Below are 215,011 nucleotides of genomic sequence, written 5' to 3'. Positions count from 1 at the left end.
CTATTCGATGGTCACCGCCAACCGCTTCTGGAGCCAGATCTTCGGGATCGCCTTCTCCAACAAGCGCTGGCTGCACTTCTTCATGCTGTTTGTGCCGGTGATGGGTCTGTGGACCAGCTCCATCGGCATCATCGGCCTGGCCCTCAACCTGCGTGCCTACGACTTCGTGTCGCAGGAGATCCGCGCCGCTGAGGACCCCGAGTTCGAGACCTTCTACACGAAGAACATTCTTCTGAATGAAGGTCTGCGTGCCTGGATGGCACCGGCTGACCAGCCACACGAAAACTTCGTCTTCCCTGAAGAGGTTCTGCCCCGTGGTAACGCTCTCTAATCCTTCTCTCTCCGGGATCGGCGGGAAGGACCTCGACTCCACGGGCTATGCCTGGTGGTCGGGTAACGCCCGTTTGATCAACCTGTCGGGTCGCCTGTTGGGCGCCCACGTCGCCCACGCCGGTCTGATGGTGTTCTGGGCTGGCGCCATGATGCTGTTCGAGGTGAGCCACTTCACCTTCGACAAGCCCATGTATGAGCAGGGCCTGATCCTGTTCCCCCACGTGGCCACCCTCGGCTACGGCGTAGGCCCCGGTGGTGAGGTCGTTGACCTCTACCCCTTCTTCGTGGTGGGTGTGCTGCACCTGATCAGCTCCGCCGTGCTCGGTCTCGGCGGCCTGTACCACGCTCTGCGTGGCCCCGAAATTCTGGAGAACTATTCCGCCTTCTTCTCGCAGGATTGGCGCGATAAGAACCAGATGACCAACATCATTGGCTACCACCTCATCCTTCTGGGTGTGGGTTGCCTGCTGCTGGTGTTCAAGGCGATGTTCTTCGGCGGCGTTTACGACACCTGGGCCCCCGGTGGCGGCGACGTGCGCCTGATCACCAACCCCACCCTCGATCCGGGGGTGATCTTCGGTTATCTGTTCCGCGCCCCCTTCGGCGGCGAGGGCTGGATCATTGGTGTGAACTCGATGGAGGACATCATCGGTGGCCACATCTGGCTGGGTCTGACCCTGATCTTCGGTGGCATCTGGCACGTGGTGACCAAGCCCTTCGGCTGGGTGCGCCGCGCCTTCATCTGGAACGGTGAGGCCTACCTGAGCTACAGCCTCGGTGCTCTGAGCTTCATGAGCTTCATCGCCTCGGCCTACATCTGGTTCAACAACACCGCTTACCCCTCGGAGTTCTACGGCCCCACCAACGCCGAAGCCTCCCAGGCCCAGAGCTTCACCTTCCTGGTGCGTGACCAGCGCCTCGGCGCCAACATCGGCTCTGCCATGGGTCCCACCGGTCTGGGTAAGTACCTGATGCGCTCACCCACCGGCGAGATCATCTTCGGTGGTGAAACCATGCGCTTCTGGGACTTCCGTGGTCCCTGGCTGGAGCCGCTGCGCGGTCCCAACGGCCTGAGCCTCGACAAGCTCCAGAACGACATTCAGCCCTGGCAAGTGCGCCGCGCGGCTGAATACATGACCCACGCCCCCAACGCTTCGCTGAACTCGGTGGGCGGCATCATCACCGAGCCCAACTCGGTGAACTTCGTGAACATCCGCCAGTGGCTGGCTGCGACGCAGTTCGTGCTCGCCTTCTTCTTCCTGGTGGGTCACCTCTGGCACGCCGGCCGCGCCCGCGCTGCCGCGGCTGGCTTCGAGAAAGGCATCGACCGCAAGGCCGAGCCCGCTCTGGCCATGCCCGACCTCGACTGATCGTCCGATCAATCCCGTTGTCTCTGCCCTCGCCGCAAGGCGGGGGCTTTTTTTGTGGAAACCTTTCACCGCAAAGCAAGGGTTGAGCGGATTAACAACCGCTTGATCAAACTGGTTCAACCCATTCAACGGATGATGCGGCGTCTGAACCGAAGCTGTGCTCTGGCAGGAATCAGCCCAATGCTGATGAGCCTGGTTCTGATCCAGCCTGCCCAACAGGCAAAGGCGCTGCCGAATCCCGCTGGCCAAAGCACCATCACCATGCCGACGGCTGGAGTGGTGTGTGATGGCACCAATCAGCTCTGCTACGACCGTAACGGCCTCTCGCTACAGCTGACGGGCACTTATTTCGGACGGTACGCCCAGCAGACGGCGCAGCAGAACTTCGGATCACGGCTACCGCTACGCCGCTTTGAGTTGAGCAATGGAGTGTTCTGCCAAAGCGATCGTCAGAGTTGCTGGCGGATGGAGAACGGTCAACGCGTAACGGCGGGTCGGATCACAAGCCAGCTGTTCGGCAACGCGCCGGCACCGTTCCCGAATCCCACGCCTTATCCAAACCCCACCCCCTACCCGCAACCCGGTCCCGGACCGGTGAGCCACACCGGCACCTGCCGCCTGATGCGCGGCAATCAACAGCTGTTCAATGGAAGCTGCGCCTTGCGTGAGATCCGGCAGGGCTTCCAGCCGCGCTTTGAAGTGAACCTGCGTCAGGGCCCCACTTATGTGTTTGAGCAAAGCAACCGCGGAACGGTGATCACCGACGGAGCCGGTGGGCGTTGGCCAGTAAACGTGCAGGATCGCGGCAATAGTGGCATCTTCCGCTGGGCCGACTACCGCCTGGATGTCACCCAGCGCAACTACAACCCCGAATCGGGAAGCAACAGCAAATTCCAGCGGGCAATGAACAACTTTCTGATTGATCTCTTCAACTGAGGGCAGCCAGCCAGGCAGAGGAGCTGCCTGGCTTGGTGCAGGATCAAAAACTGAGATTGAGCAGGTTGTGTCCGCGGGGACCCGTGGGCTTCTTGAATTCCAGCGGCAGGTCGCCATCACGGGTCACACCGCTGCGCATCTGCGCCGAGGCAGCCTGCAGGTGGTTCTGCTCAGCCGCCACGGGTTGCTCGGCAACCGGCTGCGCCTTGGAGAGCTCAATCGGCTCCATGGAGGAGGCATTCACGCGGGAACCGCTACAAGCGAGGAGGCATCCAGCCGCGAACAGCGCAAAGGATTTCATGGGTTCAGATCAAGGCCTACCCAGGCCATAGCCATGGCTTGGCGGCGATGGCAACAGTGGCGTGCGGATCTGATGCAAGCGAAGGCGTCAGCGACTTGAGCCATCCCCGGCCAGCCAGCGCCTGAGCAGCGGCAGGCTGAGGCCGATCACGTTGGAAAAGCAGCCCTCGATCCGCTCCACCACCAAGCCACCACGCCCTTCCAGGGCAAAGCCGCCCGCGCACTGGAGCGGCTCACCCGTGGCCACATAGGCCGCAATCTCGGCCTCGCTGAGCGGGGCGAACTGCACGCGGGTGGTGATGGTGGTGATCGTCGGCAGCGCGTCCAGGTCGGGATATCCATGGATATCCGCCTGCGGACACTGCCCCGCACCCCCCAATGGCAACAAGCAATGCCCGGTGTGCAACTCCCCCCAGCCGCCCGCCATCCGCCGCCAGCGCGCAATCGCCTCCTCAGCGTCGGCCGGCTTGCCAAACACCTCCCCTTCGAAGGCCAGCACGGAATCGCAACCGAGCACCGCGGTGATCTCAGGATCCCTGCAGCCGTTCCACACCGCCAGCGCCTTCGCCCGCGCCAGCCACTGCACCAGCTGCGCCGGATTGGGATCCATGATCGCGTCTTCATCCACACCGCTCACCTGCACGCGGTGGGGAATGGCCGCCTGCTCCAGCAGTCGCCGGCGAGCAGGGGAAGCGGAGGCAAGCAGCAACACGGAAGTCACGCAGCAGTCCTGAGCAGGAGAATGACAGTCAAAGAGCCCCACGCGTGATCGCCCCCTCCGCCGACAGCCAGACCCAGCAGGCCATCCACCGCGCCCGCCAGGCCGTGCGCTGCCTGCCGTTTCGGCTGGCCTTCTACCAAGAGCTGGAGCAGGGCGCCCTCAGCAGCAGCCAACTGGCCGCCCGAGCCGACTGGCGCCGCATCACGCGCCGCCGCCTCAGTGCCAACCGCACGGAAGACCATCTGATCTGGTTGATCCAGCTTGGGGTGCTGCGCCGCGAAGTGGACGGCCAAGGCCTCACCGAACGGGTGCGCCTTACCCCCCTCGGCCGCGAGGTGTTGAGCCGTTGGGATGGAGAAATCGCCAGGGCCAGCGTCCCCCGACGCCTGCTGCATTGGCTGGTTCAGCACTGGCCACGGCTTTGAGAGCGGTGCCGTGATTTCACGGATGCAGGGAGGCGGCTGAGTGATTAACCATCAAGAAACGGAGCCAATGGGCGCCGTTAGCCTGATGCAAAGCCCAACTCTCGATCGTCAAGCGGCAGCCACGTTCCTTGCAGGGGCTCTGCTGATCGCCATTTCCTTCCTGACCAACTACGGCCATGGAGCCCTCCTCCACCTCAAAGCCCTTTCATTGGATGAGCAGATCGGAGTATCTCTCCACATTGCCGCTCTGGCGGCGCTGTTTGGCGATGCTGAATTGGCGACCCGTCTTCGAGATCGAACAAGAGACAAGGTGGCTCGAGCACGCCAACTCGAGATTGGACGCCTTATCGCAGCAATCCGATTTCAGCTCGCCGACACCCCCAGAAGCCGAATCCAATTGAACGAGACCCTGGCCCTTGTGCTTGAAGAACTCAGAGCTGCCAACACCAGCAGCCCCGAAAACAGCCGATGAGCCCAGGCGAACCAGCACGAACAATCCATGGGTAGCATTTCTGTGCTTCCCGCCAATCGAGCCATGGCCCCAGAAGTAACCCTGCGGCAATCCGGTGGCTCTGTGAGCGCCACCATCCCCAAGGAACTGGCACGCAGATTCCATCTGGAACCAGGCGATCGCATCCAGGCCATCGAAACCGAAGACGGCATCCTCTTAACGCCGTTTGACCCCACGGTTCAGCAGGCTCTCGCTTTGGCCTCCGAAGCCGCCAAACAATTCCAGCCAGCCTTGCGCGAGCTCGCCCAATGAGCGCAGGCCCTGAGCCCTGCTGGGTTCCAGCGATAGCCGTGCGTGCCATTCATCACGATCAAATCCTCGAGCACGGCGGATTGCAAGGCATTCGCAATGCAACAGCGCTAGAGGCGGCTCTGGCTCGCCCCAGACAACGCTGGGATGTCGAGGAACTCAGCACCATTCCCCAATTGGCGGCAGCCTATGCAGAAGCACTCATCCGAGCCCATCCCTTTGCAGATGGAAACAAGCGCAGCGGCTTTCTGGTTGCCGTCGTGTTTTTGGGTCTCAACGGCTTCCGTTTCCAGGCCTCCAATGAAGAGGTGGTTTTGATGATCTGCCGCCTGGCCGCAGGTGAACTGCCATGGACTGACCTTCAGGCCTGGTTTGAAACCAACAGCACCGGCCCAACGTGAACACCCCCACCCCCTTGATGGTGCTTGGCACCAGCAGCGGTGCCGGCAAGTCGTTGATGACGGCCGCCCTCTGCCGCGTGTTGCGTCGGCGCGGTGAAACACCGCTGCCCTTCAAGGGGCAGAACATGAGCAACAACGCCTGGGTGGATCAGGCGGGCGGCGAGATGGCCTACTCCCAGGCGCTGCAGGCCTGGGCCGCGGGGCTCGAGCCCCAGTGCGCCATGAACCCGGTGCTGCTCAAGCCCCAGGGCGACAGCACCAGTGAGGTGATCCACCTGGGGCAGTCGGTGGGCAGCTGCCGCGCCGAGCACTACTACCGCGACTGGTTTCGTCCGGGTTGGGCCGCAATCCGCCAGGGCCTGGGCGAGATGCAGGCGGCGTACCCCGGCGGGCGGCTGGTGCTGGAGGGGGCGGGCAGCCCGGTGGAGGTGAACCTGCAGCCGCGCGATCTCACCAACCTGCGCCTGGCCCAATACCTGCGCGCCAACTGCATCCTGGTGGCCGACATCGAGCGCGGCGGCGTGTTCGCCCAGCTGGTGGGCACCTTGGCGCTGCTGCGGCCGGTGGAGCGTCCGCTGATTCGCGGGCTGCTGATCAACCGCTTCCGCGGCCGCCGTGAACTGTTTGATGAGGGGCGCCGCTGGCTGGAGGACAACACCGGCATTCCCGTGCTCGGCGTGATGCCCTGGCTCGATGAGCTGTTCCCCCCGGAAGACTCCCTCGATCTGCTGGAGCGCCGGGGCCGCAAGCGCGGCGCCGAGCTGGAGATCGCCGTGCTCAAGCTGCCATCGCTGAGCAACTTCTCTGATCTCGATCCCCTCGAGGCCGAACCGAGCGTGCAATTGCGCTGGGTGGCTCCCGGGGAGGAGCTGGGCAACCCTGATGCCGTGGTGGTGCCGGGAAGCAAGCAGACCCTGCGCGACCTGGAAGCCCTGCAGCAGAGTGCAGCACTTTGCAGTGAACTGCATCGGTTCGCCGCAAGCGGTGGGCATGTGTTCGGCGTGTGCGGCGGGATGCAGCTTCTGGGCCGTGAGCTCCATGATCCCGAGGGGCTTGAGGGAGGAAACGGAGCCGCCTCAAGCGCAGCCGGACTCAACCTTCTGCCCCTGCGCACCGTGTTTGGCGGCGAGAAAGCTCTGCGGCAGCGCGCCAGTCAAGCCCAATGGCCAGCCTTGAACGACACCTCCTCAGAGAGCACCTCTCTGCAAATCGAAGGCTTCGAGCTGCACCGAGGCAGCACCTTCGCCCTTGAACCCTGCCAGTCGCTCTGCGTGGATGACGGACTGGGATGGGTGCAAGCGAATGTGGCCGGCACCTATCTGCATGGCGTGTTTGAAAGCGGACCCTGGCGGCGACGCTGGCTGAATCAGCTCAGGGCGCGCAAGGGGTTGCCGATGCTGAGCGAACAGCAACCACACCACAGCCGTCAGCGCGATGCTTTGCTCGATCGCCTCGCCGATGCCTTCGAGCAGCACGTGAACTTGGAGCCATTGCTGCATCAACCATGAAAGAGGTGTTAATCCACTGGCCTACGGGGCAAACCACCCGCTGCGCCCCAGGCATGGATTGGCTTCAGGCAGCCCGCGAGGCCGGCTTCGCTATCCCCACAGGCTGCCTGGGCGGCAGCTGCGGCGCCTGCGAACTCGATGTGAACGGAACCACGGTTCGAGCCTGCATCGCCACCGTGCCGGCCAGCAAAAGCGGAGAGCTCACGGTGGAGCTGGCGACGGATCCCTATTGGTAACGATCAACTCCTGCCAACGCAGTTGCATCCGCTGCACCACAGCTCCAATCTGGTAGCAAAGGAGCAAGCGGCGCGCCAATTGGCGCTGCTGGAATGGATCGAGAACCTGCGGTAGATCGGGCTGCTTCAGCAAATCCCTCTCCACACTGCGCAAATGCTCTATCGAGGCCTGAAGATCCTGAGATGTGCTGTCAGCCGATAGCGCTGGTCGGTTCTTTTTCAGAGCGTCCTGCCACACACCAAGCAGCGCAGCGGCATCAGCCAGAAGATGAGCTTCAGCCTGATGCAACCCACGGAAGCCAGGAACCGCAACAAGCGGCTCACGCAAGGCCCGCAAGGCGGTGATGCATCCAGCGATGGCAGCACAACAGCGCTCCAGGTCAGTCCACAGATGCATTTGCGGCTGGGCGTAGGGATTGGCACCCAGCTCAAGCACCGCAGCCGAACGCGTGGCCCGCGATTGAATCAGTGCGCGCATCAGCTCGCGATGGCGTTCCTTACGGCGAGCTGGTGAGAGGCGTGCACCGGCCGATTGAACCAACAGCCGCTGTTGTTCCAGCAGCGCTTCCCGCTGGAGCTCCAACAAGGCCCCATAGGCCTTTTGATGCTCGCGAATCGCAGTACTCGGCCAAAACAGATGCAACGCCAGTAAAGCCAGCACCACCCCAAGCGCCGTCCAGCTCAGCTTGAGGCCCAACCAGCCATCCACAGCGGTGGACTGCATCAACCAGCCCATAACCACCACCATCCCGGTGATCTTGTAACCCGCCTCCAAGCCCAGGCAACCACCCAGAAACCGAATCAGGCCCAACATCAGCGCCAACCCAATCGGAAAGGGCAGCCCGGTGAAGGCAGGCTGGGCAATCAACAACAGCAAACCGCCCAGCAACGTGCAAATCACTCGCTGCAATCCGAGGGCATAGGAGCCGCCGTAGCTACCCACCATCACGGCCGCCACGGTGAGCGGCAAGTAGTAGCCATCCGGCACCGTGCTGATGCTGCCGAAGCCGGCCGCAAGACCCACGCAAATGGCCAATCGCAGGTCGTCGCGATGCATCATCGACAGGCCTCACGACACAACTGCATGCTGCGCAGCGCCTGATGCACCCGTTGTCGCTCGTCTGCCATCGCAGCTGCCAACAGGGGCGAACGCAAGCCGGATTGTTGGAGGGATCGATGACGGTCTAATTCGAGGGAGTGATGCAGCAAGGTTTCCCAGAGCAACAAGCGCTGCCGCCAACGCTTGCGCCGCACCAGGTCAGCCTGTTGGCTCTGCAACGCCACCTCCACCAAGCGAGCCAGCCGCAAATACCCAGCCGTGAGCTCTGCAGCAGCCCCCTGTTGACCAGAACGAATCTGCTGATCAAGCGCCACATCCAAGCGATCGAGTTCCGCCAGGCGATTCCTAGGCCAGAACAGATAGGCCACAACCACGGCCACCACAATGCCGATCAAACTGTCGAGGCTGCGGTTAAAGACGAAATCCCAATTCAGCTGCGTGGGCTTGGGGATCATCAGAAACATCACCACGATGTTCACCGCCGTCGACAATCCCCCCTGCCATCCGCACAGGCGCAGCAGCGGGAAGCACAACAGACAGGTGAGCAACACCGCCATCCAGCCGGAGGCAATGGTGTGCACTACAAAGGTGAGCAGACCCCCAAGAATGGTGCCCATGATCCGGCCCCTGGCCGCAGGGAGGGTGAGCTCATCGTTGTCATCGACAACGATCAAAGCAGCATTCAGCGGGTACCACAGATAAGCGGTTCGATCACACCAAAGCGCAATCGCCGCGGTCACAAACATCACCACCGCGATGCGCAGGCTTTGCCGCAGAAGCCCTGAATTCAGTCGGTTTGCCACCCCGCTCACAACAGCTCCTCAGCGAGGACCACGGACAGCGACAGGCCGAGCAGCCCGGTCATTGTGGAGCCAAAGTGAACACGCGGGAAGGGGCGTGTCAGCGCTGAATCAGGCCGCCTCCCAGCACCCGATCACCGGCGTAAAACACCGCCGCCTGGCCCGGCGTGATCGAGAACTGCTCCTCGGCAAATTCCAGCCGGCAGCGATGGGGCCGGCCGGCCGCCGCATCGGCATCGGTGGCGGGCAGGGGAGACAAGCGAGCCGCCACCGCTCCGCTGCGGTAGCGAACCTGCACCTCCACGTCGATCGGCTCTTCAGGCGGAGCGATCGACACCCAATTCACGGCCCCCACCAGCGCATCGCCGCGAGCGGCATCACGGCGCGGAGCCACCACCACACGATTCATGGCGCCATCGAGGCGCACCACATGCAACGGCTCGCTCCAGGCCACGCCCAAACCTTTGCGCTGGCCAATGGTGAAGTGCTGGATGCCATCGTGCTCACCCACAACGCGACCGTCTTCCAGCACGATCTCGCCCTGACGCGGCGGTAGGTAGGCATCGAGGAACGCCTTCATCGAGCCGTGGTGGTCGGCGAGGCAGAGGTCTTGGCTCTCGGGTTTCTCGGCCGTGCGCAGCCCATGCCGCGCCGCTTCCACGCGGGTATCGGCCTTGGTGAGTTCGCCCAGGGGAAACACCAGGCGCCCTAGCGCCTCCTGGGGCAGGTCGTAGAGGAAGTAGCTCTGATCCTTCTGGCGATCAAGGCCGCGCAGCAGTTGATGGCGGCCGTTGTCGCTCTGCTCGCCGTGGGACACCCGCGCGTAGTGACCAGTGGCAATCCGCTCGATGCCGCGCTCCTCGGCGGCCCAGCGCAGCATCGGGCCGAATTTCACCTCCCGGTTGCAGCGCGAGCACGGCAGCGGCGTGATGCCATCGCCGTAGCCCTGCACCAGGAAATCCACGATCTGCTCCTTGAAGTGCTCGCGGAAATCCACCACGTGGTGCTCCACGCCGAGCTGCTCGCAGATGCCGGCCGCATCCACCAACCCCTCGGCGCAGCAGGCACCCTTGCCGCTCATCAGCCAGAGGGTGAGCCCCTCCACCTGCCAGCCCGCCTCCACCAGGAGCGCCGCCGTGAGCGAGCTATCCACGCCACCCGATAGCCCCACCGCCACACGGTGTTCACCAGGCCAGGCCTGCAGGCGCTCCAGCGCTGCCGCACCGGCGGGAGTGGCCGCCACCGAAGCATCGGCAGCCGCAGGAATCACAGAAAAACGGGCCAAACCAACAAACAGACCAGGCCCTGCGGCCTGATCGACGCGATCTCTCCATCATGGAACTGCCACCACCCGCGCTGTTTTGCCCCAGCCCACCTGGCCCCCGCGCGATGCCGAGCATCTGCTGGTGAGTGGCGGCCAGATGGCCGCACTGGAGCAGCAACTCTTTGCCAGCGGCCTGCCAGTGGAGGCCCTGATGGAAAAGGCAGCGCTGGCGGTAGCGCGGCGCCTGCAACAACCCGATTGGTGGCCCCAGCTGCAGCGCAGCGGCGCTCTGGTGCTGGTGGGGCCAGGCCACAACGGCGGCGATGGCCTGGTGGTGGCGCGCGAACTGCACCTGGCGGGGATCGCCGTGCGGATCTGGAGCCCGTTTGAGCGCCACAAACCGCTCACCGCAGCCCACCTGCGCCACGCCCGCTGGCTCGGGATTCCGCAGCTGGATGCGCCGCCCGATCCAGCCGATCCAGCCGTGTGGATCGATGCGCTGTTCGGCATCGGCCAGAGCCGCCCACCCGGCGACGCCTTGGAAACGCTCTTGCACCAGCGGCAACAGCTGCGGCCAAACCAGCTAATCGCCATCGATGGCCCCACCGGCCTCTGTGCCGACAGCGGCCAGCTCCTGGGCCGCGTGGCCGCCTGCGCCGCCCTCAGCCTGAGCATCGGCCTGATCAAGCAGGGATTCCTGCAGGATCAGGCACTCGCCTGGGTGGGCCGGCTGGAGCGCATTGAGCTGGGGCTGCAGGCCTCGCTGCTACAGGCGTTTGAGCCGGATCAACCTCGAGTTCTATGGGGCCGCGATCTGGAGAGCGCCCCTTGGCCGCAGCCATCCGCAGCCGCCTCGAAATACGAGCGGGGCCGGCTGCTGGTGATCGCGGGCAGCGACGTCTATCGCGGTGCCAGTCAGCTCTGCCTGCAGGGGGCCAGCGCCAGTGGGGTGGGCAGCCTGCGGGCGGCACTGCCGCGCCCTGTGGCCGAGCAGCTGTGGAGTGTGCAGCCCCACGTGGTGGTGAGCGCCGCACTGGAGGCTCATCCCAGCGGCAGCCTGCAGCTGGGGGGGCTCAGCGAGAGCGCCCTGGAGCGGTTGGATGCGGTGGTTCTCGGGCCCGGCCTGGGAGGCACGGCAGCTGCCGAGGCCGCAGCGGAGGCCTCGAGCTGGCAGCGGCTCCAACAGTTCCCGGGCCTCTTGCTGCTCGACGCTGATGGGCTGAATCGCCTCGCACACCTGGGTGCGCAGCCCTGGCTGCAGGGCCGCCAGGGACCCACCTGGATCACCCCACACGCCGGTGAATTTGCCCGCCTCTTCCCGGAGCTGGCTGATCAACCGCCCCTGCGGGCAGCCACAGCCGCCGCCAAGGTCTGCAGTGCTCACCAGCCGTGCAGCGTGCTGCTCAAGGGCGCTCGCACCGTGATCGCGGCCGCCGATGGCCGGCGCTGGCAGCTGGGCTCAGCCTGCAGCGCTGCGGGGCGAGCAGGCCTGGGCGACGTGCTGGCGGGCTATGCCGGTGGCCTCGCCGCCCAGAGCATGGGCAGCGGGCCCGCTGAACTGCTGGCCGCAGCGGCCTTGGCCCACGCCTGCGCTGGCGCCCAGGCGGCTGAACGCTCGGGCAGCGGCGGCGCCGATCCGCTTGCCGTAGCCAGCGAGCTGCGCCACGGGAAGAAATTGCAAAAGCAATTACAACAGCGGATATAGCGTGAGTCTCAACACCTGTGTGCACTTTTGCTGCAGAAAGCTGAAGCGCGCCTGAAGTCAGAAGGGGTTTTCAAAAACCCATAGGAGATTTCTCTCACTTTCGATATTGGGTACATGACCGCTTCAGGACTTTCCCCTGGCGGCGCCAGTCGCCGCAGGAGCAGTGACCCGATCAGCTGGTACCTCTCCACCATTGGCCGCGTGCCGCTCTTAACCCCAGCTGAGGAAATCGAACTGGGGAATCAGGTGCAGGCAATGATGCGGCTCACCGAAGAGGAGCCCGAGAGCGGTTATACCGATCAGCAAAAGAAAACCATTCGTGTGGGCCGCCGTTCCAAGGAACGGATGATGAAAGCCAACCTGCGCCTGGTGGTGAGCGTTGCCAAGAAATATCAAGGGAAAGGCTTAGAACTGCTCGACCTGATTCAAGAGGGCTCTTTGGGCCTCGAGCGGGCCGTAGAAAAGTTCGACCCCACCCGCGGTTACAAGTTCTCCACCTACGCCTTCTGGTGGATCCGCCAGAGCATGACCCGCGCCATTGCTTGCCAGTCGCGCACCATTCGCCTGCCGGTGCACCTCTCCGAGCGGCTCACCGCCATCCGCAAGGTGAGCCTGGATCTAGCCCACAAGCTCGGCGCCATGCCCAGTCGCAAGGAAATCGCCGAGGCGATGGAGATGCCCATCGACGAGCTGGATTCGCTCTTGCGCCAAGCCCTCACCACCTCGAGCCTCGATGCACCGGTGAACGGCGAGGAAGGCCGCAGCTTCCTAGGCGACCTGATCGCCGACAACAGCCATGCCGAACCGCTCGATCAGGTGGAGCGCGGCATGCACCACGAGCAGCTGAGCCGCTGGCTCAGCCACCTCACCGAACAGGAGCGGCAGGTGCTCGAGCTGCGCTTCGGCCTCGAGGGCGAAGAGCGGCACACCCTGGCCGAGATCGGCCGCATGCTCGATGTGTCGCGCGAGCGTGTGCGCCAGGTGGAACTCAAGGCCCTGCGCAAACTGCGACACCTCACCCGCCGGATGCCCAGCAGCCTCTAAATCAGCCAACCCGCACACCATGAGTGAGGGGCTCGGCTCATTCGAATACCACTTCGAACAGCGCGTGGAGCCTCACCATGTGGAACGCTTTCTGCGCTTCAGCGAGCGCATGCATGCGTTAGCGAGCCAACGCGAAGGCTTTATCAGCCTGCAGCGCCAATTGATCGAGCAGCGCCCCAACGAGTGCGTGTTTCGCACCAGCCTACGCTTTGCCACCATCCAGCAGTGCATGAGCTGGCTGGATGATCCGCAACGGCGACGCCTGCTGCTGCTTGAGGAAGAGGAAACAGGCTTTCGCTTTCAGGGCAAGGCCAACTGGATGGGCTATGGCCGCTGGCTATCGCGGCGAATCCAGCGCCGCGTGGCCACCTGGAAGGTGAATCTTCTGGTGCTGCTCACCCTCTATCCCACAGCCATGCTGGTGTCGCCGCTGCTGAACCGGCTTCTACCGCAGGCCTCAGGGGCCAGCCTGATGCTGATCAGCAACACCCTCTGTGTTGCTGCCACCTCCTGGCTGCTGGTGCCTGCATTGAGTCGCGTCTACCGCCCCTGGCTTGAGGGCAACAGCACCTCTGTGCAGGCCTGGCTGGGGCTTGTGTCACTGCTGCTGTGGGTCGCTCTGCTCTGGTGGGGGTTCAACAGCGTCGCCCTCAGCGCGGGACACTGAGAGCCACGCCGCCGCGCAAGGGTGCATCCCCCGTTCGTCTACCACCCGGCCTACTCCGCGCCGCTGCCCAGTAGCCATCGCTTTCCTACGGCTTATAAACCATTCGTTGAGTGGTGGACTGGGTTTTAGGGGTGGGTTTATCAACGGTACTTAAACCGTTTGGCAAACCGTCCGACCCAGGACTTCGACACCAAGCCCCAGTTGATCCTTAAGGAGTGCAATAAAAGCGATGAGCCTTTGATGCACCCATCACAAAGCCAAGGGTTTTAATGGCGAACTGGTCAAAGTTGATCTATATCAATTGGCCCGTTCACTCCTCCTTCTTGCTGCGCTGCTGTCACCAGTGCCGGCTTCAGCTCAATACCAGCCCCAAGGAAGCAGCAATAACCAGCAACAACGTCCGATCCCGAGTCGTCCTGCTTATGTGCCGCCTTTTAAGCAGCGGCATCCAGAACCAACCAGAGGCGGTCAAAGCGTCATCTACCAAGGCGAGGAGCCAAAAGTCTGTAGTACTTACGCAAACACCACATATTGCCCTTAATAGGATTTCATCAGGTTCTCGTTGTTCTTTACAATAGCGATGTGACCACAAAGCAAACGGTGCGCCGAGAAGAGCAATACAGTTACGATTGATACCGAATTTACCGAAAGAACGTTCATATCATGCTTCAAATCCACCGAGCGAGCAAAGCAAGCAGTTGCATCACAAAGAAGCCACCAATAGAGAATGGATAAACGAGCACGGGTCACTGGCCATTAATCACTGAAGACAATCGCAAAGATCAACCAGACGCAGAGAGACTAACGGGAGAGAAGCCGCAAGGGGGAAGAATTTGTGACTTATAATCCTGGTGCACGCAAGATTCCGCTGCGGCCATGCCCCGCATTCCATTTCGTGTGATCGAGCTATCAACGGACGGAGACACCACCGTTGAAGAATTTCAAATCGTCAACCAGTCATTACAAGTCAAATATGTAGTGGGTCGCAAGAGCATCAATCTGAAGGCGCAACCCAGTAACGGTTATATCAAGATTAGGAAACGCCATCTCTCGCGAATACAGAGACTCCTGGAATCGTCGAAGAGGCCAGCGCTAAAATACTTCTACACCGATAACAATGGAGAAAGCGCCAACTTTGTCAACGACAACTCTAGCTTCTCTTTAAGTGGCAGGATAAAGATCAGAGAAAGACTTGGCAATAGTGATTTCGCCTCTCTGAATGCATTAGAAAAAACGATCAAGATAGAGACAAAGTCAATTCTCTCGAATCCCGATACATCGATTAATTCGGGCCAACTAATCCCCATCAATAGGTCATCTCCGTCCCCGAGACCTGACCCAACTCCAACTCCGACTCCAACTCCGACTCCAACTCCAACTCCGACTCCAACTCCAACTCCAACTCCAACTCCAACTCCAACTCCGACTCCAACTCCAACTCCGACTCCAACTCCAACTCCGACTCCAACTCCAACTCCGACTCCAACTCCAACTCCGACTCCAACTCCAACTCCGACTCCAACTCCAACTCCGACTCCAACTCCAACTCCAACCGACAATGGTGGGAGCAGCGGTGGTGGAGTAAGCACGAGGACTTTTCTTCTTATTGAGGACACCAATAACAAGGAAATCACGTTTGGAGGAACTGCCACTGGGGTAATCACACTGAGTGGTCCCATCTCGTCCACCTCAACATTCACTCGCCAAGGCATCTCCAGGGCAACCACAGTCCCCTTAGGCAATGGTGCAAATGATTACTCCATTGTACTTAGTTCAGACAGCAACAGTGTTAATGCATCTAGTTATGGCAGCGGGAATGGCATCAAGGTCAGTGGATCAGAATCAGCCGATACCATAATCGGATCTCCCGATGGCGATTCTCTTCGCGGATCGGGAGGTGACGATATCATCAGTGGAGGCCAAGGAAACGATACTGTCTTTGGAAATCAGGGCAACGATATAATCTCAACCGGAGAAGGAAACGACTCCGTGCAAGGTGGACAAGGCGATGATCAGATTGATGGTGGCGATGGTAATGACTACCTATATGGAGGGACAACAGGAAACGACACCATTCTCGGCGGCGCTGGCAACGATGAACTTCTAGGAGACACTGGCGACGACAGCATCATAGGAGGAACAGGGGATGACGAAATTACTGGTGGAGAAGGCGTCGATAATTTAGCCGGCGACGACGGCAATGATATTTTCTATTACACCAACGAGGCACAACTGGAGAATGGTAGCGAGTTAGTCGATAGCGCAATTGATGGTGGAGCAAACCTTGACCGCATCTCAGTTGATAACGGACTAAATATTGCCAATACGGTTTCATTTGCCAAAGCGTCTTCGGTGGAAGAGCTGCATGTTATCGGCACGGCATCATCAAACATCGCGCTTAATCTCACTGCTCAAACGGCTGGCATTAATACCGTCAATATTTCGATGGCCACTGCAGCCTCGACGGTTGATGTCAGCGAGTTCACCACAACCGGCGTGAGCATTACCGGTGGCAGCGGAAATGACAGCCTGGTTGGTGGAGATGGCAAGGATACTATTACTGGTGGCGCTGGTGCCGACAGGCTCTTTGGAAATGATGACAACGATCTTTTCTCATATACTAATGATGTACAGCTTAGAGACGACACAACCGTCGTTGGCGGTGATGGCATTGATACGATTCAATTCACCACGGCGATCGACCCTCTTAATACCGGGAACTTTAATACCGACGTCACCCGGGTCCGAGAAGTTGAACAAGTAGCATTGCTTGGCGCAAGCAAGCTTAACCTTGGAGTCGAAGTTGCCACCGCTGGCATTACAACAATCATTACTGGATCTGACAACACAGAGCTTCGGTACGACAATACAGCTCTAAATACAATAACCGTTGACACAATTCAATTGGCTGACGACAAGGCTTTGTCACTCACCCAGTTCGCACCCCCTGGACCGGGCCATTATTTTAATGTGATTAACCTTAAAGGTGATGTCAACGCAGCGGGCCTAGATGGTGGCATCAGCGTTACAGCATCTAACGGCGTAGGCTTCAATATCGATGTAGTCGGTGGCAATGGTAGCGACACTATCGCTGGGGGGGACGGCAGCGACGCTATTACTGGTGGCAACGGCACTGACACTATTACTGGTGGCGCAGCCAACGACCAACTGACTGGTGGCAATGGTGCTGACGAGTTCCGCTGGTCCACAGGTGATGGCATCGACGCCGTTACCGACTTTGTTGTTGGTGCTGCTGGTGACCAAATTCTCAATAACAACATCGGTGTTGGCGATGTTGGTGCGATTGTTGGTGCTGCTGCTGGTGCCTTTGGCGCTGGATCTATCACCCCTGATCGTGCAGCAGTCCTCACTGGTGCGGGTGCAGTAATTGACGTTTCTGGCAACACTGGAGATGACCTAATTGCGATCACCGCTGCATTCCAAAGTGGTGGCGGCAATGATGCATTTGTTGACGGCGCAGTTGCATTCCTAGTCTTCCAGGCAGATACCACTGGGGATGGTAATGCTAATGAAGTCCAAGTTTGGCAAGCGACGGGGGGTCCTGGTGGTGCACTAGCGGCGGTAGAGCAAACTCAATCACTGACAAACCTTGCAGTCGGCGCTAGTGTCAATCTCCAGACAACTTACGCATTCACTACCGACAATTTCGGCGGATTCTGATTGCGATTAACTTTTCAGCTCCTCCTTCAGGGAAAGCTCAACCTCCACAAACTCCGCCACAACCCGAGAACCACGTTCAGCTGATGGCTGTGCCACACGCTCTTGCTGCTCACCAGCCGCTGGGAGGCGGCCTCTTTTGTCGCAAGGATCGAACCAGACCGTTCGGCCAGCTCCTGGTTCAGCTCGATCAGGACGCCCGGGTACAGCTCCTTCGCGAGCTTGAGGGAGTCTGTATCGGTGGTTCGCTCAAAGCGTGTCAGAGGCTTACCAGCGCGGTTGACAACGCGATGCTGCATGTGGCGTAGAACCGCCAAACTGACAATCCGGGAGCTTCCATTGCCCCTTTGTCGCCACAGCAAGCCAGGAAGAGCGGACTCAGGGGGGGCCTTACCGAAGCACCCCCTTGGCACCGCAGTGAGCCTGGATTGATAAAGCTTTGATAAACCGTCCCCAACAACCCCAACACCAGGAACAGCAGCTCATAAGTCAGGCCAGATCTCAAATCCAGTGAGAGTCCCCTTCATCTACCACCCGGCCTACTCCGCGCCGCTGCCCAGCAGCCATCGCTTTCCGATGGCGAAGTTTCGGATGCTGCATCAGCTCTTACTGGCTCAGGGGCTGGCGCAAAACGACCAATTTGTGCAACCGCTGCCGGCGCCACGCCGCTGGCTGGAGCTGGTGCATGGGCAGCGCTACCACAAGGCCTTTGCCCGTGGGGAGCTGAGCCATCAGGAGCAGCGCCGCATCGGCCTACCGGCCACCACACCGCTGGTGCAGCGCACCTGGTTGGCGGTGGGAGGCACCGTGCTCACCGCCCGGCTGGCGCTTGAGCATGGCCTGGCCTGCCACCTGGCCGGCGGCACCCATCACGCCTATCCCGACCACGGCAGCGGCTTTTGCATCTTCAACGATTGCGCCGTGGCCGCCCGGGTGCTGCTGGCGGAGGGGCGCGTGCAGCAGCTGATGGTGATCGATCTGGATGTGCATCAAGGTGATGCCACCGCCGCGATCTTTGCCGAGGAGCCGCGGGTGTTCACCTTCTCCGCCCACTGCCAGAGCAACTTCCCGCTGCGCAAACAAACCAGCAACGTCGACCTTCCCCTCGACGACGGCCTGGGCGACGACGACTACTTGCTCGCCATCGGCGACCTGATTCCCAACCTGCTCGATCAGGTGAAGCCCGATCTGGTGCTCTACAACGCCGGCGTGGATCCCCACCGCAACGACCGGCTCGGCAAGCTCTGCCTGAGCAGCACAGGGTTGCTCAACCGCGATCGGCTGGTGCTGGATGCATGCCTGCGGCGCTCGATCCCCGTGGCCACCGTGATCGGCGGCGGCTACGACGATCTCGGTCCGCTGGTGCAGCGCCACGGGCTGGTATTCCGGGCCGCCAAAGAGCAGGCCCGGTTGCACGGCTTGTAGGCAACGCCGAGCGCGAGGCTCAGTCTTCAGCCCAGATGTAGCGGGTGAGCTCTTCGGGCTTGGGCTCAGGTGCAGCGAGCGCAAACTCCACGCAATCGGCAACTTCGGCGTCGATCTCCTTTTCAATGCCCTTGAGCTCATCGGCCGTGGCCAGGTTGTGCTCGATCAGGTGGGCGGCCAGGCGCTTGATCGGATCGCGCTGGGCCCAGAACTCCTTCTCCGCCTCAGCACGCAGCTCGTCGGGGTCGGCCAGGGAATGGCCGCGGAAGCGGTAGGTGAGGCACTCCAGCACGGTGGGGCCTTCGCCGGCGCGGGCGCGCTCAATGGCGCGCTGGGCAGCGCCGCGCACCGCGAGCACATCCATGCCATCCACCTCTTCACCGGCCATGCCGAAGGCAGCGGCTTTACGCCAGATCTCGGGGTCGCTGGTGGCGCGGTTGTGGTCCATGCCGATGGCCCACTTGTTGTTTTCCACCACGAAGATGATCGGTAGCTTCCAGAGCGCCGCCATGTTCAGGCACTCATAGAACTGACCGATGTTGCAGGTGCCATCGCCGAAGAAGGCGGCCGTCACCGCATCGCTGCTGGCATCACCCAGGGCGTCGCGCTTGTAGCGGCTGGTGAAAGCAGCGCCGAGGGCCACCGGGATGCCCTCACCGATGAAGGCGTAGCCACCCAGCAGGTGGTGCTCCTTGGAGAACAGGTGCATCGAGCCGCCGCGGCCCTTGCTGCAACCGGTTTCCTTACCGAACAGCTCACTCATCACCTCGCGGGCCGGCACGCCGCAGCTGAGGGCGTGAACGTGATCGCGATAGGTGCTGCAGAACCAGTCGTGCTGCATCTTCATCGCCTTGATCACGCCCGTGCTCACGGCCTCCTGGCCGTTGTAGAGGTGCACGAAGCCAAACATCTTGCCCCGGTAATACATCTCGGCGCACTTGTCTTCAAAGCGCCGACCCAGGGTCATGTCGCGATAGAGCATCAAGCCCTCATCGCGGCTCACCACAGCCGGGGTGGAGGGGTACAGATTGAGCAGACGCTCGGCGTGCAGGCCCACCGCGTTCACATCGGCGGAGCAGGCGGGAGCCCCGTTGTTGGCGACGCTCTGGCCGAGATCTGCCTGTGTCATGCGCGGTTTCCGGCTGTCCGGCCACTACTGATGCTGTGGCGACTGTACGGGGTCCATCACCAAACGGTGTGTGGGTTGAGGCCAAAACCTCAGACCCTGACTACAGTCACGCCCAAGCGAACCGGGCGGATTGGAACTGCCGATCGATCACTTCCGCCTTCTCGGTGTCTCCCCCACCACCGACAGCGAAACCGTGCTGCGCACACTGCAGCAGCGTTTGGATCGCGCGCCCGACCAGGGCTTCACCATCGACACCCTGCAGGCCAGGGCCGATCTGCTGCAAGCGAGCGCCGAGCTGCTCAGCGATGAAGAGCGCCGCCACAGCTACGAACGCGAGCTCACCGCCATCGCCGACACGGGTGAGGGCGCCATTGCCGCCCTTGAAATTCCGCCATCACGCGAGGTGGGCGGCCTGCTGCTGCTGATGGAAGCCGGCCAAGCCCAGGAAGCCTTTGAAGCCGCCAGCCGCGGCTTGCAACCACCCCAGGCCCCGGCCCTGGGCAGCAGCCGCGAAGCCGATCTCACCCTGCTGGCGGGGCTCGCCTGCCAGGCCGCAGCCAGCGATTTCCGCAACCAACGCCGCTACGAAGCGGCAGCCCGCACCCTGCAGCAGGGCCTGCAACTGCTGCAGCGCATGGGCCAACTGCCCGAGCAACGCCGCCAGCTCGAGCATGAACTGAAACTGCTGCTGCCCTACCGGGTGCTCGATCTGATCAGCCGCGATCTCTCGGCGCTCAGCGCTCGCCAGGAAGGGATCAAGCTGCTCGAACAGCTGGTGCTGCAGCGCGGCGGCCTGGAAGGGGAGCTCGACGCTGATTTTCCCCAGGCCGAATTCCAACCCTTCTTCAAGCAGATCCGCCAGTTCCTCACGGTTCAGGAGCAGGTGGATCTGTTCAGCCGTTGGGCCGAAGCCGGCTCTGCCACCGCTGATTTCCTCGCCAGCTTCGCCCTCACCGCCGCTGGCTTCGTGCAGCGCAAACCGGAGCGCATCCAAGCCGGCTTCCAGCGCCTGCAGGCGGGCGGCCAACCGGGCATGGAGGTGTTTCTGGCCTGCCAGCAGCTGCTGCTCGGCCAGGTGGAGCAGGCCCAAACCCTGTTCGATGCCGGAGCCGATGAGGCCCTGCGCCAGTGGGCCCACGAGCAGAGCGACGATCCCCTGGCGCGCCTGTGCGCCTACTGCCGCGACTGGTTGAGCCGCGAAGTGCTGCCCGGCTTCCGCGACATCGATGCCGAGGCCGATCTGGAGGCTTGGTTTGCCGACCGCGATGTGCAGGCCTACGTGGAGCAACAAGACCGCATCCGCGGCCGGCTCCAGCCCAGCCCGGCCGCCGAACCATCCCCCGCGGCCGCCGAAGCCTCCAGCGATCTTTCCTCCTGGCCAGAGCTGAACTTCGACAGCCTGAACACCAACCTCGCCACCGAGCCCGCCGCTACCGACGACGAGGCCAACGCAGACGACGACCTCTGGGATGGCCCCACCTGGCGCCTTCCGGAACTGCACTGGCCCGACTTGAGCGCCCTGCCCCGCTGGGCCCTGCCAGCAGCCGGCGGCACTGTGGCGCTGATCGCCCTGGCTGGTTGGCTGCTGCTGCGTCCGCGTAGCCAACCCGTGCAGCCGCTGCCGGTGCAACCGGTGGAGCAGGCCAAACCCGCCGAGCCGGCCCCAGCCCCAACCCCGAGCTTCCCGCTCACCGCCGCCGACCCCAGCGACACCCAACTGCAGGAGCTGCTGGAAGCCTGGCTCACAGCCAAAGCCGCCGTGCTGGCGGGCCAAAGCGCTCCATTGCCACTCACCGATCTCGCCCGCGGCAGCCAGGTGCAGCTCCTGCAGCGTCAGGAGCAGAGCCTGCGCAACGCCGGCGCCACCGAAAGCGTGCAGGCCACGGTGGAGAGCTTCACGGTGAACGAACGCAGCGCCAACCGCATCGCCGCCCAGGTGCAACTTCGCTACAGCGATGAGCGGCGCAGCAGCAGCGGTGCCGTGCTCAGCCAAACCCCAAGCACCCAACTCACCAATACCTATGTGTTTGCCCGCGATGGCAAGCGCTGGCTGCTGGCCGCCTACAAACCGAGCTGAGCGCCACGACTTTTTACGATCGCGGCCAATGCGGCTGCTGCCGCCAGCCCCTTAGCCGCCTGCGTATCTGATGTTCGACGAGCTTTCCCAGCGGTTTGAAGACGCGGTTAAGAACCTGCGCGGCCAGGGCTCGATCAGCGAAAGCAATGTGGATGGCGCCCTGAAGGAGGTGCGCCGAGCGCTGCTGGAGGCCGATGTGAGCCTGCCGGTGGTGAAGGACTTTGTGGACGAAGTCCGCAAAAAAGCCCTTGGCACCGAAGTGGTGCGCGGCATCAGCCCGGATCAGAAGTTCATCCAGGTGGTGCACGAGCAGCTCGTGGACACCATGGGCGGCGAAAACGCACCCCTCGCTGCCGGCGGCAAAGCGGGTGAGCCCTCGGTGGTGCTGATGGCGGGCCTGCAGGGCGCCGGTAAAACCACCGCCACCGCCAAGCTCGGCCTGCACCTCAAGGAGCAGGGTCGCAAGGCGCTTCTGGTGGGTGCCGACGTGTATCGCCCGGCGGCGATCGATCAGCTGAAAACGCTGGGCGGCCAGATCGGCGTGGAGGTGTTCAGCCTCGGCACCGAGGCCAAGCCCGAAGCGATCGCCGCCGCTGGCATCGCCAAGGCCAAAGAAGAAGGCTTCGACACGGTGCTGGTGGACACCGCCGGCCGCCTCCAGATCGATCAATCGATGATGGAGGAGATGGTGCGGATCCGCGAGGCCTGCAGCCCCGATGAGGTGCTGCTGGTGGTGGATTCGATGATCGGCCAGGAAGCGGCCGAGCTCACCCGCGCCTTCCACGAGCAGGTAGGCATCACCGGCGCCGTGCTCACCAAGCTCGACGGCGACTCCCGCGGTGGCGCCGCCCTCTCGATCCGCAAGGTGAGCGGCGCGCCGATCAAGTTCATCGGCACCGGCGAGAAGGTGGAGGCGCTGCAGCCCTTCCACCCCGAGCGGATGGCCAGCCGCATCCTCGGCATGGGTGACGTGCTCACCCTGGTGGAGAAGGCCCAGAAGGAGGTGGAGCTGGCCGATGTGGCCAAGATGCAGCAGAAGCTCCAGGAAGCAACCTTTGACTTCTCGGACTTCGTGCAGCAGATGCGCCTGATCAAGCGCATGGGCTCGCTGGGGGGCTTGATGAAGCTGATCCCCGGCATGAACAAGATCGACGACGGCATACTCAAGCAGGGCGAGGAGCAGCTCAAGAAGATCGAGGCGATGATCAGCTCGATGACCGAGGCCGAGCGCCGCGACCCCGATCTGCTGGCCGCCAACCCCTCCCGCCGGCGCCGCATCGCCAGCGGCAGCGGCCACAGCCCCTCGGATGTGGACAAGGTGCTGCAGAACTTCCAGCAGATGCGCGGGTTCATGCAGCAGATGACCCGCGGCGGCGGCATGCCCGGCATGCCTGGCATGGGCGGTGGCTTCCCCGGCATGGGTGGCTTCCCTGGGATGCCCGGCATGGGTGGCATGGGCGGTGGCATGCCCGGGCGTGGCGGCGGTGGCATGCCCAAAGCGCCCAAACCGGCCAAGAAGCGCAAAGGCTTCGGCGAGCTCTAGAGGGGGTTCACCCCAAAGAGTATTGTGGTCGTTTGGCGCGCGATTCCGCCTCCAACGGATCACGCACCCCTTATCCAGTCAGCAAGGCAAGGCCACGATGATCAAGCTCCGCCTGAAGCGGTTCGGTAAGAAGCGGGAAGCGAGCTTCCGCCTCGTGGCCTGCAACAGCACCTCCCGCCGCGACGGTCGCCCCCTCGAGGAGCTGGGCTTCTACAACCCCCGCACCAAAGAGACCCGTCTCGACACTGAAGCGATCCGTGCCCGTCTGGCACAGGGCGCTCAACCCACCGACAGCGTGCTCACCCTGCTCGAGCGCGGCGGTCTGGTGGAGAAGAAGGTGCGTCCTTCCGTGGTGATCGGCCAGAAGAAGCAGGCCGCTGCCCGCGAAGCCGCTGCCAAGCAGGCCGCCAAGGAAGCAGCCGAAGCCAAGGCTGCTGAAGCTGCTGCCGCCGCTGAGGCTGCTGCTGCTGCCGCAGAAGCTCCCGCCGAAGAAGCAGCGGAAGCCTGAGGCTGAGCCCCCATGTCCGGGGCTGACACCCTCACCCACTTCAGCATCGACCTCCCCGACCAGGACGCCGCCATGGCGCTGGCCGGCGAGGCCGAATCCACCCTGCATCGCCTCGAAGCCCTGACTGGTGCTTCGCTGGTGTTGCGGGGTTTGTCATTGCAACTGCGCGGCCGCCCCACCCAGCTGGAGCGGGCCGCTGGCTTGGTGGAGTTGCTGCGTCCCCTCTGGCAGGAAGGCCAGGCCATCACCCAGGTGGATGTGCAAACGGCCCTTACCGCGCTTGATACGGGCCGCGGGGAGGAGCATCAGCAGCTGGGCAAGCAGGTGCTGGCCCGCAGCCAAAGCGGCAAACTGCTGCGCCCGCGCACACTCAAACAAAAGGCCTACGTGGAGGCGATCGAGCGCCACGACCTCACCCTGGCCCTCGGCCCGGCCGGCACCGGCAAAACCTTCCTGGCCGCGGTGCAAGCCGTGCGCGCCCTGCAGGAGCGGCGCGTGGAGCGGCTGATCCTCACCCGCCCCGCTGTGGAAGCCGGCGAACGCCTCGGCTTTCTGCCGGGTGATCTGCAGCAAAAGGTGGATCCCTATCTGCGCCCCCTCTACGACGCGCTGCACACCCTGCTGGGCCAGGAGCGCACCGCCGCATTGATCGAGAAAAACGTGATTGAGGTGGCGCCGCTGGCCTACATGCGCGGCCGCACCCTCGCCGATGCCTTCGTGATCCTCGACGAAGCCCAGAACACCACCACCGCTCAGATGCGCATGGTGCTCACCCGCCTCGGTGAAGGCTCGCGCATGGTGGTGACCGGCGACCCCACCCAAATCGATTTACCCCACGGCCAACTCAGCGGCCTGATCGAAGCGGCTCAGGTGCTTGAGGGGGTGGAGGGCATCGCCATCTGCCGGCTCACCGCCGCCGATGTGGTGCGCCATCCCTTGGTGCAGCGGCTGGTGAATGCCTACGCCAGCCGTGATGAACACCGCAGCACCCCGCGGCGCCGCGAATAGGGGGATCCGCACCCACTGCGGTTTTCACTTCATCCCACTAGCGAAAAAGCGCTGGCAGGATGGAGTGAGTCTTCCTTCCTGAGCCATGCCGGCCAGCAGCAATTTCCAGGAGGCCATCCGCGAGGCTCAATCGAGCGCGCTGGTGGGCCCCAATGTGGTCAACAAGGCCCTGCCCTACGTGGGCGGCGGCATGGTGCTCACCGCCGGTGGCGTCTTCGCCGGAATGGCGATGCTCGCGGCCAAATCCGCCGCATTCATGCCCTTGTTCTGGGTGGCGCTGATCGGCAACTTCATCCTGTTCTTCGTGGCCCAGAACGTGGCCATGAAGGGCAACAACAGCACGGCCCTGCCGTTGCTGGCGGCCTACAGCCTGATCACCGGTTTCACCCTGAGCGGCCTGGTGAGCTATGCCACCGCCGTCGCCGGCGTTGGGGCCATCGGCACCGCCGTTCTTGCCACTGGCATCACCTTCGTGGCCGCCTCGGTGATGGGCCGCCGCATGAGCGACAACGTGGGGCAGGCCCTGAGCGGCGTGGTGGGCCTGGGCATCCTCGGCCTGGTGATCGCCATGGTCGTGCAGATCGTGGGCGGCATCTTCGTGCCCGGCTTCGGCATGGGCGGCTTCGAGCTGATGATCGCCGGCTTCGGCACCGTGATCTTCGTGGGCGCTGCCTTCGTTGATTTCTACACAATGCCCCGCACCTACAGCGACGACCAGTACCTGGCCGGCGCCCTGGGCATGTACCTCACCTACATCAACCTGTTCATCTTCATCCTGCGCCTGGTGATCGCCCTCAACGGCGGCGGTCGCCGCGACTGAGTGAATCCATCGCCAGAGCCCGTCGGCTCCAGCTCAAAGCACCCCAAGCAGGGGTGCTTTTTTTGTGCCGCAGCAGTGTCCAACTCCGGATATCCATGGATATCCCAAGCCGGACACTGCACTCCAGACACACCAGGGACAGACCCGCGGAGTCAGCCCTCAGCCACGGCCAGCACCGCGTCGGCGATAGCGGCGCGCTGGTCGGCGTCGTAGCCCCAGCGATCGAGGAAGCCAACATCGTCGCCGCGGCCGGCGGTGCCCTCCAGCAGCGTTTCCAGCCGCTCCTTCACAGCACCAGGCTCCAGCAGGCGCAGCAGTTCCGTGCAGCGCAGCTGCACCCGCTCCGATCCGCCCTGCTGGCCGGCATCACCGCTGCGCCCGTGGTGCAGGGCCATCGCCGTGCTCATCGCCAGGTTGCGGGCCGTGAGATCCACCACGCCATCCCCCGCCTGGCGCAGCGCCAGCACCACCGGATCGGGCAGCCGATCCATCAGCGGGCTGTCCCCCGCCAGCGACACCACAAAAAAGCCCCGCGCCCCATCCCGGCTCGCCACCATCTCGGCCACCCGATCAGCGAGCACCTCATCACTCAGCTCACCGTTGTCCCAGAGCGCCAACCACTGGGCCGTGATCTCCATGGCCTGCTGGAAGGTGGGCTGCAGCGGTGTGGTGTCAGTGGCGGGCTCAGTCATCAACGCAGAGATTCGATCGAACGGCGGGCTGCCAAGGTGAGGTTATGGAGCCAAGCCCCCCCAACGACTCATTCCCGCCGTTCCCGGATCTGGGTGATCTGCCCGCCGAGGCAATGGCCGGTGGCTTTGAGCTTGGCCAGAGCCCTGAAGGCTTTCGATCCGGCTTCGTGGCGCTGGTGGGCCGGCCGAATGTGGGCAAATCCACCCTGCTCAATCAATTGGTGGGCGAAAAGGTGGCGATCACCTCCCCCATCGCCCAAACCACCCGCAATCGCCTGCGGGCCATCCTCACCACCCCCACCGCTCAGCTGGTGCTGGTGGACACCCCCGGCATCCACAAACCCCACCACCTACTGGGCGAACGCCTGGTGCAAACCGCCCGCGGTGCCATTGGCGAGGTGGATCTGGTGCTGCTGCTGGTGGATGGCAGCCAGCCGGCGGGCCGCGGCGATGGCTTCATCGTGGAACTGCTGAGCCATGCGCGTGCGCCCGTGCACGTTGCGCTCAACAAGCACGACCTGGTGGATCCGGCCCAGGCCGCAGAACTGGAAGCCAGCTACCGCGAGCTGGTGGGGGACTGGCCCCTGCACCCGGTGAGCGCCCTCACCGGCGATGGCACCAGTGGCCTGGTGGAGACCCTCTCGGCCGCCCTGCCCGAAGGGCCGCATCTCTACCCGCCCGATGCGGTGAGCGATCAGCCGGAGCAATTGCTGCTGGCGGAGCTGATCCGTGAGCAGGTGCTGCAGCACACCCGTGAGGAGGTGCCCCACTCCGTGGCCGTGCAGATCGAGCGCATCGTCGACGACGGCCCTCGCACGGCCGTGCTTGCCACGGTGCTGGTGGAGCGCAACAGCCAGAAGGGAATCCTGATCGGCAAGGGCGGCCGGATGCTGCGGGAGATCGGCAGCGGCGCCCGCCAGCAGATGCAGAAGCTGATCAACGGGCCGGTGTATCTGGAGCTATTCGTGAAGGTGGTGCCCAACTGGCGCCGCAGCGCCTCCCGCCTGGCGGAACTGGGCTACCGCGGCGACAGCTGACTTAGCCGCCAAGGCGGCTAAGTTGATCTCATGCAAGTGAATCTTCACGACGCCAAGACGAACCTCTCCCGCTACGTGGAGCAGGCGCTGGATGGCGAAGACGTGGTGATCGCTCGCGCCGGGAAAGCTCTCGTGCGCCTCGTGCCGATCGACGACACCCCTCGTCGCCGCAAGCTCGGCTTCCTTCAAAGCAGCGCCGTGGCGACGACCGATCTCAAGGACGGGTTCGCCGAAGAGATCAGCTCAATGTTTGCTTGAGCTGGCGGCATGACTGCATCACCACTGCTGGATACCCAGCTCCTGCTGTGGCTGGCCATCACACCCGAGCGGCTTCCCGGATGGCTCATCACTGAGCTCGAAAACCGCAAGAACTCCGCCCTGTTCAGCGTGGCCAGCCTGTGGGAGGTGGCGATCAAAACCTCCTTGAACAAACCAGGGTTTGCCGTTGATGCAGACCAACTGCGCCAGGGACTCCTGCGCGAAGGCTTTCAAGAGCTCCCGATCGAGGCTGAGCATTGCCTAGCCGTGCAGCATTTGCCTTGGCTGCACCGCGACCCCTTTGATCGCCTCCTCGTGGCGCAAGCGATCTCCAACGAGCTCGAGCTCCTCACCGCCGATCGAACGCTCGAGGGCTACGGGCCCCAGGTCCGCTGGGTGGGCCGAGGAGAGAACTGAGAGAATCCAGCGATGAGCGATCCCGCCAACTTCCCCCCCGCCACGATCGAGGCCTTTCTGCGCTTTTGCGAAGGCGAGTGGATGAGCCTGCGTTCACGCTTCGTGCTCGGCGGCGCTGCTGAGGCGGGCGAGGGTGATGAATGGCACAGCAGCGAGCGTGGTGAGCTGGTGGTGCGTTATTTGGAGGGTGCGCCGGGCGGTTTGAGCGTGGGCCCGAAAGATCAGCCGGCGCGGCAACTCCTGTTTGCGGCTGATGGCAGCTTCAGCGCTGGTGATCAGCAGGGCAGCTGGACCCTCTGGCCCGACGGCAGCCTCGAGCTGGTGGTGCAGCAGGGCGGCAGCGAGCTACGCGAGCGCATCTGGTTCAACAAGCCCAACCTGCGCCTGCGCTCGACGATCGAGCAGCCGGCCGACGGCACCCCTGGCCGCGCCAGCTTCAGCTCGGAAATCCGCCGGGTAAGCAAGCCAGCGGCCGCCAGCCCGGCAGCAGCAGCCTGATCCGATGCGCCTCGATGTGGTGAGCCTGGCCCCGGAGGCGTTCGCGCCGCTCCAGGGCCTCGGGGTGATCGGCCGCGCCTTCGCCGCCGGCCGGGCGGAGCTGCAGGTGCACAACCCGCGCGATTACGCCACTGATCGCTACCGCAAGGTGGACGATGAGCCCTACGGCGGTGGCGCCGGGATGGTGCTCAAACCCGAGCCGGTGTATGCGGCGGTGGAAGCGATCCCAGTGCTGCCACGCCGGCGGGTACTGCTGATGAGCCCTCAGGGGAAACCGCTGGAGCAGGCCGATCTGCGCCGCTGGGCGAGCGACTACGAGCAACTGGTGTTTCTCTGCGGCCACTACGAAGGGTTCGATGAGCGCATCCGCGCCCTCGCCGATGAAGAGGTGTCGATCGGTGATTTCGTACTCACCGGCGGCGAACTGCCGGCGATGACGATCATCAACGGGGTAGTGCGCCTCCTACCCGGCACCGTGGGCACCGAAGCCTGCCTGGAGGAGGAGAGCCACAGCGCCCTGCTGCTGGAGCACCCCCACTACACCCGCCCCGCCGACTTCCGCGGCATGACCGTGCCCGATGTGCTGCGCAGCGGCGACCACGGCGCCATCGCCCGCTGGCGATCCCAACAGCAGCAGGAGCGCACCCAGCAGCGCCGCCCCGATCTCTACGCCCGCTGGCAGGCACAGCAACAGCAGCAGTAACAAGAGCGAGCCACCGCCACCAGACCACGACCCAAATCGCGCAAATCGTTCGATCCAACCGTACGATTTGCACATGTGGATCGAGCGTTCCATTAGTCCGCGCCTGAAACGGCTTGCTGCCAGCCGGCCGGTGGTGGTGCTGACAGGTGCCCGCCAAACCGGCAAGACAGCACTGCTGCGGCGTCTGTTCCCCGATCACCATTACGTGACGCTGGACCTACCCAGCGAAGCCAGTCAGGCAGATCAAGACCCCATTGCCTTTCTGAAGCGGCACCCGGCACCTCTGATCGTGGATGAGGTGCAATACGCCCCATCCCTGTTTCGCCATCTCAAGCTGGTGGTGGACGAGGACCGTTCAAGCCACGGGAGGTATCTCCTGAGCGGCTCTCAGCCCTTTGCGCTGATGCAAGGCGTGAGCGAAAGCCTGGCCGGCCGTGCCTCGATCGTGGAACTGGGGGGGCTCAGCTCTGCCGAGCTCAGGCCGCTGTATCCGGAGTTCAACCCGCTGGATCTGATCCAACGAGGAGGGTTTCCAGAACTCCACGCCAACCGTGCCATCGATCCCGCCGACTACATGGCGTCGTACGTGGCCACTTATCTGGAGCGTGATCTGCGCAGCCTGCTGCAGGTGAACAGCCTGCGCGACTTTGAACGGTTTCTGCGCGCTGCAGCGCTGCGCTCCGCTCAGCTTCTGAATCGAGCCGAATTGGCTCGCGATGTGGGCATCAGCAACTCCACAGCAGGGATCTGGTTGTCGTTGCTGGAACGCAGCGGGCAGGTGCACTTGCTGGAACCCTGGTTTTCCAACGGCACGCGCCAGCTGAGCAAGAGCCCAAAGCTCTATCTCAAGGATTCAGGGCTGCTGATGTTTCTGATGGGGCTGCACTCCCAAACCGATCTCCTCAATTCACCTTTGCTCGGCAACATCTGGGAAAGCTGGGTGGTGAACGATCTCCTCAGGCAGCAACAGGCTTGCGGGCAAAACAACACGCTCTTCTTCTGGCGAGACCGCAGCCAGGAAGTGGATCTGGTGATGCACCGCGGTGGTCGTTTCTGGCTGGCGGATGTGAAGTGGAGTGAGCAGCCCGATGCCAAGGCCGCGCGCGCTCTGCATAAGGTGCGCGCGTTGCTGCCGGAGGGATCGGTGGCGGATTGTGCCCTGGTCTGCCGGGCCTCCAATCCCTACCCACTGCAGGATGTGCAGGTGCTGCCTGCCCAGGAAGCAGGTGCGTGGCTGGGCCTCAGCCCTGCGGCTTCTGCAGGCCCTTGAGCGCCGTGAGCAGCGAAGCCGGACTCTGAGGATCCACCATCAGCACGCTGCCTCCGGGGGCCTGGGCCATCTGCTCACCCATGGCCATCCAGTCGCGGGCGAGCAGCAGGCGGATCGCTTCAGCGGCCTGGGGGTTGGCCTGCATCGCTTCCGCCAGGCGGGTGGCGGCATCGGCGCGGGCCTGGGCCAGCAGGGTTTGCTGCTGGGCCTGGGCTTCGGCCTCGAGCACCAGCGCCTCCTGTTTGGCCTTGGCATCGAGCACCAACGCCTCGGCCCGGCCGCGGGCGGCATTGAGCTGCGACTCCTTCTCACCTTCGGAGCGCAGGATCGCGGCGCGCTTCTCGCGCTCGGCCGTCATCTGCTGCTCCATCGCCTGCTGCACGCCGCGGGAGGGTTGGATGTCGCGCAGTTCAACGCGGGTTACCTTCACGCCCCAGGGATCGGTGGCCTGATCCAGCTCGCGCAGCAGGGCCTCGTTCACCTCCTGGCGGGTGGTGAAGGTTTGATCGAGATCGAGCTTGCCCATCTCGGCGCGGATCTGGGTGAGCACCAGATTCACCATCGCCGCCTGGAGATTGTCAACGGCGTAATAGGCGCGGGAGTGCTCCAGCAGCTGCCAATAGACCACCGCATCCACCTCGATCGCCACGTTGTCGCGGGTGATGCATTGCTGCGGCGGGATATCGAGCACCCGCTCCTTCAGCGATTCGTGGCTCACCACCCGCTCCACCACCGGCAGCACAAACGACAGTCCTGGCTGCAGCTGGCGGTCGTATTTGCCCAGCCGCTCCACCAGCCGCGACTGGCCGCCGCTGGTGACCTTCACGCCGTTGATGCCAAGCAAGGCAATCACCGCCAGGGCCGGCAGGCCGAAGAGGGTTTCCACAGGCAAACAAGCGGGCGCGCTGGCTTCAAGCTAGGCAGCATGGGCAGATCCGCATCCCCTATGCCCTGGCGACGCGATGGTTCCCGCTGCGCTGATCTGGTTTCTGTTCGCCCTGGCCCTGCTGGCAGCCGAATGGCTCGGCGCGGAGTTCGATGGGCTGCTGGCGGGCGCACTGGCCGCCCTGGGGCTGTCGGTGCTCGCAGCACTGCTGCCGGGAATGGCGCTGGCAGGGCAGCTGCTGCTGTTTGCAGGCAGTACGGCGGGGATCCTGGTGTTGCTGCAGCGCTGGTCGCGGCGACGGGAGCGCTCGATTCCGGCCAGCGGCGCCAGCGAACAGGCCACGGTGATCAGCGGCTTCAACGGCAGCGAGGTGAGCGGGCGTGTGCGCTGGCAGGGCCAGAGCTGGGCCGCCACCAATCTCGATCCCAAGCGCCCCCTCGCCCCCGGCGAAGCAGTGCTGGTGATGGGTCGCGATGGCAACAGGCTGCAGGTGCTCAGCGAGGAGTGAGCCACCAGACGTGAGCCACCACAGCCGAAACTCCTCACCAGCAAGGCTCAATCAACCGGAAAACCGTTTAAGAATTGGATCTGGCCTGATCAACGCTCCAATCCACCGCAGAAAGGCGTCAATCGTGTGTAAGCGCCTGGGACGGTGAAACCAGTGACGGCCGTCGTAGATCAAACTGATGAGCGCAGCATCGATTACAGCGTCGTTGCGATGGAACTGCAGGGCCAGGCTCTGGCCCTGAGCACGAACCAGGCGCGCCGGTAAACGCAGTGGTGGCTCCATGAGCTCCAAGGTGACTTCGCCAAGCTGGAGGTCGGAAGAAGGTTGTTGGAGCGCAAAAGCCGCGCCTTCCTCCGAGAGGTCAACGGTGGTCCCCCACAGCTCTCGACCATCCATCAACACACGGCCGATTCGGCGGATCGGGAAACGATCGGTGGCCCTGCGGATCGGCTGGTCAATACAGGCAAGCAAGGTCACCGCCAAAACGATGCCGTTGTAGATGTTCCAACTCAGCATCAACGATTCGCCCTCATAAGTAGGCCGCCAGGCATTCCAATCGCCAAGAGCGACAGGAATCACAAAACGGAACAGAATCGCTATAGCCAGAGTTGCCAGCAACAGCGCGATCGGCCAGATCAGCCCAAGATTGAAGCTCTGCTGAGAAGCTCCGGAATCCTTACGCGTTACAATCCCGCCATAGATCATAAAAGGGTGGCGCAGCACCTGGAGCATGCGCTTGAAGCCTGGAAAGCAGAACAGCGTTTCATACACCTCATTCCAGAATTGATACTGGTGGTAGTCGCTGAGCCAGCTCGGCAAGCTATGCAGGAGCAAAACAAAAGGCAGCCCATAGGAGATATATTCGATCGGCGGTGCCGCAATCAACGTGAAGCCCAGAATCAAACTCCACAAAGGAAGCAGCAGATAAACCAGTCTCCAGAACGGCGTGAGTAAGCTGATCGCGAGACTGATATAGAACGACAGCTGCATCGACTTGAGGGTCGACCAAATGGGCAGCTCCTTAGGCCGAAAGAAGATCTGAATATTGCCCTGCATCCAGCGAAGCCGCTGATCGAGAAAGTCAGCGAAGCTACGCGGCACCTCACCCATGCTCAGCACTTCATTGAGATAGCGAATCGTCCAGCCACGGGTGAGCAGCTTTGTACTGGTCTGATGATCCTCAATCAAGCAGCTGGTTACATAGCCCCCAATTGACTCAAGGGCACTACGCCGCACCACATAGCTTGTGCCGCAACAGATCACCGCATTAGAGCGATCACGGACCACTTGGAGATAGCGGAAGAAATAATCAAGATCGCTGGGCATGACCACATCGAGCCCCAGATTGCGATTGTGGAACTCAGCCTGGAAGTAGTGCTGGGGAGTTTGCACAAGCGCTACTGAAGGGTCACTGAAAAAGCCCAAGGTGCGCTCCAGGAAGCCTGAAAACGGCACAAAGTCGCAGTCGAAGACAGCAATCAACTCCGCCTTGGTGTGGGCCAAGGCGTGATTCAGATTGCCGGCTTTGCGGTGCGCATTACCGTCGCGGCTGAGGTAGTTGACCCCAAGATCCTCAGCCAGGGCTCTGATCTCCGGACGATGGCCGTCATCCAGAACGGTGATCGTGATTGCGCTGTAGCGAAGATTTCGGCAACTGAGAATGGCGCGCCGAACCAGGCGCGCGGGCTCGTTGTAGGTGGGGATCCAAATATCCACACTGGGGGTGTGTTGTTCCAACCAGCCCTCCAGCTGATCCGCCTGTCGGCTACTCAAGTGCGGCGCAAACTGCAGTGACGGGAAGAGCTGAAGGCCGCTGGTGATCAAATAGAGCAGTTCAACAGCAAACAGCAAGCCGCTGCAAATCAGACTCAAGGGATGGGCGGTGTTGAGAGTGGTGGCGCGCCAGGCGAAGTAGCGCAGCGACACCAAAAGCATCACGCTCTGCACCAATCCATAGCTCCAGGGCCGCCGGGGCAGCCAGAACGTGGCCAGGATGGCGATACCAGCCAGCACACTGGGGGCCAGCACATCGCTCCAGAGATCATCCGCCTGAAAGGGTCCGGGCAGCTGGCGCAAGGTGAGTGGATTGAACTGTTGACCATCCAGCCAGGTGCCATCGGAGGTAGCGAGCACCACTGCGCCGAGCAGCAACGTGAGCGCGATCAGCAAAAACAGCCAAGACGCCTGACCAATGCGTTGATTGGTTGTGCTCACCGGAAGATCACCCTGGCTGAATAACCAACAAAACAGAGCTTTTTCGGAGGCGCTGGTACATCACTATCGATTCGAACCCGCACCTCACTCTGCCGGGCCAAGTTGATCGGTCGAGCCACGGCGTCGTCGTTCTGTCCGCTGATCCTTCCAACACCGGAGCGGATCAAATCCACAGACCCGCTCAGATCAAGATCTTCACCAATCAGATCGATTCTGGCGCGGGTGCCGATGCGGAGACGTCGCAGGTCAGACTCCGACACCGTGGTATTCACCCAGCGTTGCTGGCAGTTCACAAGCTTCAGCAGGGGCTGATCTGGCTTGAGCGTGTCGCCAACACGAGACAGGATCTTCCAAATCACGCCCTGAATCGGGGAGTCAATCCATACGTCTCGCTCCTGCTTGTAGAGCAATCGCGCTGTGTTGAGCTGCCCTCTGAGGCCTTTAACCTTGCGCTCAAGGCCTGCCATCTGGCCCTCGAGCTGAGCCAGGCGAATCCGGGTCTCCTGCAGGCGCGGCAACGGATCAGTGCCGCCCCGGGTGCGGTCGAGATTCAGATTGCGCTCAGCAGCTTGAACGCGATTGGTCTGAGCACGGATACGGGCTTCCAGCGAGCGCACCTGCTCCTGGTTGGTCTCTAGCGAGGTGCGGGCTCGATCGACCACATTTTGAGCCACGGCCCCGGCCCGATAGAGCTCCTCCTGCCGCTTCAGATCCCGCTGGCTGAACGCCAGTTCCTTACGCTCCCGCGCCAGATCAGCCTGGAGCTGATCGAGTTCATTGCGATTGCGCTCCACCTCCAACTGATGCTGCCCCTTGGCATCACGCTCAAAGTCCACCAGCAATCGGCGCTGCTGAAGCAGCTCTTTCTCAATCGTCAATTGGTCGGCCTCAGCCGTATCGAGTGCGGTTTCAAGGCGGCGGATCTCTGCCTCACTGGCGCGTGGGTTCTCCACCATCGCCAGGGGATCGCCCTGGCTCACGGCCGTGCCCGTTTCTCCCTTGAGGCTCGCGAGGCGACCACTGATCGGCGTGCTCAGCTCAATGAAGTCGGCTTCCACCACAGCATCGCGGGAGCGGGTGGTGAGCGCATGCAGGAGCACACCGATGGCGGTGAGCAGCAAAGCCGTAGCCAGCCCAATCACCACGAGCTGGCCCTTGCTGCTGATCGCAGGGGAAGACTCTGGTTGCTGCTCGCGCTCGCTCATGACCATGGCGTTGCCCCTTGGATCGTTACATCCATCCAGTGGAATGCAAGTTAGGGATGGACCAGAAGATCAAACGAGAAGGAGCGCTGCGGCGGGCCACCCAGGCAGGGGAGAGCTCGGATCTGCGTCGTCTCCCGTTGGCTAAGCACCCAAGAAGCGACGCGTCGTGGCTCCAAGGCAGGTGTTGAGCAATCATTCAAGACACGCGACCTGCGCTCGCGAATCCAATCCTAAACAATAACCAGAGTTCACGGATCCGCTAACCAGCAGATCTAGCCACCCCAGAAAGCCCAGACGACAAAGAGTTCGCCCCACCTTCGAAGACAACGCCGATCGATGTCTACAGTCGTTGCGGCGAGATCTAAACCAACGACCTCAGGACTGCTGACGATGGCCTCAATCAACATCCATCTCAGCCACTCGCGGCGCTTCGCCGTCGTGCTCTCCGCACTGTTGCTCAGCGGACTTGGCAGCCTCTCGGCATTCACCTACCTGCGATCACGCCAACAGTTTGATCGGCAGATGGTCACGGAAATCCTCCCGCTCACCTCAGATGCTGTTGCTGCCAACATCGACCGACTGATCAGCCAGCCCATACTTGCCTCCAGGCTGACTGCCGACAACAGCCTGCTGGTTGACCTCCTCGTTCGCGGCGACCAACAGCCAGGCTCAATCGCCTCCTACCTGCGCTCGATTCAACGGAACACCGGCGCCGCCACTGCTTTTTTGGTATCCGAACAATCGCACAGGTACTACGGTCCCTCAGGCCTGATTAAAACAATCAATCCCAGCTCCAACAGCGATGCCTGGTATCAGCGGTTTATCCAGTCGGGAAGACCAATTGAAATCAATATCGATCGCGACACAGCTGATCCCACCAAAACGCTGGCCTTCGTGAATGTGCGCATCGAAGGGGACAACCGCAAACTCCTGGGCGTTGCCGGCCTGGGTATTGATGTGGATTTTCTTCGCAGCAAACTGGCTGATTATCAAAACCAATACCGATCACGTCTATTCATTGTGAATACTGCCGGCCGCATTGTGCTGGCATCAGACAGCAGCACGGGGGATCTGGCAAAACATCCTGATATCGGCCAGAGCAGCGATACCCTCCTCAGCCACCCCAAACAAACCTTAAAACTAGCCGCTGATGGACGTGAAATTTATGTGAATGCGATCCAGATTCCCCGCTCCGGCTGGACGCTGGTGGTGATTCAACAGCCAGATGCTGAAGAACAGGCTTTGCGGCGCCTACTGCTTCAGAACAGCGTTGCGGCATTGCTGATCGGTTGCCTGTTGATCATTGTGGGTCGGTTCACAATCGGTCGCGACCAAGAGCAACTCGAGCATTCAGCCAAAACCGACAATCTCAGCGGCTTGCTGAATCGCCAGGCCTTTGCAGCAATTTTCAAAGATCTGAGCAGCCGTGGTACTCGCACTGACTCCGGGCTTGCCATCGCCTTGATGGATATCGACCACTTCAAACGGGTCAATGACACCTACGGCCATCCCGCTGGCGATGCCGTGATTCGAGCGGTGGCGGCAGCCATCAAAGCCAGTGTGCGCGAGAGCGATCCGGTGTTCCGCTGGGGAGGCGAGGAGTTTCTACTGCTCCTGCCGATGTCGAACCTGGAGCAGGCCGTGACCCGGCTGGAGGCCCTACGCAGCCGGCTGCGCACCACGGAGATTCAGCTCGAAGCCGCAGATGCCCGCACCAGCATCACGCTCAGCTTCGGGGTCACCCTGCATCGCCCCGGCGAAACCAGCGCAGCAGCACTCGAGCGGGCTGATCAGGCTCTCTATGAAGCCAAGCGCACGGGCCGCGACCGGATCTGCGTGCACGATCAGATGGGGTTGAATTCACCCACCAGCTGACCTCTCCATGCAGCTCCGAATCGGCAACGGCTACGACATTCACCGCCTGGTGCCGGGCCGGCCGCTGATCCTGGGGGGCCAACAGCTGGAGCATCCCGCCGGCCTCGGCCTCGATGGCCACAGCGATGCCGATGTGCTGGTGCACGCGATCATGGATGCCCTGCTCGGCGCCCTCTCCCTGGGCGACATCGGTAAATACTTCCCGCCCGACGATCCGCAGTGGAAGGGGGCCGACAGCCTGGTGCTACTGGAGCAGGTGGTGGCGCTGGTGGCCGAACGGGGCTGGAGCGTGATCAACGTGGATTCCGTGGTGATCGCCGAGCGCCCCAAGCTCAAACCCCACATCGCCGCGATGCGCGCCGCCATCGCCGCCCGCATGGGTCTGGAGCCTGATCAGGTGGGGGTGAAAGCCACCACCAATGAACAACTGGGCCCCGAGGGGCGCGAGGAGGGCATCTCCTGCCAGGCGGTGGCGCTGCTGCAGAAGCCATGAGCTGGCGCACGCTGGCTAGGGTTTTGGCCCACGCGCTTTGCTTGCTGATGCTGCTAGCCGGCCATCCCGATGTGGCGATCGCTGAGCAGCAACAGCCTGGCGGCAGCTTTGAAGTGGCGGTGGTGGAGCACCTTCGCGTGAAAGTGCCAGCTGAAGCCCGTCAAGCCTGGCTGGAAGCCGAGCGGGGCAGCTGGGAGCCCTGGCTGGCTGAGCAAGAGGGCTATCTGGGGCGTGATCTGCTCTGGGATGCGGAGCGGGAAGAGGGCACCTTGCTAATCCGCTGGGCCAACCGCGAGCAGTGGAAGGCCATCCCCCTGGCGGAGGTGGAAGCCGTGCAGGAGCGCTTCGAGCAGTTGGCCCGCCAAGCCACCGGCACCCGCCAAGGCAATCCGTTCCCGCTGGTGTTTGAAGGCGAGCTGCAACCAGCGGCATGAGCGAAACGGCTCGGCTCGATCTGCAGCGCCGCCAGCGGATCGGCATGGTGGAGGCCATCTGGGGCGAACACAAAACCGCCGAGCAGATCGCGTCGATCCTGCTGCGGCTGCAGAGCGCGGGGGAACTGGCGCTGGCCACTCGCGTGGATGCCGCCAAAGCGCAAGCCGTGGCGGCGCTGATCGAGGCCAACGCTTCAGGTGCTGCGCTGCGCGAACAGCTGCAGTTTCATCCCGAGGCCCGCTGCCTCAGCCTCGGGGATCCCGCGCCGCCGCGGCCAGAGCTCGGCGAGGTGCTGGTGCTCAGCGGCGGCACCAGTGATCTGCCGGTGGCCAGCGAAGCGCAACTGGCTCTGCACTGGCATGGGGTGCGCTGTGAACGGCTGCTGGATGTGGGCGTGGCGGGCTTGCATCGGCTGCTTGGGCAGCTGGAGCGGCTGGAGCAGGCCCAGGTGCTGATCGCCTGTGCCGGCATGGAAGGAGCCCTGCCCACCGTGCTAGCCGGCCTGGTGCCGCAGCCGGTGATCGGCGTACCGGTGAGCGTGGGCTATGGGGTGAGCGCCGGCGGGCGGGCGGCCCTGCACGGGATGCTCGCCAGCTGCGCTCCGGGGCTGAGCGTGGTGAACATCGACAACGGCTACGGCGCCGCGATGGCCGCGCTGCGGATCCTCAACTGCAGCTTCAACAGTGGCCGCGCAATGGCTCCTGTGCAGGAGCCTTGAGCTCCAGCATCGCCTCCACCCAGAGCTGCATGGAGCGAGGCAGACGGCGCTGTTCGTAGCGCTCCAGAGCTTCGAGCAACACAGGGCTATTCACCCAATGCAGCGAGCGCGATGCCATCTGGGCCGATCAGCTGAGCCGCACTGTGGAAAGCACGGCGTGCTCAGGCAACCCAGAACGGCCAACCTGCAGATCGGCTTCAGGGTTGTTGACGCACCCGAAAACCGACCTCAGCCCTCCTGGGCGCGGCGACCGAGGCACTGCTGCAGCTCACGCGAGCGCTCCTCGGTTTCCACCTGATGCAGGCGGCTGAGCAGGGCATGCAGATCGCTACCGGCCAATTCGCCATTGGCCTGCCATTTCATGGCACGGGTTTCGGAATGGCGACCCAAGGCGGACACGCAGACGGACTGAACGGGCCAACAACCTAAACATCAGACCCGCCGCAATCTGGCCTTACAACACGAATCCAGCGGAAGAGTTTCTGTAATTCGCCAAATCTTCAGAAAAAGCGAAGATGCCGCTTCAAAGATGCTTCAGATCGGGATAGGCGGTGATCAGCTCATCGGCGCTCAGCACCTCACCGGCGCCCTCGGGTTGCCAGATCACCTCCAGGGCCAACAGCTGATCGGAAGGCACCGAGCCCACCACCCGCAACGCCTCGCGCAGATCCTCACTGCCGTTCACCGGCTTAAGGGTGATCCGGCTACGGCTGGCCACCAGCAGGGTCACAGCGATGTAATCGCTCGTGGCATCGGCATCACCCGCGCTGGCGGAGGACGCCACGCCGCGGGAGCCGCCCACATTGGTGGTGATCTCGCCGGCGAGCTTGCTGCGCTCGGTCATCGAGAGGCGATTAAACGTGGATTCCGCTGCCTGGAAGGGCACCTGGCCCACTTCAGCGTTGGCATACACCCACAAGTCGGGATGACGCAGCAACGCCAGGGTGCTGTCTTGCAGCACCCGCTGCAAACCACTGCTGCTGCTGGTATCGGAGCTGGCCGCAAGGCCGCGCAGATCGCGCTGCAGCTCGCGGGCCGAGGCCAACAGACCCACCTGAAGCTGAGCAATCGCCACGGGGCCGTCAGGCTGGTAGCTGCCGAGATCACCGCCGCGCATCCCAGCGGGCAAGGCCTGTCCGCCGCCACCGCCACCACGGAAGGCATTGAGCACCAGGCCCACCACCGCCATCAGCACCAGGAAGCCAAACAGACCACCACCGCCGAAGAAGAACGGCACGATGAACGGAAAGCCGATGCCGCCACCGAAGCCGCGCTGGTAGCCACCACCGCTGTATCCACCGCCGCCATAGCTGCGGGGCATGGGAGCGGAACGGAAGCTGCCGCCGCCGATGCGGCCGCCACTGGCGGCCTCCACAGGCTGAGGGGCCAGCAGCACTAGCGCCAGGGCCGCACTGAGCAACGCGGGAAGCATCAGGCGGCTGAACAGGCGGCGCAGCAGCGGCGTGGAGTGCTGTTGAGGCAAAACCAACCCCAGAAGTTGATCTGAAATCTAAGAACCACCCCCCACGATGGTGACCACTTCCACGGCATCGGCTTCCCGTACGGGCTGATCAGCCCAGCGCGCCCTGGGCAGAATCTCGCCGTTGAACTCCACCACCACCAGCTGGGGTTTGTAACCGCGCAGCTCCAGCAGTTGCAGCAGCGAGAGGCCTTCAGGGCACTGCATCGGATCGCCATTGAGGCGCACGTCGATCGTTGAGTCGCTCATCGGCCCAGTTCAACATCCGCGCCGCCATCGGCTTCAGCGGAGCCGAGCAGCGCCAGAAGCTCGCGGCTGGCCGCCGCAGGATCCGGTGCCGCGGTGATCGCCCGCACCACAGCCACGCGGCTGCAACCCACCGCCTGCACCGCCGCCAGATTGGAGGCATCCAGGCCGCCGATAGCAAAACAGGGAATCGGGCTCTCGGCCACAGCCTGGCGCACATACTCCAGGCCCACCGGCTCGCGGCCAGGCTTGGTGGGGGTGGCGTTCACCGGACCCACACCCACGTAATCGCTTCCATCGGCCACAGCCTGACGCAGCTGGCTGAGGGCATGGGTGCTGCGGCCGATCAACTTCTCGGGGCCAAGCAGCCGGCGGGCCAACGCCGGGGCCAGATCGCCTTGCCCCAGATGCACGCCATCGGCATCCACCGCCAGGGCCAGATCGATGCGGTCGTTCACCAGAAACAACGCTCCAAAGCGGCTGCAGAGCTGGCGCAGCGCCTGGGCCTGCGCCAGCCGTTCCGCATCGGTGATCGGCTCACCATCCGCGCCCAGGCTGCCCTCCTTGGCGCGGTATTGCACCAGGCGCACACCGCCCTCAAGCGCTGCTTCCACCACCGCCGCGAGCTGAGGGGCTGGACTGGTGATCAGATACAACCGGCTGCGCCGCAGCTGCTCCCGGCGCTGATCACCCGCCGGGCAAGCCCGCAGCAACTCCACCTCCAGGTCGTAAAGGGCGTAGCGGATCGCGGCCGCCTCCGCAGCCAGGGCGGGATCCTCCGCACGGCCGAATTCCTCCAGCACCCGCAGCGCTTCCTGCACCCGGCCGCAGTTGGCCGCCACCACCGCCGCAGGCTCCTGCCGCTGGGCCTGGGCGGGATGGGCCATCCCGGCCGCCACATCGCCAGCCGTGTGCCGCGCCTGTTTGTAGCGATCGGCATGCAACAGCCCCAACCGCTGGCGCAGATCCTTGAGCCGGGCCACCAGATCGGCACGATCCAGCCCAAAACGGCACCAGTCCTCCACCACCCGCAGGCCCTCGCGGGCGCGATCGAGGTTGGCGTCGAGCAGGCGCAACACCGGCTGGAGTTGTGCAGGGGCCGTCATGAACAGAACTGAGGCGAGAGGGGCTGCTTAGGGTGTGCGCACACATGCCATCACAGGGGCCATGGCGCAGGGCGGATCCGACAGCCCAATGCTGGTGCTGATCTCAGGGATTCTGCTGCTGGGGGCCATTGCCGCCTTCATCAGCTGGGGCATGGCCAACGCCTACCCCGCCGGCTGAGCCCAGCAGCTGCTCAGCGGTGGCCGCATCGCACGCAATCTGCGCCACCAGCGCTTCGAGGCTCTCGAACCGCTGCTGCTGACGCAGCAGCGCCACCGGTTCCACCAGCAGCTCGGCGCCTTCCAGCTCCAGGCGCCGGCCGAGCAGATGCACCTCCACGGCTGATGGAGCGGTGGGATCCACGGTGGGCTGGGGCCCGAGGTTCATCACCGCGGCCAGGCGCTCGCCGGGGAGCCGTTCGCCCTGCAGCCACACCCAGGCGGCATACACCCCCTGCTGGGGCAAGAACTTGCGCCCATCCACCTGCAGGTTGGCGGTGGGCCAGCCCAGTTCACGGCCAAGGCCCCGGCCCCGTACCACCCTCCCGCCAAAGCGATAGGGGCGATCGAGCAGGGCCGCCGCGTCCTGGAGCGCTCCACCCTCGAGCGCCCGGCGGATGCGGCTGCTGCTCAAACGGCCTGTGCTGTCGGTGAGGATCGGTTGCACCAGCAGCTCAATCCCGCGCTCAGCGCATAAATGCCGCAGCGTGTGGATATCGCCAGCGCGGCCGGCGCCGAAGCGGAAGTTTTCCCCCACCGCCACCAGCTGGGCCTGCAGCTGCTGCACCAGCACCTGCTGCACAAACTGCTCCGGGCTCAGGGCCGCCAGCTCCGGTGTGAAGGGCACCAGCACCAATTGCTCGATGCCAAGAGGCTCCAGCAGGTGGATTTTTTCGGCGGGTAGATCAAGCCGCAGGCGCGCCTCGCCGTAGAGCACCTCGCGCGGATGGGGCCAAAAACTCACCACCGTGGGCACCAGCTGCGCCGCCGCGGCACGGTCCACCACCGACGCAATCACCCGCCGGTGGCCTTGGTGCAGCCCATCAAAACTGCCAAGGGCGATCGCCGTGGGCCGTGCGGCTTGCTCGGGGCTGCGCAGAGGAATCAAGGCCGGTTCACCAACAAGCGCTTCCAGGCCCTCGCCGGAGGCATCCTCCCATGGCAGGTTTGGGCCATCTCCGGCGCCCTCGCTCCACCCCATGGCCGATCGCCTCGACCTGCAACTGATCTCTGCCGCCCTGCGGCGGATGGGCTGGATCCGGCTCTGGTCCCAGGTGGTGCTGGGGGTGGTGGTGATGGGGGTGCTGCTGTTCAACAACATCGGGGGCCAGATCGCAGCCCGCGCCGACAAAGCCCTGGGCCTGGGCCCTGGCCTGTCGCTCACGAGCCTGGCATTTGTGGTGCTGCTCTGGTCGATCTGGCAGAGCGGCCTGATCGTGCGCTGCGGGCGGGCCCTCAATGGACCCGTGCACCCCAGCAAAGGTGAAACCGCCCGGTTGATCAAACGCAGCGTGCTGGCCGACCTGGTGGGTCTCACCCTCGGAACCGTGGGCTACCAATCACTCGCCGGGAGCCTGTTTGTGCAGGCCTCGATGCAGGCGGGTTTCGCCTTCGGCGGAGCGATGAGCACCCCCGGCGGCCGCATCACGAACTACCCGATCACCTCGCTCGAGATGCTCTCGGTGTTGAGCAACACGCAGGTGCTGTTCGCCCACGTGATCGGCTTGTGGATCAGCATCTGGTTGCTGCAGCGGATCTATCGCCCCAGCGGCAGCTGAGGCAGCGCGGCGGCATCGCCCCGCCAGAACAGCTCCGGCTGAAGCGGTGTGAGCGACACCCCGCCCGCGGCCACATGGGCCACATCGATCGGCCAATCGGCGGGACCCGCCACCTCGGCCTCCAGGTCGTTGGCCACCTCGCCAGCAAGCCAGTAGTAGGTACGGCCGCGGGGATCCACCCGCTTGTCGAATTGATCCGTGTAGCGGCGCACGGCCTTGCGGCACCAGCGCAGCGGGCCGATCGCTTCAGCGGCCAGGGGCGGCACGTTGAGGTTGAGCAGCGTGGAGGCTGGCCAACCGGCCGCCAGCATTCCTTCGGCCACATCGAGGGCGATGCGGGCCGCCGGCTCAAACTGCCGCCACTTGAAGTCGGCGCTGCTCACGGCCAGAGCCGGCAGCCCTTCAATCGTGCCCTCCATCGCCGCACTCACCGTGCCGGAATAAAGGGTGTCGGTGCCCAGGTTGGGGCCGTGGTTGATGCCGGAAAGCACCAGATCGGGCCACTCCTCCAACAGGGCAAACAAGGCCAGCTTCACGCAGTCGCTGGGGGTGCCGCTGCAGGCCCAGGCGGTGATGCCGGGGGCGAACAACTCATCAGCCCGCTCCGCCCGCAAGGGGGTCTGCAGGGTGAGGCCATGGCCGGTGGCGGAGCGCTCCTGATCGGGACACACCACCGTCACCTGATGGCCGCGGGAGGCGGCCTCAGCAGCGAGGGTGCGGATGCCGGCGGCGAACACGCCGTCGTCGTTGCTGATCAGGATCCGCAAGGGGCTGGGGTGGCTGCCTGGAGGCTAGAGGCCGCCTTCTTAAAGTCACGGGCTTCCGGAACACAGCCGTGAGCGCCACGATCAGCCTGCAGCAGCTCACCGAACAACTGGAGCAGCTGGAGGCCGAAGCCGTCAAAGCGATCGGTGCCGCTGGATCCGCTGCCGAACTGGAAGACCTGCGCGTGGGTCTGCTGGGCAAGAAGGGCAAGCTCTCGGCGGTGCTCGGCGCCATGGGCAAGCTGCCGGGCGATGAACGGCCGCTGGTGGGTCAGCGGGCCAACGTGCTCAAGGAGCAGGTGCAGGGTCTGCTGGGTGAGCGGCTCACGGCGGTGAAGGCGGCTGCCATGGCAGAGCGGATCGCCGGCGAAACCCTGGATGTGACCATGCCGGCCACGTTCACCCCGGCCGGCCACCGCCACCCCCTGATCAGCACGATCGAGGAGATCACCGACATCTTTGCGGGCCTCGGTTATCGGGTGGAGGAAGGCCCGGAGATCGAAACCGACCACTACAACTTCAGCGCCCTCAACATCCCGCCGCACCACCCGGCGCGGGACATGCAGGACACCTTTTATCTGAGCGAGCACGAGCTGCTGCGCACCCACACCTCCCCGGTGCAGATCCGCCATCTGGAGAACAACCCGCCGCCGGTGCGGATCGTGGCTCCGGGCCGGGTGTATCGCCGCGATGCGGTGGATGCCACCCACTCGCCGGTGTTTCACCAGGTGGAGGTGTTGGCGATCGATGAAGGGCTGGATTTCAGCCACCTGCGCGGCACCGTGACCACCTTCCTGCAGCGCTTCTTCGGCGATCTGCCCGTGCGCTTCCGCGCCAGCTACTTCCCCTTCACCGAACCCTCCGCCGAGGTGGATGTGCAGTGGCGCGGCCGCTGGCTGGAGGTGATGGGCTGCGGCATGGTGGATCCGGCGGTGCTGGAGGGCCTCGGCATCGATCCCGAGCGCTACAGCGGCTTCGCCGCCGGCCTGGGCGTGGAGCGCTTCTGCATGGTGCGCCACGGCATCGACGACATCCGCCGCTTGTTCACCAGCGACCTGCGCTTCCTTGAGCAGTTCTGAGGCGAAGTCCAACGGGTGATCAGCAGATTCGAAGGTCGCCCATAAAATCGGCTGATCGTCAGCCCCGCCTGTTCCCTGTCAGTGCCCTGCGTCGGACTCATCGTTAACGACGGCAAGGACCTGGCCCTGGCCACCGCCGACAGCATCGAGGTGCGCCTGCGCGGGGCGGGTTACGACGTGCTGCGGGCCAGCAGTGCCTCCGGGATGGTGGGTTTTGCGAACCCCGACCAGCACCTGCGTGCCAAGGGGCATGCTGCCTGTGTGCCCGCAGGGTTTGAACCGTCCATGGCCATGGCCATGGTGCTCGGCGGCGACGGCACGGTGCTCTCCGCCGCCCGAATGACGGCACCGATCGATGTGCCGATCCTCACGATCAACACCGGCCATCTGGGCTTTCTGGCCGAAACCTATCTCCCAGAACTCGAGCAGGCTCTCGAGCAGGTGATCGCGGGCGAGTGGACGGTGGAGGAGCGCACCACCCTGGTGGTGAGCGTGATGCGGGGCGAGCAGCGCCGTTGGGAGGTGCTCTGCCTCAACGAGATGGCCCTGCACCGCGAGCCGCTCACCTCGATGTGCCATTTCGAGATCGCCGTGGGCCGCCATGCCCCCGTCGACATCGCTGCCGACGGCGTGATCCTCTCCACCCCCACCGGCTCCACCGCCTACGCCCTCAGCGCCGGCGGCCCGGTGATCACCCCGGATTGCCCGGTGTTGCAGCTCACCCCGATCGCCCCCCACTCCCTGGCCTCGCGGGCGCTGGTGTTCAGCGATCAGGAACCCGTCACGGTGTTTCCGGCCACGCCGGAGCGGCTGATGATGGTGGTGGACGGCAGCGCCGGTTGCTACGTGTGGCCGGAAGACCGGGTGCTGATCCGCCGCAGCGACCACCCGGTGCGCTTCGTACGCCTGGCCGATCACGAGTTTTTCCAGGTGCTGCGCAACAAGCTGGGCTGGGGCCTGCCGCACGTGGCCAAACCCGGCGCCCCGGCATGAGTAGCGCCACGCTGCTGCTGCTTGGCCAGGAGGCCGAAGCCCTGGCACCGCGGCTGGAAGCCTCCGGCTACACCTGCCACCTCGGGGAAGCAGGCATCGAAGCCGGCTGTGATCTAGCGGTGCTCGGCGCCGAGCTGGCTGATCAGTTGCCACAGCTGCTGCAGCGGATCGGCGCTGTGCCGGTGCTGCTCGACATCGGCACCGACAGCGTGGCGGCCCGCTCACGTCTGTTGCGCTCGGGGGCCACCGATTTCTGGTTGTCGTCAGCCGGAGCGAGCGATCTGTTGATGCGCCTGCGCCTGCACCGCAAGCTGCTGGAGAAAGGCCGCCCGCCGGAGGATCGCCTCAGCCTCGGCGATCTGAGCCTGATTCCCAGCCGCCACGAGGTGCGCCGCGGCCAGCGGATTGTGCCGCTCACGGCCCGGGAATACGCCCTTCTGCTGCTGCTGATGGAGCACAGCGGCCAGGTGCTCAGCCGCGATCAGATCCTGCGTCAGGTGTGGCACGACCAGCGCGGCGCGGCCAGCAACGTGATCGAGGTGTACGTGCGCTATCTGCGCCAGAAGCTCGAGGAGCAAGGGGAAAAGCGACTGATCCACACTGTGCGGGGCCAGGGCTATTGCCTCAGCGATGGCCCACCACCGCGATGAACATGCGCACGCTCCGCCAAGCCCTGCTGGCCCTAGGGCTGATGCTGGCCCCCGGCACGCTCCAGGCCAAAGAGCCACCGCAGATGCTGCCGGTGGAAGCGGAGTGGTGCCTGCCGAGCCAACAGTGCATCCAGCTGGAGGTGGCCGATGAAGCACAGGAGCAGGCCATGGGGCTGCAACTGCGCGGCCCGCTGCCGCCTCTGCGGGGCATGTGGTTTCCGTTTGAGGATGAGCTGCTGCGCTTCTGGATGCACCGCACGCCCGAACCGCTCGACATGGTGTTTATCAACGACAACCGCGTGATCGCCATCGAGGAAGCCGCCACGCCCTGCCCGCGGCTGCCCTGCCGCAGTTATGGCCCGAATGAACCAGGCGATGGCGTGGTGGAGCTGGCGGCTGGAGAAGCACGCCGTCTCGGCATCGTGGTGGGGAGTGAAGCCCTGATCCGGCCCCTCAGGCCGTCGTTGCTGGCGCCCGCCGCTCGCCCCGCAGCACCAACACAGGATTGAGCGGCGCCAGGCGGGTGCCATCCGCCAGGGGAGCCCCGCGCCAGGCCTGATGCTGCGCCACAGCCACGGTGAGCCCGGCCCGCTCGAGCACGGGCCGCAGCTCAGCCAGCGCTTCCACGGTGGCCAGCGGAATCACCACCACGCCGCCAGGGCGCAAGCGCTCCAACACGGCTTCCAGCAGGGCACGGCGATCGCGGCCACCGCCGCCGATCAGCACACGATCAGGATCAGGCAGCTCCGCCAAAGCTTCGGGGGCGCGCCCCTCCAGCACGCGGACCGGCTGCACGCCGAGCCGAGCCGCGTTGGCTTTGATCAAGGCCGCCGAGCCGCCGCGCTGCTCAAGGGCCCAGAGCTGCAGGGCTGGCCGCAGCCGCAACGCCTCCAGCCCCACCGAACCCACGCCGGCCCCAACATCCCAAAGCACGCCCTCCTGGGGCAGATCGAGATCGGCCAGCAGCTGAATGCGCACCTCGCGCTTCGTCATCAACCCGGGGCGATCCGGATGCTGCAGAAACACCCCATCCGGCAGACCAAACAGGGGCAGGTGCGCCGGCAGCGCCGGCGGCTCGGCCACCAGCACCACCAAATGCAGCGGATCGAGATCGGCGGGAAGGGGATCGTCGGGCGCCAGGCGCTGCACCCGCTCGGCGCTGTGGCCAAGCCGCTCACAGAGCCAGAAGCCGTAGGCCTGCTCCAGCCCCGCGGCCCGCAGGCAGCGGCGCACCGTTTCGGCACCACCGCGGCTTGGGTCGGTGAGCACCGCCAAGGCGCCGGGTCGCTGCTGCAACCGCGCGGCCAAAGGCTCGGGGTCGCGGCCATGCAGGCTGAGCCAGCTGGCGTCCTGCCAGGGCCGACCGATACGGGCAAACGCCAACTGCAGGGAGCTGGCGGCCGGGTGAAACCGCAGCCGTTCGGCCGGGAGCCCTTCCAGCAGCAGCCGCCCGATGCCAAACCAGAGGGGATCGCCACTGGCGAGCACCACCACCGGTTGCGCGGCATCAAGGCTGCGCAGCTGCTCCAGCAGCGGCTCCGGCTGATCGCTGGCGATCAGTGCGGGCCCGCCATCACCAACCCAGCTCTGCACAGCGGCGTGCAGACGGCGGGGTGCGGCCACCAGCGCGGCCTGGCGAAGCAGCTCTTGCTGAGCCGGCGGCAGGCTGGCCGGTGCGCCAGCGTCAGTGCCGATCACCTCAATCATCTCGGCATTCTGGTCGTGAGACGGTCTGCAGAAGAGCCAAAACTGGCCTACCCTCCGGCCAACTGTCTGAGTCTGCGCCCCACGCGATGGCTGTTCGACTAACCGCACTAACCGGAGCTCTGCTCAGCCTCACGCTGGGAGTTCTGCAGCCGGCCCAGGCCGAAACCGTGCTCGAACGCGTGAGCCGCACCGGCAGGCTCAACACCGTGGTGCTCAACGGCGACTTGCCTTACACCACCCAGCAGGGCAATGCCTACGTGGGCCTTGGCATGGAGTTCGCCAAGGAGATCCAGAAAGAGCTGAGCGATTACACGGGCAAGCCCGTGCAACTGGTGCCGCAACCCGTGAACTCCATCAACGAGGGGCTCGCGGCGATCGCCAGCGGCGCTGTTGACTTGTCCTGCGGTGCCGGCTTCAGCTGGGGCCGCGCCATGTTTGTCGACTACTCCTTGCCCTTCGCCCTGAGTGGCACGCGCCTGATCACCCCCCCCGGCAATGACGGCACCCCCGCTGCGCTGCAAGGCAAAACCATTGGCGCGGTGAAGAACAGCCTCGCGGCCCACGCCATCGAAAAAACCGTCAGCGGCGGTGAGTTGGCACTGTTTGAAAATCCTGCCGCCGCCCTCGAGGCCCTCAAGAACGGCGAGGTGCAGTTTCTCGCCGGCGACAGCCTCTGGCTGCTGGCCAATCGAGCCGCGGTGGATCCAGCCGGCAACGTCACCCCCACGGTTCCATACAACCGCTCTGCGGTGGGCTGCGTGGTGCCTGAGAACAATTCCGGCCTGCTCAACCTCAGCAACCTGGCCATCGCCAAGTTGATGCAGGCCTACATCAACGACGATCCCTCTGCCCTGCAGCGCATCAACCAGTGGGTGGGCCCTGGCAGCACGGTGAATCTGAGCCAAGACGTGATCAAGGCCTATTTCACGAATGTGCTCCTCACCGCCGCACTGCTGAATCTGTCCTGAACCTCTAGCACTGCTGACTTCACCGCACCCTTCACTGCCATGGCACCCCGTTCCCTTCTGCAGCTGCTCACCCTCACCGCTGCTGCCGCGGTGTTCACCGAAACGGCTCAAGCGGCTGTGTATCAGGCCCCTGACCTGAGCAATCCGCTCGAAAACCGGATTCAGGCCCTGCGCGATGGCGCCTGGCAACCCCAGCTGAACGCGGCCCCGGGCGGTCAACTGATCGCCCGCTACTGGGGCAATGGCGGTGGCCACAACTGGGGCAACGGTGGCCGTGGTGGCGGCTGGCGCAATGGCGGCGGCGGCTGGGGTAATGGCGGCCGCTACTACGGCGGCGGCGTGAATGTGAACCTGGGCTGGCCCAATGGCGGTTGGGGTAACGGCGGCTGGGGCAACGTGCTGCCGAGCAGCTTCATCAACTGGTGATCAGCGGCGAGATCACTCCAGCCGGCTCCGCTCTTCCTGATCTCGAGCTGAGCCGGTTCGGCCCGATCGGGCTGGTGGTGGTGCAATCCACCTCCCTCTGCAACCTCGACTGCGACTACTGCTACCTGCCGGATCGCCAGAAACGGCGGGTGTTCGATCTGGAGCTGCTGCCACTGCTGTTGCAGCGCATCCTGGAGAGCCCCTTCTGCGGGCCTCAGCTGTCGCTGGTGTGGCACGCCGGTGAGCCGCTGACGCTCCCCTGCAGCTACTACGACGAAGCCACCGCGATCATCGAACGCTGTGTGCAGGAGTACACGGGCGGTGCCGTGGTGATCGAGCAGCACGTGCAAACCAACGGCACGCTGATCAACGATGCCTGGTGCGACTGCTTCCGGCGCAACGGCATCGTGGTGGGCGTGAGCGTGGACGGGCCGGCGGCCATCCACGACGCCCATCGCCGCTTTCGCAACGGCAACGCCTCCCATCACCTCACGATGCGAGGCATCGAAGCGCTCAAGCGCAACGGCATCCCTTGCCATGTGATCGCCGTGGTGACCGCCGCCGCGATGGAGCAACCCGAGGCGATGTATCGCTTCTTCCGCGACAACGGCATCACCTCCGTGGGCTTCAACGTAGAGGAGCAGGAGGGCGTGCACACCAGCTCCTCGATGCAGGGGAGCGAGCAGGAGGAGCGCTACCGCCAGTTCCTCACCCGCTTCTGGCAGCTCAGTGAAGCCGATGGCCACCCGCTAATGCTGCGGGAGTTTCAGCAGGTGATCGATCTGATTCAGCGCAACCGCCGCCTCAACCAGAACGAACTCAACCGGCCCTATTCCATCCTCAGCGTGGATTGGCAGGGCAACTTCTCCACCTTTGATCCCGAGCTGCTCTCGGTGAGCAGTGAGCGCTACGGCAGCTTCAACCTGGGCAACATCCGCACCACCAGCCTGGTGGAGGCCGCCCACACCCCCCGCTTTCAGCAACTCTGGGGCGACGTGACCTCCGGGATGGCGCGCTGCCAGAGCAGTTGCGACTACTACGGCCTCTGCGGCGGCGGCATGGGCAGCAACAAGTTCTGGGAGCACGGCACCCTCGATTGCAGCGAAACCAGCGCCTGCCGTTTCCGCACCCAGATCCCGGTGCAGGTGCTGCTGGATCGCTTTGAGGCCGGGCCCCCAAGCGCCGCCTGAGATGCCCCTCCCCCTTGACGCCCTGATCAGGCTGCTGCTGCTGGCGAGCCTCGGCGCCGCCTGCGTGCTGATCCTGCAGCCCTTTGCCGAAATCCTGGTGTGGGCGAGCCTGCTGGCGGTGATCCTCAAGCCACTGCATCTCTGGTTGCAGCGTCGGCTACGGCTGGGGCGCTGGTGGGCAGCCGGCTTGATCGTGGTGGTGGGGCTGCTGATCCTGCTCGGCCCGGTGGGCGCCCTCGCGGCCGCCCTGCTCAGCAATGTGAGCGAGCTGGTGCACCTGGTGCGCCACGGCCAACAGGCGCTGCCACAACCGCCCACCCTGCTGCTGGAGATTCCCGTGGTGGGCCCCGCGATCCAGCCGCTCTGGCACGGCGTGATCGGCGACCTGCACACTCTGCTGCGCACCCATTCGGACACGCTCACGAGCCTGGGTACCCGCCTGCTGGAAACCACCCTCGCCAAGGGACTTGGCTTCCTCAAGCTGCTGCTGAGCCTGCTGGTGGCGGCCTTGATGCTGGTGCACTCCGAAGCATTGCTGCTCAGGCTGCGGAAGCTGCTGGCTCGCCTGGTGCCGGAGCACGCCGACACGGTGCAGCTGATCACGGCCACCACCGTGCGCAACGTGTCACGCGGGGTGGTGGGGGTGGCTTTTTTGCAATCGCTGCTGATCGGTCTGGGCCTAGTGGCCGCCGATGTGCCCTGGTCAGGCCTGCTCACGGTGGTGGCGCTGATCCTCTGCCTCTTGCAGATCGGCCCCCTACCAGTGGTGCTCGTGGCCCTGGTGATGGCCTGGAACCATCTGCCGCCGCTGCTGGCCCTGCTGCTCAGCCTCTGGCTGGTGGCCGCCACCCTGCTGGAGCATCTGCTCAAACCCTTACTGATGGCCCGTGGCTTGCCCGTGCCGATGCTCGTGATCCTGGTGGGCGTGCTTGGAGGCACCCTCAAAGCCGGACTGGCTGGCCTGTTTCTGGGGCCGGTGCTGTTGTCGCTGGGCTATCACTTTGTGCGCCTGTGGGTGGGCACCACTAGCCAACCCGCCCCTTGAAGTCGATGTCCCACACCGATCGTCGTCAACGCATCCACGAACTGCTGGTGGCCTTGATCAGCCAACAGAGCGAACTCGACCTGCTGGATGGCGACCACACCGGCAGCCTCGCGGCCGCCCAGGGCAACCCTGCCGGCTGGCTCGAGCGCAACCGCAGGGTGGTGCAGCGCTACCAGGCGCTGGTGCGCTCAGCCGTCACCCTCGACGCCCTGGTGGATCAGGACGTGGGTGAGGCAGCGCCCACCGGCAAGCTCTGACAAGCTGGCGGCACCTTCTTGTGCCCCATGGCGCGCCTCGGCCTATCTGCCCTGAAATCGCTGCTGCGCCGCAAGGGGCTGGGCCGCTCGAGCACAGGCCGCTGGCAACCCCCGCAGGCCAGCTGGAACCGCGCGCTGGGCCTGGGCTGGCAGGCGCCCTACACCGTTCGCTACGCCAGCAACCTCGACGACGGCCCCAACCACGGCATGCCCCTGGGGGGATTCGGCGCCGGCTGCATCGGCCGCGCCCCCGATGGCTCGTTCAACCTCTGGCATCTCGATGGCGGCGAGCACTGGTTCGGCACGCTGCCCGATTGCCAGTTCGCCCTGTTTGAAAACAACGGCCAGCAGAGCCGCGCCCATGCCCTGGCGGTGCAACCGGAGAGCGATGCATCGCGCCCCGAAGCCGGCGAACCGCTCCCGAGCTGGAGCTGGTATCCCGCCAGCACCCCGGAGCGCACCACTGGCACCTATGCCGCGCGCTACCCCCTGAGCTGGAGTCACTACCAGGGCGTGTTCGATGCCGAGGTGAGCTGCCAGGCCTTCAGCCCGATCCTGCCGGGCAACTATCAACAGACCAGCTACCCGCTGGCGGTGTTCGTGTGGACGTTGCGCAATCCCACCCGCCAGCCCCTCGATCTCTCGTTGCTGCTGAGCTGGCGCAACACCACCGGCTGGTTCACCAACACCGATTCCTCCGCGGAGGTGCACTTCCGCGATGACGGCAGCCCGGAGCACAACTACGCCCCGGCGATCGGCAAGAGCGAAGGGCATCGCAACCGCTGGGTCGACGATGGCTCCCTAACAGGCGTGCTGCTGGAAGGAGACGTCTCCCAACCGGTTGCCGAAGGTGAAGGCCAGTGGTGCATTGCCACCACGCAGCAGCCCGGGGTTCGCATTCAGCGCTGCAGCCGCTGGAATCCCCACGGCGATGGCAGCGAACTCTGGGGGAGCTTCAGCCGCGATGGCTCCATCCCCGACAGCAACAACGACCGCCGCAGCAGCCCGAACGATCCCGCCAGCGCCGCCCTGGCCGTGCAGTGCCGGCTGGAGCCGGGCCAGAGCATCGAGATCCCGGTGGTGATCAGCTGGGATTTGCCCGTGACGGCCTTCGCCACAGGCACCAGCGCCCTGCGCCGTTACACCGATTTCTTCGGCAGCAGCGCCCGCAACGCCACCGCCATCGCCGCCGAGGGCCTGAGCAACTGGCGCCACTGGCGTGATCAGATCGAGGCCTGGCAGCAGCCGGTGCTGGAGCGCAGCGATCTACCGGAGCCACTGCGCATGGCCCTGTTCAACGAGCTCTACGACCTCTGCAGCGGCGGCAGCCTCTGGAGCGCGGCCTCCAGGGAAGATCCCTACGGCCGATTCGGCGTGCTCGAGTGCCTCGACTACGCCTGGTACGAAAGCCTCGATGTGCGCCTCTACGGCTCCCTGGCCCTACTGCAGCTGTGGCCGGAGCTCGATAAGGCGGTGCTGCGCAGCTTTGCCCGCGCCATCCCCGCCGCTGATCCCAGCCCGCGGCCGATCGGCTGGTATTTCACCCAGGGCAAAGGGCGTGTGGAAGCGGCCCGCAAGCTGAAAGGTGCCACCCCCCACGACCTGGGCGCTCCAAACGAGCGGCCCTGGGATGCCACCAACTACACCGCTTACCAAGACTGCAATCTCTGGAAAGACCTCGCCAGCGACTACGTGCTGCAGGTGTGGCGCACCTTCAAGCTCGCCCCCAACGGCGAAGACATCAACTTCCTGGCGGAGTGCTGGCCAGCCGCGGTTGAGGCGCTCAGGTATCTGAAGACCTTCGACATCAACAACGATGGCCTGCCCGACAACGGCGGAGCACCCGACCAAACCTTCGACGACTGGCCGCTGAAGGGGGTGAGCGCCTACTGCGGGGCCCTCTGGATTGCAGCGTTGGAGGCTGCCCTGGCGATCGCCCAGCAACTGCAACTGAGCACCGGTCTCGACACCTCCGCTGAGCAACAGGAATTCAGCGCTTGGCTGGCGCAATCGCGGGGGAACTTCGACAAGCTCCTTTGGAACGGCGAGTACTACGACATCGATGCGGAGAGCGGCACCCCTGTGGTGATGGCCGACCAGCTCTGCGGCGATTTCTATGCGCGCCTTCTGGGGCTGGAGCCCGTGGTGAGCGAGGCCAACAGCCGTAGCACCCTCAAGGCTGTGAAGGAAGCCTGCTTCGAGGCCTTCGAAGGCGGCCAGCTCGGCGTGGCCAATGGCCTGCGACGCGACGGCACACCCCTCGATCCCAACGGCACCCACCCGCTCGAGGTGTGGACCGGCATCAACTTCGGCATCGCCAGCTACTACCGCCTAATGGGCGACACCCCCACCGCCCTGGCGATCACCTCCGCGGTGGTGAAGCAGGTGTATTCCGGCGGCCTGCAGTTCCGCACCCCGGAAGCGATCACGGCGGTGAACACCTTCCGCGCCTGCCACTACCTGCGCGCCATGGCGATCTGGGGGGTGTGGGCCACCCACACCGATTGGCAACCCATCCCCGGCGCCGAGCGAAGCTGAGCACCAACTCAGAACTCGTACCATTAACGGTACAAACCCGAGGGGCGCATGGGATCGATCAGTGCCAGCGAGGCGCGCAGGCGCCTGTTCTCGTTGATCGATGAAGTGCGTGAATCGCACCAACCGGTTGAGATTCACGGCAAGCGCGGCAGCGCTGTGCTGCTCTCCGAGCAGGACTGGCGCGCCATCCAGGAAACCCTCTACCTCGCCTCCATCCCAGGCATGCGCGAGTCGATCCTCGAAGGGATGGCCGCACCGATCAACGAGCTCAGCGAGGACGCTGGCTGGTGAGCTGGCGTGTTCTCTTCACCCGTCAGGCCCAGAAAGACGCCCGCAAACTCGCCAGTGCCTCACCAGCACTCAAAGAGAAAGCCCAACAACTGCTGACCCTGCTGGCCGACGATCCCTTCACGCAACCGCCTCCCTATGAAGCCCTGGTTGGCGACCTGCGCGGTGCTTACTCACGGCGGATCAACATCCAGCACCGGCTGGTGTATTCCGTCGACACCGAAGAGGGCGTTGTGAGGGTGCTGAGGATGTGGAGCCACTACGACTGATCCACTCCGGCCCATACGCTGAGCGGCAGATCTGCAGGGCCATGGCGTCAGGTTCACTCGTTCGCGCTCTGCTGGCCTGCCTGGCTGGCGCCTTGTTGCTGCTCACACCGCTGCAGCCCGCCTGGGCCCAGGTGCATGCCCACCCCGACGAGAACGGCCAGGAGGTGGTGCGCAGTCTTGAGAGTTTGCGCGACCTCGATTACCAGAGTTGGCAGGCCGTGGCTTACCGCACCGGCCCTCCCGGCGGCCCGGTCACCCTGCGGATCGTGGGCTACCCCGGACGGGTGCGCCTGGATCACCCCACCTCCTTGATCGTGCACTCCGGCCGGGGAACCTGGGAGCTCGCTGACATCACCACCGCCAACCCCAAGCTGGCCAGCGATGGCCGCGATGCCGCTGCCGAGTTTGATCTCAACCCGCTGCTGGCCGACCTGCACCAAAACCGCCCCCTACGCCTTGAGCTGCCCGGGGTGTTTGTGGAGTTGCCGGTGCCGCCCTTTGTGGTGGGTGAATGGCGCAGCCTGCCCAGCTGGCGCGAGGATCAGCCCAACCGCATCGGCGCATGAGCAGCCCCTGGCGGCCCTGGATGCAACGGGCGCTGCAGCTGGCCGCCCTGGGCAGCGGCCGCACAAGCCCCAATCCCTTGGTGGGCTGCGTGGTGCTCGATGCCGCCGGCCAACTGGTAGGGGAAGGCTTCCATCAACGGGCCGGCACCCCCCACGCCGAGGTGCATGCCCTGCGCCAGGCGGGGCAGCGGGCCAGGGGAGGAACGGCGGTGGTCACCCTCGAACCGTGCTGCCATCACGGCCGCACCCCACCCTGCACTGAGGCGTTGCTGAGGGCAGGGGTGGCGCGGGTGGTGGTGGCGATGCGCGATCCCGATCCCCGCGTGGCTGGCCAGGGGCTCGCCCAGTTGAGGGAGGCCGGCGTTGAAGTGGTGGAAGAGGTGTGTGAAGCCGAAGCCCGCACCCTCAATCGCGGCTTCCTGCACCGGGTGGAACAAGGCCGGCCTCTAGGCCTGCTCAAGTGGGCCATGAGCCTCGATGGCCGCACAGCCCTGCCCAACGGCTCGAGCCAGTGGATTTCCGGGCCCGATGCCCGCGCCTGGGTGCACCGCTTGCGAGCCCAGTGCGATGCGGTGATCGTGGGCGGCGGCACCGTGCGGGCCGACAACCCTTTGCTCACCTCCCGGGGCCAACGCACACCTGAACCGTTGCGCGTGGTGATCAGCCGCAGCCTGGATCTGCCCCAACAGGCCCAGCTCTGGGATCAAACCCTCGCACCCACCCTGGTGGTGCATGGCTACGACGCCCCCGCGGCCGCGCGGTTCCGCCTCGATGCCCTGGGGGTGGAGCGCTTGGTGCTCGAGCGCTGCGAACCGCTAGAGCTGCTGGAAGCCCTTGGCCAGCGGGGCTGCAATCAGGCGCTGTGGGAATGCGGGCCGGAGCTGGCGGCCGCCGCCCTCCAGCAGGGCTGCGTGCAGCAGGTGGCGGCAGTGCTGGCCCCCAAGCTGCTGGGCGGCACACCGGCTCGAACCCCCCTGGGTGATCTGGGCTTCGTGGATGTCAACCAGGCGGTGCCATGGCCGACAACGCGGCTCCAGCAACTCGGCGACGACTGCCTGCTGGAGCTCAGTCTCTAATTCTCGAGCTCATCCTCCACATCACGAGCGGTGTAGCGGCTGATCAACACCCCCATCACCATCGCCAGATACAAGGTGCCCGTGATCGCCACCATCACGCAGAGCATCTGCGTCTGCGGCGTCACCGGATGAATATCGCCGTAGCCCGTGGTGGTGAGGGTCACGAAGGCGAAGTAGTTGAGTTCAACAAAATCCACCGCCCACACAGGACTAGCGGGATTGGCATGGGCGCCATGCCAGCGCAACACCGGAGCGTCTATCACGCGGGAGGCGGCAAAGCTGCCCGGCACCACCGTTTCCAAGGCGCTGAACAGCAGGCCAGCGGCCAAACCGAGGAGCAGATAACCCGCCAGGGCTCCAAACAGCACCTCACGATTGATGCGACGCTCCAGGGCCAGCATGCGAACCAGTCGTTCGCAGCTCCAGAGCACCAGCAGGGCCCACAACAGCAGGAGCGGCACACCCGTGCTGCGATGCGACAGCGGCGTGAGATACCAAACCAACGAGGTCACCCAGGTGACCAAGGCCAAGAAGCGGTAGACGTGCATGCGCAGGGTGGGCCAAGACCCCTCGTCAATGCGTAAACCCAGGGTGCGCAGCAAAACCAGCGGGAGCGCCAGATAGCCCACCGCCGCCAACTGACGCAACCCGTGGGGAAGCATCAAGCAAGCCATCACCCCCAGACAGGTGAGCAGCAGGCTCACGTAACCGTGCTGCCGGCGACGCAGGGACGGCCCTTTCACGCGCAGCGTGTCTTCGTACTGCGGTCATTGTGGGGATCAGGAGAAGAGCGGCAACTGCTGCGGTCCGTCTTCGTGATCAGCGCGGCGCTGAGGGGGCTTGGATCGGGGTGGCTCCGCCACCCAGCCAGCGGGATCCCACCCAGCCAGCAACGGCTCCAGCACGCGCAGGCCCGGGCCATCCCTGGCCTCTAACCAGGCCTGCTCAAGACCGTTGGGAAGGATCACCGGCATGCGGTTGTGCAGCGGAGCCACCAAGGCATTCGGCGCCGTGGTGAGCACGCAACAGCTCTCCACCTCGCTGCCATCGGGGCCGATCCAGCGATCCCAGATGCCGGCCAGCCAAAACAGATCGCCATCACAGCGCTGGATGCGATGGCCCTTCTCGAAAAAGGCATCCGCTGGCAACAAGCAGCGCCGATGGCGCCAGGCGCCGCGAAAGCTGGCCTTCTCCGCCACGGTTTCAGCGCGGGCATTGAAGGGTCGCGGCCCGCCCAGCGGGTCCTTACTCCACTCCGGCAGCAACCCCCACAGCATCAAGGCTGGCTGCAGCAGGCCATGCTCCTGCCGCAGCGCCAACACCGGCTCACCTGGGGCGATCAGCGGCCTCGGGGCGTAGTAGCTCTCCAGCCCCAATGGCAGCTCACCCTGCAGGCGCGGCAGCAGCTGATCGAGGCGAGCGGTGAGGGAATAACGACCACACACGGCGCGAACAGCTCCCGTTCGGTTCTCACCCACCATGAGAGCCGTGGGTGGCCCTTAGTTTGGTGGCCATTACGGCTAGCTGCGCATGCCTATCCGCAAGGACGACACGCCCCCGAATCGGCGGTTCGGCATCGTCAACCTGGTGCTGATCGGATTTGGGGTGCTGCTGCTGGTGAGCAGCTTCCTACCCAATCAGGGCATGCAGCAGGTGCCCCGCGTTCCCTACTCGCTGTTTGTGAGCCAGGTGGACGACGGCAACGTGCGCCGCGCCTACATCACCCAGGAACAGATCCGCTACGAACTGAAGGAGGCGCCCGCCGATGGAGCCCCCTCGGTGCTGGCCACCACGCCGATCTTCGACATGGATCTGCCGAAGCGGCTTGAGGAGCACGGTGTGGAGTTCGCCGCGGCCCCGCCCCAAAAGCCCAGCTTCATCACCACGGCCCTCAGCTGGATCGTTCCGCCGCTGATCTTCATCCTGGTGCTCCAGTTCTTCGCGCGCCGCTCGATGGGCGGTGCCCAGGGCGCGCTGAGCTTCACCAAGAGCAAAGCCAAGGTGTATGTGCCCGATGAGGAATCGCGCGTCACCTTCGCCGATGTGGCCGGTGTAGATGAGGCCAAACAGGAACTCACCGAGATCGTTGATTTCCTCAAAACTCCGGAGCGTTACACCGCCATCGGCGCCCGCATTCCCAAGGGCGTGCTGCTGGTGGGTCCTCCCGGCACGGGCAAAACCCTGCTCTCCAAAGCCGTGGCCGGTGAAGCGGGCGTGCCCTTCTTCATCATCAGCGGCTCGGAATTTGTGGAGCTGTTCGTGGGCGCCGGCGCAGCCCGTGTGCGCGATCTGTTTGAAGAAGCCAAGAAGAAAGCGCCATGCATCATTTTCATCGACGAACTCGATGCCATCGGCAAGAGCCGTGCCGGCTCGATGGGTGTGGTTGGCGGCAACGATGAGCGCGAGCAGACGCTCAACCAGCTGCTCACCGAGATGGATGGCTTTGCCGCCAAGGACAAGCCGGTGATCGTGCTGGCCGCCACCAACCAGCCCGAAACCCTCGACGCCGCTCTGCTGCGCCCCGGCCGCTTCGACCGCCAGGTGCTGGTGGATCGACCCGACCTCTCCGGCCGTAAGACGATCCTCGATATCTATGCCCGCAAGGTGAAGCTGGCCCCAGGCGTGGATCTCGACAAGCTCGCTCAGGCCACGAGCGGCTTTTCGGGCGCCGACCTGGCCAACCTGGTGAACGAGGCTGCACTCCTGGCCGCCCGGAGCAAACGCACCTCTGTGGAACAGGGCGATCTCAATGAGGCGATCGAGCGGGTGGTGGCTGGTCTGGAGAAGAAGAGCCGCGTGCTCCAGCCCGACGAGAAGAAAGTGGTGGCCTACCACGAAGTGGGCCACGCGATCGTGGGACACCTCATGCCTGGCGGCAGCAAGGTGGCCAAGATCTCCATCGTGCCCCGCGGTATGGCCGCCCTCGGCTACACGCTGCAGCTCCCCACCGAAGAGCGCTTCCTCAATTCCAAGGAAGACCTCGAAGGCCAGATCGCCACGCTGCTGGGCGGCCGCAGTGCCGAAGAGATCGTGTTCGGAGCTGTCACCACCGGCGCCGCCAACGACCTGCAACGCGCCACCGACATCGCCGAGCAGATGGTGGGCACCTACGGCATGAGCGACGTGCTCGGCCCCCTCGCCTACGACAAGCAGGGCGGCAGTCGCTTCCTCGGCGGCGGCAACAACCCGCGCCGGGTGGTGAGTGATGCCACGGCCCAGGCCATCGACAAGGAGGTGCGCACCCTGGTGGACCGCGCCCACGACCGGGCCCTCTCGATCCTGCACCACAACCGTGATCTTCTGGAGAGCATCTCCCAGCAGATCCTGGAGAAGGAAGTGATTGAGGGCGACGACCTCAAGGACCTGCTGGCCAGCAGCGTGATGCCTGAGGAGGCAGTGGCGATCGCCTGATCCGGCGCCGCTTCACCGCACTGTTGCTGTGCCGCTATCCGCCAGTGGATATCCGTGGATATCCCTGGCGGACAATTGCTTGGACACCACACCAACCCATCGAAAGACTTGACGGCGGGGCCCCTCATCCCGGATAAGGGTTGTTTGAAGAAGGGCCGATGGCTGCCAGCAGCGGCTACCCCGCCTTGGCGGAGCTGAAAGGGCGCGACTTTCTCTCCTCCACCGACGCCAGCGCCGAGCAGACGGCCGCACTGCTGCAGCTCGCTGCCGACCTCAAAGCCGGGCGCACGCGGATCGACCTGGCAGGCCGCACGCTTGGCCTGATCTTCAGCAAGGCCTCCACGCGCACCCGGGTGAGCTTCACCGTGGCGATGGCGCGCCTGGGTGGGCAGACCATCGACCTCAACCCCCAAGTGAGCCAGGTGGGCCGGGGAGAACCCGTGGCTGACACAGCACGGGTTCTCAGCCGCTACGTGGATGCCCTGGCGATCCGCACCTTCGCCCAGGAGGAGCTGGCGGAGTACGCCCATTGGGCCTCAATCCCGGTGATCAACGCCCTCACCGATCTGGAACATCCCTGCCAGGCACTGGCCGATTTCCTCACCCTCCAGGAAGCCTTCGGCGCGCTGCCGGGGCTGACCCTCTCCTATGTGGGTGATGGCAACAACGTGGCCCACTCGCTGATGCTGTGCGGCGCGCTGCTGGGCGTGAATGTGCGGGTGGGCTGCCCCAAGGGCTACGAGCCCGACGCAGCAGTGCTGCAGCAGGCTCAACAGCTCGCGGGCGACCGCTGCGCGATCGAGGTGCTGCACGAGCCCGTGGCCGCCGTGCGCGGCTCCCATGCTCTTTACACCGATGTGTGGGCCTCCATGGGCCAGGAGGAGGAGAAGGCTGAACGGGAACGCGCCTTCGCCGGCTGGTGCCTCAACGAGGAGCTGGTGGCCGAGGCCGACCCGCGCGCCATCGTGCTGCACTGTCTGCCCGCCTACCGCGGCCTGGAGATCAGTGCCGGCGCCATGGAAGGCAGCAACAGCCGCATCTTTGATCAAGCCGAAAACCGCCTGCACGCCCAACAGGCCCTGCTGGCGGCACTCCTGGGCGGCACCAAAGGAGCCACCAACTCTCCCTAACGTTCGGGGCGTGGCACACCCGCTTCTGCTGCGACAACCCAAGCTGAAAGCCCTAGTAGCAGCGTTGCTGTGCTCCTGGCTGGTGCCTTGGCAGCCGCCAGCGCTTGGGCAAGAGGAGCTGCGCGGTGTTTGGCTGACCGCCAACGACATGCCCGTGCTGCGCGACCGAGAGCGGATGCAGGCCACGGTGAATCAATTGGCCGATCTGCACCTCAACCGCCTCTACGTGGTGGTGTGGAACGGGGGTATGGCGTATTACCCCAGCCAACTGAGCGAAAACAGGGGCTTTCAGACCTTCACCTACCGCGGCCTGCAGGGACAGGATGTAATCGGTGAACTCATCAGCGCAAGCCGCAAGCGTGGGCTCAAGGTGCTGCCCTGGTTTGAATTCGGCTTCATGGCACCCCCCGATTCAGAGGTGGCCAAGCAACACCGAAGCTGGCTTACCCAGAAGCGCGACGGCAGCCTCACCTCGATCAGTGCCGCTGGGGAAGTGGTGTGGCTGAATCCCTTCCGCCCCGAGGTGCAGCAATTGATCACCGATCTCGTGCTCGAGGTGGTGAACCAATACGGGGCTGAGGGCATCCAATTCGATGACCACATGAGCCTGCCTCGGGAGTTTGGCTACGACCCATTCACCGTGGAGCTCTATCGCAAAGACACCGGCAAGACACCACCAGATAACCCAGAGGATCCGGCCTGGGTGAAATGGCGTGCGGATCGGCTGACCGCCTTCATGCAGCGCCTAAGTCAGGCCATTCGCGCAGCCAGGCCTGGCGCCATCGTGTCGATCTCTCCGAACTACTACGACTTTGCATACAAACTCCAACTGCAGGATTGGCGGCGTTGGGTGCAGACCGGCGTGGCCGATGAACTGCTTATCCAGATCTACAGGCCGGATCTCGCCAGTTATCTCCCCCAGCTGAGCAAGCCAGAAGTGCTGGAAGCCCGCGAGCGAATCCCCACGGCCATTGCGCTGCTGAGCGGCCAACGCAACCGCCCCACCCCACTGCCACTGATCCAGGAGAAGGTCAACGCCAACCGCCAGCAAGGACTTGGAACCGGCTTCTTCTACCTGGAAAGCCTCTGGAGCCTTGGCCCCGAACCAGCAACCGAACGCATCCAAGGGCTTCGGCACATGCTTCCGCCCCAAACCCCACAGATCCCTGCCGTAGCACCAGCAGCCAGCCCTGCCCTGCCACCACTGCTGCTGCCGCCTCCGCCGCCACCACTCGACCCAATCACCCCATGACAAGCACCGCTTGCCAAGCAACAGCTCGAGCGGTACAAATGTATTGACGCCGACCGCATTGCCTGGTGCCCGCCGGAACCCCTGAACCGCTCACATCCGCCCAGCAGGAGCTGTACGACTGGCTGGCGAGCTTCATCGGTGAACACCGCCACAGTCCCTCCATTCGGCAGATGATGCAGGCAATGGGCCTGCGTTCGCCGGCACCGGTGCAGAGCCGCCTGCGCCACCTGCAGCAGAAAGGGTGGATCACCTGGCAGGAGGGGCAGGCGCGCACCCTTCAGCTCCTGGGGGAGCTCACCCCTGGCATCCCTGTGCTCGGCGCCGTGGCCGCAGGCGGCCTGGTGGAAACCTTCGACGATGTGAGCGAACGGATCGACCTGGCACCCGTGCTGGAAACCCGCGGCCTGTTCGCCCTCACCGTGAACGGCGACTCCATGGTGGATGCCCACATCGCCGACGGCGATGTGGTGCTGATGGAGCCCGTGCCGGAACCCAGCCGCCTGCGGAACGGCACCATCGTGAGCGCCCTGGTACCTGGCAGCGGCACCACGCTCAAGCACTTTCACCGCGACGGGCGCGAGGTGCGACTCGAAGCAGCCAACCCCGCCTACGAGCCGATCGTGCTCGACGCCGAACAGGTGGCCGTGCAGGGAAAACTGGTGGCCGTCTGGCGCCAGGTTTAGGCGACCAACCCGCCCGCACCCCCTGCGGTGTAAGCTCTCTGCATCGAAACGGCACGGCTGAAAGGCCATCCGGGATTTCCAGCTCCCGGCTTGCTCATCGATCCAAAAGGGGCCATAGCTCAGCTGGTAGAGCACCTGCATGGCATGCAGGGGGTCAGGAGTTCGAGTCTCCTTGGCTCCATTCGGCAAACCCGGGTTCGACCCGGGTTTTTTTGTGGCTCACCAGCGATCGCCCTCAAAGGCCTAGGCGAATCCGTTCGTGCTTGATGGGCTTGGGAATCTCCGCTTCCACTTCGCCATCCACCGTGGCATCCACACTCCCACTCACCTGGGCGGCCACACTCCCAGCCACCTGGGCGGCCACAGCACCCGACACCTCCGCCTTCAACGGCTTGCTCAGCTGAGGGACCTGCACCGCGACGGGCGTGGCCAGCTGCACTCCATCCGGCAGTTTCACCGTGGCCTGCAAAGGCTGGGTGGGAATGGGAGCCTCAATCTCGCTCACGGCCGCTGACACGGGCAACGGCTGATCCAACGTGAGCCTCACCCGTACGGGTCCCTTCAGGACCATTTCGTCATCGGTGGCGATCACCCAGGCCAAGATCCCTGTGGAGGCCACCAGGGCGATAGGCCAGCGCAACAGGGCGAGCGCGCGCAGCAACAGCGTGGAGCGGGGACCGAGTTCAACGCCGGAAGGCCAAGACATCAAAACGTGACTTGGAAAACCAAGCCTGGGTACACCATGAACACTTTTGCACTGGTAGCCGTTGCTACTGTTTAATCACGTTCATCCCAGCTTTGGGACGCACGCCTTGGCAGCAGGGAACGGGGCTGCCAGCTTGAGGCCACCGCCATGAACACCCTCGCTCTGATTCGCGCGCAGATCCTGAAGGCCAAGCGCCTTCACCAGGCTCAGCTCGCCACCGTGAGCAACCCCCGCGCTCAGATCTTCTGATCAACGCGATTCACGTTCATTCCCCAGGCGCCCAACGGGCGCCTTTTTCATGGCCATCACCGGCCGGGGTGCATCAGGAGCGGCGACAGCTTTGCAGCAACAGGTGCTGCACCAAAGCGGGATCCGCCTGGAGTGCATAGGCCTCCATCTCGCGCTGACGGCCTTCTTGAGGCAGCACAGCCGTAGTGGCCACCACGTGATCGAGGTTGCCCTGGTTGCGCAGGTGCTGCAGGAAAAACCCATTCAGCTGCCGCTCACTGAGGCTGCCGGCTCGGCGCAGCCCTTCCGCGAGCGGCATCGAGGTGGGGCTCTCCAGGCCATCGAGACAGTCCTGCACCACATGCACCAATTCGTGGTGAAGCACCTTGCTGCGCTCCCGCGGACGCGCCAGCAGCGCCTCACCCAGGCAGAGAAGGTTGGCTCCCATGTTGTAGGTGGCCAACTGCCCCGGAGCGCCACACACGCCACCCAGCTGCACCTCCACCCCCAGATCCCGCAACCGCGCCAGCAACTCCGCTTCCACCAATAAGGCCTGGGGTTCAGCCCTCAGCCCATCCATCTGAGCGCCCGCCAACACCGCCGCCAGAGCGAGCACCCCTCGCCGACACCAGCGCGAACCAGGCACAGGCGATCTCAAGAAAGTCTCAAGATTGTCGCACCCGAGACCGTACGCGCGACGCTGCCCCCGCCGCAGCCAGCGCCAGCAGGGGCCATTCGCCCACGCGGCTGTATCCCGTGAGGCCTGTTTTGGATTGAACCTCCACCAGCAAGGTGTCAGGGACCTCGCCGTCGAGGCGATGACGCACGTGCCCCCGGGGGTCCACCGCCAGGCTCGGCCCCGTGTTGGCGGCACTCACCACCCACCGCCCCGTTTCGATCGCCCGCAGCTGCGCCAGCGCCGCAAACTGCCGCTGCAGCTGAGCGGGATAGGGATCGAGATTGGCACTGGCCAGGAGCCAACCCGCCCCCTCACGAACGGCAGTGGCCAGGCCCGCCCCATCTGCGATCTCGTAGCAAATGGCCACCCCAATGGCCCCGTTGGGGCGATCCAACAGGCGCGAGGCATCTCCAGCGCTCACACCACCCACGGCCGACAAGCCCGCCCAGCTGAGCCAGGCACTGCCTGGAATCCACTCACCAAGCGGCACCAAGCGGTGCTTGTCGATGGCCGCAGCAGCATCCACAGCGCCTGGGTCAAACCGCAACAGAGCGCTGCGCAGCTCAGCGCCGCTCTCGCGGAAGCCACCGCTGAGCACTTCCACCGGTGCCGGCTCCGGTAGCTGCTGCCCAAGCGCCAAGGCCCCTTCCGGGAGCAGCAGAACTGCCACCCCAAGATCCTGCGCCTGCCGCTGAGCGACTGCCAATCGACGCTGCAGGGCCCGCTGCTGCATCCAGCTGAACTTCTCGCGGGTGGGAATAGCGGGTTGGAGCACGAGAAGCCTGATGGGGCGCGATCCGCGATCCGCCAGCGGCACCGCCTGCAGCAGCCCCCAGCCCCAGACATGCAGCAACACCGCCACCAAGAACCAGGCAGCAGCCGAACGCCAAAACAGGCCACGCCCCGCCCATCCCGCACTGCAGACACGCCACAGCCACCAGGCCAAGAGCAGCTGCACCGCCGCTAAGCCGCCCGCTCCCATCCATTGCGCTAAACCCGCCAGCGCTGGATCACCTGGCAAGGCCGCACTGCCCAGGCCAATCCAGAACAAGGGACCTTGAGCCAGCCACACCTCCCCCAACCCCCAGATCGCCGCCGCAAAGAGCGCAGTGCTCCAGCGATCCACACCCCAGAGCTGCACCACCAGGCGCCAAGCGCTCAGGAGCGCAGCAGCCACCGCCCCTAGCGCGAGCCACAACACCACACAGAGCGGCAAGCTGAGACCCGGAGGGACCCCAACCCAATCCAATGGGTGCAACCAGAGCAACCAGCGATGGCTCAGCAGCACCGCCACCGCACCCCATAGAGCCGCAGGCCGCGGACCCAGGGCCCAGAGCGGCAGCAACGCAAGCCACAACAACGGAGGACAACCCCAGGGGGGCAAGGCCAACCCCGCCAACAAGCCACCGAGGGCTGCGGCGATCCATCTCCACAAAGGCCGGTTGCCTGCCATGGCGGTGAACCCTAGGTAAGCGCCATGGTTTGGGGCAGGCAAAAGCGGTCAGCGCCATGGACGCGAGCAATCCCCTTCAACAGCTGCTGGTGCGGGGCCTCGGCACCACATCCCTGGTGGCCGAGCGACTGCGCAGCGTCACCCAGGCGTGGGTGAGCAGCGGCCGCCTCGATGCCTCCCAGGCCACAGCGCTCGTGGACGACGTGCTGGCCAGCCTGCGCGGCGAAAACCCAGAACTGGAGAAGCAGACCGAGCGGCAGGTGGAACGCAACCTCGATCACCTGCTGCAAGACCTGGGCCTGGCGCGCCAACGGGAAGTGGATGAACTGCGGGGCCGGATCGATCGACTGGAACAGCAGGTGCGACGTCTGCGCAGCGACGCCGGCCAACCCGACGGCAGCGGTTTCAGCGACCTACCCGACTGAAGCTGGGGCAGAATCTCGCCGACTCAGCCCATCCCCTGCCATGCGCGACATCCTGATCAGCTCGGCGGTGTGCGTGGCCTGCTTGCTCCTGGCCTTCGTAAGCCAGCTGGTGGCACCTTCAACGGTGCAAGCCAAGCCCGTAGCTCAGGTTGCCGTTGCCGCGGCACCCGCTGCAGCACCGGCCAGCCTGAGCGGCCAGTTCGAGCTGGATCCTGAAGACCCCAACCCCACGCTTTTCACCATGGCCAGCGACGCCGCCAACAACGACTTGATTGCCGATTCCGGCGCCGCCGGCCTGGGCGGTGAAATGGTGGTCGCCAAGGAGCGCGTCACCCCCAGCGGCCTGCGCATCACCGACCTGGTGGTGGGTGATGGCCCTGAAGCCACCAGCGGCCAGACCGTTTCGGTGAACTACCGCGGCACCCTTGAGAACGGCAAGGAGTTCGACAGCAGCTACGGCCGTGGTCCCTTCTCCTTCCCCCTCGGCGCCGGCCGCGTGATCAAGGGCTGGGATGAAGGCGTGGCCGGCATGCAGGTAGGCGGCAAGCGCAAGCTGGTGATTCCCCCCGATCTGGCCTACGGCGAGCGTGGTGCTGGCGGCGTGATTCCTCCCAATGCCACCTTGATCTTTGAAGTGGAGCTGCTGCAGATCAAAGGCTGAATCAGCCTCGATAACCCCAAACGCCGCCGGGAGACCGGCGGTTTTTTTGGGCGCGAAAAGCCGCTGGGGGACGGTTCTCGCGACTTACGAAACCTGAAGCGATCGTTAGGATGCCGCGGCCGTCCGGCCCATGGCCGGGCCACATCCAGCACGACCCCACGTCTCATGGCTCACACGCTGCCTGCGCTGCCCTACGGCCTCGATGCGCTCGAGCCCCACATCTCCCGCCAGACCCTTGAGTTCCACCACGGCAAGCACCACAACGCTTACGTGACCAACCTCAACAACCTGGTGGCCGGCACCGAGCTGGAAGGCAAGAGCCTGGAAGACACCATCACCGCCGTGGCCGGTGACGCCAGCAAGGCTGGTGTGTTCAACAACGCTGCCCAGGTGTGGAACCACAGCTTCTACTGGCAGTGCATCAAGCCCAATGGCGGCGGCACCCCCAGCGGCGCCCTGCTCGACAAGATCAACGCTGACTTCGGCAGCTTCGAGAAGTTCGTTGAGGCGTTCAAGGCGGCCGGCGCCACCCAGTTCGGCAGCGGCTGGGCCTGGCTGGTGCTCGACAACGGCACCCTCAAGGTGACCAAGACCGGCAACGCCGATCTGCCCCTGGCCCACGGCCAGAAGGCTCTGCTCACCATGGATGTGTGGGAGCACGCCTACTACCTCGACTACCAGAACCGCCGCCCCGACTACATCAACACCTTCCTCGACAAGCTGGTGAACTGGGATTTCGTGGCCGCCAACCTGGCCGCTGCCTGATCCAGCGAAAGGGCACCTCTGAAGCCAATCGCAACAAGCAACCCCGGGGCCAAAGCCTCGGGGTTTTTCATGCCACAAGCACCAGAAACAGGCGAACTGAAGCACAACGCCAGAACGCCAAAACAACAGCAAAGCAAACAGGCTTACAAAGCGAATCCGCGCCGCAAAAATAAACTTACATAAGACCGAAACGCCCTGCTTCGTGACACAATTATCGGGCTATTCCGCATCAGGCATGCGCCTCCTCTCTCGAACTGGCACGCTCACCGCTGCCCTCGCCGCCTCTGTTGCAGCAAGCCCCGTGCTGCTCGCCAACAGCGCCCAGGCGATTGACCTGAAGAACTTCATCCCCAAGCAGGTGTTCGTCAAGCAGGCGAATCCCACCTCGGTGGCCATCCTCTCGATCCAGGGCACAACCAACACCCCTCAGGGTGTGATCTGTGATGTGACCTACACCTCCCAGGCGCTGTATCCCAACGTCACCACCTCCAAGGCTCGCTGTGGCAGCAGCCGCTCCCAGCTGTTCCTCGGCAGCAACGACGCTGAGGTCGACTACGACGCCTCGATGGTGAACCTGCTGCAGCTCTACGGCATCAGCACCACAACCACCACCAACACCAACGGCGCCACCTTCCTGTGCGCCAAGCCCACCGGTGTGCGTCCCAGCGAGTTCAGCTACACGCTGCAGACCACCAACGTGCCGATGACCGGCATGCTGCTCACCACCGCCAACCCCAAGCTCTGCTGGGGCCAAAGCTGAGTGAACGCCATGGCGTGACTCCACGCCGTCGCCTTGCCAAGCCGCCAACACCTTCGTTGGCGGCTTTTTTCATGGCGTGTATCCCAGCGGAACGGTCTGGTCTCCGCTAGGTCTCCAGCGGAGGTTTCGCCTGCTCGAGCACAGCCTCCGGGGCGATCCACATCGCATCGCCGTAAGAGAAGAAGCGATAGCCCTCAGCCTTGGCCTGTTCGTACAGATCCAGCAAGCGCTGGCGGCCGATCAGGGCGCTCACCAACAGCAGCAAGGAGCTCTTGGGCAGGTGGAAATTGGTGAGCAATCCCTGCACCACCGCAAAGCGATAACCCGGCTGAATCACCAGATTCACCGGTCCGGCATGGGGCTGGAGGATGCCGCCATGCAGCTGCGCCACCGCCTCCAGGCTGCGCACACTGGTGGTGCCCACCGCGATCACGCGGCCGCCGCGGGTGCGACAGGCGGCCACAGCCTGCACCAAGGCAGAAGACACCTCCACCCATTCGCTGTGCAACTCCAGCTGATTGAGGTCTTCCGTGTCCACCGGCCGGAAGGTGCCGAGGCCCACATGCAACGTGACCTCCGCCATCTCCACTCCGCGCGCGCGGATCGCCGCCATCAGCTCATCACTGAGGTGCAAACCCGCTGTTGGCGCCGCCACGGCTCCAGGCCGCGAGGCATAGCGGGTTTGATAGCGCGCGTCGTCGTCATCGTTCTGCTGCTGGATATAAGGAGGCAGCGGCATCGAGCCATAGCGCGCCAAGAGCGCTTCGATCGCTTCCGGGCTGGTACACGCCGCTGGGAAACGCACCACACGGCCGCCCGTCTCTGCGTCAATGGCCACGATCTCGAGGCCGATGGCAGGTTGCCCCTGATGCTCCAGCTGCAGCACCTCTCCAGGTTTGAGCCGTTTGGCGGGCCGAGCCAGGCACAGCCAATCGCTTGCGCCAGCGGGTTCCAACACCAGCAGCTCCACGCTGCCGCCACTGGGCCGGCGAGCCTGTAGTCGGGCCTTAAGCACCCGGGTGTTGTTCACCACCAGGAGATCACCGGGCTGCAGCTCGTGCTGCAAATCCCAAACCGTGCGGTGCCGGCAACCCGATGGCTGCTGAGGATCCACCACCAACAGCCGGGCCGAATGGCGCGGCTCTAGCGGGGTCTGGGCGATGAACGTCTCCGGCAGATCAAAGACGTAGCTCGACAGCCGTTGATCAGCGGGATCCGTCGCCATGAAAAGGGCGTGTTTTAGGTCAGATCGCCAGGCTTTCGGGGTTGGTTTCGATCAGCTGGGCCAGATCCTTGAGGAAAGCAGCCGCGTGGGCGCCATAGATCACACGGTGATCACAGGTGAGATTCACCTGCATCTGGTTGGCCACCCGCATCGAACCGTCCTTGCCGGCCACCACCGTGGGGCGGGAGGCAGCTACAGCCAGAATCGCGCCAGTGCCGGGAGGGAGGATCGCGTCGAAGCGATCCACACCGAACATGCCCAGGTTGGAGAGGGTGAAGGTGCCGGTGCTGTATTCCTCGGGCTGGAGCTGCTTGCTGCGGGCACGGCTCACCAGGTCGGCCCAGTTACGAGCCAGGGAATAGATGTCGGTCTTGTCGGCGTTGGCCAGCACGGGCGTAATCAGACCGCCGTCTTCCATCGCCACCGCCACGGCCACATTCACGCCGGCAGGAAAGCTCATGGCGCTGCCATCGGCGCTGGTGGCCGCATTCACCTGGGGGTGACGGGCCAGGACCACGCCCACAGCCTTGGCCAGCAGGGCCGTCATGGTGACGCCCTTGCTCTTCACCTGCTTGTAGAAGGCATCGAGCTTGGTGGTGGTGATCGTGTAGCCCACCCGGAAGCAGGGCACCTCCAGGCTGGCGATCATGTTGCGGTTCACCGCGTTCTGCAGCGTGTTGAAGCTCACGCTCTCGCCGGGGCGGCCAAAGGCATCACCCGCGGGCGCGGGAGCAGGGGCAGCAGCGCCATTGGCGGAGGCTGCAGCCGCGGGCGCAGACCCCTCGGCCACGCGGGGCACCGCCACGGTGAGGCCAAGGGCGCGTTCCACGTCTTCCGCCTGAATACGCCCGTGGGGGCCGCTGCCGCGCAGGGTTTCAAGCGCCACGCCGTGCTGGCTGGCGAGCTTCTTGGCGCGGGGGCTGGCCACCACGCGGCCGCTGGCGACAGGAGCGGGAGCCGCAGCCACCACGGGAGCCGGTGCGGCAGGCACGGGTGCGGCGGCCGCCACAGGCGCAGGAGCGGCGGCAGCGGCAGCAGGCGCTGCCGCCGGTGCCGGAGCGGCGGCAGCGGTGCCACCGCTGGGAGCTTTGGCCTGCACCTCGGCGATCTCCGCCTGGGTTTCCACGATCAAGCCGATGGTTTCGCCCACCGGGGCCGTGCCACCGGCGGGCATCAACACAGCAGCCAGGTAGCCCTCGTTGAACGATTCCACGTCCATGTCGGCCTTGTCGGACTCGACCACGAGCACCGACTCACCGCGCTCCACCTTGTCGCCGGGCTTCTTCAGCCACTCCACGATTTTCCCCTCCGTCATGGTGGAGGAGAGGGCGGGCATGAAGATTTCGTGGGTGGCCAACGGAGGTCTGCCGCGCAATTGGGGCGGATTTTACGTGGCCCCCTCCTGGCTCAGAGGCTGCCTTCGATCGCTTCGATCACGCCGTCGCGCACCACCACAGCCACCTGCAGCTTCTCCACGAGGTTGTCGCCCACGCGCACATCACAGAAGCTCTCGAGCTGGCCCTGATCCACGATCTGCTCCATCTCCAGATCGCGCACCTGGCGCTGCTGCTCGATCAGCTGACGCTTCTGCTCCTCCAGCTCGGCGCGCTTGGCACCCACCTGTTCCTGCACAGAGGCCACCTGCTCCTGCACGCGGGGATCGAGGGGGTTGATGCTCTGGCTGCGGATCGCATCCACCAACTGCTGCCCTTCCTGCTCCAGCTGAGCCAGCTGGGCGTCGCTGCCGGCGATGGCGTTGCTGATCTCGCGCTCAGCGTCTTCCTTCCAGCGGGGGGTCACCACGGCACGCACGGTGATCGAGCGCTTGATCGAAAGGCTGCCGTCGGCCATGGGCTTGAAAATGCAGCGCTCAGGTTGTCAGGCACACGCGGCGGCGGCAACGCAGCGGCAGGGCGGGTTTCCGGCCGCCTCAGCGGCCGTAGATCGCCTCGATCGCGGCAGCATCGCGCTCGGCAATGCGATCGCGCTTCTGCTTGAGGGTCTGGGTGAGCAGGCCGTTCTCGAGGCTGAAGGGCTCCACCAGAGCCACGCCCGCCAGGCGCTCATCAGGCCGGGCGCCGGGGCGGGCCTGCAGGCGCCGATTGAGTCGGCTGGTGAGGGCCTTGAGCAGCGCTGGATCAGCGGCGCCGCCTTGGGGCAGGGGAAGCCCAGCCTCGCGGGCCCAGCTGGCCAGGGCTTCGGCCTTGGTCACCACCAGGGCGCCAAGGGCCTTGCGGTCCTGCCCCACCACCATCACCTGCTCCACCAGGGTGCAAGCCACCAGGCACTCTTCCAGAGGCCCAGGCTCGATGTTTTCGCCGCTGCTGAGCACGATCGTGTCCTTGGCACGGCCCGTGAGCACCAGGGTTCCATCGGCCAACAATTGGCCGAGATCGCCGGTATCAAACCAACCCTCGCCATCGAGCACCTTGGCGGTGGCCTCGGGTTTGCCCAGATAGCCCCCCATCACCTGCGGGCCCTGGGCCAGCACCCGGCCGCGCTGGCCGATCTGCAACAGGGCACCGCTCTCGGGATCCACGATCCGGATCGCCGTGCCCGGCAGCGGCTGACCGGAGCTGCCGCGGCGATTGTTCCAGCGGCGCCGGCAGGTGAGCACCGGACTCGTTTCGGTGAGGCCGTAGCCCACCAGCAGCTCAATCCCAACGGCCTCGAAGAAGCCATCCACATGAATCGCCAGGGCACCGCCGCCACTGATAGCGGTGCGCAGGCGGCCACCCACCAGCTGCTGGCGCACCTTCGGCCAGAGCACGCGGCTGGCCAGGCCATGCAGCGGCCAGCTCAGCAGCGCTCCACCCGCCGCCCGCAGGCGGCTGACGGCGGATTCGGGGGCCAGGGTGCGATCCGCCGCCACCCGCCGTGCCAGGCAGTGGTAGCGGCTCAGGCCGAGGGCTGATCGCAGCAGTTTCTGCCGCGCGGCCGGCATTGCCGCGAGGGCATCCTCAAAGCCCCCCAGCAGTGCCTCCCACAGCCGCGGCACGCTGATCAGATAGTGCGGCCGCACGCGCTGGAGATCCCCGCGGAGTTGCTTCAGCGTGGTGTAGGTCTGCGCGCAGCCGCAGGCCAGCAGGAAGTATTCGGCGCTGCGCTCGTAGGCATGCCAGATCGGCAGCACACTGAGCACGCGATCCCCGGGCTGGGGCGCTACTGCCACACCCAGGTGGCGCAGCTGGTGCAGCAGGTTGGCGTGGCTGAGGGGAACGCCCTTGGGCTGGCCGGTGGTGCCGGAGGTGTAGAGCACCGTGGCGAGGCGCTGTTCACCTCCCTCCGGCCAGGCGGGGGCTGGGGTTTTGGCGCCCTGGGCCATCAGCTCCTCCCAGGTGAAGCAGGGCAGCACAGGCACCACCGAACCGCGATCACCCTGGAGCAGCACCACAAAGCGCAGCTGCCCCAGCAGCTCGCTGCTGAGCTTGAGCCGGGTGAGCAGCTCAGCCGATTCGAGCACCAGCGCTACGGCTCCGGAATCGGCGGCGATGTAGCGCAGCTCCTCCACCGGTGCCCCGCTGCCGCGCACGGCATCGGCAGCGCCCAGCCGCATCAGGCCCTGATCCGCCACCAACCAGCGGGGGCTGTTCTCCGAAAACAGCGCCACCACATCGCTGGGCTTCACGCCGAGGGCGGCGAAGCCGGCGGCGGCCTGTTCAATCCGGGCGTTCAGATCGCGAAAGCTGAGCTGCTCCGGGGGTTTGGCATGGGGGGCGTCAAGGGCCGTGGCATCGCCATGGCGCTCGGCGAGCTGGGGCCAGAGCTGCTCCAGGCCCTGGAGATCACGCCAGTCGGGGCGTTGAGCGAGGGCCTGCTGATCACGGCGGCTGCCGCTCCAGCGGATCTCAGCGGTGGGCATCGGGAGCAGGTGAGTGGCCCCGGTCTTACCACCCCTGGAGGGCTTCCTGGGGGGTGGGGGGCCGCAAGCGCAGACCAAAGCGGCGACTGAAGCAACGGAGCAGAAGGGGGCGCAGCGCCCCCGCTGTGAGCTCAGGCCGCCACTGCAGCAGCCGCCCCACGGGTCGATCCGCGATGCCACAGGGCACCACCTGAGCAAAACCCGCCAGATCCGCGTCCACATTCAGGGCCAAACCGTGCTGGCTGATCCAGCGCCGGGCCCCCACACCGATCGCCGCCACCTTCTGCCCCTCGAGCCACACGCCGGTGAGCCCCTCCAGTCGCGCACCCTGGAGCCCCAGCTCCGCCAACAGATCGATCACCACCCCTTCCAGCTCGCGCAGATAGAGGTGAAGGTCAGCGCCATGGCGCTGCAGGTTGAGCACGGGATAGAGCACCAGCTGACCCGGGCAGTGGTGGGTCACCTCCCCGCCGCGATCAATGCGAAACAGCGGGGCCGGAGGGTCTGCCGGATCGAAGCCCAGGAAGGCCGGATCGGCGCCGCGGCCCAGGGTGTAGCAAGGTTCATGCTCCAGCAGCAGCAGGGCATCGGGGCCGCCGGGATCCGCCAGCAAGCGCTGCTGCAGCTGCTGCTGCCAGCCCCAGGCCAGCGGGAAGGGAACCAAGCCGGCCGGCTCGAAACAGATTGCGTCGGCTGTGGTGGAAATCACGCACCGTTCCTAGCGTTCAACTGAGCCCATCGCCCAGGAGGCAAGGGATGAAGCTGTTGATCCACGGCCGCAATCTGGAGGTCACTCCAGCCATCCGCGACTACACCGAAGACAAGCTCAAGCGGGCGATCGGTCATTTCGACGGCATGGTGAAGGAAGCGGACGTGCATCTCTCGGTGGCCCGCAATCCGCGGGTCCCCCAGCAGACCGCCGAAGTCACGGTGTTCGCCAACGGCACGGTGATCCGCGCCCAGGAGCGCAGCGAAAACCTCTACGCCAGCATCGATCTGGTAGCTGGCAAGCTCACGCGCCAGCTGCGCCGCTACAAGGATCGCCACGACGATCACCACCACAGCCCCGGCCACCACGCCACCACCACCCCCAGCCTTGCGGAGCTGCCTGGTCAGGATGTGGTGAGTGAGTCGTTGCTGGAGGGCAAGGAAGCCACCCTGCCCAGCCGCGGTGTACGCCGCAAATATTTCGCGATGCCGCCGATGAGCATCGACGATGCGCTGCATCAGCTGGAGCTGATCGATCACGACTTTTATCTGTTCCGCGACGCCAGCAGCGGCGAGCTGCAAGTGGTGTATCGCCGCAACCACGGTGGTTTCGGCGTGATTCAGGCCAAGGGCTGAGCCCACCTCCAGACTGGGGCCCGAATCTCGGCGCCCCAGCCCCTTTCGCTTGCGCGACCTTCCTGATCTCGCTCCCCTGATCGATCACGCTCTGCTGGATCCCCACCAGGGGGCAGAAGCCGTGCTGCGCTGCTGTGACGAAGCTCGCCACTTCGGGTTTGCTGGTGTGTGCCTGGCCTCGCGCTGGCTGCCGGCGGCCCGGGAGCGGCTCGGCCCCACAGGCAGCCGCGGGCCAAAGCTGTTGAGCGTGGTGGGGTTTCCCTTCGGTGCGATCCCGGCGGAGATCAAGCGGGCCGAGGCGGAGTGGGCTGCCGCCGCCGGCGCTGATGAGCTGGATGTGGTGCCCGATTTCGGCGCCCTGGCCGATGGCGACAGCCGCGCCTTCTGCAACGACCTTGCCCCGATCGTGGAGCTGGGGCTGCCGGTGAAGGTGATTCTTGAGGTGGGCCGACTCAGGCCCGAGGCCCTGGAGCTAGCCGTGGAAGCCAGCATCGATGTGGGCGCCACCATGCTCAAAACCGGCAGCGGCTTCGGCCCCGGCGCCACCACGGAGCAGGTGAAGCAACTGCGCCAACTGGCCCGCGGCCGCGCGGCCGTGAAGGCTTCAGGCGGGATCAACAACCTCGAACAGGCCATCGCCCTGGTGGAAGCGGGGGCAAGCCGCCTGGGCACCAGCCGCGGGGTGGCTCTGATTCAGGCCCTGCGCGAGGGCGGCAGCGCCCCTACGGCTGACAGCAACCGGTGAGCGGGGAGCAGCGCTTGGAGGGCCTGGTGCTGCGCAGCACCCCCTTGGGCGAAAGCGATCGCCTGATCACGGTGCTCAGCGCCGGGCAAGGGCTGGTGCGACTGGCCGCGCCTGGAGCCCGCAAACCGAAAAGTTCCATGGCCGCCGCCGTGCCCCTCGCCCTGCTCCACCTGCAGGTGGGCGGGCGCGGCGATCTCAAGCGGGTGCGGCAGCTGAGCGTGCAACGCAACTTCGCGGCGCTGGCCGAGCGGCTGGAGAGCCTGGCGGCTGCCCAAGGCCTGGCGGAGCAGACCCTGCTGCTGGTGCCCAGCGGCGATGCCGTGGAGGGCGTGCTCGAAGATCTGCTGCTGCAGCTGGCGCGGCTGGAGCTGGTGGTGAAGGAGCGCCAGGCCAACGTGGAAGCCCTGGCCATCGCCGTGCAGGGCGTGGTGCATCTGCTGGCCCTGGGGGGCTACGCCCTGCCGCTGGCCTGCTGCGCCCGCAGCGGGGCCGCGCTGGATCCACCGCTGGGGAACTGGGAGTGGCGCTGCAGCCTGCTGCCCGGCGAGGGCTTTGTGATCGGCGGCGTGGCTGGCGCCCAGCTGGTGCTCAATGCCTCCGAACTGGCCCTGCTCCAGCGGCTGCTGCGGCCGGCCCTGCCCCGCCGGCGCGATGGGGAGCTGATGGGTCCCTTGCCGGTGTGGCTGCGGTTGCTGCAACTGGTGGAGCTGTGGAGCCGTGAACATCTGGGCCGCAGCCCGCGCTCCTGGAGGCTGCTGCGCCAGTGCTTTGCCGATGGGGCATCATCGTGAGCCGGTCCCCTGTTCCCCCGAGCCGATTCACCCCGTGAGCGACGCGCCACGATCGACCGGCCTGCAGGGGGTTCTGGCCCTGCCTGAATTCCGCAAGCTCTGGCTGGGCCAGATCTTCAGCCAGCTGGCCGACAAGTTCTACATCGTGTTGATGGTGTTCCTGATCGCCCAGTACTGGGTGACGGAAACCCTCCCCGCGGAAGGCGCCATCGCCGAAGCCGCCGGCGCCTTCCGCTTCAGCATCGATAGCCGCGCCCAGCTGATCACCCTGCTCGCCACAGGGATCTACGTGGCCAACACAATTCCAGCAATGCTGCTGGGGCTGGTGGCTGGCGTTTGGGCCGATCGCTGGCGCAAGCGCGAGGTGATGGTGGCCAGCAACGGCATCCGCGCCGGCCTGGCCTTGCTGGCGCCGCTGAGCCTGATCCCGGGCCCCGAATGGCTAGGGCTGAGCTGGGGCTACTGGGCCCTGCTGGTGATCACCTTCCTGGAATCGGTGCTGACGCAGTTTTTTGCGCCGGCCGAGCAGGCGGCGATCCCGATGCTGGTGCCCACCCGCCAGCTGCTGGCCGCCAATTCGCTGTATCAAGCCACCAGCATGGGCGCCACGATCGTGGGCTTCGCCCTGGGCGACCCGATCCTGAGGCTGCTCAAGTACGGCCTTGGGGCCATCGGCATCCCCAACGGCGAATTCGCCCTGTTGCCGCTCTGCTACGGCCTGGCCGCACTTTCGATCGCCTGGATCCGGGTGGAGGAAACGCCACGCCAGGAGCGCGAGCAAACCGTGTGGGAGGAGATGCGCGACGGGCTTCAGGTGCTGCGCGAACGCCCCAGCGTGCGGAGCGCGCTGCTGCAACTGGTGCTGCTGTACAGCCTGCTTGCAGCGCTGTACGTGCTCGCCATCAGCCTGGCCTCGGCGATTCAGCAGCTGGGCCCCACCCAGTTCGGCACCTTGCTGGCGATGAGCGGCATCGGCCTGGCCGTGGGTGCCGTGGCGGTGGCGCAGGTGGGCCACCGCTTCAACCGCCGCCGGCTGGCGTCAGCCGGCTTGGGCACCATCGCCTGGAGCCTGGTGTTGCTCGGCCAGCTGCGCGGCAACCTCAGTGCAACCCTCACCCTCTGCGCAGTGCTGGGCATCGGCTCTGCGCTGCTGGCGATCCCCGCCCAGACCACCATCCAGGAAGACACCCCGGAAGCCATGCGGGGCAAGGTGTTTGGACTGCAGAACAACATGATCAACATTGCGTTGAGCCTGCCACTGGTGCTGGCCGGCGCCGTGGTGAGCCGTTATGGCCTGCTGCCGGTGCTCTGGGCGCTGGCAGGGCTGGCGCTGCTGGCGGCGCTGCTCGAACGCCCCTGGGAGCGCTGCTAGCGTCAGGAGCTGGTAACCCTGCCCGCGTGTGGCCCACATTGCCTGGCTGGGCAAGAAATCACCGTTCTGCGGCAACGTCACCTACGGGCTCAGCACCACGGCAGCCCTGAAGCAACGCGGCCACGACATCAGCTTCATTCACTTCGACACCCCAGCCGCAGGCCTGGGTCGAGCAGCCGAAGCAAGCGAGCCGAGCCCGGAGGTAGCCCTGCCCTACCTGGTGAAATCGCAGGTGTACACGATCCCCTCACCCGGGGCTCAACGGGAACTGCGGGAATCCCTGGAGCGGCTGCGTCCGGATCTGGTGCACGCCAGCCTCACCCTCTCCCCCCTGGATTTCCGCCTACCGGATCTCTGTCAGCAGCTGGGTTTACCCCTGGTGGCCACCTTCCACCCGCCCTTTGATGCGGCGCTGCGCAACCTCAGCTCCGGCACCCAACAGCTCACCTATCAGCTCTACGCCCCCTCCCTGGCCCGCTACGACCGGGTGGTGGTGTTCTCCGATCTGCAGGCCGATGTGCTGATGCGACTGGGGGTGCCGGCGAACCGCCTGGCGGTGATTCCCAACGGCGTGGACCCCCAGCAGTGGGCACCGGCGACGGAGGCACCCTCCCCTGCGCTGATCGAGATGCGCCAGCGCTTCAACGGCGAGCGGGTGTTCCTCTATATGGGTCGCATCGCCACGGAGAAGAACGTGGAGGCGCTGCTGAGGGCCTGGCGATTGGTGCAACCCGCCGGATGCACCTTGGTGGTGGTGGGCGACGGTCCGGTGCGGCAATCGCTGATGCAGGCCTACGGCCCGGAGTGCAACGTGCACTGGTGGGGCCATGAGCCCGACCAAACCCGCCGACTGGCGCTGCTGCAGCTAGCGGAGGTGTTCCTGCTGCCCTCCTTGGTGGAGGGGCTCTCGCTGGCACTGTTGGAGGCGATGGCCAGCGGCACCGCTTGCGTGGCCACCGATGCTGGAGCCGATGGCGAAGTGATTGAGGGGGGCGCAGGGATTGTGATCAGCACCCAGGGGGTGACCACCCAGCTGCGCACCTTGCTGCCGGTGCTGCGGGATCAGCCGGTGCTGATCGAAGAATTGGGCCGGCGCGGTCGCCAGAGAGCTCTTGAGCGCTACACGCTGCAGAGCAACATCGACCAGCTGGAGCGGCTCTACGCCGACCTGGTGCCGCAGGGCAGCGTCGCAGCCTGAATCAGCCCGCCTCAGCTCGCCAGCTCAGCGCAGCAGGCGGCGAAGGCCGCCCCCGGATCCTGCGCCGCCGTGATCGGCCGGCCGATCACCAGCTGGCTGGAGCCTGCGGCGATTGCTTCGGCCGGCGTCATCACCCGCTGCTGATCACCCAGGGCGGCACCTGCGGGGCGAATCCCTGGAGTGATCAGGGCAAAAGGCTCGGGATGGACGCTGCGCAGGGCCATCACTTCCAGCGGCGAGCACACACAACCGCCGATGCCGGCCGAAGCGGCGAGTGCGGCGAGGCGTGGCACATACGACGCCACCGGTTCTTTGATCGCAAGCTCGGAGGCAAAGCGCGCTGCATCCCAGCTGGTGAGCACCGTCACCGCCAGCAAGGTGGGAGCCGGATGGCCCGCGGCGCTTGCCGAATCCATGGCGGCATCCTGGGCGGCGCGCAGGGCCTCGCTGCCAGCGCAGGCGTGCACCGTGATCAGCTCAGCGCCCAGGCGGGCCGCGCTGCGGCAGGCCCCGGCCATGGTTGCCGGGATGTCGTGGAACTTGAGATCCAGAAACACCCGCTTGCCCTGATCGCGCAGCTGACGCACCACATCCGGGCCGCCGGCCACGAACAGCTCAAGGCCCACCTTCACCCAGCGCAGCTCCGGCACCGCGGCGACAAAACCCAGGGCCTGCTCTGGAGCCATGCCATCGAGGGCCACGATGATCCGATCGGCGGCAGATCTGTTCACGCGGGATCCGGCTCTCTGACGAGATCTCAGGCTACGAAGCGTGGTGGCGGCGTCCCTTTAGAGCGCGCAGCATGAAGCACACACCTCCATGAGCCCATGCTGCCGCGCATCCTGCATCCCGAGCAGCTGCAGGGCTACCGGCTCGGCAGCCACGACCATTGCCGTCTGGCATTGCTGAACAAACCGGAAGCAGGCGGCTGCACCGTGTTTCTGGAGGTGCACGACCCTTGTGATCGGGTGCCGCCCCACTCCCACCACCACGCCGCAGAGCTGTTTTTCGTGCTGCGGGGCACGGTGGTGTTTCACGTGGATGAGCGCTCGATCAGCGCCAGCGGCGGCGATTTTGTGGTGGTGCCGGAAGAGGCGTTGCACGACCTGGAGAATCCCGGTCCCGAGCGGCTGTATCTACTCACAGTTCTCAGCCAAGACGGTGGATTTGCCGAGCTTCTCGAGCACGGCGTGCCGACACCGCTCGATGAGGAGGATCTGCAGGTCCTGCGCAGCCTCTAACCCGCCACCCGGCATCTGAAGGTCGTCTGGCCCGACGTTTACGTCCGACCCTCCAGCTCTGCAGCTGCTGCAACCTTGCGAGCAAGAAGCCCGCACTTCTCCCGTTCGAGCATCCCACCGCAATCCTGGCCAGAAGGAACGACCGCCCTCCATCAACAGGGGATTAATTACCTGCCCCAGAAGACATCAAGACTGTTTCAACTCTTATCGGCTATTGGCACAACACTTGCGCATTACGAGTCGGCGAGCAAGCTACCGATAGAGAGAACCACACATGGGCATAACGATTGAGACCGTTCGCGTCAGGCAAGCTGGCAACAAGCCTGACAACACGGGCTATGGACGCGTTGACAGCAACTATGCGATCGGAAAATACGAAATCACCATCAGTCAATACACCGCCTTCCTGAATGCAGTCGCCACCAGCGACCCCTATCGCCTCTACAACCCAACCCTGATGACCAACCCCATCAATGGGGGAATCACACGGTCAGGAAGCGATGGCAGCTACATCTACACGCCAATTGCAGGCACGGATCAACTGCCAATTACCGGGGTGAGCTGGTTTGATGCCGCGCGTTTCGTGAACTGGCTGGATAACGGCCAACCCAGTGGTCCAAGCAGTGCACAAACCACCGAAGATGGCACTTACACACTAAACGGCGCGACCAACGGGTTGTCCACCTCAAGAAACCCGATCAATCCCAACACGAACGCATCTCCCCTATATGCGATTCCCACGGAAGACGAGTGGTACAAAGCCGCCTTCTTCAAACCCAATCGCAAGCACAAGGAAGGAAACTACTACCGCTATGCAACGCAGAGCAATAAAGCTCCCGGCAATAAGATCGGCAGTGAGTCGAATCAAGTCAACTACATTCTGGACGCCAATGGCTTTTACTCAGTCACCCAGCAACCTTTCGTCAACAACAATCAGAACTACCTGAGCCCGGTCGGGAGCTATTCAGCATCCGAAGGCCCCTTCGGAACTTTCGACCAGAATGGTGGCGTCTGGGAAGTTCTGGACAATGGCGGCGTGAACCGAAGCGATGTCCCCCTGCGTGGAGGAGCATGGACGTCGCTTGCCAGTCTTTTGCAATCGGGCTACAGCATCGCCGCAGCCACGGAAAGCGAGGCGGTCAACGCTGGCTTTCGCATTGTCCAACTCCCCGGCAAGCAGACGCCCGAAAGAGGGCGGCCGACTGGCCAGTCCACGCGCAGACTCGCACCATCCAGCCAGGACATATCTCCATCCCAAAAGCCTTTGCAAACCAATGGGATTGAGCTTGATCTGATCACAGTTGGCAACCCAAATAATCCGGCCGATCCACTCACAGGCTTTGGCAGAGTCACCGACACCTTTCAAATCAGCACTAACGTCATCACGATTGGCCAATACACCACATTCCTCAATGCGGTTGCAAAACGAGACAGAAACAACCTGTTCAATCCAATGATGCAGCGCGACCTCAACATCGCCGGCATCGAGCGCCTGGGTCAGCCAGGCAAATACAAGTACCGCACGATCAACAACGATGGCGAGAGCGCTGATCGGCCGATCACCTATGTGAGCTGGCTCGATGCAGCGCGGTTTGCAAACTGGATGAGCAACGGCCAACCTTCTGGCCCTCAAAACAACAAAACAACAGAAAACGGAGCCTACAACCTCAAGCAGAACAAAAGCCAAGCACCGGAACGGAACACCATCAATCCCAACACCGGCCAGGCGCCCTTCTTCTTTATTCCAACAGAAGACCAGTGGTACAAAGCCGCTTATTTCAGCCCTGAACTGAATGGCACTGGCGGCTATTACCTGTATGCAACCCAGAGCAATACATCACCCACGAGTACGCCCTCAACAGGAGGCAGCAACGAGGCCAACCTGGCCAATAACTTCATCTTGTACACCACACAATCCAAGGTCTACGACCCTCTGACGAACTATCTCACCGATGTGGGAACGTTCAGCCAAAGCAGGAGTTTTTACGGAACCACTGACCAGGCCGGCCTTGTCTACGAATGGAACGACCTGAACGCCACCACATCACCGCTTAGGGGCCTGCGCGGCGGCTACTGGTTCAGCGCTGGACAGTCAGCGGTGTCCACCACCTACTCCATCTCCACCATCGATCGGGAATCGAGCGATGCCGGGTTCCGGATAGCCGCTGTTGACCCACTAGCACTGATGGCCCCTTCCTCAGTGCCCATGGCCTGAGCTACTTCGCGCGCTGCTCAGCCCACCACCAAGCGCCGGAAGGTTTTCTTGCCCAGCTGCAGCACCTTGCCCTCCAGCTCCGCGGCGCTGCTGAATTCCTGGTTGGGATCGCTGAGCTTCTCGCCATCGAGCTTCACGCCGCCGCCCTGGATCTGGCGCCGCGCTTCGCTGCTGCTGGCGCAGATGCCCACCGCACTGAGCAGATAAAACGCCTTGGCCGGGAAGTTCACCTCAGCCAGCGAGGCTTCCGGCACCTCCGCATCGGCCGCGCCGCTGCCGCTGGCACCCCCCACCAGCTTGCCGGCATCAGCCTGGGCCTGTTGAGCTGCCGCATCGCCGTGGCGCTGGCGGGTGATTTCCAGCGCCATCGCCTTTTGGCGTTCGCGCGGGTTGGCCGGCAGGGCGTCGAGATCCAGATTGGTGAGCAGGGTGAGGTACTCCTCCACCGCCGCATCGGGCACCTTCTCGAGCTTGGAATACATCGAGAGGGGGTCGTCCGAGAGCCCCACGGTGTTGCCGAGGCTCTTGCTCATCTTCTGCACGCCATCGAGGCCCGGCAGGATCGGCAGCAACATCCCGAACTGGGTGCGCTGGCCGAAATGGCGCTGCAGATCGCGGCCCATCGCCACGTTGAACTTCTGGTCGGTGCCGCCGAGCTCGAGATCAGCCTGAATCGCCACCGAGTCGTAGCCCTGCAACAAGGGGTAGAGGAATTCGTGCAGGGAGATCGGGGTGCCCGAGCCGTAGCGGTTGGCGAAATCTTCTTTGGCCAGCATCTGGCCCACGGTGGAGATGCCCAGCAGCTCGATCACCTTCGGCAGATCGAGGGCCGCCAGCCACTCGCTATTGCGGCGCACCTCAAGCCGCCCGGGCGTTTCGAAATCGAGCAGGGCCCTGGCGGGATCCTGCCCCTGCCCGAGCTGGGCGAGGTAGGTGGCGGCATTGGCTTCCACTTGCTCCGCCGTGAGCTGCACGCGGGTGGCGCTCTTGCCGGTGGGATCCCCGATGCGGGCGGTGAAATCGCCGATGATCAGCACCGCCGCATGGCCCGCATCCTGGAAGGCCCGCAGCTTGCGGAACAGGATCGAGTGGCCCAGGTGGATATCGGAGCCGGTGGGATCGATGCCGAGCTTGATCCGCAGCGGCCGGCCTTCGCGCTCGGCCTCCGCCAGGCGCGCAGCCAGCTGCTGATCAGGATCCGTGGCAGCGCCCTCGGCCGTGCCCGCCGGGAACAGATCGGCCACGCCGCGCTCGATCCACTGCGGCAATCCCCAAGCACCCTTAGCCATCGCTGCCGCTGCTGTTCAGGGGCGGATCGTAGGCAGCGGGGTTCAGGCTTCTTTGTCGAGCTCGCTCTTCATTCGCTCCAGCGTGCGGTGCATCTGCTCGAACATCTGCTCGGGTGTCATGCCGAACTGGCCGAGCTGGGTGCGCAGCTGCTCCACGGTGAGCTTGGCCTGGAAGTCTTCCGAGAGCTCGAAGCGCTTCATGAACACGCGATAGCGGTCCATCAGCTCCTCCATCCGCTCGATGAACAGCTTCTTGCCCTCGCGATCGAACTTGCCGTACTCACCGCCCAGCTGCATCAGCTGCTGGTAGTCGCCGAACAGGCGCTTGGCTTCGTCCTGAACGATCTCGGAGTCGAAGAAGGCCATGGCGTCAAGGCGCACGCGCTCCAGCGAATTCTGCTGAACGCGGCGAAGGCTGACGAGTGCGGATCCACGTATCCCCCAGGCGGCGCGAAGCCTTGGCTGACGACAGAGCCAGCTCTGCGCACAGTTGAAACAGCCGCGCCCTGCCGACTTGGACTTCACGCCTCTGATCGAGGAGGTGCGCACCCATGTGGAGCGCGGAAATCAGCTGATGGAACCGCACCGGGTGGTCGCCGCCATGGGCAGCCGCCTGGCCCTCAGCCTGTTGGTCAGCGCCATCCGTCCTGGACATCAACTGGTGGGCGCCGCCACCTGCGAACCCGTTGCTCTCAAGTTGCTGAAGGCCAAGGAGGCCGACCTTTTGCTCTGCACCGACCGCCTTGAGCAGGGAAATGGCGGCTCCCTCGTGGCCGCCGCGAAACGACAGGATCCAGCGCTCAGCGCCGTGATGGTGGTCACCCAGCCCAGACGGCTGATCACCATTCGCCGGGCCGTCGAGGCCGGCTGCGACGGCGTTTGCCTCGAATCGCAGATCGGCCGTGGCACGGTGGCCCTGGCCCTGACCACCGTGAGCGCGGGGGCGGCCTATACGGAGAAAGGCCTCTACAAGCAGTATTTCGAGGGCTATTCCGGCATCGGGGATGCACCGCTGGCCCAACTCACCGACCGCGAGGTGGAGGTGCTGCAACGGATAGCAGCCGATGCCACCAACCAGGAGATCGCCGCCGCCCTCTTCATCAGCGCGGAAACCGTGAAGAGCCATGTGGCACAGATCTTCCACAAACTGGGGGCCCGAAGCCGCCTCCACGCCGCTGTGAAAGGCATCCGTCTCGGCTTGGTGGAGTGGCCGGAAGATCGTTAAGGTCGGACAACTGTGCTTTTGCCGCCGCCGCCATGGCCCGTGGCCACTGGTTGGATCCGCTCGCCCGCAGCCTGCTGGAGGCCACCGGGCAACTGCCGCGCCGGCCCCAAGCGACTCCATCGCCAGAGCCAGCTCCAGCTGCCTTCGAAGCGGCAGCCAGCGACGAGGCCTTGGAGCGCGATCTACTGGAGCTGAAGCTCCGCCAGGATCCGCAGCGCCGCCTGCAGGATCCTGGCGAGGCCCAGCGCGCCGCCGCCCTGGGCTGGCGGTTGGATGTGAACCGCGCCAGTGCCGATGACTGGCTGCGACTGCCGGGGATCACCGCAGCCCAGGTGGATCTGCTGGTCCGCCTGCAGCGCGGTGGCGTGCAGCTCAGCGGCCTCGACGATCTGGAACGGTTACTGGAGCTGCCTCGCAGCCAGGTGATGGCCTGGGAACCCCTGCTGCTGTTTCGCTGGTATGGCGACGGAGCCCCTCACAGCACCAGTTCGAGAGCTGTGGACCTCAACCATGCCAATGCGACAGCCCTGGAGCGAGAGCTGCCGCAGCTGGATGCAGCACGTCGCGCGCGGCTGCTGCGGGAACGCCAACGGGCACCATTCACCGATCTGGCCGACCTACAGCAGCGCTTGCAGTGGCCTCCGGCCTTGGTGGAAGAACTGATCGGCAAGGTGCGCTTCGGCCAGGGCCCTGCCGGACCGCAATTACCCCGTTCGGCCTGAGCCCATGGCGAGCGGTGCATCACCCAGACAGGGCGACCTGTTCGCCCAACCCCTTGGTGGCGCAGGCTCGCCCCAGGATCTCCCCCTGCAGGAGCATCAGCTGCGGGAGTGGCAGCAACGCTTGCTGGACTACCAGCAACCGCGCTTCATCGCTGTGGCAGAAGGCCGCAGCGTGGCAGCCGGCCAGATCAACCTGCTCGATGGCGCCGTGGTGGGCCCGGCCGCCACGGTCCAGCGGCTGGATCCCCTGGCACTGGCCCCCCAGCATTTGCAGTTCTGGCGCTGGCCGGAGGCCAGCAACAGCGGCGCCGCCCTTTATTTCGTGATCGATCGCCCCCCCCACCTCAACGGCAGCCTCCTGCTTTATGTGGGGGAAACAGCCCAGGCGGATCGGCGCTGGAAGGGCGAGCACGACTGCAAGAGCTACCTCGCCGCCTATGGCGATGCCCTCCAGCAGGTGGGCCTTGGCAGTCAGCTGAGCATTCGCTTCTGGAGCGATGCCCCCACGGCGGTTCGTCCGCGGCGGGCCCTGGAGCAGGCCCTGATTCGCCACTGGCTGCCTCCCTTCAACAAAGAAACGCGGGGCCGCTGGGCCACCCCCTTCACCGCCGATTCCTGCTGATCGCCCTACCATCGCCGCCATCTGAACCGCCGAGATGGTCGCCGACATCCGTTGCAGCACCGCCACCCTTGCCAGCTGGAGCGGCGAGGCGCTGGCGGTGGGCCTGTTCAGCGGCGAAGCGGGAGAGACCAGCCGCAGCCAACTGCTGGAGCGCTTCGGTGCTGCTGTGGCCAATCGGCTCGAACAACGCCGCTTCAAGGGCAAACCGGGTGAAAGCCTGAGCATCGATTTGCTCGGCCAAACGCCAAGCCTGCTGGTGCTGGTGGGCCTCGGTGCACCCGCCGACTTCGACCCCGAACAGCTGCGCCATGCTGCCGCCACCGCCAGCAAGAGCGCGGCCACAGCCGGCGCCAGCCAACTCGCGCTGGCGATGCCGGTGGAAGGCCTGGCTGCTGAGGCCGCCGCTGCGGCCATGGCTGAAGCGGTGCGACTGAGCCTCTACAGCGATCAGCGCTTCAAAAGCGAATCCGATCCCTCACCCCAGCTGACTCAGGTGGAGCTGCTGGGGCTGGCGGAAGCGGCTCAGGGCGCGGTGAACAGCAGCAGCGCCATCTGCAGCGGCGTGGAGTTGGCCCGTGAGCTGGTGGCGGCCCCACCCAATGTGGTGACCCCGGCCGCCCTGGCCGACACCGCTGCCGACATCGCCCGCGCGTATGGGCTAGAGCTCAAGGTGCTCGAGCGCAGCGACTGCGAAGCGCTCGGCATGGGCTCTTACCTGGCGGTGGCCCAGGGCTCGGATCTACCGCCCAAGTTCATCCATCTCACCTACCGGCCCCAGGGCACAGCCGAACGCCGCTTGGTGCTGGTGGGCAAGGGTCTGACCTTCGATTCCGGCGGCTACAACCTCAAAACCGCTGGCTCCCAGATCGACATGATGAAGTACGACATGGGCGGCAGCGCGGCGGTGCTGGGTGCCATGCGTGCCATCGCCGAACTGAAACCGGCGGGCGTGGAGGTGCACATGATCGTGGCCGCCTGCGAAAACATGATCAGTGGTGGAGCGATTCACCCCGGCGCCATCGTGACCGCCTCCAACGGCAAAACGATCGAGATCAATAACACCGATGCCGAAGGGCGCCTCACCCTGGCGGATGCCCTGGTGTACGCCTGCAAGCTGGAACCCGATGCGGTGGTGGATCTGGCCACCCTCACCGGCGCCTGCGTGATCGCCTTGGGCGAGGAAATCGCTGGGTTGTGGTCGCCCTGTGATCCCCTGGCCCAGGGGCTGATCGACGCCGGCGCCCAGGGCGGCGAATCCATCTGGCGGATGCCCCTGCGCGCCTCCTATCGCGCTGGCCTCAAGAGCGGCCTGGCCGATATGAAGAACACCGGCCCCCGCCCCGGTGGCTCGATCACCGCCGCTCTCTTCCTTCAAGACTTCGTGGCTCCCGAGGTGGCCTGGGCCCACCTGGATATCGCCGGCACGGTCTGGAGCGACAAAGGCCGGGGCCTAGATCCCGCCGGCGCCACGGGCTATGGCGTGCGCACCCTGGTGAACTGGGTGCAAGCGGGGGGGCCCGCCTAGGCTGGCTCCAATCGACCGACCCAGCACGACTCCATGGCCGTTCGCAAGATCCGCTGGTTCGTGAAAGCACAAATCGGCGTGCTACTGCTGCCCGCCGGTTTGTGTCTGTTCGGAGAAGCCGTGCAGCGCCGCACGTTGCAAACCCTGGGCCAAGCCCATGGGCCCTGGTTCTGGTACGGGACCCTCAGCCTGGTGGCCATCGTGGCGGGCGTGGGCTTGATGGTGGAAAGCGGTCTGCTGCGTGGCTATCCGGGGCAGCAGAAGCCCTAAGCCGCCGTCGCGAGGCGATTGGGTTTGGGATTGGAGCCCCGCAGCACATCCCGGGGTGATTCGAGGGCGTGAATCTGCCAGCGGGCACGCTCACCGAACTGTTCGAGCAAGCGATCCAGATCATCGGAAGCCTGCTTGGGGCTCTCATAGGGCCCAACGTGACGGGTGACGAGTCCATCGCGAATCGTCAGCAGATACATACACACACCTCCGCTCGCGTCAGATCAACGCTAAGTGACTCTGCCGAGAGAAAAAAGGGCGGAAACCCGCTCCACCACTCAAAAACAGGCCAAAAGGGCCGCAGGGGTCTTCAGCTTTTCCTTCGAATTGCCCGGCCGGACCGGACGACTGACAGGTCAGGGAGCAGACACCCATGGGGAGCGGCTGCGTGCGTTCGATCCCCAGAGCTGATCCAGGCGCCGATCACGGCCGCAAGCCCAGCGGTAGTAGTTGTATTTCACGCTGTTGCGCTCGGCGTAATCCTGGTGATAGCCCTCCGCCGGCCAGAAACGGCTGAGGGGCTTGATCTGCACCCGGATCGCCGAGACCGGCTTGCCCAGCTCCTGAGCCGCGGCCTTGCGGCTCGCCTCGGCCTGCTGCTTCTGCGTTGCTCCCTCGGTAAAGATCACCGGCCGGTAGGAACTGCCGCGATCACAGAACTGACCGCCGCCATCCAGCGCATCCACATTGCGCCAGTAGGCCCGCAGCAGGGTGGGGTAGCTGATCTTGGCGTTATCGAAACGCACCTGCACCACCTCCTGGTGACCGGTGCCACCGCCACTCACCTGGCGATAGGTGGGGTTACGAAGGCTGCCACCGCTGTAGCCACTCTCCACACTCAGCACCCCCGGCAGCTTTTCGAGGTCATGCTCAAGGCACCAGAAACAGCCCCCAGCCAGCACCGCCTCCTCCACAGCTGCGTGGGCCGGCGCCAACGGCCAGAGCAGCAGCAGCCCAGCCATCAGAAGAGGAACAACGCGCTTGATCAAGCGGAAGCAGCCGGAGGAAGAGCATCCAGGATGGCAGCGGCGGCACGGCGGGTGACGCCCGGCTCCCCCAGGGCCAAACGCAAGCGCTGATAGCCCTCGGCGACCCGTTGTCGGGCCTGGGGGTCATCAAGCAGCGGCAGCGCCTCACGCACCACGGCCTCAGCGTTGAATGCATCCTGGAGCAGTTCGGGCACCAGCCGCTCCTGCAGCACCAGGTTCACCGGCGAGATGTGATCAACCTGGAAATGCAGCAGATGCTGGGCCACCCAGGCGGTGGGCCGGCTGACGCGATAAGCCACCACCTGGGGGACCCCCCGCAGGGCCAACTCCAGGTTCACAGTGCCCGACTTATTCAGCGCCAGATCCGCCGCAGCGCAGAGGATGGGGCGCAACGCATCGGCTTGAGCGGCGGGCACCACGGTGGCCTGCACGCCCGCCTCCGCCAGCATGGCCTCGAGCACGGGCTCAAAGGCTGCCTGCCCCGCCGGCACCATCACCCGCAGCCCGGGGCAGCGGCGTTGCAGCTCAGCCGCGGCAGCGGCCAGGGGTGGCAGCAGGTAGCGCAGCTCCTGCTTGCGTGAGGCCGGCAACAGCAGGAGCAGGCGCTCATGGGGTTCCAGCCCGAGCTGGGAGCGCGCCGCCTCGCGGCTGGGAAGGTCGGTCAGGGTATCGAGCAGTGGGTGACCCACCCAGGTGACCTGGGCGCCACGGGCGGCATAGAAGCGCGCCTCCTCGGGAAAGATGGCCAGGATTCGATCGGTGAAGCCGATCAGCCGAGTCGAGCCGCCCTCCCCCACGCGGAAAGCCCACTCCTGAGGGGCGATGTAATACAAAATCGGCACCCGAGGGAAGCGTCGCTTCACCTTCAGGCCCAGGCGCACATTGGCACCCATGTAGTCGATCAGCACCAGCGCATCGGGGGGATGGCGTTTCAGCCAACGGCTCAACCGGCGCTGCACCTGCAGGGTGGGCAGCACCAAGGGGAGGGCTTCCCACAGGCCAATGGAGCCCATCGGGGTGGTGTCGGCCAACAGGGTGGCTCCCGCTTGAGCCATGCGCGCCCCACCGAGGGCGGCAATCTCCAGGGGCAGCTGGCGCCGCTGGGCCTCCTCCCGCAAGGCAGCCACGAGTAGCCCACCCTGCAGATCACCGGAGACTTCACCGGTGCTGATCAGCAGCCGCTTCATGAACGGCCAGCAGGCAGCGGACCGCGGCGACCGGGACCAATGGACGCTTCCAGGAAGCTCACCAGCGTTTCAGCGGGCGGGAAGAGCGTCTGCTGACGCACCTGTTGCAGCGCATCGGCCAGCACCGCGTCGCTGCGGTAGAGCTCTGCCCACACCTGCTGCAACTGCTTGGCCTGGGCACCGCCATCGAGCTCGGCCAAGCCGCTGCGTTTGATGCCGATGCGGTTGAGCCCCCGCAAACGGCCAGGGTGGCCTTCCACGATCGCGTAGGGCGGCACATCGCGATCGATGCGGCTCATGCCTCCCACCATCGCCATCGTGCCGATGTGCACGAACTGGTGGATCCCGAGCACGCCACCAATGATGGCGCGATCGCCGATCACCACATGGCCGGCCACCGCCACACCATTGGCGATCACGATGCGGTCACCCAACAGACAGTTGTGGCCGAGATGGCTGTAGGCCATCAGCAGATTGCCGCTACCGATCCGGGTCTGCTCACCGTCATGGGTGGCCCGGTTGATGGTCACGCACTCGCGGATGGCGTTGTCATCACCGATCACCACCTCGGTGGACGCACCGTTGTACTTGAGGTCTTGGGGTTCAGCACCAATGCAGGCCCCGGGAAAGATGCGGTTGCCGCGGCCCATCCGCACCCGCCCATCGAGCACCACGTGGGGGCCGATGCGACTGCCGGCACCGATGCACACCTCAGGGCCCACCACCGCATAGGGGCCGATGTCCACATCCGCATCGATCTGGGCGCGGGGATCTACCACCGCCGTGGGATGAATCCTGGTTTCGCCGGTGTTGGTTTCCATGGCGAGAGACGACATCACGGCGCGGCTCAGTCCACCAAGGAGAACATCAGCTCTCCGGCGCAGACCAGTTCCCCATCCACCTTCGCCTCAGCCTTCACCTTGCCGAAGCGCTGGCGCTTGAGGCTGAGCAGTTCACAGCTGATCACCAGCTGATCACCGGGCACCACAGGCCGGCGAAAGCGCACACCATCGATCCCGGCAAACACAAACAAGCCCTTCGGGAGATCCGGCATCTGGGTGACGATCAGACCACCGACCTGGGCCATGGCTTCCACAATCAGCACACCGGGCATCAACGGCCGCCCCGGGAAATGCCCCTGAAATTGAGGCTCGTTGAAGGTCACGTTCTTGATCGCCACAGCCCGCTTGCCCGGCTCATGCTCAATCACCCGATCCACCAGCGCGAAGGGATAGCGATGGGGCAGCAAACCCTGGATCTGCTCACTGGTGAGCACCGGTGCCGTTGCTGAGGGGGTAGCAGTCAAGGGGGTCAGTTCGAAGAAACCAGGGCGGCCGCCAGGGCCGTGTGCAACCCGTGGGAGCCGCGGAAGGCGAACACCTGGGCCTGGGGCAGCCCCGCTAAGGCGAGATCCCCCAACAGGTCAAGGAGCTTATGGCGCACCGGTTCATCGGCAAAGCGCAGGGGCGGGTTCACCCAGCCGTCGCCATCACATACCAAGGCGTTATCAAGGGCGCCGCCTTTGATCAGGCCCGCCGCCAGAAGCTGCTCCACCTGGTGCTTGAAGCCAAAGGTGCGCGCCGGTGCAATCTCCTGCACAAACGCCTGGGGTGTGAGCTCCAAGCTGTAGAGCTGGCGCCCGATGGCGGCCTGGGGAAACTCAATTGCTGCGGCCACCCGCAAGCACTCCGAGGGAAGGGCCGTGGCGAAGCTCTGGCCCTGCTGCAGAGTGATGGGGGCAGCCAGCACCGGCGCCTGAGCGCGTGCAGCCAGAGGCTTGAGGCCCACTTCGGCAATCGCCTCCACCCAAGGCTGGGCTGAGCCATCCATCAGAGGAATTTCAGGGCCATCCACCAGCAGCAGCGCTGAGGTGATGCCCACCCCAGCCAGGGCCGCCAGGAGGTGCTCCACGGTGGCGAGGCGCCGCTGATCAAGCTGCAGAGCCGTGCAGAGCTGGGTTTCGCACACCTGCTCGGGATGCAGGCGCTGGGGGGGAGCACTGGGGTCATCGAGCCAGGCCACCCAATAGCCCGGCTGCTCAAACGGCTCCAACCGCAGCCGCGCGGTAGCCCCGCTGTGGAGCCCCACGCCGGAGCGCTCCACCGCTGCTGCCAGGGTCCAGGCCTGGGAGTAATCGCTGGGCCAGATGCTCACGCTGCTGCTCAGAACTTCCAACCCACACCGAGGTTGAAACGCCACTGACCGGTGAAATCCCGGCTCGCCACTTCCAAACGCAGCGGACCCACAGGAGTGGTCACGATCAGACCCGTACCCACCGAGAAGCCCTGACCAGGCTTTAGCAACAGCTCTCCTGGATTACCCGGAACATTGGCCTGGCTACCAAAACTAGTACCTCCGTCAAGAAAAACCTCGCCACTGATAATACTGAAAATCGGGAAACGATATTCAATTGTTGCCTCGCCAAAGCTCTTTCCTACACCCAGATCACAATCAAAGTAACCACGAACCGAGTTAGATCCCCCAAGACAGAAAGCTTCGTACGTCGGCAACTGTCCGACGTTTGTTCCAGCGGTCACCTGAAAAGCCAAAGCCTGCTTGCAGTCTTCTTTTTGCCCGGGCTTCGGCCGACAGCCTTTGTAGAATTTCAACCAGTTTACAGGGATGTAATATGTGTAGCTCGCGCGAAGACGATTAAATGTAGGAGAATCCTCTCCAATCGAGATAAACTGCTCTGTACCAAGACTGAGAAAATTACCAGACGTTGGATTGCGAGGATCGTTAAGGTTGTTCATCGTAGCGGCCACGCGAACCCCGACAAGCTGATTCTTAGAAGCGCAGTTAAAAGCGATACAGATAACGTCTTTAACCTGAGCTCTTCCCTTACGAAGCCCATTGGTACTGACCCCATAAGGCATCGACTCGCCACCGAAGTTCAATGGCGTCACTTCTTGACCACTAAATCCAACAACAACATTCCAAACAGCTCGCTTGAACGGGTTACCGCCGTTCAAAGGCCGCACAAACTGAACGTTACCCCCGATACGCTGAATAGCGATTGAATTGTTGTCAAGGTCAAACCAGTTAAGACCCGGATCAGCCTTTTCAGCCTTGGAAATTGATCCAAACGACGTGCCCGTAGGATTATTTTTGCTATTTATATTATAAGCAGTTGCGTTGGCAGGAGCCTTAAAGAATCCATTCGAAACATCAGAGACGGTATTAATAGTTCCATTATCTTGACTTTGGAATATCTGAGGCACCTCTCTGCTAAAGAAGACTCGCGCCCTGAAGGCTGTTCGGTACTTATCGCCTTTGATCCAGGGGTCTGTAAAAGAAACGTCCCCAAGCCCACCAAACTGACCATAAGTGAAGTTCACTGCCAGATCCCAAGCTCGCCCTCGCAGATTGCTGTCCTGCAGTTGCACCTGACCAAAAACGCCCTGAGCCTGGCTGTAACCCAATCCACCAGAGAGAGAACCAGTTGACTGCTCGACAATGCCGAGCACGATGGTCACTTCGCCGGGGTTCCCTGCCACAGGGCGCAGGGTCACCTTCACGTCGCCGAACAGGCCAGTGCCGTAGAGGCGCTTGATGTCGTCTTCGAGCTGGCGGCGATTGAAGGTATCGCCGGGCTTGATCGACACCTCACGGGTCACCACCCAGGGCTTGGTTTTGCCGCGAATGGGCTGGCCCTTGTCGTTGGTGGCTTCGCCCTCCTTGTTGAGGAACTGCACCTCCACGCCGGCCACGGTGCCCTCGCGCACCTGCAGCAACACCACACCTTCCGGGCTCACCCGGGTGGGACCACTCACCCGAGCCAGGGAATAGCCCTGATCGGCATACCACTTCTGAAGCTCACCGATGCGGGCCTGCAGGGTGTTGAGGTTGAGGGTCTTGCCGTAATCGGCCGCGAAGATGTCCGGGATCAGGGAGGGGGGCATCTTCGTTTTCGGCCCGATGCCCTCGAGCTCCACCTCGGTGAGCACCGGGTTGGGCACCACCGTCACCACCAACTGCACCCCCAACGGGCCATCCACCGGCTGGATGCGCACATCGGAGAACCAGCCGCTGGCGTAAATCGCCGAGAGATCGTTCTGCAGCTCGCTGCGGGTCACCTGGGTGCCAGGCCGGGTCGCCATGGCGTCGTACACGGCAATCTCGAGGCGCTCCTGCTCGGGGTGGCCCTCGATGCCCTTGACCACCACCTCGCTGATCAGCACCTTCGGCTCAGGCTTGGCCGGCGGAGCGATGCTCTCCGCCGGCGGACTCGCCTCAGGCGTGGCTGATGGTGCGGCCTCCTGCTCCTGGGCCAGGGCCGGAGCACCAGCCAGCAGGATGGCGGCCAACCCGAGGGAGCCACGAAGGCGCAGCGCGCGGCTCAAACCGTGAGGGGTGGCGACCATGAATCCAGCAAGAGTGCGGACAAGCCGCAAATTCCGCCGAACTTACTTGCCCGAACGGGGTGAAGGACAGGCGCCTTGGACCCGTTTGAGAACCTCCCCGTAGGCCTCCACCACACCGCCGAGGTCCTGGCGGAAGCGGTCTTTATCGAGGATGCGATCGCTGGCATCACTCACCTGCAGATCCCAGAGCCGGCAGGTGTCGGGGCTGATCTCATCGGCCACAACCAGGGCTCCATCGGTGGTGAACCCCAGCTCGATCTTGAAATCCACCAGCTGCAGAGCGATCCCGGCGAAGAACTGGCGCAGGCAGCTGTTCACGGCCATGGCCAGGCGCTCCAGCTCCTGGCGCTGGGCCGGTGTCAGCAACCCCAACCGCTCCAAACGGGCATCGGTGAGCAGAGGATCCCCGAAGGCGTCGTCCTTGTAATAGAGGTCGAGCAGGGGAGGATCGAGGGGTGTGCCCGGCTCTATTGGCATCTGCTTGCACAGAGAGCCGAAGGCCGTGTTCCGCACCACCACCTCCACCGGCACGATCTGCACCGGACGCACCAGCATCCAGTTGGGCTCCTGCAGCGCCAGGTAGTGGGTGGGGATGCCTTCGCGCTCTAGCAGCTCAAACAACCGCGCCGAGATCTGACAATTGAGCTCGCCCTTGCCCGCCAACTGGGCTTTTTTCAGGGCGTTGAAGGCCGTGGCGTCGTCTTTGTATTCCACCGCCACCAGATCGGCCTGATCGGTGGCGAACACCCGCTTGGCCTTGCCCTCATAGAGCAGCGATCCAAGGCTGTAGCTGGTCATGGCTGCGGCGGACGGGGTGAAGCGGTGGAGGGAGTGGCGAGCAGTACGGCGGCATGACCGCCGGGGCCACGGGGGCTGCGCAGCTGTTGCTGCAGCTCCGCGGTGCGCTCACTCTGTTCAGGATCCTGCCGTGCCAGCTGCCAGGCGCTGTAAGCGTCATCAACCCGTTGGCTGAGGCGCTCCAGGCGTTCGCGGGGGCGACTGGCCTCCACACCTTCCGCCACCAGCAGGGCCCGCTGCTGCTCGAGCAGCTCAATCGCCAGACCCCAGGCCTCCGCTGCTGCCGCCTGATCCAACGCCCGCTCCAGCAGCTGGTCACGCTCCTGCAAGGGCATCTGGTTCAGCAGCGCCACAGCCTGCTTCAGCCGCTCGGCCATCGGCTTGCCGGGCATCTGACCCGCCAGCAGCGCCGCGGCGGCATCACGGCGGCGACCCAGCACCAACAGATGATCGGCATACACATCCAGGCCTGGGCGGGTGGCGATCGTGCCGTCGTCGCGGAGCTTGAGCGGTAGGGCGAGGGTTTCCAAGCTGGCGGCATTGCCCTTGGCCAGCTCCTCCAGCGTTTCCGCCGCCAGGCCATGGTGAAGTCCGGCCTGGGCCGCCCGCCAGCGCTGCACCAACCATTGATCCCGTTCCAGCCCCGGCTCGGGACTGAAGCGATTGAGCACCAGCAGCGCCGCATCCGGCGCACGGCAACTGAGCAAGGCATTGGCATTCACCAGCACCGTTTGAAAGGGCTGGGGCGCTGGAGCCATCGCCAACAAGCGGGCCTGCAGCAGCTGCAGGCGTTTGGTGAAGCCAAAGCCATCGGCTTCCACACAGGCCTGGTTCAGGGCCGCCAGGTCGCCCTTCACCAGCAGCTCCTGGAACTGCACCTCCGGCATGCTGCCGGGCACAGGCGGGGCTGAGGGCCCGGGATCGGGCACCGGCGCCTTGGGTTCAAAAAAGCCGCCGATCACCCGCAGGATGAACAGCTCCTGCTGCGCCAGGGCGGGACTGGCGCCGAGCCAGGCTGTCAGCGCTAGCAACAGCGGCAGGGCCCAACGCAGCCTCAAGCGGGTCACCACCGGCGTGTAAAGAAGGGATGGCACCAGCGGCAGTCCTCTTGGCCTCAACCTAGGGGAGTCAGCTGGAGTCAACACCGTTTCAAGCTGCCCCATGAGCACTGCCACCCCCGGAGTGAGCCCTGCCCACGTGCTCGTGGTGGGTGGTGGTGGCCGCGAGAACGCCCTGGCCTGGGCCCTGAACCGCAGCCACGGCGTGAAGCAGGTGTGGGTGAGCCCCGGCAATGGCGGCACCCAGGAGCTGGAGGGGTGCCAGCAGCTCAGCATCGCTGAACACGACCACGACGGCCTGCTGGCGGCCTGCCGGGAGCACGGCGTGGAGCTGGTGGTGGTGGGTCCGGAGGCTCCCTTGGCCGCAGGCCTGGCCGACAAGCTTCGCGCCGCCGGCTTCCCCGTGTTTGGCCCCGGCGCTGACGGCGCTCAGCTGGAGGCCAGCAAACAGTGGGCCAAGGCGCTGATGGTGGAGGCCGGAGTGCCCACGGCCGGCTACTGGAAGGCCAACAGCCGCGAGGAGGCCCTGGCCGCCCTGGAAGCCCAGGACAAGCCGCTGGTGGTGAAAGCCGATGGTCTGGCGGCCGGCAAGGGCGTCACCGTGGCCGAAACGCTTGAGGAAGCCCGCAGCGCCATTGAGGAGATCTTCGAAGGCCGCTTCGGCGCCGGCGCTTCGCTGGTGCTCGAGGAGCGCACCCACGGTCCCGAGGTGTCGGTGTTCGCCCTTACCGATGGCGAGCGCATGGTGCTGCTGCCCCCCGCCCAGGACCACAAGCGCATCGGCGAAGGCGACACCGGACCCAACACCGGCGGCATGGGTGCCTATGCACCGGCACCGCTGCTCGATGCCGCGGGGCTCGAGCAGGTGCGCCAGCTGGTGCTGGAGCCCACCCTGGCGGCCTTGAACAGCCGCGGCATCCGCTACCAGGGGGTGATCTATGCGGGCCTGATGCTCACCGAACACGGCCCCAGCGTGATCGAGTTCAACTGCCGTTTCGGCGATCCGGAATGCGAAACGCTGATGCCCCTGCTGGGGCCTGAATTGGCGGCCGTGCTGCTGGCCTGTGCCAACGGCAGCCTGGATCAGGCTCCGGCCCTAAGCATCGCCCCCCTGTGCAGCGCCTGCGTGATCGCCGCCGCCCAGGGTTACCCGGGCGAGATCCGCAAGGGCGATGCGATCACCACCACGCTCCAACCCGCCAACGATCTGCAGCTGTTCCATGCCGGCACCCAGCGCCAGGCCGATGGCCGCTGCCTCAGCAGCGGTGGGCGCGTGCTGGCGGTGGTGGCCCAGGCCGACACCTTTGACAACGCCTTCGAGCGGGCTTACACCGGCCTGGCTCAGGTGCAGTTCGAGGGGATGACCTTCCGCCGCGACATTGGCCATCAGGTGCGCAGCCGATGAGCTGGTGGCAGCGGCTGGCCCGCTGGTGGGCTGAATTCAGCCTGCAAACCAAGCTGCTCGCTGCGGCCACCTTGGTGGTGAGCCTGGTGATGGCGGGCATCTGCTTTTTTGCCCTCAATGGCATTCAGGCGGATGTGCGCATGAGCGACACCCGCTTCGCCCGCGATCTGGGCCTGCTGCTGTCTGCCAACGTGACCCCCCTGGTGGCGGAAGGCAACGACCGCGAACTGGCGGCGGTGGCCGAACGCTTCTGGAAATCGAGCCGGAGCCTTCGCTACATCTTTTTCGCCGATCCCGACGGGGTGATCTACCTCGGGATCCCGATCAGCGGCAGCAGCGGCGGCAGTGAACTGCTGCTCAGCCGCCGGCTAGAGCTACCGGCCGATCTGGCCCGCCGTCCCCAGAACCCCCTGATCCGCCAGCACCTCAGCCCGGATGGACAGGTGACGGATGTGTTCGTGCCGCTGGTGGCCGGCGATCGCTACCTGGGCGTGCTGGCCCTGGGCATCAACCCCAACGAGGCCGCCCTGGCCAGCGCCGCCCTCAGCCGTGAGGTAACGGTGGCGGTATTCATCTCGATCTGGGTGCTGGTGATCCTGGGGGCGGTGTTCAACGCCCTCACCATCACCCAACCGGTGAAGGAGCTGCTTCGGGGTGTGCGCTCCATCGCCAGCGGCGATTTCGAAGCCCGCATCGCCCTGCCGGTGGGCGGTGAACTCGGCGAACTCCTGGAAGGCTTCAACGACATGGCCTCCCAGCTCGAGGCTTACAACGAAGCGAACATCGAAGAGCTCACCGCCGCCCAGGTGAAGCAGCAATCGCTGATCGCCACCATGGCCGATGGCGCCCTGCTGCTCGATGCCGAAGGCCGGGTGGTGCTGGTGAATCCCACCGCCCGCCGGCTGTTCCGCTGGGAAGGCCGCAAGCTGGAAGGGGCGCTGGTGGGGCAGGAACTGCCGGATGTGCTGGCCATGGAACTGCAAACGCCCCTGGAAACGCTGCTGAGCGGGGAGCGCGACAGCAGCGATGTGCGCTGCAGCTTTGGCGAACCAGCCCGCACCTTGCGCATCGTGCTGCAGTCGGTGCGGGATGTGAGTGGCGAGAGCCTCAAAGGCATCGCCGTCACGGTGCAAGACCTCACCCGCGAGGTGGAGCTGAATGCAGCCCAGAGCCGTTTCATCAGCAATGTGTCGCACGAACTGCGCACGCCACTGTTCAACATCAAGAGCTACGTGGAAACCCTCCACGACCTCGGCGATCAACTGAGCGAAGAAGACCGCAAGGAGTTCCTCGCGATTGCCAACGCCGAAACCGATCGCCTCACCCGCTTGGTGAACGATGTGCTCGATCTCTCCCGGCTGGAGAGCGATCGCACCTGGAGCATGGAGCCTGTGGAGCTGCGTCCGGCCATGGAACAAACCCTGCGCAACTACCGCCTCAATGCTCAGGACAAGGGAGTGGAGCTCTCGCTGGAGGTAGACGAGCAGCTGCCGCGGGTACGGGGCAACTGGGATCTGTTGCTGCAGGTGTTCGACAACCTGGTGGGCAATGGCCTCAAGTTCACCGCCAGCGGCGGACGCTTGATGCTGCGGGCCTACCCCTGGCCCGACACCTGCCTGATCGACCCCAGCACCGAAGCCACGGGTGACAGCCCCACCTGCGCACTCACGGCACCGCTGCCACGCCTACGGGTGGAAATTGCTGACACCGGATCCGGGATTTCCCGCGAAGACCAGCAGCGCATCTTTGAGCGCTTCTACCGGGTGGAGAATGCCGTGCACACGGAAGTGGGCACGGGCCTCGGTCTGTCGATCGTGCGCGGCATCCTCGAGAAGCACGGCACCCAGGTGCGCATGGTGAGCGAGCTGGGGGTAGGCACCACTTTCTGGTTCGATCTGCCCCTGGAGCAGGCCGACGACAGCGAGCTGCGCATCGAGGCCGAGCGTGCCAGCCGCAGCCTGGAGCTGATCTAGAGGCTGGGGATTACAGGCGCTCGTCGCTGGTGACGCCCTGAACGATGCGCGACAGCTCACTGCGCTCATCGGTGTTGATGCGGTGGGGCACACCGCTGATGATCCGCTCGAAGTTGGAGAAGGAATCTTTGATCTCAGGGCCATTGCCCGTGATCATGAACTCGCGGATGCCCTTGTCGTGCCAGGAGCCGCGCATCTTGAACACGTTCAAGGCGCGGGCCATCTCACCGCGGATCTCCACGTATTGCAGCAGCAGGATCGTGTCGGTGATCGTGGAGATGTGGGAATCGGTGATCGAGTGGCTGCCCATGAACTCCTCGGAGGTGTTCGTGAAGAAGCCGGCGATCTCCTCCTGCTTGGCATAACCGGTCACACCGATCACGAACTGGCGGAAGGCGTTGTGACTCACCCCACGGGCCAGCGCTGAGAGCGAATCGATCGCCATGCGCGAGGGCTTGAACTGGCCGATCTCGGTTTTGATGATCTGCAGGTGATCCTCAAGGCCGTGGATTCGGGATAGGCGCAGATGATCTTGAGCAGACCATCGCGCTCCATCTGCTCGAAATCGATGCCCCAGCTGGTGGCGTTGCGCAGCAGCTGAGCCCGCGACTCCTCGTAGGCAAACAGGATCGCCCGCTCCTTGTTGGCGCAGGCGTTCTCAACAAACTTGCTCACCAGCAGGGTCTTGCCCGTGCCGGTGGCGCCGGTGGCCAGGATGATCGAATCCTTGAAGAAGCCGCCGCCGCACATCTCATCGAGCCGCGGCACCCCGGAGCTCACGCGCACATTCGAACTGCGCTGGGTGAGGCGCATCGCCCCCAGCGGGAAGATGCTGATGCCGTGGGACCCCATCGTGAAGGGGAATTCCCCCTTCATGTGGGTGGTGCCGCGCAGCTTGAGGATCTCCACGGTGCGGCGGCGCCGCTCCCCTTCGAGCACGTTGCGCAGAATCACCACGTTGTCGCTCACGAACTCCTCCACCCCATAGCGGGCGATCGGGCCGTATTCGTCGATGCGCTCGGTGGTCATCACCGTGGTCACACCGATTTCCTTCAAGCGCGCGATCAGGCGGAAGATCTCCCGGCGCACCACCGACACGGCGTCGTATTGCTGAAACACGGCAGTGATCGAATCGATCGCCACCCGGCGTGCCTTGTATTTGCGGATCGCGTAGTTGATGCGCTCGATCAGGCCGGAGAGATCGAAGCTGCCCGCTACATCCTGACCTTCTGGATCGGGCGACGCATCGAGCAGGAAGAGCTTGTCCTGCTCCACCATTTCCTGCAGGTTCCAGCCGAAGCTGGCGGCGTTGCGGAGGATATCGAGCGGCGACTCTTCAAAGGTGACGAAGATCCCGGGCTCATCAAACTGCCGAATCCCATTGTAAAGAAAATTCAGCGAGAACACCGTCTTACCGGTACCGGAGGTGCCGCTGATCAGCGTGGAACGCCCGATCGGCAGGCCACCCTGACAGATGTCATCAAACCCCTCGATCCCGGTGGGCAGCTTCTGCACCGAGGAGAGAGCATGGTTGGTGGCGGAGGGGTCCTGCATGGAACGGGTTGGCCTGAAGGAAATCTAGAGGGGTCTTCGTGAATGAACAGGGGTGATCACGCACTGCTGCGTTGCGGCTAAAGCAATCCGCCTGGGTCCTCCTCCTCGCCATAGGGTTCGCTCAAAGCCTCATCGCTGAGCTCCTCGTAGAGAAGATCGAGGCCGATCAACACCCGCTCCCGATCCGAGAGATCACCGATGATCCGGCGCACCGGTGGCGGCAGAATCTTGGCCAGGGTGGGGGTCGCGAGGATCTTGTCCTCTTCCGCCAGCTGCGGATTCTTCAGCACATCAATCACCTTGAGGGCATAGACCCCTTGGAACTCGGTATCGAGAATGTTGCGCAGGGTCTTGAGCGCCCGCATCGAGTTGGGCGTGTTACCTGCCACATACAGCTTGAGGATGTAGGTCTTGCGCGGGCTCATCTAGATCACCTCCTGAGATGGGGATTGGCTGGCTTCCTCGGATGATTCGGAACCTCCAAGGGGCAAATCGGGAGGCACCGAGCGGCGGTACATCTCACAGAGATGGGCCATGACATCGAGCAGGGCGAGGCGATAGTCCTGAAGGAAGTCGTTCTTGTGCCCCTCCAGCTTGAGCTGCTTCCAGAAGGCGTCAATCAGATCGACGTGAAGCTCCACCACCTTGTTGATCGGTAGATCACAGAAGAAGGCGGAGTGCACGAAGCTCTCAATCGCCTGGTTGGCAGCGGCCGGATCGCGGAAGTAGCCGATCAGCACATCGCGGTAGCTGCGCTTGAGCGACCGCAGCAGCTCCTCGCGCTCCTCCTGAGGGAGATTGCGAAGGAACAGGGAGGGATCGCGTTTGTAAAAGACCCCCAGATAACCCAGCCGCCCCTTGAGACGATTGGGCAGACGCCAGCGCTCGGGCGTATCGGCCCCCGACCCTTCGCCCACCCCCGCCGACGTGGCCTGCATGCCGCGACGCAGAAAGCGCGACACCGCCGCATCCACGCTGTAAGCGATCTGCTCGAGCTGGTCCTGGGGGAGATGAACTTCAGCCTCGTGGTACTCCACGCGGCCGCTCACCTCGCCGATCACCACCGCAGGCAAGAGCAAGCCCTGCTGGCGCAGCTCCTCATAGACCTCGGGCGGGTGCACACCCTGCTGCAGCAGCACCACATCAAACCGTTCACGCTGCTGTTGCAGCTCTCGGATCGGATCAGCGAGAGAGCCGAGGTCCTCCAACTGATAGCGGCCACCCTTGAGCCAGCTGCGACAAGCCCGCTCCACGCGCGGATCCGGCAACAGCGAGGCAATCGTGAGGGCCGGCTGTGACATCCGCCGCGATCGGGGCCTGGCAACGCACCCAGTGTTGACGGGTCGGAGGGCAAAAGGGGAAGATCATTGTTTGTCTTTCGATTGCCGTGCGGCAGGCCGAAATGACAGGGCGTCCCTCCGGTCGCTCACGTCAGCCTGTCCACGCCCATAACGCCATGAGCACGACTCCCAGCACCGGTCCCTACGCCATCGTTGAGACCTCCGGCACCCAGGTGTGGGTTCAGCCCAACCGCTACTACGACCTCAACCGCATCAACGCTGAGGTCGAGAGCACCCTCACCCTGGAGAACGTGCTCCTGGTGAACGACGGCAAGGCCGCCAATGTGGGCCAGCCCTACGTGAAGGGCGCCACCGTGGAACTGCAGGTGATGGAGCATCGCCGCGGTCCCAAGGTGATCGTGTACAAGATGCGCCCCAAGAAGAAGACCCGCCGCAAGAACGGTCACCGTCAGGAACTGACCCGCGTGATGGTGAAGTCCATCAGCGTGGGCGGCAAAGCCCTGGCCTGATCAGCCGCAGCGTTCCTCAACCCAACTCTCCTCTGAACCATGGCCCATAAGAAAGGCACCGGCTCCACCCGCAACGGCCGCGATTCCAACTCCAAGCGCCTGGGCGTGAAGCGCTACGGCGGCGAAGCCGTCAACGCCGGCTCGATCCTGATCCGTCAGCGCGGCACCTCTGTGCTCCCCGGTGTGAACGTGGGCCGCGGTGCCGACGACACCCTGTTCGCCCTCGTGGATGGCGTGGTGAGCTTCGACACCATCAAGCGTGGCCTGCGCACCCGTAAGCGCATCAACGTGGCGGTCGGCTGAGTTCAGCTGCCAACCATCGCCTGAACCCTCAGGCCCTCAAGCCGGCGCCGTGGCGCCGGCTTTGTTGTGTGCGGGTGTGTGCCGCTTCAGAGCAACCGGTAGGCCCGGGTGGTGATCAAGAAGGGGTGAAACACCTCCAGAAATCGGCTCTGCAGCGTGCGGAAGAAGCACTCCACCAGTGCAGGGTCGTCGAAGTGGAAGGGGTATTCACCGTTGTGCCCCTTGAAGAAATACCAGTTCAGCAATGCCGTGGCCTCAGGCGTCATCCGAGCGGCGAACTGCTCCAGCTGCGCGCTCGGATCGTTGAGATGCTCCAGCACATCAAGGCACACGATCGTGTCGAAGTGGCTGGGCAGCTGAGGCGCGTCCAGATCCCGGAAACAGCGGAGCTTGTGCTGCAGCCCAAAGCGTTCAGCGCGCGCCTCCACGAAGCGGCGATTTTCAGGGTTGAGATCCACAAACCACACCGCCTCCACCTGGGGCAGTGCCGCCGCCCCGAGGGCATGGGTACCGATCCCGCCGCCGAAATCGAGCACGTGGCCGCGGGCGAACTGCTGCTGGAGCCTCAGTGTGTCGGCGATGTAGTCGGCGCTGCTGAGGTGCCAGGCAGCCAGCTCCAGCAAATGACCGGTGCCTACGGCCGTTTCATAGAAGGCCTCCGCCCGCTCCGGATCAAAAGCGCCGGGATGGGCAGCGGCCAAATCATCGACAGCCAGGGGCAGGCGCCGCTCCAGCTCCTGCAGCTCCATGGACAGGTGGTCGGCCAGCTGGCAGCGCAGATCAAAGCCTCCCGCGAGAAAGTGATCGAGGGAGAGGGTGGCGGTAGGGCTCATGGCTGCTCACCGTAGTGGTGAACCCAAAGCCGGACCTAATTCACTGCCCTCCCCCGGCACCACCAACCAACGCCGCAACCAGGCCGTGAGCCAATAAAAGGGCAGGGTGTCCGCCAACGCCGCCAGCAGCTTGAACAGATACCCACTGGCGATGAAGCTGGCCAGTTGCGGCAGCACCGGCAGCTCAGGCTTCACCGGCAGCACGTGGGCGGCGTAGTGGCTGATCAGCACCACCGCCGAGGTGTCCACCAGCTGGCTCACCAGGGTGGAGCCGTTGTTGCGCAGCCACAGGGCGCGGCCACCGCTGAAGCGCTTCCAGAAATGGAACAGGCGCACGTCGGTGAACTGGGCAGCCATGTAAGCCACCATCGAGGCACCCACAGCCCCAAAGGCCAAATCCTGCACCGCGAAGAAGGTGCTCTCCGGCGCGCCGGGCAGGCCCGGCAACACACCCCCCAGCCAGAGGATCAGCACGATCCAGCCGTTGAGCAACAACCCCACCCACACCAGCTGACTCGCGCGCTCTTCTCCCCAGATCTCACTGATCAGATCGGTGCATAGAAACGTGATCGGATACGGGAGCGCTCCCACCGCCACCACCACCGGCCAGGAGCCGATGCGGCCCAGCTGCAGAAAGCGGGTGAGTCCAAGGATGTTGAGCATCCCCATCGTGCCGAGAAACAGCCCGGCCAACACCAGAAAGGCCAGCTCCCGGCGCCGCTGCAACACTGCTGCGCTGGGACTCGAAACAGCAGCCATCTGGACGCTCATGCACGCTCCCAAGCCTGGCGAGGCCGGCGCACGCCGCAATGGGAGCATCAGGCCAGCCTTGCCTCCCCTGCCTTGACCTGCGGCTTCCTCGTGCTCGACAAGCCCGCCGGCCTCAGCTCCCACAGCTGTGTGTCGCGGGTGCGGCGGGCCTACGGGCTCAAGCGGGTAGGCCATGGCGGCACCCTCGATCCAGCCGTCACCGGGGTGCTGCCGATCGCCCTGGGGCCCGCCACCCGGCTGCTGCCGTATCTGAGCGGCGACAAGACCTACCGGGGCGTGGTGCAGCTGGGCCTCTGCACCAGCAGCGACGACCTCGAGGGCGAGGTGCTGCAGCAACAAGCCTGGCCCCAGCTGAGCCCGGCGGACCTCGAGCAGGCCCTGCAGGCCTTCAGGGGCACGATCCAGCAGCGGCCACCGGCCGTATCGGCGGTGCACGTGAACGGCGAGCGCGCTTACAAGCTGGCCCGCGAGGGCCGCAGCGTGGAGCTGGCCCCCAGGCCGATAACGATCGAGCGGCTCCAGCTGCAGGGCTGGGACCAGGAGCAAGGCCGCCTGGAGCTGGAGGTGGCCTGCTCAGCCGGCACCTACATCCGCGCCCTGGCGCGCGACCTGGGCGCAGCCCTGGGCTGTGGCGGCTGCCTGGCCAGCCTGCGGCGCACCGAAGCCCTCGGCTTCTCGCTCGATCAGGCGGTGAGCCTGGAGCAGCTAGAGCAGGAGCCTCTGCCGGCGCTGGTGGATCCGCTCAACGCCTTGGCGCACCTGCCGCGGCATGCGCTGCCGGAGGAGCAGCTGCAGGGCTGGCGCTGCGGCCGCATGCAGGCCTGCGATCCCAGCTGGCCCAGCGAGGCAGCCGTGGTGGTAGTGGACCCGGAGGGCAGCCTGGCGGGGATGGCCCGCGTGCAGGAGCCCGGCAGACTGCAACCCCGGCTGGTGCTGGAAGCCGCCGGCTGAAGGCCCCGGATGCCATCCGCCAGAGTCGCCCCTTCCTTCGTTTCCCTCCACAGCAACCATGGCCGGCCACAGCCGATGGGCCCAGATCAAGCGCACCAAGGCGGTGGTGGACGCCAAACGTGGTGCCGTGTTCACCCGCCTGGGCCGCGAAATCATGGTGGCCGCCAGGGCCGGCGCCGATCCGGCGGGCAACTTCCAGCTGCGCACGGCGATCGAGAAGGCCAAGGCGGCCCGGGTGCCCAACGCCAACATCGAGCGGGCGATCGCCAAGGGCTCCGGCCAGGGGGGCGGCGGCGCCGATCAGTTCGAAGAGGTGCGCTACGAGGGCTACGGCCCCGGCGGTGTGGCCGTGCTGATCGAAGCCCTCACCGACAACCGCAACCGTGCCGCCGCGGAAATCCGCCTGGCCTTCAACAAGAACGGCGGCAACCTGGGGGAAACCGGCTGCGTGGGCTACCTGTTTGAGCACCGCAGCGTGGTGCGGCTGGAACAGGCGGGCCTGGTGGAAGACACGCTGCTGGAGCGGCTGCTGGAGCTGGAGGAGCAAGGCGGCCCGGCCGTGATCAGCTACGAGATCGACCCGGAAGGCGCCGAGGTGCTGGGGGCCTTCGAGCAGCTGGAAGCCCTGCAGGATGGCCTGCGAGCCCTGGGGCTGCCGGTAAGCAGTTGGGAGCACCGCTGGATCGCCAGCACCCCCTGCCGACTTGAAGATCAGGCAGCCCTGGCGGGCTGCCTGAAGCTGCTCGATGCCCTCGATGAGCTCGATGATGTGCGCAGTGTGACCAGCAATCTGGAGGCGGATGAAGAAACAATGAAGTCGCTGATTATCTGACACAGCAGCGACATCATCTGGGAATCACCGTCTGCCATTCCCCATGGCGCAGCAACCCACGATCCTCAGCCCCGCCAACTTTTACAGCCCATTTGTGTACACCGGCACGGGCGCCAGCTCCGAGAACGGTGCACAGGGCATCAAGCAGGCTCCGGGCCGCAACCGGTATGTGATCACCGGCACCTCCGGGAACATCACGAGCGAAGGCCAGGGCTCCGTGTATGTAGGTCGCATCAATGGCGCCTCCACCAGCCAAGGCAGCGGCAGTGGCACCTGGGTGCTGATGGATGTGCCCGAGAGCTGGGATGCACCCTCAAGCTCGATCTACGGCCCGGGAGCGATCAGAGCCGGCCAAGGGCCTGGCGGAATCCGCTCAATTCAGCTGGCAGGCACCTACAGCCAGCCCATCAATGTGGATGGCAAGGAGGCCTTCATCACGCGCGGCTTCCTCTACGACGGTCCACTCACCAGCACGCCGAACGATCAAAACTTCACAGCCTTCAACGCCACTCGTCCTGATGGCGGGCCCACCACCGACACCTTCCTGCACAGCTGGAGCGGCCGCCTGGTGGCCGGCAACTACACACTCACCAACGGATTCCTGGCCCTAACACTCAACACCGGCCTAGACAGCAGCGCCTTCGTTCTCGACACCGTGACCGGTGAGCAGCACAATCTCACCTACCAGGACGACTCCACCTCTCACACGGCCTTCGGCATCTGGAAGAACAACAAAACGAGCTACACGATTGCCGGCGGCCGATCCGTGATCGACCCAGCGGTTAAGAAGCTCGGCTCCATGGGCGAAGCCCTCGGAGCTGCCACGCTGGTGGACTATGACCCGATCACCGGGAAAACCTCAAACCAACGGAGCTACCAATACAACAACGATCAGACCAACACCTATGTGACCCACTTTGAGGGCATCTTCTACGCGGGCAAAGGCATCTATCAAATGCCCTTCACTGCTGTGTCCTCTCAGGGAGAATTCGCTGGCACGGCCTATGTGAAACGCCGCAACAATGGTCGCTTCTCCCGTGAGGCCCTCTGGAGCACCTTTGATGCAGGCAGCGAAGGAACCATTGCCTCCAACGACTCATCGGCGGGGCGCGGCAACACAGGCCTGATTAGCCCTGCCAGCGGCGATGACGGTGTGGTGCCCTATGCCTCCATCCTCAACGGCAGCTCCTACCGCGATCTGATCTCCGCTGCTCAGGACCTCCGCTGATCCCGTTCACCCGGGCGGCAGTGCCGCCGCTGCCGCCCGGTCCACCACCACCTGCAAGCGGGGATGACGCTGCAGCCAGCTGGCGGGCACCTCAGGGCAGGGCGGCTCCAGCAGCGTGCGGCGCAGAATTTCGGCCTTGGCCTCACCGGTGACCACCAGCAGCAACACACGGGCGGCCAGGATCTCGGCGGTGCCGAGGGTGATCGCCCAGGCCGGCACGGCAGCCGGGTCGCCGCCGAAGGCAGCGGCGTTCTGGCGGCGGGTGGCGGTGCTCAGCTCCAGGCAGCGGCAGGGCGCCTCGGGGCCGCAGGGGGGCTCGTTGAAACCCACATGGCCATTGCTGCCCAACCCCAGCAACTGCAGATCAATGCCACCGGCGGCCTGCAGGGCCGCCGCGTAGCGCCGCGCTTCCTGATCCGGATCAGCGGCGACGCCATCCGGCAGCTGCAGGCAGCGGGGCGCCAGGGCCAGGGGATCTGCCAGCTGCTGGCGCATGAACGCCGCAAACGACCCCGGATGATCAGCCGCCAAACCGACGTATTCATCCAGGTTGAAGCTGCGCCACCTGGCCAGGAGCGGCGCACGCTCCGCTGGCGCCAGGGCCAGGAGCCTGCCCCGCAGGGCGGCATAGACCGGCTCCATCGTGCGTCCAGTGGCCAGGCCGAGCACAGCACCACGCTGCAGCGCCTGCTCCAACCGTTCCGCCACCACCGCCGCCGCCGCCGCCGCATCAGCGGCCACCAGTAGGTGGCCCGGCAGCGGCGGCGACGGCAACAGCGGAGCAGTGATCAACGCGAGCGAGCCAGGTTCTTGGGGTCTTCCTCGTTTAAGCCTCGCCCAGCACGGGCCATGCCCGCCAGCTGCGCATAGGGCTGCAGCGAGGTTCCCCGGTAGTAGTGCCGGAGGATCGATTCAAAGGAGTCGCCGCGCTGCGCCATGGCCAGCGCTCCCCACTGGCTCATCCCCACGCCGTGGCCGAAGCCGCGGCCCACAGCTACGAGTTGCACCACCTCCGGGGCCCGCGTGGATGGGGCAGGCAGGGTGAAGGCCGGTAGCGGCGGCGGTGGCAGCAGCGTGGGCGGAGCGCCGGTGGCGGAATCGTGCTGGAAGGCGTTCTGCAGCCGCGCGGCCACAGAAGCCGGGGGCACAGGTTCAGCCTGAGCAGGAGCCGTGGGCGCCAGCTCAAAGCGCACCCAGGTGCTCTTCAGACCAAGCCGGCTGCGCAGTTGGGCACCCGTGAGTGCCAGCTGGCCCGAAGGCCCCACCACCCGGGCCTGACGCACACGGCCCGTGGGCGTGGTGGCGATCACCTCGATCCCGAGGGCACCACCGAGCTCAGGGAAAGCCTGGCGCAGCTTTGCCTGGTTGAGGGGCAGCCGCCAATCGCGCACCGGTGAGGCCTGGTCGAAATCCGGCACGCTCACCAAATAAGGAAGCTGCCGCGGCCAAAGGTCGCCACTGCTCTCGGTGCTGCCGCCGCTGCTGCTGTGGAACACCGCATCAATCAGGGCGTTGTTGTACGTGAGCACCAGGCCACGGGTGGCCTGCACCGCCGCATGGGTCGACGGAGTCTCCGCTTCCACGCCCTTGTACACCTGGCTGGCGGTGGTGGCCTGCACATCGAAGGGCCCCGACGGCTTTCTGGCCTTGAGGGCATAGGTGCGGGCTGCCACGGCCTGGGCCTGCAGCGCTTCCAGGGGCCAGCTGGCCGGCATTTCGCTACCCACCACGCTGGGCAGATACGTTTCAAGCGGCACGTGGTTCACCACCTGCAGCTGCCCGCCCTGAGGCATGAGCTGCAGGCGGCCGCGGTAGCGGCGCTGGCCAACCCAGACTCCAGGATCAGCCTCTTCCGCTCCCGCCAGCGCCTCCAGCCACACCTCCCGCAGTTGCCATTGCTCGTTGTCGGAGCCATCGGCACGCTCCAGCCGCAACCAGGCGCCATCCGCGGAGGCCTGCAACACCACCTGGCCGCTGAACTCCTCCAGCACCCGTCCCTGGGCATCCCGCAACCGCAGCCCTGCCGCCGAGAGTGCTGGCCGAAGCCGGGCATCCTGCCCTTGCACCACCAACACCCGCAGCACAGGTTCAGCCGACGGGCTGGCGGCAACGGAGCGGCCCGCCTGGGGTTGCGCCGACCGAGCCATCACCACCTGAGGCGCCAGAAGCGGAGCCAGCACGAGGAGCGCTCCCAGCGGCAGGCGTCTCAAGCGAGCCATGGCAGGCCATCCAGGCAAGGCAGGCCATTGTGACGAGTGGATGGGCATCCTGCCAGTGCCAACCGGCGGCGCCATGGCACGATCGGATCAGTCACACCGGGGGACCTCCGGCCGGCCGTGCAGGTCACCTTCCTCGGCACCAGTTCCGGCGTTCCCACCCGCGGCCGCAACGTGTCGGCTGTCGCCCTGCGCCTGCCGCAACGGGCCGAGCTATGGCTGTTCGACTGCGGTGAAGGCACCCAGCACCAGTTCCTGCGCAGCGAGCTGCGGGTGAGCCAGCTGCGCAGGATTTTCGTCACCCACATGCATGGGGACCACGTGTTCGGCCTGCCGGGGCTGCTGGCCAGCCTGGGGCTGGCGGGCACCTGCAGTGGCATCGACCTCTACGGCCCCGATCCGCTGCGCGACTACCTCGAGGGCGTGCTGCGCACCTCCTCCACCCGCATCGGCTACCCGCTGCGCAGCCATCGGGTGAAAGACGCGGCCAGCAGCGGCGCCCTGCTGCTCGACGATGACGACATCACCGTGCGCTGCACCAAGCTGATCCACCGGGTTCCGGCCTACGCCTATCGCGTGGACCAGAAACCCAGGGCCGGCCGCTTTGACGTGGAGCAAGCCCGGGCCCTCGGCATCCCACCCGGACCGATCTACGCCGAACTCAAGGCCGGCCGCGAGGTGGTGCTCGATGACGGCCGGATCATCAACGGCGCCAGCCTCTGCGGGCCCGAGCGGCCCGGGTGCAGCGTGGTGTACTGCACCGACACGGTGTTCAGTGAAGCGGCCGTGGAGCTGGCGCAGGGAGCCGACCTGCTGATCCACGAGAGCACCTTCGCCCACGCCGAAGCGGAGATGGCGTTTGCCCGCCAGCACTCCACCAGCACCATGGCCGCGCAAACCGCACTGGCCGCAGGGGTGAAACAACTGATGCTCACCCACCTGAGCCCGCGCTACGTGCCGGGCAATCCCGTCACCCCCGACGACCTGCTGAACGAAGCACGGGCCATCTTTCCCAACACCGAGCTGGCCAAAGACTTCCTCAGCGTGGATGTAGCCCCGGAGGACCGCTGAGGCTGCAACAGTTCGTGAGTGCCTGGGGCCGCACCAACCAGCAGGCCCATCGGCCGTGATACAAGGGCTCTGGCGCGGTCTCTACCGCCACCTTGCCGGCTTTTTCGATGGCCTCTTCTTTCTCTTCTGCCCTCCGGACCCTGGCCCGGATGCTGGTTCTGCCCCTGGCTCTGCTGGTGGGCCTGGCCGGCCCCGCCCAGGCTGCCCAGTGGACCGCTGACCAGCTCACCGTTCCCGCCAATGCCGACGGCGCTTCGGTGACCTTCAGCGAACAAGAGATCAAAGCGGGCCGCAAGATCTTCAACAGCAGCTGCGGCGAGTGCCACGCCGGCGGCATCACCAAGACCAACCACAACGTGGGCCTCGATCCTGAGACCCTGGCCCTGGCCACCCCCGCCCGCGACAACGTGGACGCCCTGGTGGACTACATGAAGGACCCCACCAGCTACGACGGCGAGTACAGCATTGCCGACGTGCACCCCAGCATCCGCAGCAGCGATGTGTTCGTGAAGATGCGCGACCTCAATGACGAAGACCTGCGCCTGATGGCCGGCTTCATCCTGGTGGCCCCCAAAGTGCAGGGCGCCCAGTGGGGTGGCGGCAAGATCTACTTCTGATCCAGGATCGTTCTTCTGATCTCTGAGCTCGCCGCACAACCACTTTTGCCCCTGCCCAATCGGCAGGGGCTTTTTTGTGTGTTGAGGCGTCTCCGTCGCCGGATATCGATGGATATCCAGCAGCAGACACTGCGCCGGAGCAACAGAGCAAAGCCGACAGAACGAGGGGGGCAGCGAAGTGGGGACGACGCACCCCCCAACGAAGACTGTTCTCAAGCCCCTCTAACGCTCATAGCGGTGGCTGAACCTGCCCAGGCTGAGGTGGCGCAATGTTCTCCGCCTCCAACGACGCCGGCTGCTTGCTGTACCACCACTCCTGCAGGGGCGCACAAAGCCTCAGGGAGAAAAGGGTGAGCACCGTCACCGTGGGGCGGGAGCCCGGCTGGAGCAGCTCCACCGCATAGGAGGGGCAGCGACGGGCCGCCAGATCAGCCACGAAGCGACGGCCCACCCGACGCCAGCTGGGCTCTTTGCTGCGCCAGGCGATGCGGCAACAAGGCCAGGGGAGCTCCTCGCGATCAAACAGGCGGCAGCAGGGCCCGAGTACGCGAAAGCTGTACTGCCCGCCGGGGCTGGTGTGCTCCGTGCCGTGGGCATAGAGCGCCTGCACCTGGGGCGGCGTGGAGGCCGAGGTGGAAGCAGCGGTCACGGCGGGAAAGCGCTTGAAGACAAAAAAACCACCCCGAAGGGTGGTGGCGTGAAGCGAAACAGACGGGGCGTGAAGGGTCACGCCCCACTGGAGCTCAGTACAGCTCTTCTTCGGCGTGGGTCTTGATGGTGCAGTCGCTGGTGGGGTAGGCCACGCAGGTCAGCACGAAGCCAGCTTCGATCTGGTCGTCGTCCAGGAAGCTCTGGTCGGACTGGTCCACGGTGCCAGCGGTGATCTTGCCGGCGCAGGTGCTGCAAGCACCAGCACGACAGGAGTAGGGGAGGTCGATGCCCTGCTCTTCAGCGGCGTCGAGGATGTACTGGTCGTCGGGAACCTCGATGGTCTTGTTGAGGCCCTCTGCCTCGCTGATGAGGGTGACCTTGTAGGAAGCCATGGAAGGGATTGGGGCTCACAGGCTCCTGGGAAAGTTCCCGGGCCCGTAGGACGGATCCTTCCTACATCCGCCGAGGCGTGGTTCTGGGGTTCTGAGGGCGTCTGGCCGCGAAGCCCAATCAGAACACTGGGCACAGATCAGCGTGCCTTATGCAACATCGGCAGATTCGGGGCGTTGCCCTTCAGGTCTGCCGGGCGGCCTCTTAGGCGCGCCGGATCGTCATCAGGCCCCACTGGCTCCGCTGAGCGGCGAGCTCCGCCTGCCAGCCCTGTTCCGCCAAGACCTGTTGTAGCCGCGGTGCCTGATCCACCAACAGGCCGCTGAGCAGACCCAGTCCACTGTCAGCAAGCACCGTGTCGAAGGCCGGGCAGAGGGCCTCAATCACGGGGGCCAGGATGTTGCAGAGCAACAGATCGGCCGGCTGGCCTCCCAGCAGCTCCGCCAGACGCTCCACCGAACCCAGCTCCACCGTGAGGCGATCGGCAAAGCCGCTCACCCCACTGTTGTCGCGGGTGGCGCGTACGGCCAGGGAGTCGGTGTCGGCCGCGGCCACGCTTTTGGCGCCCTGCAGCAGAGCCGCAATGCCGAGGATGCCGCTGCCGCAGCCGAGATCCGCTACACGGATCGGGCCCAGGTCTGGGTGCTCCGGCGTTCCCCGCTGCTCGGCCAACCGCTCAATCGCTTCGAGGCAGAGCCGGGTGGTGGGATGGCTGCCGGTTCCAAAGGCACTGCCCGGATCCATGCGGATCACCAAGCGATCAGCGTGTTCCAGCGGCAGCTCGAGCCAGGCCGGCAGGATCAACAGCCGCTGGCCCACGGGGTCGGCCTGCCAGTGCTGCTTCCAGCTAAGGCTCCAGTCTTCGTCGTCCTGTTGCTCCCAGGCGATCGGCGGCAGGCTGAGGCCGAAGGTGTCGGCCAAAGGCGCCAGGGCCTGCTCCAGCTGCAGCCGCTCCGCCTCGGGCCAATCGGCTTCCGGTAGCCACGCCACCAACTGCCGCTCATCGGGAGCCTCGGGACGGTGCCGCACCGCCACCCTCGGGATGCCGAGGGCGTTGAGCTTCCAGATCAGCGATTCTTCGAGCTCGGGAAGCGAGGGGAGCTCAAGCCGCCACCAGGAGAGCGTCATCAGTGAGAGAGCTCCGGCGTCAGAGGGTCACCGGATGGGCTTCCTGGATCCCCTCGATGCCATGGATGGTGGCCAGCAGGCTGGCGGGCAGGGGATCGTCGAGGCTGAGCACCATCACGGCATCGCCACGCACGATGCGGCGACCCACCTGCATCGAGGCGATGTTCACGTTGTGCTCGCCCAGCACAGAACCGAGGTTGCCGATGATGCCGGGCATATCGCGGTGACGGGTGAAGAGCATGTGGCGGCTGGGGGCCACGTTCACCGGGAACTCATCGATGGTGGTGATGCGCAGTTCGCCATCGGCGAACACGGCACCGGTCACGGTGTGATTGCCGTTGGCGCCTTTGGAGCTCAGCTGCAGGGAGCCACCAGCAAAGTCGCGGGCGGCGTCATCCTTCACCTCGAGCACGTGGATGCCGCGCTCCTTGGCCTCCAGGCCGGCGTTCACGTAGTTGATCGAATCGCCCAGGGCGGTGGAGAGCAGGCCCTTGAGGGCCGCGATCACCAGGGGCTGGGCGGGATGGCTGGCGAATTCGCCCTGCAGCCGCACCTCCAGCTCGCTGATCTGGCCGCCCGCCAGCTGGCTCAGCAGCTGACCGAGGGTTTCCGCCAGCTGCAGGTGGGGCTTGAGCTGCTCCATCACCTCGGCGTTGAGGCCGGGGATGTTCACAGCACTGCGGGCCGGCAGGCCCAGCAACACATCGCGGATCTGCTCGGCCACATCGATGGCCACGTTCTCCTGGGCTTCCTCCGTGGAGGCACCGAGGTGCGGAGTGAGGATCAGGCGCTCGCTGACGCTGCGCAGCGCTGAATCAGCTTCAAGGGGCTCCTTGGCGTACACGTCCAGGGCAGCACCGGCGATCACGCCCTTCTCCACCGCTTCAGCGATGGCCGCCTCATCGATGATGCCGCCGCGGGCGCAGTTCACGATCCGGGCTGTGGGCTTCATCGTGCGCAGCAGCTCGGCGTTCACCAGGTTTTCGGTGTCCGGCGTGCGCGGCAGGTGCAGGCTCACGTAGTCGGCCTCGGCAAACAGCTCCGCCAGCGGCAGCAGCTTCACCTGCATCTGCTGGGCGCGCTCAGGCGACACAAACGGGTCGTAGGCCAGCAGCTCCATGCCCATGGCCTTGGCCACGCGGGCCACGTGGGAGCCGATCTTGCCGAGGCCCACCACACCGAGCTTCTTCTTGTAGAGCTCGTTGCCCACGTATTTCTTGCGGTCCCAGCCGCCGGCCATGGTGCTCACGTGGGCGTGAGGCACATGGCGCGAGAGGGAGAGCATCAGCGCCAGGGCGTGCTCAGCCGCGGCGATGGTGTTGCCCTCGGGCGAATTCACCACGATCACGCCGCGCTTGGTGGCGGCGGGCACATCCACGTTGTCGACGCCGACGCCGGCGCGGCCAATGATCCGCAGCTTGCCGGCGGCTTCGATGATGTCGGCCGTCACCGTGGTGCCGGAGCGAATCATCAGCGCGTCGTACTCGCCGATGATCTCCTTGAGCTGCTCGGGCGGCAGCCCCGTGCGCACATCCACCTGAGCCACCTGAGACAGGATGTCGATCCCTGTCTGGTCAATGGGATCGGAAACCAGAACCTTCGTCATGACCCGGCGGGGTGGGGGCGGCCGGAGGTGAAGTGTAGAGAGGTGGGTCTCAGGCCCCTCGCTCCACAGCCGCGCAGGAGAGAATCAGGCCTTCTCAGGGCCGGGCTTCGTGGGCAGCAGCGTGGTGGTGGTGGTGGCGGAGCGCAAACGGTTGCGGCAGCTCAACGAGCAACTGAGCCAGCTCACCCCGGCGCCGCAGCGGCTGGTAGCGATCGGCCAAGGCGAAACCGACATCGCCGAGGTGGCTGATCTCAACCCAGCCCTGGCGCGGCGCATCCGCCAAAGGCGCATGGCCACCTGGCTCATCCCCTTCGGATTTTTTGCCGGCCTCACCTTCACCTTCATCACCGATCTCGACACCTTTGCCTTCGCAGGCCCGATCGGCTCCCATCTGATCGGTGGCCTGCTGGGGCTGGGATCGGGCTGGATGGGCAGCTTCGCGGCGGCCGCCAGCGTGAGCTCGGATGTGGACGATCGGGTGCGCGCCCTGCGCAACCGCCTCGAGGAAGGCAACTGGCTGCTGCTGGTGGAGATGCCCAACGGCGTCGAGATCCCCTGGACCCGCCTCCAAGACGGGCGCCCCAAAGCGGTGGTGCGCCTGAACGACAACTGAGGACCGCGATGTTGCCGCGCGACACCTTGCTCAAAGGGAGCCGCCGCCCGCAGGACCTGGCGGCCTTGATCGATCTGGCGGAGCAGGCGCTGCGCACCTGGGAGCCCTGCTGGAGCACCTTCGTGGATGCGGAGCTCAAGGAAGAAGCAGAGGCGCGTCTCGGCGCCTTGAGCGAGGTGAATCTGTGGGCCGATGGGGGCTGGCCCCAGGCGGAGCGTTGCCGGCTGCTGTTGCGGCGAGCGGATCAGGTGGATCTGGCGGATGCAGCGCCGCCCCTGGCCGAGGTCTGCGGGCTGGTGGTGAGCGGCAACTTTCTGTTTGACCCCGCCGAGCCGGCGGATGTCCGCCAGGGGCTTCGGCAAGCCGGGCTCCTGGAGAGCGACCTAGGGGATGTGTGGATGCGAGGCGATCGAGGCGCCCAGGCCCTGATCCGCCAGGAAGCGGCCCCCCTGGCCGACCAACGCGAAGCTCAGGTGCGCAGCGTGCCGGTACAGCTGCAGGTGGTGCCGCTCGAGCAGCTGCAATGGCCAGCCACCCGCACACCGAAGCAGCTGAGCAGCGTGGAAGCCTCCCTGCGGCTCGACGCCGTGGCCTCCGCCGGGCTTGGCCTCTCCCGCAGCCGCATGGCCGACCTGATCCGCCAGGGGGCGGTGCGGGTGAACTGGCAGGTGACCACGAGCCCCAGCAAGGAACTGCGCTGCGGTGATCGGGTGCGGCTCGATGGACGCGGCGAACTCGAAATCCTGGAGATTCAGCCCACCAAACGCGATCGCTGGCGCCTCGTGATGCAGCGGCGCTGAGGAACCCGGCTGCTAGGTTCCATGGGCCGCAAGGCTCTGAGGGCGATTAGCTCAGAGGTAGAGCACTACCTTGACACGGTAGGAGTCACTGGTTCGATTCCAGTATCGCCCACTTGTTTTCTTGCCCACGCAGGTGATGACGCTGCAGGTGGTGCTGGGCCTTGGGCGTTCGGGCGTGGGCGCCGCCCGGTTGCTGCACCGGCGAGGAGCATCGGTGCTGGTGCTCGAGAGCGGCGAGAGCCCTGCCCTCCAGGACCGTGCCGACGCCTTACGCCGCGAAGGCATCGATGTTCAGCTGGGTGTGCCACTGGAGCCCGCCAGTTTCAGTGCGCTCGCGGTGCCGCCAGCGCGGGTGATCGTGAGCCCTGGCATCCGCTGGGATCACCCCACCCTCGAAGCCCTGCGCCAACGGGGCATCCCCACCGACGGTGAAATCACCACCGCCTGGGAAGCCAGCACCGGGGTCCCTTGGATCGGGATCACGGGCACCAACGGCAAAACCACCGTCACCCACCTGATCGCGCACCTGCTGGATCAGGCCGGTTTGGATGCGCCAATGTGCGGAAACGTGGGCTTCTCCGCCGCCGAGCTGGCCCTGGCCCGCCGCGACGCTCAAGCTCCCGCCTGGCTGGTGGTGGAACTGAGCAGCTACCAGATCGAATCGGCACCGGCCCTGGCCCCGCGCATCGGCGTGTGGACCACCCTCACCCCCGATCACCTGGAGCGCCACGGCACCCTCGACAACTACCGGGCGATCAAACGCAGCCTGCTGGAGCGCTCCGAGGTGCGCGTGCTCAACGCCGACGATCCCGACCTGCGCAGCCGTGCCGCCAGCTGGGATCAGGCCCGCTGGGTGACGGCTGGGAACCGGGAGCAGGCCCGCAGCGCCGGCATCGAGCCTCACCTCTGGATCGAAGCGGATCAGGTGTGCCACCCGAATGGGCCACTGCTGGCCGCCGATGCCCTGGCGATGCCCGGTGCTCACAACCGCCAGAACATGTTGATGGCGGTGGCGGTGGGCCTGGAGGTGGGCCTCAGTGGCGCGCAGATGGCTGCTGCTTTGCGCCGTTTTCCCGGCGTACCCCATCGGCTCGAGCTGATCCGCGAACACAACGGTGTGCGCTGGTTCAACGACAGCAAGGCCACCAACTACGACGCAGCCGAGGTGGCGCTGCGGGCCTTGCAGGGCCCCCTCGTCGTGCTGGCCGGAGGAGAAGCCAAGCAGGGTGAAGCGGCCGGATGGCTGGCGGGCTTGGAGCGCGAGGCGCGGGCCGTGGTGCTGTTCGGCGCCGCACGCCACACCTTTCAACAGCTGCTGCTGGCCAGCCACTACAGCGGTGAGGTGCATCAGGTCGACGGACTGGCCGAAGCGGTGCCCCTGGCCCAGCGGCTGGCCACGGAGCACAACGGCCGCGCGGTGCTGCTCTCACCAGCCTGCGCCAGCTTTGATCAATACCGGGATTTCGAAGCCCGCGGCGACCATTTCCGCCAACTGGTGCAGAGCCTCTGACCCAGATCGGTTCCAGCGCGGGGGCACCGCTAACCTCGCCGCAAAGCGCCCAGCAGCAATGGCCTTCTGGCTGATGAAAAGCGAACCCGATGTGTACGGGATCGAGCATCTGCAGCGAGAAGGCACAACCCTCTGGGATGGAATTCGCAATTATCAAGCGCGGAATTTCATGCGGGCGATGCAAATCGGAGACCGCGCTTTTTTCTATCACTCCAATGCCAAACCACCCGGCATCGTGGGGCTGATGGAGGTGATCGAAACCGGGCTGATCGATCCCAGCCAGTTTGATCCCACCAACAAATACTTCGATCCCAAATCCAGCCCAGACAAGCCCCGTTGGGATTGCGTGCGGCTGCGCTACGTGGGCACCTTCGGCGAGCTGCTCAGCCTCGATGCCCTGCGGGAGCAGTTCAGCGTGGAAGAGCTGCCGGTGGTGCGCAACGGCAATCGTCTCTCGATCCTGCCGGTGCCGGAGGCCAGCGCTCAACGCTTGTTTGAACTGCTGGGGCCTCTGTGAAGCCGATCCGGCTGAACAGCTGGATGGCCTTCCAGCAGAGCTGGAGAGGCCTGGCCCGCCAGCCCTTGCTGCTGGCCTTCAGCCTGGCGGCCCTGGGCACACACCTGTGCGGCTGGGCCCTGTTCGCCGGCGCCGAGCGGGTGGATAGCGGCGTGTTAGCCGCGCTGCTGCACCTCTGCGGCATAGCGCTCTATGGCGGCAGCCTGATCTGGATGATCGAGGGTTTCACCCTCGCGGGCCTGGCGATCGCTCGGCAACAGCTAATCCACTGGCAAGAGCTCAGCCCCAGCGAATGCCGCCATAGCGGACGGCTCAGCCTGTATCTGGCCTACCTGGCCGCTGCCCTGGTGGCCGTAGCGCTGGTGACCGGGGTGATCTGGTCGCTAGTGCTGCTGCTGCTCCCGGCTTTGAGTGCAGCTCCAGCGCTGCTGGGGCTGATCGCCGCCCTAGCCGTAGTGATCAGCCAGATATTCGGGCCATGCCTGGTGCTCGACACACGGCTGCGGGGCACTGCCCTGTTTCGCCAGGGCGTGTGGCTGCTGGAGCACCACGGCCCCGGGCTGCTGTTGCTCTGCAGCGGCCTGGTGGGGCTGCTGATGATCCCGCTGCTGGTTGGCCTCCTAGCAGAAGCCCTGATCTCCGGGCTTGGGCTCATCGCCACGCTGGTGGCTTTGGTGGTGGTGCTGCCGCTGATCACCACCACGGTGACCGGGGCCTATGTGCAGCTGAGACCCGAACTGCAGAACAACCCCGCCCACACGTAAAGCCACTTCAGGCGATCGGGTCGCTGAAGCGGCGCTGCTGAGGGAAGAGGTTGGCCAGATAGCAGCGAGTGATCTCGCGGGTCTGCACGCCGTTCTGCACAAGAAAACCGGCCAGAGCCGCTTGGAACAGGCGGTACTGATCCCAGTTGGGATGGGCCTCAATAAACCCTTGCATCGACTGCAGCAGGGGCTCAGGCACCTCAGCGCGCATGCTCACCGTGGCGGCACTGTCCATCCAGATCTCCCCGTAACGCCCACCAGTTCCCCACAGCACCGGGCGGCGGTCAACCGGGGCCCAACCGAGTCATTCCCAAGCGCTCTCAAGGCAAGATCGCGGGTCGTGGCTGGCTTCTGCGGCCATCCGATTCAGGGCAGCCCAGGCCGCTGTTGGGCACCGCGGGCACTGTCAACGGGAAAGCGCAGAACCGCACCGTTCTCCCCAGCCGCGCGCACCAGCGGGCGTTGCCCCGCAACAGCCTGTGGAAAACCGGTGCAAAACCTTGGGGTCTGTGGGCGTAAGCGCGGGAGAACGCCGCTGATCAGCAGTGCTGATCAGCGGCTGAATCTCGTGGCCAATCTCACCGCCGCAGTTCAGGCAAGCTGAGCCCCATGACCATCGCTCTGCTCGGAACAGGCCTGCTCGGCAGTGCCATCGCCACCCGGCTGCTCGCCTGCGGTGAACGGCTCACGGTGTGGAACCGCAACCCCGAGCGCGGCCAGCCCCTAGTGGCGCTCGGGGCCCAATGGGCCAGCAGTGCTGCCGAGGCCGCTGCCGAGGCTGAGTGGCTGATCACCGTGCTCAACGACGGCCCCACCACCCAGGCCGTGCTGATCGATCAGGTGGGAGCGGCGCTGCAGGGCCGCCGCGTGCTGCAGATGGGCACCATCGGGCCGGCCGAAAGCCAGCAGCTGGCAGATGCCGTGGCGGGGCTGGGGGGCGCCTATCTGGAGGCACCCGTGCTGGGGAGCCGGCCTGAAGCCCTCGAAGGCCGGCTACAGCTGATGGCTGGTGGCCCGGCCGAGCTGATGGAGGAAGCCCTCCCGCTACTCCGCCAACTGAGTCAAGAGCCTGTGCACCTTGGACCGGTGGGCACGGCGATGACCACCAAGCTGGCCCTCAACCAACTGATCGCCAGCCTCACCCACGCCTTCAGCCTCTCGCTGCACCTGGTGCAGCAGGGCGGTGTGGCGGTGGAACCGTTCATGGCGCTGCTGCGCAGCAGCGCCCTCTATGCCCCCACCTTCGACAAAAAGCTCCAGCGCGAACTCAGCGGCGACTACGGCAACCCCAATTTCCCCACGGCCCACCTCCGCAAAGACCTGGATCTCTTCATCAGCGCGGCCCAACAGGCTGGGCTCAACAGCGAAGGGCTGTCTGGGCTGGCAGCCCTGCTGCAGCGCTCCAGCGCCGCGGGCCTCGACGGGCTCGATTACTGCGCCCTGCACCAGCTCACGGCTGGCCAAACAGCTGCTGCAAGGCCTGAGTGAACGGCCGAGCCGCCGCGGCAGACCAACTCCCCTCCAGCGCCCGCTGCCCCAGTGCGGGTGTGAGCACCACCCGCAGCGACCAGCTTTGGCGATCGCCCTCGAGCGCCAACCACCAGGGATCGCGCTCGAGCTCCAGCTCGATCGCCTCCTCCTCCATCAGCTGATCCATCAGCCCCTGGTGCTGGGCCACCAGCTCTGCCACAGCATCCCGCAGGGCCGATGCTTCGAACTCGCTGAGCTCAGCGGCCCAGCCTTCACCAGCGATCAACACAGAAAAGGGCTGACGGCTGCCATCCCAGGCCAACCGCCAACCCTCTCCTTCGCGTTGGATCACCGCTGCGGGCCTCAGCCAGGCAGCAGGTCAGGCTGATCCTGCTCATCGCTGAGCTCGATGATGGCGCGCTGCACAGGCTTCACCATCGAGTCTTCCAGCAGGCCGTCGAAGTCATCGAAGCGGCGTTGCTTGGCGCGGAAGGCAATGCGAACGGTGGTGAGGTAGCGGTTGCTGGAGAAGCGAACCAGGCTCTCGGCGCGCTGCGCGAGCTCTTTGGGGCTGACGTTGACGCCGAGATACATGAACTAATCACCAATGGATTCATCGTAAGTCAGCAGGCTGCTGGGCAACGGCACCCGCACCGGAAATACCAGGGGCTCGGCTCCGGGGGCCAGCAAGCGGATCTCCCGCACCAGGGCCAGGGCCTCCAGGGGCGGCCGCAGCAGGTCGATCACGCGGCACACCACCGCCCGGTGAGTGCCGTCACGGCATTCGATGCGCAACCCACTCCAGCCGCGGGTGACCCGGCAGGCCCAGAGCGGATCGAGACGGCGCAACAGCTCCGGGTCCTCCCGGTAATACGACAACACGGCCTGCAGCACCCGCTCCATCGCTACTAACGCCTCTTAAAGACCCACTGGTCTCACCATGCAGGGGATGGTTGCGCCACGCTCAAGGGCGTTGTCTTCCCTTCAGCTTTCCACCGTGGCCGGCACCCTCGCCATCGACCTGGGCAGCACCACCACCGTGGTGGCCTTCCAAGGCAGTGGTGAGGCGCCTCCCGAGCTCCTCGAGCTCGCGCCGATCAGCACCAGCGATCCGGCCGTGGTGCCCAGCTTGATCTGGCTGAAGGAGGCGTCATCCAGCCAAGCGTTGATCGGCCGGCAGGTGATCGAAGCCGGCCTGCTTGAGCAGGGGGGCACCGGGCTCCACCGCGACTTCAAACGGCGCATCGGCGCCGGCACCCCAGGGCCCAGCACCGAGGCAGAGCCCCGCAGCGGCTGGCTCAGCCCAGAGCAGAGCGGCCAACTGCTGCTGGAGCAGATCTGGCAGCGGCTGCCGGAGAATCTGCAGCCTGAACGCCTGGTGCTCACAGCACCGATCGAGAGCTACCGGGGATATCGCCAATGGCTGCTCGAGGCCTCCAGCCGGCTGGCGGTGCCGGAGATCGCCCTGGTGGATGAACCCACAGCGGCGGCGATCGGTGCGGGGCTGCCGCCTGGCAGTCGGGTGTTGGTGGTGGATGTGGGCGGCGGTACGACCGACCTCTCGCTGGTGGCGCTGGAGGGAGGCGAGGGCAAAGCGGCCCCGATCGCCCAGCTGCTGCGCTTCGGCGGCCGCGACCTCACCAGCAGCCGTCAGAGCCTGCGCACCGCTCGCGTGCTCGGCAAAGCCGGCCTGGCTCTGGGCGGCCGCGATCTTGATCGCTGGATTGCCGCCGACCAGCTGGAGCGCCGCCCCGACCTGGCTGCGCTGGATCCCGCCAGCCCCTCGCTGCTGCAGGGCTGCGAACGCTTGAAGTGCCAGCTCAGCGATGCCGAAGAGGCCCTAACCCTCTGGAGCCCTGGCCCGGGCGTGGCACCAATCGAACTGCGCCTCAACCGCCGCGAGCTCGAGCAGCTGCTGCGGCAGCGGCAGCTGCTCACCCTGTTCGATGAGCTGCTGGAGCAGGTGTTGGCTGCTGCGCGGGGCTGTGGGGTGCAGATGGACGACATTGATGCCGTACTACCGGTGGGAGGCAGCAGCCGCCTGCCGCTGATCCGAAGCTGGCTGCAGGAGCGCCTACCCCAGGTGCCGCTGCGGGCGGATCGTCCGGTGGAAGCCATCGCCCTCGGGGCCCTGCGGCTCACGCCGGGGGTCGTCGTTAAAGACGTGCTGCAACGCGGGGTATCGCTGCGCTGCTGGGACCAGCGCAGCCGCGAACACCGCTGGCATCCCCTCTTCCTGCCGGGGCAGCCCTGGCCGAGCGAACAACCGCTAACGCTGCGCCTGGCCTGCAGCCGCAACGCCCAAGCAGATCTGGAACTGGTGCTCGGGGAACCCATCGCCGAAGAGCGCAGCGAGGTGGTGTTTGTGAATGGGCTTCCGGTGCTGCGGCGCCAGAGCGCCGGCACTGCAGCGGTGCAGGCTTGGAGCGAACAGCCCGCAGCGATTCCGCTCACTCCCGCCGGAGAGCCCGGCAGCGACCGACTGGAGCTTCGGTTTGCCATCAACACCCGCGGGGAGTTGGTGGTGAATGGACGGGATCTGGCCAGCGATCAGCCCTTGCCGCAACGCTGCCTGGGACGCGTGCGCTGAGGTGACGGCTGGAGGGCTGCACCCGAATGGATGATCCAGGGAGCATCGATCCATAGAACAGATGGATTGATCGGGCACCCCCTTGGCCATCCGCCGCCACCGGCTCCCGCGCTTCTGGCTGGTGCTCACTCTGGGATTGGTGGCCGCCGGCGTGGGCACGGCCTACTGGTGGGAGAAGCAACTGCCTGGGCGCCTGGAACGCGCTGCCGAGCAAGGCCGGCTCGACGACTGCCTGCGCTATGGCGAGCAACTGGCGGCCCTGCGCTGGCTGGGGGGCAAGGCGCCCCTGGAGCAGGGCCGCTGCCGCCGCCTGAAGGCCGAAGAGCTCTGGCGCCAAGGGGCCTGGGCCGAGGCCTTGAAGCTCCAACTGCAACTCGTGAATTCCGGCACCAGCAGCCCCGCGGATCAGCAGCAGCTGCTCAGCTGGCAGCAACAGCTGGAAACCAGGGCTTTAAACCTCTATCGCGACGGCCGCCTTGAGGAAGCCCTCAAGCTGCTCAACACCCTCAACGCCGCCCACAACGCCAGTGGCACCGCCCTCGGTGATCAGCTCAGCGAAGACTGGAACCGCCAGAAATTCCTCAAGCAGCGGGCGGAGCAACTGATTCCCCAGCGGCGCTGGTGGGAAGCGCTTGATGCCCTCAACCGGATCGAGCATCCCTGGTGGAAGCAGCAATCCCTGGCCCTCCGCCGTCAGGTGGAAAAGGGGATCGAGGGCCTGCGCAACGACCATGAACAGGAGCACGACGCCCACGGCGGCCAGCTCGACTCCAACGTGCCGGCCGAACGGCTCAACGACCTGATCACCCAGAAGCTGGCTCAGGGCATGGACGACTGGCAAGCCTTCAGCGCAGCCTGCCGTGAGCTCGGCGGCCGAGTGGTGGAAGCCGGCCCTGAAAGCGCCTGTCGCCGCTGATCACGCGTGACAGGATGGTGCCCCCATCCCCATCACCCTCGATGCAGGCAGGAGATCAGGTCAAGGTGAGCCAGAGCGTGGTGGTCTTTCACCATCCCGAGCATCGCGGCCAGGCCTTCGATCTCAAGGGCCAACAGGGTGAAGTGTTCCAGGTGCTTACCGATTACAAGGGCCGCACCATCAGCCCCACCATGCCGGTGATCGTGGCCTTCGGCCGCTTCCGGGCCCATTTCCGCAGCGATGAGCTGGAGCCGGTGGCCTGAGGCCGGGCTCAACCGGCCTCTTTGACCAGGAACACACCTTCTTCCTGATCGATCGACTGCAAGCAGAGCGCAATCAACTCCTGCCGACTGGTGGGCACGACCCGGCCGCAGAAGTCCGGCTGGATCGGCAGCTCCCGATGGCCGCGGTCCACCATCACCAACAACCGCACCCGGCGAGGCCTACCCCAGGCCTGCAGGGCCTCGAGGGCAGCGCGCACGGTGCGACCGGTAAAGATCACATCGTCGACCAAGACCACATCGCGCCCCTCCAGATCAGCAGGTAGCTGGGTTGGGGTGGCCAAACGGGTGCCGATGCGATCGAGATCATCCCGGTGAAACGTGGGATCGAGGCTGCCGCAGTCGATCGGATGCCCGCACAGCGCCTCCAGGCGTTGGGCTAACACCTCGGCCAGGGCCACACCGCGGGTGGGAATGCCCAACAACACCACTTGATGGCTGTCAGCCACGCTCTCCAACACCTGGGAAGCAAGGCGATTGAGGGTCCGTCCCAGCTCGTCGGCCGAGAGGATCTCCATGCGATCGGCTGACATATGTGCGCTGGCGGGCGCCGATGGTACCGGGATCAGCAGGTGTGGCCAAAAGCTGACGCGGCCGGGATCACAGCGGGATCAGTCCGAGGCGCGGGGTAGGTTGTGTTGAGAAGGAGTTGCGGCGAGGCAGGATCGAGCGGGTGACAGCTTCAACGTCGACCGAGCCAGGGCACGAACACGGACGACCGGCGAACGGTGACGGACCCGAATCCAAACGGGGAAACGTTGCGCCCGTTGTGTTGTGCATCCTCGATGGATGGGGCTACCGCCACGACGACGCCCACAACGCCATCCGTGCCGCAGACACACCGGTGATGGATGCCCTATGGCATGCCTATCCCCACACCCTGATCGAGGCCAGTGGCGCCGATGTGGGCCTGCCCGACGACCAGATGGGCAACTCAGAGGTGGGGCACCTCACCATCGGCGCCGGCCGTGTGATCCGCCAGGAGCTGGTGCGGATCAGCCAGGCCGTGCGCGACGGCAGCATCAACGACAACCCTGAACTCAATGCCCTGGCTGACCGGCTGGTGGCCAACGGCAACACGCTGCACCTGATCGGGCTCTGCTCTGACGGCGGCGTGCACAGCCATCTCGATCATCTGGGCGGTTTGTTGCTCTGGGCTGCGGGCCGCGGCCTGCAGAACGTGTGCATCCACGTGATCACCGACGGTCGCGATACACCCACCCAGAGTGCACCCGGCTATCTGCGCACGATCGAGGCCCAAATGGCCAAGGCCGGCGTGGGCTCCATCAGCACGGTCTGTGGCCGCTACTGGGCCATGGATCGCGACAACCGCTGGGATCGCACTGAAAAGGCCTACCGCCTGCTCTGCAACGACGGGCCGGCGGACGCCGCATCCGCCCAAGACGCGCTGGAGAGCGCCTACGCCAGCGGCACCACCGATGAGTTCATTGAACCCACGCGTCTGGCCCCAGGCTGCATCGCCCCGGGCGATGGTGTGGTGTGCTTCAACTTCCGGCCGGATCGGGTGCGGCAGATCATCCGGGCCCTGGTGTTGCCTGAGTTCAACGACTTTGAGCGCGAGCTGATCGACGATCTTTCCGTCGTCACCTTCACGCAATACGAAGCAGGCTTGCCCGTGGCGGTGGCCTTCCCGCCGGAATCGCTGGATGGCCTGCTGGGCCAGGTGGTGTCAGAGGCCGGTTTACGCCAGTTCCGCACGGCCGAAACGGAGAAATATCCCCACGTCACCTATTTCATGAACGGTGGCATCGAGCAGCCCTACCCCGGCGAAGACCGCCATCTGGTGCCCTCCCCACGCGTGGCCACCTACGACCAGGCACCGGCCATGTCGGCCGAGCAGCTCACCGACCACTGCATTGCCGCGATCAACAAAGGCATCTACGCGCTGGTGGTGATCAACTACGCCAACCCCGACATGGTGGGGCACACCGGCGAAATGAACGCCACGATCGATGCCATTCACACGGTGGATCAGAGCGTGGGTCGCCTGCTGGAAGCCACGAACCGGATGGGTGGCACCTTGCTGGTCACCGCCGATCACGGCAATGCCGAACTGATGGAAGGCCCGGATGGTCGTCCCTGGACTGCCCACACCACCAATCCGGTGCCGGTGATCCTGGTGGAAGGTGAGCAGCGCAAGCTGCCTGGCCACGGCAACGCCGTCGAGCTCCGCAGCGGCGGCGGTCTGGCGGATATCGCCCCCACCCTGTTGGAGATCCTCGGTCTGCCGCAGCCCTCACGCATGACCGGCAGCTCCCTGGTTGTCCCCGTGGGGAGCACCGCCGTGCCCAGCCGCATCCCCCAGACCCTGGGGGTCTGAATCCAGCCCACTAGGCTTCAGCACATGCTTCAAACCGTTTTCACCTGGATCTGGCTGGCCAGCGGCGTGCTGCTGATGATCAGCGTGTTGCTGCACAGCCCCAAGGGCGATGGCATGGGCGGGCTCGCCTCCAGTGGCAGCTCGATGTTCAGCAGTGCCCGCAGCGCTGAAGCCACCCTCAACCGCATCACCTGGACGTTGCTGGCCGTGTTCCTGGGTCTGGCCACGGCCCTGAGTGCTGGCTGGTTCAAGCTCTGATCACCACCCTGATCACCCCACAGCCTTCCCGATTCGCACCTTGACGATGCCCCGGCGCAGCTTTCTGGCGAGCCTCACGGCTCTGTTCAGCCCGATGCTCGGTGCCACTGCAGCTGAAGCGGCCTCAGCGGCGACTGACCCCAAGTGGACCCTCAGCGACGCCGAATGGAAACGGCGCCTGAGCCCTGCGGCGTATCAGGTGCTCCGCCAGGAAGGCACCGAGCGGCCCTTCAGCAGCCCCCTCAACAACGAGAAGCGGGCCGGCACCTTTCATTGCGCCGGCTGCGATCTTGCCCTGTTCAGCTCCAAAGCCAAATACGACAGCGGCACCGGCTGGCCAAGCTTCTGGCAGCCCCTGCCCAAGGCGATCGGCACCAAGGTCGACTTCAAGCTGATCGTGCCGCGCACCGAATACCACTGCAGCCGCTGCGGCGGCCACCAAGGGCACGTGTTCGGCGATGGCCCCAAACCCACCGGCAAGCGCTACTGCAACAACGGCGTAGCGCTCACCTTCAAGCCCAACGCTTGAGGCTTGGCTCAGAACAGCTGCGGGGAGCCAACCCGCTCCGCGTAAGCCTCTTCGCCATGTTCGGCGACATCCACACCAAGGTTCTCAGCGTCTTCCTTCACCCGGAACGGAACACCGAGGCCGCGCAAGACGCCAGCGATCAAGAAGGTACCGATCGCAGCCAGGCCGTAGGCCACCAGCACGGCCTGCAGCTGACCCAGAACCAAGGCCCCACGGCCCTGTTCGGCCAGAACCTGACCGGCGGGGTGCGAGGAGATGAGCTCAGCGTTGGCAAAGACACCCGTCAGCAGGGCACCGGCGGTGCCGCCCACACCATGGACTGCGTAGGTGTCGAGAGAATCGTCAAAGCGAAGCTTCACCTTCACCTGCACCGACACGTAGCAGAGAACCGCGGTGATCGCACCGATCGCCATGGCTGATCCAATGCTGACAAAACCAGCCGCCGGCGTGATGCCCACCAGACCGGCCACGGCGCCGGTGGCCATTCCTACAGCGGTGGGCTTGCCATCGCGGCGGCAGGTTTCCACCACCGACCAGGCCACCAGACCTGCCGCTGCAGCGACATGGGTGGTGGTGAATGGAATCTCAGCACCGCCAACGGCCAGCTGGCTACCGCCGTTGAAGCCGAACCAACCAAACCAGAGCAGTCCGGTGCCCAGCAGGATCTGGGTCACGTCATGGGGAGGACGGATGGCCTTGGGCCACTGGCGCCGGGCGCCAATCAGACCAGCCAGCACCAATGCCGTGACACCGGAGCTGATGTGCACCACGGTGCCACCGGCGAAGTCGAGATCCTTACCGAGGAAGCCGCCGCCCCAGACCATATGGGCCAACGGGGAATAAACCAGGAGCAGCCAGATCGGCGTGAACAGGCACCAGAAGCGGAAGCTGATGCGCTCCACCAGGGCGCCTGAAATCAGAGCCGGCGTGATGATCGCGAACATGCCCTGGAACAGGGCAAAGGTGAGGCCGGGAACGGCCAAGCCATCCCAGACCTCCGGCAGACGCTCAAGCAGAGCAAAGGTGAAGGGGTTTCCCACCACAGCCTGGGCGGCGCCGCCATCAGCGAAGGCCAAGCTGAAACCAAAACTCGCCCACACCAAGGTGGCGATGCCCATCATCACGAAGCTCATCGCCATCGTGTTGAGCACGTTGCGCCCCTGAACAAAGCCGCCGTAGAAGAAGGCCAGACCAGGGGTCATCAACAACACCATCGCTGCCGAGATCAGGAGCAGGGTGTTGTCGGAGCTATCCAGCGTGGCCTCTGCAGCCTGGGCCGGAAGGAAGGCACCCAGCAAGAGCTGAAGCGCTGGAACAGTGAGAGCAGCGATCAGCAATCGACGCTGTCGCAAAGGAAACCGCACGCGAATTCATTCGGTGATGACGGATACCGTTTCAGACAGCACCACCTACCGACTGTTCACAGCGAACATTGTTGCGGGTCGGGTCAAGTCCCTGAAGGGTCAGCTCCTGGAGCCTGGCTCGTGAAGACCGGAGCGCAGAAACGCAAGGCTCTTTTGCACACGCTCGAGCTCATAGTCGGCCTTCACCTTGTGCTTCTCCAGGAGCTCCACACGCTTCAAGAGATCTTCCAGCAGCTTGTTCTGGAGTGACTCCACTTGGACCAGCCGCTTCTTCCTGTCAGGGTCTGGCGGTCCAACAGAAACCACTCCATCCAGCACGGCACCTTCTGTCTCCAGGTAAACCTCAGCCAGGCGCTCGAGAACCTTGGTGTACTGCTTTCCCTGCCGCCTGCAGAGATCCCTGAAGCGATCCAAGACTTCAGGCCTGAAATTTGCAGCGAAAGCCCCAGGACGCGACACAAGCAAGATTCGTATAGCCAGAACAATACACCTCCCTCCTCGCGTCCATTTCCCCGCTCAGCAACGAGTCTTTCCACCTTCGCCTCCCAGCCCTCCCGTCAGCACGACAACAGCCCCCTGGCATAGGCTCATATTGCAGAGCCTATACAACAGGCCCTCAACAGGGCTTGGGCGCCTCCGATCCACGCCGAGCGGCAGGCACAAAAAATGGGGCACGGACGTGCCCCAAAGGCGTTGCGATGACTGAATGGTGCGAGGGAAGAGGTCAGCCTCTTCCCGTCTGGCTTCAGTAGTCGAAGTCGCCGCCCATGCCGCCGCCGGCAGGAGCTGCTTCCTTCTTCTCGGGCAGATCAGCCACGATGCACTCGGTGGTGAGCACCATGCCGGCGATCGAAGCAGCGTTCTGCAGACCGGAACGGGTCACCTTGGCGGGGTCCACGATGCCGGCGGCCAGCATGTCGACGTACTCGCCGGTAGCAGCGTTGTAGCCCTCGGAGAAGGGCTTGTTCTTCACGTGCTCGGCTACCACAGAGCCGTTCACACCAGCGTTCTCAGCGATGCGCTTGAGAGGAGCGGTGAGGGCGGAAGCCACGATGGTGGCGCCGATCAGCTCTTCGCCGGAGAGGTTGGAGGCTGCCCACTGCTCGAGAGCAGGTGCCAGGTGGGCCAGGGTGGTGCCACCGCCAGGAACGATGCCCTCTTCAACGGCCGCCTTGGTGGCGTTGATGGCGTCTTCCAGGCGCAGCTTCTTGTCCTTCATCTCGGTTTCGGTGGCAGCGCCCACCTTGACCACAGCCACACCGCCGCTCAACTTGGCCAGACGCTCCTGCAGCTTCTCCTTGTCATAGGAGGAGTCGGTTTCGTCCATCTGCTTGCGGATCTGCTCGCAGCGGGCCTTCACAGCCACCTCGTTGCCTTCGGCCACGATGGTGGTGGTGTCCTTGTTGATGGTGATGCGGCGGGCGGTGCCCAGCATCTCCAGCTTGGCGTTCTCCAGCTTGAGGCCGGCGTCTTCGGTGATCAGCTGACCGTTGGTGAGAACGGCGATGTCCTCGAGCATGGCCTTACGGCGATCGCCGAAGCCAGGGGCCTTCACAGCAGCCACGTTGAGCACGCCGCGCAGGCGGTTCACCACCAGAGTGGCGAGGGCTTCCTTCTCAATGTCCTCGGCGATGATCAGCAGAGGCTTGCCGGTGCGAGCGATCTGCTCGAGCACGGGCACCAGATCCTGCACCAGGCCGATTTTCTTGTCGGTGAGGAGGATGTAGGGGTCCTCGAGCACCGCTTCCATGCGCTCGGTGTCGGTGGCGAAGTAGGGCGAGATGTAGCCCTTGTCGAAGCGCATGCCCTCGGTGACCTCCAGTTCGGTGGTCATCGACTTGCCTTCCTCGAGGGAGATCACACCCTCTTTGCCGACCTTGTCCATGGCGTCGGCGATCATGCGGCCCACCTCTTCGTCGTTGCCGGCGGAGATGGTGCCCACCTGAGCGATGGCGTTGGAGTCGCTGATCGGCTTGGCGTGCTCCTTGATCTTCTCAACCAGAAACTCGGCAGCCTTGTCGATGCCCTTCTTCAGGGTGATGGCGTTGGCGCCGGCGGCCACGTTGCGCAGACCGGCCTTCACCATGGCGTGCGCCAGAACGGTGGCGGTGGTGGTGCCGTCACCAGCAGCGTCGTTGGTCTTGGAGGCGGCCTGACGGATCAGGGCCACACCGGTGTTCTCGATGTGATCCTCGAGCTCGATCTCCTTGGCGATGGTGACGCCGTCGTTGATGATCTGAGGAGCGCCGAACTTCTTCTCCAGCACCACGTTGCGGCCCTTGGGACCCAGGGTCACGGCCACGGATTCGGCCAGGATGTCGATGCCTTTTTCGAGGGCGCGGCGGGCCTGCTCGTTGTAAATGATGCGCTTAGCCATGGAAGGCGGATCTCGCTGTTGAAACGGTTAAGGAAAATCTGAATCGCGGTGAGCGATCGCTCAGTTGACGACGGCCAGGATGTCCTTCTCGGACAGGAGCACGTACTCATCGGCGCCGAGCTTGATGTCGGTGCCGGCGTACTTGCTGTAAAGCACCTTGTCGCCCACGCTCACTTCGGGGGCCTGACGGGAACCGTCGTCGTTGCGCTTACCGGGGCCCACCTGCACCACTTCGCCCACCTGGGGCTTTTCCTTGGCGGTGTCAGGCAGAAGGATGCCGCCGGCGGTTTTCTCCTCAGACTCCGACACCTTGATGAAGATGCGGTCGCCGAGGGGCTTAACGGTGGAAACGCTGAGAGAAACAGCAGCCATGGATGGAATGCGATGAAAAAGGCGAAACCATTGGCATGGCGCCAGAGACGCTGCCAGGGTCGCGGCGTTGAAACGCCCGGCGGAGGGAGTTAGCACTCGCCTGCCGTGAGTGCCAAGGTATGAGGGCGGCAGGCCGCCGTTCAACTGCGGACCGGGGCGGTTGACCGAACAGCAGCTGCGGCCCTACCGAACCGAACGGGGTGGATGGCACGCAGTGGTAAGGTTGCGCCGCTTCGGAGCGGGTCTAGTCCCGCTGCGCGTCCCCAGCGACTTCTCCCATAAATGGCTGCTGCTACTGCCACCGGCACCAAAGGCATCATCCGGCAGGTGATCGGCCCGGTGATCGACGTTGAATTCCCGGCCGGCAAGCTGCCCAAGATCTATAACGCCCTCCGCGTGACGGGCAAAAACTCCGCCGGTCAAGACGTGGCTCTGACCGCCGAGGTGCAACAGCTCCTGGGTGACCACCGCGTCCGCGCCGTGGCCATGAGCAGCACCGACGGACTGGTGCGTGGCATGGAAGCCCTCGACACCGGCGCTCCGATCTCCGTGCCCGTGGGTGAAGCCACCCTGGGCCGCATCTTCAACGTGCTCGGCGAGCCCGTCGACGAGCAGGGTCCGGTGAACGCCACCGCCACGGCTCCGATCCACCGTGAAGCTCCCAAGCTCACCGACCTCGAAACCAAGCCCAAGGTGTTCGAGACCGGCATCAAGGTGATCGACCTGCTGGCTCCCTACCGCCAGGGCGGCAAGGTGGGCCTGTTCGGTGGTGCCGGTGTGGGCAAAACCGTGTTGATCCAGGAGCTGATCAACAACATCGCCAAAGAGCACGGCGGTGTGTCCGTGTTCGGCGGCGTGGGTGAGCGCACCCGTGAGGGCAACGACCTCTACGAGGAATTCAAGGAGTCGGGCGTGATCAACGCCGACGACCTCTCCAAGTCGAAGGTGGCCCTCTGCTACGGCCAGATGAACGAGCCCCCCGGCGCCCGTATGCGCGTGGGTCTGTCGGCTCTGACCATGGCCGAGCACTTCCGCGATGTGAACAAGCAGGACGTGCTGCTGTTCGTGGACAACATCTTCCGCTTCGTGCAGGCCGGTTCTGAGGTGTCGGCTCTGCTGGGCCGCATGCCTTCGGCTGTGGGTTACCAGCCCACCCTCGGCACCGACGTGGGTGAACTGCAAGAGCGCATCACCTCCACCCTGGAAGGTTCGATCACTTCGATCCAGGCCGTGTACGTGCCTGCGGACGACCTGACCGACCCCGCTCCCGCCACCACCTTCGCCCACCTGGACGCCACCACCGTGCTCAGCCGCGGCCTGGCATCCAAGGGCATCTACCCCGCTGTGGATCCCCTCGATTCCACCAGCACCATGCTCCAGCCCGCCGTTGTGGGTGACGAGCACTACCGCACCGCCCGTGCCGTGCAGTCCACCCTGCAGCGCTACAAGGAGCTCCAGGACATCATCGCGATTCTTGGTCTGGACGAACTGTCCGAAGACGACCGCCGCACCGTGGATCGCGCCCGCAAGATCGAGAAGTTCCTCTCCCAGCCCTTCTTCGTGGCTGAGATCTTCACCGGCATGCCCGGAAAGTACGTGAAGCTCGAGGACACCATCAAGGGCTTCAACATGATCCTGGCCGGTGAACTGGATCACCTCCCCGAAGCTGCCTTCTACCTGGTGGGCAACATCGATGAAGTGAAGGCCAAGGCCGCCAAGATCCAGGCTGACGCCAAAGGCTGATCCGGAGTCTTAACTGATGTCTCTCACCCTCCGCGTTCTGGCACCCGACCAGAGCGTCTTCGACGGCAACGCCGACGAAGTGATCCTGCCCAGTACCACCGGTCAGCTCGGCATTCTCCCCGGCCACGTCTCCCTCCTCACCGCCCTCGATTTCGGTGTGCTGCGGGTGCGTGAAGGCAATGGCTGGAAGGCCATCGCCCTCCAGGGTGGTTTTGCCGAAGTGGATGCCGACGAAGTGACGGTGTTGGTGAATGCTGCCGAGCTCGGCAGCAGCATCAACGCTGAAGCCGCCAGCAAGGAGCTGGATGCCGCCACCGCCGCTGTGGCCAAGTTCGAAGGCCAGCCCACCAGCACCGACAAGATCAAGGCCCAGCAGGAACTGGCGCGTGCCCGCGCCCGCGTGCAAGCCAGCAAGGCCTGATCCAGCCCACGCTTCATGATCGACAGCGCCCCCTCCGGGGCGCTTTTTTGTTGTTGCCTGCGAATTGCGCGCATGGGTGTTGGCCACGACCTGGGCATGCAGCTGAACCGGTGGCTGGCCGCGGATCCCGCCGGCCTGCGGCAATCGCGGGCGCTCACCAACCGGCTGATGGATGCCCTGGGGGCGAACGATGGTCTGCGAGGTCCCATCCGCGATCTCGCCAGCCAACCGCTGCTGCTGCAGGTGCTCCACAGCCAAGGCGCCGAGCAGCAATCGGCCCTGGCCAGCCTCAGCGCTCAGCTGCGGGCCACCTATGCACCAGCCGTACTGCAGGAGCTGCTCGATCTGCTGGAGGGCGCCACCGGTCAACTGCCGCCGCCTGATCGAAGCGCCGCCGATCCCCCTGCCGCGGCTCTACCAACGCCCATCCGCCTGCGGCTGCAGCTGGAGCGCTTCGGCCCGGGCCTGGCTCTCGCCGCCGCAGGCGCGCTGGTGTTCGCCTGGGTTGGCGCTGAACTGGATCGGGCCCTCTTCGAGGGCTGGGGCTGGAGCGGCGGGGTGGTGCTCGTGCTCGTGCTCGCTCTCCTGCAGGCACTCAGCCTTGGACCGCTCAAACAGCTGAAGCGGCACTGGCCGCTGCCCAGCGCCGAGGCCGCGCAGCCGCGGCAGGCCTGGCAATGGCTGAGCCAGGCCTGGATTCATGCCAATGACCTCGAAGCGATCCTCAACCTGATCCTGCTGCTGATCCTGTTGGGGGCTTCGCCGTTGCAGCTGGGGTCGGTGGTGCTCCGCTACTGCCTCACGGCCCTGGCCTGCCTGGGGCTGGCCGCCCTGTGCGCCGCACGCTGGCAGATCACACGCCGCTGGAGTGGGGCTTCCGGCGCCATCAGTGCCCTGATTGCCTTGGCGGCTGGCCTGAGCCTGCTGCACTGGCGCGTGTTCCGCTTCAGCAGCGCCGGCCTCGAGATCCCCGCCTGGGTGTTGCTGCTGGTGTACGGAGCCCTGCAGCTGGGTTGGCAGCTGCCGCGCCAGAACCCCGATGAGCGCAGCACGGCTCTGCAGCGGGTGCTGAGTAGCAGCTGGGGCTGGGGTTTGCTGCTGGGGCTCAGCTGGGCCGTGATCACCCGGATCCGGGAACTGCTGTAACCGCCTGCTGCATATAGCGGCCCCACAACTCCGCCACCAACGCTCCACTGGCGGCCTGGGCCGGGGTGTTGTCGTCGTTGCCCATCCAGATGGCAGTGAGCAGCTGGCTGGCCGGCGAGTACCCCACAAACAACACATCCACGCCGTTGTTGGTGGTGCCCGTTTTGCCGCGCGCATCAGGCACCAGCCCCGCCGCCCGGCCGGTACCGCCCTGCACCACCCCAGCCAGCAGCTCATCCATCGTGGCGGCAAGCTCCGGCGAGAGCAGCTGATGGGTCTGCTCACCGATCGGCACGGTGATGCCCCGCTGCGGACATTGCTCCAGGCTTTTGATCGAACCGCAGATGCCGAGGTCGTAGATGCGGCTCACGCCATGCATCGGCACCGAGCGGCCGCCATTGGCCACCACGGCATAGGCGCGTGCCAGCTCGTAGAGATAGGTTTCGCGGCCGCCCAGCATCGTGTTGTAGTCCGCATCGAGCGGGGTGGAAATGCCGAGGCGGCGAGCCAGCTTCAACACATTGCCCAGCCCGGCACGCTCCGCCAGGCGCAGGGCCACCACGTTTTCGGAGCGGGCAAACCCCTCCGCCACGCTGGTGCTGCCGCCGCCGCTGCGGCAGCCCGCCACATAGGCCAGCGGCGCACACGACACCGCATCAGCCGGCTTCACCCCGGCCGCGAGGGCCGCCAGGAAGGGAAACAGCTTGAACGTGGAGCCGGGCTGGCGCAGCGCCTGCACGCGATCAAAGCTGGAGCGGCCGTAGTCGCCACCACCCACATAGGCCAGGATGTCGCCGGTGGCGGTGTTCACCGTGATCAGGGCCCCCTGGCTGAGCCCTGCCGCCGCGGCCGGCCCCTCCAGAAAACGCTTGAGCTGATCCTGTGCCAGCTGCTGCAGCTTGGGATTGATCGTGCTGATCACGGCGTAATTGCCGGCCGCATCAGCGCTGCTCAGGTCGAGGCCAAAGCGTGTGCCTTCCAGTTCCCCCAGCACGTAGTCGCTGAAGAAGGGATAACTGCTGAAGGTGGATTCGCGGCAGGCCGAGGGATCGATGTTGAGCGGGCGGCGCTGGGCATCGATCAAGGCCTGATCGCTGAGCCAGCCCTGCTCGTGCATCAGCTTGAGCACAAGGTTGCGCCGCTCCAGCCCCGCTCCGGGATCCTCGAGATTGCAGGGGCTGTAGCCATTCGGGCTAGGCAGCAGGCCCACCAGGAAAGCCGCCTGGCCCACATCGAGCTCGCTGGCCGACTTGCGGAAATAGAGCTGGGAGGCCTGCTCGAAACCTTCGGTGCCCAGGCCCAGATAGGCGCGATCGAGATAGAGCTTGAGGATGCGGTTCTTGCTGAAGCCCACCTCCAGCTGCAGCGCCACCCACAGCTCCCTGAGCTTGCGGGTGAGGCTCACATCGCGGCCCACCTCGGGATAGACCATGCGAGCCACCTGCTGGGTGAGCCCGCTGCCGCCACCGGTGCCGAGCAGGGCCGAGCGCAGGGTGCCGAACAGATCGATGCCGCTGTTCCAGCCGAAGCGCGCCTCTTCGGAGGCCATCAACGCCTGGCGCAGATGCAGCGGGTACGACTGCAACGACGGCAAGGCGGTGGACGATCCCTCCCGGGCATCGATCTGGCGGCCATCGGCCGAGAAGATCTTCACCGGCCCGGAGATGGAGCGGATCTTGGAGCCGCCGCCAATGCTGGCGGCCACGAGCATGCCGCTCACCAGCAGGGTGGAGCCAGCCAAGGCCGCGACTCCCAGCAGCAGCACGGCCTGCTCGAGCGGGCTGCGTGGGTGGTGGTAGCGCAGTTCCGGCGCCTCACCCTTGAGCGGTGAGCCCAAGCGCACGGCATCACCATCGCGCAGCTGAATCCAGCGGATGCGGCGATCCCGGTGGAACAGCCCATTGGCGGAGTTGAAATCCTCGAGGGCGAACTCGCGATCGCTCGGGCGCTGCTTCTCGAGGATGGCGTGCACCCGGCTGAGCCCCGGCTCCGCCAAGGGGAGCTCACAGGCAGGATCGCGTCCCAAGCGATAGCGCTTGTTTTCAAGCACCAGCTCGCTCAGCTGGCGGCCACCAGCCCAGAGCTCCACCCGGGCCTGATGGGCGAGCAACAACGGCCACACCCTGGCGATCGCCGCCGGGCGCTCTCGCCACGGCCCCACACAAGCGGCCCGCGCCAGTTCAAGCCAGGCACGCCGCACCGGCACGGGCGCCAGGCGCTCTTTCAACGAAGCCAGATGCGATGCGGTGGCCAGGCGGGTGTTGCAGCCCGGCCATAGGCTACGGCCAGCCTTCAAGCGGATCGTTGCAGCGCCAACGGGACCCCTGGGAACCCTTCCGGCTGTGGCTGGCGTTCACGATCGGGCTGTACGCGATTCGCGCCTTCTTCGCCGCCACCTGGGTGGGGGCGATCCCCGGCTGGGTGCTGCTGGTGCTGGTGTTGATCGCCCTGGCCCTGGCCAGCAAGGCCCTGCTGTTTCCGGGAAGGGTGGTGCCCTACCGCGAGGGCGACGGCGGCTGGTGGAACGACCTGCGCGACGACTGGCAGCTGTGGTGGCGCCGCCGGCGCCAGCAACCATGAGCACCCCTGCTGCGCGGCTGGTACTGGCGGCGGATCGCCGCAAGGTGGCACCGCTGGATCCCGCCAATCCGCTCACCATCGGGCGCGCGGCCAGCAACAGCCTCTGCCTGACCAATCAGGAGGGGGTGTCTGAGCACCATGCCGTGGTGCGCTTCTCCCGCAGCCAGGGCTGGCTGGTGTGCAACTGGCAGAGCGATGACGGCACCTTTCTGGAAGGCCGCCAGGTGCATCAATGCAAGCGCCTGGAACACGGCGATGAAATCCGGCTCGGCCGCAATGGCCCGGTGCTGGTGTTCGAATCAGCCGCAGCAGTAAAGGCGGCAGCTGCCCCAGCTCCGGTGGCGGCCGCAGCCCCCCGCCACATCAGCGTTGGCGAGCAGCAGGTGGCCGTCGCCGACATCCGTTCGGCAGCTGTGCAGAGCCTGCCGCTGCACCCTCACATCTTCAGTTGGTGGCTGCTGCTCTGCCTGGGTGGCCTGCTGCTGCTGCCATTTCCGTTGGTGTTCTGGCCGCTGGAGGCTGGGGCGCTAGCAGGCTGGATCCTGATGGGTTCGCGCAAACAACATGCGTTGGTGCTGGTGCTGCGCGATGGGCGTGCCATACGCCATGGTTTCGCCAATCGCCGCACGGCTCTGGCCCACCGCAACGGCATCCGCCAGGCCATCGGCCAGGCCCCAACCTCCGCATGAACTGGTTGCTGCCCGAAGGCGCCAGCCTGCCCTTTGCCGGCTTGGAGCAGCCGCTGCTGATTGAGCGGGGGCTGGGGGGAGGCAGCCAAGGCCAGGTGTTCGCCGTGCAGCTCTGCGGAGAGCGCCTGGCTCTGAAGTGGTACTTCCCGGCCTGCATCGCCCGGGATCCACAGCTGCGGGAGCGGCTGCAGCAGAGCATCCGGCTCGGCGCCCCCAACCGTGATTTCCTCTGGCCCCTGGCGCTGCTGGATCCCATCCCCGCCAGCCTGGAGCGCTTCCCCGCAGCCGCCGGCGGCTTCGGCTACCTGATGGGCCTTCGCCCGGAGGCGTTTGTTGGTGCCCATCGCCACGCCGGCGGTGATCTGGCCATCAGCCTTCAGGGGGTGCTCAAGGCCTGTTTCCACCTGGCGGAGGCCTTCCACCAACTGCACCTCAAGGGCCTTTGTTACAAGGACGTTTCCCTGGGCAATCTGTTCCTCGAGCCCAGCAGCGGCGGGATCCTCATCTGCGACAACGACAACGTGGATGTGGATGGCCAGAGCAGCAGCAGCGTGCTCGGGACGCCTGGATTCATGGCGCCGGAAGTGCTGCTGGGCCAGGCCAAGCCGAGTGCCCGGAGCGATCTGTTTTCTCTGGCGGTGCTGCTGTTCCGCCTGCTCACCCGCCACGACCCCTTCCGGGGCCAGCGGGAACTGGCGATCCGCTGCCTGGATGAGCCCGCCCGCCGCCGCCTCTATGGCGATGAGGCCTTGTTCATCTTTGACCCCAACGACCCAAGCAACCGGCCGGATCCGATCGAGCACAGTGCCGCTCTGATCACCTGGCCCATCTATCCCGCCAGCCTGCAGCGTCTGTTTGTGCAGAGCTTCGGAGCGGGCCTGCGCCAGAGCGAGGAGCGCACCCTCACGGGCCAGTGGAAGCAGGCGATCAGCCAATGCCTCGATCAGCGCCAGCTCTGCAGCCACTGCGGCCAGGAAACGTTCCCCGCGCCGGAGGCACCGTGTAGCTGCTGGGGTTGCGGCACCCCTCTTTCAGCGCCGCTGCGCCTGCAGCTGCCCCATGGCCTGGTGTCCGCCGCAGCCGGCAACGAACTGCAACCACATCACTTCGATCCCTTAGTGGGCGAATCGATCCGCGAACCCCTGGCCCGGCTGGTGGCCCACCCCAGCGACCCCACCGTGCTGGGCCTGCAGAACCTGAGCACCAGCCGCTGGAGTGGACGCACCACCACGGGGCAAAGCATCGAGCTTGACCCCGGCAAAACCTGTAATCTCGCCGCCCTGCAGCAGCTCAACAGCAGCGCCGGAGCGATCCTGGTGCAACGCCCCTAAGCCATGCCCTTCCCCAACGTTCGGCTCAGCAACCGGCCGCTGCACTTCATCTACCTCTGCGATTGCAGCGGCTCAATGGCCGCCCAGGGCAAGATGCAGGCCCTCAACCAGGCCATCCGCCAATCCTTGCCGGGCATGGCCGAGGTGGCCCGCGAGAACCCTGAAGCGCGGGTGCTGGTACGGGCCGTGCGTTTTGCCGATCAGGCGGCCTGGCACCTGGCGGAACCCACCCCCGTGCAGCAGCTGCAGTGGCGCGATCTGGAGGCCGGCGGCATCACAGCGATGGGCGATGCCCTCAATCTGGTGGCCGATGCGCTGCAGTCACCGCCGATGGAAGAGCGGGCACTGCCGCCGGTGCTGGTGCTGATCTCCGACGGCCAGCCCACCGATGATTTCGATGCGGGGCTGGCCAACCTGATGCGGCGGCCTTGGGCCCAGAAAGCGGTGCGCCTGGCGATTGCCATGGGCCATGACGCTGATCTGGAGGTGCTGCAGCAGTTCATTGGTCCGGAGCCCTCGGGACGCGGCAAATCGCCGCGGCGGCCGCTGCAGGCGAGCAACGCCACCACCCTGGCCCAGTACATCCAATGGGCCTCCACCGCCGTGGTTGGGGCCGCCTCGATGCCCGCCAGTCGCGTGGCTGCAGCCGATGCGGGCACAGCAGCCAACAGCCCGGCCAACATCCCCCTGCCGGATCTGCCCCCCACGCTGCTGGATCCCAGCGACGACGTGGGCCCCCTGGTGTGGTGAGCCCGCGCTGGCAGCACCTGCAGGCCTGCAGCGTGATTGGCGCTGCCCATCGCCGCCAGCAAAAACCCTGCCAGGACGCCAGCCTGAGCGTGGAACTCAAGGGCCGCGGCGGCAGCCTGCAGCTGCTGGTGGTGGCCGATGGCCACGGCGGCAGTCGCTACCGGCTCAGCCACCGGGGCAGTGCCCTGGCCTGCCAGGTGAGCCAGGAAGCGGTGGCGCAGTGGCTAAGCGGCACACCCCTGACGGACCTGGAGCGCTGGCGGCAAGTGCTGGAGCAGGAGCTGCCCGCCGCGATACATCAGCGCTGGCTGGCAGCGATCGCTGCTGACTGGGCGCTACAGCCAGACGCCGAGCATGAAGCCTTCTCGCCCCTGCTTTATGGCAGCACCCTGGGGCTGGTGCTGCTGGCGCCGCAGTGGTGGGGCTGCACCGGCATCGGCGACTGGGATCTGAGCGCCATCGATCAACAGGGCCAAGCGACGCTGCTCAGCGAGGAGCGCGAGCACAGCGGCAGCGAAGCCACCGGCAGCCTCTGCCAGACCTTCGAGCAGCAGCTTTGGGGCGAGCGCACCCAGCTGCATCCGCTGGAGTCACATACCGATCTGCAGGCTCTGGTGCTCAGCACCGATGGCGTGCGCAAATCCTGCGCCACCGATGCCGACTATCTGCAGCTCTGCGCCGCCCTACTGGATGTACGCGATCGCCAGGAGCTGGAGCAGGGGCTCGCCCACATCACCGAGGCTGGCAGCGGCGACGACGTGTCGCTCGCCATCGCCCAGCGGGCTGCAAGGCCGAAGCGAAGGCGAAGCGGCGGCAGCACGCCGCCGCCGGGGTTGTGGCCCTTGCTCCTCTTAGTGCTGGCGGCGGCCGGTGTTGGCCTCGGGGCGTGGCGGATGGTGCGGCAGGAAACACCCCTGCAGGCCCAGGCACGCCAACTCTGTGCCAACCCCGAGCAGATCCCCAGCAACCTCAACCAACGCCGGGCGCAGTTCAACGCTCTACTCGAACAACCCCAGCTGGCCAGCCAGCTGCAACAACCCACCAGCCGCGATCCGCTCGGCGCCTTGATCGCTGCCAGCCAGAGCGGCCCCATCCCCGGCTGCGCCGCTCTGAACGCTGAGCTAAGCCGCCAATGGGAGCGGGCCCGCGCCACGGCCGTGCCGGCAAAGGGCAAGATGCCTGCAGCTGCAGCGCCTGCCGCAGCACCAACGAAACCGTGAACGATTACGCGCTCGGAGCCAATCTGCGCCGCCAGATCCTCAGCGATCTGGAGCGGGGCCTGCCCCTTGATGGACGCCGGCTTCAGGCCCTGGTGGGCGATTTCTGCGGCCAGAGCCAACTCGCCCTGCTGCCAGCTCTGAAATACCTGGTGCTTGCGCCGGGATTCAGCAGCGCCGCCAGCCAGCAACCACCCCTGCCCGCCGATGCACGCCTGCAGCTGCGGCTGCAGCAGGAACTCAACGAGGTGTTCGCCGCCCCCATCTGCACCCGCATGGATGCGGTGCTGCGCGGGCTGCTGGGTCTGCCGGAGGCCTACGCAGCAGCGCAGCCGGCATCTCCCTCGCCCAGCCCAACAGCTCCCATGTCCGTTCAGGACGAGCCGCCTCTAGGGGAGGAGATCGCAGAGGACGACAACAACGCCTACGAGCAGGATCTGGAACCTGCCGCGGGCCGTGGCGGCAGCAATGGGCTGGTAGCCGTGCTGAGCTTCATGGCCGGCGTGCTGGTGGTGGGTGTGGGTGGAGGCCTCGCCTGGCTGCTGCTGCAAACCACCCTTCCCAGCACCAACACGGCGAATAACCCGCGGCCGCAGCTACCCGGCGAACTCACCACCCCCAGCCCTGACACAACAACTGCCGAGGCACCACCGGCGCCGGATCTCAGCCAGCAGGCCAGCAACGATGCCGCCGCAGCGCAGGCGATCACCAGCGTGGAGCAGCTCTACAACGACCTCTCGCTGGGGAACATCCAGGCCGCGCGCCAACGCTTCAGCGGTGAAGCCGCCGATCAATTCGATCCGGCCTTCTTCCGCCAGTTTCAACGCGTGAGCGTGGACCACCTGCGCGAGCTCAGCCGCGACGGCAGCTTGATCACCCTGGAGGGGCTGGTGACCTTCGTATACCCAGATGGCACCAGCCAGAGCGAATCACGCCAGTTCACGGTGGAAACGGCCACCGAGCCGGCCCTGATCACCGGCAGCAGCTTCGGCCAGGTGACCCGCGGCCGGCAGTAACGCCAAAGCCACGCGCCCAAGGGCCAGCCAATAAAAAAGCCCCCTGACGGGGGCAGCTGAATCGCAAGACCACTGAAACGATCAAGCGGTCCCGCAGAAGGTGACATCGGGGAACTTGAGCTTGGCCTCCTCGAGGCTCTTGCCCTTGCCCTCTTCCTGCCAATAGTTGATCACCTCGGTGGCCTTGTTGAGGATCTCAACGCGCTCGTTGTCGGTGATCCAGCTCTTGCCCTCGAGCTCAGTTTTGAGGGTTTCCCAGGCGTCTTCGCGGGGCCAGAAGAAGTAGGAGGTGAGGGGGCTGGGGCCGCCACCCACGATCTGGTCCACAGCCAGGGCCACGTTGTCGGGCAGCCACAGGATCTTCACCAGGAAGCGACCCTCATCCGCCTTCGGGGTGCGGCCGGAGGGAACGCCGTTTTCGTCGATGGTGGCGGCAGCCAGAACAGCACTGGCACCACGCAGCACGGGACGGCCTTCGGTGGTGTCCTCCGAGGAAACCTCAGGGGCGGCGGTCGCCACGGCGCTCTCAGCGCTCTCTGTGCTCATGGTGTCAGCGCTCAAGGCTTAATCACAAACAACTAACCTACCAGCCGCTGTTTCCAGGCCCCTGAGTCCCCGCGCTGTTCTGCTGTTCGACATCGACGGCGTGATCCGGGACGTGGGCGGTAGCTACCGCAGGGCCATCGTGGAAACGGTGCAGCACTACAGCGGTGTGCGGCCTGAGCCCTCCGCCATCGACTCCCTCAAGGCCGAGGGCTGCTGGAACAACGACTGGGACGCCTCGCTCGAACTGCTGCGCCGGGGCGGCCTGGCGGAGTTGCCGGCGTTTGAAGCGCTGGTGGAGGTGTTTAACGGCTTTTATTTCGGCGGCGACCCCGAGGGCGATCCAGGGGCCTGGCAGGGCTTCATCGGCACGGAGCCCCTGCTGGTGGAGCCCAGCTTCTTTGATGAGTTGAGCGGCGCCGGCGTGGCTTGGGGCTTTGTGAGCGGCGCCGAACCGCCCTCCGCCCGCTTTGTGCTGGAGCAGCGCCTGGGGCTGAACAACCCACCGCTGATCGCCATGGGCGACGCCCCTGACAAACCCGATCCCACGGGCTTCCTGCGCCTCGCCGCTGAACTGAGCGGCGGCCTTGGTTCAGGCGGACTACCGGTGGCCTATCTGGGCGACACCGTGGCCGATGTGCTCACCGTGCAGCGCGCCCGCCAGCAGCAGAGTGCACAAACCTTCCTCAGCTTGGCGGTGGCACCACCCCACCTGCAGGCACCCGAGGCCGCCGAGCGCCGCAGCCGCTACGAAGCGCAGCTGCTGGAGGCCGGGGCGGATGCCGTGATCCCCAACACAACGGCCGTTCTGACCGCGCTCGAGCAGGCACTGCCCTAGCGCTCCATCGCCACCGGGGCCTTGAGCGCCGCGGCAGTGAGGTTCTCGTGGCCGTGCTCGGTCACCGCCACGTCGTCTTCGATGCGGATGCCGATGCCCTTCCAGCGCTCCTCGATGGCGGGTTGGCCCTCCGGCACCGGCAGGCGATCGCTCACATAAAGCCCGGGCTCCACGGTGAGCACCATGCCGGGCTCCAGCGCCACGTGGTGCTCACCCAGGCGGTAAGCACCCACGTCGTGCACATCGAGGCCGAGCCAGTGGCCGGTGCGGTGCATGTAGAGGTGGCGATAGGCACCCTGCTCGATGATCCCGTCCACCTCGCCGGCGAGCAGACCCAGCTCCACGAGGCCTGCCACCAGCTGCCGCACAGCGGTGTTGTGCACGGCCTCGGCGGTTTGCCCTGGCGCCACAGCGGCTACTGCCGCCTCCTGGGCCGCCAGCACCAGCTCATAGAGGGCCCGCTGTTCACCGCTGAAGCGGCCATTGATCGGGAAGGTGCGGGTGATGTCTCCGTTGTAGTAGTCGTTGAGGGAGCAACCGGCGTCGATCAGGAGCAGATCGCCGTCGCGCAGCTCGGCGTTGTTGGCGGTGTAATGCAACACGCAGGCGTTGTCTCCACCGGCAACGATCGAGTTGTAGGCCGCACCGCGGGCGCCCTGCTCCAGGAAGTGCTGCTCGATCACGGCTTGCACCTGGCGCTCGTTCAACCCCGGGCGCACCACTTGGCGCGCGAGTTCGTGGGCTTCCGCTGAAATCCGAGCGGCCTCGCGCATGCGATCGAGCTCCTCAGGGCTCTTGCGCAGCCGCAGGCCATGGAGCAGGGGGCAGGGGGCCACAAGCCCGAGGGCGGCGGCGCCGCTGCGGGGCGCACGATCCAGCTGCCCAGCCCAGGCCTGCAGCACCAGCGGCTCCACCGCCGGATGTTTGCCCACGCGGAAGGCGATGCCCTCGGCACCGCTCAGATACTCCGGAAGCCGCTGGGCCAGTTCACTGCGGGGATGGGCCAGATCAGCACCGAACTGCTCCACGGCCCCCTCGCAGCCCCAGCGGAAGCCGTTCCACACCTCAGCGCTGGGCTCCTTGGGGTTCACGAACAGCACATAGCGCTCCCCCTCCGGCCTGTGGGGCAGGAACAGCGCCACCGCATCGGGCTCATCGAAGCCGGTGAGATACCAGAAATCGCTGCTTTGGCGGAACGGCCACTCGCAATCGGCGTGGTGGGTCACCAGCGGTGCAGCGGGGATCACCGCCGCAGCCCCACCGAGGGCCTGAAAGAAGCGGATGCGGCGCTCGGCATACACGGCTGGACTGATCAGCATGGAAGCGAGCGGGGCTGAGCGCGACGATGGCACAACCGCTTCAATGCATGGCGTTCTCACCGCCGCCCTTGCGTTCCCCCTCCACCGCCGAGCGCTGCGAGCTGCTCCTGGGCGAGTGGCGCAGCGAGCTGCGGCTGAGCGACCGCGAACGCAGCGCCCTGGGCCCGGAGCTGCAGGCGCTCGACCAGCAATTGCGAGCTCTCAAACAGCGGCGGCTGCGGGTGGCGGTGTTCGGCCGCGTGGGCGTGGGCAAATCCAGCCTGCTCAATGCGCTGCTGGAGGAGCAGGCCTTCGCCACCGATGTGGCCCACGGCTGCACCCGCAGCCAGCAGCGCCGCCCCTGGCGCGTGCGCATCCCCGGGATCGCCGGCGTCGACCTGGTGGACACCCCCGGCATCGATGAGATCGCCGCCAAGGCCCGACAGCGCCTGGCGGCGCGGGTGGCCGTGGGTGCTGATTTGGTGCTGCTGGTGCTCGACAGCGACCTCACCACCCCGGAAGCTGAAGCCCTGGAACACCTGCTGGCAGCGGGCAAACCCGTGCTGCTGGTGCTCAACCGCATCGATTGCTGGCCAGCAGACGAACGCGAGGGCTTGATCAGCAGCATCCGCCGGCGCTTGCCTCCGGGGCACCGCGATCTGGAGCTGTTGGCGGTGGCCTCGGCGCCACGGCAGGCCGTGGTGCTGAACGATGGCCGGGTGCGCAGTGAACCGATGCCGCCTCAGGTGGCACCCCTGCGCCGGGCTCTGGTCGAGCTGCTCAGCCAGCACGGTGCACTGCTGTTGGGCCTCAACGGCCTGCGGGCCGCGGATCGCTTTGCCCAGCGGTTGCACCAATGGCGCTTGCGCCGCGGCAAAGACAACGCCCAGGCCCTGATCGGCCGCTACGCCGCCCTCAAAGCCACCGGTGTGGCGGCCAATCCCTTGCTGCTGCTGGATCTCGCCGGCGGCATCGCCCTCGACACCGCCCTGGTGGTGCAGCTCTGTGAGCTCTATGGCCTTGAGCTGGGGGGCGGCGGCGCCCGCGCTCTCCTCACCCGACTGTCGGCGCAGAACGCTCTACTGGGCGGCACCCAACTGGGTATCCAGCTGCTGCTCGGGGGGCTGCGCCAGGTGCTGCTGCTGGCGGCCCCCCTGAGCGGCGGTCTCAGCCTGGCGCCGGCGGCACCGGTGGCCCTGGCCCAGGCGGCGCTGGCGGTGCACACCACCCGGCTCACGGGCCGTCTGGCGGCCGCCGAACTGCTGCGCAGCGCCGAACGGGGGCGACTGCGCCCTGCCTCCCTGCTGCGGCGCCTAGCCCGCCAGGACCCTCAGGCCCGGGCCTGGTTGCAGCAGTGGCAGGAGCAGAGCAACCGGCCCGCAGCGCTGAAACCACTGCTGCCATGAGCGCAACGCCCAGCCTGGCCCTGTTCGGCACCAGCGCCGATCCCCCCACCGAAGGCCACCGGGCACTACTGGAGGGTCTGGCCGAGCACTACGGACAGGTCGCCACCTGGGCCAGCGACAACCCGTTCAAACAGCACGGTGCACCGCTGGAGCTGCGGGCACAGCTGCTGGGGGCGCTGGTGAAGGCCATCGGCGATCCACGCATCCAACACGCTCAGGAGCTCAGCAATCCTCGGGCGTTGATCACCCTGGAGCGGGCGGCCGAGCGCTGGCCGGATCAGGCGCTGGTGTTTGTGGTGGGAGGCGATCTGGCCGGGCAGGTGCCGAGCTGGTGGAAGGCCGCTGAACTGCTGCAGCGCTGCCGCCTGGCCGTGGTGCCGCGGCAAGGATTTGGCTTGGATCCAACGGCCCTGGAGGCCATCCGCAGCCTGGGCGGTCAGCCGGAGCTGCTGAACCTACCGGTGCCCGCCACCGCCAGTTCAGCGATCCGCCGCCACCCCAGCCCCGAACAGGTGCCAGCTGGGTTGTGGGCGGAACTGGTTCGTCACAATCTCTATGGCCTGGGGCAGCCGCCCTCCCGCACGCTCCGCTAACTGATGCGCCTCGCCCTCGCCCAGATCAATCCGCTGGTGGGCGACCTGACCGGCAACGGCGCCCAGCTGCTGGAGGCCTGCCAAGCCGCAGCGAGCCAGGGAGCCGATCTGGTGATCGCGCCGGAGCTCGCCCTCTGGGGCTATCCCCCCCGCGATCTGCTGCTGCGCCCGGCCCTGCGGCGGCAGCAGCAGCAGGTGCTTGATCAGCTGGCCGAACAACTCCCTGAGGGGCTGGCCCTGCTGCTGGGCGTGAGCGAACCCGCCAGCGACGGCCAGCAGCCCGATCTGTTCAACAGCGCTGCCCTGGTGGAGCGGGGCCACTGGCGAATCGTGGCGCGCAAACGGCTGCTGCCCAGCTACGACGTGTTTGATGAGCGCCGCTACTTCCGTCCCGCCGATGCGCCCTGCCTGCTGGAGCTGCAGGGCGGCGGCCGCCCCTGGCGCCTTGGGATCACGATCTGCGAAGACCTCTGGGTGGAGGAAGAGCTGCACCCGCAGCGGCTGCTGGGGGCCGACCCCGTGGCGGATTTGCAGGCGCTCCAGCCCGACCTGCTGATCAACCTCTCGGCCTCACCCTTTGGGGACGGCAAAGCCAAGCTGAGGCGGGAGCTGGCGGCGGCGGCGGCGCGGCGCCTGCACTGCCCGGTGGCGTATGTGAACCAGGTGGGTGGCAACGACGAACTGGTGTTTGACGGCGGCAGCTTTGTGGCGACCGCCAACGGCGACGTGCCCTGCCAGCTGGCCTTCGCCAAGAGCGACCTGCACCTGTGGGACGCCACACCAGCGGCCCCGGGCGCGAGCCCGCAAGCAACTCCCGAGTTGCCAGATCCAAACGAGCTGCTCGTGCGCACCCTGGTGTTGGGAGTGCGCGATTACGCCCGCAAATGCGGCTTCGGCAAGGCGCTGCTGGGGCTCAGCGGCGGCATCGATTCTGCCCTCGTCGCCGTGATCGCTGCAGCAGCCCTGGGGCCCGACAACGTTCAAGCCCTGTTGATGCCTTCACCCTGGAGTTCGCTGGGATCGATCAACGACTCCCTGGCCCTCGCCAATCGCCTCGGCATGGCAACCCACACCGTGCCGATCGAGGCCCTGATGAACAGCTTCGACTCCGCGCTGACGCCCCCTCTCGGCGGTGCACCCGCAGGCCTCACCGCTGAAAACCTGCAATCGCGCATTCGCGGCACCCTGCTGATGGCCGTGGCCAACCAACAGGGCCAGCTGCTGCTCGCCACCGGCAATAAATCAGAACTGGCCGTGGGCTACTGCACCCTCTATGGCGACATGAATGGCGGCCTGGCCGTGATCGGAGACCTCTACAAAACCGGTGTTTTCCGCCTCTGCGCCTGGCTGGATTCAACGGCAGCCGCACACTGCCGGCAGGAGCTGGGGCTCCCGCCGGATGGCGAGCTGGTGGGCCGCGCCATTCGCGACAAGCCACCGAGCGCGGAGCTGCGGCCCGATCAACGAGACAGCGATTCACTGCCCGACTACAGCGTGCTCGACCCGCTGCTCGAAGCACTGCTGGAACAGCACCTGAGCCCAGACGATCTCGTGGCCCGCGGCGTCGATCGAGCCCAGGCCGATCGGGTGATGCAGCTGCTGCGTCGCGCAGAGTTCAAGCGCCGCCAGGCCCCGCCTGTGCTCAAGCTCGGCAAACGTTCCTTCGGCAGCGGATGGCGCATGCCGATCGCGGCGGCCTGAACGTGGCCATCCCGGATCGGCGGCGCCAAGCTGATCACTGACCCGTTCTCGCTCCCGCCCCATGGCCGGCTCCATCGCCCCGATCGCCAGCATCGGCGTGCCGCGGGAGATCAAGCCCGATGAACGGCGGGTGGCCCTCACCCCCGATGCCGTGCGGGAGCTGGTGAGTCATGGCCTGCAGGTGCGGATCGAGCAAGGCGCTGGGGAAGGCGCCGGCATCAGCGATGCGGTCTTCGAAGCTGCCGGAGCGGCTGTGGTGGATCAGGCGGAAGCCTGGGCCGCCCATCTGGTGGTGAAGGTGAAGGAGCCGCAGCCAGAGGAGTTCGGCTTTCTGCGGCCGGATCTGGTGCTGTTCACCTACCTGCACCTGGCGGCCTATCCCGCCGTAGGCAGAGCCCTGCTGCAGGCCGGCACCACCGCCATCGCCTATGAAACGGTTCAACTGGCCGATGGCAGCCTGCCGCTGCTGGCGCCGATGAGTGAGATCGCCGGCCGCCTGGCCGCCCAGGTGGGGGCCCATCTGCTGGAGCAACCCCACGGCGGGCGCGGGGTGCTGATGGGGGGCTGCACCGGGGTGCGTCCGGCGCGGGTGGTGGTGCTTGGCGCCGGCAGCGTGGGCTGGAATGCCGCGCGCCTGGCCGCCGCTATGGATGCGGAAGTGTTCCTGCTCGATCTCTCCCCGGAGCGGCTGCGCCGGCTGGAGGGACAGCGCCAGGGCCGACTGGTGAGCCTGGTGAGCAGCCGCGGGCTGCTGGAGCGGCTGGTGCCCTCAGCCGATCTGTTGATCGGCGCGGTGCTGCTGCCCGGCGATCGCGCCCCAACCCTGGTGGATGAAGCCCTGGTGGCACAGATGCAAGCGGGCTCGGTGATCGTGGATGTGGCGATCGATCAAGGCGGCTGCATCGCCACCAGCCGCGAAACCACCCACACCGATCCAGTGGTGCGCATCCACGGGGTGCAGCACTACGCGGTAGGGAACATGCCCGGGGCCGTTCCCTTCACCTCCACCGAGGCCCTGGTGAGTGTCACCCTTCCTTACATCGCGGCGGTGGCCGGGCGGGGGTTGGTGGAGGCCGTCACCGAGCGGCCGGAGCTGGTTTCGGGGCTCAACACCGTGGCGGGGTCGGTGTGTCATCCGGGTGTGGCCAAAGCGCTTGGCCTGCCCACGCGCCATCCGATGGCCTGCCTGAGCTGACATCCAGAGTGGAAGAGATTGTGAGCAGGCGGGGATCCCCTCCGACCGCCATCCATAGGTTGAAGGCACGGCCCATCCCACGCCATGGCCTATTGCCGCGCCCTCGTTCCCTTCCACAGCTCCCACTCACCCGGTGAGCTCCTGCGCCCGCTGCTCGAACAGCTGGGGCTGGAGGTGGAGCAACCCGACCACCGCACCCTGATGGCCTTCGAGCGACCCTGCTCCGGCCGCCGCGTGAACGATTACGTGCGTGTCTGGGCCGACTGGAGCGACATCGCCAGCACCGGGGAGCTCTGGCTGGAAACCCTCAGCGGTGAATGCATGGCCCGATCCAGCACCCGCTGCGCCTCGGTGCTCGATCGCATCTGCACGGGCCTCAATCGCTGAGCTCCAGCGCCTCCAGGTAAAGCCAGGCCCCATCGGGCCGGCCGCCCTCACGGCCAAAGCGGGAGCATTCCCGCAACACACCGGGCTGACCGCCGGCGCTGTAGTGGGCTGCGAAGGTCACGGTGCCGTGCAGATCATCCGGCCCACCGGCTTCAGTAGCAAGGATCTCCAGGCGGCGCCAGCGCAGCTGACGGCAGCTGGCCTCCAGGGAGCGGCGGCGCTCGCGGATCGGTTGCAGCGAAGGTTGCGTGCGCAGCAGGTGATCGATCTCGGCCAAGGCAAAGGCGCTGTAACGCGAACGCATCAGCTGTTCGGCTGTGGCGGCGGCCTGCTCCTGGCGATGCAGCGGGCGGCAGCAGCAGCCATAGGTGGCGCCGCCGCAGGGGCACGGCTGCTCGGGGGGCAGCCCCGCTTGAGCACCGAAACCAGCCATCAGGACCGATCCCGCAAACCAGGCAACGGCCGGCGCAGGGCCGACGGAGCAATGCCCTCGCGCAGGGCCAGCACCAGACCCGCGGCCTCGCTGTAACCGGCGGCCGGGATCACCTCCAACCCCAGCGCTTCAGCAGACACCTCCAACAGGCAGGGGTTCGCGACCGCGATCACCGGAATGCCACGTTCGGCGCAGGCCAACACGGCCGCCCCCCCCAGGGCGCCAGCCGGAGCGATCACGGCACCCACCGCCTCGATCCCGAGCGCCGCTGACCCTGTTGCCGCCGGCACCAGATCCGGCGCCCGGCTCAGGCCCACCAGCACGCAGGGCAGGAAGGTGAAGCCCAACTCCTCACCGGCCGCTCGGGGATCGAGATCGGGATCCAGGGGTAGCGGACTGAGCGCTGGGGCATGGGCACAGGGCAGACCCAACTCGCGACTCAGCAAATGACTGATTACCGCTTCCGCACCGGCAAGGGCATCCACGCCGCTGCCCTGCCGGTACGCAGCCAGAGCCTCGCTATCAGGGTCATCGGGGAAGCGCGCCACCACAGCGATCGCCGTGGCACCAGCGGCCTTGAGCTGCCGGCCAGCTCGCAACAGCGCCTCTGGTTGACCGAGCTGCCCCCAGCTCACCCCACTGGCACCCAGGCTGAGGCTCACGTCCAGCGGGCGATCGGTGGTCACTACCGGCCCCACATCCAGACCGAGGGTGGCGCGGCAGCCATCGGCCACCTGCAGATGCCTGTGGCGTAGCTCCGGCTCGATGCCCGCATCCAGGAGCAGCCCCACCCGTTGCTGCCGCACCGGCTGCAACGCCAACTCACCCGCCGCAAAGCGATCAAGGCTGGAGCCCTCCACGTAGTGGATGCGCGGATCACTCCAATAGAGCGCTGCGCCATTCATCACATTGGGGTGGGTGATCAAACAGCCGCTGGCCGCCGCCAGCAAGCGAGCCGCCGGGAGCGCATCACCGGCATAACCACCCACAGCGCAGCCGATGCCGGTGGGGATCACCAACAGGGTGGGGAGTGCTGGCGCTGGACTCATCAGCCCCCGTCCTGTTGATGATCCCCAGTGCTGAGCACCACGGCCTCGATCTGCAGCAACGGCGGCTGATCCGGGCGCTGCCGCACGGCTGTGATCGCCCAGCGCAAAGGGGTGCCGTGAACGGCCACGGCCGCCTCAATCTGGGCGCGCAGGGAGCCGCTCTGGCGCTCCAACTCCAACAGCAAGGGCCGCAGCTGGCCGCTGCTCACTTCTGGTACTGACCGAACTGGGCTTCATAAAGCGCGTCTTCCTGGCCGGCGGTGAGCTTGAGGTTGCTGCGGGGGAAGGCCACGCACAGCAGCGCATAGCCCTGCTCCTGCAGCTCAGCCTTCACGCCCATGGCATCGGGCTGGTGCACGCTGCCCTCATGGATGCGGGCGGCGCAGGTGGTGCACACGCCGGAGCAGCAGGAGCTGGGCAGATCAACACCGGCCGCCTCGGCTGCTGCCAACACGGTTTGCTCAGCACTGCAGCTGAAGCTGTGGCTGGTGCCGTTGATCTCGCACTCAACGGTGTAGGTGTCGCTCATGGGGCGCAGCGGCAGCTGGGGCTCGTGGCCGTTCATTGTCTCGGATCGCGGAACCGCTAGGCGGGCGCGCCCACCTCACTCCACTGGCCCGGATGGGGAGCGAGATACTCCGGTGGCGCTGGATCCCCGGGCGCGGCCAGCGGCGCAGTCAGCGCCAAATCGAAGGCGAGTGACAGGCGCAGGTCGCCTTCGTCCTCATTGGGCGTCACAGCGTGGTCGGTGCTAGCTGGGAACAGCACCAGCAGACCTGCCTGCGGTGCCACATCCAGCCATGGGGCGTTCCACTGGCGGCCGCCGGCCGAGGCGCCATCGATCGGCCCGCCATGACCCACCGCCAAACCCGGCACCAATTCATTCGGCTGCCGCGGCGGAAAGAGCCGCAGGCAACCACAGCGGCCACTGCCATCGCCGTTGAGATACAGCACCGCACTCAGATGAGCGTTGGGGTGGTGATGACGCCCCACCACCTGCCCCGCCTCACTCACCACCGGCCAGGCCCGCTGCACATGCAACGCCACGCTGCCGGCACGAAAACCGAGCTGCTCGAGATAGCTCCAGGCCTGCCGCTCCACCTCAGCCGTAATCGCCGCAAACGCCTCAAGCCGATGCAGCTGCCAGATCCCATTGATATCCCCCGTCCACGCACATCCAGGCTCAGGGTTGCCTTCCGCGTCTCCCCGCAACGCCAACACCTCCTGCATCAAGAGCGCCAGATCCCACGGATCCAGCCGCAGCTGAACCCGCGCCAACGCCAACGGAAACAACCCCTGCAATTCCATGCGCACCAGCCGCTCCTGTTCATCCTCCCCGCCAACACACCCCCACGCCCAGCCAGCAAAAAACCTCGCCGGGAAGGTCGCATCCGCGAAGCGGCAGCGACCGACCGACGAGGCTTTTTGCTGGCTGCGAGCGCTCAGGCCATGGCAGCCGCACCACCCACCACTTCCAGGATCTCCTGGGTAATGGCGGCCTGGCGGGCCTTGTTGTAGTCGAGGGTGAGGGTCTTGGCGAGCGCCTTGGCGTTGTCGCTGGCGTTGTTCATGGCCGTCATCCGGCTGGCCAGCTCAGAAGCGGCAGCTTCCTGGAGGGAACGCAGCAGCTGATTCTGGAGATACAGCGGCAGCAGAGCATTCAGCAGCTGCTCCGGAGTCTGCTCAAACACCAGATCAGACGGAAGCGCTGGCTGATCGTTGGCCACCTTGCCGGTCTCCACACCGAGCTGACCATCACGGGTGGTGAGACGGAAGATCTCATCATCCGGGCTGGCGATGCCCTGGGGATCCAGGGGCAGCAGAGTCTGCGAGACCGGCTTGGAGCTCACCAAGTTGATGAACTTGGTGAAGATGATCTCCACGCGATCGGTGCTGCCAGACAGAAACTCAGCGAGGACTTCCTCGGCAATCTGGCCGGCTTCAGCAGCGTTGGGCACCTGCTCGAGCCCCATGAAGGTGGCACGAATGGTGTACTGGCTGGCGCGATTCTGGAAGTAGGTGGCGACTTTGCGGCCGATCAGCACCAGATCCACGGTGTAGCCCTGAGCGGTGAGCTCAGCGTGACGCTGTTCCGTGCGTTTGATGATGTTGGCGTTGTAGCCACCGCACAGACCGCGATCACCAGTGACCGCGAGCAAGGTGATGGTGTTCACCTCGCGGCTCTCCAGCAGGGGAGCATCCACCGATTCGAACTGCATGCGGGTCTGGAGGTTTTCCAGAATCCGAGCCAGCCGGTCGGCGAACGGCCGGCTGCGCAGCACTTGCTCCTGGGCACGACGCACTTTGGCGGCGGCCACCAGGCGCATGGCCTCGGTGATCTTGCGGGTGTTCTTAACCGAACTGATCCTGTCGCGGATCTCCTTGAGGTTCGCCATGGAAGGGGTTCTCCGGGTTAACCGTCAGGATCAGGCCGCAGCCAGCATCGACGACTTCACTTCGTTGATGGCGTCCTTGAGCATCGCTTCAGACTCTTCGCTGAGCTGCTTCTCGGTCTGCACCTTGTTGATGAAATCGGCCTTGTTGGTCTTGAGGTATTCGCGCAGTTCGCGGCAGAACTGCACCACAGACTCCACGGGCACCTCATCGATCAGACCCTTCACACCGGCATACACCACGGCAACCTGCTCAGCCAGGATCAGGGGGCTGAACTGGGGCTGCTTGAGGATCTCGCGCAGACGCTTACCGCGGGCCAGCTGCTGCTGGGTGGCGGCATCCAGGTCGGAGGCGAACTGGGAGAAGGCAGCCAGTTCATCGAACTGAGCCAGCTCCAGCTTGAGGGTGCCAGCGATCTTCTTGATCGCCTTGGTCTGGGCGGCACCACCCACGCGGCTCACGGAGATACCCACGTTGATGGCGGGGCGCAGACCGGAGTTGAACAGGTCGGAGCTCAGGAACACCTGACCGTCGGTGATCGAAATCACGTTGGTTGGGATGTAGGCCGACACGTCACCAGCCTGAGTTTCGATGATCGGCAGGGCGGTCATCGAGCCCTTACCCATGGCGTCGCTCAGCTTGGCGGCGCGCTCGAGCAGACGGCTGTGGCAATAGAACACGTCGCCGGGGTAGGCCTCACGACCGGGGGGACGACGGAGGAGCAGCGACATCTGGCGGTACGCCTGAGCCTGCTTGGTGAGGTCGTCATAGATGACGAGGGTGGCCTTGCCCTTGTACATGAAGGACTCAGCAATGGCAGCGCCGGTGTAGGGAGCCAGGTACTGCAGAGCAGCCGACTCAGAGGCGTTCGCGGCCACAACGATGGTGTAGTCGAGGGCGCCCTTCTCGCGCAGCACTTCCACCACGTTGGCGACGGATGCAGCCTTCTGGCCCACAGCCACGTAGACGCAAACGACGTCTTCGCCCTTCTGGTTGATGATCGTGTCGATCGCGATGGCGGTCTTGCCGGTCTGGCGGTCGCCAATGATCAGCTCGCGCTGGCCACGACCGATGGGGATCATCGCGTCGATGGCGGTGATGCCGGTCTGCATAGGCTCATGCACCGACTTGCGCTGGATGATGCCAGGCGCCATCGACTCGATCAGACGGGTCTCGCTGGTGGCGATGTCGCCCTTGCCATCGATCGGCAGACCCAGGGGGTTAACCACGCGACCGAGCATGGCGTCGCCCACGGGCACGGAGGCGATCTTGCCGGTGGCCTTCACCGTGCTGCCTTCCTGAATACCCCGGCCCTCGCCCATCAGCACCGCGCCGACGTTGTCGTCTTCGAGGTTCAGAGCGATGCCCTCGGTGCCGTCTTCGAACTGCACCAGCTCACCAGCCATGACCTGATCCAGGCCATAAATGCGGGCGATACCGTCGCCGATCTGCAGAACGGTGCCGACGTTGCTGACGGAAACCGACTTGTCGTAATCAGCGATCTGTTGCTTGAGGATCGCGCTGATCTCGTCGGGGCGGATGGAAACCATGGGAGGCGAGAAAGATGAGGACGAGGGGTGAGGAGGGGATTAGGGTGCGGGGCTAGCTCACCTTGGCCAGCGCTAGTCCGAGGCGACGCACCTGACCCGCGAGGCTGGCATCAATCACCTTGGAGCCAACCTTCACGACAAAACCGCCGATCAGATCAGGGTCCACGGAGAGTTGGATCTCCAGCTTGTCGGTACCGGCCACGGCCTGAACCTTCTTGCTGAGCTCAGCCTGCTGCTCGTCGCTGAGAGCAGTGGCGGAGGTCACGTTGGCGAGAGCGATGTTGCGCTGCTCGCGGTAGAGCTCGAGCATGCGATCGAGCACCGCATCGAGCACGCCGATGCGCTGGCGATCGGCCAGCAGCTTCAGCAAATTGAGGAAGGAAGGCGTGAGCTGATCGGTGAACAGCTTTTCGATGGCAGCCTTCTTGGCTTCCACTTCGAGAACGGGCGAGGCCATGGCCTGGCGCAGTTCGGGGGATTCGTGCCACAGGGCGAGAACGGCCTTGGCCTGATCCACCACTTGGTCAACTTCCTTGCGGCTCTCAGCCACCTGCAGGAAGGCCTCGGCGTAAGGGGTGGTGATCGAGTTGAGCAGCGGCATCAGGCGTTCCCCAGGGTGTTGATGGACTGGCTGACCAGCTGGGCCTGCGCCTCAGGGCTGAGCTTTCCGGGGAGCGTGGCCAGAGCTTTCTCGATGGCCAGGCGAGCAGCTTCACGGCGGAGCTGCGTGCTCACGCGAGCAGCTTCGGCGTCCATGTCGGCAGCAGCGCCCTGCTTGAGGCGGGCCATCTCATCGATGGTGCGCTTCTCACTCTCGAAACGGATGGCCTCCGCACGGGCTTTGCCGTCGGCACGAATCTGCTCAGCCTTCTGCTGAGCCTCGGCCAGGTCTTTCTGGGCCTGCGCAAGCTGGGTGGTGGCACTGGCCAGACGCTCTTCAGCATCTTTCAGGTCGGCCAGGATGATCGCCCGACGCCGCTCCAGGATGCCGCCCAGGAAGTTGGGCAGAAACTTGTAGAGGGCGAAGATAACGATCGCCAGGTTGATGATGTTGGTCTCGAACACATTGAGGTTCAGACCAAAGCCACCGTGATTGGCGAAGAGGCTAGGGAAAGTCATTTGGCGGCCAGCAGACGGTCGACGATCAGGTCACCGAGCTTGTCGGCGTCACCCTTGAGCTGGCCAAGGGCCGACTCCCGCTGGGCGTCGATCTCACGACGCGCCTGCTCACGGGAGGCGTTGGCTTCAGCCGTGGCGGTGGCCAGGGCTTCGCGATAGAGCTTGTCGGAATCCTGCTCCGCTTCCTGAATCAGCTGCTGGGTGGCCTTGCGGGCCTCCTTCAGCTGTTCACGCAGATCCGCCTCCAGGCGCTCCACCTGGGCCAGCTTTTGCTTGGCCTCGGCACGGCTGGTGGTGATGTAACCCTCACGCTCCTCCACAACCCGGCCAACGGGGCGGAAGAACAGGGCATTGAGAATGAAGGTGAGGAGAACCACCTGCACCGCCATCAGCGGCAGGGTGGCATCGAGGTCGAAGAGACCTCCCTCCGTTGCACCAAGCAGGAGCCAGCTGGTCATGAGGCGGGGGTGCGGGCGGTTGAAAGCGGTCGCGTACGGATGCAGTGAGGTGAAACAAGGGAAGAGACCCGGTCGAAACCGGGTCTCCGCTCACCTCAGGCGCGATCAGCCGGCGAAGGGGTTGGCGAACAGCAGCACCAGTGCGACCACGAGGCCGTAGATGGTGAGAGCTTCCATGAAGGCCAGGGACAGCAGCAGGGTGCCGCGGATCTTGCCGTCAGCCTCGGGCTGGCGAGCGATGCCTTCAACAGCGGAACCGGCTGCGGTGCCCTGACCGATACCAGGGCCGATGGCGCCGAGGCCGACAGCCAGACCAGCGGCGATCACAGACGCTGCAGAGGTGATGGAATCCATGGTGGAACGAAGGATGTAGGGCGCTGGGAGAGCGCGGACGGGGACCGGGACGTTATCCCTGCGCCTGGGACATCTCGTTTTGACTCGAGATGGGCCCGGATCGTGCCGGACCTGCGCGCAAGGAGTTTGCCAGAGCGGGTGTCCCGCTCTGGCGGGGTTGAGGTGCAACCTCTAGTGGTGCTCTTCGTGCACCGCTTCACCGATGTAGTTACCGGCGAGGGTGGCGAAGATCAGAGCCTGAATGGCACTGGTGAACAGACCGAGGAACATGGCCGGCAGGGGCACCAGCAGAGGAACCAGGAAAGCAAGCACCGCCACCACCAATTCGTCCGCCAGGATGTTGCCGAACAGACGGAACGAGAGGGAGAGAGGCTTGGTGAAATCTTCGATGATCTTGAACGGGAGCATGATCGGAGTCGGCTCCACGTAGTACTCGAAGTACCGGAATCCCTTGCGGCTCAGGCCGGCATAGAAGTAAGCCAACGACACCAGCAGAGCCAACGCCACGGTGGTGTTGATGTCGGCTGTCGGGGCGCCGAGCTCACCTTCGGGGAGATGGATCAACTTCCAGGGCACCAGGGCACCGCCCCAGTTGCACACGAAGATGAACAGGAAGAGGGTGCCGATGAAGGGCAACCAATCGCGGTAGGCCTTCTCGCCGATCTGCTCGCGGGCAAGATCACGGATGTAATCCCACAGAAACTCGAGCAGGTTCTGCATGCCGCGCGGATCGCGCTCCATCTTGCGGCTGCCCACCAGCACAAAGGCCAGAAGAGCACCGATCACCACCCAGGAGCTGAGAAACACCTGGCCGTGGATCTTGAGATTGCCCAGCTGCCAATAGAGGTGCTGACCCACCTCCAGTTCGGCAAAGGGAAGAGCGAGTGGCAAGAAACCCATCGGGTTGTGCGTTCGGTGTCGCGGAAGCGACGGTTCAGGGAGAGGCCAGCTCAGGAATCGAGCAGAACCTGAAAAATCAGGGCCGGTTTGTAGAGCAGGAAGCCGAGCAGGGCCGGCAAGAGCTCCAACTGGGGGAGGCGGGCCGAGGCCAGCACCAATACCACAGGCACAAGCAGCTGCGTCTTGCCCACCTTCTTGGCACCGTTGCCGAGCTTGCCCACGCTGCGTGCCAGAAGGCGCAGATAGAGCAGGCCGGCCAGCGCACCCACCAGCAGAGAGCCGGCGATGTGAAGGTCGAATGCCAAAGCCGTGATCAGCACCGCAATGGCGGAGACGATCAAGGTGGCCAGAAGCAGACGCTGCTGGAGGCGCAGGTAGTCGTCGGACGGGGCAGCGGCAGCCGGGGAGGCCGCCTCAATCGCCGTCATCGGATCCGCCGGCAGATCCTCGCCCTCACCGTGCAACACCTCGGATGAAGCGCTGTTGTTGTGAGGGAGCGGGGGGGTTGCCAGCAAGGGCTCCTGCGCTCTGAAAAGGCGCGCGGAATCTATCACGCAGCGTTGCCGTGCAAGGGCTGAAGCAGCAACACGCGCTGATCCAGCAGTTCCCTTGCCACAGAAGCGATCTGCCCCTCGGGCCAGCCCAGAGGCAAACGGCCGATGGGCGTCGCCGCTGGAGCCTGCTCCAGGGCCTGCATCAACGCCAGGCCGTTGCTGCTCAGATCGAGCGGTGCCATATCGGAATCGAGCAACGCCGCACCGGGCCAACCCCAGAGGCAGGGGTTCCGCTGGCCGGCAGCCGCGAGCAGCGCTGCGTCGTCGTCCCAGCTCCAGCGCTGCAGCGGCGGTTTGGCCAGGAAGAACTCAAAGTGACTGATATCGGGGTCGAGGTCTTCCACCAGCTGCCACTGCTGCAGCGGCGGCAGGGCCTTGGCGCGGTCGAGCAGCTCGCCGTGCAGCAGCCGGGCCGGATCCCACACCTGGGGGTTGGAGAAGCCAGCAAACTCCAGGTTGGCAGACGCCACAAAGGCCATCAACCGCTCGAGGTTGTAGCTGGTCTCCTGGGGGTGCAGATACATATCCGCGAAGTTGGCGTCGGCGGCGCAGTCGATCGCCCAGCGCTGCTCGTGATGCCGGCGCAGGCGGTTGTGCTCCGGCAGCTCGGCCAGGAGCTGACGCCCAAGCCGCAGCCCCTGCTCACCCGTGCCCACACCCATGGCCGTGAGGGCTCGCTGGGTGCGATGGATCTCCCAGCGCCCGCCATCGGCGTATAGAAAGAGATGCAGCAGCGCCCCAGGCTTCAGCAGCGCTGCCAGAGCCTTGAGCCCGGCTTCCGGCTCCCGCAGGTGATGCAGCACCCCCACCGAATTGATGTAGTCGAAGGGTCCCTCGCCGTCGAGCTCCAAAAGGCTGCGGTTTTCAATCCGCACCTGGGCCTGCTGATGGCCGCCAGAGCGGCGCACGCGCTCGCGGGCCACCTCCAGGGTTCCCGGCGAAATATCCACCGCCAGGATCTCGGCGCCGGGATTGAGATGAGCCAGGTAATCCGTGCTCACGCCCGTGCCGCAGCCGGCATCGAGCACCCGGAGTGCCGCTCCGTCGGCCCCACGGGGCGCCACCGCACCGGTGCAGGCGGCATAGGCGGCATCCACACACCAGCGCCAGTTGTATCCAGGCGGCGGGCCGTCCTGCAGGGGATCACCGGGATAGGGGAATCGGTCGTAAAAGGCGCTCACCACTGGGGTGGCGGCATCAGCCGGGGCCTGAGTCATGGCGCAGGAGGCAGCGCTGCAACCGAGCGAGCTTTTCATGGCTCAGGGGGTTGAAGCGCCGGGGTTTGGGCCCGGCTGCAAACATTTGTTCATGGGCCGCCGGGAGGCCAGAGGGCCAGCCGTAACGTGCCTTGGCCTGGTTCGCTCTCCTCCATGACTGTGACCGCCAGCAGCGGCAGCAGCAGGGTTGCTCCTCAGCGCTACGACACCCTGCCGCTCTCCAGCGTCCGCGAGGCGGAACAGCAGGACCGCTTCCTCGATGGCGGTGAGCTGAACACCCTGGTGACCTTCTTCCAGAGCGGTCAGCTGCGGGTGGAAGCCGCCCGTCGGGTTTCCGCCAACGCCGAGGCGATCGTGGCCCGCGCCGCCAGCCGGATCTTTGCCGGTGGCACGCCGCTCTCCTATCTCGACGCTCCCCTCAGCCCTGCGGCTGATGCCGGAGCCACCCCCCTGGCCACCGACCAAGCCGCCTTCCAGCGCTCGGTGCAAACCTTCGCTGGCGCCAGCGGCGCCAGCAAGCGCGGCAATGCGCTCACCCGCCTGCTGGAAGGTGCCGGTGGCGACGCCGATGTGCGTGTGGTGCTGCCCACCGGCTTCAGCCCGATTTCGGTGGCCCGCTACGGCACCGAGCGGATGAAGAAATCGATCCGCGACCTGGCCTGGTTCCTGCGCTACGTGGGCTACGCCGTGGTGGCCGGTGACCCCAGCATCCTGCGGGTGAACACCCGCGGCCTGCGCGATGTGCTCGAAAAGGGCTGCTCCCTGGCGGCCACCAATGTGGCCCTGCAGGAGATGCGCGCTGGCGCTGCCGAGCTGCTCAAGGATCTGCCCGAAGCGCGTCAGCTCCTGATTGAGAGCTTCAACGTGCTGCTCGAAGAGCTTGCCGTTCCCACCCCTTCGCCCCGCCAGCGGCTGGGCAGCCCTGAAAACCAGGGCTTGCAGTTGCCCGCGATCTATGCGTTGGCCGCCCAGGGCAAGGCCCAGCGCTTCAACATGAAGCCGGGCATGAGCGGCGCTCAGAAGGCCGAGGTGGTGCGCGCCGCCTACCGCCAGGTGTTCGAGCGCGACATCGCCAAGGCTTACAGCCAGATGCCCTGCCCGGTGGAAGCCACCCAGGTGCGTCAGGGCGACATCTCGATGCGGGAGTTCATCCGCTCCCTGGGCCACAGCAAGGAGTATCAGCAGCAGTTCTACGGCCGGTTCGTGAACAGCCGGGTTGTGGAGTTGGCCTTCCGCCACTTCCTCGGCCGTGGCATCAGCTCCCGCGAGGAGTTCACCCGCTACTTCGACATCGTCTCCGCCCAGGGCCTCAAGGGCTTGGTGGATGCGCTGGTGAACAGCATGGAATACGCCCAGGTGTTCGGGGAGGAAACCGTTCCCTACCTGCGCGACATCGGCGAAGAGGCCCAAGAGAGCGCCGGTTGGGGTTCCAACCGCAAGCTGTTCCGCTTCAGCGCTCCGTTTGAGGGTGCCCCTCAATACGTCACCCTCTACGCCAGCTACCGCCAGCCCTACGCCGATCAGCACCCCTATGGGGGCGGCAACGATCCACTGGGCCTCAACTACGGCGCGATCTTCCCGTCCGGCACCGCCAATGTGGGCACGCGCCCGGCTCCGCTGCGGTACGACACGCGCCGGATCCTCGTGGGCAACGGCATGCGTCAACCGGGCCAGATGAACAGCCCGCAGTTCCGCGCGTCCACCCCCCGCAAGCTGGGGCCCAAGGTGGTGCGTCTGCAGCAGATCGCCACGGGCGGCAATTCGGTGCCCCGCCGCGGCGGTCAGCCCAGCATCCGCAACACCGAGGCCAGCACCCAGGCGGTGATCCGCGCCGTTTATGTGCAGGTGCTCGGCAACACCGGCTACGCCGGTGAGCAGAACAAGGTGGAGGAGATCAAGCTCGAAAACGGCGACCTGAGCCTGCGCGAATTCGTGCGTCAGGTGGCCCGCAGCGACGCCTTCCGCCGCCGCTACTGGAGCGGGCTCTACATCTGTAAGGCAATCGAGGTGATGCACCGGCGCCTGCTGGGCCGACCCACCTTCGGTCGCTGGGAAATCGACGCTTACTTCGATGTGGCTGCCCGCAAGGGCTTCTACGGCGTCGTTGACGCGATGCTCAACAGCGCCGAGTACAGCGAAGCCTTCGGGGAAGACACCGTTCCCTACGAGCGCTTCATCACCCCGACCGACCTCAACACCCGCCGGGTTCCGGCCCTCAAGCGCGCCTTCAACGCCGCGGCCTACGCCGACACCACCCCGCGGATCCGCCCGGAGGTGACCCCTCCCGCCGATTTCCGTGGCACCGGCAGCCTCACCGAGCGCAACTTGCCCGGCCGCACCGGCGTGATCCGCGGCGGCTGGAGCGCCACCCTCACCGGCGGTGAAACCCTGGCGCCAGCCCCCAGTGCCGCCAACGGTCCTGGTTCAGTGCAAACGCGCCCGGCCCCGGCCCGCAGCTGGAGCGCACCCCGCTGGCAACCCGGCGGTGGTGCCGCGCCCACCTGGAGCTCCGGCGTCACGAGCTTTGCCCCGGCACCAGCGGCACCCACCCGCAGCATCAGCGTGGCTGGCGGCTGGAGTTCCACCGTGTCCAGCGGAGCCGCAGGCGCACTGGCGGAACAGCCAGGTGCAGCCATGGCCAAGGCCCTCAAGCCGGGTGCACTCCAGGGCTTCAGCAAGCGCCGCAGCCTCGGCACCGCCGTGAAGCTGTCGATGCGGCCCACCAGCGCGGAGGTGAACGAAGCGATCGAGGCGGTCTACCGCCAACTGCTGGGTCGTCAGCCCCTGGCCTCCGAGGCCCTGGGTGATGCCGAATCCCAACTGCGCAACGGCAAGCTCAGCGTGGCGGAGTTTGTGGCACGGGTGGCCGGCAGCGATCTGTTCGTGAGCCGTCTCAACCGCATGGCGCCCTTCAAAGCCGCCGCTGCCGCACACCTGGCGCTGCTGGGCCGTGCCGCTCAACCGGCGGAAACCAGCCGATTCCTGGCCACCCGTTGCAACGACGGCCTACGCAGTGCCATCGATGCCGTACTCAATTCGAGTGAGTACGCCAGCAGCTTCGGCCGCGACACGGTGCCCTACCTCAAAGGGATGGCCACCAGCGATGGCATCCCCCTCAGCACGGTGAACCGCACCGCTGCCCTCTACGGCGGCAACGCAGCCCTCAACCCCACCGCCTGATTCCTGGCTCAGGGCACACCCCTTCACCCCCCTGCCGTGGGCAGGGGGGTTTTTCGTGGGAACAGATATTTGCAACAAAATCCAACCCAATCCTCGTCAACAAAATGCAACGAACACGAATTTGAAGCGCGATTAATTGTGAACAACTCGTACACAGATCCCGATCAGCCAGTAGCGAGAGAACCCAGGCGCTGCAAGCGTTTTCACGCACTCAGCTCGCCGTGAAGAACTGTTACCGGGGGCCGAGGGGCTGCAGGGCTCTGCCACAGAATGACTCGGCGGTCAGCACTGCTGCCGCGCCTTCAGTCACCCGCCCCCGACGCAGCCTGCTGCGGGAGGAGCACACCTCTGAAGACCTCCCCCCTTACCCACCGGATATCGGTCACCGTTCAGGCGACCGCTTGTTTCGAGGCAGAACTGCATGAGCATCGTCTCCAACTCGATCATCAACGCGGACGCCGAAGCCCGCTACCTCAGCCCTGGCGAACTCGACCAGATCAAGGCTTTCGTGAGCGGCGGTCAGCGTCGTCTTCGCGTCGCCCAGGTCCTGGCCGAGAGCCGCGAGCGCATCGTTAAGACCGCCGGCGGTGCTCTGTTCCAGAAGCGCCCCGACGTCATCTCCCCCGGCGGCAATGCCTACGGCGAGGAAATGACCGCGTCCTGCCTGCGCGACATGGACTACTACCTGCGCCTGGTGACCTACGGCATCGTCGCTGGTGATGTGACCCCGATCGAAGAGATCGGCATCATCGGCGCCAAGGAGATGTATCGCTCCCTGGGCACCCCCCTCGAAGCCATGGCTGAAGCCGTGCGCGAGATGAAGAACGCCGCCATGAGCCTGCTCACCGGCGCTGATGCCGAAGAGGCTGGCTTCTACTTCGACTACGTCGTCGGCGCCCTCTCCTGAGGACCTTTCTTCTCTAACCACCGCCTCTTCCATCAGGTTCCATGCAAGACGCCATCACCAACGTCATCAACCAGGCCGACGTCCAGGGCCTCTACCTGGACACCTCCTCCATGGGTCGCCTGGAGCAGTACTTCGCCAGCGGTGAGCTGCGCGTTCGTGCCGCTGCCACCATCAGCGCCAACGCTTCTGCCATCATCAAGGAAGCCGTGGCCAAGTCGCTGCTGTACTCGGACATCACCCGTCCCGGCGGCAACATGTACACCTGCCGTCGCTATGCAGCCTGCATCCGCGACCTCGACTACTACCTGCGCTACGCCACCTACGCCATGCTGGCTGGTGACACCTCGATCCTCGACGAGCGTGTGCTGAACGGCCTCAAGGAGACCTACAACTCCCTGGGTGTGCCCATCGGCGCCACCGTGCAGTCGATCCAGGCCATGAAGGAAGTGACCGCCTCCCTGGTGGGCCCCGATGCCGGCCGCGAAATGGGCGTGTACTTCGACTACATCAGCTCCGGCCTGGGTAACTGATCCCTGCCTTCGGCACACTTCGAGGATCCACCCATGCGCCTGTTCAAAGTCACCGCCTGCATCCCTTGCCCTGAGAAGGCCCGTTCCCAGCGCGAGCTGCAGAACACCTTCTTCACCAAGTGGGTGCCTTACGAAAGCTGGTTTGCTGAGCAGCAGCGGATCATGAAGCAAGGCGGCAAGATTCTGAAGGTTGAACTGGTCTCCGGTCGCCGTCAGGTGAACGTGGGCAACTGAAGTCTTCAGAGCTAACCCAACGCACTTGCATCCCTCAAAAGCCCGGCCATGCCGGGCTTTTTTATTGGCTTTTTGTTTGCAAGGTCACCGCAGATACGGGATAGTCGGTGCCTCAGTTCCCAGCAGCATTGGCCCGTTCCGCCAACCCATCCGGCCTGTTGCCTGTGCCCTTCCGCCTCTGGCCGGCAGAAGCACGCCTCCTGCTGGGGATGGTGGCCCTCTGGAGCGTGCTGGGCCTAGTGGTGCTGGGATCGGCCAGCTGGTGGGTGGCCGCTCGTGAAATGGGTGATCCCACCTACTACCTCAAGCGCCAGGCCATCTGGATGGTCGCCAGTTGGGGCTTGCTCTACCTGGGCATCAAGATCAATCTGCGCCGCTGGCTGCGTATGGCAGGCCCGGCATTGCTGGTCGGCATGGTGCTGGTGGCCCTCACCCTGGTGATCGGCAGCACCGTGAATGGCGCCAGCCGCTGGCTGGTGATCGGCCCGATCCAGATCCAGCCCACCGAGCTGATCAAACCCTTCCTGGTGCTCCAGGGTGCAGCGCTGTTCTCCCACTGGAGCCGCATCGCACCGGATCAAAAACTCATCTGGCTCGGGGTGTTTGCCGTGACCCTGGGCCTGATCCTCAAGCAGCCCAACCTGAGCACAGCCTCCCTCTGCGGCATCCTGCTGTGGCTGATGGCCCTGGCCTCAGGGCTGCCGCTCTGGGCAATGCTCGGCAGCGCTGGCCTGGGCTTCACGGTGGCGGTGGGCAGCATCTCCATCAACGAGTACCAGCGCATCCGGGTGACCTCTTTCCTCGACCCCTGGAAGGACGCCCAAGGGGACGGCTATCAGCTGGTGCAAAGCCTGCTGGCGATCGGTTCGGGCGGCCTCTGGGGCGAAGGCTTCGGCCTCTCCACCCAGAAGTTGCAATACCTACCCATCCAGAGCACCGATTTCATCTTTGCGGTGTTTGCCGAGGAATTCGGCTACGTGGGCTCAGTGTTGCTGCTGCTGTTTCTGTTGCTGTTCGGCTTTATGGGGCTGCGAGTGGCGCTCAGCTGCCGCAGCAACCAACAACGCCTCGTGGCGATCGGCTGCACCAGCCTGCTGGTGGGTCAATCGATCCTCAACATCGCCGTAGCCAGTGGCGCCATGCCCACCACCGGCCTGCCGCTGCCAATGATCAGCTACGGCGGCAACTCCCTGCTCTCCAGCCTGCTCACGGCCGGCCTGCTGCTGCGCTGCGCCCTGGAAGGCGCCGGCCTGGAGCCCGGGCGACCGCGGCGCCGCGAGGAACGCCTGCGGCAAGGCTCAGCAGGCGGAAGCCTGTCGATAGGCTGACCCCACCGCCGACTCAAGAACCGCGATGGTGGCTCCGGCCCTGGCCGACTGGGCCCGCAGCGGAGAGCAGCTGCTAAGCACCTCCCTCGCCCATCCCGGTGCCCTCACCCTGCTGTTGGTGTTCGCCGGTGGTTTGCTCACCAGCCTGGGGCCCTGCTCGCTGTCGCTGCTACCGGTCACCCTGGCTTACCTCGCCGGGTTCGACGACGAGCACGACAAGCCCTGGCAGCGCAGCCTCAGCTTCTGCGGCGGCATCGTGGCCTCGCTGGTGCTGCTCGGCCTAGCCAGCGGCGCCCTGGGGCGCATCTACGGCCAGGTGCCAGGCCTGATCCCCACGCTGGTGGCCGTGCTGGCGGTGTTGATGGGCCTCAATCTGCTCGGCCTGCTGCCCCTGCAGCTCCCGAGCGGGCCCGACCCTGAACAATGGCGCCAGCGGGTGCCCAAGGCCCTGGCGCCACTGGCGGCTGGTTTGGCCTTCGGGCTGGCCGCTTCGCCCTGCACCACCCCGGTGCTGGCGGTGTTGCTGGCCTGGATCGCTCAGGCCGGCAATCCGCTGGCCGGCGTGGTGCTGCTCACGGCCTTTGCCGCCGGCCAGGTGATGCCGTTGCTGCTCGCCGGCATCGCCGCCGCCTGGGTGCCGCGGCTCCTGGCCCTGCGAGCCCTGGGCCAGTGGGTTCCCCCCATCAGCGGCGTGGTGCTCCTGGCCACAGGCACACTCACCCTTCTGGCCCGCTGGGGCTAAGCCCTCCTCGCACTGTTGATGAAACGCCTGATCGCCTGGATCTCCGACCTGCGCCTGGCCATCGGGCTGTTGATCCTGATCGCCATCGCCAGCGGACTGGGCACGCTGGTTCCCCAGCAGGAGAACGCGGAGCTTTATCACCGCGTCTACGACGCTCAGCCCTGGCTGGGGCTGCTCAACGGCGAAGCGATCCTGCGCCTGCAGCTCGATCACGTGTATTCGAGCAGCTGGTTTCTGGCCCTGTTGGCATGGCTGGGGCTGTCATTGATCCTGTGCAGCTGGCGCCGCCAATGGCCGGCCCTGCAGGCCGCCCTGCGCTGGATCGACTACAGCAGCCCCCGCCAGCTCAGCAAGCTCACCCTGGCGGAAACGATCAAGAGCCCGCAGGCGGAGACGCAACTGAGCCAATTACAGGCGCTGCTGCAACAACGGGGCTGGCAGGTGCAACCCCATCCCCACCGCCTGGCGGCCCGCCGGGGCGTGAGCGGCCGCGTGGGGCCGTTGCTGGTGCATGCCGGCCTGGTGGTGCTGATGGTGGGAGCGGCCTGGGGTGCGCTCGCCGGCCAACGGCTCGAGCGCTATCTGGCCCCTGGCAATGAGCTGGAGCTGCTCAACCGCCGCGGCGAAACCCAACTCACCGTGGCCCTCGAGGACTTCGGCATCGAACGCGACCCCGCCGGCCGGCCCGAACAATTCCGCTCCCAGCTGCGGCTGCAACCCGGCGATCCAGCCGCCAGCGAGCCCCTACCAGCCAGCAACCGCGAGATCAGCGTGAACCACCCCCTGCGCTTCCAGGGGATGACGGTGTACCAGGCCGACTGGGCCCTGGCCGCCATCCAGGTGCAACTGGGCCAAAGCCCGATCCTGGAGCTGCCGCTGCAAAGCTTCCCGCAACTGGGGGATCAGGTGTGGGGCATCGTGCTGCCCACGCGCCCCGATGGGAGCAACCCGGTGCTGCTGGCCCTCTCCAGCGAGCAAGGCCCGGTCGCGGTGTATTCCGCCGATGCGGAGGTGCTGGGCAGCCTGGTGCCGGGCGGCGGCGCCGCTGAGATCGCGGGCATTCCCCTGCGCATTGCCGGGGTGGTGCCCGCCAGCGGCCTGCTGCTCAAGCGCGATCCCGGCGTACCACTGGTGTATGCCGGCTTCGCGATTGCGCTGGCGGGTGGGGCCTTGAGCCTGATCGCCACCCGCCAGCTCTGGGCCATCGCCGAGCCCGAACAGCAGAAGCTGCACGTGGCCGGGCTGTGCAACCGCAATCTGACGGCCTTTTCACGCGAACTGCCAGCCCTGCTGGCCGAACTTCAGCAGGGCTGACGGGTGCCGTGGCTGGCACGGATCACGGTGTGAACGTTGCCGCGGGGGTTGAAGTCAGCCTCGAGCTCCATCCACACCGGTGCGCAGGCGGCCACGAAGTCATCGAGGATCCGGTTGGTCACCTCCTCGTGGGAGATGGAGCGATCCCGGTAGCTGTTCACATAGAGCTTGATCGCCTTGAGCTCCATCACGCGGGGACCCGGCTGATAGGTGAGCCGCAGGGTGGCGAAATCGGGATAGCCCGAGAAGGGGCACTTGCAGGTGAATTCCGGCAGGGTGATCGCCACCTCATAGGCCCGGCCCGGACGCGGGTTGTCGAAACAGATCAGCTCCGCTTCGGCAATGGCCCGCTCTCCATAGAGAGGGGTGCGGGTCTGATCGGCGCTCATCGGCAGAGAGGGTATGAGGCCGGATGCTAAGCAGCCGCCCCCGGGCAACCGCTGCGGTAGCAATCGCAACACCCTCGCCCCGAAAGCTGCGGCCTAATGGGCCTGACGGGGCCCAGCACCCCGCCTGTCTTTCCAGAATTCCTGAGAGACTGTCTCCGACAGAGCCTTCCCAGCCACTCCCGCAGCCATGAAAAAAGTTGAGGCCATCATTCGCCCGTTCAAGCTTGAAGACGTGAAGCTGGCGTTGGTCAATGCCGGCATCGTCGGCATGACCGTGAGCGAGGTGCGGGGCTTCGGTCGCCAGAAGGGCCAGGTGGAGCGTTACCGCGGCTCTGAGTTCACCGTTGAATTCCTGCAGAAGCTCAAGCTCGAGATCGTGGTTGACGACGCCCAGGTGGACACCGTGGTGGGCGCCATTCAGGAAGCGGCCCGCACCGGCGAGATCGGCGACGGCAAGATCTTCATCAGCCCTGTGGATTCCGTGATCCGCATCCGCACCGGCGACCGCGACAGCAGCGCCATCTGAGCCTGCGGGCGCTGTTCAGGCTTCCAGTGTTTCAGCCACCAAGCGCCGGATGGCCTCTGCTTCAGGGGCGACTCCGGCGTTTTTTTGTGGCACAGCCGCGCTGGCCGGCTCGTCCCAGGCACCGCTGCGCAACCAGAGCAGGTACTCATGGTTACCCGCCGGGCCGGTGATCGGTGAGGCGGTTACCCCGCAGGCGCTCCAACCCTCCGCCGCGGCCGCCGCGATCACCCCTTCGATCGCATCCACATGGGCCGCGGGGTCGCGCACCACACCGCCCTTGCCCACCCGCTCCTTGCCCACCTCAAACTGCGGCTTCACCAGGAGCAGTACCTCGCGCCGCTCCGCTTGCAGCAACCGTCCAATCGCTGGCAGCACCAGGGCCAGGCGAATGAACGACACATCCGCCACCGCCAGATCCGGCCAAGGATCCTCATCGCCGTAAAGGTCGATCGGCTCCAGGTGCCGCAGGTTGGTGCGCTCCTTGAGCACCAGGCGCGGATCGGTGCGCAGGCTCCAGGCCGTTTGCCCATACCCCACATCCACGCCGTACACCCGGCTGGCGCCGTGTTGCAGCAGGCAGTCGGTGAAGCCGCCGGTGGAGATACCGCCGTCAAGGCACACCCGGCCGGCCAGCTCAATCGGGAAAGCCTCCAGGGCGCCGAGGAGCTTTTCACCACCACGCGAGACAAACCGGGGCGGCTGCTCCACCTGCAAGGGCAGATCGGGCAGCACATCGAGCCCAGGCTTATCGAGCACGCGATCGCCGCTGCGCACCTTGCCGGCCCGGATCAGCTGCTGGGCCTGCTGGCGGCTGGTGGCCAAACCCAGCTCCACCAGCTGCAGATCCAGGCGTTGCTTGCGGCCCATCAACAGCGGCGTGCTGGTGTGCTGTCACAAAAGCACAGGGGAAACCGAACAAAAACGGGGGCTGCAGGGGCAAACCGGGGAACACTCCGGAGGATGACCCTCAGCACAGGGGATCCCCCATGCCGCGCCAACAATCCAACGTGGTGGAACTGCTCCAACCGGGCAGCTTCGTGAAACTGCGCAACCAACCCGACGACCTCCCCCCCTTCCAGCTGATCCAGTGCCGCGGCGGCCGCTGCTGGGTGCGCCAACAGGCCTGGGGGACCCTGGTGCAGTGGGAGGTGGAGCACCGCAAGCTCACAGCGGTGGCCTGATCGCGCTGAAGGCCGCCCCATACATTGGTTTGGATGTGAGCCCGCGGCGGCCTTGATCGAGCGTTACACCCTGCCCGAGATGGGCGCCATCTGGAGCGAGCAGGCGAAGTTCCAGAGCTGGCTGGATGTGGAGATCGCCGCCACTGAAGCCAACTGCGAGCTGGGCCGAGTACCCTCCGAGGCCGTGGCCACGATCAAGGAGAAGGCCAGCTTCAGCGTGGAGCGCATCCTCGAGATCGAAGCCGAGGTGCGCCACGACGTGATCGCCTTCCTCACCAACGTGAACGAGCACGTGGGGGATGCCGGCCGCTACATCCACGTGGGCATGACCAGCTCGGATGTGCTCGACACCGGTGTGGCCCTGCAGATGAAGGCCTCGGTGCAGCTGCTGCGCACCGAACTCAACAAACTGGCCGACGCCCTGCGCGAGCTGGCCCGCGCCCACAAGGGCACCGTAATGATCGGCCGCTCCCACGCCATCCACGGAGAGCCGATCACCTTCGGCTTCAAGTTGGCCGGCTGGCTGGCTGAGGTGGTGCGCAACCAGGAGCGGCTTGAGCGGCTCGAGCGTGTGGTGAGCGTGGGCCAGATCTCCGGTGCCATGGGCACCTACGCCAACACCGATCCCCGGGTGGAGGAGATCGCCTGCGCCAAGCTCGGCCTGGTGCCCGACACCGCCAGCACCCAGGTGATCGGCCGCGACCGCCACGCCGAATACATCCAGACCCTCGCCCTGGTGGGTGCCGCGCTGGAGCGTTTCTCCACCGAGATCCGCAACATGCAGCGCACCGATGTGCTCGAGGTGGAGGAGAACTTCGCCAAGGGCCAGAAGGGCAGCTCCGCCATGCCCCACAAGCGCAACCCGATCCGCAGCGAGCGCATCAGCGGCCTGGCCCGGGTGCTGCGCAGCTATGTGGTGGCAGCGCTGGAAAACTGTGCCCTCTGGCATGAGCGCGACATCAGCCACAGCTCAGTGGAGCGCATGATGCTGCCCGACTGCTCGGTGACCCTGCACTTCATGCTCCGGGAGATGACTTCGGTGGTGCAGGGCCTGGGCGTGTACCCGGACAACATGGCCCGCAACATGAATGTGTACGGCGGCGTGGTGTTCAGCCAGCGGGTACTCCTGGCCCTGGTGGAGAGCGGCATCAGCCGCGAAGACGCCTACCGCATCGTGCAGCGCAACGCCCACACCGCCTGGAACACCGCCGGTGGCGATTTCCGCGCCAACCTCGAAGCCGACGCGGATGTGACCTCCCGCCTCAGCGCCGAGCAGCTGGCTGACTGCTTCTCCACCGATCTGCACCAAGCCAACCTCGGCGTGATCTGGGAGCGCCTGGGGATCTGAACCCCGCGCTCATTTGTGATACGGCCCGCCCTGCTGAATCGTGAGGGCGCGGTAAAGCTGCTCCAGCAGCAGCAGGCGGGCCAGCTCATGGGGGAAGGTCATCGGCGAGAGGCTGAGCTTCCAGCGGGCACGGGCCTTGAGTTCCGGGGCAATGCCTTCGGCGCCCCCGATCACCAAGGCCAGGCGCTCGGAGCCTGAGCCCTCCAGCCGCTGGGCAAAGGCCGGGGAATCGAAGGTTTGGCCCTCCTCCGCCAGCACCACCAGCTGCTCGTCGGGGCGCAAGGCCGCCAGGATCGCGTCCGCCTCACGCTCTTTGCCGGCATCACGCAGCTCCACCACCTGAAGCCCAGGCAGGCGTTTGAGGTAGGTGGCGACGCCCTCCAGCACCCAACCCTTGCGCACCTTGCCCACCGCCAGGATGCGGATGCGGGAGGGATTGATCACGGCGCAGCCCTCAAGCCAACACCCTCTGCTCACCGACGCCATCCATGTCGTAGCGACCGATCACGTGATGTGTCCACCGTTTCGGGAGAACCCCAAGCTGGGATGGCTTGCCAATCGTTCGAGCCCTGGCGCCCGCGTTGCTGATGCCACCCACCCTGGCCTTGTTCTACACGCCCTACGCCGACTGGATCTACACCGTGGTCAGCACCGCCGGGCTGCTGCTGATCGTTTGGCTGGTGCTTCGGCCAAGGGGCTGAACCCGCTTGGGGCACAAGCCGCGGCCGAAAAAGAAGTGGAACTGTTGAAGAGACAACCGATGGGCTGTTCAGCATTGGCCGAGATCTGGCGTCGATGTGATGTCACACCCCGTCTTGGTTGTGGGAGCAGGCCCGGTGGGCCTCACCCTGGCTTTGGCCCTGCATCAGCAGGGCGTCGCCGTACGCGTGGTGGACCGGGCACCCCAGCCCAGTGATCTCTCCAAGGCCGTGGTGATCTGGCCGCGAACCCTGGAATTGCTCGATCTGCATGGCTGCGTCGAGCCCTTCTTGAGAGCTGGGATCGAGGGCCATGGGGCTCGGATCCAGGCGGGACGACACGTGCTGGTGGAGCTGCCCTTCTCCAAGGTTGAGAGCCCGTTCCCTTACGCCTTGATGATTCCCCAGAACCGCACCGAGGCGGTTCTCACCCAGCTGCTGGCGGAGCGTGGCGTGCAGGTGGAACGGCAGCTCGAGCTCACCGACTTTTCGGAGTCCGAGGGCTGTGTCAGCGCGCGACTCAGCCGGGCTGACGGCAGCCAGGAGACGATGCGGTGCAGCTACCTGTTGGGCTGTGATGGCGCCCACAGCGTGGTGCGCCATCACCTTGGTCTGGCCTATAGCGGTGAAACCCTCGAGTCGAACTGGGTCCTGGCGGACGTGAAGCTCGACGGCCCCGCAGCCCCCGATCAGGTGGCGGTGGTCTGGAATCCCGATGGGATCTTGGCCCTGTTCCCGATCGACGTGGATCGCTTCCGCATCATTGGCGATGTCTCGGGAGCGGAGGCCGCGGATCCAACGCTTGAGCAGGTCCAGAGCCTGGTGGAGCAGCGGTTGGGCCCCGGCTATCGCGCCCACGATCCGATCTGGTTGAGCCACTTCCGGATCAATGAACGCAAGGTCGACCGCTACAGCGTTGGCCGTGTCTTCCTGGCCGGTGATGCGGCCCACATTCACAGCCCAGCCGGTGGGCAGGGCATGAACACCGGCATGCAAGACGCCTTCAACCTGGCGTGGAAGCTGGCCCTGGTGCTTCAGAACAAGGCCGGGACGCCGCTACTCGAGACCTATTCCCAAGAACGCAGCGCCATTGGTGATCAGGTGCTGCGCAATGCCGGGGCCTTGACCCGCGTGGCTCTGGTGCGGCAGCCCCTGCTGCGTCGCCTGCGAAACCTCCTCTTCTCGAAGCTGGGCCGCAGCCGCCGGCTGCAGCGGCGGCTCGTGCAGCAGCTCTGTGAAACCGATCTGCACTACCGCGGCAGCGCCCTCTCACCGGTGTTGGCTGCTTCAGGGCAGGGACTGCAACCGGGGGATCGAACCCCGGATCTGCCTTGCCACGCCGCCAACGGAGACACCAGGCTGCACGCGCTCCTGGGCGGCGGTCGCTTTGTGCTGTTGTCCGTTGGCACTCCCCTGCCGCCGCTTGAGCCCTCGTTGGCAGGGGATTGGCTCGTTGCGGCCAGCGCCGCACCCCAGGATGGGTATGTCGCGGGTCGGACCTATCTGATTCGACCTGATGCCTACCTCAGCAGCTGCGTCCCCAGCGCAGAGCGCGAAAAGCTGCTAGCGCTGGGGGATCAGTGGCGCTGATTGGAGTTGGCATCCGCACTGAACAACGCCACCAGGATCAACGACCTGGTCAGCCCGCCGAACGCTCTGTGGCTGGGTTGAGCCCAGCGCCACCCGCCAGCAGATCGAGCGGTTCACACACCGGGAAGCGGTTGATCGCCTTGAGGGCAGCGCGGGCGTTGTCGCGGAGCTGCTGGCTGATGGCTTCGCAGTAGGGCACCTGGGCGAGCAGATCCACGGTGCGGCGCATGATCCGCACCACATCGCCCTCATCGAGCGAGGTGTTGGCAATCAGATCGTTCCAGCTCACGCCCTTGGCCCAGGCGTGCACCAGGCCCATCAGCTCCGGCTCAAACCAGAGCGGCATCACCACCGAGGCCCGCTCCTGCTGGCGCTGCAGCTCACGCCGAATCCCGCGCAGATCGTGCAGGGCCTCCTCCGAGGCCGGCGAGGGGGGAAAGCCACTCCACAGATCCGGTCGGTTCACCTCGGTGGAGATCGCCTCAAACACCGCCGCCAGATCAGCGGGCTCGAGCTCATCGAGGTGGCCGCTCATCAGCGCCAGCCCCAACCAGAGCTCGTTATCACCCCGCAGCGCTCCCACGGTGCGGCCGATCTCCGTGGGCTCCAGCCCCTCTTCGCCGGCGAGGCAACCGAAGAAGCGCAGGATCTCGATCAACGCCAGGAAGGTGTCCCAATGGCGGTTGGCGCGGAAATGCAGGATGCGCTGCCGCTCTTCGATCTCCGCCTCCAGCTCCTCGATGCGGAAGCGCTGCTTGCGCAGCTTCTTGCGGTCGCCGGCGCGGTGGGCCGGGTGCAGCTCCAGGGCCAGCTCCAGCTCCCGCACCAGATGGGCCTGGGCCTGCACCTCACCGGCCAGGTCGTACTGCGGGGTGGTCATGTCGTGGCGGCGGGCCATGTGGGCCACCGCCAGGGCCAGGCCGCCACTGCTCTGATCGCCGTGGCGCAGCTCTCCAGCACGGTGCAGCTCGGGCGCCGCAATCTCCTTCACCTGCAGGCAGCTGAGCTCGGCGTGCAGGCTCACCACCGCCGTACAGGGCACCAGCAGCCACACGTTCTCGTCGGTGAGGCAAAGCAGCAGCGGGAACTGCCCCGGCCCCTCCACCTTCTCCACAATCACCGCCGGCGTCACCCGCCCCCGCAGCACCGGGGCCTTCAGACTCACCAGGGCGCCCTCACTGGCGAAGCGCAGCGCCAGGGTGAGCTCATGGGCGAGGGTTTCCTCAGCCTGTTGCTGCAGGATGCGCAGCAGGCGCCGCTCCTCCCGCAGGCGACCGCGCTGCTTCTCGTAGTCCTCGAAGTCGTCCCAGGCCACCTCCACCGCCTGATCGCTCAGATGGCTCAGTTGCTCGCGCAGCTCGGCGATGCGGGCTTCGTCCTCCGTGAGATCCAGCGTGGCGAGATAGCGGCCAAAGCTGCGCTCCACCAGCTCGCGGGCTTTGTTGAGGTCGTAGCGCTGCAGCAGGTTGAGCACCATGCCGTAGCTGGGGGTGAACTGGCTCACCAAGGGATCAGCAGGAGCCGTGGCCAGCTGACCCGCCTCACGCACCCCCTCGAAACGGCTCTGCACCGTCACCACATACCCCTGGTTGTCGAGGCCGCGGCGGCCGGCGCGGCCGGCCATCTGCAGAAACTCACTGCCCATCAGCGGGCGGTGGCCCCGCTCGGTGCGCTTCGACAGCGCTGAAATCACCGTGCTGCGGGCTGGCATGTTGATACCCGCCGCCAGGGTTTCGGTGGCGAACACCACCTTCACCAGCCCCTGCTGGAACAGTTCTTCGATCAGCTCCTTCCAGGCGGGCAGCACCCCGGCGTGGTGGGCAGCGATGCCCCGCAGCAGGGCCTCGTCGTGGCCGCCATCGCGCACGGCCTCTGGAGTGGCCACCACAAACGCATCCAGCCGCGCCCGGATGCGGGCCTGCTCTTCGGGCGTCACCAGGCACACCTTGCCCAGATCGCGCACGGCCTTGTCGCAGCCGCGGCGGCTGAAGATGAAATAGATGGCCGGAAGCATCTCCCGCTCGGCCATCTGGGCCACCACAAAGCTCAGCGGCGGCGCCTCCGGCTGGGGCGGCTTCGGCGTTTTCGGACCCTTGCGCTTGCTGCCCTTGGGCGCGCGCCACACCTTGCAGTTGGGGTGCAGGCCCGTGCCCTCGTCGTTGAGCAGCGGATGCAATCCTTTGGCGCTGCAGAAGCTGAACTGCAACGGCACCGGCCGGTAATCGCTCATCACCAGGGTGGTGGGGCCGTGCACCCGCTCAATCCAGTCGGTGAGCTGACCAGCGTTGGCCACCGTGGCCGAGAGGGCCACCAGCTGCACCACCGGCGGGCAGTGAATGATCGATTCCTCCCACACGGTGCCCCGCTGGGAGTCGTTCATGTAGTGGCACTCATCGAGCACCACCGCCTCCACATCCTCGAGCGGGTCGTCGCCTTGATCAGCCTCCGCATAGAGCATGTTGCGGAAGATCTCGGTGGTCATCACCACGATCGAGGCCTCACGGTTCACCGTGAGATCGCCCGTCATCAAGCCCACCCGCTCGGCACCGAACTGCTCGCGGAAATCGCGCAGTTTCTGGTTGGAGAGGGCCTTGAGCGGCGTTGTGTAAAACACCTTGCGCCCATGGGCCAGGGCGCGATGAATCGCGTATTCACCCACCAGGGTTTTGCCCGAGCCGGTGGGTGCGCTCACCACCACCGAATGGCCCTGGTTCAGCGCATCGATCGCTTCCAGCTGGAAGCCGTCGAGCGGGAAGGGGAAGAGCTGCCCCAGCGGCGGCACCAATCCGGATGCGGCGCCGGGGAGCGACGCGGCGTCGGAGGCCTGGGTGCTGCTTGCCATTAGCAGATCCTATGGGCACCCGTTCAGCGGGCAGACTGAGGGCACACCCCAGCGCAGCAACGGGCTTGGTCCAGGCTCATGCAACTGGCTCCGACCTTTCATGGCGTGCGCCCCTGGCGGAAGCCCTGGATCAGCTGCCCGCCGACCGGCGCCGCCAACCGCGCAGCTGGGAGCCAGCCGGAACCGCTGGCCTGCAGAGCACAGCCCCCGGCAGCCAGCCGCTGCTGGATCTAGCCAGCAACGACTACCTGGGGCTGGCGTCGCACCCCGCCCTGCTGAAGGCCGCTGGCCAAGCGATGCAGCGCGAGGGCGTGGGCGCCGGGGCCTCACGGCTGGTGAGCGGCGGGCGCGGCGGGCATGACCAGTTGGAAGCAGCATTGGCGGCCTGGTTGGGACGCGAGCGGGTGCTGCTGTTTCCCAGCGGTTTTCAGGCCAACCTGGCGGCGGTGTTGGCCCTGGCCGATCGCCACACGCTGGTGCTGGCCGATCGACTGATTCATCACTCGCTGCTGGTGGGCATTCGCGCCAGCGGCGCGCGGCTGCAGCGCTTTGCCCACAACCAGCTGTCTGATCTCGAGTGCCGCCTGCAGCAGGCGCGGGCTGATCAGCCCCAGCGGCGATTGCTGGTGATCAGCGAGAGCCTGTTCTCGATGGAGGGCACCTCGCCTGAGATGGCAGGCCTGAGTGCCTTGTGCGAGCACTACGGCGCTGCCCTGCTCCTCGATGAAGCCCACGCCCTGGGAGTGCTGGGCCCCGGTGGCCGCGGCCTCGGCCACGGATGCAGCGGCGTCAGCCTGATCAGCGGCACCTTCGGCAAAGCCTTCGGCAGCGGCGGCGCCTTTCTGGCGGGCGATGCCCTGGTGGGGGAATGGCTGCTGCAGCACTCCGGGCCCTACCGCTACACAACCGCTCTGGCCCCACCCCTGGCGGCGGCGGCAGCGGCGGCGCTCACGCACATGCAGCAGCAGCCCGAACGGGCCAGCCAACTCCTCGAACGGGCTGAGCGCTGGCGCGATCGCCTGGAGGCGGCCGGCTGGCCCAGGCCACCAGGCTGCGGCCCGATCCTGCCCCTGCTCGTGGGCGATAACAGCCGCGCCCTCGCCCTGCAGCAGCAGCTGGAGCAAGCCGGCCTACTCAGCGTGGCGATTCGCCCCCCCACCGTGCCAGCGGGCACAGCGAGGCTGCGACTGGTGCTGCGCCACGACCTTCCCTCCGGCAGCCTGGAGCGGCTGCTCAAGGCCCTGGGCACACCATGAGCACAGCAACCCCCACCACCCAGCTGATCGCGGCCCATGGCTGGGCGGGCGACAGCCGCGCCTGGCAGCCGTGGGCCGAGGGGGCCGCCGCGCGGGGCTGGGCCTTCAGCGCCACGGAGCGGGGCTACGGCCAGCTCACGCCTCAGCAACCGAGCTGGATGCCCCAGGCTGAGGAGCGGGTGGTGGTCGGCCATTCGCTGGGGCCCCACCTGCTGCCGCCCCAGGTGTGGGAGCAGGCCACCTGCGCCGTGTGGCTGGCCAGCTTTGCAGCCTTCGTGCCCGAGGGCCGGGCCGGGCGCAGCACCCGTGCCGCCCTTCAGGTCATGGGCCAACGCCTCGCGGCGGGCGACACCACGGCCCTGCTGCGCGATTTCTTCCGGGAAGCTGCTGCACCTCAGCCGCCCTCCGCCCTGCCGATGGGCCCGTTGGAGCAGGGGATCACTGCCCTCGGCCAACAGCGGCTGCTGGAGGATCTGCAGCTGCTGGAGCTGACCGCTGGTCTGCCAATGGGATATCCCACCGCAGCCCGGGCGTTGATTGTGGAAGCTGCCGACGATCGCATCGTGCAGCCCAGCAGCCGCGCCGCCCTGCGGGCGCTGCTGCCGCAGGCGGAGCTATGGAGCCTGGAGCCTGCTGGCCATTGCCTGCTGGATCCAGAGCTGCCGGAGCGGGTACTGGGGTGGATTGCCGATGGGCAACCTTGAGCTCCGCTTCAGCGCTCAGGTGGAGCGCTGCTTCAGCCGCGGCGCCAGCAGCTACCAGCGCAGCGCCACTCTTCAGACAGCTGTGGCCAATCGGCTGGCCCGACTAGCCCGGCCCCTGGCGGCAGCACTGCCCCCGGGGCCCCGGGCCGATCTGGGCGCCGGCAGCGGCCTCTTGAGCCGCGCCCTGGAACACCAACTCAAGGATGCGCCCTTGCTGCGGCTTGACGCCTGCGCAGCGCTCCTGGAGCAGGAGCAGCCCCCGCTACCAGCCCACCAGCGCCTGTGGGATCTGAACCAAGGACTGCCCCAGGAGCTCACGGGGGCAGGACTGTTGGCCTCCAGCTTTGCGCTGCAATGGCTGCAGCAGCCCCCGCTGCAGCTGAGCCGCTGGTGCGCGGCCCTCCGCCCCGGCGGCGCCCTGCTGCTGGCGGTGCCCTGCAGCGGCAGTTTTCAGATCTGGCATCAGGCCGCCCAACGGGCAGGGGTGCCCTGCAGCGCCCTCCCGCTTCCGGATGCCAACGACCTGATCGCGGCCGCAGCTGGCCAGCTCCTCCTGCACCAACAACAAGTGCTGCGCTTCAGCCGCCCCAATCGCGGGGTCCGGCCCTTCCTGCATCAGATCAAAGCCATCGGCGCCCAGGCCAGCCCGGCCGAGCGGCTGCAACCGGGGCAACTGCGCCAACTGATCCGCCACTGGCCAGGACCTGAGCACGCCATCGTGTGGCAGGTGCTGGTGCTGGTGGGACAGAAACGATGAGCAACCGCCTGGTGGTGTGCGGCACCGACACGGAGGTGGGGAAAACCGTGGTGAGCGCCCTGCTGGTGCAAGGCCTGGGGGCCTGCTATTGGAAGCCGGTGCAGTGCGGCCTCGAGAACGGCGAAGGCGATCGCGACCGGGTGCAGCGCTGGCTGGGGCTCCCGGAGGCGCGGATCATCCCGGAGGCCTACCGGCTGCAGGCACCGGTCTCCCCCCACTGGGCCACTGAGCTGGAGAGCGGCGATCCCGCCCGGCCAGGCCCCCCGTTGGAGTCCCAGCGTCTGAAGCTGCCAAACCAGAGCGGCCCCCTGGTGGTGGAAACCGCGGGCGGGCTGTTGGTACCCCTACGGCTTGATTGGCTGCAGATCGATCAACTCCAGCACTGGCAACTGCCGGTGCTGCTGGTGGCCCGCAGCGGGCTGGGCACCCTCAACCACACGCTGCTATCCCTCGAAGCCCTGCGACACCGCCAGATCCCGGTGCTGGGCGTGCTGCTCAATGGCCCGGCTCATCCCAACAACCTGCGCACCCTGGCCCAACTGGGCGGTGTGCCAATCCTCGGCTGCCTGCCGCCGCTGAGCGCCATCACCGCCACCACACTGGCCCAGCAATGGCAGGAGCTGGAGCTCTCCCATAAGCTCCAGGCATGACACACACCGGTGCATGAAAGGCTCCCACGTTGCAATCAGCGCCGCCGTTGCCGCCCTCTGCGCCGGCATCCTGGTGCTGTTCACCGACATTGAAGTGTCGATGGTGCGCTGGTTCAGCTGCGGCCCCTTCTCCACCCAGGCCGAAGAGCAGAGCGAAGTGTGCAAGCGCAAGCTCTGAGGCTTGCTGGCCAGATGGCGTCAGTGGAACCGGCGCGCCTTGATCGGGCAGTGACCACTGATCACCGCCACGTTGTTTTCAGCCAAAGCCAGGGGCCAGCCCTGCCGCAGCTGATCGTGGATTTGCTCGATCTGCAGCGCATTCCAGCCCCTGGCCTCGAGCCGCACACGCACGCTCTGCCACTGGCCTTCGGCAAACACCTCTGTGGGGCTCCAGGCACGCCCGGCGTGGGGTGCGGCAAGCTGCTCGGGCTGCAGGAAGCGATTCGACACCGGCGGCTGTCGGTGGGAGCTGCTGTCCATCAGGCTCCTTTGATGTGCGCTCCCATGCTGACGGCGATCGGCGCTGCTGTCAGGTGAGCGTCAGGGTCCGGCGAGAATCGCCGCTTCCACATCGGCGCGGCTGAAGCCGTAAGGGAAGTGGCGCTCCACCGGCGCCTCATCCGACTGCCAGCGGATGCTCAGCTCCTCCACCTCCAGCTCAATCTGAGCGCTCCAACCGCCCAACCGCAGATCCCACAGACAGGAGTGGGGCCCTTGTTGCACGGCACCCAGATCGCGCAGCCACTGCTCATGCGCCGGCAGCGGATGGTTGTACAGCGGCGCCTGGGGGGGCGGCAGAGACGACATCCGCGGTGCTGGACGGCAAGGTCTGAGCAGTCTGCTCGCTGCCCGGCCACCAGCTGGGCTCCCGCAACAACTCGGTGCCACGGGCCCAGGCCAGCCCCACGCCGAGCACCAGGCTGAACACCACAGCCACCCCCAGCAGCAGCAGCGCGAACCACTCACCACCCGAGAGGGCCCGCCGCACCGGCACCGGCTGGGGCACAGACACCCGCAGGGACTGAAGCGGCTGGGGCACAGGCCGCAGGCTCACGTCGTACAGCCGGCGCCGCTCGGGATCGCTCAGGGTGAGGTAAGCCTGCTGCAGATGGCGAAACGCTTCTTCCGCTTGCTCGGCCGGCAAATCGGTGGTGTCGGGGTGGTAGCGCTTGCTGAGCCGGCGGAAGGCCTGGCGCAGCTCCTGCTGCGACGCATCGGGGGCTATCTGCAGCAGCTCGTAGTGGTTGGCAGCTGCCACCAGCGGGGCACCGGGTGTGGGGGATCCTAGAGATCAAGAGACCACGCCGCCCAAGGGGATGCCAGCTGCCACACCCGACACCGCCCTCTGGCAGGAGCTGGGCTGGCAGCCGAGCCCGGAACAGCTGCAGCAGCTTCAGCAGCTGCAAGAGGAGCTGCGCCAGTGGAACAGCCGCGTGAACCTCACACGCTTGGTGGAGGGCGACGACTTCTGGATCGCCCAGGTGTTCGACAGCCTCTGGCCGCTGCAACAGCTGCTCAACGACCAAGCCGAGGCCCCGCTGCGCTGCATCGATGTGGGCACCGGCGGCGGCTTCCCGGGGCTGGCCATCGCCATTGCCTTCCCCCAGGCCCAGCTCACCCTGGTGGATTCGGTGGGTCGCAAGACCCAGGCCGTTGAGGCCATGGCGGCAGCCCTGGGCTTGAGCGATCGCGTGCAGCTGCGCTGCGAACGGGTGGAGCTCACCGGGCGCCACGGCCAATGCCGCGGCCAGTTCGATCTGGCGATGGCACGGGCGGTGGCGGCAGCGCCGGTGGTGGCGGAATACCTGGTGCCGTTGCTCAAGCCTTCGGGGCAGGCGTTGCTCTATCGCGGCCAGTGGGGGGAGGCCGATCAGCGCGAGCTGGAACGTGCCCTACAGCTGTTGCGCGCTGAGATCGTGCGCTGCGAGCAGCGCGAGCTTCCCGCCGAACGGGGCCAGCGCACAGCCCTGTTCGTGGCCGCCAGCGCCCCCTGCCCCAAGAGCTACCCACGCGCCGTGGGAATGCCCAGCAAATTCCCCCTCGGCCAACCCGTCAGCGCGAGCTGAGGGGCGATCATTCGGCCATCAATCGGCGGGTGGCCTGGCCGCCGACCCGTTGGCGCAAGGCCCGCAGCAGGGGCGGGATTCGCTCCGCCCAGGGGCTGGCCGCCAGGGCCTGCAGCAACTGCGCTTCGCTCACGCTGTGATCGAGGGCATCAGCATTGGCGCCCGGGAACCAATGGCCGCCGCCCCCCAGCAAGCCATAGCGGGCCCTCGCATAGCCCTCCAGCCCCCAGGCCTCCACGAGGTTGTGGAGCCAGAGCAAGGTGGGCAGGTTGATCCCGCCAGGTGTGTCCTGCCAGGCGGGTAAACCCTGATGCCAGCTGTCGAGCCACGCGTCGCCCAGGGCGTCGCGGCGGGCCTGCTCCAGCCGCGCGACGATCGGGGGCAGAAGCTCAGCGGCCTGGGGCAGCAACGCCACGGCCTGGAGATGCAGCTGGAGGTCGTCCGGTCGCGCCGCGCCCACGCTGATGGTGTGAATCCCAGGCGCACTCAGGCAGAAGAGATCGTTGAACACGATCGGATGCAGCGGCGCACAAAGCTCCAGCAGCTGCGGCGATGGGGTGTGCAGGTGACCGCCTTTATCGGTGGGGCTGATCACGAACACACCCATGTCCTGGGCAATGGCGGCGTCAATCGCCGGGCGGTTGTCCTGGCGAATGAAATACCAGTGCAGATTGATGTAATCGAAAGCGCCGCTGTGGATCGCCTCGAGGATCAGCGGCAAGGGGCCATGGGTGGAGAAACCCACCGACCCCACACGCCCTTCCGCTTGCCAGCGCCGCACCACCTCCAAACAGCCGCCCGGCCTCAGGGTTTGCTCCAGGTGCTCCGGCCGGTTAAGACCATGAATGGCAAGCAGGTCGACCCGCGGCACCGCCAGCCGCTCGAAACTGCGGCGCAGCTCGGCCTCAAAGGCCGCTGGGTCGGCCTGGGGCGGCACTTTGGTCTGGAGAATCCGGCCGGGGTCCGGCACCTGGGGCAGCAACCAGCCCAGCTGCCGCTCAGAGCTGCCGTAATGGCGCGCGGTTTCCACATGCCGGAAGCCCGCGGCCACCGCCGCCTCGAGGGTGACCCGCAGGTTGTCCTGGCTCTCCGCGCTGATCTGATCGGCCGGCAGATCGTTCCAGCTCTGCTGAAAGCGCATCCCACCGAGCGACAACACGGGCATCGGCAGCTCGGTGCGGCCAAAGCGACGAACCGGCAGCATCAGGATGGGGCGCGAGGCAGGGTGCGGCGGGGCCGGGCCGGGGTAGGCAGCCCCAGGGGTTGGAGCTCCTGATGCAAGGTCTGCTCTTCCAGGGCGGGCAAGTCTTCGTAGCTCACCCAATGGATGCAATCCACCGGACAGGTGTCGATCGCCTCCTGGATCCGTTCGGTGCTGTCGCCGTCCTGGCGGATGGCCCGGGACCGGCCCCAGTCTTCCTCCACCAGGAAGGTGTTGGCTGCCACGTGGGTGCAGTAGCGGCAGCCAATGCACACCGCTTCATCCACCCAAACGGCTTTCTGACGCAGCGCGCCACCGAGCACGGGCTCACGGCCCGTGACCAGGGCCGCCGGCGCCGAAGCGGCCGCAAACGCAACCGCAGGATCGACGCTCACTCCCAGCGGGTCACCACCAGCTCAATCGAACCATCCGCCGTTTGGCGCTGTTCGCTCACCTGGAAGCCTTCGGCGCTGGAGGCCGCCAAGATGCTGCGCAGGGCATAACGCTGGGTGAGCTTCGCCAGGAAGCGCTCCACCGGGATGGGCTGACGCCAGAGATCAAGATCGGTCACGAGCTCATAGCTGCCGTTGGCTTCGCTCCAGCGGAAGCCGATGTCACCACCCTCTTCCCCGAGCACGGCCAGATCGGCCTGCACGGTCTGGCCGCGATAGCCGCGCACGGCACGCTCACCTTCGCTGGGGTCGTGGCCGAGATCACGCAGCGCGTCGATCAGGGCGGCGCGATCACGCAGTTCCGTTTTAACGGTGCTGAAGTGCGACATCAGGAGACCGATGAGGGAAGGGTCTGGGTCTGCTCGGGCGTTACCGCAGCCTGGGAAGCCTGAAAGGCCTCCGAGGTGGCCTGGCGCTGCTGCACGCTGCCAAGCCGGGCTTCGATGCCCTCGGTGAGCTGCTCGCAGCCCCTGCCCGAAATGCCTTCCACCAGCTCCTCCACCCGACCATCAGGTCGGATCCGAAAGCGGATGGTGTGCTGAGCCATTCCCGGGCAGGGGCGTGGGTCTGCGGATGCTAGCCGCGTTGCTCAGATTCTGGCGGAGCCTCAGCTCAGCAGTCCTTCGTTCACCAGGGTCTGCAAGCGCTCAAGCACCAAAGGATCCTCCAGTTGCTCAAGGGCGAGGCGGGCTTCATCGCGCACGGCGAGATCCGCGTCGTGGAGCATGGCACCGAGAAGCGACTCCACCACTTCCAGCTGACGCGGCTCCACCAGATCGCCATAGAGCCGCCCCAGCGACCAGGCGCTGTTGCTGCGCACCGCCGCTTCGCTATCGATCCGCAGGGCCTGGAGCAACTGGCCAGCCGCCTGGTCCGCTTTCGCCAGCCCCGTGGAACCAGCATCTGCCAGGGAACTCGCGGCCCAAAGGCGGACCGCCGCGATATCGCTCTGCAGGGCGCGGATCAGCGGATTCATCACCGGCGCGTCCGGATAGCTGCTGAGGCTCCAGGCCACCGCTTTGCGCACGTAGCCATTGCTGTCGTTCTGCAGCAGGGCAAGGAGCGGACTGACAGCCTGCAGATCGGGGTTGCGGCCCAGGGCATACACCGCACTCATGCGCAGGATCGGGCAGCTTGCCTCCAGCAAGGGCACGAGCAACGCAGGCGCCCGGGGATCGCGGTGCTCACAAAAGATGCGCAGCCCCTGCATCCGTTCATCGTGGCTGCCGCGGAGCAGTTCCAGGCCCAGGTCACACTCGGCGGCCACATCCGCCAGGGCTAGCGCGGGGTCTTCAAGCTCATCGAGCGGATCGCCCAGCAGCTCTTCTGCCAGTTCACGCGCGAGCAGTTCCGGGTCCAGCGCCAGGTCGGCTGGACTCTGCGAAAACTCGGGGAACGGACCAGTCATGCCGGGGATCGTAAGGGCCCGGCATGACCTGATCGGTTCAGCTGATGGGGGCTGGGGCGACCATGTCGCCCGGCAACCAGATGCGCGCACTCACGGCAAACAGGGCCAGGCCAAACAGCAGCACGATCGCGGCTGGCAACAGGGTGGAACGCAGGAACTGCACAGATCAAGGCCTCAGTGCAGCCATTCTCCTGTCTCGAAGCCACCCCTAAGGTGCCGCCCATCTGCAGAACGCCGCATGGCTACGCCGGATCCGGCCACCGTTCGCTCCAGCGGCACCCTGCGGCGGCTGATCGCCGTGAGCGCCGAAGGGGTGGCCAGCGGCGCGCCGCTGATGGTGGGCAGCCGGCTGCTACAGGGCTGGCTGGCCGCCAGCGGCGTGCCGCTCGCCCTGATCGGCCTGATTCCTCTTGCGGAGCTGCCCTACACACTCAAATTGTTCTGGGCTCCCCTGCTAGATCGCTGGCCGATCCCCTGGCCCGACCGGCGGCGGGGCTGGCTGCTGCTGATGCAACTGCTGTTGGTGGGGGTGATCGCCGCCATGGCCCTGTTGCACCCGAGCAGCGACCCAGCCCAGCTCACCGCGGTGGGGCTAGCCGCCCTGGTTCTGGCCATGTGCAGCGCCACCCAAGACATCGCCGTGGATGCCTATCGCACGGATCTATTGCCGGAGGCGGAACGCGGAGCCGGGGCAGCCGCCGCAGCCCTCGGTTACCGCGCCGCCATGCTGGGCGTGGGGGCCGGTGGTTTTTTGCTGGCCGATCGCTTCGGATGGCCCGCCGCGTTCCTGAGCGCTGCAGCCCTGGTGGCAGCAATGGTGCCCTTCACGCTCACCGCGCCCAAGCTGCCGCCCGTGGAGCACGCGGTGACCAGCCTGCGCCAGGCGGTCCTGGGACCCGCACGGGAGTTTGTGCATCGAGCCGGTCCCAACCGCACCTGGCAACTGCTGCTTTTGGTGTTGCTCTACCGCTGGCCAGATGGCCTGCTCAATGCCATGGCTATCCCGTTTTTGAAGCTGCAGGGATTTAGCGAAGCCGATATCGGCCTCGTGCAGGGGGGCTGGGCGATCGGCGCCACCATGCTGGGCACCGTGATCGGCGGCAGCCTGTTTGCCTGGCTGGGGATGAACCGCTCCCTGTGGCTCTTTGCCGTGAGCGGTGTGATCGGCAACCTCAGCTATTGGGCCCTGGCCCGCTTCGGCGGCGGCGTCAGGGGCCTGATCACGGCCGTGAGCCTGGAGAACATCAGCAGCGGAATGGTGGGCGCGGTGTTCGTGGCCTTGCTGATGAGCCTCTGCAACCCCCGCTTCTCGGCCACCCAATACGCCCTGCTCTCGGGCATCTACGCCATGAGCCGCTCGATCCTGGCAGCTCCCGCCGGTGTGGTGGCCGAGCGAGCCGGCTGGCCTGGCTTTTTCCTGTTCACCGTGGTGGCCGCACTGCCGGCTTTTCTGTTGCTCTGGCGGATCGCACCGTGGGGTGAACAGGAAGCCCAGGGCGCGTTCGACCCCAGCCGCGACGCCACCTAACGGGCCAGCACCGGCTCCAGGCTGCCTTCCAGGCGGCGCCGCAGCTGACCGCAGGCCGCATCAGCATCAAGGCCGCGGCTGGCGCGCACACTCACGGCCACATGCCGCTCCTGCAGGGCCCGGCGGAATCCATCCACAGCCGCGGGGGTGGGGCGTTGAAACTCCTCTTCCTCAATCGGGTTGTAAGGAATCAGGTTCACATGGCTCTGGAAGCCGCGCAGCAGCTGCGCCAGGGCCGCCGCATGGCGGGGTTGGTCGTTGAGGCCGCCGAGCAGGATGTATTCGAAGCTCACCCGACGGCCGGTGATCGCCACATAGCGGCGGCAATCATCCAGCAAGGCCTCAATCGGATAGGCATGGGCCGTGGGGATCAGCTCCTCACGCAGGCGCTGATCGGGGGCATGCAGGCTCACGGCCAGGGTGAACTGGGCCCGGCCGAGCCGCTCGAGGGCCAACTCCGCCAAACGCGGCAGGGTGCGCGGCACCCCCACGGTGCTCACGGTGATCTGGCGCTGCGCCATGCCCAGGTCGGTGCAGAGGCACTGGATGGCATCGAGCACCGCTTCGATGTTGAGCAGCGGTTCACCCATGCCCATAAACACCACGTGGCTCGGGCGCTGCTCCATCACCTCGCGCACGCTCAGCACCTGATCCACGATCTCGTGCACCGCCAACGAGCGCTGCAGCCCGCCCTTGCCGGTGGCGCAGAAGCGGCAGGCCATGGGACACCCCACTTGCGAGCTCACGCACACCGTGAGCCGGCCTTCGGCGGGAATCCCCACGGTTTCGATGCTCAGCCCATCGTGGGTGCCGAGCAACAGCTTGGTGGTGCCATCGCGAGCGACGCTGCGGTGCAGCTCGCGGGAGCGGCCCATCCAATCGAGCGAACCGTCCGGCGGCTGACCCGCCATCTGCTCGCGAAAGCCCTTGGGCAGCACCGACACATCGGCCAGCTGGCGTGCACCTTTGGCGTAGAGCCAATCGTGCAGTTGCCGGCCGCGAAAGGCGGCCTGACCGTGCTGCTTCGCCCAGGCCTCGAGGGCCGGAAGCCCCATGCCCAGCAGGGGCTGGCTCACCAGATCAACAAGCCATGGCCCAGCTGGGCTTCCACCACCAACAGGGCAATGAAGCCGAGCATCGCCATCCGGCCATTGAGCCGCTCGGTATGGGTGTGGAAGCCGTAGCGGGGCAGACGCCGCTGGGGCACGAGCGTGGGCTGAATCATGGCCGGAGCTGAGATGGGCAGTGGGGTGATCGAGGGATCACTCGTCGGTGAGCAGACCCTCGTCCTGGAGACCCTGCATCGCCTCAGGATCAGCGATCAGCTCCTCCTCAAGGCCTTCTTCCACCGTGGGGCGGGTGAAGGCAGCGGTGGTGCTGGCTGAGGCCTCGATGCCGTGGCGGCTGCGGGTGGCTTCGAGATCCTCGTCGGAAGGATCGTCGAGCAGGGCACCAGCGCTACCGGGTGCAGGGGCAGCCGGCATCTCCACGGTGTAATCCGGGCGCAGGTTCTGCATGCGGCGGTAGTTCATCGCATCCTCATCGAGGATGTCGGGGTGAGGTCCAGCCTCGGCGCGCAGCTCCTCTTCGAAGCCGCTGAAGCCAGTACCCGCCGGGATCAGGCGACCAATGATCACGTTCTCCTTGAGACCGCGCAGCCAGTCGCTCTTGCCTTCGATGGCCGCTTCGGTGAGCACGCGGGTGGTCTCCTGGAAGGAAGCCGCGGAGATGAAGCTGTCGGTGTTGAGCGAGGCCTTGGTGATGCCCAGCAGCACCGGGGTGAACTCGGCGGGGGCACCGCCGGTGATCGCCATGGCGCTGTTCACCTGCTCCACCTGACGCAGCTCGATCAGCTCACCGGGCAGCAGGGTGGTGTCCCCTGCGTCCTCGATGCGCACCTTGCTGGTCATCTGACGCACGATCACTTCGATGTGCTTGTCATCGATGGTGACGCCCTGCGACTTGTAGACGTTCTGCACTTCCTGCACCAGGCGGAACTGCAGCTTGGAGATGGCCTCCATGGCCGCTTCCAGGGTGGGCTTGCGGCTGCGCAGGTCTTCGAAGAAGCACTCCAGCAGCTCGTGGGGGTTGATCGGACCATCGGTGAGCAGCTCACCGGCGCTCACCTGCTGGCTGTCGCTCACCATCACGTTGCGGCCGAGCAGGATCGGGTACTCGGTGATGGCGTCGTCGCCCTCGATCACGGTGACGGCGATGGAATCGTCATCGTCGCCCTGCTTGATCTCCACGGTGCCGGCCTTGCGGCAGAGCACGGCCGATTCCCGCGGACGACGGGCTTCCAGGAGTTCCTCAATACGGGGCAGACCCTGCACGATGTCGCCGGTCTTCTGGCGCTCAAACACCAGCAGGGCCAGGGAGTCACCGCGCTGCACCAGTTCGCCGTCGCGCACGTGAAGCACGGAGTCGGGCGACACCATGTAAGGGCGGCCCAAACGGATGGTGACGGTGCTGCCGGAGACCGACTCCACCTGGCCGCAGCAGGGGGCTTCCACACCCTTGGCCAGCAAATCCCCATCCACCAAGCGCTGACCCTCTTGCACCTCAGGCTTGGCTGAGCCGAGGTCGATGCTGCGGGTGTCGCTGGCGCGCTCCACGATCAAGCGGCGAACAGGCTCACCGTCAACGGTGTCGGGCAGAGCCAGCACGCCGTCTTCCTTGCACAGGATCTGGGTGGTGGCCACCACATCGCCCGCCTTCACGCTGTCGCCGTCATTCACGGAGAGCTCGGTGTGGGTGGAACCGTGGCTCGCGTCGGAAAGGGTGTCGCGGCGCACCAGCAGGCTCTCGAGGATCACCAGCTGCAGACGGTCAATCGTCTTGGCACGCTTGTCGGGCACCGACTCCACATCCACCGTCATCTGGGGGGTGGTGTCGTGGGTTTCGAGGATCAGCTGGGTCTTGAGCAGCTCAACACCCTCCACGCTCTTGATCAGCTCGCCGTCTTTAAAGGCGAGGCGCTGGGTGGCCTTGAGGCCGAGGCTGGGGCCGTTCTTCTGGGTCACACTGCCGAGCTCGGGCAGGTGGGCCTCATCGGGAATGCGGTATTCCTCCACGGGGCGCAGCAGCAGCGCACCGCCCTCGGAAGTATCCACCGCTTCAACGAACACCATGGCCTCGGCCTTGAGACCCTTGGCGATCTCTTCACCGGGATTGACCATCTTGCCGTCGCTGTAGCGGCTAATCGCCTTGGCGTCGGACACATGGTGCAGGGTGCCGGAGCGCACGATGATCTCGCGCAAAATGTCGTTCTTCTGCGTCACCGTCACGATGCCGGCGGTTTGGCTGAAGATGTCCTTCACCACCTCAGTGCCGGCCTCGATCCACTGGCCGTCCTCGATCATCAACAGGGAGATGTCTTTGTTGATCTCGTGGGTTTCCTGCGGGATCCAGAGCAGGGTGCCGCCCTTGCTCACCTCGTAGCCGTTCTTGGCACTGCGGGCCTTCTTGATCGCCAGGCCAGGCGCGAACTTCACGATGCCGCCCGTCTGGGTGCGGAAACGATCGTCGGCGAGTTCAGCAATCACCTCACCGTTGGAGATCTTGGTGCCGGGGTGGGTGTTGAGGCGGTAGCGAATGCTGTCCTTGCCCTCGAGGTGCCAGAGCTCACCGGAGTGGGTGGATTCACCCACGAGCTTGCAGTCCTTGAGGGTGAGACTGGTGGTGACGATCTGCACTTCGCGGGAATCACCAGCGCTCTCGCGCAGGCGCACCGCACCGCCGTACTCACTCACCAAACGGCTCTCGGCCAGCACTTCACCGGTGGTGACAGGCTTGTTGCCGCTCACCACAGGCTGGGCATTGGGCGGCAGGTTGTACACATCGCCGCTGTACACCCACATCCGGCCCAGACGCTGGGCCTTGAGAGTGATGTTGCCCTGGCGGTCCGTGACCTCCTTGGGCTGAATCACATCCTCGAAGCGCACCTGGCCAGCCAGGTCGCAGATCACGTCTTTGGTGGCCTTCTCCACGCTCTTCTTCACGGCAGCGCCGGAAGAGATCTGGGCGAGCATCACGTCAGCGGGGGTTTCCGCGCCGGCCTCCACAAACAGGATTGAGCCGGAGGTGATGCCGAGCTTCTGGGCCTTGCCGCTGCCGCTGGGCTTCACGGTGAGGGTGAAGTCGGTCTCAGCGATCTGGGCCTCCACACCGTGGGGCGTGCGGTAGGGACGCACCCGGGCCTTGCTGTCGAATTCGATCGTGCCCGCCACGAGGGAGCGCACCACGCCCGTCTCAGCGGTGGACACACCACCGGTGTGGAACGTCCGCATGGTGAGCTGGGTGCCCGGTTCACCGATCGACTGGGCGGCCACGATGCCAACGGCCTCGCCGAGGTCGACCAGTTCGTTATGGGCCAGGGCCCAGCCGTAGCACTTGCGGCACACCGAACGGGCGGCCTCGCAGGTGAGGGGCGAGCGCACCACCACGGTCTTCACGCCGGCCGCTTCGATGCGGGCGGTGGTGGGAGCGTCGATCTCGCCATCGCGATCCACGATCACGTTGCCGTCGCCATCAAGCACCGGCTCAGCCGCGAGACGGCCCACGAGCTTGGCGGCGTAGCGGCCCTTATCGTCGGCATTGATGGGAATACCGCGGGTGGTGCCGCAGTCGTCCTCACGCACAATCACGTCTTGGGCGACGTCCACCAGACGGCGGGTGAGGTAACCCGAGTCGGCCGTACGAAGCGCGGTATCCACCAGACCCTTGCGGGCGCCGTAGGAGGAGATCACGTATTCGGTGACCGTCAAACCTTCACGGAAGTTGGTGCGAATCGGAAGGTCGATGATTTCGCCCTGGGGGTTGGCCATCAGGCCGCGCATACCCACCAGCTGACGCACCTGGGACATGTTGCCCCGAGCGCCGGAGTTGGCCATCATCCACACCGAGTTGAGCGGATCGTTCTCGTTGAAGTTCTTTTTGACTTCTTCAACCAGACGCTCGTTGGTCTCGGTCCAGGTGTCGATCACCTTGGTGTGACGTTCCACCTCGGTGATTTCACCGAGGCGATAGCGCTCTTCGGTGTCGGTGATCTGCTGCTCGGCTTCTTCAAGCAGACGTGCCTTTTCACCGGGGATGCGCAGGTCGTCGACGGAGATCGACACAGCGGCCTGGGTGGCGTAGTGGAAGCCGAGATCCTTCAGTTCGTCCGCCAGGGAGGCGGTGGAGGCGGTGCCGTGGTTCTTGTAGGCCCACGCCATCAGGTTCCGCAGCTGCTTCTTGTCGATGGTGCGGTTGCGGAACACCGGGGCGGCCTTGCTCAGCGGCGCAGAGGCACCGAGCACGGGTGCCGGAGCTTCCGCTGCGGCCTTCTTGCTGGACTTCTTGGTCTTCTTGGAGGGGGTGGCGGTCATGGCTGCGCGCGTAGAGGAATAAGGAAGGGGGAAAACGTCCGGGATCTCAGGCGGCGGCCACCGCATCGATGATCGTGCTGTTCATCACCACGCGGCCGACGGTGGTGAGCACATAACGGCTGATCAGAGCGCCGTCTTCATCCATACGATCGCGGCGGTAGTTCCACTGCTCGATGCGGGTGCCATCGCTCAGGGTTTCTTCCTTGATCGGCTCCTTGGCTTCGTCTTCGCTGTCCACCTCGCCGTTGAAGCGCACCCACACCCAGTCGTGCATGGTGAGGTGCTTCTCCTCGAAGGCGACCAAGACATCGCGCAGGCCGGCAAACGTGCGGCTGCGATCGCCGAACTCAGGCTTGGCGGCGCCGGGCTGCTCAGCAGTGAGGTAGTAGGCGCCGAGCACCATGTCCTGCGACGGGGTGATGATCGGATCGCCGGTGGCGGGCGAGAGGATGTTGTTGCTGGCGAGCATCAACATGCGCGCTTCGGTCTGCGCCTCGATGGCCAGGGGCACGTGCACGGCCATCTGGTCACCGTCAAAGTCGGCGTTGAAGGCGGGGCACACCAGCGGGTGCAGCTGGATGGCGCGACCATCCACGAGCTTGGGCTCGAAGGCCTGAATGCCGAGGCGGTGCAGGGTGGGAGCTCGGTTGAGCAGGATCGGGTGACCTTCGATCACCTCCTGCAGCACCTGCATCACCTCATCGTCGGCGCGCTGAATCAGCTTCTTGGCGGCCTTGATGTTGTTAACGATGTTCTGGCGAATCAGGCGGTGAATCACGAACGGCTGGAACAGCTCGATCGCCATCTCCTTGGGCAGACCGCACTGATGCATCTTCAGCTTCGGACCCACCACGATCACGGAACGACCGGAGTAGTCGACGCGCTTACCGAGCAGGTTCTGACGGAAGCGACCCTGCTTGCCCTCGATGATGTCGCTCAGTGACTTGAGCGGGCGGTTGTTGGCACCCACCACCGTGCGGCCGCGGCGGCCGTTGTCGATCAGAGCATCGACGGCCTCCTGCAGCATCCGCTTTTCGTTGCGGACGATGATTTCAGGGGCGAGGATCTCCTGCAGACGCGCCAACCGGTTGTTCCGGTTGATCACACGGCGGTAGAGGTCGTTGAGGTCGGAGGTGGCGAAGCGGCCGCCATCGAGCTGCACCATCGGGCGCAGGTCGGGCGGAATCACCGGAATCACATCCAGCACCATCCACTCAGGACGGGCGCCGGTGGCGATGAAGTTGTCGATCACGCGCAGGCGCTTGATCAACTTGGCGCGCTTCTGGCCCTTGGAGCCGGCAATCTCCTCGCGCAGCTGTTCAGCCACCACGGGCAGATCAAGGTCTTCCAGCAGTTGCTTCAGCGCCTCAGCGCCGATGCCGACGGTGGGCTCGTTCTCGATCTCCGAATCTTCGGCGTAGATCTCGTCTTCAATCTCCAGCCACTCATCTTCGGTGAGCAGCTGCTTGTAGGTGAGGTCCTTGTGGTCGCCCGCATCGAGCACCACATAGCAGTTGAAGTAAACAATCTGCTCCACATCCCGCAGGGGCATGTCGAGCAGGATCGCCACATAGCTGGGGATGCCCTTCAGGTACCACACGTGCGACACGGGGGCCGCCAGCTTGATGAAGCCCATGCGGTGCCGGCGCACCCGGCTCTCGGTCACCTCCACACCGCAGCGCTCGCAGACGATGCCGCGGTGCCGCACCCGCTTGTACTTCCCGCAGTGGCACTCCCAGTCTTTGGAGGGTCCAAAGATCTTTTCGCAGAACAAGCCGTCCATTTCCGGCTTGAGCGTGCGGTAGTTGATGGTTTCGGGCTTGGTCACCTCGCCCACCACCTGACCATTGGGCAGCGTGCGCTGCCCCCACTGCATCACCCGCTCCGGAGAAGCGAGGGTGATCTTGACGTAGTCGAAGTGGTTCTCGGTGCGGAGATTGCTGTTGGTCATGGCCGGGTAGCGCGCGGAGGTCGGAGGGAACGGAAGGGATCAGACGGTCACCCGAGCGGGTGGTCCGGATCGATCAGCAATCAGTCGTCGTCGTAATCCGCGACGCCGAGGGATTCGTAGGTGGGCCGGTTGGGGGTGCTGCGGCGGGGGTTGATGTCCTGCATCAGGTCCACTTCCTCGCCGGCATCGGTGTACACCGCGATGTCGAGACCCAGCGACTGCAGCTCGCGCATCAGCACCTTGAACGACTCGGGGGTGCCGGGACGGGGGATGGGCTTGCCCTTCACGATCGCGTTGAGCGCTTCGTTGCGGCCCTGCATGTCGTCGGACTTGACGGTGAGCAGTTCCTGCAGGGTGTAGGCGGCGCCGTAGGCCTCGAGCGCCCACACCTCCATCTCACCCAGACGCTGGCCGCCCTGCTGGGCTTTACCGCCGAGGGGCTGCTGGGTCACCAGTGAGTAAGGACCGGTGGAGCGGGCGTGGATCTTGTCATCCACTAGGTGCACCAGCTTGAGGATATGGGCGTAGCCCACGGTCACCGGCTGGTCGAAGGGTTCGCCGGTGCGGCCGTCGATCAGCTGGATCTTGCCGGGGTTCTCGGGGTCGTAGACCCAGTCTTTGCCGGGCTGCGACTTGGCCGCCTCCAGATACGCCTGCACGGTGTTCTTCGAGGTTTCGGGGCCGTGCATCTCATCGAACGGCACCACCTTCACCCGGCAATCCAGGTGGGAGGCAGCCCAGCCCATCAGGCACTCGAACACCTGACCCACGTTCATCCGGCTCGGCACACCCAGGGGGTTGAGCACGATGTCGATCGGGCTGCCGTCGGGCAGGTAGGGCATGTCTTCCAGAGGAAGAATGCGGCTGATGATGCCTTTGTTGCCGTGGCGGCCGGCCATCTTGTCGCCCACCTGGATCTTGCGGCGCTGCGCCACATAGACCCGCACCACCATGTTTGCGCCGGGCGGCAGCTCATCACCCTGTTCACGGGTGTAGATGCGCACGTCCACGACACGGCCGCGCTCGGTGCTGGGCACCCGCAGGGAGTTGTCGCGCACATCGCGGGCCTTCTCACCGAAGATCGCGCGCAGCAGCTTCTCTTCGGGGGGCTGATCGGATTCACCCTTGGGGGTCACCTTGCCCACCAGGATGTCGCCGCTCTCCACGTAGGCACCCACGCGGATGATGCCCATCTCATCGAGGTTGCCCAGGCTCTCCTCGGCAACGTTCGGGATCTCGCGGGTGATCTCCTCAGGGCCGAGCTTGGTCTGACGGGCTTCGATCTCGTACTTCTCGATGTGCACCGAGGTGTAGAGGTCGTCGCGCACCAGGCGCTCGGACACCAGGATCGCGTCCTCGTAGTTGTAGCCCTCCCAGGGCATGTAGGCGATCAGCACGTTCTGGCCGAGGGCGATCTCGCCGCCTTCACAGGCCGAGCCGTTGGCCAGCACCTGACCGGCGATCACCGGGTCGCCGAGCTTCACGATCGGGCGGTGATTCAGGCAGGTGTCCTGGTTGGAGCGCTGGTACTTCTGCAGGTAATGAGTGTGGTCGTTGCCCTCTTCATCGCGGATCACGATGGCGGTGGCATCCACATAGGCCACCGTGCCGTTCACGGTGGTGATCGGCACCATGCCCGAGTCGCGGGCGACCTGGGTTTCCAGGCCGGTGCCCACCAGCGGACGCTCAGGGCGCAGCAGCGGCACAGCCTGGCGCTGCATGTTCGAACCCATCAGGGCTCGGTTGGCGTCGTCGTGCTCGAGGAAGGGGATCAGCGAGGTGGCCACGGAGATCACCTGCACCGGTGAGAGCTGCACGTAATCCACCTGCTCGGGCGGCACGGTCTCGAAGTCCTGGCGGTAGCGCACAGGCACCAGATCGGCCTTGATGCGGCCATCGGCATCGGTGGCCACGTCACCGGGGGCGACGCGGCACTCGTCCTCGAGGTCAGCCGAGAGGTAAAGGGGATCGCCCTGCTTGAGAACGATGCCGTTCTCCACCTTCCAGAAGGGGGTCTCGATGAAGCCGTACTCGTTGACGCGGGCGTGGGTCGCCAGCGAACCGATCAGACCAGCGTTGGGACCTTCCGGCGTTTCGATCGGGCAGATCCGGCCGTAGTGGGAGGGGTGGATGTCGCGCACGGCGAAGCCTGCGCGCTCACGGGTGAGACCACCTGGGCCCAGGGCGCTGATGCGGCGCTTGTGGGTGAGCTCCGCCAGAGGATTGGTCTGATCCATGAACTGGCTCAGCTGGCTGGAGCCGAAGAACTCCTTGATCGCCGCCACCAGGGGCTTGGGGTTCACCAGCTGGGCCGGCGTGAGGCTCTCGGTCTCACCCACGGTCATGCGTTCCTTGATGATCCGCTCAAGGCGGTTCAGGCCCACACGCACCTGGTTTTGCAGCAGTTCGCCCACGGAGCGAACGCGGCGGTTGCCGAGGTGATCGATGTCGTCCAGCGTGGCGCCGCCCACATCGAGCTCGAGGTTGATCAGGTAATCGATCGTGCTCAGCACGTCCTCAGGCGTGAGGGTGCGGGTGGCGTCGGGGATGGTGAGACGCAGCTTCTTGTTGATCTTGTAGCGACCCACGCGGCCCAGGTCGTAGCGCTTGGGATCGAAGAAACGGCTGTGCAGCAGGGTCTGGCCACCGCTCACCGAGGGCGGTTCACCCGGACGCAGCTTTTTGTAGAGCTCGAGCAGCGCCTGATCTTCAGACGCGATGCCTTCGTCGTTAGCGGCCTCGATCGACTTCTGGTAGTACTCCGGGTGGCGGAGCTTGTCGAGCACGTCGTTATCCGACAGACCGATCGCCCGCATCAACACGTGGGCATTGATCTTGCGGGTCTTGTCGACGCGAACGTGCAGCAGGTCGTTTTTGTCGGTTTCGAACTTCAGCCAGGCACCACGGTTGGGGATCAGGCTGGCGTTGAAGGTCTTGCGGCCGTTCTTGTCCTGCTCGTCTTTGAAATAGACGCCGGGTGAACGCACGATCTGGTTCACGATCACGCGCTCGGCGCCGTTGATGATGAACGTGCCGCGCTCGGTCATCAGGGGCAGTTCCCCGATGAACACTTCCTGCTCCTTGATCTCGCCGGTCTCCTTGTTGACCAGGCGGCAAGTCACATACATCTGCGAGGCGAAGGTCGCATCACGACGCTTGGCCTCTTCCACATCGTGGCGGGGGCGCTTCAGGCGGTACTCGCTACCGATGAAGTGCAGCTCCAGCTTGCCGGTGTAATCGGTGATCGGAGAGAAGCTCTCCAGCTCCTCGATCAGGCCCTTCTCCAGAAACCATTTGAAGCTCGCGCGCTGTACCTCCACCAGATCGGGGAGGTAAGTGGCGGTCTTGGCGACCTGGATCGCGCTGCTCATGCGGGGAACCTGCAGGAACGGGTTGGACGGAACGACGGGCCTGGTGGGGCAAGCAGGACCTCAGGGGATGAAGCGAGGGAAGGGACGCTCCAGCGCATTGGCGCAGCGGACGACCCATGAATGGCGCAGCAGACGACAGGGCCAGCCGCTCCGCGAAGGAGGGGCTGGCCCGCCGGCAGACCTATTCAGCTCGCTTCAACCCAGGAGGTAACGACAACTCGCACCGGAAAGACGACAGCACCACGGAGATGGGCAGGCCCACCAGAACTCTGGTGAGCGCTTTCGGGCTGCAGAGGGCTCGGATAAAACCACAACCCGCTGCCAGGCCAATGAAACATCATACATTGTGAAGTCCGGCCCCAAACAGAGCACAGGCATTGCTGGTGCTCTGGCGCGCCACCGCCTGCAGCGATTCACCGCGCAGGTCGGCCACCCGCTGGGCCACGGCCGCCACGAAGGCCGGCTCATTGCGCTTGCCGCGCCGGGGCACCGGGGCCAGAAATGGGCAATCGGTCTCTACCAGGTAGCGATCCGCTGGCACTTGCTGGGCGCAGGCGTGCGTGTCGGTGGCTTTCGGGAAGGTGACGTTGCCGCTGAAGCTGATGAAGAGCCCCAGCTCCAGGAAGCCTTTCATCTCGTGGGGTGTGCCACTCCAGCAATGCATCACGCCCCGGGGGCAGGCACCACGGCCGGCGCGCTCCCGCAACTCCGCGAGCATCGGCTCAGCCGCATCGCGGCAGTGAATGATCACGGGCAGATCCAGCTCCACCGCCAGATCCAGCTGGGGCCGAAGCATCGCCAGCTGGTGCTCCAGGTTCTTGTCGCGAAACAGATCCAAACCCAGCTCACCGATCGCCACCACCCGGGGGTCATCGAGTGCAGCCGCCTTCAAGACAGCCGGCGTGTCAACCTCCCAATGTTCAGGGTCGAGGGGGTGCACACCCACCGCGTAGCGAAGCTCCGGGAAGCGATCGGCCAGAGCGCGAATCGCCGGAATCTCGGAGGGTTCCACACAAGCGTGAAGGAGGCGACCCACGCCGGCATCACGCCAGCGCTGGGCCACCTCCTCCAGGTCGTCATCGAAATTTCGGAAGACGATGTGGCAGTGGCTATCGATCAGGGGAGCTTCAAGGCTCTCAAGGGCGACAGCCGCAGCCATGGGACAAGGGGAATCAGGCGAACCCGAACCCTAGACAAGTCACCAGGGCGTTCTTCAGGCCTGAGCCGCGGGCTCAACCGCCTTCTTCACCGCAGCGCTGAGGCGAGACTTCTGATGGGCGCCGTTGTTGCGGTGCAGCACGCCCACTTTCACGGCCTTATCGATCTTGCTGAACGCAGCGCTCATCGTGGTTTGCACGGCCTGCTTAGCCGCATCGCCGGGCTCCTTGCTGTAGGCATCACAGGCGGAGAAGCAGCGCTTCATCAGGGTGCGCACCGCAGACTTGTAGGTGCGGTTGTGCAGGCGATTGCGCTCAGCGATCAGAACGCGCTTCTTCGACGACTTGTTATTGGCCACAGGCTGTACTGCACTGGCACGGCAAACGAAGACTCTACTCCCAAGCCCGACCGGCTCTGGCCACCTGGGCCACTAGCTTGATCCAAGAACGCCCGACGCCATGAGCGCCACCGCTCCAAGCGCCTCTGCCAGCTCCTCGGTCAGCGCCGCCGCCGCAACCACCCCTGGCGACATTGCACCGCTGCAGATCGAGCTGCTGCATGACGCCCAGGCCGCCGGCGACCGCCTGGAAGCCATCGCGGAGCGCACGGGTGGCGGCCAAAGCCGCGAGGCCGCAGAACGCGTCGACGCCATCTTGGAGCAGGTGCGCACCCAGGGCGACGCCGCCCTGATGGAGCTCACCGAACGCTTTGATGGCGTGCGTCCGGATCCGCTGCGCGTGCCGGCCGACGAGCTGGCAGCCGCCTGGGCCGCCACGCCCACCGACCTGCAGGAAGCGCTGCAGCTGGCCCACCGCCGGATCGTGGATTTCCACCAACGCCAAAAGCCGGCGGATCTGGAGGTCACCGGGGTGCACGGCGAGCGCCTGGGGCGCCGCTGGAGGCCCGTGGAACGGGCGGGGCTCTACGTGCCCGGTGGCCGCGCCAGCTATCCGAGCACCGTGCTGATGAATGCCGTGCCCGCACGCGTGGCCGGTGTGCAGCGCCTGGTGATGGTCACCCCGCCTGGGCCGGATGGCCGCGTGAACCAAACCGTGCTGGCGGCCGCCCATCTGGCGGGCATTGAAGAGATCTACCGCGTGGGCGGCGCCCAGGCGGTAGCCGCCCTCGCCTACGGAACCGAATCCATTCCCAGGGTGGATGTGATCACCGGCCCAGGCAACCTCTACGTCACCCTGGCCAAAAAAGCGGTGTACGGCCGCGTCGCCATCGATTCGCTGGCAGGCCCCAGCGAAGTGCTGGTGATTGCCGACCACAGCGCCAACGCCGACCACGTGGCCGCCGATCTGTTGGCGCAGGCCGAGCACGATCCCCTGGCCGCCGCGATTCTGCTCACCACCAGCGCTGAGCTGGCCGCCGCTGTACCCGCCGCGATCGAAGCGCAGTTGGCGGGGCACCCCCGCGCCGCGATCACCCGCCAGGCCCTCAACGACTGGGGCCTGATCGTGGTGTGCGACAGCCTCGATCAGGCGGCACGCCTCAGCGATCGTTTCGCACCGGAGCACTTGGAGCTGCAGGTAGAGCGCCCCGAGCCCCTGGCCGAACAGATTCAGCACGCCGGCGCCATCTTCATGGGGGCTTGGACACCAGAGGCGGTGGGCGACTACCTGGCCGGCCCGAACCACACCCTGCCCACCTCAGGCACCGCCCGCTTCGCCGGCGCCCTCTGCGTGGAAACGTTCCTGCGCCACACCAGCCTGATCCAGTTCAACCGCCAGGCCTTGGAGGCCACAGGCGCCGCCGTGGCCACCCTCGCCGACAGCGAGGGGCTGCACAGTCACGGCGAATCGGTGCGGCTGCGGCTGGGTTAAGCCCTGGCCGGCTCAGCTCAGCGCTTCACCAGATCGCGCACGCCGGCCACACCATCGTTGATCTCACCCACCAGAACCTGGTCGGTGATGTTCACGAACAGGCCGTTCTCGAGCACACCAGGGAGGTTATTGATCGCCTTCTCGAGGCCCACCGGATCGGTGATGCCACCGGCGAATTTCACATCGAGCACCAGGTTGCCCTGATCGGTCACCACCGGGCCGGCCTTCTTCACCGCCATGCGCAGCTGGGCATCGCCGCCCATGGCCTTGAGCTGGGCCTGCACCTGACGCCAGGCGCCGGGCAACACCTCCACCGGCAGCAGAAAGCCCAGGTTGAGGGTGTCGACCAGCTTGGTGGAATCCACCACCACCACAAAACGCTCAGCGCGCACCGCCACCAGCTTTTCCTGCACGTGGCAGGCACCGCCACCCTTGATGAGCTGGAAGGAGGGATCCACCTCATCGGCCCCATCGATCGCCAGGTCGATGCGATCCACGGCATTGAGGCTCTGCAGGGGGATGCCCAGCTCAGCCGCCAGCACTTCGCCCTGGAAGGAGGTGGTTACCCCCACGATGTCGGTGAGTTCACCGCTCTTGAGCTTGGCGCCCAGGGCCTGAATCATCAGGGCCGCCGTGGAACCAGAGCCCAGGCCCACCACCATGCCGCTGCGAATCTGTTCGGTGGCCGCTGCTGCCACGGCCTGTTTCATCTGGTCTTGAAGATCCGCCATCACGCCGTTTTCTCTGAGGCGTGACCGTAGCTCAGGCGCTGGGGAGCGCCTCCGGACGAATCGAAAGCTGCAACTCCTGCTCACCGCGCAGCACCGTGAGCGGCAACACCTCACCCACCGTGGCCCCTTCCACCAACCGCAGCAGGGTGGCGGGATCAGGAACGGAGTGGTCGGCCGCGGCCACCACCAGATCGCCGCGGCGCAGGCCGGCTTTCTCGGCGGGGCTCTCCGGAATCACCCGCTGCACCAGGGCACCATCGCGTTCGGGCAACTGCACCAGGGCATTGGGATCGCTGTTGTTGTCCCGGGCGAGGCGGGCATTGAGGGGCACCAGCTGCAGACCCAGGTAGGGATGCACCACCGAGCCACCGTTGCCCAGCTGGGCAGCCACACCTTTGGCCAGGTTGATCGGAATGGCAAAGCCCAACCCGGCGCCGGGACCGGAGCGCACCAGGGTGTTGATACCCACCACCTCACCATCGGCGTTAATCAAGGGGCCGCCGGAGTTGCCGGGGTTGATGGCAGCGTCGGTCTGGATCAGCTCCAGACGCTTATCCGAAAAGCCAAGGCTGGTGATGTTGCGGTGCAGGCTGCTCACGATGCCCAGGGTCACCGTGCGCTCCAGGCCGTAGGGCGTGCCCAGGGCAATGGCCCAATCCCCCACCTCCAAGGCTTCGGAATCGCCGAGGGGAGCCGCTTTCACGCCGGATCCCACCGGGATACTCACCACAGCCAGATCCGTGATGGCATCGGCCCCGAGCACACGGCCCTCCAGCTCACGCCCGTCGGGAAGGCTCACCTCCACCCGATCAGCCCCATCCACCACATGGGCGTTGGTGAGCACCAGGCCCTTGGCATCAATCACGATGCCCGACCCCTGCCCACGCTCGCGGGTGTGAGGCATCTGATCGCCGAACAACTCCCGCAGCAGCGGGTCGTTAAAGGCTGGATCCAGGCCGATGCGAGGCACGCTGCGCTCGGTGTCGATGCGCACCACCGCCGGCGCCACCCGCTTCACCGCACTGGCCACAAAACTGTGGCCGGCTCCGGAGCGATCGGCCCAGGCCGGTGCCGCCAGCCACAGGCTCACCAGCAGCAACAGCGGTAGAGCAAGGAGGCGGCGCACGTCAGCCCAGACGATTGCAGCTCAGGCTAGGCAGACCCGACGGGCGGCCAACGCAGCAGCCGGGTGGTGAGGGCCCCATCGGAGCCCAGCTCCAGCAAGCGGCCCCCGGGCCAATCGGGCTGGCCGAGCGGGCAGGGCTGCACGGCACTGAAGGCCGCCAGGGTGGAGGGGCAGGCCCAGAGCTGCAGGGGGAGCCCACCCACTCGCGGGGTCTGACCATGCCAATGCTGATGCACATGACCGAAGACCACCCCGCGCACCTGAACGCTGGTGCGTAGGTGCTGCAACAGCGGCTCGGGCTCCTGCAAGGCAATCCGATCGAGCTCAGGGCTACCGATCGGCACCGGCGGATGGTGCAGCGCCACCAACAGGGGAGCAGAACTGACCAGGAGCTGGCGTTGCACCCAGGCGCGCTGGGGGGCGTCGAGCCAGCCGGCCACTGAGCCGGGCCGATGGCTGCTCAACAGCAGCAGGTGCCAGCCGCCCAGCGGCAGAAGCGCTGGCGCGATCCAAGCCTGGCGCCCGAGGGCAGCCCGCAACAGGCCGGGGTGATCGTGGTTGCCAGGCAACAGGGCCGCCGGCACCGCCCATGCCTCCAGCAACTCCCGCAGGCGCACGTAGCCACCGAGGCTCTCGTCCTGGCAGAGATCGCCACTGATCAACAGCAGATCCGGGGGTTGGCCCAGCTGGAGGAGCGCCTGTTGCCAGCCGTGCTGCAGCGCATCCAGGGCCACCCGGCCGCGGCAGCGGCCACGGGGATCCGCCAACAGATGGGGATCACTCAGCTGAAGCACCCGCAACACCACCTGCTCCTCGGCCATAGGCCTAAGTTGCCGGTTCCGCGCATGGCTGGCATGGCTGCAATCCCCCCGGGCACCCGTCAACGCTGCTCGCTCTGCCAGGTGGAGATCCAGGGCATGGCCGGCGGCGGTGACCTGGTGCACTTCAGCCAGGGCGGCCCCTCCACGCGCTCAAAGCTGTGGGCCCGCGTGTGCCAGTACCTGCGCACCGATGAGCAGAAGGCGCAGTGCCTCAACCAAGACCCAACCCTCCGGGGCGAACAGAAGCCCGGCGATGCCTACATGGAGCCGCCCGCCGTGGATCTCAATGCCCCGGGCGGCCCGCTCGGCGGCTGAAACTCCGTCGAGGAGGCCTCACCCTGATCCTCTAGGGTTCATGTGTGCCCGGCGGGCACCCCTGCTGCTTGCGCGGATTCGAAACGGCCATCGTTTCGAGGTCCAGCAACAGCCAGGTTGCAGATCACTGCAGGTGCCGGACGGGTTGCCCGTCCCCCGACCAGCGATCCGGCTTGCCGCATCCCCTCATCCCCGATCTCGAGCGCCTGGCCAGCCAGGTGGCCGCCGACGCCGGATTTCAGGTGTGCGGCGTGCAGCTCCTCACCCATCGCATCCCGATGACGCTGCTTGTGCAGCTGCGTTTGGCCGATGGGGGTGACGTGAGCCTCGACAACTGCGCCAGCTTCAGCGGCGTTCTGGGCGAAGCCCTCGAGGCGGCCGCCCTGATCGAGGACGCCTATGTTCTGGAGATCAGCAGCCCCGGCATCGCCGAAACGCTGAATGATGACCGGGACTTCCGCAGCTTCCGCGGATTTCCGGTGTGCGTTCGCTACCGCGATGCCAAAACCGGCGCCGAGGCCGAACGGGAAGGCCTCCTGCTGGAGCGAACCGACGACAGCGTGCAGATCAATGTGCGCGGCCGCACCGTTCGCCTGCCCCGCGTCGATGTGATCACCGTTCGGCTCACCACCCCGACTGAGGGCTGAAGCCGCCGCCGCTCTCCCCCGTCCCCCAAGACCACCCGTTTCTCCCACCTCCTATGGCACTGGTTCTCCTCCCCGGTCTGTCGAACCTGATCGAGGACATCAGCGAAGAGAAGAAGCTGCCTGCCCAGGTGGTGGAGTCGGCCCTGCGTGAAGCGCTGCTCAAGGGCTACGAGCGCTACCGCCGCACCCTGTATCTGGGCATCAGCGAAGACCCCTTCGAGGAGGACTACTTCTCCAACTTCGATGTAGCGCTCGACCTCGATGAGGAGGGCTACCGCGTGCTGGCCTCCAAGATCATCGTGGAAGAGGTGGAGAGCGAAGACCACCAGATCGCCCTGGCCGAGGTGATGCAGGTGGCCGAGGACGCCCAGGTGGGCGACACCGTGGTGCTCGATGTCACCCCGGAAAAAGAAGATTTCGGCCGGATGGCCGCCGCCACCACCAAGCAGGTGCTGGCCCAGAAGCTGCGCGATCAACAGCGCCGCATGATCCAGGAAGAGTTCGCGGATCTCGAAGATCCCGTGCTCACCGCCCGGGTGATCCGCTTCGAGCGCCAGAGCGTGATCATGGCCGTGAGCAGCGGCCTAGGCCGCCCCGAGGTGGAGGCCGAGCTGCCCCGCCGCGACCAGCTCCCCAACGACAACTACCGGGCGAACGCCACCTTCAAGGTATTCCTCAAGGAGGTGAGCGAGATCCCCCGCCGCGGACCGCAGCTGTTCGTGAGCCGCGCCAACGCTGGATTGGTGGTGTATCTGTTCGAAAACGAGGTGCCCGAGATCCAGGAAGGATCGGTGCGGATCGTGGCTGTGGCCCGCGAGGCCAATCCCCCCAGCCGCTCGGTGGGTCCGCGCACCAAGGTGGCCGTGGACTCGGTGGAGCGCGAAGTGGATCCGGTGGGTGCCTGCATCGGCGCCCGAGGCTCCCGCATTCAGCAGGTGGTGAACGAGCTGCGCGGCGAAAAGATCGACGTGATTCGCTGGTCGCAGGACCCTGGCCAATACATCGCCAACTCCCTGAGCCCGGCCCGTGTGGAAGCCGTACGCCTGGTCGATCCCGAGGGCCAGCACGCCCACGTGCTGGTGCCGCCCGATCAGCTCAGCCTGGCCATCGGCCGCGAAGGTCAGAACGTGCGCCTGGCCGCCCGCCTCACCGGCTGGAAGATCGACATCAAGAACAGCACCGAATACGACCAGGCCGCGGAAGACGAGAAGGTGTCGGAGCTGATCGCCCAGCGCCAGGAAGAAGAAGCGCTCCAGGCAGAAGCTGAGGCACGCCTGGAGGCCGAGCAGGCCCTGCGTGCCGAGGAGGACGCCCGCCTGCGGGAGCTCTATCCCCTGCCGGAGGACGAAGAGGACTACGGCGCCGAAGCCAGCTACGACGAGGCCACCACCGAAGAGCCCGCCGTTGAGCAGGCCAGTGAAGACGTTCCCGAGCAACAGCCCGCGAGCGATGAGGTGGCCGGCGACGATGAGGAAGGAGCCCGGTGAGTGAACGCAGCGTCCTCAGGCGCTGTGTGACCTGCCGAGAGCTGCTGGATCGTCGGCAGCTCTGGAGGGTCATCCGCCTGGCGGACGGAGGACTCGCGCTGGATCAGGGCATGGGCCGATCGGCCTACCTCTGCCCAACGCGCGACTGTCTGGAGGAAGCCAGACGCCGCAAGAAGCTGCAGAAAGGCCTGCGTTGTCAGGTTGCAGATTCCATCTACGCGGCACTGGAGCAGCGCCTGCACGCCACCTCTTCTGCAGGCTCTGAGGCAAGATGAATGTTGGCCTCACCGTGTGTGGAGGCCCGGTGGCACCCGTGGCACCGACCCTTTGGAGCACTGAATGACCAGCAGCGGCAAAGTCAGGATTTACGAGCTGTCCAAGGACTTGGGCCTTGAGAACAAGGACGTGCTCGATGCCGCCGAGAAGCTCTCGATCGCCGCGAAGAGCCACAGCAGCTCCATCAGCGACGACGAGGCAGCTCGCATCCGCACGCTGATCAAAACCGGCGGCAACGGCACCAAAGCCGCTGCAGCGCCGGCACCAGCTGCGCCGCCCCAGAAAGCCATCCTTTCGGTGAAGAAAGCACCGTCCGCACCGGCACCGGCTGCTCCTCAGGCCCCAACCAAACCAGCGGCAAGCACTCCCGCCGCACCGGCCAAACCGGCGGCGCCTTCCGCTCCGGCCGCCGCCAAGCCGCCAGTGGCCGCTCCAGCACGTCCTGCCGCGCCCGCTCCGGCTGCTGCTAAGCCCGCTCCAGCGCCTGCCAAGCCGGCCCCGTCAGCCGCCAAGCCCGCCGCGCCCACGCCGCGCCCCGCGGCTCCTGCACCCCAAGCCGCTAAGCCGGTGGCCCCTCCGGCACGCCCGGCGGCTCCCGCTGCACCACCGGCACGCCCGGCCGCTGCCAAGCCCACCGCTGCTCCGGCACGTCCTGGCGCTCCAGCCCCCGGCCGGCCCGCTCCAGCGATCGTGTCGAAGGCGCCTGCAGGTGCACCACCGGTTCGCAAGCCCGCACCCCCCAGCGCTGCCGCACCATCGCGCCCGGTGGCGCCGCCGCAGCGACCGGCTGCAGCGCCCACACGCCCCGGCGCCCCTGCCCCCACCCGGCCTGGCGCCGGCGGCGGTAACAAGCCCCAATTGGTGGGCCGTCCCCAGAGCGGTCAGGGCGGTAGCCGCCCAGCCCCTCCCTCCGGTCGTCCATCGCTGAGCCAGCGCCCCGGCATGCCGACCCGTCCAGGTGCCCCGGCGCCTGTACGCGGCGCCAAGCCCGGCACCCCCCCGGCGCGCCCCCAGGTGGAGCTGGTCGGCAAACCGATCCGCCGCGATGTGGGGGGCCCTGCCGGAGGTAGCAATCGCCCTGCACCGCCCACACGGCCTGGCATGCCTGGCATGCGCAAGCCCGTGGCACCGGGCGAGCTGATGCAACTGCAGAAGCCGGGCGCTCGCCCGGCTGCAGCACCACCGCGGCGCCCCGGTGCACCGGCCGGAGCAGCCGGAGCCGATGGTGATCAAGCCGCGCGTCCCGTGGCCACGCCGCCGAGCGCACCGCGTCGGCCCAACTTCCGGGCACCGCAACCGCCCGCCGGAGGCCGCCCTCGCCGCCCCGATTGGGACGACAGCGCGAAGCTCGAAGCCCTGCGCAGCCGCTCGCCGCAAAAGCAGCGCCAGAAGGTGCACATCATTGGCGAAAACGACGACGCCCTGACGGCCGAAACCGGCGGTTACGCCGGCGAACAGGAAGCCGTGGTGCTGCAGGCCTCTCTGGCACGCCCCGCCAAGCCGAGGGCTGCCGCAACTGCTCAACGCAAGCCCACAGCCGTCGCCCGCAAGCGCAAGAAGGAAACCACCCGTCAGCGCCAGCGCCGCCGCGCCATGGAGTTGCGCGCCGCCCGTGAGGCCAAGCTGCAGCGGCCCGAAATGCTGATCGTGCCGGAGGGCAACCTCACGGTGCAGGAGCTGGCCGATCGCCTGGGCGTCGACAGTTCCGAGATCATCAAGAGCCTGTTCTTCAAGGGCATCATCGCCACCGTCACCCAGACCCTCGATCTCTCCGCGATCGAGAACGTGTCTGAGGAGTTCGGTGTGCCCGTGCTCGAGGACGACGTGGAGGCCGCCGCCGCCAAGACGGTGGAGATGATCGAGGAGAGCGATCTGGCTCACCTGATCCGCCGCCCGCCCGTGGTCACCGTGATGGGCCACGTGGACCACGGCAAAACGAGCCTGCTCGACTCGATCCGCAAAACCCGCGTGACCGCCGGCGAGGCCGGGGGCATCACCCAGCACATCGGTGCGTACCAGGTGGAAGTGCCCCACGCCGGGGAACAGCGCAAGATCACCTTCCTCGACACCCCTGGCCACGAGGCGTTCACCGCCATGCGTGCTCGTGGCACCAAGGTGACCGACGTGGCCGTGCTGGTGGTGGCCGCCGATGACGGCGTGCGCCCCCAGACCCTGGAGGCCATCAGCCACGCCCGCGCCGCCAAGGTGCCGATCGTGGTGGCGATCAACAAGATCGACAAGGAAGGCGCCTCTCCGGATCGGGTGAAGCAAGAGCTGTCCTCCCACGAGCTCGTGGCGGAGGACTGGGGCGGCAACACCGTGATGGTGCCCGTGAGCGCCATCAAGGGCGAGAACATCGACAAGCTGCTCGAGATGATCCTGCTGGTCACCGAAGTGGAAGACCTGCAGGCCAACCCCGACCGCATGGCGAAGGGCACCGTGATCGAGGCGCACCTCGACAAGGCCAAGGGCCCTGTGGCCACCCTGCTGATCCAGAACGGCACCCTGCGCACCGGCGACGTGCTGGCTGCAGGTCCGATCCTGGGCAAGGTGCGCGCCATGGTCGACGACAACGGCAAGCGCGTGAAGGAAGCTGGTCCCTCCTATGCGGTGGAGGCCCTGGGCTTCAGCGAAGTGCCCACCGCGGGCGACGAGTTTGAGGTCTATCCCGACGAGAAATCCGCCCGTGCCGTGGTGGGTGATCGTGCCACCGAAGCCCGCGCCACCCGTCTGGCGCAGCAGATGGCCTCCCGCCGTGTGTCGCTGGCGTCGATGTCGGGCCAGGCCAGCGAAGGCGAGCTCAAGGAGCTCAACCTAATCCTCAAGGCCGACGTGCAGGGCTCCGTGGAAGCCATCCTCGGCTCCCTCGAACAGCTGCCCCAGGAAGAGGTGCAGGTGCGGGTGCTGCTCTCGGCGCCGGGCGAAGTCACCGAGACCGACGTGGATCTGGCTGCCGCTTCCGGCGCCGTGATCGTGGGCTTCAACACCTCGATGGCACCAGGCGCCAAGCGCGCCGCCGATGCCACCGGCGTGGATGTGCGCGATTACGACGTGATCTACAAGCTGCTCGAGGACATCCAGATGGCCATGGAAGGTCTGCTGGAGCCCGAGCTGGTGGAAGAGGGCCTCGGCGAAGCCGAAGTGCGCGCGGTGTTCACCATCGGCAAGAGCGCGGTGGCCGGCTGCTACGTCACCAACGGCAAGCTGCAGCGCAACTGCAAGGTGCGCGTCTGGCGCGGCAAGGAAAAGGTGTACGAGGGCGACCTCGACTCTCTGCGCCGCGGCAAAGACGACCAGAAGGAAGTGGCCACCGGCTTCGAGTGCGGCATCGGCTGCGATCGCTTCGCCAACTGGCAGGAAGGCGATCGCGTTGAGGCCTACAAACTGGTCACACAACGCCGCACACTGAGCACCTGATCCCGCGCTGCAGCACCCCGTGAATCCGGCAAGACGCGAACCCCTGCTGTGGCTCCAGCTCCTGGGGCTCGCGGCCTTGCCGCTCGAGGCGCTGCTGCTGCTGTTGGTGCTTGCCGGCGCAGATCCCGGCCCCTTTCCCGGCTTTGAGCGCGTACTGGCCTGGGCCCTGGGAGCCCTGGCACCGGCTGTTTTGTTCTGGCGATTTCCGCCCGACCTGTGGTCGCTGCTGCTGCTGCAGGTTCCTCTGCGAGGCCGGCGGCCCGAACAACTGCGCTTGAGCGCTCTTCAGGGAGTTCTGCCGCTCAAACTCCTATCAGCCGCAGGGGCTGTGCTGTTGTTGCCCCTGCTGTGGTGGGCGGACGCCAGCGCAGGCCTGGCCTGGGCCTGGTCACCCCTGTCCGCCAGTCCGCGACTGGTGGTGCTGCTGGTGAGCGTGCCGCTGTTGGCCCTGATGCTCTGGCAGTGGCAGCAACTGATTCAGGCGGTGTGGATGCTCACCAGGCCTGCAAGCCTCGTGGAGCAAACCCTGCCCCTCACCCAGGCCGTCGCCGCAGACACACGCCTCAATGCAGGGCTACCGCTGCTGTTGTTGCCCCCTCTGGCCATGGACGCCGCCAGCGAATCTCCTGCGGAACCACCGCAGCCGGAACCCTCAGTGGCTGTTGATCAGGACGCAGCCGACCCAAGCGAGCCCGTCCCGGCAGCGGAACCCGAATCCGAACCCGAGGCCCATCCCGAAGCCGAGCCCATCGAAGCTTCACAACCAGAGCCAGCCGAGCACTCGGAGCCAACAGAAGAATCCGTTGAAACAGCTCCGGAGCCGCCGGACGACCCTGCTGCAGCCTCAGACGCTGCTGTCGTCGACGCTGGGGTTGCGGTCACGCCAGAGCAAGCCACCGAAGAGCACCAGGGCCCCAACCTGGATTCCTAGATCACTGAGCGCCACGGCATCGCCGACGGATGCACGCATCGCCATCGTGGCCAAACCAACGGCGGCTGATGCGGTGAACGCCAGCCAGAGGCCCCGACGCAGCCCACGCCAAGGCGTTTTGGCCTCCTGCAACAAGCGAGCACGCAGGGCCGGATCAAGGGGCTCACGGGACTGTGATGCCATGGCGCGAGCCCACTGGGCGCAACAGCCTGAATGCTAATTTGATGCGGCTGCCGGTGTAGCTCAGTGGTAGAGCAACTGATTCGTAATCAGTAGGTCGCAGGTTCAAATCCAGTCACCGGCTTTTTCAAAGAGTCAAATCGAAGCGAGAAGCCACTGCGCGCGAGGGGATTATCGCCTTTTAGGAAGGAATCAAAAGCTCTTTGCTTCGTCTAGCCGCATCGAACAAGCGTGGCGTGACCTAACAAGAAAGCAAGATGAATGAGAGCCCAGATAACTCACCCTCTCCTGCTAGTGCGGATTGCTCTGAAGTGTGATCTTGCCGTTCAAGAGATGCATTGAAACCAGTTGCGAGCACCTTCGGTGCACGCCGCCAGAATCAGGCCATGGCAGATCTGTTCACACCCCTGCGCCTGGGCGAGCTTGAGCTCCCCAACCGCATCTGGATGGCACCGCTCACACGTTGCCGCGCTGAAGCCGAGCACGTGCCCGGTGAGCTGATGGCTCAGTACTACAGCCAGCGGGCCAGTGCTGGCCTGATCGTGGCGGAGGCCACGATGGTGATGGAGGGCAACTCAGCCTTCTGGCACGAGCCGGGCATCTACAACCAAGCCCAGATCGAGGGCTGGCGGCTCACCACAGACGCTGTGCACCAAGCCGGTGGTCGTATCGTGCTGCAGATCTGGCATGGCGGGCGTGCCTGCCATCCCTTGCTGAATGGAGGACGGCAGCCCGTAGGGGCAAGCCCCCTGGCCATCTCCGGCGACGAAGTGCATACGCCTGAGGGCAAGAAGCCTTACGTCACACCGCGGGAACTCGCCGATCAGGAACTGCCGGCGATCGTGGAGGGATTCCGCCTGGCCGCGCACCATGCCATGCGCGCTGGCTTTGATGGCGTTGAAATCCACGGCGCCAACGGCTATCTGCTCGATTCCTTTCTGCGGGATGGCAGCAACCAACGCCAAGGCCCCTACGGCGGCTCCCGCGACAACCGCGCCCGGCTGTTGATGGACGTGCTTGAGGCGGTGGCGCAAGAAACGTCCCTGATGGGTCTTCGCCTTTCACCGCTCAACGGCTACAACGCGATGCACGATTCCGATCCGATCGGGCTGATCAGCTGGTTAGCGGAGCAGCTCAATGCGGTTCCTCTCGCCTACCTCCACCTCATGCGGGCTGATTTATTGGGTGAGCAGCTGGGTGATGTACTCACCCCCACCAGAGAGCGATACCAGGGCGTGCTGGTGGCCAACATGGGCTATGGAGCCGAGGAGGCCAACGCTGCCATTCACTCCGGCGCGGTGGATGCGGTGGCTTTCGGCAGACCGTTCATCGCCAACCCGGATCTGCCGGAACGGTTTGCGTCGAACGCTCCACTGACTACGGCGGATCCCGCAACGTTTTACAGCGCCGGGCCCGCCGGCTACATCGACTACCCACGCCTGAATGGGTAAACCCCAGGGTTGAACGATGGATCAGGCCACCATGCAGGTCTTGCTGGATGCCGCCCGCCAGGAGGCGGAGCAAAGCTGGCAGGAGGGTGGCATTCCCATCGGCGCCGTGCTCGCCCAGGAAGACGGCACGATCGTGGCCCGTGGGCACAACCAACGGGTGCAGAACGGCGACCCCACAAGCCATGGGGAAACCCAATGCATTCGCAATGCAGGCCGCCGCCGCGACTGGCGCGACCTCACTCTCGTGACCACACTCTCGCCCTGCCCGATGTGCGCCGGCACCGCCGTGCTACTGGGCTTTCGCCGGGTGGTGATCGGTGAGCGCAAGAGCTTTCAAGGCGCCGAACGGTGGCTGCGCGAAGCCGGTATCGAGGTGCACTGCCTGAACGACCCCGCCTGCGAAAAGCTGATGCAGAGGATGCTGCAAACCAAACCTGAACTCTGGGCAGAAGACATCGGGCAGTGATGGCGCAGCGGTGGCACTCGCACCTGCCAGCCGCACCCAGTGGCGCACAACAAAAAGCCCCCGCTTGCGCAGGGGCCTTCCGATCCAACCGAGGTTGAACCATGTTGAGAGTCAACCTCAGCCGATGGCGGGGGCAGTCAGAGCCACGGGGGTGGCTTCGGCTGCTGCCAGGTCGAGGGGGAAGTT

General features: G+C 65.6%; 229 protein-coding genes, 3 tRNA genes and 2 pseudogenes. 131 read left to right on the top strand and 103 right to left on the bottom strand.

The genetic code is table 11. The features are described 5' to 3' along the window. The 3 genes and pseudogenes from KUL97_RS01160 to KUL97_RS01150 all read left to right on the top strand — a co-directional run. A pseudogene (locus tag KUL97_RS01160) lies at positions 1-331 on the top strand (photosystem II D2 protein (photosystem q(a) protein)); the annotation flags it as partial. Then, a complete protein-coding gene (gene psbC / locus KUL97_RS01155) occupies positions 315-1,703 on the top strand; it encodes a photosystem II reaction center protein CP43 (RefSeq protein ID WP_217794936.1) in 1,389 nt (462 codons plus the stop codon). The pseudogene KUL97_RS01160 and the gene psbC, both read left to right, overlap by 17 nt. 186 nt (positions 1,704-1,889) lie before the next feature. After that, the gene (locus tag KUL97_RS01150; protein ID WP_217794934.1) at positions 1,890-2,639 is read left to right on the top strand and encodes a YcgJ family protein; all 750 of its coding nucleotides are present in this window, start codon (positions 1,890-1,892) and stop codon (positions 2,637-2,639) included. Positions 2,640-2,682: 43 nt separating this feature from the next. On the opposite strand, the gene KUL97_RS01145 is transcribed toward KUL97_RS01150, so the two are convergent. Both KUL97_RS01145 and KUL97_RS01140 read right to left on the bottom strand, forming a co-directional pair. Then, positions 2,683-2,940 (bottom strand): hypothetical protein, encoded by a 258-nt coding sequence (locus tag KUL97_RS01145; RefSeq protein WP_217794932.1) that lies wholly within the window; start codon positions 2,938-2,940, stop codon positions 2,683-2,685. Between the two features lie 87 nt (positions 2,941-3,027). Next, the gene (locus KUL97_RS01140; protein ID WP_217794994.1) at positions 3,028-3,651 is read right to left on the bottom strand and encodes a Maf family protein; all 624 of its coding nucleotides are present in this window, start codon (positions 3,649-3,651) and stop codon (positions 3,028-3,030) included. 53 nt (positions 3,652-3,704) lie between these two features. Here KUL97_RS01140 and KUL97_RS01135 point away from each other — a divergent pair, with 53 nt between their 5' ends. The 6 genes from KUL97_RS01135 (at position 3,705) to KUL97_RS01110 (ending at position 6,990) form a co-directional block, all read left to right on the top strand. Further along, positions 3,705-4,085 carry an Npun_F0494 family protein gene (locus tag KUL97_RS01135; RefSeq protein ID WP_368656048.1) on the top strand — a complete coding sequence of 127 codons (381 nt, stop codon included), beginning with the start codon at positions 3,705-3,707 and terminating at the stop codon, positions 4,083-4,085. 67 nt (positions 4,086-4,152) lie between these two features. After that, on the top strand, positions 4,153-4,557 hold the full coding sequence (locus tag KUL97_RS01130) for a hypothetical protein (RefSeq protein WP_217794930.1): 405 nt from the start codon (positions 4,153-4,155) through the stop codon (positions 4,555-4,557). A 27-nt stretch (positions 4,558-4,584) separates the two neighbouring features. Further along, positions 4,585-4,848 carry an AbrB/MazE/SpoVT family DNA-binding domain-containing protein gene (locus KUL97_RS01125; RefSeq protein ID WP_217794928.1) on the top strand — a complete coding sequence of 88 codons (264 nt, stop codon included), beginning with the start codon at positions 4,585-4,587 and terminating at the stop codon, positions 4,846-4,848. A 38-nt stretch (positions 4,849-4,886) separates the two neighbouring features. Further along, positions 4,887-5,246 (top strand): type II toxin-antitoxin system death-on-curing family toxin, encoded by a 360-nt coding sequence (locus tag KUL97_RS01120; protein WP_368656047.1) that lies wholly within the window; start codon positions 4,887-4,889, stop codon positions 5,244-5,246. Between the two features lie 17 nt (positions 5,247-5,263). After that, a complete protein-coding gene (locus KUL97_RS01115) occupies positions 5,264-6,754 on the top strand; it encodes a cobyric acid synthase (RefSeq protein ID WP_217794992.1) in 1,491 nt (496 codons plus the stop codon). Continuing rightward, positions 6,751-6,990, top strand: a complete 240-nt coding sequence (locus KUL97_RS01110) for a 2Fe-2S iron-sulfur cluster binding domain-containing protein (RefSeq protein ID WP_217794925.1) — start codon at positions 6,751-6,753, stop codon at positions 6,988-6,990. The genes KUL97_RS01115 and KUL97_RS01110 overlap by 4 nt, the downstream gene beginning before the upstream one ends. On the opposite strand, the gene KUL97_RS01105 is transcribed toward KUL97_RS01110, so the two are convergent. From KUL97_RS01105 to mnmA, 3 genes are all read right to left on the bottom strand, one after another. Beyond that, positions 6,956-8,047 (bottom strand): FUSC family protein, encoded by a 1,092-nt coding sequence (locus KUL97_RS01105; protein ID WP_217794923.1) that lies wholly within the window; start codon positions 8,045-8,047, stop codon positions 6,956-6,958. The genes KUL97_RS01110 and KUL97_RS01105 overlap by 35 nt on opposite strands. Then, complete coding sequence (locus tag KUL97_RS01100; RefSeq protein ID WP_217794921.1) at positions 8,047-8,862, bottom strand: FUSC family protein; 816 nt, start codon at positions 8,860-8,862, stop codon at positions 8,047-8,049. Before KUL97_RS01100 ends, KUL97_RS01105 begins: the two co-directional genes overlap by 1 nt. 88 nt (positions 8,863-8,950) lie before the next feature. Next, on the bottom strand, positions 8,951-10,093 hold the full coding sequence (gene mnmA, locus KUL97_RS01095; RefSeq protein WP_217794988.1) for a tRNA 2-thiouridine(34) synthase MnmA: 1,143 nt from the start codon (positions 10,091-10,093) through the stop codon (positions 8,951-8,953). Between the two features lie 118 nt (positions 10,094-10,211). On the opposite strand from mnmA, the gene KUL97_RS01090 reads away from it, so the two are divergent. The 3 genes from KUL97_RS01090 to KUL97_RS01080 all read left to right on the top strand — a co-directional run bounded on the left by KUL97_RS01090 (position 10,212) and on the right by KUL97_RS01080 (position 13,530). Further along, positions 10,212-11,819, top strand: coding sequence for an NAD(P)H-hydrate dehydratase (locus KUL97_RS01090; RefSeq protein ID WP_254896034.1), 1,608 nt, complete (start codon positions 10,212-10,214; stop codon positions 11,817-11,819). Between the two features lie 114 nt (positions 11,820-11,933). Continuing rightward, entirely contained in the window at positions 11,934-12,863 is a 930-nt protein-coding gene (locus KUL97_RS01085; RefSeq protein ID WP_217794919.1) for an RpoD/SigA family RNA polymerase sigma factor, read from the top strand. A 19-nt stretch (positions 12,864-12,882) separates the two neighbouring features. Beyond that, positions 12,883-13,530 (top strand): hypothetical protein, encoded by a 648-nt coding sequence (locus tag KUL97_RS01080; RefSeq protein ID WP_217794917.1) that lies wholly within the window; start codon positions 12,883-12,885, stop codon positions 13,528-13,530. A gap of 1,103 nt (positions 13,531-14,633) precedes the next feature. Here the strand turns inward: KUL97_RS01080 and KUL97_RS13650 are convergent. Next, positions 14,634-15,209 (bottom strand): hypothetical protein, encoded by a 576-nt coding sequence (locus tag KUL97_RS13650; protein WP_254896064.1) that lies wholly within the window; start codon positions 15,207-15,209, stop codon positions 14,634-14,636. Between KUL97_RS13650 and KUL97_RS01075 the strand changes: the two genes are divergently transcribed. Further along, a complete protein-coding gene (locus KUL97_RS01075; RefSeq protein ID WP_368656050.1) occupies positions 15,136-17,211 on the top strand; it encodes a beta strand repeat-containing protein in 2,076 nt (691 codons plus the stop codon). The genes KUL97_RS13650 and KUL97_RS01075 overlap by 74 nt on opposite strands. A gap of 26 nt (positions 17,212-17,237) precedes the next feature. Here KUL97_RS01075 and KUL97_RS01070 read toward each other — a convergent pair whose 3' ends face one another. Beyond that, entirely contained in the window at positions 17,238-17,507 is a 270-nt protein-coding gene (locus KUL97_RS01070) for a hypothetical protein (RefSeq protein ID WP_217794913.1), read from the bottom strand. A gap of 211 nt (positions 17,508-17,718) precedes the next feature. Between KUL97_RS01070 and KUL97_RS01065 the strand changes: the two genes are divergently transcribed. Continuing rightward, on the top strand, positions 17,719-18,633 hold the full coding sequence (locus tag KUL97_RS01065; protein WP_217794911.1) for a histone deacetylase: 915 nt from the start codon (positions 17,719-17,721) through the stop codon (positions 18,631-18,633). Between the two features lie 19 nt (positions 18,634-18,652). Here the strand turns inward: KUL97_RS01065 and pdhA are convergent, their stop codons facing one another. Beyond that, entirely contained in the window at positions 18,653-19,762 is a 1,110-nt protein-coding gene (gene pdhA / locus KUL97_RS01060) for a pyruvate dehydrogenase (acetyl-transferring) E1 component subunit alpha (RefSeq protein WP_217794909.1), read from the bottom strand. Positions 19,763-19,892: 130 nt separating this feature from the next. Between pdhA and KUL97_RS01055 the strand changes: the two genes are divergently transcribed. The 5 genes from KUL97_RS01055 to KUL97_RS01035 all read left to right on the top strand — a co-directional run bounded on the left by KUL97_RS01055 (position 19,893) and on the right by KUL97_RS01035 (position 25,718). After that, positions 19,893-21,839 (top strand): IMS domain-containing protein, encoded by a 1,947-nt coding sequence (locus KUL97_RS01055; RefSeq protein ID WP_217794907.1) that lies wholly within the window; start codon positions 19,893-19,895, stop codon positions 21,837-21,839. Positions 21,840-21,909: 70 nt separating this feature from the next. Next, positions 21,910-23,382 carry a signal recognition particle protein gene (ffh, locus tag KUL97_RS01050; protein ID WP_217794905.1) on the top strand — a complete coding sequence of 491 codons (1,473 nt, stop codon included), beginning with the start codon at positions 21,910-21,912 and terminating at the stop codon, positions 23,380-23,382. A gap of 97 nt (positions 23,383-23,479) precedes the next feature. Next, a complete protein-coding gene (gene rpsP, locus KUL97_RS01045; RefSeq protein WP_217794903.1) occupies positions 23,480-23,890 on the top strand; it encodes a 30S ribosomal protein S16 in 411 nt (136 codons plus the stop codon). Positions 23,891-23,902: 12 nt separating this feature from the next. Next, positions 23,903-24,898 (top strand): PhoH family protein, encoded by a 996-nt coding sequence (locus tag KUL97_RS01040; protein ID WP_217794902.1) that lies wholly within the window; start codon positions 23,903-23,905, stop codon positions 24,896-24,898. Positions 24,899-24,983: 85 nt separating this feature from the next. Beyond that, a complete protein-coding gene (locus KUL97_RS01035; protein WP_217794900.1) occupies positions 24,984-25,718 on the top strand; it encodes a Bax inhibitor-1 family protein in 735 nt (244 codons plus the stop codon). 152 nt (positions 25,719-25,870) lie between these two features. On the opposite strand, the gene KUL97_RS01030 is transcribed toward KUL97_RS01035, so the two are convergent. Beyond that, entirely contained in the window at positions 25,871-26,410 is a 540-nt protein-coding gene (locus KUL97_RS01030) for a hypothetical protein (protein WP_217794898.1), read from the bottom strand. Between the two features lie 113 nt (positions 26,411-26,523). Here KUL97_RS01030 and era point away from each other — a divergent pair, with 113 nt between their 5' ends. The 6 genes from era to KUL97_RS01000 all read left to right on the top strand — a co-directional run bounded on the left by era (position 26,524) and on the right by KUL97_RS01000 (position 30,593). After that, entirely contained in the window at positions 26,524-27,447 is a 924-nt protein-coding gene (era, locus tag KUL97_RS01025; protein ID WP_217794986.1) for a GTPase Era, read from the top strand. A gap of 30 nt (positions 27,448-27,477) precedes the next feature. After that, complete coding sequence (locus tag KUL97_RS01020; RefSeq protein ID WP_217794896.1) at positions 27,478-27,705, top strand: type II toxin-antitoxin system Phd/YefM family antitoxin; 228 nt, start codon at positions 27,478-27,480, stop codon at positions 27,703-27,705. A 9-nt stretch (positions 27,706-27,714) separates the two neighbouring features. Beyond that, on the top strand, positions 27,715-28,122 hold the full coding sequence (locus KUL97_RS01015) for a type II toxin-antitoxin system VapC family toxin (RefSeq protein ID WP_217794895.1): 408 nt from the start codon (positions 27,715-27,717) through the stop codon (positions 28,120-28,122). A 12-nt stretch (positions 28,123-28,134) separates the two neighbouring features. Next, entirely contained in the window at positions 28,135-28,620 is a 486-nt protein-coding gene (locus tag KUL97_RS01010; protein ID WP_217794893.1) for a phycobiliprotein lyase, read from the top strand. Positions 28,621-28,624: 4 nt separating this feature from the next. Continuing rightward, entirely contained in the window at positions 28,625-29,323 is a 699-nt protein-coding gene (trmD, locus tag KUL97_RS01005; RefSeq protein ID WP_217794891.1) for a tRNA (guanosine(37)-N1)-methyltransferase TrmD, read from the top strand. Between the two features lie 73 nt (positions 29,324-29,396). Further along, positions 29,397-30,593, top strand: a complete 1,197-nt coding sequence (locus KUL97_RS01000) for an ATP-binding protein (RefSeq protein ID WP_217794889.1) — start codon at positions 29,397-29,399, stop codon at positions 30,591-30,593. Here KUL97_RS01000 and KUL97_RS00995 read toward each other — a convergent pair. Then, positions 30,565-31,479, bottom strand: coding sequence for a stomatin-like protein (locus KUL97_RS00995; protein WP_217794984.1), 915 nt, complete (start codon positions 31,477-31,479; stop codon positions 30,565-30,567). The genes KUL97_RS01000 and KUL97_RS00995 overlap by 29 nt on opposite strands. Before the next feature lie 76 nt (positions 31,480-31,555). On the opposite strand from KUL97_RS00995, the gene KUL97_RS00990 reads away from it, so the two are divergent. Then, a complete protein-coding gene (locus KUL97_RS00990) occupies positions 31,556-31,987 on the top strand; it encodes an NfeD family protein (RefSeq protein WP_217794887.1) in 432 nt (143 codons plus the stop codon). Positions 31,988-32,038: 51 nt separating this feature from the next. Here KUL97_RS00990 and KUL97_RS00985 read toward each other — a convergent pair whose 3' ends face one another. Continuing rightward, a complete protein-coding gene (locus KUL97_RS00985) occupies positions 32,039-34,201 on the bottom strand; it encodes a glycosyltransferase (protein ID WP_217794885.1) in 2,163 nt (720 codons plus the stop codon). After that, positions 34,198-35,406, bottom strand: a complete 1,209-nt coding sequence (locus KUL97_RS00980; protein ID WP_217794883.1) for an HlyD family secretion protein — start codon at positions 35,404-35,406, stop codon at positions 34,198-34,200. Before KUL97_RS00980 ends, KUL97_RS00985 begins: the two co-directional genes overlap by 4 nt. 390 nt (positions 35,407-35,796) lie before the next feature. Between KUL97_RS00980 and KUL97_RS00975 the strand changes: the two genes are divergently transcribed. From KUL97_RS00975 to larB, 4 genes are read left to right on the top strand one after another with little or no spacing between them, the layout of a single operon-like run. Further along, complete coding sequence (locus KUL97_RS00975) at positions 35,797-37,281, top strand: diguanylate cyclase (protein ID WP_217794881.1); 1,485 nt, start codon at positions 35,797-35,799, stop codon at positions 37,279-37,281. A 7-nt stretch (positions 37,282-37,288) separates the two neighbouring features. Continuing rightward, a complete protein-coding gene (gene ispF, locus KUL97_RS00970) occupies positions 37,289-37,774 on the top strand; it encodes a 2-C-methyl-D-erythritol 2,4-cyclodiphosphate synthase (RefSeq protein ID WP_217794879.1) in 486 nt (161 codons plus the stop codon). Further along, entirely contained in the window at positions 37,771-38,208 is a 438-nt protein-coding gene (locus tag KUL97_RS00965; RefSeq protein ID WP_254896032.1) for a TIGR03792 family protein, read from the top strand. Before ispF ends, KUL97_RS00965 begins: the two co-directional genes overlap by 4 nt. Then, positions 38,205-38,927, top strand: coding sequence for a nickel pincer cofactor biosynthesis protein LarB (larB, locus tag KUL97_RS00960; protein WP_217794877.1), 723 nt, complete (start codon positions 38,205-38,207; stop codon positions 38,925-38,927). Before KUL97_RS00965 ends, larB begins: the two co-directional genes overlap by 4 nt. Here the strand turns inward: larB and KUL97_RS00955 are convergent. From KUL97_RS00955 to KUL97_RS00930, 6 genes are all read right to left on the bottom strand, one after another. Continuing rightward, entirely contained in the window at positions 38,887-39,045 is a 159-nt protein-coding gene (locus tag KUL97_RS00955; RefSeq protein ID WP_217794875.1) for a hypothetical protein, read from the bottom strand. The genes larB and KUL97_RS00955 overlap by 41 nt on opposite strands. A gap of 110 nt (positions 39,046-39,155) precedes the next feature. After that, on the bottom strand, positions 39,156-39,326 hold the full coding sequence (locus tag KUL97_RS00950; protein WP_010310606.1) for a hypothetical protein: 171 nt from the start codon (positions 39,324-39,326) through the stop codon (positions 39,156-39,158). Positions 39,327-39,450: 124 nt separating this feature from the next. After that, positions 39,451-40,359: a DUF1517 domain-containing protein gene (locus tag KUL97_RS00945; protein WP_217794980.1), complete on the bottom strand. Its 909-nt coding sequence runs from the start codon at positions 40,357-40,359 to the stop codon at positions 39,451-39,453. Positions 40,360-40,437: 78 nt separating this feature from the next. Next, complete coding sequence (gene thiS, locus KUL97_RS00940; protein WP_217794873.1) at positions 40,438-40,656, bottom strand: sulfur carrier protein ThiS; 219 nt, start codon at positions 40,654-40,656, stop codon at positions 40,438-40,440. Next, positions 40,653-41,759, bottom strand: coding sequence for a thiamine phosphate synthase (locus KUL97_RS00935; protein ID WP_217794871.1), 1,107 nt, complete (start codon positions 41,757-41,759; stop codon positions 40,653-40,655). The genes thiS and KUL97_RS00935 overlap by 4 nt, the downstream gene beginning before the upstream one ends. Before the next feature lie 103 nt (positions 41,760-41,862). Beyond that, a complete protein-coding gene (locus KUL97_RS00930) occupies positions 41,863-42,864 on the bottom strand; it encodes a bifunctional riboflavin kinase/FAD synthetase (protein ID WP_217794979.1) in 1,002 nt (333 codons plus the stop codon). A gap of 91 nt (positions 42,865-42,955) precedes the next feature. Between KUL97_RS00930 and KUL97_RS00925 the strand changes: the two genes are divergently transcribed. Beyond that, positions 42,956-43,534, top strand: a complete 579-nt coding sequence (locus tag KUL97_RS00925; protein ID WP_217794869.1) for a DUF3611 family protein — start codon at positions 42,956-42,958, stop codon at positions 43,532-43,534. Here KUL97_RS00925 and surE read toward each other — a convergent pair. Then, complete coding sequence (surE, locus tag KUL97_RS00920) at positions 43,513-44,301, bottom strand: 5'/3'-nucleotidase SurE (protein WP_217794867.1); 789 nt, start codon at positions 44,299-44,301, stop codon at positions 43,513-43,515. The genes KUL97_RS00925 and surE overlap by 22 nt on opposite strands. 68 nt (positions 44,302-44,369) lie before the next feature. On the opposite strand from surE, the gene pheS reads away from it, so the two are divergent. From pheS to KUL97_RS00900, 4 genes are all read left to right on the top strand, one after another. Then, positions 44,370-45,377, top strand: coding sequence for a phenylalanine--tRNA ligase subunit alpha (pheS, locus tag KUL97_RS00915; protein WP_217794865.1), 1,008 nt, complete (start codon positions 44,370-44,372; stop codon positions 45,375-45,377). An 81-nt stretch (positions 45,378-45,458) separates the two neighbouring features. After that, positions 45,459-46,370 (top strand): NAD(+) kinase, encoded by a 912-nt coding sequence (locus tag KUL97_RS00910; RefSeq protein ID WP_217794863.1) that lies wholly within the window; start codon positions 45,459-45,461, stop codon positions 46,368-46,370. After that, on the top strand, positions 46,367-47,020 hold the full coding sequence (locus KUL97_RS00905; RefSeq protein ID WP_217794861.1) for a response regulator transcription factor: 654 nt from the start codon (positions 46,367-46,369) through the stop codon (positions 47,018-47,020). The genes KUL97_RS00910 and KUL97_RS00905 overlap by 4 nt, the downstream gene beginning before the upstream one ends. Continuing rightward, positions 47,017-47,529: a DUF192 domain-containing protein gene (locus KUL97_RS00900; RefSeq protein WP_217794859.1), complete on the top strand. Its 513-nt coding sequence runs from the start codon at positions 47,017-47,019 to the stop codon at positions 47,527-47,529. Before KUL97_RS00905 ends, KUL97_RS00900 begins: the two co-directional genes overlap by 4 nt. Here the strand turns inward: KUL97_RS00900 and cbiE are convergent. Then, positions 47,474-48,727, bottom strand: coding sequence for a precorrin-6y C5,15-methyltransferase (decarboxylating) subunit CbiE (gene cbiE, locus KUL97_RS00895; protein ID WP_217794857.1), 1,254 nt, complete (start codon positions 48,725-48,727; stop codon positions 47,474-47,476). The genes KUL97_RS00900 and cbiE overlap by 56 nt on opposite strands. Before the next feature lie 86 nt (positions 48,728-48,813). Between cbiE and grrP the strand changes: the two genes are divergently transcribed. Genes grrP through ribD form a run of 10 tightly spaced genes read left to right on the top strand, consistent with a single transcriptional unit; the run spans position 48,814 to position 57,350 of the window. After that, positions 48,814-49,695 (top strand): extracellular substrate binding-like orphan protein GrrP, encoded by an 882-nt coding sequence (gene grrP, locus KUL97_RS00890; protein ID WP_217794855.1) that lies wholly within the window; start codon positions 48,814-48,816, stop codon positions 49,693-49,695. 39 nt (positions 49,696-49,734) lie between these two features. Then, positions 49,735-50,121: a GrrA/OscA1 family cyclophane-containing rSAM-modified RiPP gene (grrA, locus tag KUL97_RS00885; RefSeq protein ID WP_217794853.1), complete on the top strand. Its 387-nt coding sequence runs from the start codon at positions 49,735-49,737 to the stop codon at positions 50,119-50,121. Further along, a complete protein-coding gene (gene grrM, locus KUL97_RS00880) occupies positions 50,118-51,311 on the top strand; it encodes a cyclophane-forming radical SAM/SPASM peptide maturase GrrM/OscB (protein WP_368656046.1) in 1,194 nt (397 codons plus the stop codon). The genes grrA and grrM overlap by 4 nt, the downstream gene beginning before the upstream one ends. Position 51,312: 1 nt before the next feature. Then, positions 51,313-52,356 (top strand): AI-2E family transporter, encoded by a 1,044-nt coding sequence (locus KUL97_RS00875; protein WP_217794851.1) that lies wholly within the window; start codon positions 51,313-51,315, stop codon positions 52,354-52,356. A gap of 5 nt (positions 52,357-52,361) precedes the next feature. Further along, the gene (locus KUL97_RS00870) at positions 52,362-52,613 is read left to right on the top strand and encodes a hypothetical protein (RefSeq protein ID WP_217794849.1); all 252 of its coding nucleotides are present in this window, start codon (positions 52,362-52,364) and stop codon (positions 52,611-52,613) included. A gap of 27 nt (positions 52,614-52,640) precedes the next feature. After that, positions 52,641-55,151: a GH116 family glycosyl hydrolase gene (locus KUL97_RS00865; protein WP_217794847.1), complete on the top strand. Its 2,511-nt coding sequence runs from the start codon at positions 52,641-52,643 to the stop codon at positions 55,149-55,151. A gap of 48 nt (positions 55,152-55,199) precedes the next feature. Next, on the top strand, positions 55,200-55,442 hold the full coding sequence (locus KUL97_RS00860) for a type II toxin-antitoxin system Phd/YefM family antitoxin (RefSeq protein ID WP_217794845.1): 243 nt from the start codon (positions 55,200-55,202) through the stop codon (positions 55,440-55,442). Further along, a complete protein-coding gene (locus KUL97_RS00855; protein ID WP_217794843.1) occupies positions 55,439-55,708 on the top strand; it encodes a Txe/YoeB family addiction module toxin in 270 nt (89 codons plus the stop codon). Before KUL97_RS00860 ends, KUL97_RS00855 begins: the two co-directional genes overlap by 4 nt. 41 nt (positions 55,709-55,749) lie before the next feature. Next, positions 55,750-56,274, top strand: a complete 525-nt coding sequence (locus KUL97_RS00850; protein ID WP_217794841.1) for a DUF3122 domain-containing protein — start codon at positions 55,750-55,752, stop codon at positions 56,272-56,274. After that, entirely contained in the window at positions 56,271-57,350 is a 1,080-nt protein-coding gene (gene ribD / locus KUL97_RS00845; RefSeq protein ID WP_217794840.1) for a bifunctional diaminohydroxyphosphoribosylaminopyrimidine deaminase/5-amino-6-(5-phosphoribosylamino)uracil reductase RibD, read from the top strand. The genes KUL97_RS00850 and ribD overlap by 4 nt, the downstream gene beginning before the upstream one ends. Here the strand turns inward: ribD and KUL97_RS00840 are convergent. Together KUL97_RS00840 and KUL97_RS00835 are read right to left on the bottom strand one after the other, a co-directional pair. Further along, entirely contained in the window at positions 57,347-58,093 is a 747-nt protein-coding gene (locus KUL97_RS00840; RefSeq protein ID WP_368656045.1) for a potassium channel family protein, read from the bottom strand. The two genes, ribD and KUL97_RS00840, sit on opposite strands and share 4 nt — an antisense overlap. 36 nt (positions 58,094-58,129) lie before the next feature. Continuing rightward, positions 58,130-58,795: an SOS response-associated peptidase gene (locus KUL97_RS00835; RefSeq protein WP_217794974.1), complete on the bottom strand. Its 666-nt coding sequence runs from the start codon at positions 58,793-58,795 to the stop codon at positions 58,130-58,132. An 85-nt stretch (positions 58,796-58,880) separates the two neighbouring features. Between KUL97_RS00835 and ftsH the strand changes: the two genes are divergently transcribed. The 5 genes from ftsH to KUL97_RS00810 all read left to right on the top strand — a co-directional run bounded on the left by ftsH (position 58,881) and on the right by KUL97_RS00810 (position 64,007). Beyond that, positions 58,881-60,761: an ATP-dependent zinc metalloprotease FtsH gene (gene ftsH, locus KUL97_RS00830; RefSeq protein WP_217794838.1), complete on the top strand. Its 1,881-nt coding sequence runs from the start codon at positions 58,881-58,883 to the stop codon at positions 60,759-60,761. Positions 60,762-60,919: 158 nt separating this feature from the next. Continuing rightward, a complete protein-coding gene (gene argF, locus KUL97_RS00825; RefSeq protein WP_217794836.1) occupies positions 60,920-61,891 on the top strand; it encodes an ornithine carbamoyltransferase in 972 nt (323 codons plus the stop codon). Between the two features lie 10 nt (positions 61,892-61,901). Then, positions 61,902-63,143 carry a family 10 glycosylhydrolase gene (locus KUL97_RS00820; protein ID WP_368656044.1) on the top strand — a complete coding sequence of 414 codons (1,242 nt, stop codon included), beginning with the start codon at positions 61,902-61,904 and terminating at the stop codon, positions 63,141-63,143. 65 nt (positions 63,144-63,208) lie between these two features. Beyond that, the gene (gene lexA / locus KUL97_RS00815) at positions 63,209-63,826 is read left to right on the top strand and encodes a transcriptional repressor LexA (protein WP_217794834.1); all 618 of its coding nucleotides are present in this window, start codon (positions 63,209-63,211) and stop codon (positions 63,824-63,826) included. Positions 63,827-63,934: 108 nt separating this feature from the next. Continuing rightward, positions 63,935-64,007 (top strand) — tRNA-Ala (locus KUL97_RS00810). A 54-nt stretch (positions 64,008-64,061) separates the two neighbouring features. Here KUL97_RS00810 and KUL97_RS00805 read toward each other — a convergent pair. The 3 genes from KUL97_RS00805 to KUL97_RS00795 all read right to left on the bottom strand — a co-directional run bounded on the left by KUL97_RS00805 (position 64,062) and on the right by KUL97_RS00795 (position 66,892). Then, a complete protein-coding gene (locus KUL97_RS00805; protein WP_217794832.1) occupies positions 64,062-64,532 on the bottom strand; it encodes a hypothetical protein in 471 nt (156 codons plus the stop codon). A gap of 322 nt (positions 64,533-64,854) precedes the next feature. After that, on the bottom strand, positions 64,855-65,406 hold the full coding sequence (locus KUL97_RS00800; protein ID WP_217794830.1) for a hypothetical protein: 552 nt from the start codon (positions 65,404-65,406) through the stop codon (positions 64,855-64,857). Positions 65,407-65,425: 19 nt separating this feature from the next. Beyond that, on the bottom strand, positions 65,426-66,892 hold the full coding sequence (locus tag KUL97_RS00795; RefSeq protein WP_254896031.1) for an apolipoprotein N-acyltransferase: 1,467 nt from the start codon (positions 66,890-66,892) through the stop codon (positions 65,426-65,428). A 56-nt stretch (positions 66,893-66,948) separates the two neighbouring features. Between KUL97_RS00795 and KUL97_RS00790 the strand changes: the two genes are divergently transcribed. The 4 genes from KUL97_RS00790 (at position 66,949) to KUL97_RS00775 (ending at position 69,503) form a co-directional block, all read left to right on the top strand. Continuing rightward, the gene (locus KUL97_RS00790; protein ID WP_217794828.1) at positions 66,949-67,317 is read left to right on the top strand and encodes a phasin family protein; all 369 of its coding nucleotides are present in this window, start codon (positions 66,949-66,951) and stop codon (positions 67,315-67,317) included. A gap of 40 nt (positions 67,318-67,357) precedes the next feature. Beyond that, a complete protein-coding gene (locus KUL97_RS00785) occupies positions 67,358-67,978 on the top strand; it encodes an FKBP-type peptidyl-prolyl cis-trans isomerase (protein WP_217794826.1) in 621 nt (206 codons plus the stop codon). Between the two features lie 165 nt (positions 67,979-68,143). Beyond that, positions 68,144-68,743, top strand: coding sequence for a superoxide dismutase (locus KUL97_RS00780; RefSeq protein WP_217794824.1), 600 nt, complete (start codon positions 68,144-68,146; stop codon positions 68,741-68,743). Positions 68,744-68,978: 235 nt separating this feature from the next. Beyond that, positions 68,979-69,503, top strand: a complete 525-nt coding sequence (locus tag KUL97_RS00775; RefSeq protein ID WP_217794822.1) for a hypothetical protein — start codon at positions 68,979-68,981, stop codon at positions 69,501-69,503. Between the two features lie 106 nt (positions 69,504-69,609). Here the strand turns inward: KUL97_RS00775 and queA are convergent, their stop codons facing one another. The 5 genes from queA to lipB all read right to left on the bottom strand — a co-directional run bounded on the left by queA (position 69,610) and on the right by lipB (position 75,296). Beyond that, positions 69,610-70,728 (bottom strand): tRNA preQ1(34) S-adenosylmethionine ribosyltransferase-isomerase QueA, encoded by a 1,119-nt coding sequence (queA, locus tag KUL97_RS00770; RefSeq protein ID WP_217794820.1) that lies wholly within the window; start codon positions 70,726-70,728, stop codon positions 69,610-69,612. Between the two features lie 19 nt (positions 70,729-70,747). Then, on the bottom strand, positions 70,748-72,085 hold the full coding sequence (locus KUL97_RS00765) for a dihydrolipoamide acetyltransferase family protein (RefSeq protein ID WP_217794818.1): 1,338 nt from the start codon (positions 72,083-72,085) through the stop codon (positions 70,748-70,750). A gap of 50 nt (positions 72,086-72,135) precedes the next feature. Beyond that, on the bottom strand, positions 72,136-72,579 hold the full coding sequence (locus KUL97_RS00760; protein WP_217794816.1) for a YlqD family protein: 444 nt from the start codon (positions 72,577-72,579) through the stop codon (positions 72,136-72,138). A gap of 79 nt (positions 72,580-72,658) precedes the next feature. Continuing rightward, the gene (locus tag KUL97_RS00755) at positions 72,659-74,590 is read right to left on the bottom strand and encodes an AMP-binding protein (RefSeq protein WP_217794814.1); all 1,932 of its coding nucleotides are present in this window, start codon (positions 74,588-74,590) and stop codon (positions 72,659-72,661) included. 25 nt (positions 74,591-74,615) lie between these two features. Then, complete coding sequence (lipB, locus tag KUL97_RS00750; RefSeq protein ID WP_368656049.1) at positions 74,616-75,296, bottom strand: lipoyl(octanoyl) transferase LipB; 681 nt, start codon at positions 75,294-75,296, stop codon at positions 74,616-74,618. 50 nt (positions 75,297-75,346) lie between these two features. Here lipB and raiA point away from each other — a divergent pair, with 50 nt between their 5' ends. From raiA to KUL97_RS00725, 5 genes are read left to right on the top strand one after another with little or no spacing between them, the layout of a single operon-like run. Beyond that, positions 75,347-75,934, top strand: coding sequence for a ribosome-associated translation inhibitor RaiA (raiA, locus tag KUL97_RS00745; protein WP_217794810.1), 588 nt, complete (start codon positions 75,347-75,349; stop codon positions 75,932-75,934). A 49-nt stretch (positions 75,935-75,983) separates the two neighbouring features. Then, complete coding sequence (gene deoC / locus KUL97_RS00740) at positions 75,984-76,679, top strand: deoxyribose-phosphate aldolase (protein ID WP_217794808.1); 696 nt, start codon at positions 75,984-75,986, stop codon at positions 76,677-76,679. Next, the gene (gene recO, locus KUL97_RS00735) at positions 76,676-77,470 is read left to right on the top strand and encodes a DNA repair protein RecO (protein ID WP_217794806.1); all 795 of its coding nucleotides are present in this window, start codon (positions 76,676-76,678) and stop codon (positions 77,468-77,470) included. Before deoC ends, recO begins: the two co-directional genes overlap by 4 nt. Before the next feature lie 34 nt (positions 77,471-77,504). Further along, positions 77,505-78,842 (top strand): MFS transporter, encoded by a 1,338-nt coding sequence (locus tag KUL97_RS00730; RefSeq protein WP_217794804.1) that lies wholly within the window; start codon positions 77,505-77,507, stop codon positions 78,840-78,842. Between the two features lie 28 nt (positions 78,843-78,870). After that, positions 78,871-80,040: a glycosyltransferase family 4 protein gene (locus KUL97_RS00725; protein ID WP_217794802.1), complete on the top strand. Its 1,170-nt coding sequence runs from the start codon at positions 78,871-78,873 to the stop codon at positions 80,038-80,040. 11 nt (positions 80,041-80,051) lie between these two features. Here KUL97_RS00725 and pyrF read toward each other — a convergent pair whose 3' ends face one another. After that, complete coding sequence (gene pyrF, locus KUL97_RS00720; RefSeq protein WP_217794800.1) at positions 80,052-80,771, bottom strand: orotidine-5'-phosphate decarboxylase; 720 nt, start codon at positions 80,769-80,771, stop codon at positions 80,052-80,054. Positions 80,772-80,867: 96 nt separating this feature from the next. On the opposite strand from pyrF, the gene KUL97_RS00715 reads away from it, so the two are divergent. Together KUL97_RS00715 and KUL97_RS00710 are read left to right on the top strand one after the other, a co-directional pair. Next, positions 80,868-81,281 (top strand): cupin domain-containing protein, encoded by a 414-nt coding sequence (locus KUL97_RS00715; RefSeq protein ID WP_217794798.1) that lies wholly within the window; start codon positions 80,868-80,870, stop codon positions 81,279-81,281. A 274-nt stretch (positions 81,282-81,555) separates the two neighbouring features. Continuing rightward, positions 81,556-83,496, top strand: a complete 1,941-nt coding sequence (locus KUL97_RS00710) for an SUMF1/EgtB/PvdO family nonheme iron enzyme (RefSeq protein ID WP_217794796.1) — start codon at positions 81,556-81,558, stop codon at positions 83,494-83,496. A 17-nt stretch (positions 83,497-83,513) separates the two neighbouring features. Here the strand turns inward: KUL97_RS00710 and tyrS are convergent, their stop codons facing one another. Together tyrS and KUL97_RS00700 are read right to left on the bottom strand one after the other, a co-directional pair. Continuing rightward, a complete protein-coding gene (tyrS, locus tag KUL97_RS00705; RefSeq protein WP_217794794.1) occupies positions 83,514-84,785 on the bottom strand; it encodes a tyrosine--tRNA ligase in 1,272 nt (423 codons plus the stop codon). A 42-nt stretch (positions 84,786-84,827) separates the two neighbouring features. Beyond that, on the bottom strand, positions 84,828-85,151 hold the full coding sequence (locus KUL97_RS00700) for a DUF1825 family protein (protein ID WP_217794968.1): 324 nt from the start codon (positions 85,149-85,151) through the stop codon (positions 84,828-84,830). Between the two features lie 148 nt (positions 85,152-85,299). Between KUL97_RS00700 and KUL97_RS00695 the strand changes: the two genes are divergently transcribed. From KUL97_RS00695 to KUL97_RS00675, 5 genes are read left to right on the top strand one after another with little or no spacing between them, the layout of a single operon-like run. Next, the gene (locus KUL97_RS00695) at positions 85,300-86,010 is read left to right on the top strand and encodes a response regulator transcription factor (RefSeq protein ID WP_217794792.1); all 711 of its coding nucleotides are present in this window, start codon (positions 85,300-85,302) and stop codon (positions 86,008-86,010) included. Between the two features lie 32 nt (positions 86,011-86,042). Further along, positions 86,043-86,732, top strand: coding sequence for a hypothetical protein (locus tag KUL97_RS00690; protein ID WP_217794790.1), 690 nt, complete (start codon positions 86,043-86,045; stop codon positions 86,730-86,732). Between the two features lie 4 nt (positions 86,733-86,736). Beyond that, positions 86,737-87,354 (top strand): GIY-YIG nuclease family protein, encoded by a 618-nt coding sequence (locus tag KUL97_RS00685; RefSeq protein WP_217794788.1) that lies wholly within the window; start codon positions 86,737-86,739, stop codon positions 87,352-87,354. A 34-nt stretch (positions 87,355-87,388) separates the two neighbouring features. Further along, a complete protein-coding gene (locus tag KUL97_RS00680; RefSeq protein WP_217794786.1) occupies positions 87,389-88,879 on the top strand; it encodes a leucyl aminopeptidase in 1,491 nt (496 codons plus the stop codon). Positions 88,880-88,912: 33 nt separating this feature from the next. Further along, positions 88,913-89,149, top strand: coding sequence for a hypothetical protein (locus tag KUL97_RS00675; RefSeq protein WP_217794784.1), 237 nt, complete (start codon positions 88,913-88,915; stop codon positions 89,147-89,149). On the opposite strand, the gene KUL97_RS00670 is transcribed toward KUL97_RS00675, so the two are convergent. From KUL97_RS00670 to KUL97_RS00630, 9 genes are all read right to left on the bottom strand, one after another. Next, positions 89,146-89,349, bottom strand: a complete 204-nt coding sequence (locus KUL97_RS00670) for a hypothetical protein (protein WP_217794782.1) — start codon at positions 89,347-89,349, stop codon at positions 89,146-89,148. The two genes, KUL97_RS00675 and KUL97_RS00670, sit on opposite strands and share 4 nt — an antisense overlap. A 156-nt stretch (positions 89,350-89,505) precedes the next feature. Further along, on the bottom strand, positions 89,506-90,111 hold the full coding sequence (msrA, locus tag KUL97_RS00665; RefSeq protein ID WP_217794781.1) for a peptide-methionine (S)-S-oxide reductase MsrA: 606 nt from the start codon (positions 90,109-90,111) through the stop codon (positions 89,506-89,508). A 23-nt stretch (positions 90,112-90,134) separates the two neighbouring features. Further along, complete coding sequence (gene lpxB / locus KUL97_RS00660; protein WP_217794779.1) at positions 90,135-91,325, bottom strand: lipid-A-disaccharide synthase; 1,191 nt, start codon at positions 91,323-91,325, stop codon at positions 90,135-90,137. Further along, positions 91,322-92,161, bottom strand: coding sequence for an acyl-ACP--UDP-N-acetylglucosamine O-acyltransferase (gene lpxA, locus KUL97_RS00655; protein ID WP_254896029.1), 840 nt, complete (start codon positions 92,159-92,161; stop codon positions 91,322-91,324). Before lpxA ends, lpxB begins: the two co-directional genes overlap by 4 nt. Positions 92,162-92,172: 11 nt before the next feature. Then, on the bottom strand, positions 92,173-92,631 hold the full coding sequence (fabZ, locus tag KUL97_RS00650; RefSeq protein WP_217794776.1) for a 3-hydroxyacyl-ACP dehydratase FabZ: 459 nt from the start codon (positions 92,629-92,631) through the stop codon (positions 92,173-92,175). Positions 92,632-92,636: 5 nt separating this feature from the next. Beyond that, complete coding sequence (lpxC, locus tag KUL97_RS00645) at positions 92,637-93,479, bottom strand: UDP-3-O-acyl-N-acetylglucosamine deacetylase (protein ID WP_217794774.1); 843 nt, start codon at positions 93,477-93,479, stop codon at positions 92,637-92,639. Between the two features lie 8 nt (positions 93,480-93,487). Further along, positions 93,488-95,689 carry a BamA/TamA family outer membrane protein gene (locus KUL97_RS00640; RefSeq protein WP_217794772.1) on the bottom strand — a complete coding sequence of 734 codons (2,202 nt, stop codon included), beginning with the start codon at positions 95,687-95,689 and terminating at the stop codon, positions 93,488-93,490. Between the two features lie 42 nt (positions 95,690-95,731). Further along, on the bottom strand, positions 95,732-96,487 hold the full coding sequence (gene purC / locus KUL97_RS00635) for a phosphoribosylaminoimidazolesuccinocarboxamide synthase (protein WP_217794770.1): 756 nt from the start codon (positions 96,485-96,487) through the stop codon (positions 95,732-95,734). Further along, positions 96,484-97,581 carry a hypothetical protein gene (locus KUL97_RS00630; RefSeq protein WP_368656043.1) on the bottom strand — a complete coding sequence of 366 codons (1,098 nt, stop codon included), beginning with the start codon at positions 97,579-97,581 and terminating at the stop codon, positions 96,484-96,486. Before KUL97_RS00630 ends, purC begins: the two co-directional genes overlap by 4 nt. 67 nt (positions 97,582-97,648) lie before the next feature. Between KUL97_RS00630 and purD the strand changes: the two genes are divergently transcribed. Further along, on the top strand, positions 97,649-98,950 hold the full coding sequence (gene purD / locus KUL97_RS00625) for a phosphoribosylamine--glycine ligase (protein ID WP_217794768.1): 1,302 nt from the start codon (positions 97,649-97,651) through the stop codon (positions 98,948-98,950). Next, positions 98,947-100,923, top strand: coding sequence for a two-component system sensor histidine kinase NblS (gene nblS, locus KUL97_RS00620; RefSeq protein ID WP_217794766.1), 1,977 nt, complete (start codon positions 98,947-98,949; stop codon positions 100,921-100,923). Before purD ends, nblS begins: the two co-directional genes overlap by 4 nt. Positions 100,924-100,933: 10 nt before the next feature. Here the strand turns inward: nblS and kaiC are convergent. The 3 genes and pseudogenes from kaiC to KUL97_RS00605 form a co-directional block, all read right to left on the bottom strand. Beyond that, positions 100,934-102,477, bottom strand: a pseudogene (gene kaiC, locus KUL97_RS00615) (circadian clock protein KaiC). Positions 102,478-102,554: 77 nt separating this feature from the next. After that, entirely contained in the window at positions 102,555-102,902 is a 348-nt protein-coding gene (kaiB, locus tag KUL97_RS00610) for a circadian clock protein KaiB (protein WP_217794764.1), read from the bottom strand. Further along, positions 102,903-103,778: a circadian clock protein KaiA gene (locus tag KUL97_RS00605; RefSeq protein ID WP_217794762.1), complete on the bottom strand. Its 876-nt coding sequence runs from the start codon at positions 103,776-103,778 to the stop codon at positions 102,903-102,905. Between the two features lie 155 nt (positions 103,779-103,933). On the opposite strand from KUL97_RS00605, the gene rplU reads away from it, so the two are divergent. Both rplU and rpmA read left to right on the top strand, forming a co-directional pair. Further along, positions 103,934-104,287, top strand: a complete 354-nt coding sequence (gene rplU / locus KUL97_RS00600) for a 50S ribosomal protein L21 (protein ID WP_010310805.1) — start codon at positions 103,934-103,936, stop codon at positions 104,285-104,287. A 39-nt stretch (positions 104,288-104,326) separates the two neighbouring features. After that, the gene (gene rpmA / locus KUL97_RS00595; RefSeq protein WP_010310807.1) at positions 104,327-104,590 is read left to right on the top strand and encodes a 50S ribosomal protein L27; all 264 of its coding nucleotides are present in this window, start codon (positions 104,327-104,329) and stop codon (positions 104,588-104,590) included. A gap of 86 nt (positions 104,591-104,676) precedes the next feature. Here the strand turns inward: rpmA and KUL97_RS00590 are convergent, their stop codons facing one another. Both KUL97_RS00590 and KUL97_RS00585 read right to left on the bottom strand, forming a co-directional pair. Beyond that, complete coding sequence (locus KUL97_RS00590; RefSeq protein WP_217794760.1) at positions 104,677-105,423, bottom strand: bifunctional 2-polyprenyl-6-hydroxyphenol methylase/3-demethylubiquinol 3-O-methyltransferase UbiG; 747 nt, start codon at positions 105,421-105,423, stop codon at positions 104,677-104,679. 6 nt (positions 105,424-105,429) lie between these two features. Further along, positions 105,430-106,182 carry a queuosine precursor transporter gene (locus KUL97_RS00585; protein ID WP_254896027.1) on the bottom strand — a complete coding sequence of 251 codons (753 nt, stop codon included), beginning with the start codon at positions 106,180-106,182 and terminating at the stop codon, positions 105,430-105,432. Positions 106,183-106,266: 84 nt separating this feature from the next. Between KUL97_RS00585 and truB the strand changes: the two genes are divergently transcribed. The 3 genes from truB to KUL97_RS00570 are packed head-to-tail and all read left to right on the top strand — an operon-like array spanning position 106,267 to position 109,205. Further along, on the top strand, positions 106,267-107,145 hold the full coding sequence (gene truB / locus KUL97_RS00580; RefSeq protein ID WP_217794757.1) for a tRNA pseudouridine(55) synthase TruB: 879 nt from the start codon (positions 106,267-106,269) through the stop codon (positions 107,143-107,145). A gap of 58 nt (positions 107,146-107,203) precedes the next feature. Further along, positions 107,204-107,977, top strand: a complete 774-nt coding sequence (locus KUL97_RS00575; RefSeq protein ID WP_217794755.1) for a YebC/PmpR family DNA-binding transcriptional regulator — start codon at positions 107,204-107,206, stop codon at positions 107,975-107,977. A gap of 43 nt (positions 107,978-108,020) precedes the next feature. After that, positions 108,021-109,205: a hypothetical protein gene (locus KUL97_RS00570; RefSeq protein WP_217794753.1), complete on the top strand. Its 1,185-nt coding sequence runs from the start codon at positions 108,021-108,023 to the stop codon at positions 109,203-109,205. 6 nt (positions 109,206-109,211) lie between these two features. Here KUL97_RS00570 and KUL97_RS00565 read toward each other — a convergent pair whose 3' ends face one another. Together KUL97_RS00565 and KUL97_RS00560 are read right to left on the bottom strand one after the other, a co-directional pair. Beyond that, on the bottom strand, positions 109,212-109,997 hold the full coding sequence (locus tag KUL97_RS00565) for a glucosamine-6-phosphate deaminase (RefSeq protein WP_303246095.1): 786 nt from the start codon (positions 109,995-109,997) through the stop codon (positions 109,212-109,214). Beyond that, a complete protein-coding gene (locus KUL97_RS00560) occupies positions 109,994-111,424 on the bottom strand; it encodes a SpoIID/LytB domain-containing protein (protein WP_217794751.1) in 1,431 nt (476 codons plus the stop codon). The genes KUL97_RS00565 and KUL97_RS00560 overlap by 4 nt, the downstream gene beginning before the upstream one ends. 117 nt (positions 111,425-111,541) lie before the next feature. Between KUL97_RS00560 and KUL97_RS00555 the strand changes: the two genes are divergently transcribed. Then, a complete protein-coding gene (locus KUL97_RS00555) occupies positions 111,542-112,492 on the top strand; it encodes a ribonuclease Z (protein ID WP_217794749.1) in 951 nt (316 codons plus the stop codon). 107 nt (positions 112,493-112,599) lie between these two features. Then, entirely contained in the window at positions 112,600-113,109 is a 510-nt protein-coding gene (psbV, locus tag KUL97_RS00550; RefSeq protein ID WP_217794747.1) for a photosystem II cytochrome c-550, read from the top strand. A 229-nt stretch (positions 113,110-113,338) separates the two neighbouring features. Here psbV and KUL97_RS00545 read toward each other — a convergent pair whose 3' ends face one another. From KUL97_RS00545 to serA, 4 genes are all read right to left on the bottom strand, one after another. Then, positions 113,339-113,758: a hypothetical protein gene (locus KUL97_RS00545; protein ID WP_217794960.1), complete on the bottom strand. Its 420-nt coding sequence runs from the start codon at positions 113,756-113,758 to the stop codon at positions 113,339-113,341. Positions 113,759-113,852: 94 nt separating this feature from the next. Continuing rightward, on the bottom strand, positions 113,853-114,152 hold the full coding sequence (locus tag KUL97_RS00540; RefSeq protein WP_010310832.1) for a ferredoxin: 300 nt from the start codon (positions 114,150-114,152) through the stop codon (positions 113,853-113,855). Between the two features lie 202 nt (positions 114,153-114,354). After that, positions 114,355-115,278 carry a 50S ribosomal protein L11 methyltransferase gene (prmA, locus tag KUL97_RS00535; RefSeq protein WP_217794745.1) on the bottom strand — a complete coding sequence of 308 codons (924 nt, stop codon included), beginning with the start codon at positions 115,276-115,278 and terminating at the stop codon, positions 114,355-114,357. A gap of 19 nt (positions 115,279-115,297) precedes the next feature. Then, complete coding sequence (serA, locus tag KUL97_RS00530) at positions 115,298-116,884, bottom strand: phosphoglycerate dehydrogenase (RefSeq protein ID WP_217794743.1); 1,587 nt, start codon at positions 116,882-116,884, stop codon at positions 115,298-115,300. A gap of 109 nt (positions 116,885-116,993) precedes the next feature. Here serA and KUL97_RS00525 point away from each other — a divergent pair, with 109 nt between their 5' ends. The 6 genes from KUL97_RS00525 to KUL97_RS00500 all read left to right on the top strand — a co-directional run bounded on the left by KUL97_RS00525 (position 116,994) and on the right by KUL97_RS00500 (position 121,088). Next, on the top strand, positions 116,994-117,497 hold the full coding sequence (locus tag KUL97_RS00525; RefSeq protein ID WP_217794741.1) for a hypothetical protein: 504 nt from the start codon (positions 116,994-116,996) through the stop codon (positions 117,495-117,497). A gap of 8 nt (positions 117,498-117,505) precedes the next feature. Beyond that, positions 117,506-118,297, top strand: a complete 792-nt coding sequence (locus tag KUL97_RS00520; protein ID WP_217794738.1) for a photosystem II S4 domain protein — start codon at positions 117,506-117,508, stop codon at positions 118,295-118,297. A 40-nt stretch (positions 118,298-118,337) separates the two neighbouring features. Next, positions 118,338-118,409 (top strand) — tRNA-Val (locus tag KUL97_RS00515). 24 nt (positions 118,410-118,433) lie between these two features. Continuing rightward, complete coding sequence (gene murD / locus KUL97_RS00510; RefSeq protein ID WP_217794958.1) at positions 118,434-119,807, top strand: UDP-N-acetylmuramoyl-L-alanine--D-glutamate ligase; 1,374 nt, start codon at positions 118,434-118,436, stop codon at positions 119,805-119,807. Between the two features lie 58 nt (positions 119,808-119,865). Next, positions 119,866-120,324 (top strand): EVE domain-containing protein, encoded by a 459-nt coding sequence (locus tag KUL97_RS00505; protein ID WP_217794736.1) that lies wholly within the window; start codon positions 119,866-119,868, stop codon positions 120,322-120,324. A gap of 23 nt (positions 120,325-120,347) precedes the next feature. Continuing rightward, a complete protein-coding gene (locus KUL97_RS00500; RefSeq protein WP_217794734.1) occupies positions 120,348-121,088 on the top strand; it encodes a hypothetical protein in 741 nt (246 codons plus the stop codon). A 7-nt stretch (positions 121,089-121,095) separates the two neighbouring features. Here KUL97_RS00500 and KUL97_RS00495 read toward each other — a convergent pair whose 3' ends face one another. Then, positions 121,096-121,323 (bottom strand): DUF2811 domain-containing protein, encoded by a 228-nt coding sequence (locus KUL97_RS00495; RefSeq protein ID WP_010310848.1) that lies wholly within the window; start codon positions 121,321-121,323, stop codon positions 121,096-121,098. 374 nt (positions 121,324-121,697) lie between these two features. On the opposite strand from KUL97_RS00495, the gene KUL97_RS00490 reads away from it, so the two are divergent. Then, the gene (locus KUL97_RS00490; protein ID WP_217794732.1) at positions 121,698-122,576 is read left to right on the top strand and encodes an NAD(P)-dependent oxidoreductase; all 879 of its coding nucleotides are present in this window, start codon (positions 121,698-121,700) and stop codon (positions 122,574-122,576) included. On the opposite strand, the gene KUL97_RS00485 is transcribed toward KUL97_RS00490, so the two are convergent. From KUL97_RS00485 to KUL97_RS00475, 3 genes are read right to left on the bottom strand one after another with little or no spacing between them, the layout of a single operon-like run. Continuing rightward, complete coding sequence (locus KUL97_RS00485) at positions 122,539-122,910, bottom strand: DUF1818 family protein (protein WP_217794730.1); 372 nt, start codon at positions 122,908-122,910, stop codon at positions 122,539-122,541. The two genes, KUL97_RS00490 and KUL97_RS00485, sit on opposite strands and share 38 nt — an antisense overlap. 11 nt (positions 122,911-122,921) lie before the next feature. Next, positions 122,922-123,152 carry a DNA-directed RNA polymerase subunit omega gene (locus KUL97_RS00480; RefSeq protein WP_010310854.1) on the bottom strand — a complete coding sequence of 77 codons (231 nt, stop codon included), beginning with the start codon at positions 123,150-123,152 and terminating at the stop codon, positions 122,922-122,924. 3 nt (positions 123,153-123,155) lie between these two features. Next, positions 123,156-123,461, bottom strand: a complete 306-nt coding sequence (locus KUL97_RS00475) for a hypothetical protein (protein ID WP_217794727.1) — start codon at positions 123,459-123,461, stop codon at positions 123,156-123,158. Positions 123,462-123,555: 94 nt separating this feature from the next. Here KUL97_RS00475 and KUL97_RS00470 point away from each other — a divergent pair, with 94 nt between their 5' ends. The 3 genes from KUL97_RS00470 to KUL97_RS00460 all read left to right on the top strand — a co-directional run bounded on the left by KUL97_RS00470 (position 123,556) and on the right by KUL97_RS00460 (position 126,327). After that, complete coding sequence (locus KUL97_RS00470) at positions 123,556-125,148, top strand: Hsp70 family protein (protein ID WP_217794956.1); 1,593 nt, start codon at positions 123,556-123,558, stop codon at positions 125,146-125,148. 82 nt (positions 125,149-125,230) lie between these two features. Next, positions 125,231-126,064: a hypothetical protein gene (locus tag KUL97_RS00465; RefSeq protein ID WP_217794725.1), complete on the top strand. Its 834-nt coding sequence runs from the start codon at positions 125,231-125,233 to the stop codon at positions 126,062-126,064. Between the two features lie 41 nt (positions 126,065-126,105). Beyond that, entirely contained in the window at positions 126,106-126,327 is a 222-nt protein-coding gene (locus KUL97_RS00460; RefSeq protein WP_010310864.1) for a ferredoxin-thioredoxin reductase variable chain, read from the top strand. Between the two features lie 8 nt (positions 126,328-126,335). On the opposite strand, the gene pyrR is transcribed toward KUL97_RS00460, so the two are convergent. After that, complete coding sequence (gene pyrR, locus KUL97_RS00455; protein ID WP_217794723.1) at positions 126,336-126,878, bottom strand: bifunctional pyr operon transcriptional regulator/uracil phosphoribosyltransferase PyrR; 543 nt, start codon at positions 126,876-126,878, stop codon at positions 126,336-126,338. Between the two features lie 236 nt (positions 126,879-127,114). Between pyrR and gpmI the strand changes: the two genes are divergently transcribed. Genes gpmI through msrB form a run of 3 tightly spaced genes read left to right on the top strand, consistent with a single transcriptional unit; the run spans position 127,115 to position 129,473 of the window. After that, positions 127,115-128,686 (top strand): 2,3-bisphosphoglycerate-independent phosphoglycerate mutase, encoded by a 1,572-nt coding sequence (gene gpmI / locus KUL97_RS00450; protein WP_217794721.1) that lies wholly within the window; start codon positions 127,115-127,117, stop codon positions 128,684-128,686. A 24-nt stretch (positions 128,687-128,710) separates the two neighbouring features. Beyond that, positions 128,711-128,944 carry a preprotein translocase subunit SecG gene (gene secG / locus KUL97_RS00445; protein WP_010310871.1) on the top strand — a complete coding sequence of 78 codons (234 nt, stop codon included), beginning with the start codon at positions 128,711-128,713 and terminating at the stop codon, positions 128,942-128,944. A gap of 46 nt (positions 128,945-128,990) precedes the next feature. Beyond that, a complete protein-coding gene (msrB, locus tag KUL97_RS00440) occupies positions 128,991-129,473 on the top strand; it encodes a peptide-methionine (R)-S-oxide reductase MsrB (protein ID WP_217794719.1) in 483 nt (160 codons plus the stop codon). 8 nt (positions 129,474-129,481) lie between these two features. Here msrB and KUL97_RS00435 read toward each other — a convergent pair whose 3' ends face one another. The 4 genes from KUL97_RS00435 to groES all read right to left on the bottom strand — a co-directional run bounded on the left by KUL97_RS00435 (position 129,482) and on the right by groES (position 133,586). Next, entirely contained in the window at positions 129,482-130,810 is a 1,329-nt protein-coding gene (locus KUL97_RS00435) for an ammonium transporter (protein ID WP_217794717.1), read from the bottom strand. Positions 130,811-130,936: 126 nt separating this feature from the next. Further along, positions 130,937-131,251 (bottom strand): hypothetical protein, encoded by a 315-nt coding sequence (locus tag KUL97_RS00430; protein WP_254896024.1) that lies wholly within the window; start codon positions 131,249-131,251, stop codon positions 130,937-130,939. Between the two features lie 331 nt (positions 131,252-131,582). Further along, the gene (gene groL / locus KUL97_RS00425; protein ID WP_217794713.1) at positions 131,583-133,214 is read right to left on the bottom strand and encodes a chaperonin GroEL; all 1,632 of its coding nucleotides are present in this window, start codon (positions 133,212-133,214) and stop codon (positions 131,583-131,585) included. Positions 133,215-133,274: 60 nt separating this feature from the next. After that, complete coding sequence (groES, locus tag KUL97_RS00420) at positions 133,275-133,586, bottom strand: co-chaperone GroES (protein WP_217794711.1); 312 nt, start codon at positions 133,584-133,586, stop codon at positions 133,275-133,277. 282 nt (positions 133,587-133,868) lie between these two features. Here groES and atpD point away from each other — a divergent pair, with 282 nt between their 5' ends. From atpD to KUL97_RS00405, 3 genes are all read left to right on the top strand, one after another. Further along, the gene (atpD, locus tag KUL97_RS00415; RefSeq protein ID WP_217794709.1) at positions 133,869-135,329 is read left to right on the top strand and encodes a F0F1 ATP synthase subunit beta; all 1,461 of its coding nucleotides are present in this window, start codon (positions 133,869-133,871) and stop codon (positions 135,327-135,329) included. Between the two features lie 16 nt (positions 135,330-135,345). Next, positions 135,346-135,750, top strand: a complete 405-nt coding sequence (gene atpC, locus KUL97_RS00410; RefSeq protein ID WP_217794707.1) for an ATP synthase F1 subunit epsilon — start codon at positions 135,346-135,348, stop codon at positions 135,748-135,750. Between the two features lie 72 nt (positions 135,751-135,822). Beyond that, positions 135,823-136,896: a rhomboid family intramembrane serine protease gene (locus tag KUL97_RS00405; RefSeq protein ID WP_217794705.1), complete on the top strand. Its 1,074-nt coding sequence runs from the start codon at positions 135,823-135,825 to the stop codon at positions 136,894-136,896. Here the strand turns inward: KUL97_RS00405 and KUL97_RS00400 are convergent. Further along, positions 136,871-139,123: a transglycosylase domain-containing protein gene (locus KUL97_RS00400; protein ID WP_254896023.1), complete on the bottom strand. Its 2,253-nt coding sequence runs from the start codon at positions 139,121-139,123 to the stop codon at positions 136,871-136,873. The two genes, KUL97_RS00405 and KUL97_RS00400, sit on opposite strands and share 26 nt — an antisense overlap. 77 nt (positions 139,124-139,200) lie before the next feature. Here KUL97_RS00400 and KUL97_RS00395 point away from each other — a divergent pair, with 77 nt between their 5' ends. Genes KUL97_RS00395 through KUL97_RS00370 form a run of 6 tightly spaced genes read left to right on the top strand, consistent with a single transcriptional unit; the run spans position 139,201 to position 144,479 of the window. After that, complete coding sequence (locus tag KUL97_RS00395; protein WP_217794703.1) at positions 139,201-139,476, top strand: hypothetical protein; 276 nt, start codon at positions 139,201-139,203, stop codon at positions 139,474-139,476. Continuing rightward, positions 139,473-140,165: an FHA domain-containing protein gene (locus KUL97_RS00390; protein ID WP_217794701.1), complete on the top strand. Its 693-nt coding sequence runs from the start codon at positions 139,473-139,475 to the stop codon at positions 140,163-140,165. The genes KUL97_RS00395 and KUL97_RS00390 overlap by 4 nt, the downstream gene beginning before the upstream one ends. Next, positions 140,162-141,496 (top strand): protein kinase, encoded by a 1,335-nt coding sequence (locus tag KUL97_RS00385; protein WP_217794699.1) that lies wholly within the window; start codon positions 140,162-140,164, stop codon positions 141,494-141,496. Before KUL97_RS00390 ends, KUL97_RS00385 begins: the two co-directional genes overlap by 4 nt. Before the next feature lie 3 nt (positions 141,497-141,499). Further along, positions 141,500-142,246: a VWA domain-containing protein gene (locus KUL97_RS00380; protein ID WP_217794697.1), complete on the top strand. Its 747-nt coding sequence runs from the start codon at positions 141,500-141,502 to the stop codon at positions 142,244-142,246. Beyond that, positions 142,243-143,466, top strand: coding sequence for a protein phosphatase 2C domain-containing protein (locus KUL97_RS00375; RefSeq protein WP_217794695.1), 1,224 nt, complete (start codon positions 142,243-142,245; stop codon positions 143,464-143,466). The genes KUL97_RS00380 and KUL97_RS00375 overlap by 4 nt, the downstream gene beginning before the upstream one ends. Further along, the gene (locus KUL97_RS00370) at positions 143,379-144,479 is read left to right on the top strand and encodes a hypothetical protein (protein ID WP_217794693.1); all 1,101 of its coding nucleotides are present in this window, start codon (positions 143,379-143,381) and stop codon (positions 144,477-144,479) included. The genes KUL97_RS00375 and KUL97_RS00370 overlap by 88 nt, the downstream gene beginning before the upstream one ends. A gap of 81 nt (positions 144,480-144,560) precedes the next feature. Here the strand turns inward: KUL97_RS00370 and KUL97_RS00365 are convergent, their stop codons facing one another. After that, positions 144,561-145,040 (bottom strand): 30S ribosomal protein PSRP-3, encoded by a 480-nt coding sequence (locus KUL97_RS00365; RefSeq protein WP_217794690.1) that lies wholly within the window; start codon positions 145,038-145,040, stop codon positions 144,561-144,563. Between the two features lie 46 nt (positions 145,041-145,086). Between KUL97_RS00365 and KUL97_RS00360 the strand changes: the two genes are divergently transcribed. After that, positions 145,087-145,860 (top strand): TIGR01548 family HAD-type hydrolase, encoded by a 774-nt coding sequence (locus KUL97_RS00360; RefSeq protein ID WP_217794952.1) that lies wholly within the window; start codon positions 145,087-145,089, stop codon positions 145,858-145,860. On the opposite strand, the gene KUL97_RS00355 is transcribed toward KUL97_RS00360, so the two are convergent. Next, positions 145,857-147,179, bottom strand: coding sequence for an aminopeptidase P N-terminal domain-containing protein (locus tag KUL97_RS00355; protein WP_217794688.1), 1,323 nt, complete (start codon positions 147,177-147,179; stop codon positions 145,857-145,859). The two genes, KUL97_RS00360 and KUL97_RS00355, sit on opposite strands and share 4 nt — an antisense overlap. A 26-nt stretch (positions 147,180-147,205) precedes the next feature. Between KUL97_RS00355 and KUL97_RS00350 the strand changes: the two genes are divergently transcribed. The 5 genes from KUL97_RS00350 (at position 147,206) to KUL97_RS00330 (ending at position 152,440) form a co-directional block, all read left to right on the top strand. Then, positions 147,206-148,564 carry a DUF697 domain-containing protein gene (locus KUL97_RS00350; protein WP_254896022.1) on the top strand — a complete coding sequence of 453 codons (1,359 nt, stop codon included), beginning with the start codon at positions 147,206-147,208 and terminating at the stop codon, positions 148,562-148,564. Next, entirely contained in the window at positions 148,561-149,157 is a 597-nt protein-coding gene (locus tag KUL97_RS00345; protein WP_217794686.1) for a nicotinate-nucleotide adenylyltransferase, read from the top strand. The genes KUL97_RS00350 and KUL97_RS00345 overlap by 4 nt, the downstream gene beginning before the upstream one ends. A gap of 3 nt (positions 149,158-149,160) precedes the next feature. After that, a complete protein-coding gene (locus KUL97_RS00340) occupies positions 149,161-150,858 on the top strand; it encodes an NAD+ synthase (protein ID WP_217794684.1) in 1,698 nt (565 codons plus the stop codon). Positions 150,859-150,919: 61 nt separating this feature from the next. Beyond that, a complete protein-coding gene (ald, locus tag KUL97_RS00335) occupies positions 150,920-152,053 on the top strand; it encodes an alanine dehydrogenase (RefSeq protein ID WP_217794682.1) in 1,134 nt (377 codons plus the stop codon). A gap of 84 nt (positions 152,054-152,137) precedes the next feature. After that, complete coding sequence (locus tag KUL97_RS00330) at positions 152,138-152,440, top strand: hypothetical protein (protein ID WP_217794680.1); 303 nt, start codon at positions 152,138-152,140, stop codon at positions 152,438-152,440. On the opposite strand, the gene KUL97_RS00325 is transcribed toward KUL97_RS00330, so the two are convergent. The 14 genes from KUL97_RS00325 to KUL97_RS00260 all read right to left on the bottom strand — a co-directional run bounded on the left by KUL97_RS00325 (position 152,430) and on the right by KUL97_RS00260 (position 162,468). Beyond that, positions 152,430-152,873, bottom strand: a complete 444-nt coding sequence (locus KUL97_RS00325; protein WP_217794679.1) for a YchJ family protein — start codon at positions 152,871-152,873, stop codon at positions 152,430-152,432. The genes KUL97_RS00330 and KUL97_RS00325 overlap by 11 nt on opposite strands. Then, positions 152,873-153,922, bottom strand: coding sequence for a DUF3326 domain-containing protein (locus KUL97_RS00320; RefSeq protein ID WP_217794677.1), 1,050 nt, complete (start codon positions 153,920-153,922; stop codon positions 152,873-152,875). The genes KUL97_RS00325 and KUL97_RS00320 overlap by 1 nt, the downstream gene beginning before the upstream one ends. Continuing rightward, positions 153,922-154,131 (bottom strand): hypothetical protein, encoded by a 210-nt coding sequence (locus tag KUL97_RS00315; RefSeq protein ID WP_217794675.1) that lies wholly within the window; start codon positions 154,129-154,131, stop codon positions 153,922-153,924. The genes KUL97_RS00320 and KUL97_RS00315 overlap by 1 nt, the downstream gene beginning before the upstream one ends. Beyond that, the gene (locus KUL97_RS00310) at positions 154,128-154,451 is read right to left on the bottom strand and encodes a 2Fe-2S iron-sulfur cluster-binding protein (protein WP_217794673.1); all 324 of its coding nucleotides are present in this window, start codon (positions 154,449-154,451) and stop codon (positions 154,128-154,130) included. The genes KUL97_RS00315 and KUL97_RS00310 overlap by 4 nt, the downstream gene beginning before the upstream one ends. A gap of 56 nt (positions 154,452-154,507) precedes the next feature. Further along, positions 154,508-155,230: a TIGR02466 family protein gene (locus KUL97_RS00305; protein ID WP_217794948.1), complete on the bottom strand. Its 723-nt coding sequence runs from the start codon at positions 155,228-155,230 to the stop codon at positions 154,508-154,510. 134 nt (positions 155,231-155,364) lie between these two features. Further along, a complete protein-coding gene (locus tag KUL97_RS00300; protein ID WP_217794671.1) occupies positions 155,365-156,318 on the bottom strand; it encodes a F0F1 ATP synthase subunit gamma in 954 nt (317 codons plus the stop codon). Positions 156,319-156,348: 30 nt separating this feature from the next. Further along, a complete protein-coding gene (gene atpA, locus KUL97_RS00295) occupies positions 156,349-157,866 on the bottom strand; it encodes a F0F1 ATP synthase subunit alpha (protein WP_217794669.1) in 1,518 nt (505 codons plus the stop codon). Positions 157,867-157,918: 52 nt separating this feature from the next. Beyond that, positions 157,919-158,467: an ATP synthase F1 subunit delta gene (gene atpH, locus KUL97_RS00290; RefSeq protein ID WP_217794668.1), complete on the bottom strand. Its 549-nt coding sequence runs from the start codon at positions 158,465-158,467 to the stop codon at positions 157,919-157,921. After that, a complete protein-coding gene (locus tag KUL97_RS00285) occupies positions 158,467-158,985 on the bottom strand; it encodes a F0F1 ATP synthase subunit B (protein WP_217794666.1) in 519 nt (172 codons plus the stop codon). The genes atpH and KUL97_RS00285 overlap by 1 nt, the downstream gene beginning before the upstream one ends. Then, positions 158,982-159,443 (bottom strand): F0F1 ATP synthase subunit B', encoded by a 462-nt coding sequence (locus KUL97_RS00280; protein WP_217794664.1) that lies wholly within the window; start codon positions 159,441-159,443, stop codon positions 158,982-158,984. The genes KUL97_RS00285 and KUL97_RS00280 overlap by 4 nt, the downstream gene beginning before the upstream one ends. A 105-nt stretch (positions 159,444-159,548) precedes the next feature. Further along, positions 159,549-159,797, bottom strand: a complete 249-nt coding sequence (gene atpE / locus KUL97_RS00275) for an ATP synthase F0 subunit C (RefSeq protein WP_010310940.1) — start codon at positions 159,795-159,797, stop codon at positions 159,549-159,551. 171 nt (positions 159,798-159,968) lie between these two features. After that, positions 159,969-160,697 (bottom strand): F0F1 ATP synthase subunit A, encoded by a 729-nt coding sequence (atpB, locus tag KUL97_RS00270; protein WP_010310941.1) that lies wholly within the window; start codon positions 160,695-160,697, stop codon positions 159,969-159,971. Positions 160,698-160,747: 50 nt separating this feature from the next. Continuing rightward, positions 160,748-161,212, bottom strand: coding sequence for an ATP synthase (locus KUL97_RS00265; protein WP_217794662.1), 465 nt, complete (start codon positions 161,210-161,212; stop codon positions 160,748-160,750). A gap of 35 nt (positions 161,213-161,247) precedes the next feature. Then, entirely contained in the window at positions 161,248-162,468 is a 1,221-nt protein-coding gene (locus tag KUL97_RS00260) for a class I SAM-dependent methyltransferase (protein WP_217794660.1), read from the bottom strand. A 153-nt stretch (positions 162,469-162,621) separates the two neighbouring features. Between KUL97_RS00260 and KUL97_RS00255 the strand changes: the two genes are divergently transcribed. The 7 genes from KUL97_RS00255 to KUL97_RS00225 all read left to right on the top strand — a co-directional run bounded on the left by KUL97_RS00255 (position 162,622) and on the right by KUL97_RS00225 (position 170,703). Further along, the gene (locus tag KUL97_RS00255) at positions 162,622-165,648 is read left to right on the top strand and encodes a phycobilisome rod-core linker polypeptide (protein WP_217794658.1); all 3,027 of its coding nucleotides are present in this window, start codon (positions 162,622-162,624) and stop codon (positions 165,646-165,648) included. Between the two features lie 421 nt (positions 165,649-166,069). After that, positions 166,070-166,555: an allophycocyanin subunit alpha gene (locus tag KUL97_RS00250; protein ID WP_010310950.1), complete on the top strand. Its 486-nt coding sequence runs from the start codon at positions 166,070-166,072 to the stop codon at positions 166,553-166,555. 41 nt (positions 166,556-166,596) lie between these two features. Continuing rightward, positions 166,597-167,085: an allophycocyanin subunit beta gene (apcB, locus tag KUL97_RS00245; RefSeq protein ID WP_010310952.1), complete on the top strand. Its 489-nt coding sequence runs from the start codon at positions 166,597-166,599 to the stop codon at positions 167,083-167,085. A 33-nt stretch (positions 167,086-167,118) separates the two neighbouring features. After that, positions 167,119-167,319: a phycobilisome linker polypeptide gene (locus KUL97_RS00240; protein ID WP_010310954.1), complete on the top strand. Its 201-nt coding sequence runs from the start codon at positions 167,119-167,121 to the stop codon at positions 167,317-167,319. Between the two features lie 107 nt (positions 167,320-167,426). Further along, the gene (locus tag KUL97_RS00235) at positions 167,427-168,647 is read left to right on the top strand and encodes an FtsW/RodA/SpoVE family cell cycle protein (protein ID WP_368656042.1); all 1,221 of its coding nucleotides are present in this window, start codon (positions 167,427-167,429) and stop codon (positions 168,645-168,647) included. A gap of 25 nt (positions 168,648-168,672) precedes the next feature. Beyond that, positions 168,673-169,389, top strand: coding sequence for a cytochrome c biogenesis CcdA family protein (locus KUL97_RS00230; protein ID WP_217794656.1), 717 nt, complete (start codon positions 168,673-168,675; stop codon positions 169,387-169,389). Between the two features lie 18 nt (positions 169,390-169,407). Next, the gene (locus tag KUL97_RS00225) at positions 169,408-170,703 is read left to right on the top strand and encodes a cytochrome c biogenesis protein ResB (RefSeq protein WP_217794654.1); all 1,296 of its coding nucleotides are present in this window, start codon (positions 169,408-169,410) and stop codon (positions 170,701-170,703) included. On the opposite strand, the gene queF is transcribed toward KUL97_RS00225, so the two are convergent. Continuing rightward, positions 170,691-171,092 carry a preQ(1) synthase gene (gene queF, locus KUL97_RS00220; RefSeq protein WP_217794652.1) on the bottom strand — a complete coding sequence of 134 codons (402 nt, stop codon included), beginning with the start codon at positions 171,090-171,092 and terminating at the stop codon, positions 170,691-170,693. The genes KUL97_RS00225 and queF overlap by 13 nt on opposite strands. 187 nt (positions 171,093-171,279) lie before the next feature. Here queF and KUL97_RS00215 point away from each other — a divergent pair, with 187 nt between their 5' ends. Further along, the gene (locus tag KUL97_RS00215; RefSeq protein ID WP_010310966.1) at positions 171,280-171,618 is read left to right on the top strand and encodes a P-II family nitrogen regulator; all 339 of its coding nucleotides are present in this window, start codon (positions 171,280-171,282) and stop codon (positions 171,616-171,618) included. Between the two features lie 15 nt (positions 171,619-171,633). On the opposite strand, the gene KUL97_RS00210 is transcribed toward KUL97_RS00215, so the two are convergent. Then, positions 171,634-172,485 carry a TlyA family RNA methyltransferase gene (locus tag KUL97_RS00210; RefSeq protein WP_217794651.1) on the bottom strand — a complete coding sequence of 284 codons (852 nt, stop codon included), beginning with the start codon at positions 172,483-172,485 and terminating at the stop codon, positions 171,634-171,636. A 119-nt stretch (positions 172,486-172,604) separates the two neighbouring features. Between KUL97_RS00210 and KUL97_RS00205 the strand changes: the two genes are divergently transcribed. Continuing rightward, positions 172,605-172,799 (top strand): hypothetical protein, encoded by a 195-nt coding sequence (locus KUL97_RS00205; RefSeq protein ID WP_217794649.1) that lies wholly within the window; start codon positions 172,605-172,607, stop codon positions 172,797-172,799. 52 nt (positions 172,800-172,851) lie between these two features. Next, entirely contained in the window at positions 172,852-174,147 is a 1,296-nt protein-coding gene (gene purB / locus KUL97_RS00200; RefSeq protein WP_217794647.1) for an adenylosuccinate lyase, read from the top strand. Positions 174,148-174,156: 9 nt separating this feature from the next. On the opposite strand, the gene KUL97_RS00195 is transcribed toward purB, so the two are convergent. Then, positions 174,157-174,588: a 23S rRNA (pseudouridine(1915)-N(3))-methyltransferase RlmH gene (locus KUL97_RS00195; RefSeq protein ID WP_217794944.1), complete on the bottom strand. Its 432-nt coding sequence runs from the start codon at positions 174,586-174,588 to the stop codon at positions 174,157-174,159. A gap of 359 nt (positions 174,589-174,947) precedes the next feature. Here KUL97_RS00195 and KUL97_RS00190 point away from each other — a divergent pair, with 359 nt between their 5' ends. Beyond that, positions 174,948-176,435 (top strand): FAD-dependent monooxygenase, encoded by a 1,488-nt coding sequence (locus tag KUL97_RS00190; protein WP_217794645.1) that lies wholly within the window; start codon positions 174,948-174,950, stop codon positions 176,433-176,435. Between the two features lie 49 nt (positions 176,436-176,484). Here KUL97_RS00190 and KUL97_RS00185 read toward each other — a convergent pair whose 3' ends face one another. Continuing rightward, positions 176,485-179,277 (bottom strand): RNA helicase, encoded by a 2,793-nt coding sequence (locus KUL97_RS00185; protein ID WP_254896020.1) that lies wholly within the window; start codon positions 179,275-179,277, stop codon positions 176,485-176,487. An 11-nt stretch (positions 179,278-179,288) separates the two neighbouring features. On the opposite strand from KUL97_RS00185, the gene KUL97_RS00180 reads away from it, so the two are divergent. From KUL97_RS00180 to KUL97_RS00160, 5 genes are read left to right on the top strand one after another with little or no spacing between them, the layout of a single operon-like run. Then, positions 179,289-180,533, top strand: a complete 1,245-nt coding sequence (locus KUL97_RS00180; RefSeq protein ID WP_217794643.1) for an aminotransferase class I/II-fold pyridoxal phosphate-dependent enzyme — start codon at positions 179,289-179,291, stop codon at positions 180,531-180,533. Further along, entirely contained in the window at positions 180,530-181,237 is a 708-nt protein-coding gene (locus KUL97_RS00175; RefSeq protein ID WP_217794641.1) for an alpha/beta fold hydrolase, read from the top strand. The genes KUL97_RS00180 and KUL97_RS00175 overlap by 4 nt, the downstream gene beginning before the upstream one ends. Then, positions 181,224-181,994 carry an SAM-dependent methyltransferase gene (locus tag KUL97_RS00170; protein WP_217794639.1) on the top strand — a complete coding sequence of 257 codons (771 nt, stop codon included), beginning with the start codon at positions 181,224-181,226 and terminating at the stop codon, positions 181,992-181,994. Before KUL97_RS00175 ends, KUL97_RS00170 begins: the two co-directional genes overlap by 14 nt. Beyond that, positions 181,991-182,644 carry a dethiobiotin synthase gene (gene bioD / locus KUL97_RS00165; RefSeq protein ID WP_217794637.1) on the top strand — a complete coding sequence of 218 codons (654 nt, stop codon included), beginning with the start codon at positions 181,991-181,993 and terminating at the stop codon, positions 182,642-182,644. Before KUL97_RS00170 ends, bioD begins: the two co-directional genes overlap by 4 nt. A gap of 13 nt (positions 182,645-182,657) precedes the next feature. After that, on the top strand, positions 182,658-182,822 hold the full coding sequence (locus KUL97_RS00160) for a hypothetical protein (protein WP_217794635.1): 165 nt from the start codon (positions 182,658-182,660) through the stop codon (positions 182,820-182,822). 20 nt (positions 182,823-182,842) lie between these two features. Here KUL97_RS00160 and KUL97_RS00155 read toward each other — a convergent pair whose 3' ends face one another. Genes KUL97_RS00155 through KUL97_RS00145 form a run of 3 tightly spaced genes read right to left on the bottom strand, consistent with a single transcriptional unit; the run spans position 182,843 to position 183,902 of the window. Beyond that, complete coding sequence (locus KUL97_RS00155) at positions 182,843-183,124, bottom strand: hypothetical protein (RefSeq protein ID WP_217794633.1); 282 nt, start codon at positions 183,122-183,124, stop codon at positions 182,843-182,845. Between the two features lie 60 nt (positions 183,125-183,184). Next, a complete protein-coding gene (locus KUL97_RS00150; RefSeq protein ID WP_217794631.1) occupies positions 183,185-183,451 on the bottom strand; it encodes a DUF3143 domain-containing protein in 267 nt (88 codons plus the stop codon). Continuing rightward, entirely contained in the window at positions 183,393-183,902 is a 510-nt protein-coding gene (locus KUL97_RS00145; protein ID WP_217794629.1) for a J domain-containing protein, read from the bottom strand. The genes KUL97_RS00150 and KUL97_RS00145 overlap by 59 nt, the downstream gene beginning before the upstream one ends. A gap of 58 nt (positions 183,903-183,960) precedes the next feature. On the opposite strand from KUL97_RS00145, the gene rsmG reads away from it, so the two are divergent. After that, positions 183,961-184,710, top strand: a complete 750-nt coding sequence (gene rsmG / locus KUL97_RS00140; protein WP_217794627.1) for a 16S rRNA (guanine(527)-N(7))-methyltransferase RsmG — start codon at positions 183,961-183,963, stop codon at positions 184,708-184,710. A gap of 7 nt (positions 184,711-184,717) precedes the next feature. Here rsmG and KUL97_RS00135 read toward each other — a convergent pair whose 3' ends face one another. From KUL97_RS00135 to KUL97_RS13800, 6 genes are read right to left on the bottom strand one after another with little or no spacing between them, the layout of a single operon-like run. Further along, positions 184,718-185,914: an aldo/keto reductase gene (locus tag KUL97_RS00135; RefSeq protein WP_217794625.1), complete on the bottom strand. Its 1,197-nt coding sequence runs from the start codon at positions 185,912-185,914 to the stop codon at positions 184,718-184,720. Further along, the gene (locus KUL97_RS00130; RefSeq protein ID WP_217794623.1) at positions 185,914-186,306 is read right to left on the bottom strand and encodes a ferredoxin; all 393 of its coding nucleotides are present in this window, start codon (positions 186,304-186,306) and stop codon (positions 185,914-185,916) included. The genes KUL97_RS00135 and KUL97_RS00130 overlap by 1 nt, the downstream gene beginning before the upstream one ends. Further along, complete coding sequence (locus KUL97_RS00125) at positions 186,303-186,692, bottom strand: DUF1257 domain-containing protein (RefSeq protein ID WP_217794621.1); 390 nt, start codon at positions 186,690-186,692, stop codon at positions 186,303-186,305. Before KUL97_RS00125 ends, KUL97_RS00130 begins: the two co-directional genes overlap by 4 nt. Next, positions 186,692-186,910 (bottom strand): DUF2997 domain-containing protein, encoded by a 219-nt coding sequence (locus KUL97_RS00120; protein WP_217794619.1) that lies wholly within the window; start codon positions 186,908-186,910, stop codon positions 186,692-186,694. Before KUL97_RS00120 ends, KUL97_RS00125 begins: the two co-directional genes overlap by 1 nt. A gap of 60 nt (positions 186,911-186,970) precedes the next feature. Beyond that, the gene (locus KUL97_RS00115) at positions 186,971-187,771 is read right to left on the bottom strand and encodes a HEAT repeat domain-containing protein (protein ID WP_217794617.1); all 801 of its coding nucleotides are present in this window, start codon (positions 187,769-187,771) and stop codon (positions 186,971-186,973) included. A gap of 37 nt (positions 187,772-187,808) precedes the next feature. Then, the gene (locus tag KUL97_RS13800; protein WP_010311027.1) at positions 187,809-187,934 is read right to left on the bottom strand and encodes a hypothetical protein; all 126 of its coding nucleotides are present in this window, start codon (positions 187,932-187,934) and stop codon (positions 187,809-187,811) included. Between the two features lie 75 nt (positions 187,935-188,009). On the opposite strand from KUL97_RS13800, the gene KUL97_RS00110 reads away from it, so the two are divergent. Beyond that, positions 188,010-189,299 carry an MFS transporter gene (locus KUL97_RS00110; protein WP_217794615.1) on the top strand — a complete coding sequence of 430 codons (1,290 nt, stop codon included), beginning with the start codon at positions 188,010-188,012 and terminating at the stop codon, positions 189,297-189,299. On the opposite strand, the gene rlmN is transcribed toward KUL97_RS00110, so the two are convergent. From rlmN to rpsT, 7 genes are all read right to left on the bottom strand, one after another. Continuing rightward, entirely contained in the window at positions 189,296-190,375 is a 1,080-nt protein-coding gene (rlmN, locus tag KUL97_RS00105; RefSeq protein ID WP_368656041.1) for a 23S rRNA (adenine(2503)-C(2))-methyltransferase RlmN, read from the bottom strand. The two genes, KUL97_RS00110 and rlmN, sit on opposite strands and share 4 nt — an antisense overlap. Next, entirely contained in the window at positions 190,372-190,524 is a 153-nt protein-coding gene (locus KUL97_RS00100; protein WP_010311038.1) for a chlorophyll a/b-binding protein, read from the bottom strand. Before KUL97_RS00100 ends, rlmN begins: the two co-directional genes overlap by 4 nt. 37 nt (positions 190,525-190,561) lie before the next feature. Continuing rightward, entirely contained in the window at positions 190,562-194,668 is a 4,107-nt protein-coding gene (locus tag KUL97_RS00095; protein WP_217794613.1) for a DNA-directed RNA polymerase subunit beta', read from the bottom strand. 46 nt (positions 194,669-194,714) lie between these two features. Next, a complete protein-coding gene (locus KUL97_RS00090; protein WP_217794611.1) occupies positions 194,715-196,619 on the bottom strand; it encodes a DNA-directed RNA polymerase subunit gamma in 1,905 nt (634 codons plus the stop codon). A gap of 80 nt (positions 196,620-196,699) precedes the next feature. Then, on the bottom strand, positions 196,700-199,990 hold the full coding sequence (gene rpoB / locus KUL97_RS00085) for a DNA-directed RNA polymerase subunit beta (RefSeq protein WP_217794609.1): 3,291 nt from the start codon (positions 199,988-199,990) through the stop codon (positions 196,700-196,702). Between the two features lie 337 nt (positions 199,991-200,327). Continuing rightward, positions 200,328-201,149: a TatD family hydrolase gene (locus KUL97_RS00080; protein ID WP_217794607.1), complete on the bottom strand. Its 822-nt coding sequence runs from the start codon at positions 201,147-201,149 to the stop codon at positions 200,328-200,330. A gap of 54 nt (positions 201,150-201,203) precedes the next feature. Continuing rightward, positions 201,204-201,506: a 30S ribosomal protein S20 gene (gene rpsT / locus KUL97_RS00075; protein WP_217794605.1), complete on the bottom strand. Its 303-nt coding sequence runs from the start codon at positions 201,504-201,506 to the stop codon at positions 201,204-201,206. A gap of 100 nt (positions 201,507-201,606) precedes the next feature. On the opposite strand from rpsT, the gene hisD reads away from it, so the two are divergent. Next, positions 201,607-202,977: a histidinol dehydrogenase gene (hisD, locus tag KUL97_RS00070; RefSeq protein ID WP_217794603.1), complete on the top strand. Its 1,371-nt coding sequence runs from the start codon at positions 201,607-201,609 to the stop codon at positions 202,975-202,977. Positions 202,978-202,994: 17 nt separating this feature from the next. Here hisD and rpiA read toward each other — a convergent pair whose 3' ends face one another. From rpiA to KUL97_RS00055, 3 genes are read right to left on the bottom strand one after another with little or no spacing between them, the layout of a single operon-like run. Beyond that, the gene (gene rpiA / locus KUL97_RS00065) at positions 202,995-203,708 is read right to left on the bottom strand and encodes a ribose-5-phosphate isomerase RpiA (RefSeq protein WP_217794601.1); all 714 of its coding nucleotides are present in this window, start codon (positions 203,706-203,708) and stop codon (positions 202,995-202,997) included. Between the two features lie 31 nt (positions 203,709-203,739). Next, entirely contained in the window at positions 203,740-204,834 is a 1,095-nt protein-coding gene (locus KUL97_RS00060; protein ID WP_217794599.1) for a trypsin-like peptidase domain-containing protein, read from the bottom strand. A 26-nt stretch (positions 204,835-204,860) separates the two neighbouring features. Continuing rightward, positions 204,861-205,655: a metallophosphoesterase gene (locus KUL97_RS00055; RefSeq protein ID WP_217794598.1), complete on the bottom strand. Its 795-nt coding sequence runs from the start codon at positions 205,653-205,655 to the stop codon at positions 204,861-204,863. A gap of 33 nt (positions 205,656-205,688) precedes the next feature. Here KUL97_RS00055 and KUL97_RS00050 point away from each other — a divergent pair, with 33 nt between their 5' ends. From KUL97_RS00050 to KUL97_RS00025, 6 genes are all read left to right on the top strand, one after another. After that, a complete protein-coding gene (locus KUL97_RS00050; protein ID WP_217794596.1) occupies positions 205,689-205,970 on the top strand; it encodes a hypothetical protein in 282 nt (93 codons plus the stop codon). Positions 205,971-206,143: 173 nt separating this feature from the next. Then, complete coding sequence (gene rimP, locus KUL97_RS00045; RefSeq protein ID WP_217794594.1) at positions 206,144-206,617, top strand: ribosome maturation factor RimP; 474 nt, start codon at positions 206,144-206,146, stop codon at positions 206,615-206,617. A 53-nt stretch (positions 206,618-206,670) separates the two neighbouring features. After that, entirely contained in the window at positions 206,671-208,104 is a 1,434-nt protein-coding gene (gene nusA / locus KUL97_RS00040) for a transcription termination factor NusA (protein WP_217794592.1), read from the top strand. Continuing rightward, positions 208,101-208,379 carry a YlxR family protein gene (locus tag KUL97_RS00035; RefSeq protein ID WP_217794590.1) on the top strand — a complete coding sequence of 93 codons (279 nt, stop codon included), beginning with the start codon at positions 208,101-208,103 and terminating at the stop codon, positions 208,377-208,379. The genes nusA and KUL97_RS00035 overlap by 4 nt, the downstream gene beginning before the upstream one ends. A gap of 64 nt (positions 208,380-208,443) precedes the next feature. Next, positions 208,444-211,797 carry a translation initiation factor IF-2 gene (gene infB, locus KUL97_RS00030; protein WP_217794588.1) on the top strand — a complete coding sequence of 1,118 codons (3,354 nt, stop codon included), beginning with the start codon at positions 208,444-208,446 and terminating at the stop codon, positions 211,795-211,797. Between the two features lie 19 nt (positions 211,798-211,816). After that, positions 211,817-212,728: a low-complexity tail membrane protein gene (locus tag KUL97_RS00025; protein WP_217794586.1), complete on the top strand. Its 912-nt coding sequence runs from the start codon at positions 211,817-211,819 to the stop codon at positions 212,726-212,728. Here KUL97_RS00025 and KUL97_RS00020 read toward each other — a convergent pair. Next, positions 212,642-212,911 (bottom strand): DUF3493 domain-containing protein, encoded by a 270-nt coding sequence (locus KUL97_RS00020; RefSeq protein ID WP_217794584.1) that lies wholly within the window; start codon positions 212,909-212,911, stop codon positions 212,642-212,644. The genes KUL97_RS00025 and KUL97_RS00020 overlap by 87 nt on opposite strands. 49 nt (positions 212,912-212,960) lie before the next feature. Between KUL97_RS00020 and KUL97_RS00015 the strand changes: the two genes are divergently transcribed. The 3 genes from KUL97_RS00015 (at position 212,961) to KUL97_RS00005 (ending at position 214,825) form a co-directional block, all read left to right on the top strand. Next, positions 212,961-213,032, top strand: a tRNA-Thr gene (locus KUL97_RS00015). A 262-nt stretch (positions 213,033-213,294) separates the two neighbouring features. Next, complete coding sequence (locus KUL97_RS00010; protein ID WP_217794582.1) at positions 213,295-214,359, top strand: alkene reductase; 1,065 nt, start codon at positions 213,295-213,297, stop codon at positions 214,357-214,359. 16 nt (positions 214,360-214,375) lie between these two features. Then, complete coding sequence (locus KUL97_RS00005; RefSeq protein WP_254896019.1) at positions 214,376-214,825, top strand: nucleoside deaminase; 450 nt, start codon at positions 214,376-214,378, stop codon at positions 214,823-214,825. Positions 214,826-215,011: the final 186 nt, after the last annotated feature.

This window comes from Synechococcus sp. HK05 (assembly GCF_019104765.1).
Lineage (GTDB): Bacteria > Cyanobacteriota > Cyanobacteriia > PCC-6307 > Cyanobiaceae > Vulcanococcus.
Note: the sequence above shows the minus strand (reverse complement) of the source record. Positions and strands in the feature narration are given on the sequence as shown.

What these genes read in the sequence shown, in the direction of transcription:
- KUL97_RS00675 (WP_217794784.1), top strand. Translation starts at nt 88,913, where the DNA reads ATGGCCGTTCGCAAGATCCGCTGGTTCGTGAAAGCACAAATCGGCGTG.
- KUL97_RS00320 (WP_217794677.1), bottom strand. Translation starts at nt 153,922, where the DNA reads ATGAGTCCAGCGCCAGCACTCCCCACCCTGTTGGTGATCCCCACCGGC.
- KUL97_RS00480 (WP_010310854.1), bottom strand. Translation starts at nt 123,152, where the DNA reads ATGTATCTCGGCGTCAACGTCAGCCCCAAAGAGCTCGCGCAGCGCGCC.
- hisD (WP_217794603.1), top strand. Translation starts at nt 201,607, where the DNA reads ATGAGCGCCACCGCTCCAAGCGCCTCTGCCAGCTCCTCGGTCAGCGCC.
- ald (WP_217794682.1), top strand. Translation starts at nt 150,920, where the DNA reads ATGGCCGGCTCCATCGCCCCGATCGCCAGCATCGGCGTGCCGCGGGAG.
- KUL97_RS00585 (WP_254896027.1), bottom strand. Translation starts at nt 106,182, where the DNA reads ATGGCTGCTGTTTCGAGTCCCAGCGCAGCAGTGTTGCAGCGGCGCCGG.
- raiA (WP_217794810.1), top strand. Translation starts at nt 75,347, where the DNA reads ATGAAGCTGTTGATCCACGGCCGCAATCTGGAGGTCACTCCAGCCATC.
- groL (WP_217794713.1), bottom strand. Translation starts at nt 133,214, where the DNA reads ATGGCTAAGCGCATCATTTACAACGAGCAGGCCCGCCGCGCCCTCGAA.
- grrA (WP_217794853.1), top strand. Translation starts at nt 49,735, where the DNA reads ATGGCACCCCGTTCCCTTCTGCAGCTGCTCACCCTCACCGCTGCTGCC.
- KUL97_RS01035 (WP_217794900.1), top strand. Translation starts at nt 24,984, where the DNA reads ATGCCGGCCAGCAGCAATTTCCAGGAGGCCATCCGCGAGGCTCAATCG.
- KUL97_RS01125 (WP_217794928.1), top strand. Translation starts at nt 4,585, where the DNA reads ATGGGTAGCATTTCTGTGCTTCCCGCCAATCGAGCCATGGCCCCAGAA.
- bioD (WP_217794637.1), top strand. Translation starts at nt 181,991, where the DNA reads ATGAGCAACCGCCTGGTGGTGTGCGGCACCGACACGGAGGTGGGGAAA.
- rpsP (WP_217794903.1), top strand. Translation starts at nt 23,480, where the DNA reads ATGATCAAGCTCCGCCTGAAGCGGTTCGGTAAGAAGCGGGAAGCGAGC.
- KUL97_RS00925 (WP_217794869.1), top strand. Translation starts at nt 42,956, where the DNA reads ATGGCCGATCGCCTCGACCTGCAACTGATCTCTGCCGCCCTGCGGCGG.
- KUL97_RS00490 (WP_217794732.1), top strand. Translation starts at nt 121,698, where the DNA reads ATGACCATCGCTCTGCTCGGAACAGGCCTGCTCGGCAGTGCCATCGCC.
- KUL97_RS00160 (WP_217794635.1), top strand. Translation starts at nt 182,658, where the DNA reads ATGAAAGGCTCCCACGTTGCAATCAGCGCCGCCGTTGCCGCCCTCTGC.
- KUL97_RS00135 (WP_217794625.1), bottom strand. Translation starts at nt 185,914, where the DNA reads ATGCTGCCGGTTCGTCGCTTTGGCCGCACCGAGCTGCCGATGCCCGTG.
- KUL97_RS01105 (WP_217794923.1), bottom strand. Translation starts at nt 8,047, where the DNA reads ATGCATCGCGACGACCTGCGATTGGCCATTTGCGTGGGTCTTGCGGCC.
- KUL97_RS00475 (WP_217794727.1), bottom strand. Translation starts at nt 123,461, where the DNA reads ATGGAGCGGGTGCTGCAGGCCGTGTTGTCGTATTACCGGGAGGACCCG.
- KUL97_RS00150 (WP_217794631.1), bottom strand. Translation starts at nt 183,451, where the DNA reads ATGTCGTCTCTGCCGCCCCCCCAGGCGCCGCTGTACAACCATCCGCTG.
- KUL97_RS01150 (WP_217794934.1), top strand. Translation starts at nt 1,890, where the DNA reads ATGAGCCTGGTTCTGATCCAGCCTGCCCAACAGGCAAAGGCGCTGCCG.
- KUL97_RS00715 (WP_217794798.1), top strand. Translation starts at nt 80,868, where the DNA reads ATGCTGCCGCGCATCCTGCATCCCGAGCAGCTGCAGGGCTACCGGCTC.
- KUL97_RS00560 (WP_217794751.1), bottom strand. Translation starts at nt 111,424, where the DNA reads ATGGCTCGCTTGAGACGCCTGCCGCTGGGAGCGCTCCTCGTGCTGGCT.
- KUL97_RS00110 (WP_217794615.1), top strand. Translation starts at nt 188,010, where the DNA reads ATGGCTACGCCGGATCCGGCCACCGTTCGCTCCAGCGGCACCCTGCGG.
- KUL97_RS00230 (WP_217794656.1), top strand. Translation starts at nt 168,673, where the DNA reads ATGGTGGCTCCGGCCCTGGCCGACTGGGCCCGCAGCGGAGAGCAGCTG.
- KUL97_RS00680 (WP_217794786.1), top strand. Translation starts at nt 87,389, where the DNA reads ATGGTCGCCGACATCCGTTGCAGCACCGCCACCCTTGCCAGCTGGAGC.
- KUL97_RS01080 (WP_217794917.1), top strand. Translation starts at nt 12,883, where the DNA reads ATGAGTGAGGGGCTCGGCTCATTCGAATACCACTTCGAACAGCGCGTG.
- KUL97_RS00945 (WP_217794980.1), bottom strand. Translation starts at nt 40,359, where the DNA reads ATGCTTCCCGCGTTGCTCAGTGCGGCCCTGGCGCTAGTGCTGCTGGCC.
- KUL97_RS00875 (WP_217794851.1), top strand. Translation starts at nt 51,313, where the DNA reads ATGCCCCTCCCCCTTGACGCCCTGATCAGGCTGCTGCTGCTGGCGAGC.
- KUL97_RS00975 (WP_217794881.1), top strand. Translation starts at nt 35,797, where the DNA reads ATGGCCTCAATCAACATCCATCTCAGCCACTCGCGGCGCTTCGCCGTC.
- atpB (WP_010310941.1), bottom strand. Translation starts at nt 160,697, where the DNA reads ATGGGTTTCTTGCCACTCGCTCTTCCCTTTGCCGAACTGGAGGTGGGT.
- KUL97_RS00005 (WP_254896019.1), top strand. Translation starts at nt 214,376, where the DNA reads ATGGATCAGGCCACCATGCAGGTCTTGCTGGATGCCGCCCGCCAGGAG.
- KUL97_RS00805 (WP_217794832.1), bottom strand. Translation starts at nt 64,532, where the DNA reads ATGTCTTGGCCTTCCGGCGTTGAACTCGGTCCCCGCTCCACGCTGTTG.
- KUL97_RS00180 (WP_217794643.1), top strand. Translation starts at nt 179,289, where the DNA reads ATGGGCACCCGTTCAGCGGGCAGACTGAGGGCACACCCCAGCGCAGCA.
- KUL97_RS00700 (WP_217794968.1), bottom strand. Translation starts at nt 85,151, where the DNA reads ATGGCCTTCTTCGACTCCGAGATCGTTCAGGACGAAGCCAAGCGCCTG.
- KUL97_RS00685 (WP_217794788.1), top strand. Translation starts at nt 86,737, where the DNA reads ATGGCGAGCGGTGCATCACCCAGACAGGGCGACCTGTTCGCCCAACCC.
- KUL97_RS00255 (WP_217794658.1), top strand. Translation starts at nt 162,622, where the DNA reads ATGACTGTGACCGCCAGCAGCGGCAGCAGCAGGGTTGCTCCTCAGCGC.
- KUL97_RS00520 (WP_217794738.1), top strand. Translation starts at nt 117,506, where the DNA reads ATGTTGCCGCGCGACACCTTGCTCAAAGGGAGCCGCCGCCCGCAGGAC.
- KUL97_RS00190 (WP_217794645.1), top strand. Translation starts at nt 174,948, where the DNA reads ATGTCACACCCCGTCTTGGTTGTGGGAGCAGGCCCGGTGGGCCTCACC.
- KUL97_RS01020 (WP_217794896.1), top strand. Translation starts at nt 27,478, where the DNA reads ATGCAAGTGAATCTTCACGACGCCAAGACGAACCTCTCCCGCTACGTG.
- ispF (WP_217794879.1), top strand. Translation starts at nt 37,289, where the DNA reads ATGCAGCTCCGAATCGGCAACGGCTACGACATTCACCGCCTGGTGCCG.
- nblS (WP_217794766.1), top strand. Translation starts at nt 98,947, where the DNA reads ATGAGCTGGTGGCAGCGGCTGGCCCGCTGGTGGGCTGAATTCAGCCTG.
- KUL97_RS00780 (WP_217794824.1), top strand. Translation starts at nt 68,144, where the DNA reads ATGGCTCACACGCTGCCTGCGCTGCCCTACGGCCTCGATGCGCTCGAG.
- prmA (WP_217794745.1), bottom strand. Translation starts at nt 115,278, where the DNA reads ATGACGCTCTCCTGGTGGCGGCTTGAGCTCCCCTCGCTTCCCGAGCTC.
- KUL97_RS01110 (WP_217794925.1), top strand. Translation starts at nt 6,751, where the DNA reads ATGAAAGAGGTGTTAATCCACTGGCCTACGGGGCAAACCACCCGCTGC.
- infB (WP_217794588.1), top strand. Translation starts at nt 208,444, where the DNA reads ATGACCAGCAGCGGCAAAGTCAGGATTTACGAGCTGTCCAAGGACTTG.
- KUL97_RS00990 (WP_217794887.1), top strand. Translation starts at nt 31,556, where the DNA reads ATGGTTCCCGCTGCGCTGATCTGGTTTCTGTTCGCCCTGGCCCTGCTG.
- KUL97_RS00385 (WP_217794699.1), top strand. Translation starts at nt 140,162, where the DNA reads ATGAACTGGTTGCTGCCCGAAGGCGCCAGCCTGCCCTTTGCCGGCTTG.
- serA (WP_217794743.1), bottom strand. Translation starts at nt 116,884, where the DNA reads ATGACGAAGGTTCTGGTTTCCGATCCCATTGACCAGACAGGGATCGAC.
- KUL97_RS00350 (WP_254896022.1), top strand. Translation starts at nt 147,206, where the DNA reads ATGGCACAACCGCTTCAATGCATGGCGTTCTCACCGCCGCCCTTGCGT.
- KUL97_RS01030 (WP_217794898.1), bottom strand. Translation starts at nt 26,410, where the DNA reads ATGACTGAGCCCGCCACTGACACCACACCGCTGCAGCCCACCTTCCAG.
- thiS (WP_217794873.1), bottom strand. Translation starts at nt 40,656, where the DNA reads ATGAGCGACTCAACGATCGACGTGCGCCTCAATGGCGATCCGATGCAG.
- KUL97_RS00125 (WP_217794621.1), bottom strand. Translation starts at nt 186,692, where the DNA reads ATGTCGCACTTCAGCACCGTTAAAACGGAACTGCGTGATCGCGCCGCC.
- KUL97_RS00710 (WP_217794796.1), top strand. Translation starts at nt 81,556, where the DNA reads ATGGGCATAACGATTGAGACCGTTCGCGTCAGGCAAGCTGGCAACAAG.
- KUL97_RS00250 (WP_010310950.1), top strand. Translation starts at nt 166,070, where the DNA reads ATGAGCATCGTCTCCAACTCGATCATCAACGCGGACGCCGAAGCCCGC.
- trmD (WP_217794891.1), top strand. Translation starts at nt 28,625, where the DNA reads ATGCGCCTCGATGTGGTGAGCCTGGCCCCGGAGGCGTTCGCGCCGCTC.
- larB (WP_217794877.1), top strand. Translation starts at nt 38,205, where the DNA reads ATGAGCGAAACGGCTCGGCTCGATCTGCAGCGCCGCCAGCGGATCGGC.
- KUL97_RS00010 (WP_217794582.1), top strand. Translation starts at nt 213,295, where the DNA reads ATGGCAGATCTGTTCACACCCCTGCGCCTGGGCGAGCTTGAGCTCCCC.
- KUL97_RS00755 (WP_217794814.1), bottom strand. Translation starts at nt 74,590, where the DNA reads ATGCCCACCGCTGAGATCCGCTGGAGCGGCAGCCGCCGTGATCAGCAG.
- KUL97_RS00955 (WP_217794875.1), bottom strand. Translation starts at nt 39,045, where the DNA reads ATGGCATCGCGCTCGCTGCATTGGGTGAATAGCCCTGTGTTGCTCGAA.
- KUL97_RS00095 (WP_217794613.1), bottom strand. Translation starts at nt 194,668, where the DNA reads ATGACCGCCACCCCCTCCAAGAAGACCAAGAAGTCCAGCAAGAAGGCC.
- rpmA (WP_010310807.1), top strand. Translation starts at nt 104,327, where the DNA reads ATGGCCCATAAGAAAGGCACCGGCTCCACCCGCAACGGCCGCGATTCC.
- ftsH (WP_217794838.1), top strand. Translation starts at nt 58,881, where the DNA reads ATGCCTATCCGCAAGGACGACACGCCCCCGAATCGGCGGTTCGGCATC.
- KUL97_RS00640 (WP_217794772.1), bottom strand. Translation starts at nt 95,689, where the DNA reads ATGGTCGCCACCCCTCACGGTTTGAGCCGCGCGCTGCGCCTTCGTGGC.
- kaiB (WP_217794764.1), bottom strand. Translation starts at nt 102,902, where the DNA reads ATGAGCCCGCGCAAGACCTACATCCTCAAGCTGTATGTGGCAGGTAAC.
- KUL97_RS00935 (WP_217794871.1), bottom strand. Translation starts at nt 41,759, where the DNA reads ATGACGGCCCCTGCACAACTCCAGCCGGTGTTGCGCCTGCTCGACGCC.
- KUL97_RS01145 (WP_217794932.1), bottom strand. Translation starts at nt 2,940, where the DNA reads ATGAAATCCTTTGCGCTGTTCGCGGCTGGATGCCTCCTCGCTTGTAGC.
- KUL97_RS00850 (WP_217794841.1), top strand. Translation starts at nt 55,750, where the DNA reads ATGGCGTCAGGTTCACTCGTTCGCGCTCTGCTGGCCTGCCTGGCTGGC.
- atpH (WP_217794668.1), bottom strand. Translation starts at nt 158,467, where the DNA reads ATGCCGCTGCTCAACTCGATCACCACCCCTTACGCCGAGGCCTTCCTG.
- KUL97_RS00980 (WP_217794883.1), bottom strand. Translation starts at nt 35,406, where the DNA reads ATGAGCGAGCGCGAGCAGCAACCAGAGTCTTCCCCTGCGATCAGCAGC.
- KUL97_RS00090 (WP_217794611.1), bottom strand. Translation starts at nt 196,619, where the DNA reads ATGACCAACAGCAATCTCCGCACCGAGAACCACTTCGACTACGTCAAG.
- KUL97_RS00860 (WP_217794845.1), top strand. Translation starts at nt 55,200, where the DNA reads ATGGGATCGATCAGTGCCAGCGAGGCGCGCAGGCGCCTGTTCTCGTTG.
- KUL97_RS00670 (WP_217794782.1), bottom strand. Translation starts at nt 89,349, where the DNA reads ATGTATCTGCTGACGATTCGCGATGGACTCGTCACCCGTCACGTTGGG.
- KUL97_RS01015 (WP_217794895.1), top strand. Translation starts at nt 27,715, where the DNA reads ATGACTGCATCACCACTGCTGGATACCCAGCTCCTGCTGTGGCTGGCC.
- KUL97_RS01010 (WP_217794893.1), top strand. Translation starts at nt 28,135, where the DNA reads ATGAGCGATCCCGCCAACTTCCCCCCCGCCACGATCGAGGCCTTTCTG.
- KUL97_RS00355 (WP_217794688.1), bottom strand. Translation starts at nt 147,179, where the DNA reads ATGCTGATCAGTCCAGCCGTGTATGCCGAGCGCCGCATCCGCTTCTTT.
- msrA (WP_217794781.1), bottom strand. Translation starts at nt 90,111, where the DNA reads ATGGCTGGGCTGCTGCTGCTCTGGCCGTTGGCGCCGGCCCACGCAGCT.
- KUL97_RS00325 (WP_217794679.1), bottom strand. Translation starts at nt 152,873, where the DNA reads ATGGCTGGTTTCGGTGCTCAAGCGGGGCTGCCCCCCGAGCAGCCGTGC.
- KUL97_RS00900 (WP_217794859.1), top strand. Translation starts at nt 47,017, where the DNA reads ATGAACATGCGCACGCTCCGCCAAGCCCTGCTGGCCCTAGGGCTGATG.
- queF (WP_217794652.1), bottom strand. Translation starts at nt 171,092, where the DNA reads ATGAGCGCCGATCAGACCCGCACCCCTCTCTATGGAGAGCGGGCCATT.
- KUL97_RS00020 (WP_217794584.1), bottom strand. Translation starts at nt 212,911, where the DNA reads ATGGCATCACAGTCCCGTGAGCCCCTTGATCCGGCCCTGCGTGCTCGC.
- KUL97_RS01115 (WP_217794992.1), top strand. Translation starts at nt 5,264, where the DNA reads ATGGTGCTTGGCACCAGCAGCGGTGCCGGCAAGTCGTTGATGACGGCC.
- KUL97_RS00215 (WP_010310966.1), top strand. Translation starts at nt 171,280, where the DNA reads ATGAAAAAAGTTGAGGCCATCATTCGCCCGTTCAAGCTTGAAGACGTG.
- KUL97_RS13650 (WP_254896064.1), bottom strand. Translation starts at nt 15,209, where the DNA reads ATGGGACCACTCAGTGTGATTACCCCAGTGGCAGTTCCTCCAAACGTG.
- KUL97_RS00330 (WP_217794680.1), top strand. Translation starts at nt 152,138, where the DNA reads ATGGCCTATTGCCGCGCCCTCGTTCCCTTCCACAGCTCCCACTCACCC.
- atpA (WP_217794669.1), bottom strand. Translation starts at nt 157,866, where the DNA reads ATGGTTTCCATCCGCCCCGACGAGATCAGCGCGATCCTCAAGCAACAG.
- cbiE (WP_217794857.1), bottom strand. Translation starts at nt 48,727, where the DNA reads ATGATTGAGGTGATCGGCACTGACGCTGGCGCACCGGCCAGCCTGCCG.
- rpiA (WP_217794601.1), bottom strand. Translation starts at nt 203,708, where the DNA reads ATGGCGGATCTTCAAGACCAGATGAAACAGGCCGTGGCAGCAGCGGCC.
- argF (WP_217794836.1), top strand. Translation starts at nt 60,920, where the DNA reads ATGGCTGCCAGCAGCGGCTACCCCGCCTTGGCGGAGCTGAAAGGGCGC.
- rplU (WP_010310805.1), top strand. Translation starts at nt 103,934, where the DNA reads ATGAGCACGACTCCCAGCACCGGTCCCTACGCCATCGTTGAGACCTCC.
- KUL97_RS00865 (WP_217794847.1), top strand. Translation starts at nt 52,641, where the DNA reads ATGGCGCGCCTCGGCCTATCTGCCCTGAAATCGCTGCTGCGCCGCAAG.
- KUL97_RS01070 (WP_217794913.1), bottom strand. Translation starts at nt 17,507, where the DNA reads ATGCAGCATCGCGTTGTCAACCGCGCTGGTAAGCCTCTGACACGCTTT.
- KUL97_RS00285 (WP_217794666.1), bottom strand. Translation starts at nt 158,985, where the DNA reads ATGACTTTCCCTAGCCTCTTCGCCAATCACGGTGGCTTTGGTCTGAAC.
- lpxA (WP_254896029.1), bottom strand. Translation starts at nt 92,161, where the DNA reads ATGTCGTCTCTCGCCATGGAAACCAACACCGGCGAAACCAGGATTCAT.
- KUL97_RS00390 (WP_217794701.1), top strand. Translation starts at nt 139,473, where the DNA reads ATGAGCACCCCTGCTGCGCGGCTGGTACTGGCGGCGGATCGCCGCAAG.
- KUL97_RS00760 (WP_217794816.1), bottom strand. Translation starts at nt 72,579, where the DNA reads ATGGCCGACGGCAGCCTTTCGATCAAGCGCTCGATCACCGTGCGTGCC.
- atpE (WP_010310940.1), bottom strand. Translation starts at nt 159,797, where the DNA reads ATGGATTCCATCACCTCTGCAGCGTCTGTGATCGCCGCTGGTCTGGCT.
- KUL97_RS00870 (WP_217794849.1), top strand. Translation starts at nt 52,362, where the DNA reads ATGTCCCACACCGATCGTCGTCAACGCATCCACGAACTGCTGGTGGCC.
- KUL97_RS00575 (WP_217794755.1), top strand. Translation starts at nt 107,204, where the DNA reads ATGGCCGGCCACAGCCGATGGGCCCAGATCAAGCGCACCAAGGCGGTG.
- KUL97_RS00170 (WP_217794639.1), top strand. Translation starts at nt 181,224, where the DNA reads ATGGGCAACCTTGAGCTCCGCTTCAGCGCTCAGGTGGAGCGCTGCTTC.
- KUL97_RS00495 (WP_010310848.1), bottom strand. Translation starts at nt 121,323, where the DNA reads ATGGACAGTGCCGCCACGGTGAGCATGCGCGCTGAGGTGCCTGAGCCC.
- KUL97_RS00965 (WP_254896032.1), top strand. Translation starts at nt 37,771, where the DNA reads ATGAGCTGGCGCACGCTGGCTAGGGTTTTGGCCCACGCGCTTTGCTTG.
- KUL97_RS00345 (WP_217794686.1), top strand. Translation starts at nt 148,561, where the DNA reads ATGAGCGCAACGCCCAGCCTGGCCCTGTTCGGCACCAGCGCCGATCCC.
- nusA (WP_217794592.1), top strand. Translation starts at nt 206,671, where the DNA reads ATGGCACTGGTTCTCCTCCCCGGTCTGTCGAACCTGATCGAGGACATC.
- KUL97_RS00115 (WP_217794617.1), bottom strand. Translation starts at nt 187,771, where the DNA reads ATGACTGGTCCGTTCCCCGAGTTTTCGCAGAGTCCAGCCGACCTGGCG.
- atpC (WP_217794707.1), top strand. Translation starts at nt 135,346, where the DNA reads ATGTCTCTCACCCTCCGCGTTCTGGCACCCGACCAGAGCGTCTTCGAC.
- KUL97_RS00605 (WP_217794762.1), bottom strand. Translation starts at nt 103,778, where the DNA reads ATGTCACAGCCGGCCCTCACGATTGCCTCGCTGTTGCCGGATCCGCGC.
- rsmG (WP_217794627.1), top strand. Translation starts at nt 183,961, where the DNA reads ATGCCAGCTGCCACACCCGACACCGCCCTCTGGCAGGAGCTGGGCTGG.
- atpD (WP_217794709.1), top strand. Translation starts at nt 133,869, where the DNA reads ATGGCTGCTGCTACTGCCACCGGCACCAAAGGCATCATCCGGCAGGTG.
- KUL97_RS00405 (WP_217794705.1), top strand. Translation starts at nt 135,823, where the DNA reads ATGGGTGTTGGCCACGACCTGGGCATGCAGCTGAACCGGTGGCTGGCC.
- KUL97_RS00185 (WP_254896020.1), bottom strand. Translation starts at nt 179,277, where the DNA reads ATGGCAAGCAGCACCCAGGCCTCCGACGCCGCGTCGCTCCCCGGCGCC.
- KUL97_RS00210 (WP_217794651.1), bottom strand. Translation starts at nt 172,485, where the DNA reads ATGGGCCGCAAGCAACGCCTGGATCTGCAGCTGGTGGAGCTGGGTTTG.
- KUL97_RS00155 (WP_217794633.1), bottom strand. Translation starts at nt 183,124, where the DNA reads ATGGACAGCAGCTCCCACCGACAGCCGCCGGTGTCGAATCGCTTCCTG.
- KUL97_RS00540 (WP_010310832.1), bottom strand. Translation starts at nt 114,152, where the DNA reads ATGGCTTCCTACAAGGTCACCCTCATCAGCGAGGCAGAGGGCCTCAAC.
- era (WP_217794986.1), top strand. Translation starts at nt 26,524, where the DNA reads ATGGCCGGTGGCTTTGAGCTTGGCCAGAGCCCTGAAGGCTTTCGATCC.
- KUL97_RS00505 (WP_217794736.1), top strand. Translation starts at nt 119,866, where the DNA reads ATGGCCTTCTGGCTGATGAAAAGCGAACCCGATGTGTACGGGATCGAG.
- msrB (WP_217794719.1), top strand. Translation starts at nt 128,991, where the DNA reads ATGCCCCGGCGCAGCTTTCTGGCGAGCCTCACGGCTCTGTTCAGCCCG.
- KUL97_RS00690 (WP_217794790.1), top strand. Translation starts at nt 86,043, where the DNA reads ATGGCCCGTGGCCACTGGTTGGATCCGCTCGCCCGCAGCCTGCTGGAG.
- KUL97_RS00500 (WP_217794734.1), top strand. Translation starts at nt 120,348, where the DNA reads ATGGCCTTCCAGCAGAGCTGGAGAGGCCTGGCCCGCCAGCCCTTGCTG.
- purD (WP_217794768.1), top strand. Translation starts at nt 97,649, where the DNA reads ATGAGCACTGCCACCCCCGGAGTGAGCCCTGCCCACGTGCTCGTGGTG.
- KUL97_RS00340 (WP_217794684.1), top strand. Translation starts at nt 149,161, where the DNA reads ATGCGCCTCGCCCTCGCCCAGATCAATCCGCTGGTGGGCGACCTGACC.
- KUL97_RS00225 (WP_217794654.1), top strand. Translation starts at nt 169,408, where the DNA reads ATGAAACGCCTGATCGCCTGGATCTCCGACCTGCGCCTGGCCATCGGG.
- KUL97_RS00205 (WP_217794649.1), top strand. Translation starts at nt 172,605, where the DNA reads ATGCCGCGCCAACAATCCAACGTGGTGGAACTGCTCCAACCGGGCAGC.
- KUL97_RS00590 (WP_217794760.1), bottom strand. Translation starts at nt 105,423, where the DNA reads ATGAGCCCTACCGCCACCCTCTCCCTCGATCACTTTCTCGCGGGAGGC.
- KUL97_RS00300 (WP_217794671.1), bottom strand. Translation starts at nt 156,318, where the DNA reads ATGGCGAACCTCAAGGAGATCCGCGACAGGATCAGTTCGGTTAAGAAC.
- pdhA (WP_217794909.1), bottom strand. Translation starts at nt 19,762, where the DNA reads ATGACACAGGCAGATCTCGGCCAGAGCGTCGCCAACAACGGGGCTCCC.
- rpoB (WP_217794609.1), bottom strand. Translation starts at nt 199,990, where the DNA reads ATGAGCAGCGCGATCCAGGTCGCCAAGACCGCCACTTACCTCCCCGAT.
- purC (WP_217794770.1), bottom strand. Translation starts at nt 96,487, where the DNA reads ATGACCAGCTACAGCCTTGGATCGCTGCTCTATGAGGGCAAGGCCAAG.
- pyrR (WP_217794723.1), bottom strand. Translation starts at nt 126,878, where the DNA reads ATGTCAGCCGATCGCATGGAGATCCTCTCGGCCGACGAGCTGGGACGG.
- KUL97_RS00175 (WP_217794641.1), top strand. Translation starts at nt 180,530, where the DNA reads ATGAGCACAGCAACCCCCACCACCCAGCTGATCGCGGCCCATGGCTGG.
- KUL97_RS00280 (WP_217794664.1), bottom strand. Translation starts at nt 159,443, where the DNA reads ATGACCAGCTGGCTCCTGCTTGGTGCAACGGAGGGAGGTCTCTTCGAC.
- KUL97_RS00905 (WP_217794861.1), top strand. Translation starts at nt 46,367, where the DNA reads ATGAGTAGCGCCACGCTGCTGCTGCTTGGCCAGGAGGCCGAAGCCCTG.
- ribD (WP_217794840.1), top strand. Translation starts at nt 56,271, where the DNA reads ATGAGCAGCCCCTGGCGGCCCTGGATGCAACGGGCGCTGCAGCTGGCC.
- lpxB (WP_217794779.1), bottom strand. Translation starts at nt 91,325, where the DNA reads ATGAAGCGGCTGCTGATCAGCACCGGTGAAGTCTCCGGTGATCTGCAG.
- KUL97_RS01040 (WP_217794902.1), top strand. Translation starts at nt 23,903, where the DNA reads ATGTCCGGGGCTGACACCCTCACCCACTTCAGCATCGACCTCCCCGAC.
- apcB (WP_010310952.1), top strand. Translation starts at nt 166,597, where the DNA reads ATGCAAGACGCCATCACCAACGTCATCAACCAGGCCGACGTCCAGGGC.
- groES (WP_217794711.1), bottom strand. Translation starts at nt 133,586, where the DNA reads ATGGCTGCTGTTTCTCTCAGCGTTTCCACCGTTAAGCCCCTCGGCGAC.
- psbV (WP_217794747.1), top strand. Translation starts at nt 112,600, where the DNA reads ATGGCCTCTTCTTTCTCTTCTGCCCTCCGGACCCTGGCCCGGATGCTG.
- KUL97_RS00790 (WP_217794828.1), top strand. Translation starts at nt 66,949, where the DNA reads ATGGACGCGAGCAATCCCCTTCAACAGCTGCTGGTGCGGGGCCTCGGC.
- KUL97_RS00795 (WP_254896031.1), bottom strand. Translation starts at nt 66,892, where the DNA reads ATGGCAGGCAACCGGCCTTTGTGGAGATGGATCGCCGCAGCCCTCGGT.
- KUL97_RS01000 (WP_217794889.1), top strand. Translation starts at nt 29,397, where the DNA reads ATGTGGATCGAGCGTTCCATTAGTCCGCGCCTGAAACGGCTTGCTGCC.
- KUL97_RS00240 (WP_010310954.1), top strand. Translation starts at nt 167,119, where the DNA reads ATGCGCCTGTTCAAAGTCACCGCCTGCATCCCTTGCCCTGAGAAGGCC.
- KUL97_RS00080 (WP_217794607.1), bottom strand. Translation starts at nt 201,149, where the DNA reads ATGGCTGCGGCTGTCGCCCTTGAGAGCCTTGAAGCTCCCCTGATCGAT.
- secG (WP_010310871.1), top strand. Translation starts at nt 128,711, where the DNA reads ATGCTTCAAACCGTTTTCACCTGGATCTGGCTGGCCAGCGGCGTGCTG.
- KUL97_RS01085 (WP_217794919.1), top strand. Translation starts at nt 11,934, where the DNA reads ATGACCGCTTCAGGACTTTCCCCTGGCGGCGCCAGTCGCCGCAGGAGC.
- grrP (WP_217794855.1), top strand. Translation starts at nt 48,814, where the DNA reads ATGGCTGTTCGACTAACCGCACTAACCGGAGCTCTGCTCAGCCTCACG.
- KUL97_RS00370 (WP_217794693.1), top strand. Translation starts at nt 143,379, where the DNA reads ATGGGAGCGGGCCCGCGCCACGGCCGTGCCGGCAAAGGGCAAGATGCC.
- queA (WP_217794820.1), bottom strand. Translation starts at nt 70,728, where the DNA reads ATGGCGACGGATCCCGCTGATCAACGGCTGTCGAGCTACGTCTTTGAT.
- KUL97_RS01130 (WP_217794930.1), top strand. Translation starts at nt 4,153, where the DNA reads ATGGGCGCCGTTAGCCTGATGCAAAGCCCAACTCTCGATCGTCAAGCG.
- KUL97_RS00310 (WP_217794673.1), bottom strand. Translation starts at nt 154,451, where the DNA reads ATGAGCGACACCTACACCGTTGAGTGCGAGATCAACGGCACCAGCCAC.
- KUL97_RS00050 (WP_217794596.1), top strand. Translation starts at nt 205,689, where the DNA reads ATGGCTGCAATCCCCCCGGGCACCCGTCAACGCTGCTCGCTCTGCCAG.
- KUL97_RS00570 (WP_217794753.1), top strand. Translation starts at nt 108,021, where the DNA reads ATGGCGCAGCAACCCACGATCCTCAGCCCCGCCAACTTTTACAGCCCA.
- KUL97_RS00785 (WP_217794826.1), top strand. Translation starts at nt 67,358, where the DNA reads ATGCGCGACATCCTGATCAGCTCGGCGGTGTGCGTGGCCTGCTTGCTC.
- KUL97_RS00460 (WP_010310864.1), top strand. Translation starts at nt 126,106, where the DNA reads ATGCAGGCAGGAGATCAGGTCAAGGTGAGCCAGAGCGTGGTGGTCTTT.
- KUL97_RS00120 (WP_217794619.1), bottom strand. Translation starts at nt 186,910, where the DNA reads ATGGCTCAGCACACCATCCGCTTTCGGATCCGACCTGATGGTCGGGTG.
- tyrS (WP_217794794.1), bottom strand. Translation starts at nt 84,785, where the DNA reads ATGGCTAAGGGTGCTTGGGGATTGCCGCAGTGGATCGAGCGCGGCGTG.
- KUL97_RS00260 (WP_217794660.1), bottom strand. Translation starts at nt 162,468, where the DNA reads ATGACTCAGGCCCCGGCTGATGCCGCCACCCCAGTGGTGAGCGCCTTT.
- ffh (WP_217794905.1), top strand. Translation starts at nt 21,910, where the DNA reads ATGTTCGACGAGCTTTCCCAGCGGTTTGAAGACGCGGTTAAGAACCTG.
- KUL97_RS00380 (WP_217794697.1), top strand. Translation starts at nt 141,500, where the DNA reads ATGCCCTTCCCCAACGTTCGGCTCAGCAACCGGCCGCTGCACTTCATC.
- KUL97_RS00305 (WP_217794948.1), bottom strand. Translation starts at nt 155,230, where the DNA reads ATGGAATTGCAGGGGTTGTTTCCGTTGGCGTTGGCGCGGGTTCAGCTG.
- KUL97_RS00055 (WP_217794598.1), bottom strand. Translation starts at nt 205,655, where the DNA reads ATGGCCGAGGAGCAGGTGGTGTTGCGGGTGCTTCAGCTGAGTGATCCC.
- KUL97_RS00100 (WP_010311038.1), bottom strand. Translation starts at nt 190,524, where the DNA reads ATGATTCAGCCCACGCTCGTGCCCCAGCGGCGTCTGCCCCGCTACGGC.
- KUL97_RS00775 (WP_217794822.1), top strand. Translation starts at nt 68,979, where the DNA reads ATGCGCCTCCTCTCTCGAACTGGCACGCTCACCGCTGCCCTCGCCGCC.
- murD (WP_217794958.1), top strand. Translation starts at nt 118,434, where the DNA reads ATGACGCTGCAGGTGGTGCTGGGCCTTGGGCGTTCGGGCGTGGGCGCC.